This window comes from Enterococcus mundtii, assembly GCF_013394305.1.
GTDB classification, from domain to species: domain Bacteria; phylum Bacillota; class Bacilli; order Lactobacillales; family Enterococcaceae; genus Enterococcus_B; species Enterococcus_B pernyi.
Window position 1 is genome coordinate 2,695,001 of sequence record NZ_AP019810.1, and the last position, 230,686, is coordinate 2,925,686.

Annotated in this window: 206 protein-coding genes, 16 tRNA genes, 4 pseudogenes and 3 riboswitches (2 of these 229 cut by a window edge); of the genes and pseudogenes, 181 read left to right on the forward strand and 45 right to left on the reverse strand. The window is 38.6% G+C overall.

All coding sequences use genetic code 11. The annotated features are described in order from the left end of the window. The 15 genes from HZ311_RS12930 to HZ311_RS13000 form a co-directional block, all read left to right on the forward strand. Nucleotides 1–18 (forward strand) — tRNA-Asn (locus HZ311_RS12930); it begins 56 nt to the left of the window's first position. A gap of 39 nt (nucleotides 19–57) precedes the next feature. Further along, nucleotides 58–146, forward strand: a tRNA-Ser gene (locus tag HZ311_RS12935). Between the two features lie 16 nt (nucleotides 147–162). Next, a tRNA-Glu gene (locus tag HZ311_RS12940) sits at nucleotides 163–234 on the forward strand. Nucleotides 235–250: 16 nt separating this feature from the next. Continuing rightward, nucleotides 251–323: transfer RNA gene (locus tag HZ311_RS12945), tRNA-Val, on the forward strand. A gap of 9 nt (nucleotides 324–332) precedes the next feature. Beyond that, nucleotides 333–405, forward strand: a tRNA-Asp gene (locus HZ311_RS12950). 42 nt (nucleotides 406–447) lie between these two features. After that, a tRNA-Phe gene (locus HZ311_RS12955) sits at nucleotides 448–523 on the forward strand. Nucleotide 524: 1 nt separating this feature from the next. Then, nucleotides 525–605: transfer RNA gene (locus tag HZ311_RS12960), tRNA-Tyr, on the forward strand. Nucleotides 606–611: 6 nt separating this feature from the next. Next, nucleotides 612–685, forward strand: a tRNA-Trp gene (locus tag HZ311_RS12965). Between the two features lie 2 nt (nucleotides 686–687). After that, a tRNA-His gene (locus HZ311_RS12970) sits at nucleotides 688–760 on the forward strand. 10 nt (nucleotides 761–770) lie between these two features. Beyond that, a tRNA-Gln gene (locus tag HZ311_RS12975) sits at nucleotides 771–842 on the forward strand. Nucleotides 843–880: 38 nt separating this feature from the next. Then, nucleotides 881–951, forward strand: a tRNA-Cys gene (locus tag HZ311_RS12980). 16 nt (nucleotides 952–967) lie between these two features. Further along, a tRNA-Leu gene (locus tag HZ311_RS12985) sits at nucleotides 968–1,052 on the forward strand. A gap of 64 nt (nucleotides 1,053–1,116) precedes the next feature. Beyond that, nucleotides 1,117–1,189: transfer RNA gene (locus HZ311_RS12990), tRNA-His, on the forward strand. 9 nt (nucleotides 1,190–1,198) lie between these two features. Beyond that, a tRNA-Gln gene (locus HZ311_RS12995) sits at nucleotides 1,199–1,270 on the forward strand. A 17-nt stretch (nucleotides 1,271–1,287) separates the two neighbouring features. Beyond that, a tRNA-Leu gene (locus HZ311_RS13000) sits at nucleotides 1,288–1,371 on the forward strand. A 192-nt stretch (nucleotides 1,372–1,563) separates the two neighbouring features. On the opposite strand, the gene HZ311_RS15815 is transcribed toward HZ311_RS13000, so the two are convergent. After that, a complete protein-coding gene (locus tag HZ311_RS15815; RefSeq protein WP_232092491.1) occupies nucleotides 1,564–1,881 on the reverse strand; it encodes a hypothetical protein in 318 nt (105 codons plus the stop codon). Further along, the gene (locus HZ311_RS13005) at nucleotides 1,874–2,995 is read right to left on the reverse strand and encodes a helix-turn-helix domain-containing protein (protein WP_232092492.1); all 1,122 of its coding nucleotides are present in this window, start codon (nucleotides 2,993–2,995) and stop codon (nucleotides 1,874–1,876) included. Before HZ311_RS13005 ends, HZ311_RS15815 begins: the two co-directional genes overlap by 8 nt. Before the next feature lie 596 nt (nucleotides 2,996–3,591). Here HZ311_RS13005 and HZ311_RS13010 point away from each other — a divergent pair. Further along, on the forward strand, nucleotides 3,592–4,440 hold the full coding sequence (locus tag HZ311_RS13010; RefSeq protein WP_137072144.1) for a hypothetical protein: 849 nt from the start codon (nucleotides 3,592–3,594) through the stop codon (nucleotides 4,438–4,440). A 3-nt stretch (nucleotides 4,441–4,443) separates the two neighbouring features. Further along, complete coding sequence (locus HZ311_RS13015) at nucleotides 4,444–6,117, forward strand: heparinase II/III family protein (RefSeq protein ID WP_023519433.1); 1,674 nt, start codon at nucleotides 4,444–4,446, stop codon at nucleotides 6,115–6,117. 181 nt (nucleotides 6,118–6,298) lie between these two features. Here the strand turns inward: HZ311_RS13015 and HZ311_RS13020 are convergent. After that, nucleotides 6,299–7,355: pseudogene (locus HZ311_RS13020) on the reverse strand (LacI family DNA-binding transcriptional regulator). Between the two features lie 331 nt (nucleotides 7,356–7,686). Here HZ311_RS13020 and HZ311_RS13030 point away from each other — a divergent pair. The 7 genes and pseudogenes from HZ311_RS13030 to HZ311_RS13060 all read left to right on the forward strand — a co-directional run bounded on the left by HZ311_RS13030 (nucleotide 7,687) and on the right by HZ311_RS13060 (nucleotide 14,780). Next, nucleotides 7,687–7,992 (forward strand): hypothetical protein, encoded by a 306-nt coding sequence (locus HZ311_RS13030; RefSeq protein ID WP_023519435.1) that lies wholly within the window; start codon nucleotides 7,687–7,689, stop codon nucleotides 7,990–7,992. Continuing rightward, nucleotides 7,901–9,688, forward strand: coding sequence for a DUF2264 domain-containing protein (locus HZ311_RS13035; RefSeq protein ID WP_137072146.1), 1,788 nt, complete (start codon nucleotides 7,901–7,903; stop codon nucleotides 9,686–9,688). The genes HZ311_RS13030 and HZ311_RS13035 overlap by 92 nt, the downstream gene beginning before the upstream one ends. Before the next feature lie 11 nt (nucleotides 9,689–9,699). Further along, a pseudogene (locus HZ311_RS13040) lies at nucleotides 9,700–10,832 on the forward strand (glycoside hydrolase family 88 protein). A 35-nt stretch (nucleotides 10,833–10,867) separates the two neighbouring features. After that, entirely contained in the window at nucleotides 10,868–12,133 is a 1,266-nt protein-coding gene (locus tag HZ311_RS13045; RefSeq protein WP_178946741.1) for an ABC transporter substrate-binding protein, read from the forward strand. Nucleotides 12,134–12,352: 219 nt separating this feature from the next. Then, a complete protein-coding gene (locus HZ311_RS13050; RefSeq protein WP_023519438.1) occupies nucleotides 12,353–13,249 on the forward strand; it encodes a carbohydrate ABC transporter permease in 897 nt (298 codons plus the stop codon). Between the two features lie 13 nt (nucleotides 13,250–13,262). Continuing rightward, entirely contained in the window at nucleotides 13,263–14,099 is an 837-nt protein-coding gene (locus HZ311_RS13055; RefSeq protein ID WP_137072150.1) for a carbohydrate ABC transporter permease, read from the forward strand. Between the two features lie 12 nt (nucleotides 14,100–14,111). Continuing rightward, nucleotides 14,112–14,780, forward strand: coding sequence for a DUF624 domain-containing protein (locus tag HZ311_RS13060; RefSeq protein WP_062805430.1), 669 nt, complete (start codon nucleotides 14,112–14,114; stop codon nucleotides 14,778–14,780). A 135-nt stretch (nucleotides 14,781–14,915) separates the two neighbouring features. Here HZ311_RS13060 and HZ311_RS15820 read toward each other — a convergent pair whose 3' ends face one another. The 3 genes from HZ311_RS15820 to HZ311_RS15830 are packed head-to-tail and all read right to left on the reverse strand — an operon-like array spanning nucleotide 14,916 to nucleotide 16,134. Continuing rightward, nucleotides 14,916–15,176 carry an MFS transporter gene (locus HZ311_RS15820; protein ID WP_226076264.1) on the reverse strand — a complete coding sequence of 87 codons (261 nt, stop codon included), beginning with the start codon at nucleotides 15,174–15,176 and terminating at the stop codon, nucleotides 14,916–14,918. A gap of 32 nt (nucleotides 15,177–15,208) precedes the next feature. Beyond that, on the reverse strand, nucleotides 15,209–15,898 hold the full coding sequence (locus HZ311_RS15825; RefSeq protein ID WP_226076415.1) for an MFS transporter: 690 nt from the start codon (nucleotides 15,896–15,898) through the stop codon (nucleotides 15,209–15,211). Next, nucleotides 15,838–16,134 (reverse strand): hypothetical protein, encoded by a 297-nt coding sequence (locus tag HZ311_RS15830; RefSeq protein ID WP_226076421.1) that lies wholly within the window; start codon nucleotides 16,132–16,134, stop codon nucleotides 15,838–15,840. Before HZ311_RS15830 ends, HZ311_RS15825 begins: the two co-directional genes overlap by 61 nt. A 584-nt stretch (nucleotides 16,135–16,718) precedes the next feature. On the opposite strand from HZ311_RS15830, the gene HZ311_RS13070 reads away from it, so the two are divergent. From HZ311_RS13070 to HZ311_RS13100, 7 genes are all read left to right on the forward strand, one after another. Next, complete coding sequence (locus HZ311_RS13070) at nucleotides 16,719–17,006, forward strand: hypothetical protein (protein WP_226076266.1); 288 nt, start codon at nucleotides 16,719–16,721, stop codon at nucleotides 17,004–17,006. Beyond that, nucleotides 17,003–17,299: a hypothetical protein gene (locus HZ311_RS13075; RefSeq protein ID WP_175401326.1), complete on the forward strand. Its 297-nt coding sequence runs from the start codon at nucleotides 17,003–17,005 to the stop codon at nucleotides 17,297–17,299. Before HZ311_RS13070 ends, HZ311_RS13075 begins: the two co-directional genes overlap by 4 nt. Next, nucleotides 17,280–17,687 carry a hypothetical protein gene (locus tag HZ311_RS13080; protein WP_096081458.1) on the forward strand — a complete coding sequence of 136 codons (408 nt, stop codon included), beginning with the start codon at nucleotides 17,280–17,282 and terminating at the stop codon, nucleotides 17,685–17,687. Before HZ311_RS13075 ends, HZ311_RS13080 begins: the two co-directional genes overlap by 20 nt. Before the next feature lie 272 nt (nucleotides 17,688–17,959). Further along, nucleotides 17,960–18,367, forward strand: coding sequence for a hypothetical protein (locus HZ311_RS13085; protein WP_041684184.1), 408 nt, complete (start codon nucleotides 17,960–17,962; stop codon nucleotides 18,365–18,367). After that, nucleotides 18,364–19,611 (forward strand): alpha/beta hydrolase family protein, encoded by a 1,248-nt coding sequence (locus HZ311_RS13090; protein ID WP_175401327.1) that lies wholly within the window; start codon nucleotides 18,364–18,366, stop codon nucleotides 19,609–19,611. Before HZ311_RS13085 ends, HZ311_RS13090 begins: the two co-directional genes overlap by 4 nt. 9 nt (nucleotides 19,612–19,620) lie before the next feature. Beyond that, entirely contained in the window at nucleotides 19,621–19,926 is a 306-nt protein-coding gene (locus HZ311_RS13095; RefSeq protein WP_023519445.1) for a hypothetical protein, read from the forward strand. A 372-nt stretch (nucleotides 19,927–20,298) separates the two neighbouring features. Then, nucleotides 20,299–20,562 (forward strand): hypothetical protein, encoded by a 264-nt coding sequence (locus HZ311_RS13100; RefSeq protein WP_010735819.1) that lies wholly within the window; start codon nucleotides 20,299–20,301, stop codon nucleotides 20,560–20,562. Nucleotides 20,563–20,769: 207 nt separating this feature from the next. Here HZ311_RS13100 and HZ311_RS13105 read toward each other — a convergent pair whose 3' ends face one another. The 4 genes from HZ311_RS13105 to celB form a co-directional block, all read right to left on the reverse strand. After that, nucleotides 20,770–21,372: an alpha/beta hydrolase gene (locus HZ311_RS13105; protein WP_010735818.1), complete on the reverse strand. Its 603-nt coding sequence runs from the start codon at nucleotides 21,370–21,372 to the stop codon at nucleotides 20,770–20,772. A 20-nt stretch (nucleotides 21,373–21,392) separates the two neighbouring features. After that, nucleotides 21,393–22,370, reverse strand: a complete 978-nt coding sequence (locus tag HZ311_RS13110) for a ring-cleaving dioxygenase (protein ID WP_023519446.1) — start codon at nucleotides 22,368–22,370, stop codon at nucleotides 21,393–21,395. A 251-nt stretch (nucleotides 22,371–22,621) separates the two neighbouring features. After that, on the reverse strand, nucleotides 22,622–23,344 hold the full coding sequence (locus HZ311_RS13115) for a GntR family transcriptional regulator (RefSeq protein WP_023519447.1): 723 nt from the start codon (nucleotides 23,342–23,344) through the stop codon (nucleotides 22,622–22,624). A gap of 303 nt (nucleotides 23,345–23,647) precedes the next feature. Then, complete coding sequence (gene celB, locus HZ311_RS13120; RefSeq protein WP_010735815.1) at nucleotides 23,648–24,919, reverse strand: PTS cellobiose transporter subunit IIC; 1,272 nt, start codon at nucleotides 24,917–24,919, stop codon at nucleotides 23,648–23,650. 153 nt (nucleotides 24,920–25,072) lie between these two features. Here celB and HZ311_RS13125 point away from each other — a divergent pair, with 153 nt between their 5' ends. From HZ311_RS13125 to thiD, 3 genes are all read left to right on the forward strand, one after another. Next, nucleotides 25,073–26,470, forward strand: coding sequence for a glycoside hydrolase family 1 protein (locus HZ311_RS13125; RefSeq protein WP_023519448.1), 1,398 nt, complete (start codon nucleotides 25,073–25,075; stop codon nucleotides 26,468–26,470). A gap of 195 nt (nucleotides 26,471–26,665) precedes the next feature. Further along, nucleotides 26,666–27,106, forward strand: coding sequence for a universal stress protein (locus tag HZ311_RS13130; protein ID WP_010735813.1), 441 nt, complete (start codon nucleotides 26,666–26,668; stop codon nucleotides 27,104–27,106). Nucleotides 27,107–27,255: 149 nt separating this feature from the next. Next, nucleotides 27,256–28,071: a bifunctional hydroxymethylpyrimidine kinase/phosphomethylpyrimidine kinase gene (gene thiD / locus HZ311_RS13135; RefSeq protein ID WP_062805421.1), complete on the forward strand. Its 816-nt coding sequence runs from the start codon at nucleotides 27,256–27,258 to the stop codon at nucleotides 28,069–28,071. 114 nt (nucleotides 28,072–28,185) lie between these two features. Here the strand turns inward: thiD and cls are convergent, their stop codons facing one another. Next, complete coding sequence (cls, locus tag HZ311_RS13140; RefSeq protein WP_010735811.1) at nucleotides 28,186–29,637, reverse strand: cardiolipin synthase; 1,452 nt, start codon at nucleotides 29,635–29,637, stop codon at nucleotides 28,186–28,188. Between the two features lie 336 nt (nucleotides 29,638–29,973). On the opposite strand from cls, the gene HZ311_RS13145 reads away from it, so the two are divergent. After that, on the forward strand, nucleotides 29,974–32,640 hold the full coding sequence (locus HZ311_RS13145; RefSeq protein ID WP_010735810.1) for a cation-translocating P-type ATPase: 2,667 nt from the start codon (nucleotides 29,974–29,976) through the stop codon (nucleotides 32,638–32,640). A gap of 202 nt (nucleotides 32,641–32,842) precedes the next feature. After that, nucleotides 32,843–33,565, forward strand: a complete 723-nt coding sequence (locus tag HZ311_RS13150) for a class I SAM-dependent methyltransferase (protein ID WP_178946742.1) — start codon at nucleotides 32,843–32,845, stop codon at nucleotides 33,563–33,565. A gap of 30 nt (nucleotides 33,566–33,595) precedes the next feature. Here HZ311_RS13150 and HZ311_RS13155 read toward each other — a convergent pair whose 3' ends face one another. After that, nucleotides 33,596–34,753 carry a hydroxymethylglutaryl-CoA synthase gene (locus HZ311_RS13155; RefSeq protein WP_010735808.1) on the reverse strand — a complete coding sequence of 386 codons (1,158 nt, stop codon included), beginning with the start codon at nucleotides 34,751–34,753 and terminating at the stop codon, nucleotides 33,596–33,598. Between the two features lie 455 nt (nucleotides 34,754–35,208). Here HZ311_RS13155 and HZ311_RS13160 point away from each other — a divergent pair, with 455 nt between their 5' ends. From HZ311_RS13160 to HZ311_RS13175, 4 genes are all read left to right on the forward strand, one after another. Continuing rightward, nucleotides 35,209–37,647: a hydroxymethylglutaryl-CoA reductase, degradative gene (locus HZ311_RS13160; protein WP_137072154.1), complete on the forward strand. Its 2,439-nt coding sequence runs from the start codon at nucleotides 35,209–35,211 to the stop codon at nucleotides 37,645–37,647. A gap of 392 nt (nucleotides 37,648–38,039) precedes the next feature. Continuing rightward, nucleotides 38,040–38,207, forward strand: a riboswitch (M-box (ykoK) riboswitch). A gap of 84 nt (nucleotides 38,208–38,291) precedes the next feature. Then, nucleotides 38,292–39,437, forward strand: a complete 1,146-nt coding sequence (locus tag HZ311_RS13165) for an FtsW/RodA/SpoVE family cell cycle protein (RefSeq protein WP_010735805.1) — start codon at nucleotides 38,292–38,294, stop codon at nucleotides 39,435–39,437. Next, a complete protein-coding gene (locus HZ311_RS13170; RefSeq protein ID WP_010735804.1) occupies nucleotides 39,427–40,566 on the forward strand; it encodes an FtsW/RodA/SpoVE family cell cycle protein in 1,140 nt (379 codons plus the stop codon). The genes HZ311_RS13165 and HZ311_RS13170 overlap by 11 nt, the downstream gene beginning before the upstream one ends. 20 nt (nucleotides 40,567–40,586) lie before the next feature. Continuing rightward, nucleotides 40,587–42,188, forward strand: a complete 1,602-nt coding sequence (locus HZ311_RS13175; RefSeq protein ID WP_137072156.1) for a phosphatase PAP2/LCP family protein — start codon at nucleotides 40,587–40,589, stop codon at nucleotides 42,186–42,188. A 122-nt stretch (nucleotides 42,189–42,310) separates the two neighbouring features. Here the strand turns inward: HZ311_RS13175 and HZ311_RS13180 are convergent, their stop codons facing one another. The 3 genes from HZ311_RS13180 to HZ311_RS13190 all read right to left on the reverse strand — a co-directional run bounded on the left by HZ311_RS13180 (nucleotide 42,311) and on the right by HZ311_RS13190 (nucleotide 44,479). Continuing rightward, nucleotides 42,311–43,051 (reverse strand): hypothetical protein, encoded by a 741-nt coding sequence (locus HZ311_RS13180; RefSeq protein WP_023519456.1) that lies wholly within the window; start codon nucleotides 43,049–43,051, stop codon nucleotides 42,311–42,313. A gap of 308 nt (nucleotides 43,052–43,359) precedes the next feature. Next, entirely contained in the window at nucleotides 43,360–43,605 is a 246-nt protein-coding gene (locus HZ311_RS13185; protein ID WP_010735801.1) for a hypothetical protein, read from the reverse strand. A gap of 22 nt (nucleotides 43,606–43,627) precedes the next feature. After that, nucleotides 43,628–44,479 carry an aldo/keto reductase gene (locus HZ311_RS13190; protein ID WP_023519457.1) on the reverse strand — a complete coding sequence of 284 codons (852 nt, stop codon included), beginning with the start codon at nucleotides 44,477–44,479 and terminating at the stop codon, nucleotides 43,628–43,630. A gap of 159 nt (nucleotides 44,480–44,638) precedes the next feature. Between HZ311_RS13190 and HZ311_RS13195 the strand changes: the two genes are divergently transcribed. Beyond that, nucleotides 44,639–45,643 carry a nucleoid-associated protein gene (locus tag HZ311_RS13195; protein ID WP_010735799.1) on the forward strand — a complete coding sequence of 335 codons (1,005 nt, stop codon included), beginning with the start codon at nucleotides 44,639–44,641 and terminating at the stop codon, nucleotides 45,641–45,643. A 129-nt stretch (nucleotides 45,644–45,772) separates the two neighbouring features. Here the strand turns inward: HZ311_RS13195 and HZ311_RS13200 are convergent, their stop codons facing one another. Next, a complete protein-coding gene (locus HZ311_RS13200) occupies nucleotides 45,773–46,129 on the reverse strand; it encodes a YxeA family protein (protein WP_175401361.1) in 357 nt (118 codons plus the stop codon). Nucleotides 46,130–46,370: 241 nt separating this feature from the next. Here HZ311_RS13200 and HZ311_RS13205 point away from each other — a divergent pair, with 241 nt between their 5' ends. The 3 genes and pseudogenes from HZ311_RS13205 to fic form a co-directional block, all read left to right on the forward strand. Continuing rightward, nucleotides 46,371–48,254 carry a glycosyltransferase family 2 protein gene (locus HZ311_RS13205; RefSeq protein ID WP_023519459.1) on the forward strand — a complete coding sequence of 628 codons (1,884 nt, stop codon included), beginning with the start codon at nucleotides 46,371–46,373 and terminating at the stop codon, nucleotides 48,252–48,254. A 407-nt stretch (nucleotides 48,255–48,661) separates the two neighbouring features. Further along, on the forward strand, nucleotides 48,662–49,849 hold the full coding sequence (tuf, locus tag HZ311_RS13210; RefSeq protein ID WP_023519460.1) for an elongation factor Tu: 1,188 nt from the start codon (nucleotides 48,662–48,664) through the stop codon (nucleotides 49,847–49,849). Between the two features lie 178 nt (nucleotides 49,850–50,027). Next, nucleotides 50,028–50,516: pseudogene (fic, locus tag HZ311_RS13215) on the forward strand (protein adenylyltransferase Fic); the annotation flags it as partial. Between the two features lie 74 nt (nucleotides 50,517–50,590). Here the strand turns inward: fic and mprF are convergent. Both mprF and HZ311_RS13225 read right to left on the reverse strand, forming a co-directional pair. Further along, nucleotides 50,591–53,176: a bifunctional lysylphosphatidylglycerol flippase/synthetase MprF gene (gene mprF / locus HZ311_RS13220; RefSeq protein WP_178946743.1), complete on the reverse strand. Its 2,586-nt coding sequence runs from the start codon at nucleotides 53,174–53,176 to the stop codon at nucleotides 50,591–50,593. Between the two features lie 23 nt (nucleotides 53,177–53,199). After that, nucleotides 53,200–53,916, reverse strand: a complete 717-nt coding sequence (locus HZ311_RS13225) for an alpha/beta fold hydrolase (protein ID WP_178946744.1) — start codon at nucleotides 53,914–53,916, stop codon at nucleotides 53,200–53,202. 210 nt (nucleotides 53,917–54,126) lie between these two features. Here HZ311_RS13225 and HZ311_RS13230 point away from each other — a divergent pair, with 210 nt between their 5' ends. The 17 genes and pseudogenes from HZ311_RS13230 (at nucleotide 54,127) to HZ311_RS13310 (ending at nucleotide 74,631) form a co-directional block, all read left to right on the forward strand. Further along, the gene (locus HZ311_RS13230; RefSeq protein ID WP_023519464.1) at nucleotides 54,127–54,756 is read left to right on the forward strand and encodes a lysozyme family protein; all 630 of its coding nucleotides are present in this window, start codon (nucleotides 54,127–54,129) and stop codon (nucleotides 54,754–54,756) included. Between the two features lie 102 nt (nucleotides 54,757–54,858). After that, on the forward strand, nucleotides 54,859–55,695 hold the full coding sequence (locus HZ311_RS13235; protein WP_041684401.1) for a DUF368 domain-containing protein: 837 nt from the start codon (nucleotides 54,859–54,861) through the stop codon (nucleotides 55,693–55,695). Nucleotides 55,696–55,943: 248 nt separating this feature from the next. Further along, on the forward strand, nucleotides 55,944–58,313 hold the full coding sequence (locus HZ311_RS13240) for a cation-translocating P-type ATPase (protein ID WP_178946745.1): 2,370 nt from the start codon (nucleotides 55,944–55,946) through the stop codon (nucleotides 58,311–58,313). 168 nt (nucleotides 58,314–58,481) lie between these two features. Continuing rightward, nucleotides 58,482–60,323 carry a DNA primase gene (dnaG, locus tag HZ311_RS13245; protein ID WP_137072163.1) on the forward strand — a complete coding sequence of 614 codons (1,842 nt, stop codon included), beginning with the start codon at nucleotides 58,482–58,484 and terminating at the stop codon, nucleotides 60,321–60,323. 23 nt (nucleotides 60,324–60,346) lie between these two features. Beyond that, a complete protein-coding gene (gene rpoD / locus HZ311_RS13250) occupies nucleotides 60,347–61,456 on the forward strand; it encodes an RNA polymerase sigma factor RpoD (RefSeq protein ID WP_010735787.1) in 1,110 nt (369 codons plus the stop codon). A 290-nt stretch (nucleotides 61,457–61,746) separates the two neighbouring features. Then, nucleotides 61,747–63,807: a cell division site-positioning protein MapZ family protein gene (locus tag HZ311_RS13255; protein ID WP_178946746.1), complete on the forward strand. Its 2,061-nt coding sequence runs from the start codon at nucleotides 61,747–61,749 to the stop codon at nucleotides 63,805–63,807. A gap of 280 nt (nucleotides 63,808–64,087) precedes the next feature. Beyond that, nucleotides 64,088–64,951: a CvfB family protein gene (locus HZ311_RS13260; RefSeq protein ID WP_010735785.1), complete on the forward strand. Its 864-nt coding sequence runs from the start codon at nucleotides 64,088–64,090 to the stop codon at nucleotides 64,949–64,951. Between the two features lie 104 nt (nucleotides 64,952–65,055). After that, nucleotides 65,056–65,529 carry a ferric iron uptake transcriptional regulator gene (gene fur / locus HZ311_RS13265; protein WP_023519469.1) on the forward strand — a complete coding sequence of 158 codons (474 nt, stop codon included), beginning with the start codon at nucleotides 65,056–65,058 and terminating at the stop codon, nucleotides 65,527–65,529. A gap of 96 nt (nucleotides 65,530–65,625) precedes the next feature. After that, entirely contained in the window at nucleotides 65,626–66,513 is an 888-nt protein-coding gene (gene xerD, locus HZ311_RS13270) for a site-specific tyrosine recombinase XerD (protein ID WP_023519470.1), read from the forward strand. Nucleotides 66,514–66,532: 19 nt separating this feature from the next. After that, nucleotides 66,533–66,900, forward strand: a pseudogene (locus HZ311_RS13275) (GNAT family N-acetyltransferase). Continuing rightward, on the forward strand, nucleotides 66,897–67,667 hold the full coding sequence (locus HZ311_RS13280) for a segregation/condensation protein A (RefSeq protein ID WP_175401328.1): 771 nt from the start codon (nucleotides 66,897–66,899) through the stop codon (nucleotides 67,665–67,667). Before HZ311_RS13275 ends, HZ311_RS13280 begins: the two are co-directional and overlap by 4 nt. Next, a complete protein-coding gene (scpB, locus tag HZ311_RS13285; RefSeq protein ID WP_010735780.1) occupies nucleotides 67,651–68,226 on the forward strand; it encodes an SMC-Scp complex subunit ScpB in 576 nt (191 codons plus the stop codon). Before HZ311_RS13280 ends, scpB begins: the two co-directional genes overlap by 17 nt. After that, nucleotides 68,226–68,942 carry a pseudouridine synthase gene (locus HZ311_RS13290; protein ID WP_010735779.1) on the forward strand — a complete coding sequence of 239 codons (717 nt, stop codon included), beginning with the start codon at nucleotides 68,226–68,228 and terminating at the stop codon, nucleotides 68,940–68,942. The genes scpB and HZ311_RS13290 overlap by 1 nt, the downstream gene beginning before the upstream one ends. Before the next feature lie 84 nt (nucleotides 68,943–69,026). Further along, nucleotides 69,027–69,149: riboswitch (FMN riboswitch) on the forward strand. 127 nt (nucleotides 69,150–69,276) lie between these two features. Continuing rightward, entirely contained in the window at nucleotides 69,277–69,888 is a 612-nt protein-coding gene (locus HZ311_RS13295; RefSeq protein ID WP_019723230.1) for an ECF transporter S component, read from the forward strand. Between the two features lie 557 nt (nucleotides 69,889–70,445). Next, a complete protein-coding gene (locus HZ311_RS13300; RefSeq protein WP_010735777.1) occupies nucleotides 70,446–71,969 on the forward strand; it encodes a YfcC family protein in 1,524 nt (507 codons plus the stop codon). A gap of 376 nt (nucleotides 71,970–72,345) precedes the next feature. After that, nucleotides 72,346–73,686, forward strand: coding sequence for a M20 family metallopeptidase (locus HZ311_RS13305; RefSeq protein WP_178946747.1), 1,341 nt, complete (start codon nucleotides 72,346–72,348; stop codon nucleotides 73,684–73,686). A gap of 213 nt (nucleotides 73,687–73,899) precedes the next feature. Then, a complete protein-coding gene (locus HZ311_RS13310) occupies nucleotides 73,900–74,631 on the forward strand; it encodes an alpha/beta hydrolase (RefSeq protein ID WP_023519472.1) in 732 nt (243 codons plus the stop codon). A gap of 257 nt (nucleotides 74,632–74,888) precedes the next feature. Here the strand turns inward: HZ311_RS13310 and HZ311_RS13315 are convergent, their stop codons facing one another. Continuing rightward, nucleotides 74,889–75,110, reverse strand: a complete 222-nt coding sequence (locus HZ311_RS13315) for a ferredoxin (protein WP_010735774.1) — start codon at nucleotides 75,108–75,110, stop codon at nucleotides 74,889–74,891. A gap of 29 nt (nucleotides 75,111–75,139) precedes the next feature. Here HZ311_RS13315 and HZ311_RS13320 point away from each other — a divergent pair, with 29 nt between their 5' ends. The 10 genes from HZ311_RS13320 to HZ311_RS13365 all read left to right on the forward strand — a co-directional run bounded on the left by HZ311_RS13320 (nucleotide 75,140) and on the right by HZ311_RS13365 (nucleotide 85,590). Further along, nucleotides 75,140–76,159, forward strand: a complete 1,020-nt coding sequence (locus HZ311_RS13320; RefSeq protein WP_137072171.1) for a helix-turn-helix domain-containing protein — start codon at nucleotides 75,140–75,142, stop codon at nucleotides 76,157–76,159. After that, nucleotides 76,146–77,537, forward strand: coding sequence for a RecQ family ATP-dependent DNA helicase (locus HZ311_RS13325; protein ID WP_023519474.1), 1,392 nt, complete (start codon nucleotides 76,146–76,148; stop codon nucleotides 77,535–77,537). The genes HZ311_RS13320 and HZ311_RS13325 overlap by 14 nt, the downstream gene beginning before the upstream one ends. Nucleotides 77,538–77,621: 84 nt before the next feature. Continuing rightward, nucleotides 77,622–78,257 carry an SAG1386/EF1546 family surface-associated protein gene (locus HZ311_RS13330; protein WP_178946748.1) on the forward strand — a complete coding sequence of 212 codons (636 nt, stop codon included), beginning with the start codon at nucleotides 77,622–77,624 and terminating at the stop codon, nucleotides 78,255–78,257. A gap of 126 nt (nucleotides 78,258–78,383) precedes the next feature. Continuing rightward, nucleotides 78,384–79,064, forward strand: a complete 681-nt coding sequence (gene cmk / locus HZ311_RS13335; RefSeq protein WP_137072174.1) for a (d)CMP kinase — start codon at nucleotides 78,384–78,386, stop codon at nucleotides 79,062–79,064. A gap of 133 nt (nucleotides 79,065–79,197) precedes the next feature. After that, on the forward strand, nucleotides 79,198–80,430 hold the full coding sequence (rpsA, locus tag HZ311_RS13340; RefSeq protein WP_010735769.1) for a 30S ribosomal protein S1: 1,233 nt from the start codon (nucleotides 79,198–79,200) through the stop codon (nucleotides 80,428–80,430). Nucleotides 80,431–80,642: 212 nt separating this feature from the next. Continuing rightward, a complete protein-coding gene (der, locus tag HZ311_RS13345; protein WP_010735768.1) occupies nucleotides 80,643–81,953 on the forward strand; it encodes a ribosome biogenesis GTPase Der in 1,311 nt (436 codons plus the stop codon). A 246-nt stretch (nucleotides 81,954–82,199) separates the two neighbouring features. Next, nucleotides 82,200–82,475, forward strand: a complete 276-nt coding sequence (locus HZ311_RS13350; protein ID WP_002290178.1) for an HU family DNA-binding protein — start codon at nucleotides 82,200–82,202, stop codon at nucleotides 82,473–82,475. A 242-nt stretch (nucleotides 82,476–82,717) separates the two neighbouring features. Continuing rightward, nucleotides 82,718–83,764, forward strand: coding sequence for a hypothetical protein (locus HZ311_RS13355; RefSeq protein ID WP_137072176.1), 1,047 nt, complete (start codon nucleotides 82,718–82,720; stop codon nucleotides 83,762–83,764). After that, entirely contained in the window at nucleotides 83,765–85,024 is a 1,260-nt protein-coding gene (locus HZ311_RS13360; RefSeq protein ID WP_137072178.1) for a tetratricopeptide repeat protein, read from the forward strand. It abuts the gene before it with no gap. A 5-nt stretch (nucleotides 85,025–85,029) separates the two neighbouring features. Then, entirely contained in the window at nucleotides 85,030–85,590 is a 561-nt protein-coding gene (locus HZ311_RS13365) for a YpiB family protein (protein WP_023519477.1), read from the forward strand. Nucleotides 85,591–86,314: 724 nt separating this feature from the next. On the opposite strand, the gene HZ311_RS13370 is transcribed toward HZ311_RS13365, so the two are convergent. Next, entirely contained in the window at nucleotides 86,315–87,196 is an 882-nt protein-coding gene (locus HZ311_RS13370; RefSeq protein ID WP_137072180.1) for a YitT family protein, read from the reverse strand. 247 nt (nucleotides 87,197–87,443) lie between these two features. On the opposite strand from HZ311_RS13370, the gene HZ311_RS13375 reads away from it, so the two are divergent. From HZ311_RS13375 to lepB, 14 genes are all read left to right on the forward strand, one after another. Next, the gene (locus tag HZ311_RS13375) at nucleotides 87,444–87,782 is read left to right on the forward strand and encodes a nucleotide pyrophosphohydrolase (protein WP_010735763.1); all 339 of its coding nucleotides are present in this window, start codon (nucleotides 87,444–87,446) and stop codon (nucleotides 87,780–87,782) included. A gap of 19 nt (nucleotides 87,783–87,801) precedes the next feature. Next, nucleotides 87,802–89,007, forward strand: a complete 1,206-nt coding sequence (locus HZ311_RS13380) for a CCA tRNA nucleotidyltransferase (protein ID WP_137072182.1) — start codon at nucleotides 87,802–87,804, stop codon at nucleotides 89,005–89,007. A 265-nt stretch (nucleotides 89,008–89,272) separates the two neighbouring features. Continuing rightward, nucleotides 89,273–89,728, forward strand: coding sequence for a hypothetical protein (locus HZ311_RS13385; RefSeq protein ID WP_010735761.1), 456 nt, complete (start codon nucleotides 89,273–89,275; stop codon nucleotides 89,726–89,728). Between the two features lie 228 nt (nucleotides 89,729–89,956). Then, nucleotides 89,957–90,232, forward strand: a complete 276-nt coding sequence (locus tag HZ311_RS13390) for a hypothetical protein (protein WP_010735760.1) — start codon at nucleotides 89,957–89,959, stop codon at nucleotides 90,230–90,232. Between the two features lie 12 nt (nucleotides 90,233–90,244). Further along, nucleotides 90,245–92,341 (forward strand): cation:proton antiporter, encoded by a 2,097-nt coding sequence (locus HZ311_RS13395; protein WP_010735759.1) that lies wholly within the window; start codon nucleotides 90,245–90,247, stop codon nucleotides 92,339–92,341. Nucleotides 92,342–92,563: 222 nt separating this feature from the next. Then, nucleotides 92,564–94,450: an ABC-F family ATP-binding cassette domain-containing protein gene (locus HZ311_RS13400; RefSeq protein ID WP_331251504.1), complete on the forward strand. Its 1,887-nt coding sequence runs from the start codon at nucleotides 92,564–92,566 to the stop codon at nucleotides 94,448–94,450. A gap of 10 nt (nucleotides 94,451–94,460) precedes the next feature. Continuing rightward, entirely contained in the window at nucleotides 94,461–95,408 is a 948-nt protein-coding gene (locus HZ311_RS13405) for a thymidylate synthase (protein ID WP_178946749.1), read from the forward strand. 14 nt (nucleotides 95,409–95,422) lie between these two features. Further along, a complete protein-coding gene (locus tag HZ311_RS13410; RefSeq protein ID WP_023519480.1) occupies nucleotides 95,423–95,935 on the forward strand; it encodes a dihydrofolate reductase in 513 nt (170 codons plus the stop codon). Between the two features lie 264 nt (nucleotides 95,936–96,199). Next, a complete protein-coding gene (locus HZ311_RS13415; RefSeq protein ID WP_137072184.1) occupies nucleotides 96,200–97,042 on the forward strand; it encodes a DegV family protein in 843 nt (280 codons plus the stop codon). A 242-nt stretch (nucleotides 97,043–97,284) separates the two neighbouring features. Then, complete coding sequence (locus HZ311_RS13420) at nucleotides 97,285–98,181, forward strand: SGNH/GDSL hydrolase family protein (protein WP_010735754.1); 897 nt, start codon at nucleotides 97,285–97,287, stop codon at nucleotides 98,179–98,181. Further along, nucleotides 98,174–98,830: a YpmS family protein gene (locus tag HZ311_RS13425; protein ID WP_010735753.1), complete on the forward strand. Its 657-nt coding sequence runs from the start codon at nucleotides 98,174–98,176 to the stop codon at nucleotides 98,828–98,830. The genes HZ311_RS13420 and HZ311_RS13425 overlap by 8 nt, the downstream gene beginning before the upstream one ends. A gap of 32 nt (nucleotides 98,831–98,862) precedes the next feature. Beyond that, nucleotides 98,863–99,381 (forward strand): peptide-methionine (S)-S-oxide reductase MsrA, encoded by a 519-nt coding sequence (msrA, locus tag HZ311_RS13430; RefSeq protein ID WP_010735752.1) that lies wholly within the window; start codon nucleotides 98,863–98,865, stop codon nucleotides 99,379–99,381. After that, complete coding sequence (locus tag HZ311_RS13435) at nucleotides 99,378–99,605, forward strand: YozE family protein (protein WP_010735751.1); 228 nt, start codon at nucleotides 99,378–99,380, stop codon at nucleotides 99,603–99,605. The genes msrA and HZ311_RS13435 overlap by 4 nt, the downstream gene beginning before the upstream one ends. Nucleotides 99,606–99,853: 248 nt before the next feature. Continuing rightward, nucleotides 99,854–100,405: a signal peptidase I gene (gene lepB, locus HZ311_RS13440; protein ID WP_137072186.1), complete on the forward strand. Its 552-nt coding sequence runs from the start codon at nucleotides 99,854–99,856 to the stop codon at nucleotides 100,403–100,405. Nucleotides 100,406–100,457: 52 nt separating this feature from the next. On the opposite strand, the gene HZ311_RS13445 is transcribed toward lepB, so the two are convergent. After that, the gene (locus tag HZ311_RS13445) at nucleotides 100,458–100,856 is read right to left on the reverse strand and encodes a VOC family protein (protein WP_010735749.1); all 399 of its coding nucleotides are present in this window, start codon (nucleotides 100,854–100,856) and stop codon (nucleotides 100,458–100,460) included. Between the two features lie 358 nt (nucleotides 100,857–101,214). On the opposite strand from HZ311_RS13445, the gene HZ311_RS13450 reads away from it, so the two are divergent. The 12 genes from HZ311_RS13450 (at nucleotide 101,215) to HZ311_RS13505 (ending at nucleotide 114,425) form a co-directional block, all read left to right on the forward strand. Next, nucleotides 101,215–101,859 carry a helix-turn-helix domain-containing protein gene (locus HZ311_RS13450; RefSeq protein WP_023519484.1) on the forward strand — a complete coding sequence of 215 codons (645 nt, stop codon included), beginning with the start codon at nucleotides 101,215–101,217 and terminating at the stop codon, nucleotides 101,857–101,859. A gap of 677 nt (nucleotides 101,860–102,536) precedes the next feature. Then, nucleotides 102,537–103,313 (forward strand): aminoglycoside phosphotransferase family protein, encoded by a 777-nt coding sequence (locus HZ311_RS13455; RefSeq protein WP_010735747.1) that lies wholly within the window; start codon nucleotides 102,537–102,539, stop codon nucleotides 103,311–103,313. A gap of 120 nt (nucleotides 103,314–103,433) precedes the next feature. Continuing rightward, nucleotides 103,434–104,294 (forward strand): ribosome biogenesis GTPase YlqF, encoded by an 861-nt coding sequence (gene ylqF, locus HZ311_RS13460; RefSeq protein WP_137072188.1) that lies wholly within the window; start codon nucleotides 103,434–103,436, stop codon nucleotides 104,292–104,294. After that, nucleotides 104,287–105,054: a ribonuclease HII gene (locus HZ311_RS13465; protein ID WP_010735745.1), complete on the forward strand. Its 768-nt coding sequence runs from the start codon at nucleotides 104,287–104,289 to the stop codon at nucleotides 105,052–105,054. Before ylqF ends, HZ311_RS13465 begins: the two co-directional genes overlap by 8 nt. Nucleotides 105,055–105,109: 55 nt before the next feature. Then, a complete protein-coding gene (dprA, locus tag HZ311_RS13470) occupies nucleotides 105,110–105,967 on the forward strand; it encodes a DNA-processing protein DprA (protein WP_178946750.1) in 858 nt (285 codons plus the stop codon). A gap of 126 nt (nucleotides 105,968–106,093) precedes the next feature. After that, nucleotides 106,094–108,172, forward strand: coding sequence for a type I DNA topoisomerase (gene topA / locus HZ311_RS13475; RefSeq protein WP_023519488.1), 2,079 nt, complete (start codon nucleotides 106,094–106,096; stop codon nucleotides 108,170–108,172). 22 nt (nucleotides 108,173–108,194) lie between these two features. Continuing rightward, nucleotides 108,195–109,520 carry an FADH(2)-oxidizing methylenetetrahydrofolate--tRNA-(uracil(54)-C(5))-methyltransferase TrmFO gene (gene trmFO / locus HZ311_RS13480; protein WP_023519489.1) on the forward strand — a complete coding sequence of 442 codons (1,326 nt, stop codon included), beginning with the start codon at nucleotides 108,195–108,197 and terminating at the stop codon, nucleotides 109,518–109,520. A 277-nt stretch (nucleotides 109,521–109,797) separates the two neighbouring features. Further along, on the forward strand, nucleotides 109,798–110,694 hold the full coding sequence (gene xerC, locus HZ311_RS13485) for a tyrosine recombinase XerC (protein WP_023519490.1): 897 nt from the start codon (nucleotides 109,798–109,800) through the stop codon (nucleotides 110,692–110,694). Between the two features lie 24 nt (nucleotides 110,695–110,718). Then, a complete protein-coding gene (gene hslV / locus HZ311_RS13490) occupies nucleotides 110,719–111,267 on the forward strand; it encodes an HslVU peptidase proteolytic subunit (RefSeq protein ID WP_010735740.1) in 549 nt (182 codons plus the stop codon). Nucleotides 111,268–111,278: 11 nt separating this feature from the next. Continuing rightward, on the forward strand, nucleotides 111,279–112,676 hold the full coding sequence (hslU, locus tag HZ311_RS13495; protein WP_010735739.1) for an ATP-dependent protease ATPase subunit HslU: 1,398 nt from the start codon (nucleotides 111,279–111,281) through the stop codon (nucleotides 112,674–112,676). A 15-nt stretch (nucleotides 112,677–112,691) separates the two neighbouring features. Further along, a complete protein-coding gene (gene codY / locus HZ311_RS13500) occupies nucleotides 112,692–113,483 on the forward strand; it encodes a GTP-sensing pleiotropic transcriptional regulator CodY (RefSeq protein WP_010735738.1) in 792 nt (263 codons plus the stop codon). A gap of 66 nt (nucleotides 113,484–113,549) precedes the next feature. Continuing rightward, nucleotides 113,550–114,425: an aldose 1-epimerase family protein gene (locus HZ311_RS13505; protein ID WP_010735737.1), complete on the forward strand. Its 876-nt coding sequence runs from the start codon at nucleotides 113,550–113,552 to the stop codon at nucleotides 114,423–114,425. 137 nt (nucleotides 114,426–114,562) lie between these two features. Here the strand turns inward: HZ311_RS13505 and plsY are convergent, their stop codons facing one another. Then, nucleotides 114,563–115,198, reverse strand: coding sequence for a glycerol-3-phosphate 1-O-acyltransferase PlsY (plsY, locus tag HZ311_RS13510; RefSeq protein WP_010735736.1), 636 nt, complete (start codon nucleotides 115,196–115,198; stop codon nucleotides 114,563–114,565). Nucleotides 115,199–115,295: 97 nt separating this feature from the next. Here plsY and HZ311_RS13515 point away from each other — a divergent pair, with 97 nt between their 5' ends. From HZ311_RS13515 to HZ311_RS13545, 7 genes are all read left to right on the forward strand, one after another. Continuing rightward, on the forward strand, nucleotides 115,296–115,721 hold the full coding sequence (locus HZ311_RS13515) for a CoA-binding protein (RefSeq protein WP_010735735.1): 426 nt from the start codon (nucleotides 115,296–115,298) through the stop codon (nucleotides 115,719–115,721). A 278-nt stretch (nucleotides 115,722–115,999) separates the two neighbouring features. After that, a complete protein-coding gene (gene parE, locus HZ311_RS13520) occupies nucleotides 116,000–118,045 on the forward strand; it encodes a DNA topoisomerase IV subunit B (protein WP_137072192.1) in 2,046 nt (681 codons plus the stop codon). Nucleotides 118,046–118,056: 11 nt separating this feature from the next. Beyond that, nucleotides 118,057–120,507 carry a DNA topoisomerase IV subunit A gene (gene parC, locus HZ311_RS13525; protein WP_137072194.1) on the forward strand — a complete coding sequence of 817 codons (2,451 nt, stop codon included), beginning with the start codon at nucleotides 118,057–118,059 and terminating at the stop codon, nucleotides 120,505–120,507. A 273-nt stretch (nucleotides 120,508–120,780) separates the two neighbouring features. Beyond that, nucleotides 120,781–123,012, forward strand: a complete 2,232-nt coding sequence (gene pflB, locus HZ311_RS13530) for a formate C-acetyltransferase (protein ID WP_137072196.1) — start codon at nucleotides 120,781–120,783, stop codon at nucleotides 123,010–123,012. A 198-nt stretch (nucleotides 123,013–123,210) separates the two neighbouring features. Further along, complete coding sequence (gene pflA, locus HZ311_RS13535) at nucleotides 123,211–123,972, forward strand: pyruvate formate-lyase-activating protein (protein ID WP_137072198.1); 762 nt, start codon at nucleotides 123,211–123,213, stop codon at nucleotides 123,970–123,972. 84 nt (nucleotides 123,973–124,056) lie between these two features. Then, the gene (locus HZ311_RS13540; protein WP_137072200.1) at nucleotides 124,057–124,983 is read left to right on the forward strand and encodes a manganese-dependent inorganic pyrophosphatase; all 927 of its coding nucleotides are present in this window, start codon (nucleotides 124,057–124,059) and stop codon (nucleotides 124,981–124,983) included. Between the two features lie 98 nt (nucleotides 124,984–125,081). Next, entirely contained in the window at nucleotides 125,082–125,933 is an 852-nt protein-coding gene (locus tag HZ311_RS13545) for a DUF1803 domain-containing protein (RefSeq protein ID WP_023519493.1), read from the forward strand. Nucleotides 125,934–126,096: 163 nt separating this feature from the next. On the opposite strand, the gene HZ311_RS13550 is transcribed toward HZ311_RS13545, so the two are convergent. Continuing rightward, nucleotides 126,097–126,708: a hypothetical protein gene (locus HZ311_RS13550; protein WP_178946751.1), complete on the reverse strand. Its 612-nt coding sequence runs from the start codon at nucleotides 126,706–126,708 to the stop codon at nucleotides 126,097–126,099. Between the two features lie 138 nt (nucleotides 126,709–126,846). Beyond that, nucleotides 126,847–127,395, reverse strand: coding sequence for a DUF2179 domain-containing protein (locus tag HZ311_RS13555; RefSeq protein ID WP_019724126.1), 549 nt, complete (start codon nucleotides 127,393–127,395; stop codon nucleotides 126,847–126,849). A gap of 137 nt (nucleotides 127,396–127,532) precedes the next feature. On the opposite strand from HZ311_RS13555, the gene HZ311_RS16000 reads away from it, so the two are divergent. The 5 genes from HZ311_RS16000 (at nucleotide 127,533) to HZ311_RS13575 (ending at nucleotide 131,771) form a co-directional block, all read left to right on the forward strand. Next, on the forward strand, nucleotides 127,533–127,919 hold the full coding sequence (locus HZ311_RS16000) for a hypothetical protein (RefSeq protein WP_041684187.1): 387 nt from the start codon (nucleotides 127,533–127,535) through the stop codon (nucleotides 127,917–127,919). Between the two features lie 8 nt (nucleotides 127,920–127,927). After that, nucleotides 127,928–128,689, forward strand: coding sequence for an alpha/beta fold hydrolase (locus tag HZ311_RS13560; RefSeq protein ID WP_096081472.1), 762 nt, complete (start codon nucleotides 127,928–127,930; stop codon nucleotides 128,687–128,689). A gap of 157 nt (nucleotides 128,690–128,846) precedes the next feature. Continuing rightward, the gene (locus HZ311_RS13565; protein WP_010735724.1) at nucleotides 128,847–129,815 is read left to right on the forward strand and encodes a LacI family DNA-binding transcriptional regulator; all 969 of its coding nucleotides are present in this window, start codon (nucleotides 128,847–128,849) and stop codon (nucleotides 129,813–129,815) included. Between the two features lie 62 nt (nucleotides 129,816–129,877). Beyond that, entirely contained in the window at nucleotides 129,878–130,570 is a 693-nt protein-coding gene (locus HZ311_RS13570) for a hypothetical protein (RefSeq protein ID WP_010735723.1), read from the forward strand. Nucleotides 130,571–130,724: 154 nt separating this feature from the next. Beyond that, complete coding sequence (locus HZ311_RS13575; RefSeq protein ID WP_371740689.1) at nucleotides 130,725–131,771, forward strand: zinc-binding alcohol dehydrogenase family protein; 1,047 nt, start codon at nucleotides 130,725–130,727, stop codon at nucleotides 131,769–131,771. Nucleotides 131,772–131,904: 133 nt separating this feature from the next. Here the strand turns inward: HZ311_RS13575 and HZ311_RS13580 are convergent, their stop codons facing one another. Next, entirely contained in the window at nucleotides 131,905–132,570 is a 666-nt protein-coding gene (locus HZ311_RS13580) for a YitT family protein (protein ID WP_010735721.1), read from the reverse strand. A gap of 509 nt (nucleotides 132,571–133,079) precedes the next feature. Between HZ311_RS13580 and HZ311_RS13585 the strand changes: the two genes are divergently transcribed. The 8 genes from HZ311_RS13585 (at nucleotide 133,080) to HZ311_RS13620 (ending at nucleotide 141,545) form a co-directional block, all read left to right on the forward strand. Continuing rightward, nucleotides 133,080–133,295 (forward strand): hypothetical protein, encoded by a 216-nt coding sequence (locus tag HZ311_RS13585; RefSeq protein ID WP_010735720.1) that lies wholly within the window; start codon nucleotides 133,080–133,082, stop codon nucleotides 133,293–133,295. A 129-nt stretch (nucleotides 133,296–133,424) separates the two neighbouring features. Continuing rightward, a complete protein-coding gene (locus HZ311_RS13590; protein WP_023519498.1) occupies nucleotides 133,425–134,963 on the forward strand; it encodes an ABC transporter permease/substrate-binding protein in 1,539 nt (512 codons plus the stop codon). Beyond that, complete coding sequence (locus HZ311_RS13595) at nucleotides 134,960–135,907, forward strand: ABC transporter ATP-binding protein (protein WP_137072204.1); 948 nt, start codon at nucleotides 134,960–134,962, stop codon at nucleotides 135,905–135,907. Before HZ311_RS13590 ends, HZ311_RS13595 begins: the two co-directional genes overlap by 4 nt. A 410-nt stretch (nucleotides 135,908–136,317) precedes the next feature. Continuing rightward, nucleotides 136,318–137,802, forward strand: a complete 1,485-nt coding sequence (locus tag HZ311_RS13600) for a helix-turn-helix domain-containing protein (protein ID WP_178946752.1) — start codon at nucleotides 136,318–136,320, stop codon at nucleotides 137,800–137,802. Between the two features lie 330 nt (nucleotides 137,803–138,132). Next, on the forward strand, nucleotides 138,133–139,605 hold the full coding sequence (locus tag HZ311_RS13605) for a helix-turn-helix domain-containing protein (RefSeq protein WP_023519501.1): 1,473 nt from the start codon (nucleotides 138,133–138,135) through the stop codon (nucleotides 139,603–139,605). A 333-nt stretch (nucleotides 139,606–139,938) separates the two neighbouring features. Further along, nucleotides 139,939–140,277 carry an LPXTG cell wall anchor domain-containing protein gene (locus HZ311_RS13610; protein WP_041684188.1) on the forward strand — a complete coding sequence of 113 codons (339 nt, stop codon included), beginning with the start codon at nucleotides 139,939–139,941 and terminating at the stop codon, nucleotides 140,275–140,277. A gap of 41 nt (nucleotides 140,278–140,318) precedes the next feature. Next, the gene (locus HZ311_RS13615; RefSeq protein WP_010735714.1) at nucleotides 140,319–140,921 is read left to right on the forward strand and encodes a hypothetical protein; all 603 of its coding nucleotides are present in this window, start codon (nucleotides 140,319–140,321) and stop codon (nucleotides 140,919–140,921) included. 99 nt (nucleotides 140,922–141,020) lie between these two features. Continuing rightward, on the forward strand, nucleotides 141,021–141,545 hold the full coding sequence (locus HZ311_RS13620; protein WP_137072209.1) for a hypothetical protein: 525 nt from the start codon (nucleotides 141,021–141,023) through the stop codon (nucleotides 141,543–141,545). A 110-nt stretch (nucleotides 141,546–141,655) separates the two neighbouring features. Here HZ311_RS13620 and apf read toward each other — a convergent pair whose 3' ends face one another. Then, nucleotides 141,656–142,252 (reverse strand): aggregation-promoting factor, encoded by a 597-nt coding sequence (gene apf, locus HZ311_RS13625; protein ID WP_016249999.1) that lies wholly within the window; start codon nucleotides 142,250–142,252, stop codon nucleotides 141,656–141,658. Between the two features lie 399 nt (nucleotides 142,253–142,651). Then, complete coding sequence (locus tag HZ311_RS13630; protein ID WP_010735711.1) at nucleotides 142,652–142,864, reverse strand: DUF378 domain-containing protein; 213 nt, start codon at nucleotides 142,862–142,864, stop codon at nucleotides 142,652–142,654. 210 nt (nucleotides 142,865–143,074) lie between these two features. Between HZ311_RS13630 and HZ311_RS13635 the strand changes: the two genes are divergently transcribed. Both HZ311_RS13635 and HZ311_RS13640 read left to right on the forward strand, forming a co-directional pair. Beyond that, nucleotides 143,075–143,767, forward strand: a complete 693-nt coding sequence (locus HZ311_RS13635) for a DNA-directed RNA polymerase subunit omega (protein ID WP_137072211.1) — start codon at nucleotides 143,075–143,077, stop codon at nucleotides 143,765–143,767. A gap of 96 nt (nucleotides 143,768–143,863) precedes the next feature. After that, the gene (locus HZ311_RS13640) at nucleotides 143,864–144,139 is read left to right on the forward strand and encodes a hypothetical protein (RefSeq protein WP_034691354.1); all 276 of its coding nucleotides are present in this window, start codon (nucleotides 143,864–143,866) and stop codon (nucleotides 144,137–144,139) included. A 146-nt stretch (nucleotides 144,140–144,285) separates the two neighbouring features. Here the strand turns inward: HZ311_RS13640 and HZ311_RS13645 are convergent. Continuing rightward, nucleotides 144,286–144,368, reverse strand: a tRNA-Leu gene (locus HZ311_RS13645). Nucleotides 144,369–144,432: 64 nt separating this feature from the next. On the opposite strand from HZ311_RS13645, the gene HZ311_RS13650 reads away from it, so the two are divergent. The 4 genes from HZ311_RS13650 (at nucleotide 144,433) to nagA (ending at nucleotide 148,441) form a co-directional block, all read left to right on the forward strand. Beyond that, nucleotides 144,433–144,594 (forward strand): hypothetical protein, encoded by a 162-nt coding sequence (locus HZ311_RS13650; protein ID WP_019724415.1) that lies wholly within the window; start codon nucleotides 144,433–144,435, stop codon nucleotides 144,592–144,594. A 134-nt stretch (nucleotides 144,595–144,728) separates the two neighbouring features. Further along, nucleotides 144,729–145,946 (forward strand): pyridoxal phosphate-dependent aminotransferase, encoded by a 1,218-nt coding sequence (locus tag HZ311_RS13655; protein WP_023519505.1) that lies wholly within the window; start codon nucleotides 144,729–144,731, stop codon nucleotides 145,944–145,946. A 435-nt stretch (nucleotides 145,947–146,381) separates the two neighbouring features. Then, entirely contained in the window at nucleotides 146,382–147,218 is an 837-nt protein-coding gene (locus tag HZ311_RS13660) for a helix-turn-helix domain-containing protein (RefSeq protein ID WP_010735706.1), read from the forward strand. Between the two features lie 74 nt (nucleotides 147,219–147,292). Continuing rightward, nucleotides 147,293–148,441, forward strand: a complete 1,149-nt coding sequence (gene nagA, locus HZ311_RS13665) for an N-acetylglucosamine-6-phosphate deacetylase (RefSeq protein ID WP_010735705.1) — start codon at nucleotides 147,293–147,295, stop codon at nucleotides 148,439–148,441. Nucleotides 148,442–148,535: 94 nt separating this feature from the next. Here nagA and HZ311_RS13670 read toward each other — a convergent pair whose 3' ends face one another. Continuing rightward, nucleotides 148,536–149,324, reverse strand: coding sequence for a MerR family transcriptional regulator (locus tag HZ311_RS13670; protein WP_232092493.1), 789 nt, complete (start codon nucleotides 149,322–149,324; stop codon nucleotides 148,536–148,538). A gap of 161 nt (nucleotides 149,325–149,485) precedes the next feature. Here HZ311_RS13670 and HZ311_RS13675 point away from each other — a divergent pair, with 161 nt between their 5' ends. Then, nucleotides 149,486–152,077, forward strand: coding sequence for an HAD-IC family P-type ATPase (locus tag HZ311_RS13675; protein WP_137072310.1), 2,592 nt, complete (start codon nucleotides 149,486–149,488; stop codon nucleotides 152,075–152,077). A gap of 258 nt (nucleotides 152,078–152,335) precedes the next feature. On the opposite strand, the gene HZ311_RS13680 is transcribed toward HZ311_RS13675, so the two are convergent. Then, nucleotides 152,336–152,695: a hypothetical protein gene (locus HZ311_RS13680; RefSeq protein ID WP_023519508.1), complete on the reverse strand. Its 360-nt coding sequence runs from the start codon at nucleotides 152,693–152,695 to the stop codon at nucleotides 152,336–152,338. Nucleotides 152,696–152,704: 9 nt separating this feature from the next. Continuing rightward, entirely contained in the window at nucleotides 152,705–153,517 is an 813-nt protein-coding gene (locus HZ311_RS13685) for a DNA/RNA non-specific endonuclease (protein ID WP_137072312.1), read from the reverse strand. Between the two features lie 126 nt (nucleotides 153,518–153,643). Here HZ311_RS13685 and HZ311_RS13690 point away from each other — a divergent pair, with 126 nt between their 5' ends. Next, a complete protein-coding gene (locus HZ311_RS13690; RefSeq protein WP_010735699.1) occupies nucleotides 153,644–154,168 on the forward strand; it encodes an NfeD family protein in 525 nt (174 codons plus the stop codon). 13 nt (nucleotides 154,169–154,181) lie between these two features. Continuing rightward, complete coding sequence (locus HZ311_RS13695) at nucleotides 154,182–155,663, forward strand: flotillin family protein (RefSeq protein WP_019723963.1); 1,482 nt, start codon at nucleotides 154,182–154,184, stop codon at nucleotides 155,661–155,663. Nucleotides 155,664–155,712: 49 nt separating this feature from the next. On the opposite strand, the gene HZ311_RS13700 is transcribed toward HZ311_RS13695, so the two are convergent. After that, nucleotides 155,713–156,309 carry an FUSC family protein gene (locus HZ311_RS13700; protein ID WP_010735697.1) on the reverse strand — a complete coding sequence of 199 codons (597 nt, stop codon included), beginning with the start codon at nucleotides 156,307–156,309 and terminating at the stop codon, nucleotides 155,713–155,715. A gap of 109 nt (nucleotides 156,310–156,418) precedes the next feature. Here HZ311_RS13700 and HZ311_RS13705 point away from each other — a divergent pair, with 109 nt between their 5' ends. Next, a complete protein-coding gene (locus HZ311_RS13705; protein ID WP_023519510.1) occupies nucleotides 156,419–157,384 on the forward strand; it encodes an aromatic acid exporter family protein in 966 nt (321 codons plus the stop codon). Nucleotides 157,385–157,441: 57 nt separating this feature from the next. Here HZ311_RS13705 and HZ311_RS13710 read toward each other — a convergent pair whose 3' ends face one another. Beyond that, on the reverse strand, nucleotides 157,442–158,401 hold the full coding sequence (locus HZ311_RS13710; RefSeq protein ID WP_010735695.1) for a Gfo/Idh/MocA family protein: 960 nt from the start codon (nucleotides 158,399–158,401) through the stop codon (nucleotides 157,442–157,444). A gap of 196 nt (nucleotides 158,402–158,597) precedes the next feature. On the opposite strand from HZ311_RS13710, the gene HZ311_RS13715 reads away from it, so the two are divergent. The 6 genes from HZ311_RS13715 (at nucleotide 158,598) to HZ311_RS13740 (ending at nucleotide 163,622) form a co-directional block, all read left to right on the forward strand. Beyond that, complete coding sequence (locus tag HZ311_RS13715; protein ID WP_010735694.1) at nucleotides 158,598–159,134, forward strand: hypothetical protein; 537 nt, start codon at nucleotides 158,598–158,600, stop codon at nucleotides 159,132–159,134. A gap of 13 nt (nucleotides 159,135–159,147) precedes the next feature. Further along, complete coding sequence (locus tag HZ311_RS13720; protein WP_178946753.1) at nucleotides 159,148–159,948, forward strand: M15 family metallopeptidase; 801 nt, start codon at nucleotides 159,148–159,150, stop codon at nucleotides 159,946–159,948. Between the two features lie 9 nt (nucleotides 159,949–159,957). Beyond that, nucleotides 159,958–160,572 carry a glycoside hydrolase family 73 protein gene (locus HZ311_RS13725; RefSeq protein WP_023519513.1) on the forward strand — a complete coding sequence of 205 codons (615 nt, stop codon included), beginning with the start codon at nucleotides 159,958–159,960 and terminating at the stop codon, nucleotides 160,570–160,572. A 24-nt stretch (nucleotides 160,573–160,596) separates the two neighbouring features. After that, the gene (locus HZ311_RS13730; RefSeq protein WP_010735691.1) at nucleotides 160,597–161,274 is read left to right on the forward strand and encodes a beta/alpha barrel domain-containing protein; all 678 of its coding nucleotides are present in this window, start codon (nucleotides 160,597–160,599) and stop codon (nucleotides 161,272–161,274) included. Between the two features lie 276 nt (nucleotides 161,275–161,550). Then, nucleotides 161,551–161,648, forward strand: a riboswitch (purine riboswitch). An 85-nt stretch (nucleotides 161,649–161,733) separates the two neighbouring features. Next, a complete protein-coding gene (locus HZ311_RS13735; RefSeq protein WP_019723458.1) occupies nucleotides 161,734–162,315 on the forward strand; it encodes a xanthine phosphoribosyltransferase in 582 nt (193 codons plus the stop codon). 2 nt (nucleotides 162,316–162,317) lie between these two features. Then, nucleotides 162,318–163,622, forward strand: a complete 1,305-nt coding sequence (locus HZ311_RS13740) for a nucleobase:cation symporter-2 family protein (protein ID WP_019723457.1) — start codon at nucleotides 162,318–162,320, stop codon at nucleotides 163,620–163,622. Between the two features lie 190 nt (nucleotides 163,623–163,812). Here HZ311_RS13740 and HZ311_RS13745 read toward each other — a convergent pair whose 3' ends face one another. Next, complete coding sequence (locus tag HZ311_RS13745) at nucleotides 163,813–165,108, reverse strand: ISL3-like element ISEfa11 family transposase (RefSeq protein ID WP_010734358.1); 1,296 nt, start codon at nucleotides 165,106–165,108, stop codon at nucleotides 163,813–163,815. A gap of 478 nt (nucleotides 165,109–165,586) precedes the next feature. Here HZ311_RS13745 and purE point away from each other — a divergent pair, with 478 nt between their 5' ends. The 3 genes from purE to purB are packed head-to-tail and all read left to right on the forward strand — an operon-like array spanning nucleotide 165,587 to nucleotide 168,501. After that, nucleotides 165,587–166,075 (forward strand): 5-(carboxyamino)imidazole ribonucleotide mutase, encoded by a 489-nt coding sequence (gene purE / locus HZ311_RS13750; RefSeq protein ID WP_010735688.1) that lies wholly within the window; start codon nucleotides 165,587–165,589, stop codon nucleotides 166,073–166,075. Then, on the forward strand, nucleotides 166,068–167,192 hold the full coding sequence (gene purK / locus HZ311_RS13755; protein ID WP_010735687.1) for a 5-(carboxyamino)imidazole ribonucleotide synthase: 1,125 nt from the start codon (nucleotides 166,068–166,070) through the stop codon (nucleotides 167,190–167,192). Before purE ends, purK begins: the two co-directional genes overlap by 8 nt. Nucleotides 167,193–167,205: 13 nt before the next feature. Continuing rightward, nucleotides 167,206–168,501, forward strand: a complete 1,296-nt coding sequence (gene purB / locus HZ311_RS13760; RefSeq protein WP_178946754.1) for an adenylosuccinate lyase — start codon at nucleotides 167,206–167,208, stop codon at nucleotides 168,499–168,501. Between the two features lie 140 nt (nucleotides 168,502–168,641). On the opposite strand, the gene HZ311_RS13765 is transcribed toward purB, so the two are convergent. Continuing rightward, nucleotides 168,642–169,019 (reverse strand): hypothetical protein, encoded by a 378-nt coding sequence (locus HZ311_RS13765; protein ID WP_010735685.1) that lies wholly within the window; start codon nucleotides 169,017–169,019, stop codon nucleotides 168,642–168,644. 256 nt (nucleotides 169,020–169,275) lie between these two features. On the opposite strand from HZ311_RS13765, the gene purC reads away from it, so the two are divergent. The 19 genes from purC (at nucleotide 169,276) to HZ311_RS13860 (ending at nucleotide 191,117) form a co-directional block, all read left to right on the forward strand. After that, nucleotides 169,276–170,007 carry a phosphoribosylaminoimidazolesuccinocarboxamide synthase gene (gene purC, locus HZ311_RS13770; protein WP_010735684.1) on the forward strand — a complete coding sequence of 244 codons (732 nt, stop codon included), beginning with the start codon at nucleotides 169,276–169,278 and terminating at the stop codon, nucleotides 170,005–170,007. Between the two features lie 3 nt (nucleotides 170,008–170,010). Continuing rightward, nucleotides 170,011–170,265, forward strand: coding sequence for a phosphoribosylformylglycinamidine synthase subunit PurS (gene purS / locus HZ311_RS13775; RefSeq protein WP_010735683.1), 255 nt, complete (start codon nucleotides 170,011–170,013; stop codon nucleotides 170,263–170,265). A gap of 1 nt (nucleotide 170,266) precedes the next feature. Further along, nucleotides 170,267–170,941 carry a phosphoribosylformylglycinamidine synthase subunit PurQ gene (purQ, locus tag HZ311_RS13780; RefSeq protein ID WP_023519515.1) on the forward strand — a complete coding sequence of 225 codons (675 nt, stop codon included), beginning with the start codon at nucleotides 170,267–170,269 and terminating at the stop codon, nucleotides 170,939–170,941. Continuing rightward, complete coding sequence (gene purL / locus HZ311_RS13785) at nucleotides 170,942–173,164, forward strand: phosphoribosylformylglycinamidine synthase subunit PurL (RefSeq protein ID WP_178946755.1); 2,223 nt, start codon at nucleotides 170,942–170,944, stop codon at nucleotides 173,162–173,164. After that, nucleotides 173,149–174,588 carry an amidophosphoribosyltransferase gene (gene purF / locus HZ311_RS13790; RefSeq protein ID WP_010735680.1) on the forward strand — a complete coding sequence of 480 codons (1,440 nt, stop codon included), beginning with the start codon at nucleotides 173,149–173,151 and terminating at the stop codon, nucleotides 174,586–174,588. The genes purL and purF overlap by 16 nt, the downstream gene beginning before the upstream one ends. Nucleotides 174,589–174,618: 30 nt before the next feature. Then, nucleotides 174,619–175,662, forward strand: coding sequence for a phosphoribosylformylglycinamidine cyclo-ligase (purM, locus tag HZ311_RS13795; RefSeq protein WP_023519517.1), 1,044 nt, complete (start codon nucleotides 174,619–174,621; stop codon nucleotides 175,660–175,662). Continuing rightward, on the forward strand, nucleotides 175,659–176,237 hold the full coding sequence (gene purN, locus HZ311_RS13800) for a phosphoribosylglycinamide formyltransferase (protein WP_023519518.1): 579 nt from the start codon (nucleotides 175,659–175,661) through the stop codon (nucleotides 176,235–176,237). Before purM ends, purN begins: the two co-directional genes overlap by 4 nt. Next, nucleotides 176,234–177,766, forward strand: coding sequence for a bifunctional phosphoribosylaminoimidazolecarboxamide formyltransferase/IMP cyclohydrolase (gene purH, locus HZ311_RS13805; protein WP_023519519.1), 1,533 nt, complete (start codon nucleotides 176,234–176,236; stop codon nucleotides 177,764–177,766). The genes purN and purH overlap by 4 nt, the downstream gene beginning before the upstream one ends. Before the next feature lie 15 nt (nucleotides 177,767–177,781). Next, on the forward strand, nucleotides 177,782–179,047 hold the full coding sequence (purD, locus tag HZ311_RS13810; RefSeq protein WP_023519520.1) for a phosphoribosylamine--glycine ligase: 1,266 nt from the start codon (nucleotides 177,782–177,784) through the stop codon (nucleotides 179,045–179,047). A 118-nt stretch (nucleotides 179,048–179,165) separates the two neighbouring features. Next, on the forward strand, nucleotides 179,166–180,080 hold the full coding sequence (locus tag HZ311_RS13815; RefSeq protein ID WP_178946756.1) for an aldo/keto reductase: 915 nt from the start codon (nucleotides 179,166–179,168) through the stop codon (nucleotides 180,078–180,080). Nucleotides 180,081–180,185: 105 nt separating this feature from the next. Beyond that, nucleotides 180,186–181,307, forward strand: coding sequence for a hypothetical protein (locus tag HZ311_RS13820; protein WP_178946757.1), 1,122 nt, complete (start codon nucleotides 180,186–180,188; stop codon nucleotides 181,305–181,307). A gap of 238 nt (nucleotides 181,308–181,545) precedes the next feature. Then, entirely contained in the window at nucleotides 181,546–182,523 is a 978-nt protein-coding gene (guaC, locus tag HZ311_RS13825; protein ID WP_137072322.1) for a GMP reductase, read from the forward strand. Nucleotides 182,524–182,765: 242 nt separating this feature from the next. Beyond that, a complete protein-coding gene (locus tag HZ311_RS13830; RefSeq protein WP_178946758.1) occupies nucleotides 182,766–184,202 on the forward strand; it encodes an aminotransferase-like domain-containing protein in 1,437 nt (478 codons plus the stop codon). A gap of 518 nt (nucleotides 184,203–184,720) precedes the next feature. Further along, the gene (gene pdhA, locus HZ311_RS13835) at nucleotides 184,721–185,830 is read left to right on the forward strand and encodes a pyruvate dehydrogenase (acetyl-transferring) E1 component subunit alpha (protein WP_010735671.1); all 1,110 of its coding nucleotides are present in this window, start codon (nucleotides 184,721–184,723) and stop codon (nucleotides 185,828–185,830) included. 2 nt (nucleotides 185,831–185,832) lie between these two features. Continuing rightward, entirely contained in the window at nucleotides 185,833–186,810 is a 978-nt protein-coding gene (locus HZ311_RS13840; protein WP_010735670.1) for an alpha-ketoacid dehydrogenase subunit beta, read from the forward strand. A gap of 24 nt (nucleotides 186,811–186,834) precedes the next feature. Then, the gene (locus HZ311_RS13845) at nucleotides 186,835–188,487 is read left to right on the forward strand and encodes a dihydrolipoyllysine-residue acetyltransferase (protein ID WP_023519524.1); all 1,653 of its coding nucleotides are present in this window, start codon (nucleotides 186,835–186,837) and stop codon (nucleotides 188,485–188,487) included. 7 nt (nucleotides 188,488–188,494) lie between these two features. Further along, on the forward strand, nucleotides 188,495–189,901 hold the full coding sequence (gene lpdA / locus HZ311_RS13850; protein WP_178946759.1) for a dihydrolipoyl dehydrogenase: 1,407 nt from the start codon (nucleotides 188,495–188,497) through the stop codon (nucleotides 189,899–189,901). A gap of 168 nt (nucleotides 189,902–190,069) precedes the next feature. Next, nucleotides 190,070–190,345: a UPF0223 family protein gene (locus HZ311_RS13855; RefSeq protein ID WP_010735667.1), complete on the forward strand. Its 276-nt coding sequence runs from the start codon at nucleotides 190,070–190,072 to the stop codon at nucleotides 190,343–190,345. A 4-nt stretch (nucleotides 190,346–190,349) separates the two neighbouring features. Further along, the gene (locus tag HZ311_RS13860; protein ID WP_137072328.1) at nucleotides 190,350–191,117 is read left to right on the forward strand and encodes an inositol monophosphatase family protein; all 768 of its coding nucleotides are present in this window, start codon (nucleotides 190,350–190,352) and stop codon (nucleotides 191,115–191,117) included. Nucleotides 191,118–191,251: 134 nt separating this feature from the next. Here HZ311_RS13860 and HZ311_RS13865 read toward each other — a convergent pair whose 3' ends face one another. Further along, on the reverse strand, nucleotides 191,252–192,547 hold the full coding sequence (locus HZ311_RS13865) for an ISL3-like element ISEfa11 family transposase (RefSeq protein WP_010734358.1): 1,296 nt from the start codon (nucleotides 192,545–192,547) through the stop codon (nucleotides 191,252–191,254). 439 nt (nucleotides 192,548–192,986) lie between these two features. Between HZ311_RS13865 and typA the strand changes: the two genes are divergently transcribed. From typA to holA, 18 genes are all read left to right on the forward strand, one after another. Further along, the gene (gene typA / locus HZ311_RS13870) at nucleotides 192,987–194,816 is read left to right on the forward strand and encodes a translational GTPase TypA (protein ID WP_010735665.1); all 1,830 of its coding nucleotides are present in this window, start codon (nucleotides 192,987–192,989) and stop codon (nucleotides 194,814–194,816) included. Between the two features lie 504 nt (nucleotides 194,817–195,320). After that, nucleotides 195,321–200,447 (forward strand): LPXTG cell wall anchor domain-containing protein, encoded by a 5,127-nt coding sequence (locus HZ311_RS13875; protein WP_178946760.1) that lies wholly within the window; start codon nucleotides 195,321–195,323, stop codon nucleotides 200,445–200,447. 434 nt (nucleotides 200,448–200,881) lie between these two features. Continuing rightward, complete coding sequence (recQ, locus tag HZ311_RS13880; RefSeq protein WP_023519528.1) at nucleotides 200,882–202,660, forward strand: DNA helicase RecQ; 1,779 nt, start codon at nucleotides 200,882–200,884, stop codon at nucleotides 202,658–202,660. A gap of 97 nt (nucleotides 202,661–202,757) precedes the next feature. Beyond that, nucleotides 202,758–203,060 (forward strand): Fpa/YlaN family protein, encoded by a 303-nt coding sequence (locus tag HZ311_RS13885; protein WP_010735661.1) that lies wholly within the window; start codon nucleotides 202,758–202,760, stop codon nucleotides 203,058–203,060. 2 nt (nucleotides 203,061–203,062) lie between these two features. Further along, complete coding sequence (locus HZ311_RS13890; RefSeq protein WP_010735660.1) at nucleotides 203,063–204,229, forward strand: FtsW/RodA/SpoVE family cell cycle protein; 1,167 nt, start codon at nucleotides 203,063–203,065, stop codon at nucleotides 204,227–204,229. Between the two features lie 21 nt (nucleotides 204,230–204,250). After that, nucleotides 204,251–207,679: a pyruvate carboxylase gene (locus HZ311_RS13895; RefSeq protein ID WP_023519529.1), complete on the forward strand. Its 3,429-nt coding sequence runs from the start codon at nucleotides 204,251–204,253 to the stop codon at nucleotides 207,677–207,679. A 17-nt stretch (nucleotides 207,680–207,696) separates the two neighbouring features. Continuing rightward, nucleotides 207,697–208,827, forward strand: coding sequence for a CAP-associated domain-containing protein (locus HZ311_RS13900; protein ID WP_178946761.1), 1,131 nt, complete (start codon nucleotides 207,697–207,699; stop codon nucleotides 208,825–208,827). Further along, nucleotides 208,814–209,245, forward strand: a complete 432-nt coding sequence (locus tag HZ311_RS13905; protein WP_041684405.1) for a YlbF/YmcA family competence regulator — start codon at nucleotides 208,814–208,816, stop codon at nucleotides 209,243–209,245. The genes HZ311_RS13900 and HZ311_RS13905 overlap by 14 nt, the downstream gene beginning before the upstream one ends. Beyond that, complete coding sequence (locus HZ311_RS13910; protein ID WP_010735656.1) at nucleotides 209,229–209,570, forward strand: YlbG family protein; 342 nt, start codon at nucleotides 209,229–209,231, stop codon at nucleotides 209,568–209,570. Before HZ311_RS13905 ends, HZ311_RS13910 begins: the two co-directional genes overlap by 17 nt. Before the next feature lie 183 nt (nucleotides 209,571–209,753). Then, entirely contained in the window at nucleotides 209,754–210,311 is a 558-nt protein-coding gene (gene rsmD, locus HZ311_RS13915) for a 16S rRNA (guanine(966)-N(2))-methyltransferase RsmD (RefSeq protein WP_023519532.1), read from the forward strand. Next, nucleotides 210,312–210,803 carry a pantetheine-phosphate adenylyltransferase gene (gene coaD / locus HZ311_RS13920; RefSeq protein ID WP_010735654.1) on the forward strand — a complete coding sequence of 164 codons (492 nt, stop codon included), beginning with the start codon at nucleotides 210,312–210,314 and terminating at the stop codon, nucleotides 210,801–210,803. It begins immediately after the preceding gene. Further along, nucleotides 210,793–211,836: a SepM family pheromone-processing serine protease gene (locus HZ311_RS13925; protein ID WP_137072335.1), complete on the forward strand. Its 1,044-nt coding sequence runs from the start codon at nucleotides 210,793–210,795 to the stop codon at nucleotides 211,834–211,836. The genes coaD and HZ311_RS13925 overlap by 11 nt, the downstream gene beginning before the upstream one ends. Before the next feature lie 302 nt (nucleotides 211,837–212,138). Then, entirely contained in the window at nucleotides 212,139–213,281 is a 1,143-nt protein-coding gene (locus HZ311_RS13930; RefSeq protein WP_232092494.1) for a hypothetical protein, read from the forward strand. 122 nt (nucleotides 213,282–213,403) lie between these two features. Further along, a complete protein-coding gene (locus tag HZ311_RS13935) occupies nucleotides 213,404–214,054 on the forward strand; it encodes a helix-hairpin-helix domain-containing protein (protein WP_041684192.1) in 651 nt (216 codons plus the stop codon). Between the two features lie 19 nt (nucleotides 214,055–214,073). After that, the gene (locus HZ311_RS13940) at nucleotides 214,074–214,556 is read left to right on the forward strand and encodes a ComE operon protein 2 (RefSeq protein ID WP_010735650.1); all 483 of its coding nucleotides are present in this window, start codon (nucleotides 214,074–214,076) and stop codon (nucleotides 214,554–214,556) included. Continuing rightward, nucleotides 214,549–214,860, forward strand: a complete 312-nt coding sequence (locus HZ311_RS15840; protein ID WP_232092495.1) for a hypothetical protein — start codon at nucleotides 214,549–214,551, stop codon at nucleotides 214,858–214,860. Before HZ311_RS13940 ends, HZ311_RS15840 begins: the two co-directional genes overlap by 8 nt. Nucleotides 214,861–214,992: 132 nt before the next feature. Next, complete coding sequence (locus HZ311_RS13945; protein ID WP_269153478.1) at nucleotides 214,993–216,825, forward strand: DNA internalization-related competence protein ComEC/Rec2; 1,833 nt, start codon at nucleotides 214,993–214,995, stop codon at nucleotides 216,823–216,825. 36 nt (nucleotides 216,826–216,861) lie between these two features. Beyond that, entirely contained in the window at nucleotides 216,862–217,908 is a 1,047-nt protein-coding gene (holA, locus tag HZ311_RS13950; protein ID WP_041684194.1) for a DNA polymerase III subunit delta, read from the forward strand. Nucleotides 217,909–218,022: 114 nt separating this feature from the next. On the opposite strand, the gene rpsT is transcribed toward holA, so the two are convergent. The 4 genes from rpsT to HZ311_RS13965 all read right to left on the reverse strand — a co-directional run bounded on the left by rpsT (nucleotide 218,023) and on the right by HZ311_RS13965 (nucleotide 219,795). Next, nucleotides 218,023–218,277: a 30S ribosomal protein S20 gene (gene rpsT, locus HZ311_RS13955; protein ID WP_010735647.1), complete on the reverse strand. Its 255-nt coding sequence runs from the start codon at nucleotides 218,275–218,277 to the stop codon at nucleotides 218,023–218,025. Between the two features lie 401 nt (nucleotides 218,278–218,678). After that, nucleotides 218,679–218,948, reverse strand: coding sequence for a hypothetical protein (locus HZ311_RS13960; RefSeq protein ID WP_010735646.1), 270 nt, complete (start codon nucleotides 218,946–218,948; stop codon nucleotides 218,679–218,681). 195 nt (nucleotides 218,949–219,143) lie between these two features. Then, nucleotides 219,144–219,269: a hypothetical protein gene (locus HZ311_RS15955; RefSeq protein ID WP_010735645.1), complete on the reverse strand. Its 126-nt coding sequence runs from the start codon at nucleotides 219,267–219,269 to the stop codon at nucleotides 219,144–219,146. Between the two features lie 70 nt (nucleotides 219,270–219,339). Beyond that, a complete protein-coding gene (locus HZ311_RS13965) occupies nucleotides 219,340–219,795 on the reverse strand; it encodes a DUF441 domain-containing protein (protein WP_010735644.1) in 456 nt (151 codons plus the stop codon). A gap of 434 nt (nucleotides 219,796–220,229) precedes the next feature. Between HZ311_RS13965 and HZ311_RS13970 the strand changes: the two genes are divergently transcribed. Genes HZ311_RS13970 through HZ311_RS13990 form a run of 5 tightly spaced genes read left to right on the forward strand, consistent with a single transcriptional unit; the run spans nucleotide 220,230 to nucleotide 222,474 of the window. Then, the gene (locus HZ311_RS13970) at nucleotides 220,230–220,658 is read left to right on the forward strand and encodes a DUF1310 family protein (RefSeq protein ID WP_023519540.1); all 429 of its coding nucleotides are present in this window, start codon (nucleotides 220,230–220,232) and stop codon (nucleotides 220,656–220,658) included. Next, complete coding sequence (locus tag HZ311_RS13975; RefSeq protein ID WP_023519541.1) at nucleotides 220,645–221,673, forward strand: alpha/beta hydrolase family protein; 1,029 nt, start codon at nucleotides 220,645–220,647, stop codon at nucleotides 221,671–221,673. The genes HZ311_RS13970 and HZ311_RS13975 overlap by 14 nt, the downstream gene beginning before the upstream one ends. Further along, nucleotides 221,674–221,883, forward strand: coding sequence for a hypothetical protein (locus HZ311_RS13980; protein WP_137072339.1), 210 nt, complete (start codon nucleotides 221,674–221,676; stop codon nucleotides 221,881–221,883). A 2-nt stretch (nucleotides 221,884–221,885) separates the two neighbouring features. Further along, nucleotides 221,886–222,212: a hypothetical protein gene (locus HZ311_RS13985; protein ID WP_010735641.1), complete on the forward strand. Its 327-nt coding sequence runs from the start codon at nucleotides 221,886–221,888 to the stop codon at nucleotides 222,210–222,212. Between the two features lie 22 nt (nucleotides 222,213–222,234). Next, entirely contained in the window at nucleotides 222,235–222,474 is a 240-nt protein-coding gene (locus HZ311_RS13990; protein WP_010735640.1) for a hypothetical protein, read from the forward strand. A gap of 181 nt (nucleotides 222,475–222,655) precedes the next feature. On the opposite strand, the gene HZ311_RS13995 is transcribed toward HZ311_RS13990, so the two are convergent. Together HZ311_RS13995 and HZ311_RS14000 are read right to left on the reverse strand one after the other, a co-directional pair. Continuing rightward, on the reverse strand, nucleotides 222,656–223,612 hold the full coding sequence (locus HZ311_RS13995) for a permease prefix domain 1-containing protein (protein ID WP_137072341.1): 957 nt from the start codon (nucleotides 223,610–223,612) through the stop codon (nucleotides 222,656–222,658). Then, nucleotides 223,609–223,941, reverse strand: a complete 333-nt coding sequence (locus HZ311_RS14000) for a PadR family transcriptional regulator (RefSeq protein WP_019723123.1) — start codon at nucleotides 223,939–223,941, stop codon at nucleotides 223,609–223,611. Before HZ311_RS14000 ends, HZ311_RS13995 begins: the two co-directional genes overlap by 4 nt. Before the next feature lie 261 nt (nucleotides 223,942–224,202). Between HZ311_RS14000 and HZ311_RS15960 the strand changes: the two genes are divergently transcribed. Together HZ311_RS15960 and abc-f are read left to right on the forward strand one after the other, a co-directional pair. After that, nucleotides 224,203–224,337 (forward strand): hypothetical protein, encoded by a 135-nt coding sequence (locus HZ311_RS15960; RefSeq protein ID WP_023519545.1) that lies wholly within the window; start codon nucleotides 224,203–224,205, stop codon nucleotides 224,335–224,337. Nucleotides 224,338–224,448: 111 nt separating this feature from the next. Next, nucleotides 224,449–226,032: a ribosomal protection-like ABC-F family protein gene (abc-f, locus tag HZ311_RS14005; protein WP_023519546.1), complete on the forward strand. Its 1,584-nt coding sequence runs from the start codon at nucleotides 224,449–224,451 to the stop codon at nucleotides 226,030–226,032. A gap of 115 nt (nucleotides 226,033–226,147) precedes the next feature. Here the strand turns inward: abc-f and HZ311_RS14010 are convergent, their stop codons facing one another. The 3 genes from HZ311_RS14010 to HZ311_RS14020 form a co-directional block, all read right to left on the reverse strand. After that, on the reverse strand, nucleotides 226,148–226,981 hold the full coding sequence (locus HZ311_RS14010) for an undecaprenyl-diphosphate phosphatase (protein ID WP_010735635.1): 834 nt from the start codon (nucleotides 226,979–226,981) through the stop codon (nucleotides 226,148–226,150). 153 nt (nucleotides 226,982–227,134) lie between these two features. Then, complete coding sequence (locus HZ311_RS14015) at nucleotides 227,135–227,839, reverse strand: histidine phosphatase family protein (RefSeq protein WP_010735634.1); 705 nt, start codon at nucleotides 227,837–227,839, stop codon at nucleotides 227,135–227,137. Between the two features lie 23 nt (nucleotides 227,840–227,862). Continuing rightward, complete coding sequence (locus HZ311_RS14020; RefSeq protein ID WP_178946762.1) at nucleotides 227,863–228,489, reverse strand: MBL fold metallo-hydrolase; 627 nt, start codon at nucleotides 228,487–228,489, stop codon at nucleotides 227,863–227,865. Between the two features lie 315 nt (nucleotides 228,490–228,804). Between HZ311_RS14020 and HZ311_RS14025 the strand changes: the two genes are divergently transcribed. Next, nucleotides 228,805–230,686: the 5' portion of an ATP-dependent DNA helicase gene (locus tag HZ311_RS14025; RefSeq protein WP_178946763.1), read on the forward strand. 467 nt of this gene lie beyond the right edge of the window; 1,882 of the gene's 2,349 nt are visible here — the first part of the coding sequence; its start codon is at nucleotides 228,805–228,807; its stop codon lies off the right edge, out of view.

Sequence of the window (230,686 nt, forward strand, 5' to 3'; positions counted from 1 at the left end):
CGAGTCCTACTGCCGGAGTTCTCATTTATGAGAAGAGTAATGAGCTTCTTTCACTCTGGAGAGTTGTCCGAGAGGCCGAAGGAGCATGATTGGAAATCATGTAGATGGTGCAAACTGTCTCAAGGGTTCGAATCCCTTACTCTCCGTAATTGATGTTTTACTGGCCCGTTGGTCAAGCGGTTAAGACACCGCCCTTTCACGGCGGTAACACGGGTTCGAATCCCGTACGGGTCATTTAATTGGATACATTGGAGGTTTAGCTCAGCTGGGAGAGCATCTGCCTTACAAGCAGAGGGTCAGCGGTTCGATCCCGTTAACCTCCATAATGATTTGGTTCCGTGGTGTAGGGGTTAACATGCCTGCCTGTCACGCAGGAGATCGCGGGTTCGATTCCCGTCGGGACCGTCATTTCTATTCAATTAAAAAAATAAATAATTTATTCTTTATGGCGCGGTAGCTCAGTTGGTAGAGCAACGGATTGAAGCTCCGTGTGTCGGCAGTTCGATTCTGTCCCGCGCCACCATGGAGGAGTAGCGAAGTGGCTAAACGCGACGGACTGTAAATCCGTTCCTTAGGGTTCAGTGGTTCGAATCCACTCTCCTCCATTTTATAGGGGCATAGTTTAAAGGTAGAACAGCGGTCTCCAAAACCGTTAGTGTGGGTTCAATTCCTGCTGCCCCTGCCATGGCGGATGTGGCGAAGTGGTTAACGCATCGGATTGTGGCTCCGACATTCGTGGGTTCGATTCCCATCATTCGCCTTTTTTTCATTGGGGTATAGCCAAGCGGTAAGGCAAGGGACTTTGACTCCCTCATGCGTTGGTTCGAATCCAGCTACCCCAGTCCTATAAATATTAATTTATAGCTTAAAATAGTATAATGGCGGTATAGCCAAGTGGTAAGGCAGAGGTCTGCAAAACCTTCATCACCGGTTCAAATCCGGTTACCGCCTTAGTACTAATTACATTGCCGGCGTGGCGGAATTGGCAGACGCGCTGGACTCAAAATCCAGTGCCCGTTGAGGGCGTGCCGGTTCGACCCCGGCCGCCGGTATTAACTAAGATGACCACATCTTAGTTTTTTATTCGGAAATTAAATAACAAATTATTTTATTATGGCGGATGTGGCGAAGTGGTTAACGCATCGGATTGTGGCTCCGACACTCGTGGGTTCGATTCCCATCATTCGCCCTTTATTATTGGGGTATAGCCAAGCGGTAAGGCAAGGGACTTTGACTCCCTCATGCGTTGGTTCGAATCCAGCTACCCCAGTTTTTATCTATTTATTTGCCGGCGTGGCGGAATTGGCAGACGCGCTGGACTCAAAATCCAGTGATCTCACGATCGTGCCGGTTCGACCCCGGCCGCCGGTATTTTGGCACTAATGTAGTCTATACGTTGGTGCTTTTTTCTTTGTTTGACGTTATCGGCATTGAGACATATATACGAACGGATAATATACGCCAGGAAAAATATCTAAGTGATTAAAAATAGCCTATATAGTTTGTTGTGGAAGTGGCTGAATTTAAATGAGTGATTCTATCCATTAGAAGCGTCCAATCCTCTTATGTAGGAATATTAGGCAAACGGTGAATCGGACACGGGAAATCTTCGTTTACATGTAGATCATAGTTGCAGATGATCAGGTTGGCTTGATGATCATTGATTTCTTTTTTTGTCACTGGTTGTTCAATCAAAAATTTGACTGAGATTTGTCGCAAGAAGAGTAATTCTGCTTCTTGAATAATATAATCGTCCATCGAGGGACAACTTTGTAGTGCTACGATGACCCTCAGAGGTTGTTGTGAGTTGATCCTTAAAATCGTTGCATGGAACGTGGTCAGGCTAGCAGCTAAATGATCAAGATGTGTGAACTCAAACATCGGATGGACTTTTAATCGCTCTAAATGCTGAAGCCAAAGGTGAAAAAGCTCTGGGTATTTTTTTTTTCATTAAATCAATCAAAGCAACAGAGGTCATTTCATATGAAGGGCTCATCTTTGAGAGTAATCTCGTATTGATCAAGAAGGCTTCGATTTTATCTAAAGCACCATTATCCAGCATCTGTTTTGGAAAAACCTGTAATAAAAAACGTTGGACTGCATCGACCACCACTGCACCTTCTTGACAACGAAAGGCGTAGGTTCGTTCTTCATCTAATCCTTGCCAATTTGAATAAGAGACACAATGTAAAAAAACAAGATACAGCCATAGCGATTCTGATTCAGGAATCGTTAGCTTGAAGAGTGAAGAATAGTAGGAGGCAATCAGATGTTCAATCAGCTGATTGCCTCGATTTTTTTTGACTAAAGCAACGGTGCTATTGTTAAAGTGACAAAAATTTTTAGACTGCCCTCTAACTTTAGCAATCGATAACCAAAGCGAAAAACGAAAATGGCTAAAATGTAGAAAAGTTATCCCACTTTTTCGACCATGAGCGATAATTGAATGCGCATGGTGATTGCTATCAGAATCGATGATCTGACTATCACCAAAGCTTGAATAAAAAGAAAAGAGTAAAAAACGAATATCTTCTTCTTTGCCAATAAAAGTGAGCGGACCGGTTGCTTTCGATATGCGATACTCTTTCAGTACTTCATTCATATGACGAATGATATTGAAAATTGAACTACGAGAGATCATCAAGTAGTCCGATAATTGTTCTGTACTATACGTTTTGTTATGAAGCAATAGATCCATCATACGATAAATGGTTGTATCTTTAGCTAGTATAGTAATGACTGAATCGACAGAGATTTCTTGAGGGTCTATTTGTAAGAATCCTTGTTCATTGTAAGTAATCTGAAAATCAATCGTAGGTAAGGAATGATTGATAATATCGATATCTTTTCGTAAAGTTGGTTTTGAAATTCCTAATTTTTGTGATAGATCACTAAGGGTTAAATTCTTACTTTGGTGCGTACGTATAAACTGTAGTAAGTTATACTGTCGTTTGAATTGATTATCTAATTGTAATGTCATAGGTAAATTATTCATGAGAGAAACCTTTCTTTAAGACAAATGTAGAATTTGATAATAAGTACACTTTAGAAGATGAAAATATAGTTATTACTAATAGTGTATTAGTTATTTAAAATTTAATCAATTTTTTTATCATTATTTTCACATTTTTATTTAACTATTTCCGATGAGCGATGATTTACCCGACTTTTTTTGGCATTATCTTTGATAAAACTTATTTTTAAGCGGTGAATTTCATTTGTGAATTAGATGAAATATTATTTTAAATAGATAAAACGTTATGCTGAATCTCATTTTTCTTAAATTTAATAATGAATATAATTGATTTTGTGTAATTTTAGTTAGAGATACAAGGTTATTTATTTACTTAATCTAATTTTATTTTAAATAAAAACTTATTTTATGGATATAAATATGTAGTGAGATATTCAGTTGGTAACAATGATTTTTAGCAGTAGTAACAAGTTTGAATCTGAATTTATTAGAAATGGAAATAGTATTTCTAACTAAATAACGAAAATTAAATTACTAAATATTTAGTAAAATAAATCGTTTTCTTTTCTTGCCAGTCACGTTATAATAGATAAAAATGATCACTAGGGGGTAGTGAAATGACGAAGTTAACATTAGCGATTTATGATAAAGAAAGAGTTCCAAGAAAAAGTTTTCAAGGAGAAGAAGAAATAGAAAAAGATTTGGTTGTGACAGCAGAAAATTTTGTGCATTTGTCTATGAGAAAATTTGAGTACCAAGAAGGAGATCAAATTGCTGTCGAAATGGATGAGTCTGGGAGGTACCTATGGGTCAAACTAGATGAAACTTTAGAAAGTTCACTGATCTATCTACCGGGAAATAAATGGACCTATGAAGTATCATTTCATTCCAATCGTATCAAAGCCAGACCGGAGACTCGTTTTTCTGGGGGACGACATTATCTAAGTGTTCGTTGTGCTTCTGAAGAGGAAGTGAAGATGTATCGTAATTTAGCGTTGAATCCGCATGATCAAAAAGAAGAAACTGGTGCGTATCCACATGCGAGTGCAAATGTGGAAACGAGAAATGATGCCACTTTCTTTGCATGTAATGCGATTGATGGCGTATACGCGAATCATTCTCATGGTTCATACCCATTTCAATCTTGGGGCATCAATCAGCAAGCTGATGCAGCTTTGACGATTGGTTTTGGTCGAGAGGTCCAATTGGATAAAGTTGGTTTTACATGGCGAGCAGACTTTCCACATGATAGTTACTGGACGAATGTGACGATTCAGTTTGACGATGGAACTAGTGAAACGTTTGCGACCGAAAAAACAGCTCAACCACAATATTTTTCATTTAGTGCAAGAAAGACCAAAACTATTCGCTTTTGTGATCTTATTCAAGCGAATGACCCATCGCCGTTTCCTGCATTGACGCAAATTGAATTGTGGGGCATGAATGATCAGCCGATGAAAGGATAAGCAATGAAAAAATACTTTTTGAAGCAACTGTCAGAAGCCAAAAAAGAGTATCTTACGAATAAAGTAGTTCCTGAGTTGCCAGTCTCGGGGTATAGAGAGTTTTTGATGACTGGAGAGCGATTGGTTTTTGAGAAGGCGTACTTTGCAAGACGTAAACATGCTACTGTCTTGGTGTTGTCCTTATTGCAAAAAAAAGAAGCCGAAGTAGTTGAAGGGTTAGAACAAGTTTTGTGGGGGATCTGCAATGAGTATAGTTGGAGTTTACCAGCTCATTTACCAATTGAAGCGAATCACTTTCGTGTGGATTCCCCGACATGGATCGATTTATTTGCAGCTGAGACAGGACAAATGTTAGCAGAGATAGTCAAGTTGTTTGAGAAAGAATTATCTGAACTATTGACGTTTCGAATCCGGTCGGAAATCGATCGACGACTCTTCGTTCCTTTTGTAACAAACACATGGCCGTTTGAATCATTTGAGAACAATTGGAGTGCGGTTGTAGGTGGTTCGATTGGTATGGCTGCCTTGGATATACAAGAAAAAGGCGGTAAATCACAAGCGGAGATATTGAGGAAAGTAGATCGTTGTATGGCCTCTTATTTACGAAGTTTTGGGATGGATGGCGCATGTGAGGAAGGCGTCAGCTATTGGGCATATGGATTTGGTTATTATATTTATTTTGCAGAAAAATACCAACAAGTTTATGATGATGACCGCTATCTGTTGGGTGATAAAGTGAAAAAGATCGCGGCTTTCCCTAATGATGTGATGCTCGCTGAAACAGAGGCTATACCGTTTTCCGACTACCACCCAGCGGACTTACCAAGTGGATTATTGAGTTTCTGTCAGGAAAGGTTCCATGTCGCAATTCCTGAAGTTGTGAGAATCAATGACTTAGATTTTGATCATTGTTATCGTTTTGCCCCTTTATTACGTAATTTACTCTGGTCAAAAAGACATATTGTGAATAATCAAAAAGAAGTCCTTCATTATTTTGAGGATGTAGCATGGGGCGTTCTTCAATCTTCGAAAGAAAATTTGGTGTTTGCAGCAAAGGGAGGACGAAATGATGAAAGCCATAATCATATAGATATTGGTCATTTCGTATTTGGTACGAGAGAAGACTTATTTCTTACCGATCTTGGAGCGGGAGAATATACAAAAGATTACTTTGATGAAAAAACACGTTATCTTTTCTTAGTGAACAGCGCACTTGGGCATAGTATTCCTATCGTTGCGAACAGTTACCAATTACCTGGAGCTGTTGCGGCAGAACATACGAGTTTTCAATCAACGAGAACTGGTGGAGTCTTCAAGACAGAATTGGCTTCCACGTATCCTTCGCAGATAGGACTACGCCAGATGGATCGGACAATAGAAGTGGATCGTTCGAAACGACAACTTGTTTTGAGTGATGCATTTACATTCGAAAAAGAAAATCAGTTAGTTATTGAAAATTTTATAACGACGAATCCAGTGGAAGTTATAGGGAAAACGGTATGTATCACAGGAGAAAAAGAAAAGTGTGAGATGTATTTTTCAAAACCTGTGCAGTTGATCAAAGAAAGTTATTACGATCACTATGGCCAAAAAAATGAAGCTACGCTGATCCAAGCGACTTATCAGTTGCTGAAAGAAGAAACAATCCAGATCGAGATTGCGATCAAAAGTAAATGAGGGCACGTGGTTATCAGCGGTAAGCGTGGGACTTGTTTAATGGAATGAGGTAGTGACACACACATCCTCGCAACTGAATAAATGGTGTTTCAGAAGCAATTCCTTCGTAAATAAGCTAGAAAACCCCAAAGTTTTAAAAATTCGGGTTTTCTAGCTTATTTATCGGAAGTTCATCTATCAATCATGAGTTCTTTTTATTTGGTGGGGTAGTTGAGCCACGGACGATTAATTCTGTATCTAATAGGATTCGTTTCGCAATACCAGGGGAGTGGATACGTTCGTGTAAAAGATTGATGCCTGTTTCGCCCATTTCCTCTGTATAAGCTCTGACCGTTGAAAGGGGTGGCGTGATGTAGCGAGAAATTGATAAATCATTGATACCCATCACGCTGATCTGTTTAGGTACTTGGATCTGATGAGCATTCAATGTATGGATGATACCGATAGCAAAAGCATCATTTGCGGCTAAAATGGCAGTCGGTAGATCGTCTTGCCATTGTACTAAGGCTTTTTCTGTCAGTGATTCACTCGTTTTGACGTCAAGAGAACTATTTTCTTTTACGAAAAAATATTTTTCGTCGAATAGCTGATGATGTTTCATCATATCGATATACGTATTAGTCGTTGGTGTTTTGTAGGTTCGATACCCGTAGAGATTGGCACTTTCTTCTGCACCGATATAGGCAATCTTTTTATGTCCTAAATCTAAGAGATGAGTAAGTGCGACTTCAGTGGCTTGACCAAAATCAGTATTGACACAGTCATAATCGTGAAAAGGAAAATTTGATCCGACGACGCATAGATTTGGCGCAGTAGTATTTAATTCATCAATTTTTTCTTGCGTGAATTTACCGATTGCTAAGATGCCATCGACTGCTTGGATTTGATGTTGTTCGTTTTGGGAAAAGTTAATGACGTGATAGCCAAGTTCTACTGCACGTTTTTCGGCAGCTAAACGAATGGACATGTAATAAATATCTTCTAGTTCTTCGTCACTCGTGCGCCAAGTAATCAAACCAAGGACACCTTTTTTTTTTCAACAGTCCATTTGCTGAGTGGGAATTGCCATTTTTTTTTGCCTTCTTTTTATATTTAGTGTAGTTCAGCTTTTCTGCAATTTCGAAAACTTTACGTTTGGTTTCTTCTGTTGCTGAGAGTGTATCATCATAATTTAAAACGCGTGAAACAGTAGAAATCGATACGCCTGCTTCCTTTGCGATGTCGGTGATCGTCGCCATAAGCTACCTCCGGATAATAGACTTTATTAATTATAGTATAGGTAATTTCAGTAAAAAGGCAAGTAAAAATGTTTGTTTTTTTACCTAAAAAATGTTGATTTTTTACTAATTTTAGGTAAAATTTAGTAAAAGAAAACGATTTCATTAGGAGGGGAGCCAAATCAAACGATTTCTCTTCGGATTACAATTCATTTTTATCGTTAGTTTTTGTACAGGATGTCAAACAAATAGCCGACAACAAGAGAAGGCTTTTGAAAATCAAATCAAAGAAGAAATCCAGCAAAAGGCGCATGTTTTTACTGAAAAAGAATATCAGTCAGCAAAGGTTCCATTGCATCAGTGGGTAAAAATCGAAGGAAAAATTATACGATCAGATGGTAAAGAACAAATAGAAAAAGGCGATCGCTTTATTCTGAGAAGTGGTTCCAGTGATTACCAAGTATTCAATGAACAAGCAGCATCAATCAATGTGGGCGATGAAGTGATCGTTTACGGAGAATATTATGGGTTTATCAAAGGATTTTTAATTGAAAGGGAGAATATACATGCAACAATTTCGTACAAAAAAACAATGGCAAGAAAATTTTCGCCAGTTAATGGCACCGTTACGTCCTTATTACAAAAATCAACCGGGTAAATTAAAACTAGGAACACATGGCACCGTCTATTCAGAGGCAACAAGAGAAGTTGAAGCATTTTTACGACCACTCTGGGGATTTGGTCCTTATCTGGTCGACGAAGATGATGCTGAATTAGCATCTGATTATCTGAAAGGAATCATTGCAGGGACTGATCCACAGAGTGATGAGTATTGGGGGACAGTAACAGACTATGACCAGTTGATTGTCGAGATGGCTTCAATAAGTACGACGTTGCTTTTGAATCCTGAAAAAATCTGGGGACGTTTAACTTCGATGGAACAGACGAACTTGGCAGAATGGTTATTCACAGTCAATTCGCGTAAAATACCTAAAAATAATTGGTATTTTTTCCGTATCTTGGTGAATATCGCATTGAAAAAATGTGGCAAATCCTATTCACAGCAACAAATCGATCAAGATTTTGAAGTGATCGAGCATTTTTACAATGACAATGGTTGGTATTTTGACGGGGCAGATACGCAATATGATTACTACGTCTCATTTGCGATCCATTATTACAGCTTAGTATATGCCCATTTTATGGCAGAGGAAGATCCAGTCCGCACAAAACGGATCAAAGAGCGGGCCGTTCTTTTTGCTCAAACATTTAAATATTGGTTTGATGCTAATGGCGAAGCATTACCTTTTGGTCGTAGCTTGACATACCGCTTTGCCCAAGCGAGCTTTTTCAGTGCCTTGGTGTTCGCGGATGTGGAAGCACTCCCTTGGGGTGAGATCAAAGGGTTGCTTAGTCGTCATTTAGAAAACTGGATGGATAAAGAGATTTTCTCGACAGATGGGCTTCTAACTGTTGGATATCATTATCAAAATCTAGTGTTTGGAGAAGGGTATAACGGACCGGGTTCTCCTTATTGGGCAATGAAGAGTTTTCTCTTATTGGCTGTACCTGATGATCATCCGTATTGGCAAGCAGAAATATGTCCACTACAAATTGAAGAAAAGACGCTAGCATTGCCGGAAAGTAAAAATTTTTACCAATACAATCAGTCATTGACGCATCTTCAAGCTTTCCCAGCTGGGCAGTTTGTCAATCAGCAAAGCTTCCCACATGCCAAATATAGTAAATTCGTCTATTCGACACGCTTCGGTTTCAGTGTCCCAAAATCTGATTATTGGTATTACGAAGGTGCTTACGACAGTACGTTAGCTTTGGCAAAAGATGGTCATTATTTCCGTCCGAAAGGGTTAGACCTAGATTTTTCTGTTCTACCTGATCGTATCATCCATGAGTGGTCTCCGTGGGAAGACGTCAAAATTCATTCCACGATCGTTCCACTGGAAAACTGTCATGTCAGAGTTCATGAAATTGAAACAACAGATTCTATACATGCTTATGACGGAGGTTTTAGTGTCCCTCTCGAACAGACTTTGCCAAAAGCAGACACGTTAAGTATCGAAGCAAAAACAAGTATCGGAATCTCAAAGATCGAGGGCATCATCGGGTATGAAAAAGCGGATGTTGTGCGAACGGAACCAAATACGAATCTCTTTTACCCACGTACGATGATACCTTTTGTCTCAGCTGAGATCTCCTCAGGCAAACACTTGCTTGTATCCCTTGTTTCAGGGACTTTACCTGGTGAAACAGTGATCCAGCCAGTTATTGAGCAAAAAGGACAAAAATTACTGATCCAACAAAAGAATCAAACGATCGAACTAACGATTAGATAATGGAGGTAGGAATGACACAATTTGATTGGTTGACACATGAAATTGATTTTGTAACTAATAAAGTCAAAAAAAATCTGACACTTTTTCAAGATACCGTACCACCTGCTGCGAGCGTAGACCTTGTCTACGTTCCAGAGGAAAACACGGATTGGACAGCTAGTTTTTGGATAGGGATGCTCTTCCTAGTAAAAGAACTGACGAATGACCAAGCGGTTGATGCAACGATCGAAAAACAATTGGCATCTTTTCGTCAACGCCTTGAAAATGACATTGCGCTTGAAACGCACGATATCGGTTTTTTGTACACACTCTCAGCAGTAGCTGATTATCAAGTGAACCGACGGGAATCTTCAAAAGAATTAGCAATTCAAGCAGCGGATCGGCTGATGAAGCGTTATGACGTTAATACACAGATCATTCAAGCTTGGGGAGATTTAAAGGATGAGCACCAACGTGGGCGTATGATCATCGATTGTCTGATGAACTTACCGCTTCTGTATTTTGCATCTAATATGACGGGAGAGAGCAGTTATAAAGAAGCTGCCTATGCCCATGCCAAACAAACACAACGTTACATCGTTCGTGATAATTTTACGACATATCATACGTATTATTTTGATCCGAAAACTGGCAAAGCAATCGGTGGTAAGACACAACAAGGGTTTTCAGATGATTCTTGTTGGGCGCGTGGGCAAGCATGGGGAATCTATGGCTTTACACTGAGTTATAATCATACAGGTGATTACACGTTTTTAGAAACAGCCAAAAAACTGGCTAACTATTTCATCGACTGCTTACCAGAAGACACTATCTGTTATTGGGATTTAGTATTTCATGATGGCAGTGGTGAAGAAAGAGACACTTCCGCTGCGGCAATCGCGGTGTGTGGTTTATTGGAACTGGCGAAGCAACTGCCATTAAGCGATCCGAAAAAAGAATATTATCAGACTGTTGCTATCACAATTATGAAAACGTTATCAACTGATTATACAAGTGTGGATTCGCCACAATCGAACGGCTTGTTACTTGAAGGAGTCTATGACAAAAAATCAAATAAAGGAGTGAAGGAGTGCATGATCTGGGGGATTACTACTATGTAGAAGCCATGATAAGACTGAAAAAAGTTTGGTACAGTTACTGGTAAAAAACTAAGATGAAAGAAATGGAGGGAATTGGAATATGAAGTTTTGGAAAAAAAGTTTAGTTACTGGATTACTTGTTAGTGGAGGGCTATGGTTGGGGGCCTGCGGAAATGAAAACCAAGCACAAGATCAAACGGACGGAACAGTGTTGACAGTCAGTACATGGAATTATGATACTACGCCAGAATTTGACAAACTTTTTCGGGCATTTGAAAAGGAAAATCCTGGGGTAACAGTGAAACCAGTAGATATTGCTTCAGATGATTATGATACGAAATTGACCACGATGTTAGCTAGCGGAGATTCGACAGACGTGTTGACGATGAAAAATCTCTTGTCTTATTCAAACTATGCATTAAGAGATCAATTAGTCGATCTATCTTCACACATCAAAGATTTAGACACAGATCCTGCAATGGAAAGCTACGAGATGTATGATATTGATGGAAAAACCTATGCGCAACCGTATCGTACAGACTTTTGGGTGCTTTATTATAATAAAAATTTATTTGATGAGGCAGGATTGCCTTATCCAGATAATTTGACTTGGGAAGAATACGAAGAATTAGCGAAAGAACTTTCAAAATCAGAAGAGCAAGTATATGGTGCATACCAACATACGTGGCGTTCGACTGTTCAAGCGATTGCTGCTGCGCAAAATAATAAAAATCTGGTGGAGCCAGATTATGGATTTTTAGGTGAGTACTATGACCGTGTATTGCGGATGCAAGAAGACCAAGCACAGATGGATTTTGGTACGGCCAAGTCGACGAATGTGACCTATCAATCTCAATTTGAAAACTCCAAGGCAGGCATGATGTATATGGGCTCTTGGTACATGGGCGCTTTGTTGACTAATATCGATGCTGGAACAACAGATGTGGAGTGGGGGATTTCTCAAATGCCACAAAATGAAAAAGGAAAGGAAATCCAAACATTTGGGTCACCAACAGCCTTTGCAATCAATAAGAACTCGAAAGAACAAGAACTAGCGCAAAAATTCCTTGATTTTTGTTCGGGTGAAGCGGGAGCTAAAGTATTAGCAGAAGTAGGTGTAGTACCTTCTTATCGAACAGATGCGATCAATGAGTTGTACTTTAGCCACAACGGAATGCCAAATGACGAAGTCTCACAAACAGCTTTCAAGCCGGAGAAAATCGCTATTGAGTTTCCAGTGGATGAAAACGGACCAGCTATCGATAAGATTTTACAAGAAGAACATGAACTGATTTTAGTAGGAGACGAAACACCAAAAGAAGCAATTGGTAATATGGAAAAACGAGTAAAACAAGAAAGTGAATAAAAAGGTGTGTGGCAATTTTGTCTTGAAGGTGTAAGATTTCTTTCATTTTCATATCAAATAAATAAGGGGGATAAATGATTTTCCTCCGCTATCTTGTCAACTATATGCTGAAGGAGCTTTCTCTGCGCCTTCAGTGTATAGCTAACAGGAATACATGTTATTGCCTTTAATGAAAGGGGGAGCGTTAAAAGAACCAATTGGTTCTTTTAACATCAAGCTATGGAAGTAACGAAGTCAGCTTCACGTAAACTAAAACGTAAAAATACATTGATTGCTTGGTCATTTATTGCGCCAAATTTTATTGGATTTTTGATTTTTACTTTAGTACCTGTTGTTTTTTCATTGATTTTAGCCTTTATGAAATGGGATTCCTTTAGTACACCCGAATTTGTTGGTCTGCAAAATTTCACTCGCATGTTATCGGATGATACATTTTGGCTCTCTCTTAAAAACACCTTTTTGTATACGATCGGTGTGGTTCCGTTGACATTGGTATGTTCATTGGGCTTGGCCATTTTATTGAATCAGAAAATCAAAGGAGTCAAATTTTTTCGGACAGCTTTTTTCTTTCCGTATGTCACATCATTAGTGGCAATCGCAGTGGTGTGGAGTATGTTGTTCCATCCTACTATGGGACCGATTAACCAGTTTTTACGTGTGGTTATCGAAAATCCCCCTGGTTGGTTGTCTAGTTCAGATTGGGCATTGACAGCGATCATTATCGTTAGTGTCTGGCGAGGAATGGGGTACTACATGATTTTATACTTAGCTGGCTTACAAGGGATCTCGAAAGAATTGTACGAAGCAGCTGCAATGGATGGTGCGAATAAATGGAAACAATTCATCCACATCACCGTGCCTGCATTGCGCCCAACAACCTTTTTTGTGACGATCATGTTGGTTATCAACTGCTTCAAGATTTTTGACCTTGTTCAAGTGATGACTGATGGAGGACCGGGGCGTGCGACCAATGTGTTAGTTTATCAAGTTTATAGTGAAGCGTTCGTAAAATTCAATTTCGGCTATGCTTCAGCGATTGCTATGGTCTTGTTTGTCATCGTCCTTGTGATTACAGTCATCCAGTTTAAATGGAATCAGATCCGAGAGAAAGTGTAAAGGAGGAAAACGGATGAATAATCGATCAGAAAAAAAATCATTTCATAAAATTTTAGTATTTACGTTACTTCTAATTTTTTCACTGCTCACTTTGATCCCTTTTATCTGGATGATCTCTGCGTCATTCAAAGCAAACAATGATGTCTTTTCGGTTCCAATCCAATGGATACCTAAAACCTGGCATCCAGAAAACTATTCGGTCATTTGGACACGCATTCCATTATTGACCTTTTTCAAAAATACAGCTATTTTAAGTATCGTGATTACGCTGATCCAGTTATTTACATCAAGCTTTGCTGCTTATGGATTTTCCAAAATGCACTTTAAAGGAAGAAACCTCCTTTTTCTTGCATATATTGGTACGATCGCTGTTCCATGGCAATCCTATATGATCCCACAATTTATCATGATGCGGCAATTAGGATTATCTGATACGTTACTTTCTTTGATTTTGTTACAAGCATTTAGTGCGTTTGGCGTATTTTTATTGAAACAATACTATAGTAGTATTCCCGATTCACTTTGCGAAAGTGCAAGAATCGATGGATTATCCGAATGGGGCATCTATCGCAGGATCATCTTACCATTGACTAAACCAGCTTTGGCTAGTTTGATGATCATCACTTTTGTCAATACATGGAATGACTACATGGGACCTTTTATTTATCTGTCATCTACAGAAAATAAAACGATCCAATTAGGATTAAAAATGTTCGTCGGATTGTATGATACGGAATATGCCTTGATCATGGCAGCGTCTGTGTTGTCTGTTTTACCAGTTGCGATCGTCTTTTTAGCCATGCAAAAATATTTTGTTGAAGGTATTGCTTCTTCTGGGGTCAAAGGATAGAAAGGAAAGGCTATGTTTAAAAAGCAAACATTTGAAACGAATGTTTACATGAAGCTGTTTCGTTTAGCATATAGTTTTCTGGCGGGTAATTTATGCTTATTACTTGTGAATCTCCCATTTTTTTTAGTCGTAGTAACTACTGCAATCGATATCAGGAATAGCCTCTTTTTCTTAGGAAGTCTGTTTTTTTTCTTACCTGCCACCATGACAACTTTTGCCTGGTTTGTCGAGGGAATCCAAGAAAATGAAGTACCAGTCAAAACTTTTTTTCAATTGTATCGCTCGTTATGGAAAAAAAGTATGTACTTAGGTGGTCCAGGATATCTTGTAATCGTGATTTCTTTTGTCGATATCCTGTTTTTCATGGACCAACCAATCGGAAAATGGCTCATTCCTTTCTTTTTTATATTCATTATCTTGGCCATTAATCTGATGATCAATAATTTTTATCTCCAAGTGAAAAATCCAGAAATCTCCATACGAAAAATCTACCATGTCTCTTTCTATTATGTAGTGAGAAAATGGTACATTAGTTTATTGAATACTGTGTTGGTGTTTCTTTTGTTGGTCGTGATGGTCGTTAAGCCCCAATTTGGTTTCTTGGTCACACCCTGCTTATTTTTAGGTTTGATTTATTTGAACTGCAAGCAGACGTATCGCTATCTAAATCAAAATAAGTAGCTGTTAACACATAAAAAATGAAAACGAATAGGCCCCCAAAGGTTAGACCAAAAAATCTAACTTTTGGGGGCTAATCATTTCAAATAGTATTCATTTATCGGTGGCTGGAAGATTTCGAAAAAAGGTCAATAGATCCTAAAATCGAAAGCTTTTTCCGACCAATAGCCATAGGACAAGTGGTATCAGCATAAGCCCACTTGCTATCATGATCCAATCGATTGAAAGCATATCTGCTAATGGACCTAGGATCAACATCGTAGCTGGAGAAGCACTACTGATCGCCATCGTTACTAAGCTCATAACACGCCCCATATATGCGTTATCCGTTTTTGCTTGAAAGAATGAAACCATAGCAGTTCGTGAGATGGGCACAATAAAACCAATTGCTACCATCATGACGAAATACAACCAAAAACTTGATGTGATACCTAATATAAAAAAGGAAGGATCAATAATGAATAGCCTAAAGCAATCGTTTTGATTTTATTTTTGAAACCTCCCCAAGTACTCATCACAGATCCTCCAACTAACATCCCAGCAGCAAAACCAATCTCAATGGCTGATAGCTGCCATAGTCCGTCATGAAAATTACGAGTGATTTGTAAAGGCGCTAAATTTGCAGCAGGTGTAGAAAATATACTGCCCATAAAACCAACAAGGATCAGTGCGAGCAGGATTTTATGAGTACGGAGGTATTTGATACCTGAGTTTATTTCGGATAACATGTTTATTTTATTTGTTTCTTGAGATTTCATTGGAGAAACTGTTACTCGAAAAAACAGCATAGTCACACCGATAACCGCTGTCACAAAGTCGATCATCAATATCATCTCTAAAGGTAAAACTGTCAGTAATGTTGCTGCTAATGCAGGACTTGCAAGCATCATCACAGCTTGGATCGTTTGATCAATACCGTTGATCCGTACTAAGTGCTTTTCTTTGGCAATTTGTGGAATGAGCGAAGAGACAGCAGGCGTTTGAAATCCTTGACCTACAGAGCGAATGAATATCAGTCCCAATAATAAGAAAAGATTATGCTCCATTTCTTTGTTTATCATCAATAAAATCGCCATGAACAAAGAAGCAAGTGCAACGCAGCTATCAGATAAAATAGCGATTTTTTTTCGGTCGTAATGATCAGCAAGTGCTCCTGCAAAAGCATGACCAGCACCATTGGTAAGATGCCAATAGCGTTCATCAAACCAACCATCGTTCCTGATTGGGTTGATAATGTGACATGCCAAATAATAGCATACTGTACCAACATCGTTCCGATCATTGAGATGGCTTGCGATGTTAGTAAGTATGCTATGTTCGTTTTCCAATTCTTTTCATCATAAATAATTTTTGACATTTGTATTCTCTCCCTTTTGATATAAATCATGTGTTTAACAATTTATATGCCCAAAAGGGTTTTTCGGAGAATGTGTCCTAATTGCTGTCACGAATTTATCATATCTAAAAAAATTTGTAAAGAACAAATAGGAGGGAAGTATTTATGCATACGATTATGATACTAAAAAGATCTTTTATTAGGAATGTAATAAATAACAATGTAAAAATGATAGGATGAGTTGCGTAATAAATTGATCTAAGAGATAGTAGTGAAATTTAATCCTTAAATATAAAGATGAATCAACCGCATTGATTTTGGATTTTCCAAAAATGAGCAACTATTAAATAACGATTTATTTTGATGGAGAAGTAGCTGATAAATTGTTTAGAGGATGTTTCTCAGTTTTTCGTTTTTTGATTGTCTTTGACGTATCTATTAAATAGAGAAGCGAAACTTTATTTTTGAAAGGAAAAGAGGGATAGATGAGAAACCGAACAAACAAACAACTTGTAATAGGTATGGCAGTGCTGATCAGTTTGGTAATGATTGGAATCGGCGGGAAAGTATACATGGATAACAGGGAAGAAAGAAAAGCGTAAGAATTGTTAGCAGTAGAGAAACAATCGGTCCAAGTATTAAAAAATACATTTGCGGATATTGCAGAGGTTAAATTTGAACGTTCTGCTAAAAATGATATGACGGGTTCTTATGGATTGTTTGTAACAATGAAAAACACCAAAGGACAATCAGTTTATTTTTCGTATGGATTTTGGAAAGAATCTAATAAGTTAGGGGAACTTGGTGTCGAGGATAGAGCAATACAAATAAAAGGTATTACTAAAAATAAAATAAGGGTGATTTATACTAGTGGGGAGGAAGAAGAGATTTGACAATTACAGACCAAGATTATCAAACTTATAGTGATGTCGTTTATTGGACAGATCCTAACAATAAAAAGAAATATGATTCTAGCTTAAAAGAAGGAGCTATTCGCGATTTTAATGGTACCGAATTCAAAATACTAAAACTCAAAGAAAACTCTAAAACAGATGGCATGCAAGCTGTGGCAGTTGCTCCGTTGGACGAAAAAGGGAACGTTGATACTTACCAATTAGTGATTTCTTATGCAGGAACAAATACATCAGATATTAAGGATATAGAAAATGAAAAAACGAACGAATAAACAACTGTTAATAAGTATCACAGTAATGCTTAGTTTAGTAATAATTGTAATTGGAGGGAAAGTATATATGGATAAGAGAGAAGAACGAAAAGCGCAAGAATTGTTAGCAGTCGAGAAGCAATCGGTCCAAGTATTAAAAAATACATTTGCGGATATTGCAGAGGTTAAATTTGAACGTTCTGCTAAAAATGATATGACGGGTTCTTATGGATTGTTTGTAACAATGAAAAACACCAAAGGACAATCAGTTTATTTTTCATATGGTTTTTGGAAAGAAAATGATGATATAGGGGATTATGGATTAGAAAATGAAGAGGTTCAAAAAGTAGGGATAACTAATGAAAAAATCAAAATAATTTATACAAATGGAGAGGAGGAAATACTTTGAGCAATACAGATGAACAATATAAAATTTTAATGATAGAGTTTATTGGATAGATCCGAATGATAAAAAGAAATATGATTCAACATATAAAGAAGGTTCTATAAAAGTTGTTGAAGGTTATAAATTCAAAATACTAAAACTCAAAGAAAACTCTAAAACAGATGGCATGCAAGCTATGGCAGTCGCTTCGTTGGATGAAAAAGGGAACGTTGATACTTCCCAATTAGTGATTTCTTATGCAGGAACAAATACATCAGATATTAAGGATATAGAAAATGAAAAAACGAATGAATAAACAACTGTTAATAGGTATCACAGTAATAATCAGTTTGGTAATAATCGTAATTGGAGGGAAAGTATATATGGATAAGAGAGAAGAAAGAAAAGCACAAGAATTATTAATCGCAGAAAAAGAATCGGTCCAAGCTTTGAAAAATACATTTGCGGATATTGTAGAAGTGAAAATTGAGGATACAGCTTATAACAATATGACAGGTTCATATAGAATGCTTGTTACTATGAAGAATATCAAAGACCAATCAGTTTATTTTTCGTATGGATTTGGAAAGCATAGCCGAAAAATGGGGGATTACGGAATAGAAAATAGCAGTGTACAGATTGAAGGAATTACAAAAAATAAAGTCAAAATAATTCATTCAAACGGTAAGGTGGACTATGTATGAAAATTACAGATAAAAATTATAACAAATTAAATGAAGTAGTGTATAGAATAGACCCTAACCATCTTTACTATGATCCTACTTTAAAAGAAGGAGAAATACGGAAATTTAGCGGGACTACATTCAAAATACTAAAACTTAAAGAAAACTCTAAAACAGATGGCATGCAAGCTATGGCAGTTGCTCCGCTGGATGAAAAAGGGAACGTTGATACTTCCCAAGTAGTGATTTCTTATGCAGGAACAAATACATCAGATTTTAAGGATATAGAAACAGATATACGAACGATTGGTGGTTTTTTTGATAAAACAGTTAGTCCGGGTTTTTCTATGACACCTAGTCAAGCACGTGTTTCAGGGCAATTGACGTCAGCTACTGAGTTTGCGAAAGAGGTAAAGAATGAGTATAAAGATGCCGAAATTTCTACAACTGGACATTCATTAGGACAGTATCTAGCCTTGTATGTCGCAGCTGAAAACCAATGGAAAAATGTTGGGTTCAATGGACCAGATCCTTACGAACTATTATCTCCAGAATCCAAAAAATGGATAAAGGAAAATCCGGGGATGTTGACGAATTATCGTAATCGTGGGGATGAATTGCTTGGCAATCTCATGGGAGATGGAACAGGCGCAGAAATAAAAATAAGCATGGAAATGGGGTTAATGAATCCGTTTGATTATCATGGTTTAGATATTTGGAGGTTTGATAAATACGGAAATCTGATCATTCCAGAGAACGACTATAATACGAAAGCAAGTATACAACAGGAAAAACATAAAGCAATGAGTGATTTCTCAAGTCATTTGGGAACGTTGAAAAAATGGCGTGAGAAGTTTACTGCGAGTGGAGGACATTTATCAGCGAATGAGCGAATTTATTTAAATCATAGTCAAACAAAGGTAGTTGTAGAAACAATGGGACGAAAGACTAAAAGTGCAATGGAAAAAGTCATTCGAATCAATCAGAGTAGTATTGAACGAATCGAAATGAATTGGGCAGAAGAGCTACGAAGAGCGGAACATGCTGCACCTTCTTTGACTGCTTGGGAAGTAAAAGAAACATTGGCATCTGTTGGCGTGACATGGGAAACACACGTAATGACGCCAAAGGAAAAGTGTCAACAAAGAATCCAAAAAGCCAGACGAAAAGGCGAACGCTATGACGAATTGGCGAAAGAAATCAAAAATAAAATCGATGATTTAGTCGCACGAGATCAAGAATTAGCCAATCAACTAAAGGGATGAGGGAAGAAAATGACGATTGAAGAGTTGCAAGCAGACTATCAGAGAAAACGAATCAAACTAGAAGAAGAGGAAGACTTGTTGCGATATTTCAACCGAAAAGGAGAAGAAGTAGTTGAACAATCTGAACAACTGTTAAGGCGAAGTCTAAATGGTTTAGCCCGTGATAACGAACCATTGATGAGAGCAAGGAAACAATATCAAATTGCAGAAGAGCAATATAAGACAGCATTAAATTCAGAACGACGTCAGTTACATCAACGATTTGATGATTTAGAACGAGAGTATCAAGCGGCTTATCGAAAGTTAAATCAGTGATAAAAGAGCAATAATTACATAAAAACATACCCACATGTCATTTTAAATGGATCAATAATGCGTAGCTTGTGGTTGAGGAGAAATTATACTAAAAGTTCATTCTGCTTTACTCAATGAAAGTGGAGTTTTGAAATTCGAATTTTCTATATTTGGCAATTGTCTCATATAGATTAGTCTATAAAAATGTATCAATCAAAAGAGGAATTTAAGAATGATTGAGGAGCGCTTTCGTTGGTTATAGCGTAAAGTCTCTCAAAAATAAGAGGTAGATAAGGAGGAAACTAGTTTGTCAAAATATATAATCTCTATAAATTAGATGTTAGATAACTTTATCTTGAGGAACTAATTATAGATTTTTGGCAACGGGAAGTCATGGATGAATTAGAAGATTTGTTAAATGAATTAAGAAAAACTTTAGAGCGATGGAATGTCCAAACTGTGGGAATTGCCATGCAGGGAAATTTAGCGGCAGAAAAGAAAACGACGGATAAAACCCATAAGGATGCGGTAAAGGAAGCGGAAAATTCATTTTCTAGTAGTCGTGATCAGTTAGAAAATTCTTTAAAAGGAGGATTTGCCAAAAAGGTAATAGAAGTATTCGATGAACAAGAAAAAGAATTGAAAGTGTTTGAATAAATCAGTGTTATCATGAGAATAATAAGTGTTAGTTTGGCGGGCTGTTCACTCTGTGTTTCTTTTTATAATTGATTTATCCGAACTGCAAGCTACCTCGTCCAACAAGTGGAGTTAAAATGTAAAAAAGAACTTGAGAAAACGATTTGTTTTCCCAAGTTCTTTTTCGATGTTGGATGATGGATTTCGTTTCAAAAAACACGCTATGCATTAGTCTAAAGTATCAAGCCATTGCTTGGCATGGGTCAACTCATCCATTGTCAATTGATGTCCTTGATCTGTGATTTGTGTTGTTACTTTGGCGCCTCGTGAATCAAATTCGCGAACTAAATGACTAAATGAAGTATTAGAAACGATTGGATCTCCTTCGCCAAAGGATAACCAGACAGAAGTGTCAGGGAGTTCTGATTTTTCCTGATAGTCATCTAAGGACATCGGGTGAAAGAAGAGCCCTTTTTTTAGTTCTGTCTGTTGAGCCAACATGATATGAGCGGCAATATTTGCCCCGTTTGAAAAACCGACAACGATCCAATCAGTTAATGGGATATCCTGTAAGTGACTGATTTCCTTGATTTTATTATATAGTTTTGTAGATTCTTCAGCTAAACTGTCATAGTCGAATTGGTTCAAGCCGTTTCTTTTGAAAAAACGATTCAAGCCTTGCTCGTTGATATTCCCCCTAAAGGATAAAAGCGTACTTTCAGGTGCAAGAAACTCTGCAATTTCCAAAAGTGAGTGTTCGTCGCCGCCAGTTCCATGAAGTAGAATCAATTTTTTTTGTGTTGCTTTTCCTTGTCTATAAAGATACTTCAAATGACTCACTCCTGTCGTCGTTAATCTACCCGTTTTTGGTTTGCATCACGCGTGTCAAAAGGTCGAACATACGCTTCGATTTCTTTTCTTTTTGCTTCTAATAATGGTGGCAAAGCAAGGATCTCTCCAGCTGTTTCAGCGGGTTCATCTCCAAAGAATCCAGGGCCATCGGTGGCTAATTCAAATAAGACATGAGTAGAAGCTAAGAAATACTCAGATTCAAAGTAAAAGCGATCAACAAATCCAGAGCTAGGTAGGGACGTTTGACTAATTTTATTGATCCAAAACTGTAGTGCTTCATGATCAGCGACACGTAAAGCGAGGTGATGGACATTGCCGTACCCTTCGATGGCCTTGGGTAGATCGGCACGATGTTCGACGATGATACTAGCGCCGTTTCCACCAGCACTAACTTCAAACAAATAAAAATCATCCACTTGTTCGGTTTCTTTAAAACCGAGTAAGGCCAGCAATACTGTTCGGATCGGCTCAAGATCACTCACACGTACGATGACCGGACCAAGTCCAGTGATTGCCACGTCTGTCGGTATACTACTGTTTTTCCAAGGAACACCCGCAGGAACGCCGCTATTTTTTTCATCCGAAATCAATTGATACGCTTGTTCATCGAAATCTTCAAATTCAAGATATTTCTTACCAAAACGTTCTTTGATCTCAGAATGAGTGATTTGGTATTTTTCAAAGCGAGCCAACCAATACTCTAATGCTGTATCGGAAGGGACACGAAAAGACGTACGTGCGATCGTATCCGTTCCTTTCGTTCCTTTTGGCTGGTTGGGAAAATCAAAAAAGGTCATATCTGTACCGGCAGAGCCATGTTCGTCGGTGAAATATAAGTGGTAAGTTTCAATATCATCTTGATTCACTGTCTTTTTGATCAAACGCATGCCTAAAATGTCTGTAAAGAAGCGATAGATTTTTGTTGCGCTAGATGTCATTGCTGTCACATGGTGGACGCCTCTGATTGTTGTATCCATAATTTATCCTCTTTTCTTTTAACTTACAAAAAGTAAGTGAATGTTATTAAAGTTAGTATAGGGCGTCACCAAAAATTTTGCAATAAATATGTCTTGCTAGTTGAAAGAGAGGTTGCTTCTGGAATATTGTTCACTCGATTTAATGAGAGGAAGAGGTGTAGTCAGCTAAGACGATATAAAAAAGCAACGCTCACGATAGTAAGATCGTAGACGTTGCTTAGATGAAATGACGATAGGAAAAGTCAGAATGCTTATTGATTTCCACGGACATCCAACAGTGAATAATTGCGGACATCAAAGCGATTGCGGCTTGAGGAATACTCGATGGGTTGACCATCTTTTAGATAGACTACTTGCTGGACTTCAAGAACTGGATCGGTCTCTGCACAATTCAAATATTGTTGATCAAATGCAGAGCTTTTATCTGCTGAGATCGCGCGATAGGCTCCGGCAAAATGGACATTGAGTTCTTTGTGCAAATAATCATAGATCGATGATAGGAGATGCTCTTTCTTTAATCCTGGAACAAGTTGAACTGGCATAAAAGTATGTTCTAGAATATACGGTTCATCATCTAAGATACGTAGGCGATGAATATTATACACAGGCTGTTCCGCATCGATCATCAAGCGTTCTTGAATAAAAGCATTAGGAAACTCAACATCGAATTGAATGATCTGACTTGTCAGCGAGCGTTGTCGGCGTTTCATTTGTAAACTTAATCCTTCGTATTCATTAGCTGGAGAAGTATCTTTGTTTAAATAAGGATGGCTTAAAATCTTAGTTCCAGACCCTCTTTGGGAATAAACGAGTCCTTCCATGGCTAAGATGTTGATGGCTTTTTTGATCGTCATTCGACTAGCGTTGAATTCTTCGACTAGATCCACCTGATTTGGTAAAAAACTATTTGGTGGATATTTTTTTGAACGAATTCGATCTCTTAGGACATTTGCGATTTCTTCATATTTTGGCACGTTTTTCACCTCACTTTGAGTATAACGAAAGATCATAGCGCCGACAACCAATAAAAGCATGAGAAGCGCGGATAGCTTTATCAGAGAATTTACTTTTTAATTTTGGTACAGGAAATAGCTGACTGATGTTTTATAGAGGACAGTTGCTCATTGCGATCAATAAAATACCAATTTATGTATGTTTCAAAACTTAAAGAAGCACCCATGAAAATGCAACGAGCAAATTTTCGTGGATGCTTCTTTGATTATTGTTCGTGAATATGTTTATTTCAACTTCAAATACTACATTCCTTTAGTATAGGATCAAACAACATCCAAATCAGGTTGTTTATCTAAGATCATCAAGAATGGATACCAGATAACTGCAACGATCACAAAATCGATCACTTGGAGTAAGCCACCTAACCATGAGTTTGTGGCTAAGACACCACTCGCGATGATTGGCACTGTCCATGGAACGGAGACACCAGTTGGCGCTGGTACGATACCTGCTGCCATTACAAGGTAGTTGAACGTTGTTACAACTAATGGTGCGACAACCCAAGGAATCAAAATAGTTGCGTTCAATACGATCGGTAAACCAAAAATTGCTGGTTCATTCACGTTGAAGATTCCTGGTGCAAGAGCTAAACGACCGACATCACGATATTGTTTTTTCTTCAAAACAAAGGCCATCAATAGTACAACTGCTAAAGTCATACCTGAGCCACCGATTCCGACAGTGAATGTTTCCATAAATGGTTTTGTGATGATGTGTGGCAATTCTTGACCATTTTGATATGCCTCTAAGTTATCAAGCATTAGTGTGTTCCAAATCGGGTCCATCACAGAGTTGACAATGATTTGACCATGAAGACCAAAGAACCATAAGAATTGTACAAAGAACAAAGCAATTAAAGTTGCAGGTAAACTACTTCCTAAACCAGTCAATGGTTTTTGGATAACTTCGTAAACCACATCATGCAAGTTTGCGTGGAAGACACCAGTCATCACTGCATTGATGATCAAGAAGACAGTTAAAGTAACCACTGCTGGGATCAACGCAGCAAATGATTTCGTCACAGCTGGTGGTACGCTTGCAGGCATTTTGATTTGCCAACCACGTTTAGTGATTCGGCAATAGATTTCACCTGCGATGAAAGCTGCGATCATACCGATGAACATTCCTTTTGCACCTAAGCGATCAAGAGTCAACACACCTGATACTTCTTCGCCACCAACAGTTGTCATGACGAAAGGTGTTAAGATCAAGAAGCTGGCGAATGAGACAGCCCCTCCAAAAATACCTTCTACATCATATGATTTAGATAAATAATAGCCAATACCAAAAGTAACAAAGACAGACATGATACTCATTGTTGCATTTTGTCCATTTCCAAATAAGCTAGACAACGTTCCTTTAGTCGCATCACTAAAGAAAGGTAAGTTATTGAAAACGACAACAATCGATCCGAACATTGTTAAAGGAAACGACAACATAAATGCATCCCGTAACACTGTCAAGTAACGATTTTGCCCTAGTAGGTTCGCTAAAGGCATGATTTTCTGAGCAAGTTTATCCATAAAACCGTTCATTCTATTCACCTCTATTTAAATTTGCAATCGATTACAAAATGAGTATAACTTCATTTTAGTTAAATGTCTAGTCATTTATTTAAAAAGTATTGATTTATTTTTAAGGTTTGGTATGATTACGTTATCAAAAGAAAAATAAGTGAGGGACTAAACATGACAAACTATGTATTTCCAGAAAATTTTTGGTGGGGTTCAGCTGCTAGTGGACCACAAACAGAAGGACGTGTAGCAGGAGATGGAAAAGGAGAAAATATTTGGGATCATTGGTACGACTTGGAGCCTGAGAAGTTTTTCAATCAAGTAGGACCAAGCAAGACTTCTCAAGTCTACACGAAGTATAAAGAGGATGTCGCATTGATGAAAGCTACTGGTCATAATACGTTCCGAACATCGATCCAGTGGAGTCGTTTGCTTCCTAATGGTACAGGGAAAGTAAATGAGCAAGCAGTCACTTTCTATCGTACGTATTTTGAAGAATTGATTGAAAATGGTATTGAACCCTTCGTCAATCTCTTCCATTTTGATATGCCGATGCCTTTACAAGAAAAAGGTGGCTGGTTAGCAAGAGAGACTGTTGATGCTTATGCTGAGTATGCCAAAACATGTTTTGAGCTATTCGGAGATCTTGTGAAGAAATGGTTTACGCACAATGAGCCGATCGTTCCTGTAGAAGGTGGCTATCTTTATCAGTTCCACTATCCAAATCATGTGGACTTCAAAGAAGCAGTTCAAGTGGGTTTCCACGAAAACTTGGCAAGTGCGAAGGCGATTCAGATCTACCATGAAACAGGACAAGATGGGGAGATCGGTATTATCCTGAATTTGACTCCAAGTTATCCACGTGACGAAAATAATGCGGCCGATGTGAAAGCTGCGGCGATTGCGGACGCCTTTTTCAATCGCTCATTCCTTGATCCAGCAATAAAAGGTGAATTTCCACAAGAGTTGATCGATATCGTCAAAGAATTGGATATCATGCCTGTTATGGAAGAAGGCGATTTGACGATCATCCAAGAAAATAAAGTGGATCTATTAGGAATCAATTACTATCAACCACGACGGATCAAAGCGAAAGAAACACCGATCGACAAAGATCGTGCGCCGTTACCAGATGATTATTTCGATAACTACGATATGCCGAATAAAAAAATGAATCCTTATCGTGGTTGGGAAATTTATGAGAAAGGTATCTATGATATCTTGACGAATACGAGAGAAAATTATGGCAATATCAAATGCTTTATCTCTGAAAATGGCATGGGTGTCGAAGGGGAAGAGCGCTACGTAAATGAACAAGGCATGATCGAAGATGATTATCGTATCGAGTTTGTGACAGATCATTTGAAATATGTGCATCAAGCCATTCAAGAAGGAACAAATTGTTTAGGGTATCATATGTGGACATGTATGGATAACTGGTCATGGACAAATGCGTATAAAAACCGTTATGGCTTTATCGCAGTCGATCTAGATCAAGATGGGAAACGGACGATCAAAAAATCAGGACACTGGTTTAAAGAAGTAGCAACAAATAATGGTTTTGACGCTTAATTAATGGCTTAAAAAACAAGTATTTTATAACTAAATGAATGGGATAAATTATTTTGAAATAAGGTGGTGAATCTAAAAATTAGATTTTCTGCCTTATTTTTTCTGTTGGAGCCATGGGCTTTTGAACCATATCCATAAGAATTGTTCTTCGTTTCTAATCGTGCTACACTAAAAGAAAAGAAGGAGGCGGTTTCAATGGTAGACACGTATAAAAATATTTTAGTAGCAATCGACGGTTCAGAAAAATCAGAAAAAGCATTTATTGAAGCAATCGCAACAGCAAAACGAAATCAAGCAAAATTACACATCTTGTATGTAAATGAGGTGTCAGGGAATTATTTTGGTGACTTTGCTTTTGTCACAACAAGTTTACAAGAAGAGTTAGATGAAGTGGCAGACAAACAAATGAAGGAACATCAAAATCTAGCGATCGAAAAAGGTTTGACGGATATTAAAACATATGTGTTATACGGTTATCCTAAAACATTGATCGCAAACTTCAACGAGTCAGAAGAGCCAATTGACTTGATCGTCATGGGGGCGACTGGGTTAAACGCCGTTGAACGTGCATTGGTTGGTTCAACGACTTCTTATGTGGTAAATCACGCGAAATGCAATGTATTAGTAGTAAAATAGAAGATGTTGTTCGAACTATTTACTTTTAACATATAATTTATCCGTTTTTGAGGATGCTGCATGATTCATTGCGCATCCTTTTTTGTTTTTCAGCAGAAAATGCGGTAGGATAAACAAGACAAACGTATTTCAAATAGGAGATGGATGAAATGGAACAACAATATGTCCAAGTAATGACGATCGCTGGATCAGATAGCGATGGAAGTGCAGGGATGCAAGCAGACTTGCATACGTTTTTTACAAGAAAGGTCTATGGGGTATCTGTTTTGACTGCTTGTGTCGCTGGAAATTCTTATGGAATCGGTGCAAGTGTTCCGTTACCTACGGATTTTATCGATAAAGAATTTGAACTGCTTGCAGATGATTACCAAGTCAAAGCAGCAAAGACTGGGATGCTAGCAGATGCGACATTGATCAATACCGTGGTCAAAAATATTCAAAGGTATGATTTCGGTCCCTTGGTAGTTGATCCAGTCATCATGACGAAACATGGCAATCAATTATTGGAAGAAGAAGCATTGACTACATTAAAAACAGCATTACTGCCATTGGCAGAAGTAGTGACTCCTAATTTTTATGAAGCAGAAAAACTGACTGGTCTCAAATTGAGAACAGAAGAAGATTATGAAAAAGCGGCTAAGATCCTCCAAGAGCTGGGACCCAAAAATGTTTTGATCAAAGGACATCATACTAGTGATTCCAATCAACAAACAGTGAGGGATTATGTTCGTTTAGCTTCAGGAAAAACATTTTGGTTAGAAGCACCATTTTATGCAACAGATCGCATCAATGGAACAGGTGATTCTTTATCTGCGTGTATTGCTGCTGAATTAGCAAAAGGAGAAACGGTGGAAGCAGCCATCCGTATTGCGAAACAATATGTCAATCAAGCAATCAAAGAAGAACTTTTTATTGGACATAAATATGGCCCAATCAATCATTGGGCGGCAAGTACGATCGACTAAGAACGCCATACCTGTTTGAACGATTCATACTATGGACTAAAAAAATAAGCTGGCTTGCTCAAAATAGTTTGAGTAAGCCAGCTTATCATTTATTGTTCTTCTAACAATTTTGGGTTACAAAATCGGTGAGAATAGTCTGGAGATTTGTTGTTTGAACAACAACCAATTTGACATTTCTTTGACTGTTTCAGTAGTCATCGGATTGCTTGCTTGTTCATCAAGTACAAATTGGTCGGCTAGTTGTTGCAAGAAAGCTGGATCATAAATGATTGCACTACTTTCAAAATTCAAACGATAGCTACGAATATCTTGGTTAGCTGATCCGACTATGCAGATTTCGTCGTCCATGATCAATGTTTTCGCATGTAAAAAGCCATTTTCATAAACTAAGATCTGTACATTTTCTTTGATCAATTGGCGAGCGTAGTACTGAGTTGCTCTGTAGATGAAAGGATGATCTGGTTTGTTAGGGATCATGATTTTCACCTCTACGCCAGAAGCGGCAGCGATTTTTAACGCAGCAATCACACTCTCATCAGGTACTAAATAAGGTGTTTGGATCCATACACGTTTTTTTGCTGAACTGATCAGCTTGATAAAGGATAACTTTATCTGTTCCCGTTCATTGTTCGGTCCGCTAGATACAAGTTGGATCGATGTTTGGTATAGTTGATCCTGATCTTCTTTCTCTGCTTTAAAGAAATAATCTAAATGATAGCCGACTTTTTTTTGATCTGGAACAGAGACATTCCAATCCATCAAAAAGCGAAGCTGTAATAAAGAGGCAGCGGCCCCATAAATACGAATATGCGTATCTCGCCAATAGCCAAATTTTTTGGTGTGGTTGACATATTGATCGGCGATGTTGAAACCACCTGTGTATCCAATCTTGCCATCAACAACAATGATTTTTCGATGATCATGATAATTCAGACGAAAGCGTAGAAGTGCCCGCTGGGAAGTGATGAACGTGTGGACATGACCACCATTTTCGACTAACTTTTTAAAATCTTTTGTTTTTGTGCCATGGGAGCCAAAGGCATCATAGAGTAAACGGACTTCGACACCTTCCGCTGCTTTTTTTTCCAATACTTTCAAGATTTGTTGGCCGATGTTGTCAGTAACGAAGGCATAATATTCGATATGGATCGAATGCTCAGCTGCTTCGATATCTTTCAGGACGGCTGTTAATTTTTCTTGACCGTCTGTCAGTAAAGTGACGGCATTTTTTCGTGTGAGTGGCATTTGATTCAAGGATGAAAAGAAATCAACGAAATGCTGATGATCTTCATTTTGGATGATGGGATCATAATGTTCCAAGGTATCCCCCTTGAAATCCTGGAAATTTTCCAGTTCTGTTAAATCACTCTGACGCAGATAGAATTTTTTCTTGTCGGTCAAACCACGGCCAAAGAAAAGGTAGAGAATAAAACCAAAACCAGGTAAAGCAAATAAAACAAGTAACCATGCCCAAATTGCTGCGACGTCACGAGGTTTGATCAAGATAGTTACAAGAGCAATAAGTGCGTTCAATACATATAAAAAAGTAATAATGCTTCCTACCACGAGTGAATCCTCCTTTATATAATAACACTAGTATAGCATGAGAAAGGGGAGAAGCATATTCACAAGAAAACAAAGGTGGAAATATTTTGAAAATATCAAGAGGATAAGCGAAAGTTGTTGCAATTTAAAAACAAATCATGTAGGATAAATGTACAGTTGAATATCTCCTTAGGGGAGTAACCGACAACATTTGTTGTGATAATATCAACAGTAAGTTAACCAAATGGTTTTCTGGTATTGTATGAAATGGTGAGACCTAAGACAAATCCGTATTTGTCTTAGGTCTCTTTTTTTTCAGGCGATAGCGGAAACAATAACTAAAATGGGGGATGAAATTTGGAAAACAAGGAACACGCACAATCAACGGTCTACAAAGAATCGATCGACACGTTGATGCAACAAACGCAAAGCTCACCAGATGGGTTGAGTAGTACGCAAGCAAAAGAAAAATTAGAAAGAGACGGCTTGAACCAACTGAAGGAAGCACCGAAGAAGCCAACTTGGAAACTGTTTCTCGAAACTTTTAAAGACGCTATGGTAATTGTGTTATTAGTTGTTGCATTGATTCAAATGGTGATGGGTGACTATATCGAATTTTTCGTTATCTTTGCCGTGTTGATGTTGAACTCAGTGATTAGTGTGATCCAAACGAAAAAAGCAGAAGGTTCACTTGAAGCATTGAAAAACCTTTCTGCACCAGATGCAAAAGTGATTCGTGACGGAAAAGAAATGACGATTCCGGCGAATGAATTAGTGGTTGGGGATATCGTTTTACTTGATGCAGGTGATTATGTACCGGCAGATGGACGTTTGTTAGAAGCTGGTTCATTAAAAGTTGACGAAGGAATGTTGACAGGTGAGTCGACATCAGCAGAAAAAGAAGTAGTAGAAATCACTCAGACTGTGCCGATCGGTGATCGCTTGAACATGGTCTTTAGTGGTACAATCATTACTTACGGTCGTGGGAAATTCTTAGTAACTGCTACAGGAAACAATACAGAAATCGGTGAAGTTGCTGGTTTATTAGAATCAACAACGGAACAAGTGACACCATTACAACGTGGATTAGATAAATTCAGTAAGAAGTTAAGTTTAGCCATTTTAGGCTTATCATTGGTGATTTTAGGTATCCAGTTATTCCGTATCTATATGGGTGGCGGAACAGGAGATATGACAGCAGATATCGTTAGTGCCATCATGTTTGCAGTCGCGGTTGCCGTAGCAGCGATCCCTGAAGCATTGCAGTCGATTGTAACGATCGTCTTGTCACTGGGAACCAATAAAATGGCCAAACGACATGCTATCATCCGTAAACTACCAGCTGTAGAAACATTAGGCTCAACGAGTATCATTTGTACGGATAAAACTGGTACATTGACACAAAACAAAATGACGGTTGTTGATTATTATTTAGCGAATGGGGCAACTGGTGATTTTTCAAATGATCCAAAAAACTGGTCTGTAGACGAACGTCGTTTAATTGAGATCAGTGTCTTGGCAAATGATGCGTCGATCAGTGAAGATGGTTCAAAACTAGGTGATCCAACAGAAGTCGCTTTTGTTGACTTCAGTGAAAAAATGAACCAACCTTATCGCGAGATCCGCCAAACGTATCCAAGACAAGCAGAATTACCATTTGACTCGGATCGAAAATTGATGTCAACAGCACATGAAATCGACAATCAACAATTCTTATTTGTCAAAGGTGGACCAGATATCGTGTTTGGCCGCAGTACAAAAGCATTAGTAAATGGTGAAGTCGTGCCAATGACAGATGAGTTAAGAAAAAAATTCCAAGAACAAAACGAAGCATTCTCAAAACGCGCGTTGCGTGTATTAGCCTTTGCTTATCGTCCAATTAATAGCCTAGAATTGTCATTTGATGATGAAGATGATTTGATCTTAGTTGGGATCATGGCAATGATCGATCCGCCAAGAGATGAAGTAACTCAAGCGGTCAAAGAAGCAAAAAGTGCTGGGATCAAAACGATCATGATCACTGGTGACCATAAAACAACTGCAGTTGCTATTGCAAAAGAAATCGGTATTTTTGCTGAAGGTGATCAAGCCTTGACTGGTACAGAATTAGATGAGCTATCAGAAGATCAATTGAATGAAGTATTGGAAAAAGTAACGGTTTATGCGCGTGTATCTCCGGAAAATAAAATCCGTATCGTGCGTGCTTGGCAAACAAAAGGTCATATCTCTGCGATGACTGGTGACGGAGTAAATGATGCTCCTGCCTTGAAACAAGCAGATATTGGTATTGCAATGGGTACAGGTACTGACGTAGCCAAAGATGCTGCAGCAATGGTTCTGACAGATGATAATTTCGCATCGATCGTCAGTGCAGTGGAAGTAGGACGTAATGTCTTTGATAATATCAAAAAGGCCATCTCTTACTTGTTTTCAGGAAACCTAGGTGCGATCATCGCGATCATCTTTGCCTTAGTTGCAGATTGGTCAAATCCATTTACAGCCTTACAATTATTGTTCATCAACTTAGTCAACGACTCATTACCAGCAATCGCGTTAGGAACTGAAAAAGCAGAGCCAGCGACAATGAAACGTCCACCAAGAGATCCAAATTCAGGTATCTTTACGGACAAAACATTGATCTCTGTGACGTATCGTGGCGTATTGATCGGTATTGCAGTTATTTTTGCTCAATGGTTAGGGATGCAACATTCACCTGAATTTGGCGTAGCGATGTCCTTCACAACGTTGATCTGGTGTCGTACATTGCAAACATTCCCAGCCCGTTCAAATACCCAAACAGCGATTCAAGCTGGTTTCTTCTCAAACCGCAGTGTTCTATTAGCAGTTGCTGTATGTAGTGCGCTTTACTGTATTGCAATGATCCCAGGACTAAAAGAAGTCTTCTCGATCCCAGCGGCATTTGGGTTGACTGAAGTCTTCACTTGTATCGGAATCGCGCTTGTAACGGTTGTGTTGATGGAAATCACTAAAATGATTTTGGTACGTGTACAAGGAAACAAATAATCATCAAAGAAAAAATAGTTCATCTATCACTTACGAATAACGATGAAATGTGATAGTTTTTAGCCTTTCGAATCAAAAAGAAATCCACGAGAATCGTTTCTTCGATTTTCGTGGATTTTGATTTATACTAAGAAACAAAGCTCATCGTTTTTCTGATAAAATATTTATTCCGAAAAGTGAAGATAAAAGGAGAAATATCCAAATGGACAAAGAAGAATGGAATACCTTTGCGAAAGACTATTACGAATCACAAAAAGAATCTAGTACGACGATCGTAGAGGATGTCGTTGCTTATCTAAAAAGCGAGGATTTATTACCAGCTGGCTCATTCGCAGATGTTGCCGGTGGTGCAGGGCGTTATCTGCCGTTAGCAAAAGAAATAGAACAATATGAGTTGATTGATTTTTCAGAAGAAATGCTTGTATATGCTGAACATGAAGCACAAATACTGGGGCTAAATAACTGTCAATTCATTTTGAAAGATTTTACTAATTTTTTACAAGAAGAGAAGACCTATGAACTTGTTTTTTCGGCAGCAAATCCCGCCTTGGTTTCTTGTGAACAATTGGAAAAACTGCGTGGGAAAGCGATGAGAGCTTGTTTGATCCTAAGAGTAGTCTCCTCAGAAGATAGTGTCTTCGTACCCCTTGAAAGGTATTTAGGGATCGAGGAATCTGACCCTAACACCTCGTCAACTATTATGGATCGGTTTGAGACGTATTTATCAAAGAAACACCTTTCTTATAAGAGAACTGAATTCACTTATGATTCACAGGAAGAAGTCACGCCTTCATTTTTGCGGGTTTATTATGAAGAAATGCAAGATGATCCACGTTTCCAGTCAGCTCTCCAAGAATTATTTAAAAACAGTGAGACAATTCAGAGTACAAATAAACTGACCTATCGATTATTGACTATCTATTAGTCAACGATCGAGGTCAGTTTTTTGCATTCATTATTTTTCTTTGTAAAAACGAATATCATTTTCAACTTTATAGATCGAGTAAGGTAGATCTGAATGATATTCAGCTGTTTCACCATTTCCCGGTAATGTTTCATTGAAGATCTTTTCATATTGATCAACCGTCAATGCTTCACGGTTATCTAACATCGCTTGATTGTCTTCTTTGGATAAGAAGTTTTGATAGCCTTCTTCTAAATATCCAGTGAAAAATTCACTCACAGCACCAGAACCATAGCTGAATAATCCGATACGGGCACCCGATTTCAACGCTTGAGAGTTTTCTAATAAAGAAATCAATCCCAAATAAAGGGACCCAGTGTATAGATTTCCTATTCGTCGACTATAGGTGATGCCTTCTTCATAACGAGCCATCAAACGTTTTTGCGTTGCCTCATCTGTTTCTTCGATCACACTTTGTAACGCTTTTTTCCCCATTTTTGTGTAAGGAATATGGAAGGTAAGCGCATCATAATCAGCAAGTGTTCGACCTGTTGTTTCTTTATATCTATTCCAGACTTTTTGGAAAGACTCAATATAAGTAGAGTTGGACAAAGGGCCATCTACTACAGGATATTGACTATAATTTGGACGCCAAAAGTCATAAATATCTTCTGTTAAAAAGACGCTGTGGTCTTCAAGAGAAAGAATCCGAGGGTTTTGTGTGATCATCATAGCGACCGCACCTACACCTTGAGTCACTTCACCACCACTTGCTAAACCGTAGCGAGCAATATCGCTCGCAATCACTAAGACTTTACGATCTGGATGATTTTTGACATATTCTTTTGCCATGTGCAAAGCTGCTGTTCCCCCGTAACAAGCTTCTTTTACTTCGAATGAACGAGCAAAAGGTTGAATTTTTAACAAATGATGGATGATCACAGCACTTGCCTTTGATTGGTCGATGCCTGATTCGGTACCTACAATGACCATATCGATTTTCTCACGATCTTCTTCTGTGACGATTTTACTCGCTGCATTTGCTCCTAGCGTGACGATGTCTTCATAAACTTGATTGACAGCCATCTGATCTTGACCGATCCCGATATGGTATTTGGCAGGATCATCTCCACGTCTGTTTGCTAATTCAGTCATATCTAAAAATAAATTAGGAATAAAAAAGGAAAGACGATCAATCCCTATTTTCATTTCAACACCTCTTTACTCATGATAAAAAACTTACTTTATTAAAGTATCACAAAATCGCTAAAAGAAATACAAAAAAGCTAATTTTTAAGGATTTGTAAAAAAATATAGCGCTTTTTTTAAAAGGTGTATGTTATATTTGTATTTCCGGTAAAGAATGGTATATTTTTGTAGGAGATACTTGACAGTTAGAAAATAATCAACTGTCCATCTTTTATACAATTTAATAAGAAGTGTATTTTAATTTTTACGAAACCATTCACATTGTTCTATCCATTTGATATAGACAAACATTTTGAAGAATGTCTCGTCGGTTACAGCGTGACGTTGTTCGCAAATATATGAGAAATAAGGAGGGAATCCGTTTGCGCAAAAGATTGTAACACCTATAAATCTGTCGCGTTTTATATAATACGTGGATAAGTAAATTTATAGGCTTTGGCAACGGGTGGCTTAACTTGAAGGAAGTCGTTATTATAGATGCTGCACGAACACCGATTGGAAAGTATCGTGGTAGCTTAAGCAGTTATTCTGCTGTTGAGTTGGGAACATTCATTACAACAGAAATCCTTGAACGAACAGGGATAAACAAAGAAGCAATCAATCAAGTCATTTTTGGAAATGTGCTTCAAGCAGGGAATGGGCAAAATGTTGCACGACAAATTGCGATCAATAGCGGAATCCCCGTTAGTGTTCCGGCAATGACAATCAATGAAGTTTGTGGATCTGGGATGAAATCAGTGATCCTTGCGCGTCAACAAATCCAACTAGGCGAAGCGGACCTGATCATAGCCGGTGGTGTTGAAAGCATGACTAGAGCGCCGATGATCCAAGTGAGCGATCCAGAAAACGAGAAAATCGAAGAAATCTCAAGTATGGTCAATGATGGATTAACCGATGCATTTTCCAATACTCATATGGGACTGACAGCAGAAAATGTGGCAAAACAATTTTCTGTGACGAGAGCAGAGCAAGATCAATATGCACTGGCTTCACAATTAAAAGCAGGACAAGCCAGCGAGTCAGGGGTCTTCAAGGAAGAAATCATTCCAATTTCCCGTAATGAAGAAGTATTTGCAACAGATGAAGCAGTGCGAGGAAATAGTACATTAGAAAAATTAAGCACCTTACGGACGGTTTTTGCGGAGGACGGCACAGTTACTGCTGGAAATGCTTCACCTTTGAACGATGGTGGCTCTGTACTGATCTTAGCGTCTAAAGACTATGCGATTGCTCATGGCTTACCGTATTTAGCTACGATCAAAGGAATCTCTGAAGTTGGGATCGATCCCAGTATCATGGGGGTAGCTCCAATCAAAGCAATCAATACCTTGATGGAGAAAACAGAGCTTTCCTTGGACGACATCGATCTATTTGAAATTAACGAAGCGTTTGCTGCGTCATCGATCGTTGTGAATCGTGAATTGAATCTCCCATCAGAGAAAGTCAATATTTATGGTGGTGCGATTGCGTTAGGCCATCCGATTGGTGCTAGTGGCGCTCGTATCTTGACTACTTTAGGCTATGCGTTAAGAAGGCAGCACCAACGATACGGAGTAGCTTCATTATGTATTGGTGGCGGTCTTGGATTAGCTGTTCTTTTGGAAGCTAATTTGCAAGAAACTGGTGATAACAAAAAAAAAAAGTTTTATGAACTAACGCCAGAACAACGTAGACAGCGATTAGTTCAAGAAAAAGTGATTTCCCAAGCAGAAGCAACAGGTTTTAAAGAATCTGTTTTAACAGAAGATATCGCCAACCATTTGATTGAAAATCAAATCAGCCAAGTAGAGATCCCATTAGGTGTCGCATTGAATTTTCAAGTGAACGGTCAAAAAAAATGGATTCCTATGGCAACGGAAGAACCTTCTGTAATTGCTGCAGCGAGCAATGGCGCAAAAATATGTGGCGATATCAGCGTTCAGATACCCCAACGATTGATGCGTGGGCAGATCGTCTTAACTGGTCGTTGTGATTATCGAAAAATCAAAGAAGTCATTGAAGCAAGAAAACCAGAATTGGTCACTTGTGCAAACGAAAGCTATCCTTCGATTGTCAAGCGTGGTGGAGGTGTCCGAGAAATTTCTACTCGAGAATTTATGGGGAGCGAGCATGCCTATCTTTCACTTGATTTTTTAGTGGATGTCAAAGATGCGATGGGTGCGAATATCATCAACTCGATTTTGGAGGGAGTTGCGGTTCGTATCAAAGAATGGTTCCCTGAACAAGAAATCTTGTTCAGTATCTTAAGTAATCTGGCGACGGAATCTTTAGCAATCGCGACTTGTATGATTCCTTTTGAGCGATTGGCAAAGGACAAAGAAACGGGTCAACTGATTGCTGAAAAGATTCGTCAAGCGAGTGAATACGCAAAATTGGATCCTTATCGGGCAACGACCCACAACAAAGGAATCATGAATGGTATCGAAGCGGTCATCTTAGCCACAGGAAATGATACACGAGCAGCCGCAGCGGCTATTCATGCCTATGCTGCTCGAAATGGTAGTTACCAAGGGTTGACTGACTGGCAAATCAAGGAAGATCATTTGGTAGGGAAATTGACGGTTCCTTTAGCTGTTGCGACAGTAGGGGGCGCTTCCCGAGTTTTACCGAAAGCGAAAGCTTCTTTAGATATGTTAGCAATTGATTCTGCACAAGAATTGGCACAAGTGATTGCAGCTGTTGGTTTAGCACAAAACCTGGCGGCACTGCGTGCACTTGTTAGTGACGGTATCCAAAAAGGACATATGTCCTTACAAGCGAGGGCATTAGCAATCACAGTTGGTGCCAAAGGGGACGAAATCGAGAGAGTTGCCGCAAAGCTTAGGGAGTCAGGAACGATCAACCAACAAAGCGCACTAGCTGCCTTAGAAGCTATCCAGGCGAGCAAAAACTAGGAATAATTTGCGAAATGGGCGTAGTAGCTGAGGAAAAATGACAAATAATTTTCATTATTATAACGTGCCTCTAAAAACACATAAAAAAATACCTATGCTAAGTATGAAGAATCTATAATCTGAAATTTATTTTTTTCATAAGAGGCCATCACGTCTTTTTATGCTATTTTCATTTTTTTGAGGTTGTATAATATCAAACAAAACGTAACAGACCTTGTCGATTAAAGGTTTTCTGTTACGTTTTTTTACATACTCTGATCTAAAAAATATAGAACATATATTATTAAATTTTAAAAATAATTTATATAACATTAAAAAAAGCTAAAGTTTTTTAAGCTTATTTGAGGTTCTCTTGTGAATAAATAATCTAACAGGTATACTTTTCCTCAAATAGAATAACTTGTTAGGCGAGACTCCTAAACAAACATAGGCTATTGCGCAGAAACGTCGAAAGACGCCAATGTGTAAAACAGGAATTGTCGGATTAAGGCTCTTCATAAGATAGCTAAGAGAAATCTTTACGTTGTTTAGTGTCAAAACTCACACGATGAGACTGAAAAGCCAATCGTTTTTTTCGTTTGGCTTTTTTTATTCAAGATGGGTAAGTGACGTATCTCCGCTGTAACACAAAGGAGAAATATAGGATGGGTGTAAAAGACATAAGAAAAATAGATTTGTATTTGCTCGTACCATATCTGTTGATCAGTGTAATAGGATTATTGATGATCTATAGTGCGAGTACGTTCCGTTTGATGTCATTCGATCAAAGTACAAATCAACTTTTAGTTCGACAAATGGTATTTGTAGCACTTAGTTGGGCAATGATTTTTTTCATTTACCGAGTGAAACCTGCATTTATACTCAATCATCGAATCGTAAAAATAATGATGGGGATCGGTATCGTGGGGCTGATCTTGACAAAGGTACCTGGGATTGGTGTCAATATCAGTGGTGCGCAACGATGGATCTCAATTGCAGGTTTTCAATTTCAACCTGCTGAAATTGTCAATGTCGGTATGATTTTTTATTTAGCTTATTATTTTAGAAAACCCAAGCAATCATTGAATGAATTAAAAAAACCCTTTTTTATCATCGCTTTATGTTCTCTGCTGATTTTATTCCAACCAAAAGTAGCTGGTGCGATCTTGTTGATCATCTTAGCTGCAATCATGATCACGACGGTTCAATTACCAGTTCGCTATATTTTATTGTTTTTTGCAGGACTGTTCAGTCTCTTTTTGCTCCTTGGCGGCATTATTTATTTACTAGGGCAAAATGACCTATTACCAAGTATTTTTGCTCATACTTATGATCGCTTGAGCATTGCTTTTAATCCTTTTTTAGATCCTTATGGAAAAGGATTTCAGATGAGTCAATCTTATTATGCCATGTACAACGGTGGGCTTTTTGGATTAGGACTGGGAAATAGTATTACCAAAAAGGGCTATTTACCAGTAGCCGAGACTGATTTTATTTTTTCGATTATTTTAGAAGAGTTAGGCCTGATCGTAGGCTTACTGATTCTAGCAATGTTATTTTCGATTATTTTGCGCTTATTTGTCTTGAGTGCGAATGAACCAAATCAGCAGATCGGGTTGATTTATTTGGGAACAGGGATGTTGTTATTGCTACAGACAAGTATCAATATTGCAAGTATCAGTGGCATGATCCCAATGACAGGTATTCCGCTTCCTTTTATTAGTTATGGAGGATCAAGCTATTTGATTTTATCCATGCTTTTGGGTGTTTGCCTGAAACTGTCCTCACGAGGTAAGCAAAATGAAATTTAAAATAAATGAATTCAACTATGCATTATTTTTACCAATCTTTCTTTTATATTTATTAAGTGTCGGTGTGCAATATGGGGCAGCTGTTTATGACCAAGTTCCAGTCCGAGGAGTCGTGCTTCGACAAATCGTGTTTTGTTTGATGTCGGTCGGGCTGTTGTTTCTAACACAACGAGTGAAAACAGTCGTATTGTTAAGATATTCTCCTTATCTTTATGGCTTTTCACTTTTTGTGATGGGCCTGTTGTATCAGTTTTATGATCCGGTGATGTTTCAACTCACAGGCACCAAACGTTGGCTTAGGATCGGCAGCTTTTCATTTCAACCTTCTGAATTAGTGAAACTCACCTTTATCTTAGTGGTTGTTTATTTGACCTTGATCTATGAGCAAAAGGTGAAGCAACGAACCGTTAAAACTGATTTATTTTATGTAGGAAAGATATTACTGGTTAGTTTACCGACCTTTTTATTGATGTACATGCAAAAAGATTTTGGAACAAGTTTGGTTTTTGTCATATGCTTGGGGGCATTATTCATGATCGCTGGGGTACATTGGAAGATCATGACGGCAATAACCTCGATTCTAGTTATTCTCGGGGCCATTTTGATTGCTTTAGTTTTTACTGAATACGGACACCAGATTTTATATCGTCTGAATTTTAAGACTTATCAGTTAGATCGAGTACGCGCATGGGTTGATCCATTTGCATATAGCCAATCGATTGGTTATCAACAATCACAAAGTTTACTTTCTATCGGGGCAGGTGGGTTTAGTGGCAGGGCCGAAGCAATCAATCCTATCTATGTGCCCGTTCGTGAATCAGATATGGTCTTTACAGTGATTGCTGAAACATTTGGCTTTTTAGGAAGCGTTTCTGTGCTCTTTTTATATTTTTATCTTTTTTACCAAATCATTTATAGCGCAATCGAAACAAATAATAAAGGAAATGTGTATTTTGCGATTGTCTTCGTATTTGGTTTGTTATTCCAAGTGTTTGAAAATATTGGAGCTGCGATCGGTCTACTCCCATTAACAGGGATTCCTTTACCATTTTTAAGTCAAGGAGGAACTTCCCTCTTGGTTATTGGCTGTGGTTTAGGCATTATTTTAGGATTTAAAAAGTATGAATGAGAAGTAGAAGGGAAGTTATTATGAAACAGATGCCAAAAGGAACATTGGTGGTAGCATTCGTATCACTCGTCTTATTGACGACTTTGACCACACTAGTTATGACAGAAAACACCTTATTCAACCAACTTGATTTAGCCATTTATCAACAGGAGCGATTAATCGAATTCCCAATATTAACAACATTTTTTAGTTATTTTGCAAAACTAGCAACGATTATTCCTACTTTATTTTTCACAGGGTTGCTTGCAATTTTTAGTTGGCGGAAACAGTACCACAAATTAGCCATTTGGCAAGTCTTAATGGTTTTGACAGTTAGTTTGATTGGCTACGTGATGAAACAAGCTATCCAGCGGACACGACCTGATGTGGAGCAATTGATTCCTAGATCTTCTTACTCTTTTCCAAGTGGTCATTCGATTTTGTCTATGACGCTATTCTTAGTATTTTTGATCACCATGTACATTATTTATCGCGAGAAAAGGGTAAATAAACTAGTATGGGTGGGGGCTCTATATCCATTATTGATTGCTAGTTCTAGAATTTATTTGAGAGTACATTATCCTAGCGATATCTTGGCAGGTTTTTTACTGAGTTTTTCAGTTGTTTTCTTATGCTATAGTCTGTTTTTCTCTTTTATCACTGAAAAAACAGTAAGAAAAAAGCACCAACAAAAACGAATATTCACTAGAAAACAAAAAGTTTTATTGTCTATTATGGCATTTCTTTTCCTATTAGTAGGTTCTGCAGTTGCGTATGGTGTTCGCTTTTACTACGATGCCAGACAGACCGTGACTTCGATGCAACAACCGTTACAAAGAGAAACCGTTCAGCGGGAAAAGGATACGCCAGTCAGCATTTTAGTTTTAGGTATCGCCAATAATTCAATTAGAAAAACGGACTATCGTGCAAATACGATCATGTTGGTGACATTGAATAATCAAAAGAAAACAACGACGATCACGAGTATTCCTCGAGATTCTTTCGTAGAAATTGCCAATATGGATGGACTGGTTGATAAAATCAACCATGCTCATTCTTACGGTGGTATCGACATGATGGTGGATACGGTTGAACAATATCTTGATATACCGATTCATCACTATGTATCGTTGAATATGGATGGATTAGAAGCGTTGATCGATGCTGTGGGAGGAATCACTGTAAATAATGCGTTTGAGTTTATAGCAGAAGACATCCATTATCCAGAAGGAACGCTAGAATTAAATGGTTGGGAAGGATTACAGTATGCGCGCATGCGAGCAGAAGATCCTGAGGATGACTATGGGCGACAGAAAAGGCAAAGGGAAGTCGTCAACATTTTAGTCAATGAGTTCTTATCTGTGAAAAGTTTATTCAATTATCGCCAGCTTTTAGAGGTAGTCGGTGAAAATGGGACAACGGATATGTCCTTAGATGAAATGCTCGGAATGATGAATGAATACCATTCGGCATTATCCAATATCACGAACCATCAGTTGAAAGGTGAACAATATATTGGTGATGGCATCTTGGGAGAAGCAGGGATCTACTATGAGAAGATACCCGATGAGGAACGGATGAGAGTGATGCAGTTGGTGCAAGAGCAATTAGAAACAACAGGGAAGAACGCAGCGCAACAATAGGAACAATCGATATTCTCTTTTTTACATTTATAAATGATAAAAAAAGCAGTTGAAATGAACGATGATCGTCATTTCAGCTGCTTTTTTAGGTAAAAATCATCACGCAATCTATTTGCTTGCGTTTATCTTTCGTTGATCGGTGTAGTGGCAAATTGTTCGATCAATGGCACTAATGTTAATTTCACTTTGTATTTACGTTCTAAAGCTTTTTCAATCGTAAATTCATTGACAGCAGACATAGAGATCTCTGCTAATTTTCGTGTGTCGTCTTTGACTGTTTCATTGATCACTACAGCATCTGCTGTTTTTTCAGCAGTGAACTTCGGATATTCTGCTACTTGTTTGGCAAAATCATCGAAAGTCAAAGAATCTGTCTCAACTTTTTCATCACTTGTTTTCTTGTCAGTTGTTGCTTTTTTACTGACTGATTGAGAAGTTGTCTCAACTTTTTCAACTTCTTTTGTTGGTGTTTCTTTTACGGACGCGTCATTAGTGACTGGTGTCGCTACAGGTTGAGCCGTTGGTTGATCTTTTTTCATGCGTTGATCATTCCAGTAAGAAACAATCTCAATCAATAGGTTGTCACGGAAACGTTCAAAAATCGTTGCTTCACCAGAACGAATACGTTTCAAGACAGCAGTAAAGTTATCGTCGATTGGTACATTGATGCGTGTATCTTCATTTGCTTGTCCTGCTAAGCCAATGATTAAGACTTGACGGTTTTTAGGATCAAGCATGACTTGCAATGGCAGACCATAACGGCGTAAACTTTCTTCTTCCAATGAACGGAATAATTGTGTGCGAATTCCATCTAAAGAAGGACGGAATTGTTTTAATAATTTTTGTTTTTGTTTTTTCTTCATAGATACTCTCCTTCATTCATACCCTTTCGATTATAAGAAAAAAACGAGCAAATGAAAAGGTTTATCAAGAAAAAACTTTTATTACTTCGATGGAAAAACAAAATTGAGTGGGATAATCGACCTCTCACATATGCTAAAACTGAATAAACGGTGGAAACAGCAGTAAACTTCTCGGAAATAAGGCGACATCCACAGAAATTTGATGAACAATTTCGTAGATATCGCCTTATTTCTCGAGGTTAAATACTTCTGTTCCAATCTCTCAAAAAGGGGAGCAAAAGTCCACAGACTAATGCTCCCTCATCTAGTTATTTTTTTGGCAATAAGGCAAAGGTGACTAGTTCAGGTGAATAGATGACCTCATGTCCTTGCCATTGCATCGTCATCAATGAATGATCCAAGCGTTTTTTTATTTCCGCAAGTTTTTCATCCCTTGACCAGTTTCGAGCAGGAAAATGCTGGATTTTTTCTGGACGGATCAAAAAGATAAAATCTGGATCAAATGTCTGAGTCACTTTTTCAGATAAACGATCTAAGCGGTCCACGGGGTTCATAGAATATCACTATCCTTTACCTTTAAAATTGTGTAGTATCTGGATCTTTTGCTTTGCCAACGACACCATCTAATTGGTCGATCGTCTTCATTTCTTCTTCTGATAGCTCAAAATCAAATAATTCAGTGTTCTCCTTGATTCTGCTTGGTGTAACAGATTTTGGTAATGGTAAGAAACCGTGTTGTAATGACCAACGTAGCGCTACTTGGGCAACGCTCTTATTGTGTGTGTTGGCAATCTCTTGCATTTCTGTGACGTCGAAGATTTTACCAGTGCCAAGAGGGCTATATGCTTCAAGGACCATATCATGTTTTTTCGCGTACTCAACAACAGGTGGTTGCAATTCGCCTGGAGCAAGAAATACTTGATTGACCATTGGCATGATTTTTGCTGTTTTTGCAAGTTCATCTAAGTGATGCGGTAAGAAGTTGCTGACACCGATCGCTTTGATTTTGCCAGCTTCGTATAACTCTTCAAAAGCACGCCATGTTTCGGCATTCGCTTCTTGCCAATTTTCGCGGAAAGAAACTGGATTAGGCCAATGGATCAAGAAAAGATCCACATAGTCTGTTTGTAATTTTTTTAAGGACTCTTCGAAAGAGGACATTGCTAGATCGTAGCTATGGTTTTCGTTCCAAAGTTTAGTCGTTAAGAAAATCTCTTCTCTTGGGACACCACTTTCTTTGATTGCTTGTCCGACACTTTCTTCGTTTTTGTACCCTTGAGCGGTATCAATATGACGATAACCGGCAGCTAATGCTTCTTTAACTGAGGAAACAGCAACGTCTCCGTCAGGGGTTTGCCAAGTACCGAAACCGACAACAGGGATTTCATAGCCATTTGATAAATGGTAAGTAGATGTTAGTGAATTCATACTTTCAGCTCCTTTGATTTTAGTACACTTTAAGTGTAGCTTATTTTCTAAAAAAAGAAATGTATTTTGTTTGTTATAAAATATTTTTTTGTTCGTTCCATTTTGTCTCTGGTATTTTTGTTTGATTTTCCGTAAACTAGAGCAGAAAGGAATGAAACGATGGATATCTATTTAAAAAAAGCAATCTTGCATATTATTGATCGAGAAACAGGATCTCCTGTATTTTCACAACAAGAACTGGATCTTACGAAAGATTTTGTCAGGGACTTTCTACAAAAGAAGATCCAAAAAATCTCTTCTGCACAAACTAAAACAGGGCAACTCACTGAAGAAAGCCTATTTTCTCAAAACTTGAAACAGTGTCAAGAAAATTTTGTCGAAGAAAGTGAGCGTTTAGTCCAACGGTGGTTTGACATCTATGCAGAAAGTGAGGAAGCACCTAGTGCAGATGTTTTCGTTGTCTTGTATGAAGTAGACACTGTGATGTATTTAGCTTTATTGAAAGTGAATTATCGTGATGCTTATACTCACTATGTGGAAGCAGATGAAGCCGGTATTGACAACCGTTTGATTTTGAACCGAGCGATCCTTGGCTCAAAATCTCAAAAAGCAGATGAAGCCTTAGCAGTCAATCTGACAGATCTGACGTATGAGTTGATTGAAAAACGCTATGAGTTCTCTGGTAAAAAAGAATGTTACTTTTCGGGAAAAGTGATTGAGAGCGTCCCGGCACCTTCTTTGGAAGACAACGTCAAAGTGATAAAAAAAGTGGCGAAGCAGCTAGGCAAGAAGTTTGAAGCAGAAGAATTCGATATCATGGCGGACTTAAAAGAAGCTGTGTATGATACGATCGAAGAAAAAGGTAGATTGGATCATGAAATGATCGCGGAGAAAGTATTCAAAGAAAATATCACTGCCAAGTTAGCATTCCAAGAAGAAGTCAAAGAACAAGGCTTTATTCCAGAAGCACCACCAGTGAAAGAAGTACAAGAAATCTCAGAGAAAAAATTCGGAAAGCAAAAATTCCGTTTATCAAATGGCATTGAATTGATTGTACCAGTAGACGTTTATCGTAACCCGGATCTGATTGAATTTGTCAATAATCCTGATGGTACGATCTCTGTCATGATTAAAAATGTGGATGAAGTATTGAATCGTCTATAGTTTCTTTTAGATGAATCAAAGAAACCAAATAAAAGTGAATAGTAAAAAAGCAGTCAATATCCACGAAGATCGTTTTTCAAGTCTTGTGGGTGTTGACTGCCTTTTTTGTGTTGTTTATTGTAAACTGGTTCATTGATCTAATTGATCTAACGCTTTGTCCGGCACTTGAGAAGCTGTTACTTCTTCCCAACTGATGACGCCTTTACGTGAATTGACTTTTAGTTTTAAATAAGCATCCATTTTTAAAGGACGATCTCTCGCTTCACGTAAAGTGACTGCTTTTTCTTCTCCTTGTGCGTTGTAAGCATTTTGGTCGTATACATAAATAGAAACGTCCATGTCATTGTCTGCTGAGTCAACTTCTTTTTCTCCGTTAGTGGTGATTTTTGTATAATAAGTTTCACCGCCATAGAAATAATCATAAGCGATAAAGCTTCCTCCTAGGAAAATTCCCAATACAATCAATAATGCTATCAATTTTTTTATCATTTTTTTCACCTCGGATACTATTATTCAACAAAATCTATTATTCGTCTATCGAAAGTCCAAAATTTATCGTATTTATATATAATAATGGCATATTCGCCGTTTTATGTATAAAATACTTAAGTTTTCTGTGAGAACATTTTTCAAAGTTGAGCTTACGATAATCGAATTTTAGGAGAGCTAGTTGCTTTGCTTAAAAAAACACAAATTATATAATAATGTTATGAAAGGTGGTATTAAAATGGAACTGTATTATTTAGTTGGTTTGTTTGGTATAATTTTTGGACTTTATGTGTTAGCAAAAAGAAACAATAAGATAAAACCATTCTTTTCCAAATTAACTTTAGCATTTTTGGTTGTATACTTGATCTGGCGTCTTTTCTACACGATCCCAAATGATGGCGTGATATCATTAACTTTCGGTCTTATTTTATATGTGGCAGAATTTATTGGTTTATTTGTGTATGGTTTTTTTATTTACTTGTTTTCTAATAAGTTGTCGAAAGAGTCCATGAGAGTTCATTACGATGAGGAGCCATTTCAACCAAGTGTAGCAGCGTTTATATGTACGTATAATGAGGATAATAAATTAGTGATTGCGACTGCTTTGGCTGTCAAAGCGTTACGTTATCCAAATAAGAAAATATATATTTGTGATGATGGTCATCGTGAGGAATTGAAAGAACTTGCAGAAAAATACCATATTGGTTATCTGACAAGAGAAGGTAACGAGAACGCAAAGGCAGGAAATATCAACTATGCACTTTCACAAACAAGTAGCGACTTGATTTTGCTTTTAGATGCTGATTTCATCGTTAAGAAAAATATTATTTACGAGGCTATCGATTATTTTAGAAATCCAAAGGTTGCGTTAATTCAATATCCTCAAACTTTTTATAATAAAGATCCCTTCCAATTATTGAGAAAATCATTTTACAATGAACAGGAATTATTTATGCGTTTTTTAGAACCAGCTCTTTCACGTGAAAATGCGTTGATCCATATCGGGACCAACGCTATCATTCGACGCAGTGCTTTAGAGGAGATAGGTGGCGTCCCAACAAAAAGCATTACTGAAGATATGGCAACAGGGATGTTATTGCAAAATGCTGGTTATGAAACGATTTTCATAAATAAAGCTTATGCTTTGGGAATCACGCCTTATACAGCTCGAGAGCTGTCCTCTCAACGGACACGTTGGGCCCAAGGTACAAAGCAAATATTTGACCATTTTAAACCACGTAAATTTAAAGGGTTATCTCGTATGCAAAAATTGTGTTACTATAATTCTTATTTGTACTGGTTTACTTCATTTCAAAAAATCATTTTTTTATTAGCACCAACTCTTTTTATGGTCTTTGATATATTTATTGTTCGAAGTAACAACAATCAGTTATTATTGTTCTTTTTACCACCGTTTGTCATGATTTCTCTTTCGTTTCGGTTGTATGTTCCTAAAATCAGGAATCTTACTACTTCGCATATCTATGATTGTTTTGTCGCGCCGATCCATACTAGAGCATTGATCAAAGAGTTCTTTCATTCGGAAAAAAAATTCAAAGTGACAAAAAAGGAACTTGTTGACAGTCAATCATTTGATTGGCGAACAGTTTTTCCTCATATGTTACTATTTGGTTGGATCGCTTTCGCCTCTATCGTTGCATTGTACCGACTTTATCGAGGAGAAGGATATGAAACAGGCTATATTGTGACACTTCTATGGTCAGTGTATAACCTCTATGGATTATTCTATGCGATTTTGATTGGTAAAAATCGAACAATTGAAAGCGACAGTGAAGCATTGAGCATTGTAACAAAGAAACAACTAAGTTATCTATCCCAATCATTTGAGATGTATCAAATGAGTTATAACGGATTTAGACTTCGTTCCAAAAAATTAGTTACTCCCACTTTTACACCTGGGAAAGCTTATTTATTTATGGATGAGAAAACTGGACTTAGAATCAATTCGATATGTAAAGAAAATCATGGGAGATATGCGACTTTCTCATTTAACAATTTGACACAAGCTTCTGCAGAAGAACTTGCAAGTTACTACAGTGATCAGTTGAATGCAGCAAAACAATTAGAATTCGATATGGAAACCGATACTTTACAAAGTTGAGAGTATGACTATTACTAATAGAAAACGAACGCTGTCAATAATAACAATAGCGTTATGACAGAGGTCGTCACAGAAGTATTTAGGCTCGAGAAATAAGACGACAGCTACGTAAATTGTTCTTCAAATTTTTGTGGCTGCCGTCTTATTTCCGAAGAGTTTACTTCTGTCCCCGCTGTATATTCTCTTTTAGATTATGCGTGAAGACTAATGTCCCACTCACTTTTTATTGAAATAGTGTATCGAAACACTTTAATTGACTTTGACCAATTTTGACGTATAATAGGGTTTGTTCATAACTTACAAAAAGTAAGTGTAGATGATTTTTTTGAGTTTATACTGAAAAAACTGTTATGGACGATGAGCTGAAATCATTCAGTGCATAAGACTATTTAGGAGGTTTGTTAATTATGGCAAAAGAACATTTTGATAGAAGTAAACCACACGTAAACATCGGAACCATTGGGCACGTTGACCATGGGAAGACCACATTGACTGCTGCAATCACGACAGTATTAGGGAAAAAAGGCTTAGCAAATCCTCAAGATTATGCAAGCATTGATGCAGCTCCAGAAGAACGTGAACGTGGGATCACCATCAACACAGCACACGTAGAATATGAAACTGATAAACGTCACTATGCACATATCGATGCACCAGGACATGCGGATTATGTGAAGAACATGATCACAGGTGCCGCTCAAATGGATGGTGCGATCTTAGTTGTTTCTGCGACAGACGGACCAATGCCTCAAACTCGCGAGCATATCCTTTTGTCACGTCAAGTTGGTGTAAAATATTTGATTGTATTTTTGAATAAAGTTGATTTGGTCGATGATGAAGAATTGATCGATCTTGTAGAAATGGAAGTTCGTGAATTATTGAATGAATATGGTTTCCCAGGTGATGACACACCTGTCATCAAAGGCTCTGCATTGAAAGCATTGCAAGGTGACCCAGAAGCAGAAGCTGCGATCAATGAATTGATGGAAACAGTGGATGACTATATCCCAACACCAGAACGTGATACCGACAAACCATTGCTTTTACCAGTTGAAGATGTTTTCTCAATCACTGGTCGCGGAACGGTAGCATCTGGTCGGATCGACCGTGGAGCTGTTCGTGTCGGTGATGAAATCGAGATCATCGGAATCAAACCTGAAACGAAAAAAGCGGTTGTGACAGGGGTAGAGATGTTCCGTAAAACGTTAGATTATGGCGAAGCTGGAGATAACGTCGGAATCTTGTTACGTGGTATTCAAAGAGAAGATATTGAACGTGGTCAAGTAATTGCGAAACCTGGTTCAATCACACCACATACAAAATTCAAAGCGGAAGTTTATGTATTGACGAAAGAAGAAGGCGGACGTCATACACCGTTCTTCAATAACTACCGCCCACAATTTTATTTCCGCACAACAGACGTAACAGGTACGATCGTGTTGCCAGAAGGAACAGAAATGGTTATGCCTGGTGACAACGTAACCATCGACGTAGAATTGATCCATCCAGTGGCAATCGAACAAGGAACGACTTTCTCTATTCGTGAAGGTGGTCGAACTGTCGGTTCAGGAATGGTAACAGAAATCGAAGCGTAAGTATTTATATAAAAAAATATAAAACCTGTGGACAAGGTATTTACTTGAATATCTTGTCCAATGGTTGTAATAGAAGTGTTAATCACCGATAAAAAAGCGAGCAAACTCGAAAATTTCTTTGAATTTTTGGGTTTCTCGCTTTTTTTTGTGGGGGGAATCTTCGAACAACATTTTATGAGATTCTGGAAGAATAGATGAATTAGAAATTTGAACGTTCAAAGGGTTGAGCGAAATCGATGATTTTATTGGGGAAATTCGCTCAGTAAATAGTGCAAAGGGAAATTTTCGGTTTGCGCCAGTCATGTATTTAGAGTATTCTCTAAAACATATTGACCAAATGCCACAGTCTACTTTTGAAGAAATCATCAAAAAAAATGTAGAGATGAACATCGCTCATCCTTTTCGTGAAGAGAACGGTAGGAGTACTAGAATTTGGTTAGATCTCATTTTGAAATCGGAGATACAGAAAGTGGTTGACTGGAATCTAATTGACAAGTCGGATTATTTATCTGCAATGGAACGTAGTCCGATCAATGACTTAGAAATCAGCTATTTGATTTCTAACGCGTTGACAGATAAGATTTCCGATCGTGAACTGTATATGAAAGGGATCGATGTGAGTTATTTTTATGAAGGTTACTCTGAATATACGATTGATGATTTATAACAGAAGGAAAAAATGTTTTATGAATAAACAAAGTACGCCTGATTTTGACTAAAACAGCAAAATCAGGCGTTTTTTTATTTACGGAACCATTTTTTTAAGCCATTCAAAGGTTTTGTTTTTTGATCAACGGGCGCATTGTCAATGATCAATAACGTGATCATTACATAAGCGATCCAACTATCTCTTGAATAAAGTGTATAGCGAGATTTCCAGTTGGTGGCATATTTATCTTTGTATTCTCTCAACCCTTGAAAAGAATAGAAATGTGAGCCAAATTCATAGACTAGATAAGCAATCCGTTCTTGAATGAAACTTTTTCTTGAAGTCCCAACATTAGACAAAGGAGCCATACCCAAATTGAACCATCGGATATTTTCCTCCTTCATATATTCAAAAAGATGGATGAATAAATAGTCCATGCTGCCGGAAGGGGCAGTATCTGGATCATAGCGCATCAAATCAATCGTTCCGATCTTATCATTCGTATAAGTCGGCATGATCGAAGCGAAAGCGACCAACTCATCTTGATCGTTTTTGACGACTGCAATCGGTGCTCGCTGTAAATAGTCTTCTGAGAAGAAACCTAATGAGAAGCCTTTTTCTTTGCGACTGCCTAGCCAACGATCAGAAATGGTTTTAAGCTCAGCCATTTGTTGGGATGAATATGGGGGCTGAAGTACCTCAAACGTGAATCCTTCTCGTTCGATGCGATTCAGTATCGCACGTGTGCCTTTCATTTTTTTCCCAGAAGTCGTGAAGTCGGCTAACGAAACATGGCCTTCTTCGCCCATTTTGATAAAATCATAGCCAAATTCATGAAGGATCATAACCAGTTCTTCGCTCGTTTCATAAAAGACTGGCAAGTAGCATAAGCGATCTGTTTCTGCGATAAAGGCTTCGATCGCTTCTGGAAAATCTTCTTTTTTGCCTGAGGGATCGCCCATCACCACACACTTATTGTTATAACTAGCAAATTGTAACAAGACGGTTGCTTCCCCGTCTTTTTCATAGGTAAACATCCGTTTATCTTTCAAAAAAATCAGTTGACTATCTGAATTACCGCCGTAAGTTTCTAAAATCGTGGTGGCGACCGCTTCATCTAACTCTTGTCCAACTTGTGATTTTTTACCTTGGAGATAGTGGACAAATAAAATCATGATAAAGGCTACTGCTAAAATTGCTAGAAAACCAGACAACCAAATTTTTTCTGATGGAAATAGAAAAAATGAAATAAACCGATGATTACGATGTGGGAAAGTGGGCATATTATAAACACCGATCACGATATATAAAACGGTCAATGCACCTATGATCAACCCATCGATCGTCAACCATTCCCACGAGTAGATAAATTGATCTCTGAACAATTCATTACGTGAAGCGATCACGATACCTAATAGCAATAGTAAGAAAATAATGCCAGTAGTGCTTAGATCATTCAGTCCAACATAAATTAATGAAACAAGGATCAAAAAAATGGTTGGCCAGTAGACACGCTTGACTCTGGCTGCGATGCCTCGTCCCATAATAACAAACAAGAAGCCTAACAATATGCTTGGAAATTGCATAATAAAATGCATCTTTATAGGATTGATATGATGCAACCAACGAAACTCAGTAAATGCTTGCGGGATCGTTGCTGAAAGAACCAACATGATGCCAGAAAAATACATTAAGATCACCAGGATCTTCCGGGCAATCTGGGTCGCTAATTGCTTTGGAATACCAGAGTATCGTTGGTCAATCGATACACCGACATTTTTAAAGAAGAATACTAATCCAATGAAAAATGGAATAAAGTAATAGAAGATCCGATAAAGCAAGATCCAGATCACAACGGTTTCTTTAGGGATACCTAGAGCTGATAAACCAAAGATCATCATCACATCAAAACTACCGATTTCTCCTGGGATCATTGAGATGATCCCGATAACTGAAGCAGCGATAAATAGAGGGATTGTTTGCCATAGATCGATGGGGATCTCCATCAAATAGCCGACTGCAAGAAAGGTTCCTAAGACACCCGTCCATTCCAATAAGGAAACGAGTAACAATTGCCCTTGGGATTTAATTGAAAGACCACCAACATAGCCTTCTTTTTTGATCGTGGTAAAAATAAAAACGATGGGGAAATACAAACCACCGGCAATCAACCAAATCCAATACTGTTTAAGAAACGGAGCGACAGGAGTAAAGAAGACCATAAAAAACGAGACTAAACTATACAGAGATAAACCCGCCATCAAAAATAAAAATACTTTAGATAAAGCTTGCATGACTTGTTTGCTATCTTTTCTTTGACCGTAGAGTTCGGATCGTAAACCGATACTGACAAAGCCACCAAATCCAGCAATGTTATTAATGGTATTGATCATCCAACTTGTTTCAAATAAATATAATGGCTTTTGCTTTTGATTTAGTAACTTGTTGAAAATCAAATCATATCCAATCATGGGTAGAATAGAAATCAACCCAATCAAAAACATGACACCAATTTTCCAGAGTGGGATCGTGGAAAATGTTTGAGCTAGTTGGTCCGCAGATAACAAAGTACTGATTGTCATCAATTCACGAATAATAATCACTAATACAGAAATCAAAAAAATCGTTTTGATAAGTCTCAAGTGGCTTTTGAACCACTGAATGATTGGCTTGAACAAAAAATCACCTACTATTTTCAAATTTATTTTGTCAAGAAGTCTAAAACTTCTTGATTGAAGCGTTCTGGGTTTTGGCGAGCTAATTGGTGTCCTTGTCCTGTGACGAGAACAAATGAAGCATTAGGGATCGTTTTCGCTAAATAAAGCGAATGTTTCAGTTTGATGACATCTTTTTTACCGACGATGATCAGTGTTGGGCAATTGATTTTTTCTAAATGTTCTGTCGTGAGGCCAATATCATGAAGCAATAAATCGATGACCAATAAATGCTGACGTAAATGTGGCTGGAACAGTGCGCGCAACCAAACAAAGAAATAGTGAAAAGCACTGAGTAGTCGTGAGGACCAGAGAACCCCATTCAACCGTGTATTACCCGAATTTAAAATCAAGCGATTGACCCTATCTGGATAATTGCTTGAAAAAACTAAGGCAAGATTGGCTCCATCACTAAATCCCAAGATATTCGCTTGTAAGATTTGTTCCAGCAGCATGACTGTCAATAAATCATCTGCCATCAAACGAAAATTCAATGTTCCTGCTTGATTTGTCGATTGTCCATGCCCGCGACTATCGATGAGATAGATCGTAAAGTATTGTTCTAAAACGGGCACTTGTTCTGAAAAGAAATCACCGCTCCCGTCATTTCCATGAAGTAGCAAGAGGGGAAATCCATGTCCACTTTTTTCATAATAGATGTCAGTACCATCTGCCATTTTTGCAAATTTCTTTTCTCTTTTCACATTTATCACCTACTATTTTGAATTATAACGCTCTTTATCTATTTTAGAAATCGAAACTCTATAAAACGAACGATCATTTTCGTAAGATGAAAGGGAAAATGAAACATTCATTTTTTATTAAATTAAATAAGAAAAAACAGAGAAAAAATAGCCAAGAATGAAAAGAAATAGTAAGATAAAAAAAGATGTCAAATAGCTAGGTGGGTTTGAATGAAGAAAAAAAGAAAATCAATCTTCCGTATGATCGTAGGTCTATTTGTCTTCACGATTCTGGCAACGATTCTTTTTCTATTCGGTAGAACATATCAATCGATCAAGCGTGTAGAAAATTATCAGCCAGAGATTTCGTCAGCATTAGAAAAGTATCAAATGCAAGAACATGAGAATCTAGTGAAGGCAATCATACTTACTGAATCAAGAGGAAATGGTGTCGATTTGATGCAAAGTTCGGAAAGTGCCTATGGACAGATGGAGGCGATCACGACACAAGAAGGAAGTATTGACCAAGGAGTCAAATACCTCTCAGAGATGATAGCTGAGGCGAAAGCATTAGGTTGCGATCTGGCGACAGCGATCCAAGCGTACAATTTTGGCAAAGACTATATTGCTTACGTCAACAAAAGAGGCGGGAAGAACACGGTCCGTTTAGCCGAAGAGTATTCTAGGGATGTGTTGAGTCCGCTTTTAGGCAATGACAACAAAAAAACCTATCGCTATTGGCGAATCCAGTCATTATTGTATAATGGTGGGTATTTATACCATAATGGTGGTAATATGTTTTATGCAGATGTAGTGAAGATGAACCAACAGTTTCTTGAATGGTATGAAAATATTTTTTAAGCCTGTTGGATCGAACCAACTGCAAATCAAAGCAAGACGAATAATGAATACAATGAATGGAAAGAAGGAGTGCTTGGACGAGTGGAAGAAAATCAAAAAGTAATGGAGAAAAGAGAGAATACAACGAAAGATTGGGGATTAAGATTTTTCAAAGGAATGTTTATCGGCTCAGGATTTATCTTGCCGGGAGTGAGCGGAGGAGCTTTAGCAGCAGTATTTGGAATGTATGAGCGGCTGATTTCTTTCTTAGCACATATCACTAGAAACTTTAAAGAAAACGTCTTATTCTTTTTACCAGTCGGCTTAGGTGGTGTCACTGGTGTATTCTTGCTGTCTTTTTTAGTCAGTTTTTTACTAGGGGCCTATGAAACAACGATTTTGTGGTTCTTTGTGGGATGTATTGCTGGAACGGTGCCCGCTTTATGGAAAGAGTCAGGGAAAAAAGGCCGAAACAATACAGATCTCATTATTATGGTTGTGACATTTATTTTAGGTTATCTTTTCTTGTTATATGGTGCCCGTTTATTTGATGGGCAAGTAGAACAAAATGTCTATACCTGGATGATGGCAGGCGGTTTGATTGGTCTCGGAATGATCGTTCCTGGATTAAGTCCATCGAATTTTTTAGTTTATATGGGACTGTATAAAGCGATGGCTGATGGATTTAAAGAAGTGCGTTTAGAAGTGATCATTCCTATTGCAATCGGCGGAATCGTGTGTGTACTAGGTCTTTCCAAAGTAATGGATTTTATTTTCTCAAAAGCTTATAGCAAATTATTCCATTTTATTCTAGGCATTGTTTTTGCATCCACGATCATGATCATTCCTACAAATTATAGTGGACTTGGCATTTTAGGTATCTTGGCATGTCTAGTGTTATTCATTGCTGGTGCTGCACTAGGCTGGTGGATGAGCCGTTTAGAAGAGCAGTATAAGTAGAAGAAGCACAAGAAGAAAAGTCACGTGATCGTTGTATTCAATCAGCCAAGTTCTTGATAGATGGTTCGAAGAAACGATTCTCTTCTGTGATTTTTCTAGGTGAAGTATATGGTGAGATAGAAAAATAGAAAACAGATCCGCTGTTTTTTGATTTTTCTATCTTTTTTTAAAATTAAAAAAACGAGTTGTTTTTAATCGTAGAAACAGCTAGACTAATTGAAGTGATTATTTTTGAAAGTTGGCGTGATATGGAAATGAAAGAATTAAAGGGACTTACAGAAAATGAAGTGAGCCAAAGACGTGCCTCTGGTCAACAGAATGATTACCAAGAGGATGCTACAAAAAGTACGAAACAAATTTTCAGCGATAATATTTTAACATTATTCAATTTTTTGAACTTAGGAATAGGACTATGCTTATTACTAGTTGGAGCCTATTCAAACATGGCTTACTTAGCAATTATTTTTGTAAATATCACCATGGGGATCTATCAGGAAATCCATGCGCGTAATCTTGTGCGCCGATTATCAATCGTCTCACAGGCGGAAGTAACCGTCATTCGTGATGGGAAAGAACAGATGATTGCAACGAAAGAACTAGTTTTAGGCGATCTTGTAAAAATCGGTGCGGGTGAACAGATTCCTTCAGACTTGCAAGTGATCAGTGGTCGGGCAGAGGCAAATGAAGCTTTACTGACCGGTGAATCTGATTTGATCGTCAAAGAGTCAGGAGCAGAATTACTTTCTGGTAGTTACCTGACTAGTGGCTCTGTCTTTGCTACAGTTATCCGTGTTGGGGCAGATAATTATGCTGTCCGCTTGACCAACGAAGCAAAAACACACAAGGAAATTCATTCGGAACTTGTGGAATCGATCCGCAAAGTATCTAAGTTTACAAGTTTTGTGATCATTCCTTTAGGGATCATCTTATTCTTGGAAGCTTTGTTCATTCGAAATGCGTCGATCCAACTATCAGTCGTTGCTTCTGCGGCGGCCTTACTGGGAATGTTACCAAAAGGATTAGTGTTATTGATCAGTATCGCATTGACGACTGGTGTAACTAAACTAGCGAAGAAACGAATCTTAGTCCAAGATATGTATTCGATCGAAACATTGGCACATGTAGATACATTATGTCTTGATAAAACAGGGACGATCACCGAAGGAAAAATGAGCATCCAACGAGTCGAACCCTTAAATAAAACCTATGAAAAAATGATTCCAACCATTATGGGGACATATTTAGCTGAAAGTAGCGATAACAATATCACAATGCGTGCGTTGAGAGAGTATTTCGAGATTTCTAATCGTTACGATGTCGGAGAAAAATTAGCCTTTTCATCTGACCGCAAATGGGGCGCAATGGAATTTCCTGAACTAGGTGTAGTCTATGTCGGGGCTCCGGAACGGTTAGTGGCAGACGATCAGTTGCCGGAAAGTTTAGTGGAAGCCCAGGCCAACGGGTTTCGTGTATTGATGTTAGGTCTTGCTCCCAATCAAACGTTGTCTTCAGGCGATCCTCAAGGGGTTGAACCGATTGCTTTGTTTGAAATCGATGATCCTATCCGTAAAAACGCGCAAGAAACCTTAGCTTATCTACACGAAGAAGGGGTAGACTTGAAAGTGATTTCTGGAGACAATCCTTTTACGGTGTCAAATATTGCGCGACGTGCTGATTTGCCCAACTATCAATCGTATGTTGATCTATCTGATTTGACAGAAGAAGCAGAAGTCAGAAAAGCGGCGCATCAATATACAGTTTTTGGGCGAGTGAGTCCGCAACAAAAGAAACTCTTAGTCAACGAACTGAAAGCAAGTGGACGAACAGTTGCAATGACTGGAGATGGCGTAAACGATGTATTGGCTTTACGTGAAGCCGATTGTAGTATTGCGATGGCAGAAGGAGACGGAGCGACACGACAAATTGCTAATCTTGTCTTGTTAGATTCTGATTTTACGACATTGCCCGAGGTATTGTTTGAGGGACGCCGAGTCGTGAATAACGTAACGAAAGTTTCAGGTATTTTCTTTATTAAGACAATCTATTCATTTATCTTATCGATTTTATGTGCAGTGACGGCTATCGGATTCCCATTTATTCCGATCCAGATCACGTTGATCGATCTTGCTATCGAAGGGTATCCATCTTTCTTCTTATCATTTGAGAATGATAAACGAAAAGTCGATTATCGCTATCTGCCTACTGCGCTAGTCAATGCATTACCTAATGCATTGCTTGTTGCTTTCAATACTGTGGCGATTTACCTGATCGGTCACAACCAAGGTTGGACATCTGGTGAAACAACGACATTGATGTATTATTTATTGATTGGGATCAGCTGTCTGGCAGTGATCAAAGCCTGCTTGCCATTCAATCTATTACGGATTTTCTTAGCAGTCACCACAGTGGTCGGTATTTATGTTGCTGCGATGCTTTTCCATCATATATTAGAAGTCAATCTTGGGTTAGGAAATACTTGGACATATTTTGTTGGCTTTATGGTTTTGAATGTGTTATTACGTTTAGGATATTGGAAATTAGGCATACAAAACAAATTATTGAATAAAGTAAATGCAAATAAAACTCATCATACTCAAGTGGAAGAAAATGTCATATAATCCAGTATCTATCACTTGAAAAAGTATAGGAATATGGTACAATGAAACATGTATAATTGTGTCCTTTAAAATCGCACTGATTTTCGTTAGTGCGATTTTTTACCGGTTATTCTCCTGAAATGTCTTGTCGATGAGTATGAGATATCAACTAATGCAGGGGGTGAGAATATGGCTCAAAGGATCCCTCAAGAGACCATTGAGACGATTCGTAATCAAACGAATATCGTTGAGGTGATTGGGCAATACGTCCAGTTGAAAAAATCTGGGAAGAATTATTTAGGTCTCTGCCCTTTCCATGAAGAACGTACTCCTTCATTTTCGGTTGCGGAAGATAAGCAGATTTTCCATTGCTTTGGTTGTGGAAAAGGTGGGAATGTCTTTACGTTTCTTCAAGAATTGGAAGGTCTGTCTTTTCCAGAAGCAGTGGTCAAGGTCGCTGATTTAGAACAGATCCAACTCGAAGATCAGTGGCGACAACAAACGCTGACTACTCAAACCGGAGATTCAGCTACTGGTAAATTGATCGCGGCTCATGAAAAAGCAGTAGAAGTTTATCATCACATGTTGTTGCACACAAAAGTAGGTGAGCCAGCGTTAAATTATTTACTCGAACGTGGTCTGACCACCGAGTTGATCGAAGAATTCAAGATCGGTTTTGCGCCAAATGAACGCTCATTTTTACAACAAGTGTTCCAAAATGAAGACTATTCTGAGGAAGTATTCAAGCAGTCCGGCTTGTTTGTGACACATGATGATGGACGGATGTCGGATCGTTTTTATCAACGGATCATGTTTCCTCTTCGTAATGGTCAAGGTCGGACGATCGGGTTTTCTGGTCGTTACTTGGCTAGTGAACACGATGCAAAAGATCAACCAAAATATTTGAACAGTCCTGAAACGGATCTATTCAACAAAAGACAAGTCTTATTCAACTTAGACAAAGCACGTAGTGAGATTCGCAAGTCGGGTGAAATCTTACTATTCGAAGGATTTATGGATGTTATCGCTGCATGGCAAGCGGGTCTCAAGACTGGTTTAGCCTCCATGGGAACAAGTCTGACGACTCAACAGATCCAGCAGATGGAAAAACTGACAAAAGAATTAGTGTTTTGTTATGATGGTGACCGTGCGGGTGTAGAAGCTACGAACCGAGGCATCGAACTACTGCGTCAAAATAGTCGAATGCAATTATCTGTCGTAGCGATCCCAGAAAAACTCGATCCAGATGAGTACTTGAGAAAGTATGGGGAAGAGGCTTTTCAAGAATTAGTTTTACACGGACGAGAAACCATTTTTGCTTTTAAATCGCGTTATTTGAAGCAAGAAAAAAATCTGGAAAATGAAAAAGATAAAATTGAATATCTTGAAGCGGTACTAAGTGAATTGAGTAAAGTTGTTTCGCCAATCGAACAAGACATGTATCTAACGCAGTTATCAGCAGAATTTCAGCTGAGTCGAGAAACGATGCAAAAACAAATACGTGATCTGCGCCGAAAGAATCAACCAACCAAGCAAGAACAAGCTCAACCAACGACAGAGCAGGTGTCCGTAAAATCTGGAACGATCAGACAAAAACGCCCACTATCTCAGGTTGAAAAAGCAGAACAAATGCTATTGTATCGAGCGTTCAAAGAACTTGCTGTGCGTAATCTACTCAAGGAACAAGGCGTTCAATTTATTCATGATACTTATGCAGAAATCTATTTTTTATTTGATGCGTTTGTATCTCAAAATGGAGAATTCAAACTTGCGGAGTTTTTAGACTTCTTGCAAGATGAAAATTTAAGGCGGATAGTGGTCGAGATCGAATATATGCGAATGGCTGAAGAAAGTACGCCACGTGAGATCCAAGACTTACTGAGAGTGATCAGTAAATCGGGCTTAGCTGAAGAAATCATAACAAAAAAACAGATGCAGCAAGAAGCACGACGTACTGGGAACAAACAGTTAGAATTGGAATTGACGATTGAGATCATCAATTTAACGAAACAGTTAAAACAAGCCGAATAGCTACTTAAAGGGGGCCTTCTTTTATGGCAAATGGAACAGATGTTAAAAAATATGAAGCAGCAGTGGCAGCGTTCATTAAAGAAAATAAACCAAAAGGGCAAGTGATTTATGATGATTTATCAAATAAACTTGCGACACCATTCACTTTAAATGCAGATGAAATGGATAAGTTGATCCAAAAAGTAGAGGACGCAGGTATCAGCGTCGTTGACGAAAATGGTGAACCATCGATCCATAGTCTGAAAAGTGCTGAGAAAAAAGCAGAACAAGCGAAAACAGAAGATCTTTCTGCACCGACAGGCGTCAAAATCAATGATCCTGTTCGGATGTACCTCAAAGAAATTGGCCGCGTCTCCCTTTTAACTGCAGAAGAAGAAGTAGCATTAGCATTGAAGATCGAAGAAGGTGACCAGGAAGCGAAACAACGCTTAGCTGAAGCTAACCTTCGTTTAGTTGTAAGTATTGCCAAAAGATATGTGGGTCGTGGGATGCAATTTTTAGATTTGATCCAAGAAGGAAATATGGGATTGATGAAAGCTGTTGAAAAATTTGACTACCGTAAAGGGTTCAAATTTTCTACCTACGCAACTTGGTGGATCCGTCAAGCGATCACACGTGCGATTGCTGACCAAGCCCGTACGATTCGTATTCCAGTGCATATGGTGGAAACCATCAATAAATTGATCCGTATCCAACGTCAATTACTACAAGACTTAGGAAGAGAACCAACGCCTGAAGAAATCGGTGCTGAAATGGATCTTCCTACAGAAAAAGTACGCGAAATCTTAAAAATCGCTCAAGAACCTGTCTCATTAGAAACACCAATCGGTGAAGAAGATGATTCACATTTAGGTGATTTTATCGAGGACCAAGAAGCAACTAGTCCTGCGGAACATGCAGCGTATGAATTATTGAAAGAACAATTAGAAGATGTCTTAGATACTTTGACAGATCGTGAAGAAAACGTCTTACGTTTGCGTTTTGGCTTAGATGATGGCCGTACACGTACGTTGGAAGAAGTAGGTAAAGTCTTCGGCGTGACTCGTGAACGTATTCGACAAATCGAAGCAAAAGCATTAAGAAAACTTCGCCACCCATCACGCTCAAAACAATTGAAAGATTTCTTGGAATAATCAAGAAATAATTTTTTAAACAAAAAAACAGATCATTTTTCTTGAATGATAGAAAACCCTCAAAGTAGGAGATCTCTCCAGCTATTGAGGGTTTGTTTTTTATCAAACAATTCGACTAACTTTCAACAAAGGTCCGTTTAAACAAAGTAGCTCATTACGGTCGTTATTTATTTTTTACTGAAAGACTTATTTGTTTTTTTATAAAATCCTTAGGATATCCTATTGGCGTGTGGATTAGATTATGGTAGATTTAATGGTAGCGAAAACCTAGTAAAGGAGCCGATCGCTAAGTGATAAAAAAATGTCCAAAATGTGGATCAGAAAAAATCAAAGATCAATCAAAATGTCCAGAATGTGACTTTGAACCACAACAAGATGAACTGACACAATTACCCCAAACAGATGGAAATCAATCGTTAGACGAAACAGCTGAGGAAGTTTATCCAGACAGTATCGTAAATGATCCAATCGAGTGGTCAGAACTAAAAGATCTACCGTTGGAGTCTGTCATGGAGTTGTTTGACTCAAGTGACACGAGCACTGAGTCAAAGGATGATCAAGTAGATAAAAAAGAAAATATCAATCTTGGCAAAGAAAAAACAGAGACAGATCACTCTGCTACCTCTGAGCAAAGAGAAAAAGCGCAGCAGAAAAAACGAGTAGCTGAATTAAAAGAAGCAGTAAACAATGAAGAAGAAAATTCCATTCTAGCTGCTTACATCAAGGCGCATCGTGAAGATACGACTGAAGAACACGCAAAAGAGCTGCTTCGAATGATCGAAACGGCGGCAGCAACGGGTGAGGATTCAGTCGACATTCGCTTGTCGGAAAATACAACGGAGCAAGTTTCTCCTGAAAAATCTCAAGAGGATGCAATAAAAGAGCCACCAGTGGAAGAACCAACAGAAGAAACGATCATTGAAGATACTGTGGTCGAAGATTCTTCAACAAGTACAGAAGAACAAGTAGACGTAATTACAAATATAGAAGAAACTGCCCCAGTTTCTACGGAAGAACCTGTAGAGACGACTGAACCGATCGAAGAGGAAAGTTCTAAGGTTGAGAGTACGAAAGCTGCTTCAACAGATGCACCGCAACCAAAAGAAGCTCCTGAAACAACTGAACTGGTGGAAACACAGCCGAAACAGACAAAGGTTGAGGAACAAGAAACAAGCAATGCGTCCATCAAAAAAGAAGAATTGCCAAATGATCGAGGATCAAAGAAATCCAAAAAAAGATTATACCTGACGAGTGCGGCAGTGCTTTTACTTGGTGCAGGGGGTTGGATGTATTATGATCATCAGCAAAAAGTCCAAGCAGAAATCGCTGCCGAAACCCAACGTAAACAAGATAAAATGGCTGATTTACAATCAGATTTAGCTGCGTTTTATTCAGATGATGATGAACAGTTCATTCGTACAAGTATGATCAATCAAGACTTATCAAAATTAAGGGCATCATTGAATGAGGTCAAAGATGAAAAAGGGTATGCAGATCTGGAAAAAACCTTTGAAGATATCCAATCAAAGATCAAACAGATCCAAACGGTCAATGAATGGTTTGTTACACCAGTTATCGCAGATGATCAACTGATCGCAGAACCCAAATTGAAAGCTGACCAAGCGATCCAAAGTTTTGAAACAGAAGATACAGCATTTGGTCAATTGATCGACAAAGCGACAGATGAAGCAACTAAACAGTATCAACAACTTCAAACAGCAAAAGAAAAAACTGCTGTGATCTATGCAGATGGTCAAGTAAAAGATTCAGCAACGAAAGAGCAGTACGACACAGCAAAAGCAGAAGTGGCGAAAGTAAAAAATACAGAATTAGTCAAAGCACTTGTGACCGAATTGGACAAAGTCGATGAAGCTTTGACGAAAAAAGAAGAAGCGAAGAAAGCCGAAGAAGCAAAGAAAGCTGAAGAAGCGAAGAAAGCCGAAGAAGCGAAACAAGCGCAGGCGCAGGCTGAAGCGCAAGCACAAGCACAAGCTGAGGCAGCTGCTCAACAAACTGAGGCGACACAAACAACGCCAGCGACTAACTCCGCAAACCGTCCAATCATGGAAACAAGAGCCAGTGATGTCGCAGATGCTTCTAATCCTGCTTGGAATTGGGCACCAGGAGTCAAAGAAAGTGTGATCGCAACAAGTATTGCACGAGGCTACATCGTAGAGGGCGGCTATCGATTAGAGAAAGCTCGCATCGAAAACGGTGAAGGATACTACAACCTTTATGCGACTTCTACTAAATCATCTTTGATGAATGGTATCGGTGAAAGTGCTCTACCATTTTATATTGTCACAATCAATTGTAAAACTGGTTGGTTTGGTGGGAACGGTAGTAACTAGATCAGTGGTAGTTAGCTAGAGTATAGTTATATCAGCCTGATTTGCTATTCCTACAAAGCAAAACAACAATGGTCCAGAAGCAATTTTTCTTTCTATCATAGCGTCAAAAATAGGCCTTAGAATCCAAAAATATGAGGATATTTTCGGGTTTTATGGCCTATTTCAGTCGAACACTGACGGCTTAAGCTTTTATGGAGAATCTCTATCTATAAACATGGCGTTATGTTATGATAGCAAAGAAATGTTGGAATACAAAGGCCTTTTAGAAAAGGAGAAAAAGATGAACGAATTATTAGCAAATGTCTTTACCGCAATGGTGATTGACGAAAATGAAAAAAATTATTTTGTCCAAAAAAATGGACAAACTTTCCGTTTGAGCAAAGAGGAGGGAGAGCATACGATCGGCGAAGCAGTCGAAGGTTTTGGTTATCAGAATCAAAAACAAGAGAATCGTTTTACAACGGTGATCCCGAAGAGTCGCATTGGTCATTATGCTTTTGGAACAGTCACTTCTTCAAGAAAAGATCTAGGTGTCTTTATTGATATTGGTTTACCGGATAAAGATTTTGTTGTTTCACTGGATGAGTTACCTACAATGACTGAGTTGTGGCCCAAAAAAGGGGATCAGTTGATGATCGCTTTGCGCGTTGACGCGAAAGATCGCATTTGGGGAAGCCTAGCAGAAGAAAGAATCTTCAAATCACTAAGTAAGCATGGTTCAGAAGAATTGAAAAATAAAAACATCTCAGGAATCGCTTATCGTTTGAAGCTGACTGGCACGTATCTGCTGACGGATGATTTTTATATTGGGTTCATCCATCCTTCAGAACGTTACCGCGAACCACGTTTAGGTGAAAAATTAGAAGGACGCGTAGTTGGGGCTAGACCTGATGGTGTGTTGAATATCTCTTTGAAACCACGTGCACACGAAGCGATTTCTGATGATGCACAAATGATCTTAACGATTTTAGAACGTTCAGCAGATCAACAAATCGCATTCACTGACAAATCAGATCCAGATGAGATCATGCGTGCCTTTGGGATCAGTAAAGGGGCATTTAAGCGAGCAATTGGTAATTTATTGAAACAAGGATTGATCAAACAAGAGGATGGCGTGACGAAACTAGCGAAAAAATCTAATTGAGAATGACTTGCATGTTTTTCTCGTCTAGCTTATAATAATTTTAATCTAGAACGGTTGATTAGATATCTTAATTATAATCATTATAAATTGTTGGGGTTGAGAAAATGGGCATGAATACAATGTCAGTAATGAAAAAAACAAAACAACAGCTACATGAATCTGGGTTTAAACTGACCCCACAACGAGAAGCAACCTTGCTCGTCCTCTTAGAGAACGAAAAAGAACACTTGTCAGCAGAAGAAGTTTTCTTTCTAGTCAAAAAGAAAAACTCAGAGATCGGTTTGGCCACCGTTTATCGGACGTTGGAGATTCTAACGGATCTAAAAGTCATCGACAAAGTTAGCTTCAATGATGGTGTGGCTCGGTATGATCTGCGAAAAGAAGGAGCCAAACATTTTCATCATCATCTCCTGTGCTTAGATTGTGGAACGATCGAGGAAGTCGAAGAAGATCTGCTAAGTGAAGTTGAACAAGTGATCGAACAGCGTTACCACTTTTTTGTCAAAGATCATCGTTTGACCTTTCATGGTATCTGCCAAGAATGCTATAATAAGAAAAAAGAAAGAAAGACCGTCTGAATTGATAGACGGCTTTTTCTTTGAAGTGTCTACTGAAAAATAGACTACCGAAACCAAAGGCTATCTGATATGATAAAGAAGCATGAGGTGAGAAGGATGGAAGAAGAAATCAATGAATATCTTCGCTATTTAAGTATCGAGCGTGGATTATCGTTCAATACTCGAAAAAGTTATGAACGAGACTTGAATCAATACTTGCACTATCTAAAAGAACACGAGATAACCTCTTGGCAAACAATTGATCGATTTGTCGTCATCCAATATTTAGAAACGTTGCATGCGGAAAATAAGGCTTCTGCAACGATTACACGTATGATTACAAGTTTAAGAAAATTCCATCAATTTTTGCGACAAGAACGGTATACAGAACAAGATCCAATGCAACACATCGAGACACCGAAGAAAGCCCAAAAGTTGCCAAGTACATTGTCTTTAAAGGAAGTAGAACGGCTGATCGAAACACCTGATACATCGAAAAGTTTAGGGATCAGAGATCGCGCTATTTTAGAAGTCATGTATGCAACAGGGATGCGTGTGAGTGAGTTAGTCGGACTGAAGTTAGGCGATTTGCACTTGTCTTTAGGGCTGGTTCAAACCTTAGGTAAAGGAGATAAAGAACGAATCATTCCTTTAGGCGATTATGCGATCCAATGGTTAGAACGTTATTTGGATGAGGTTCGTCCTTTACTAGTCAAAAATCCATCTGAAAACCACGTTTTTTTGAATCATCATGGTTCAAGTCTCTCTCGACAAGGAATATGGAAAAATTTAAAACAACTTGTTCGAGAAGCAGGGATCTACAAAGACGTGACCCCTCATACATTGAGGCATAGTTTTGCGACACATTTACTAGAGAATGGGGCGGATTTACGTACCGTTCAAGAACTATTAGGTCATGCAGATATTTCAACGACACAGATCTATACACATATCACGAAAAAAAGAATGACAGATGTCTACAAGCAGCATTTCCCAAGGGCTTAGTTTATAGGATGGTGAGAAAATGTTAACACATTATCGAAAAGAAAACCGAAAAATCGCGATGGGACTATTGAGCTTTCATAAAAAGTTAAATGCAGAATCAAGTTTACTAAAAGAGATCGATACCTATGAATCTGCTGAGGATTATGAACTTTTTTTCTATACGCCAGAAGATTCTACAAATATCCAAGGAATCATTGGTGTGCATTGGAATGATAAAGATCAGATGACGATTCACGATATTTCGTTGAATCCTTCCTACCGGGGGAGAATATCGGGTTTCAAATGTTGAATGAATTGCAAGCAAAATACCCCGATGTGTTGATCCATCCAACGGATATCACAGAAGCTTATTTAAGTAGATGGATCAATGAAAATAAGGAAGAGTGAATGATGTGTCAGAAATCAATATCAAATTAGATGTCTTTGAAGGTCCATTAGATTTACTCCTTCATCTGATCCAAGATATGTCGATCGATATTTACGATATCCCGATCGCCACTATCACGGAACAATACATGAACTATATCCATACGATGAAGACGCTTGAGTTAGCTGTGGCAGGAGAGTACCTTGTCATGGCAGCAACACTGATGGCAATCAAAAGTAAGACATTATTGCCTATCCATGAAGTAAGCAATGACGAAGAAGAATTTTGGGAAGAAGATCCGCGTGACGAATTAGTCAATCAGCTGTTAGAATACCGCAAATTCAAGTATGCAGCAGAGAAGCTTACTGAAAAGGCAGAAGAACGTAGTTTGTATTTCACAAAAGAACCTTCTGCAATCGATGAGTTATTGGGGCAAGAAAAACCATTGAAGCGTGGACAAGTGAAAAAAATCGATTTATTTCAAGCCATGCAGAAAATTTTAGAACGAAAGAAATTTGCTCAAAAAGTAGAAAAAACGATCGCACCTGATGATGCGACAATCGAAGAACGAATGACATTTATCCAACAGCGCATCGTCTCTCAAAAAAATGGCTGTTTGTTCGAATCTTTTTTTGAAACGCCTTCTAGAAACGAAGTCGTCACAACATTTTTGGCGATCCTCGAATTGATGAAAAATGGACAGATCGTGGCTCAGCAAGAAAAAAATTATGAATCAATCATGCTTTATCCAGCAGTAGGAGATACACAACATGACGAAATTAAGTGAACTTGAAGCAATCTTATTTATAGTAGGAGAAGAAGGAACGACAATCGAAGAATTGAGTGCCTTACTGACCTATACACGAGAAGAAACGACTGCTTTAGTGGCAGAGTTGGCAGCTAGTTATGAAGCGAATGACAACACAGCGTTACATCTTTTTGAAACAGAAAAACAACTCGTGCTGACTACCAAAAAGGAGTTAGCGCCGATCGTCAAAAGATACGCGCAAGGGACATCGAATACCTTGTCACAAGCGGCAGTCGAAACACTAGCAATCATTGCATATAAACAACCGATCACTAGAAGTGAGGTCGAGTTGATTCGTGGTGTTCAAGTTTCTGGCGCGATTCAACGCTTGACTGCACACCAACTGATCGAAGAAAAAGGGCGAGTCGATGGACCAGGTCGCCCGATCCTTTACGGGACCACAAGTCATTTTTTAGATTATTTTGGTCTGAGATCGCTAAATGAGTTACCCGATATTCAAGATATCGAACGTTCACTGGAAGAAGACGCACCCCTTGATTTATTTTTTGATGGCGTGCATGAAGGAGAAAACATATAATGGAAAGATTACAAAAAGTAATTGCTCACGCAGGAATTACCTCTCGCCGTAAAGCCGAGGAATATATTTTGGCTGGTCGAGTAAAAGTAAATGGTCAAGTCGTCAAAGAACTTGGCGTAAAAGTTGGCAAACACGATACAGTGGAAGTCGACCAAGTGCCGATCTATCAAGAAGAATATGGCTATTATTTACTTTATAAGCCAAAAGGGGTCATTTCTGCTGTAGCAGATGACAAGGGCCGGAAAGTAGTGACAGACCTATTACCAATGGTCAAAGAGCGTATCTATCCAGTTGGACGACTAGATTATGATACTTCTGGCATACTTTTATTGACGAATGATGGTGATTTTGCGCAACGATTGACGCATCCCAAGCATGAAGTTGATAAAGTATATGTTGCCAAAGTCAAAGGAATCGCCACTAAGTCAGCGCTGAACCCATTGACAAAAGGAATCAAAATTGAAGGAAAGAAAACGTCACCTGCAAAGTATGCCATTTTATCTGTTGATCCTCATACGAATCATAGTATCGTAGAATTAACGATCCATGAAGGCCGTAACCACCAAGTAAAAAACATGCTACAAGCCGTCGGGTTACCTGTGCAAAAATTAAAACGAGAAAAATATGGCGAATTGACCTTGCAAGGTTTACGTCCTGGTGAGTATCGTGAGCTGAATAAAAAAGAAATCAGTCAGTTATTGAATCAATCAAAATAAATAACTTACTTTTTGTAAGGCTAAATACCTTGCTTTTTTGTTATGAAATAAGTATAATAAAATGGTAAACAAAAATTAGATATGGTTCGTCTTCAGGGGCAGGGTGAAATTCCCGACCGGTGGTTATAGTCCACGACCTACTTTTGCGAGTAGCTGAATCGGTGAAATTCCGATACCGACAGTAAAGTCTGGATAAAGAAGATAGAGCTTATTTGGCATACGTATGTACAAATGACTCTAACTCTATTTTCCCCTGCGAAAATAGAGTTTTTTTGTTTGTGTTTACGTGGTTGAATAGTTCGCTGAAGAGGAATCCCAACAGGAGGATTTCAACATGAAGAACACCCGAGTACAAAAAATGGTTGCGGTCGCATTATTTGCTGCAATCGGATTGGTTTTGCAATTTTTCTCATTTCCAATCATGCCAACATTTAGTTTTTTGAAAATCGATTTTAGTGATATCCCAGTTTTGATCAGCATGTTTTTATTTGGCCCGTTAGCGGGGATCGTTACCGCGTTTTTACGTTCGATCTTACATTTGATCATGACCGGTTTTAGTCCGGAGAATCTAGTTGGCGACGTCGCTAGTTTCTTTTCAACAGCGGTCTTTACTTTACCGATTTTCTACATCTTCAAAAGAAACAAATACCAAAAAGGAAAAAATCAAATTTTAGGCGTGATCAGTGGAACACTTGCACTCACCATTTTCATGAGTATTGCGAACTATTTTGTAATCACACCTCTTTATTTAACATTTTTAGGCCTAAACGCAACCCAAATGTTAGGTATGCCACTGGCAAATTACATTTTGATCGGTATTGTACCTTTTAACTTGATCAAAGGATTTATCGTTAGTGTGGCATTCCTTGTCTTACACGCCAAACTACTGCCTTGGTTGAGCAGAAAACAACACCAGTTAGAAAAACGGCATAGCGTTGTAAAATAAAAGTAAATGACTCTTTTAAAAAAAAAGACTAGGATAGCATATAATACAAAGAATACAAGTAAACTTGAAAGTAGGAATTCCTACTTTCAAGTTTTTTTTATGAAAAAGAGCATTTTCAGTTATTTATATAGAGACTAGATAGGTTATATGGGAGGGGAACAAATGACCAATCATAGGTATTCGCATAGCTAACACTTATTTTTTTAAAGTTTTTCTTAATATTTTGTTATGAAAAAAAATTCAATAACCGACATTGTGTAAGCGTTTTATAAACCGTGTCTGAGTATTTTTTGCCTTTTTGTATAAAAATGTATTTTATACGTTTTGATGTGAAATTATTCTCCTTTTGTTTGTTAGATGGACCTGATATAATAGACGACGGAAACGCTACAATTAGTATGAATAAAGCATTTCAATTAAATAATCAAAGGAGGGACAATAAACGAGGGTTTTGAATAAAATTTATCGAATCTACTAGTTATTATTTTTGTTCTTATCATCTTTTTGATAAAATACCGATGTGTCAAAGATTTTTGAAACAAGAAAGGAAGAAGAAAATGGAACAAACAACGAAGAAGAAATTTCAAATGCCTTCAGCGTACTCGGTCTTATTCATTATTATTGCCATTATCGCTGTACTTACATGGTTCATCCCAGCAGGACACTACAGTGTGGATGAAGCCGGTAATATCATTGCAGGGTCTTACGAAAGAGTCCAACAAAATCCACAAGGACTTTGGGATATCTTTATGGCTCCAGTCAACGGGATGTTGGGTGTACCAGCGGGTGAGTTAACGAAAGAAACACCTGCGGCAATTCCAATTTCCTTCTTTATCTTAATTGTTGGTGGTTTCTTAGGAATCATCAATAAAACTGGCGCATTAGATGCTGGGATCGCAACTGTTGTGAAACGCTTCAAAGGAAAAGAAAAAATGTTGATCCCTGTATTGATGCTTTTATTCGCTTTAGGTGGTTCAACTTATGGAATGGCGGAAGAAACGATTCCATTTTACGCATTATTGATTCCTGTTATGATGGCCGTCGGTTTTGATACTGTCACAGCAGTAGCCATCGTGTTGGTCGGATCTCAAGTGGGTTGTTTGGCATCAACAGTTAACCCATTTGCGACAGGAGTTGCATCACAAGCTGTTGGTATTTCAATGGGTGAAGGAATCGGGTTACGTTTCTTTATGTTCGTTGTCTTACTAGCAATCTCTATTATTTATGTGTATCGCTATGCGTCGAAGATCGAAAAAGATCCAACCAAATCTTTAGTATATAATCAGCGCGAAGAAGACATGAAACACTTTGATATCGAAGCAATCAATCGTCAAGAAATGATCACGAAGAAACAAAAACATGTCAATGTATTGTTCTTCCTTACTTTTGGTATCATGATCATTAGTTTGATTCCATGGACAACATTGAATGAAAACTTCACTATTTTTGAGTCATTGACAAATTGGTTAACTGGCCTACCTGTAATTGGAACTGTTTTAGGTAAAAACATGTTGCCTCTAGGTGATTGGTATTTCCCTGAAATCACAATGTTATTCTTAGTAATGTCAATCGTTGTGGCAATCACTTTTGGTATGAAAGAATCTGATTTTGTCAAAGAATTCTTAGCAGGTGCTTCAGACTTGATTGGTGTAGCAATCGTTGTTGCTGTTGCTCGTGGGATCCAAGTAGTGATGAACAACGGTTTGATCACAGATACGATCTTACATTGGGGAGAACAAGGATTAAGCTCATTATCATCAAGTGTCTTCTTGATCCTTACATTTATCTTCTATATCCCTATGTCATTCTTGATTCCATCAACTTCTGGCTTAGCAGCTGCTACAATGGGCATCATGGGACCAATGGGAGAATTTGCTGGTGTCGGTAAAGATCTAGTAATCACTGCTTACCAATCAGCATCTGGATTAGTGAACTTGATCACGCCAACTTCTGCTATCGTAATGGGTGCAATCGCCATTGCTCGCTTTGATATTTCCGTTTGGTGGAAATTCACTGGGAAGTTGATTGCCATCTTATTTGTTGCTATCTGTGTGATCTTAGGTGTAGCAGCAATGTTCTAATTCTAGACAAATGACAGCCAAAGTTCTATGATAAATGAAGAAACAATATCTATTGACTGAATAAAGAGACATGAATCCTTTATTCACCAAGTACGATGTATCACTTGTATGTAAGAGATCGTCGGTAGAAACAAGACCTTTGAAAAAACGAGTTACTCTGTTGATGAAATGGTGACTGAAGAATCCAGCGCCAAGAAATAAGCGACAAAACCCGAAACTTGGATTTTGGGTTTTGTCGCTTATTTCCGAAGGCGTTGGCTTTTTCACAGAAAATTTCGTGAATAGTGTCCTATTGCACTCGAGCAGATGTACATGTGGATCAAAGTAGTATTTTCTGCCGTCATCTTTTTTTTAAAATAATGAGGAGGCAAAGTTGATGAAACAATTTGTAACAGAACAACATCATGAACAAGCATTAGAATCATTAAGTGAGTTGATTAGAATTCCTTCTGTGTTGGATGAATCTGATTCTGGAGAGGGACATCCTTTTGGGAAAAAAGTTGTAGAAGCTTTAGATAAAGTGTTAGAAATCAGTGAAGGATTAGGTTTCAAAACATTTAAAGATCCCGAAGGCTACTATGGTTATGCAGAAGTAGGCTCAGGAGACGAGTTATTTGGTATCTTATGCCATATAGACGTTGTCCCTGGAGGCGATGAAAAAAACTGGGAATCTAAACCTTTTGAGCCAACGATCAAAGATGGCTGGTTAGTTGGCCGTGGCTCCCAAGACGATAAAGGACCTTCGATTGCTGCAATGTACGCAGTGAAAGCATTGATGGATGCAGGGGTAGAATTTAATACGCGCATTCGTTTCATCTTCGGAACGGACGAAGAAAATCTTTGGCGTTGTTTAGATAAATACAATGAAAAAGAAGAAGGAATCACACAAGGCTTTGCGCCAGATGCAGAGTTTCCTTTGATCTATGCAGAAAAAGGTTTGCTACAAGCTTACTTGACCGGTCCTGGCACAAATGAATTCTCTGTAAATGCTGGTGGGGCACTAAACGTAGTGCCGGATTCAGCACCTTATTCAGGTGAAAAATTGGCAGAAGTGAAAGCAGCGTTAACGAAACACAACTTCGATTTTGAAGATCAAGGTGACTCGATCACAGTGCTAGGAAAAAGTATCCATGCAAAGGATGCCGCAGAAGGTGTCAATGCGATTTCTCGTTTAGCGATCGCTTTGTCTGAAGTTTTTGATTTTGCGCCAATCAAGTTTTTAGGAGAATTAGTCCAAGAAAATGCGACTGGTGAAAAAGTAGTCGGAAAGACTGTTGACGAACAATCTGGTGAGTTGACGATGAACTTCGCTAGTTTAGAAATCACACCTGAGCAAACAAAAATCGGGGTGGACATGCGTATCCCTGTCACCTTCAAAAAAGATGAACTTGTCGAAAAACTGACAGAAAAAATCAAAGCATACGATTTATCATATGAAGAATTTGATTTCTTGGATTCATTATACGTTCCTTTGGAGAGTGAATTGATCCAAAACTTATTAGCAACGTACCGTGATATCACAGGGGATATGACTGAGCCATTTGTTTCTGGTGGAGCAACCTTTGCTCGTACGATGAACCAATGTGTCGCTTTCGGTGCAATGTTCCCTGATACACCAGACTTCATGCACCAAGCCAATGAACGATGGGAATTAAGCAGTATGTACAAAGCGATGGAAATCTACGCAGAAGCGGTTTATCGCTTGTGTGGGAAGTAAACCAATAGTTAGTTAAGAAACGAATAAGAGTCATAAAAGTAACCACCCCTATTTTGAGGAACTTTGTCAAAATAGGGGTGGTTTTTCATTGTCAGTTGTTCCTCCTTACAAAGATATCCAATAATAACATCTTACATAAAATCATTTGCAATTTTACCGTATTTTATTTAGTGTATAAGAGTATCAAATGAAAGATGACGGAAGGTGATGTTTTTGAAAATATTCAAAAGAGTCCTGATAGGATTAGTGCTCGTACTGGGATTAGGTGCTATTGGAGGTTATTTTTATTGGCAACAAAGTGTGTACGAACCATCGACTCAAGCAGAGCAATCATTTAAGCAAGGAATAGATAAAGAGGATTATTTATTATTCGAATCGCAAAAATCGGCGAAACATCCAATGGTGATTTTTTATCCTGGTGCGCTCGTCGAACCAGAAAGTTATAGTATATGGGCAGAGCAACTAGCAGAAAATGGCTATACGGTAGCCATTGCTAAAATGCCTTTTGAACTGGCGATCCTGAGTGGCAACAAAGCAGACAAAATCAGAGAGGATTTCAAAGATCAAGATTTTGTGATTGGAGGACATTCTTTAGGTGGGGTGATGGCAAGTCGTTATGCTAATGCAAATCTGGATGATGAACGATTAAAAGGTATTTATTTCATGGCAAGTTATCCGGATGAAAAGGGGACATTGGCAAAAACTGATTTACCGGTCATCAGTATCACCGGAAGTGAAGATGAAGTCATGAACCAAGAAGCAGCTGATGAAGCAAAAGCTTATTTACCTGAACAAACAGAATTTGTTTCCATCGCTGGAGGGAACCATGGCGGATTTGGTAGTTATGGTCATCAAAAAGGTGATGGTGAAGCAACAATCAGTAATGAAGACCAACAAACAGCAATCGTCACGACCATGATGAATTGGCTGAATCAAATCAAGTAAGAGCGTCACTTTTCGGACCGGCGAAAAGAAATGATCCGTTTATAATTGAAAATTTCACAAGCTGATCGGCGGATACAGACGTCTCAAAGGAAGCTCCTAGAAAAATAAGGCGTCATCCACAAAAAAATTTAAGAATCATTTTCGTGGATGACGCCTTATCACTTGAGGGGAATACGATTACCTCATCTATTTTTGTAACATAGAAAAACAAGTAGATCATCGGACAGTCCTGCTAAAAGTTAGTTGTAAGAGAGCGGTCAATTTTCTTTTTCCAATAAGATTGCTCGAACCGGACATTTTTGATAAGCTTTGGTTACGTTGGCTTCTTCTAAAGGCTGAACGAATTGTTGATGTGCTTCTGGTTCTTGTGCAAATAAGACGATTCCTTCTTCATCATAATCAAAGATATCAGGCGCCTCGATTTGACATAGACCACATGCGATACAACGTTCAGGAACTAATTTACATAATAATGACATATTCACCATCCTAACGTAAGGGGATTACTATGACTGAGTTTATTTTATCTTTATTTTCTTCAAGTGACAAGTTACGAGCAAGCTCACTCTATCAATTATTAAGTGGCAAGCGTACATCCTCGGTACTACTTTTTGGCTTTTTTCAGCGATTATTAGTTGTTCATGGTTGTTTTCCTTCACTTGAACAAGCAACGTTTGATACGCAGATCCAACAGATGATAGATGAGGGATTATTAAAGTGGGAAGACCGAGAGTTGCAACTGACGAAAAAAAGGGAAATGCGAAGAAAAAATAAATCCCTCCTTGGACTACACTATGATAAGTATGGACGTACAGCTACTGTTAGTTGGCGTTTGCTGAAATTCTATGTACAAGTCGTCTCTCACTTATCCGCCAATGAAACAGCTTATTTACCAGTAGAGACGGGTCCTTTTTATGCTTACCAAGTTAAGAGATGGTTGAAAGAAGCAACGTGTACCAAAACGGAGCTGGTTGCTCAAGTATCAAAGGAACTTTCTACTATTTTTACTCTGATGCCAGACGAACAAGCGAACTTCTTAGCGAACCAATTTTCTGGTAAAAAGCAAACAGGCTTACTCGCGTACCAACTGACTACCCTTGAAGATGGCACAGCTCAGCAATTATTCCAAGATCAGTGTATCCATCGCTTATTAGCGATTATCGAACAGCATTCAGATTTCTTATTATACGATTTGCTTGCACCGTTGCTTAGACAAAATTATAATCAAAGCATGTTGACGACGAGAGCATTGATTTTATCTGGGGATTCGGTGGAGCAAGTGATGGTGAAACGAGGACTGAAGAAAGGCACGATCAATGACCATTTGATTGAGTGGGCCATCTTTTTTGATGATTTTCCTTTTGAACGCCTGATCCACTCCGAGACAAGAAGATCTTTAGCTTCGTTGGATCGACCACTTCTTACGCTCAGATATAAAGATCTTGAAGGACAAACGATCGATTACGGAGAATTTCGTTTGGCACAAATCGAGGCATTTAAAGGAGGGGATAAAAATGGATTTGCTTGATCCATTGAAACAGTACTTTGGTTTTACCTCTTTTCGCCAAGGACAGGAAGAGATCATTTCCACCTTATTGAATCAGAAAGATGTTTTAGCGATCCTGCCAACTGGTAATGGCAAAAGTTTATGTTATCAGTTGACTGGCTATTTGCAAGATGGGATGGTATTGATCGTTTCTCCGTTACTCTCTTTGATGGAAGATCAAGTAGGGCAATTGCAAAAACGAGGGGAGAAAAGGGTGGTTGCCTATAATAGCTTACTCACTAGAAGTGAGAAACAGTATGTGTTAGCTCATTTATCCGAATATAAATTTGTCTTTGTCAGTCCCGAGATGTTGCAGCAACCGGAAGTGCTTCATGCCCTGAAGCAACAAAAAATCTCGTTGTACGTAGTCGATGAAGCTCATTGCGTGTCACAGTGGGGCATTGATTTTCGACCTGAGTATCAATCTCTCGGAAGAGTCGCAAAAGAATTAGGATCACCAACTACTTTAGCTTTGACGGCAACAGCCACGCGACCGGTACAAGAAGAGATCGAACACATTCTCTTTCGCACACAACCTGCCCTCGTCAAACATTCAGTTAATCGAGAAAACATCTCATTATTTGTCTTTCATACAGATGAAAAAGACCAGCAATTACGTCAGTTGATGGCACAAGCAGACGGAGCAATGATCATTTATTGCGCGACTAAAAAAGAAGTCGAACGTCTTTATCAACTGCTTCGCAAAGACTATGCTGTGGGGTATTATCATGGAGGGCTAGATGCCTCACAACGCCGCCAACTTCAACAACAATTCAGTCAAAATCAACTGCAATTTTTGATTGCGACGAATGCATTTGGTATGGGAATCGATAAAGCAGACATTCGGTATGTCATCCATTACGATCTACCAGATAGCCTGGAAAATTATATGCAAGAAATTGGTCGAGCAGGCAGAGATCAACAACCAAGTAGCGCTATCTTACTTTATCAACCAGGGGACGAAGGGATCCATTACTTTTTCCAACAATTATCTAAAGAACAACGTCAGATTTTCGAAGAACATCTGTCAACTGGGCAAACAGAGGCGCCCCAGTTCGATGAGATCCAGCAAAAATGGCTGATGCTGGTAAATGAAATGCAAAGTCCTGATACATGGCTTCTGCAATTAAAAAAACAAGAACAAGTGAAAATCAAGCAACTACAGCAGATGCTTGCTTATATCCATACAACATCATGTAGACGAGAACGTCTGATGGATTATTTCGGTGAAACCCTCAAAGAAAAACCTGAAAAATGTTGTGATCGAGATGGTGCGTCCTTATTTCTTTCTGAAACTGGACATACTAGTCCAACCGTAGAAGCAACAGACTGGCAAACCATTTTACTAAATTTATTTTAAAAAAATGGTGCGAGGTATTTTTTTCGTACAATCAAGATTATCCTATGGTATAATAACTAGGAAAGAATTTAGGAGGTCAATAAGGTGAGTAGAAAAGATAGACATCAATCATCAGAAAATAACGAAACACAAGAACCATGGGAGCAACCAATTTACGATACAGAGGATGAAGCATCTTCAAGAAGTACGCAAAGACAGCAAAAGAAAGGGAACACCCTGTTCTTATCGCTATTTTTGATTTTATTAGTTTTATGTATTGCCATTCCGGCAGGAGCTTACTTCTGGATCAGAAACGGATCAAGTAATAGTGCGACCGCTGCATCTTCTTCCTCTACGACTTCATCGATCGTAGAAAGTTCAACTGTAGAATCAACTGTAGAATCGACGGCAGTTTCTAGTGAACCAACTTCTGATACACAATCAGTTGCTGGAGAAACAACACCCACGAGTGCTGTGACACCAGAAACAACACCATCTTCAACAGTAACAGAGCCAGAACAAACAACACCAAGCAGTGTGGCTCCACAAGAAACAACACCTACTTCAACACCAGAGGCAGGCACAGGTGTTTCAGGCTCAACCACAGTCGTTCAAGCGGGTGAAGGTCCTAGACAAGTAGCAGAACGCGCAGGCATTACAGTCGACCAATTGTTCCAATTGAACGGAATCGATCCAAACAACTACATGTTATATCCAGGACAAGAACTTAGAGTCCAATAAATGGAGTTAAAAAGATAATACTGAAGAGTTGTTTTTCCTCAGAGTATCTTCATAAAATGTAATTAAATAAGGAGCAGTGGCTTGAGCCACAGCCCCTTTTTTTTGAGAAAAGGGAGTTTATGAAAAATGACACGAATTAGTATCGCAATTGACGGTCCTGCCTCTTCAGGCAAAAGTACGGTAGCTAAAATCATCGCAAATGAATTGAACTATATTTATACAGATACGGGCGCGATGTATCGTGCAGTCACTTACTTGGCAATCAAACATCACATTGCTTTTTCAGATGAAACAGAGTTAGTCGATTTGATCAACAAACACCCGATTTCATTTGAGCAAATGGCGGATGGACAACATGTCTTTGTAGCTGGGCAAGACGTTACTTCAGATATTCGACAACCAGACGTTACACGAGCGGTCTCTGAAGTAGCTGCGCATTCAGAAGTACGCGAAGCTCTTGTTGCGATCCAGAAAAAAATCGGTGAAGATGGTGGTGTCGTCATGGATGGTCGAGATATCGGTACCGCTGTTTTACCAAAAGCCGAAGTGAAGATTTTCTTGGTAGCCAGCGTATCTGAACGGGCACAAAGACGACACAAAGAAAACCTTGAAAAAAATATTCCAACAGACTTAGAAGAATTGACAAAAGAAATACAAGCACGTGATGAATATGACTCTACTAGAAAAGTTTCACCCCTGAAGCAAGCAGAAGATGCGATACGGATCGATACAACCGGTAAAACGATTCAAGAAGTTGTCCAAGCGATCAAAGAAGTGATTCAACAAAAAGGATATTTTCTTGACTAAATAGAAAAAAAGCGAAGAATCCGACCATTTTAATGGAAAACAAACGAAATCGCTTTATTTTTTTTAAATAATCAATTAAACTATAGGCAGTACCGTAGTTAACGGCAGAATGTTGGTTAGGAGGACAAGTGTTATGACAGAATTTGAACAAAATCAGACAGATAACAACCAATCTATGGAAGATGCAATGAATAGCGTTCAAGAAGTGAGCGTTGGCGATGTCGTCAAAGGAGAAGTTTTAGTTATTGAAGACAAACAAGCCATCGTTGGAATCGAAGGAACGGGTGTTGAAGGCGTAGTTCCTGCAAAAGAATTATCTACTTTACCGGTTGAAGATATCAACGAAGTGGTAAAGGTTGGCGATACGTTAGATCTAGTCGTGATCAGCACGATTGGTAAAGACAAAGAAAACGGAAGTTACCTTTTATCAAAACGACGCTTAGATGCGAAAAAAGTTTGGGAGGATATCGAAAAAGATTTCCAAGCTGGAAACATCATCGAAGCACCAGTGACAAATGTAGTTAAAGGTGGTTTAGTTGTCGATGTCGGTGTTCGTGGATTTGTTCCGGCATCAATGGTAGAAGATCATTTTGTCGCTGATTTTTCTGAATACAAAGGAAAAACGATGACATTCAAAATCGTTGAAATCGAACCATCAGAAAATCGCTTGATCCTTTCACACAAAGCAGTCGTTGAAACAGAAAAAGAAGCACAGAAAAAAGAATTACTATCAACTATCCAAGAAAATGACGTGATCGAAGGACGCGTTGCTCGTATCACAGATTTTGGTGCGTTTGTTGATTTAGGCGGCATCGATGGATTAGTACACGTTTCTGAGATTTCTCACGGACATGTTGCTAAACCCGGTGATGTTTTAGCTGTTGGCGATGAAGTGAAAGTCAAAGTTCTTTCAATCAATCCAGAACAAGGACGTATCTCATTATCGATCAAAGACACATTGCCTGGACCTTGGACAGATATCGAAACAAAAGCTCCAGTAGGCGCTGTACTTGAAGGTAAAGTGAAACGATTAACTAGCTTTGGTGCCTTTGTTGAAGTATTCCCAACAGTGGAAGGGCTTGTCCACATCTCACAAATCTCACATAAACACATCGCGACACCACATGAAGTGTTGCATGAGGGCGATGATGTCCAAGTGAAAGTTTTAGAAGTCAATCCAGAAGAGCATCGGATTGCATTAAGTATCAAAGCATTAGAAGAAAAACCTGCTTCTGATAAAGAACCAAAAGAAGTTGAGTCTTATGAGTTACCTGAAGAAAACACAGGATTTACAATGGGTGACATCTTAGGCGAAGCCTTAAAAGGGGAAGTAGAAGAAACAGCAACAGATGATTCTGAAAAATAAATGAATGATCGTTCCCGAAGCGCGAATTTACAGCATCAAGGGAAGTTGTACATGTGTAAAACAAGTGGTCTGGGGATTACGCCCCAGACCATTTTCTTTTGTAATAGGCAGTGATCCAGAAAAATACTTGAATGTTCACCGATCTAAGCTTGAAAGTTCGCGAAGTATTCGGTACACTAAGTGAGATTGGAAACATGTGAGGAGGAAAAAATATGGCAAATCCAACAATTGCAATCGTTGGTCGCCCAAACGTCGGTAAGTCGACGATTTTTAACCGTATCGCCGGTGAGCGTATTTCGATTGTCGAAGATACTCCAGGAGTTACTCGTGATCGTATTTATGCTAAAGGGGAATGGTTAGGTCGTGATTTCAGTATTATTGATACTGGTGGGATCGACTTAGGCGATGAACCATTTATGGATCAAATCAAGCACCAAGCAGAAATCGCAATCGATGAAGCAGACGTAATCGTCTGTGTCGTCAGTGGCCGTGAAGGCATCACTGATGCAGATGAAGTCGTAGCAAAAATTTTATATCGCAGCAATAAACCGGTGATCTTAGCCGTTAATAAAGTCGACAATCCTGAAATGAGAAACGATATCTATGAATTTTATGCACTAGGTCTAGGTGATCCTTACCCTGTATCTGGAAGTCATGGATTAGGGATCGGCGACATCTTAGATGAGGCAGTGAAATTCTTTGATGAAGAAGCAGAAGAAGAAGAGGATGATACCATCAAATTCAGTTTGATCGGTCGCCCGAATGTAGGGAAATCTTCCTTGATCAATGCGATCCTAGGTGAAGACCGAGTGATTGTTTCGGACATCGAAGGAACGACGCGTGATGCTATCGATACGCACTTCGTCTCAGAAGACGGTCAAAAATTCATGATGATCGATACAGCTGGAATGAGAAAACGTGGGAAAGTTTATGAAACCACAGAAAAATACAGCGTGATGCGTGCCATGCGTGCGATTGACCGTTCAGACATCGTGTTAATGGTCTTGAACGCAGAAGAAGGCATCCGTGAACAAGATAAACGAGTAGCTGGCTATGCGCATGAAGCTGGCCGTGGTGTGATCATCGTTGTCAATAAATGGGATCTAGTAAAAAAAGAAACGAATACGATGCGTGACTTCGAACAAGAGATCCGTGAAGAATTCCGTTACTTAGACTATGCGCCGATTCTGTTTGTTTCAGCTGTGACTAAGCAACGATTAGAACGTTTGCCTGAAATGATCGAAGAAGTGAGTATGAACCAAAACTTACGTGTTTCTTCAGCAGTCTTGAATGATGTGATCATGGATGCCGTAGCGATCAACCCGACACCGACAGATAAAGGTAAACGATTAAAGATTTTCTATGCCACACAAGTTGCAGTTAAACCGCCAACCTTTGTTGTTTTTGTTAATGAAGAAGAATTGATGCATTTCTCTTATGAACGTTTTTTGGAAAATCAAATCAGAAAAGCATTTACGTTTGAAGGAACTTCGATCCGAATTATTCCACGTCGAAGAAAATAGGCATTTTACCATAGTAGTCCGTTTTTTTCAAAAAAAATAAGCATATTTTTGTATTACGTTTTTATGACTAAAAAAAGCGGTTAAATAATGCCAAAAACCTTGCTATTAAGCGATTCATATGATATCGTGATAACAGAATATTGAAACTTAATCAATATTTCTTATAAACTTCTGGACCACTCAGAAAGTTTTTAAACTAAAATGATGTTCCTATCATATCTCTTGTTGGAGGAGGTGAATCTATCCATGGCAAATAAAGCAGAATTAATCGAAAAAGTTGCTTCAGCTACAGATTTAACTAAAAAAGACGCAACTGCAGCAGTTGACGCTGTATTTTCAACTATCCAAGATGCTTTAGCTAACGGCGAAAAAGTTCAATTAATCGGTTTTGGTAACTTTGAAGTACGCGAACGCGCGGCTCGTAAAGGACGTAACCCACAAACTGGTGAAGAAATCGAAATCCCAGCTAGCAAAGTACCTGCATTTAAACCAGGTAAAGCATTGAAAGACGCTGTTAAATAAGACAGTTGAAAAAGCGCTTGTGGCTACGGCTACAGGCGCTTTATTTTTTATATAGATGGATAAAAGAGGCGGAAAGCAGTAGAAAGGCAACAACCAAATAGTTCAGCAACCAAATGGAACTCGTTACATACCAAATAAAAGAATAGAGTTGATCAAAAAGGCATGGGTTCATTCACTCGTTTTTCTTATTCTTTTTTTATTTTACTTACTAATGGTAAAATAAAAGAAAAGGGGAGGGCAACATGGAGTTATCCTATCGCTACCAACAAGAAGAAACAACAATCTTTTATGGGGAAACATTTGTCAGTCAGTTGAAAAATGAATCGATTGATCAAGCGATTCTTTTTTTAACGAACCAACGTTATTATGATCTATACGCTGAGAAAATGACACAGTCATTCACGAACAAGTTAGCGATTGATTGGTATATTTGTGGCAATACGCAGTGTAATCAATTATCTGAATTGCATAGCCTCTTGTCCTATGCGAGACGCTATCCTGAAAATCGACCGCTTTTAGTAATAGGTTTTGGCAATGAGGGAATTATGGAGTTGGCGGGCTTCTTTCAAAAACATACGTATCTTCAGACTACACTTTGGTTGATCCCCGTCTCGATCCGCTCCATGGCACGGGCACTTAATCCTCAATGCGAGATTTTACATGGGTCGAACGAATCGGCTCTTCAAACGACGAACCTTCCAGAACGGATCATTTATGATCGGACGATCAGTGAAAAACAAATCGAAGGGAAACAAATCGATTTTTTGATTTTTATCTGTTGTGGGTTAGTCTGTGATCATCCGTTTCTTCAAAATCTTTACAAAAATTATCCGAATCGCGAAAAATTATTCAATCGTCCTTTTGCTGGCATGTTAGAAGAAATCATTTATTTTTATCAAGAAGACGCTGAACAAGTGGCAAATTATGGTAAACTATTTGAGCAAGCTTTTTATCTGACTGAAAATAGTCATTTGCTTTCCGCCAGTATGAAAAAATTTTTAGGTATCTTGATGCAACTTATCTGGAATTCAGAAATCAAGTCGCTTTCTTTCCAATTGAAGAATTTTTTTATCTGGCTGCAGCATCTAGGTTATCCAATTATTTGGCCTGAAGAGATATCAAAAATGGATTATCTAGAAAATGTGCTGGTTTTAGCAGAAAAGAGCAAAAAAATTCTCGTTTTGGAAAAAATTGGTATAATAGATGGATATCAATTGCCAAACGAGCAAGAACTATTGAAAACAATGGCGTCCTATGAAAGGATCGTTCAAGAGATTAGAGGGATTTAGATGATGACAAATAGTGAAAAAATGCTACAAGCATTAGCAGACGAAAATTTGACAGAAGCAATTGAATATTTGGCAAAGGCGCTCCAAGAAGATCCGGCTGATGTGTTACATGAGTTAGGAGAAGAATTATTAGCCATCGGTTTCTTAGAAGAAGCAAAAGCAATTTTTGAACATCTGCTAACTGTATCGCCTGAAAATGATGAATGGAATATTCCGTTGGCAGAGATCGCTATCGAAGACAATGAGATCGATCAGGCATTTGACTATTTAGAAAAAATCCAGCAAGATAGTGAGTACTATCCACAAGCACTATTAGCAATCGCTGACTTGTACCAAGTAATCGGTATTCCTGAAGTAAGTGAAGCAAAATTGAAAGAAGCAGCGAAGCTATTACCAGAAGAACCATTGATTCAATTTGCATTGGCTGAATTGTATTTTTCAGTTGACCGTTTCAATGAAGCTTCCGCACTTTACGAAATGTTGTTAGCAAATGGTATAGAAGAAATTTCTAGTATTTCCATGCAAGAACGCTTAGGACAATCGTTGAGTATGCAAGGGGATTTTGAAGCAGCAATCCCACCACTGGAAGCAGCTTTAGCCGAAGAGCGGACAGATGATCGTTTGTTCCAATTAGCGTTCACGAATCTACAATTACATGAGAACGAAAAAGCTATCAATTATTTGCAAGAGTTACGGGAATTGAATCCACAGTATCAATCCTTATACCTTTATCTAGGTCAGGCCCTTCAAGAAGAAGAGATGATCGAAGAAGCACAACAAGTCTTAGAAGATGGTATCAAAGAGAATCCATTCCAAGTAGAACTTTATCACCTAGCTTCGGAAAATGCCTTTCGTCTACATGACAAAGAAAAAGCAGAGAAGTTACTACTTGATGCCTTGAACGTCGGCGACAAACAAGATGAAACGTTGTTGACGTTGAGTAATCTTTACTTGGATCAAGAACGTTATGAAGACGTTGTTCAAACAGTCAACCAAATGGAAGAAGTTGCTAATCCATATGCAGAATGGAACCTCGCTCATGCCTATAATCAATTAGAAGATTTTGCGGTAGCAGCAGTCCACTATGAACAAGCAGCCCACGAATTAGATCATGAGCCAGATTTCTTGAAAGAATATGCTTTATTCTTACGTGAAGAGGGCCAATTAGCAAAAACACGAGAATTATTGGAACAATATTTAACTTATGAACCAGGGGATATGGAGGTATTGTCGCTATTAGATGATTTAACAGAGAGGTGATGAATATGTTGATTGATGTTAAAGAAAAGAAGAATTTCTTAACTTGGATGGTTAACCATGTCTCTTTCAGTCGTAGAGAAGTATTTTGGATTTTGAACTATCTGGCAAATCATGAAGCAATCTTACACAATGTGCGTTTTGTTGAAGGTGCAAACTTAACAAGACGTGGTTTACAGATCACCGATCTTTCCTATGAAGGTGAGCCGATGAAGCTATTTTTAGATGGAAAGGAATTTACTGACACTGATCAGATCTTCCACGAAATCCGTCTGAATTGGAAAAATCCACTCTATGTCGAATGCCTTTTTGAAAATGCGTGGCAAACGAAAGAATATTTAGAAATCATCGAAGATAACCCGTTAGCCTCATGGGAAGATGCAATCAGCGAAGAATCAACAGAATTAATCGAGCATTATTTCCAAGAAAAAGAGCAAGCAGCTAAACTAAACATGCTTTACCAACAGATCGATCAGGCATTAGAAGAAGGCGATAAAGATGCGTTTCTTGAACTATCTGATGAAGTGAACCGCATGATTCTTCAAGCGCCACAGAAGAGTAAGAGCTGAGTGTGGGGAAAGCTGACCAGGGAAAAGTAACATTATGATAAGTAAGTAACTATAGTGAAAATATATATAATAAAGTCTAGGCTTCCTTCCGAGTAATATTCGTAAAGGAAGCCTAGTTTTTATTAAGTTTTTTGGTCAACAAAAAATGGATTTCAATAACAAAATTTCTTAAAAAGCTTATTATAATCAAATTTGTTCCAGAATATCTCTGGTCGCTTCCCTAAATTCCTTTGGTTGATCCGTATGAACGAAATGTCCAGAGATCTTTACATATTCTAGATTTTTGGAAGGTGCGTTGATCTGTTAGAAATGTATACATATTTGATTCCAGTGATATTTTCAGATAGTAATATAGGCTCTCTTAAATATTATCAGTTATATTTTAAATAGTTCATCTATCTTTCATTCTGTGCAAAAAAATATGAAACGATAAAGCTATTGATCAAAAAAAGATGTGACATAAGTATCCAGCTATGGGAAATAAGCGTGGATCCCAAAAATTTGAAGAGCCATTTTCGTTTTTCACGCTTATTTATGAAGGTAAGCTTGTGGAGCACCATATATTCGGTTTTAGGAAGTACAAAAGGCCTAATCGCCCAGGTACTTCTGAATGAACTGAGAATATCTCTAAGTAGACATGTGCAACTCCTTGATCATGAAGTACGCAGAACTACGTTATTCTATATACGTAGAAAGCTTCAGTATCAGGTTGATTGATTCAAAATCATTCTGTTATTTTTTTAAATCGCCTCGTTTGTGGTTTAAGATAGGTAAAGCCTTCTCCTTCTACTTCATGGACATTTAGAATTGAAAGAAAGGCATGTTCGTCAATTTCATGAATGATCCGTTTTACTTCGTTTAATTCCCTGGCACTTACCACCATATAGATCATTTTTTTATCGACACCAGAAAAGCCACCTTCTCCATGCAAGAATGTGACACCACGTTGTAAGCCGGTCATCAATAAAGGTGCAATTTCCTCACTTTTATTTGAGACTACCAGAATCCCTTTGGCAGAGTAACCACCATCAAGGATAAAATCGATGACACGACTAAATACATAGGAAGCGATTAACGTGTACATCATCCGCTTCAAATCGATATAAGTTAATGAAGCAAGTAAAACGATGACATCAAAAGCTAAAAGGGAACGTCCCATAGAGATTCCATGATTTTTTTCAAGTATCCGAGCGATGATGTCACTTCCTCCTGTAGTACCTCCCATACGATAAACGATCCCGCTGCCGACTCCGGCAATCAGTCCTGCAAGTAAAGAGACGATCAGTAAATCATGCTCTAAGTTGATTTGTAAGGGAATCCTTTGCCAAATCCATAAGAAGATAGAAAGCGAGACAGTGCCTAAGACAGTATACGCGAGTGCGCGTTTTCCTAAGATTTTTCCGCCTAGTAGGATCAATGGAATATTGATCAATAAAGTAGAATAAGCTGGATCGATATGAAAAAGAGCACGCAAAATCAGGGTAATACCTGAAACTCCACCCTCGGCTAGCTGGTTTGCGATATTCAAATAGACTAGTCCAAAAGCATAAATACTTGTTCCTAAAATAATAAAAAAAACTTCTTTCATTGTTTTCAATGATGTCATCGAATCCCCACTTTCTACTATATGATATGATTCATTGTGCAACAAGCGGTAAATCCTAGATATAGACCTAGGGATTAGGAAACTGGTTCTTCATTTTTATAGTTATAGAATAGACCAAGTTGGCTTGATGCTAAGAATTTATTAAGTATACCTAACATAATGTAGCATGTATTCTTTGTTTTCACAATTGCACTTCTTGCGGTTTTGCTGTAAAGTTTTTTAGGAAGAGATGATTGGAGGGTTCTTAATGAAAGAAGAGCGTTCACTAAAAAGTATGCAAGAAGAGGTCGATGCGTACATCCAACAATTTAAAGTTGGGTATTTTTCGCCATTGGCGCAAATGGCACGTCTGACCGAAGAAGTAGGTGAATTGGCACGAGAGGTCAATCATTCATATGGCGAAAAAAGTAAAAAAGCAACAGAACCTAGTAATTCAGTGGCAGAAGAATTAGGCGATGTTCTATTTGTAACAATGATCATGGCAAACTCGTTAGGAATTGATTTGACGACGGTATTTGAAAAAAATATGGAGAAGTTCAATCGAAGGGACCATCATCGTTTTGCCCGAAAAGATGAGGAACAGTGAGAGGATAGAAGGAGTAAAAATGAGACTAAATGAATTACCGATCGAATATAAAAAAGCAATTCCAGTAATAAGAAAAATTGAGGCAGCTGGATTTGAGGCGTACTTTGTTGGTGGTAGTGTGCGGGACACGTTACTCGGACAAAAAATTCATGATGTAGATATTGCTACTAGTGCGTTTCCAGAAGAAATCAAGCAGTTGTTTCCAAAAACGATCGATATCGGGATCGAACATGGAACGGTTCTCGTCTTCCATGAAGAGGAGCAATATGAGATCACGACATTTCGTACGGAATCGACTTATCAAGATTATCGGCGTCCTGATAGTGTTTCATTTGTTCGTACACTAGAAGAGGATCTAAAGCGCAGAGACTTTACGATCAATGCTTTTGCTTTGAAAGAAGATGGTGAGATCATTGATTTATTCGACGGGTTAACTGATTTAGAAAATCACGTCTTACGAGCAGTTGGACGACCTTTCGAGCGATTTCATGAAGATGCTTTACGAATGATGCGTGGGCTTCGTTTTGTGAGTCAGTTAGGGTTCAAATTGGAAGAAGAAACGGCCAAGGCGATCGAAGACAACCATGCGTTATTGGACAAAATCTCTGTTGAGCGAATGAATGTTGAATTTATCAAAATGCTTTTAGGGGATTTTCGTAATCATGGCTTGGCCGCATTTGTCGAAACAAAATGTTACATCTATTGTCCACAATTAAAAGAAGATGGTGAGGCGTTATTAAGATTTGCCGATTTACCATCTATTCCATTAAAAAAAGAAAGTCAAGCTTGGGCATTATTACTCAATCAACTCGGTCGATCTGAGCAAGAGGTGGCACCTTTCTTAAAAGCATGGAAATGTTCCAACCAAATGATTCGAGAAGTCCAACGTTTGGTCAAAGGATTGGCGAAGCGACAAGAACGACGATTAACACCATTGGAGATTTATCATCTTGGAAAAGACGCATCGTTGGATGTGGAAGAATTGATGATTTACTTCCAACAAACCCCTGACACAACAACTGTGCTAGACATCTATCATGCACTTCCTATCAAGACAATGGGTGAGTTGGCGATTGATGGCAAGGTGTTATTAGCTACGAGTGAAAAAAAACCAGGTAAATGGGTCAGTGAAGCGTTAGCACTTGCGGAGTCAGCGGTAGTGAACGGACTGGTACAGAATGAACAAGCTGCATTATTAACCTATCTGAAAGAGCAACAAGGTTAGTCAACGAAATCGTGACAATCACTAATTACGTCTGTTTGGCGGGCTAATCATATACTGACATGGCTAAAGTAAGGGCATGAGAGTTATCTATAGAAGCGTTTGGCTTTTTTGTAGGATGTTTCTCATGTCCCTTTTCTCTTTTAGAGGAGGATTGTTATCAAAAAAGCTGACAGAAAAGCAAACATGAGAGATGACCGCTTTTGTTGTTTTATGCTAAACTAGTAATGAAACAGAATATAATGCGTCAAAAAAGGAGATTTTTTTAATGAGCAAAGAAATGACAGCGCTAAAATTTTATTTCCGTAACGGCGAAACATGGACGATCAATCGTCGTCACATCGGCGACCTTTGGATCAAACAAATCACGACAAGTTTTGGTCGTATCAATGGGAGTGAATTTATTGAGATCCATCCATGTGCCGGTTTTAAAATCGAAATCTTCCATGAGGGAGATTCAGTAGCTACTCATGATATCAATCTAGGTGGTTTGGAAATGGGTATGTTTAATCGTGCTTTGAAATATGAAGATATTGAACGTATGGAAATCTTGTATCGCAATGGTACACCTGATCTAGTATACTTCCCTTACTTGGACAAAGGAACAGAGGGATTAGATAATCAATATCAATCAACAAAAATCAGTGAAAAAACTGGTAACTTATACATTGTGATCAACCCAGAACAACGTGTTGACGATGTTTATGGCGAATATTTCGAATAAGAGCGAATGACGTTTAAAAATAGCACATGCAAAACTTTTGAATAGGTTTTGCATGTGTTTTTCTTTTGTCTTTATTTTACGATTACAGTTGATATTTTATAGTGATTGGACTAGAATGAGTTTCTGGAATTGAAACGAATACTTCATCCTAAAAGTAAAAAGGTTTTAGTTGCATTCTAAAAACTTTTTGCTATAATTGGTGCAGTTTGAATATAGGAGATCTTGAAAATGAGAGAGAGTTTTGAAGAACAAAAGAAACGACTGGTTGATCACTATGGTACTTTTTCAATGGAAGATCGTCGCCAGATCTTATGTAAGTTGCGTAAAAGGAATATCTTGATGTATCGTCAATTAGGCCGCTTGAAACACGAATTGCTCCGTTTAGAATCAAAACGTGTGCAATGTGAGTTAGATGGTCGGGTGACCCAAGCGGAAATTGTTGAAAACAAAATTTTAAAGAAAAAAGAGCAATATTTGAAAGTTCTTGCACAAAATAAAAAATAAAGGGGATCAAGCATGGAATTTGCAGAGTTAGTGATTGTTTTTGCAGTCACGATCACGCTATCCAACATAGCAAGTCGTATCTTGCCAATGATCCCTGCACCACTGATCCAAATATTTCTTGGCGTGGTTTTAGGATTGACCGAATGGGGTGAATCCATCAATTTTGAACCTGAATTATTTTTAGTGATGATCATCGCCCCCTTGCTTTTTAGAGAAGGAGAAAAAGCGGATATCGCCTCGATCCTGAAAAATTTCGATACGATATTGTTTCTCGCTTTTGGTGGGGTGATCTTGACTTTGATTGGCGTTGGAGCAACGTTATCATTTCTGTTGCCCAGTGTCCCTTTAGCCGCGTGTTTCGCTTTTGGTGCAGCACTAGGTCCGACAGATGCGGTGGCAGTCAGTTCGCTTTCCAATCGTGTGAACATTCCGAAAAAAGCCATGCATATTTTAGAAGGTGAAGGGTTACTGAATGATGCTTCTGGCGTAACAGCCTTCCAATTTGCCTTAGCTGCTTTGATCACTGGGACGTTCTCTGCGGTAAACGCAGGCGTTACACTGATTTTATCAAGTATTGGCGGGGCAGTAGTCGGCTTTTTGCTTGTCTGGGTAAAAAGAAAAATCATTGGTTTGATCGAGAAAGCATCGGCACGTGACGTAACAGGCTACTTATTGATTGAATTGTTGTTGCCTTTCTTAGCGTATGTTTTAGCCGAAGTCTTTCATGTTTCAGGAATTATTGCAGCAGTGGTTGCAGGGGTATTACAAGCCTCAGGATTTAAAAAAATCTCAGTCTTTGATGCGGAGTTGTCAACTTTATCGAATAGTACATGGACAACGATTGCTTTCACATTGAATGCGCTGGTATTTATATTTTTAGGAATTGAACTGACACAAGTCTTTACACCAGTTTGGGGAGATGGACTGTATTCGAATAGTTTGTTGCTAATGATCATTTTATTGGTTTCAATCATGCTGTTCGTCATACGCTTCGTTTCAATCAGCTTATTTTATATGTTTAAGGGCGGTTTTCAAAGTTTCAAAAAACAACTGAATGAAGTCTTGATCTTAACTTTTGGGGGTGTAAAAGGAACAGTCAGTTTAGCGACTATTTTTATTTTACCATTCACGATCAATCAAATGGCATTCAATCAACGATCATTGCTCTTATTTTTAACGGCAGGGGTTATTTTGGTCACGTTGATTATCGGGATCATTGTATTGCCAATGTTGACTGAAACAGAAGAAGCAGCGACAACTGATTTAAAAGCTTTGATGATCTTGGAAGAAGTGATTGAAACACTACGCTTAGAAAAAGAAGCGGAAGAACCAGGATCAAAAGCTTATTTAGCGATAGAAGCAGTGATTGAGACTTATCAAGAAAGAATCAGTGAGCTTTATTTATCTGATTTGAGTGGAGATGAAAAGCAAGAAGTCCAAGAAATCCAAGCGTTGATTTTATCGATTGAGCGAGATGGCTTGGATGAAAGATATCGTTCTGGGAAGTTGTCTTCTAATGGCTATCGCTTTTATTCAAGATTCCTAGCTAACTTTGAACAGTCGATCACAAGTCAAATTTTGTCATTCATTGGATTTTGGTTTATTGTGGTACGCCGATTGATGCGGATCGTTCTCCACCCCAAAATGTTTTGGCAAAGACGGCAAAGTGATCGCCAAACTATGATCTCTGATAAAGACATTCAGGAAATTCGAGAGACGTATCAAAAGAATACGCAATTGATCATCGAAAGTTTGGAGAATCTAACGGACGTTTATGATGATACGATGATCGGATTCTTTATCGAACAACGAAAAGCTCAGGGGATTCGGATGATGAGTGGTAATCTGATTTCCACTTGGATGATCCAACAAGATCGTTTGTTTACGAAGAAGATGCTAAGAGGTTACTATTTAGAAAGAAAAGTCATTGATGAATATGAAGTCGCAGAAACGATCACGACTTTTTCTGCGAATCAATATAGACGAAATATCAATCTGTTGGAGTCCTATACAATGAATCAACCGACAGATCGTTTTTCATTTCGCTTTGCGTTCCAAGCGAAAGCAAAGAAATTTCAATTGAAACAAGACCAAAAGAGGAAGTTGTGACAAAGCACAGCTCCTCTTTTTTTTTGAGGTTGTGACAGAAGTCATTTAACCTTAATAATTAAGTTCATCCAGGAAGTCAGGTTTTTGAATCCTGTGTATTTGGTTATATGAAGTGAGAGAACACGTATCTTCAATGCTACCTAAAAAAAAGAATATTCGAAAAAAACTATCTTTTAAACAATTGTTTTATGTTACAATATCCAAGATAAGGGGGGAGTACTGGTGAAAGAGCTAAAAATAACTGACCTCAAAAAAACATATGGAGAAAAAGAATTATTTAATCAGATCTCCTTTTTGATCCATGAACATGATCGCATCGGTTTGATTGGTACCAATGGAACTGGTAAAACAAGTCTTTTGAATATCATCGCTGGACTTGACAGTGGAGATGGTGATCAGCAGACAGTTTTTTATCCGAATGATTACCGTATCGGTTATTTATCACAAACCGATTCATTTGCAGAAAATGATACGGTCTTACAAGCTGTTTTTCAAGGGAATAGTCCATTGATCCAGACTGTACGACTCTATGAGGAAGCCTTGATTGCATTAGCTGAAAATGGCGATGATGAAGCAGTCCAAAAACGCTACGCATTGGCAGAAGAGCGAATGAATAAAGAGGACGCTTGGACGACGGATACAAATGCCAAGATCATTTTGCAAAAACTAGGGATCAGTCAATTAGAAAAGAAAATCGGTGAGCTTTCGGGTGGACAAAAAAAACGTGTCAGCTTAGCACAGGTTTTGATCGATGAACCTGATCTTTTATTACTTGACGAGCCGACAAACCACTTAGATTATGCAGCGATCGAATGGTTGGAATCTTACTTGAAACAATATCGTGGTGCCTTATTGATGGTTACCCATGATCGTTATTTCTTAGATCGTGTCACGAATCGGATCTTTGAACTTGCCTTTGGGAATCTTTATGAATATAAAGGCAATTATGAAGCTTATCTTATTGAAAAAGCCGAGCGAGATCGTGTCGAAGTCGAACAAGAAGAAAAGCGTAAACGCCTGTATAAGCAGGAGCTTTCTTGGATGCGAGCGGGAGTACAAGCTCGTGGGACGAAACAGCAAGCACGTATCAATCGCTTTGAAGATTTAAAAGAAAACTTATATCAAGTCAATCATGATACGGATATCGAACTAAATATCGCGACACAACGTTTAGGTAAAAAAGTGATCGAGATCAAGGATGGTTCGTATTCGATTGAAGGAAAACCTTTGCTCCAACACTTGGATCTATTGATCCAATCAAGAGAGCGTCTAGGAATCACTGGAGAGAACGGTGCTGGAAAGTCAACGTTGTTAAATATCTTAGCAGGGAAATTATCCTTAGATAGTGGCATCTATACGATTGGCGAAACTGTTCGATTAGCTTACTATACACAGGAAAATGAAAAAATGTCTCCGGACAAACGAATGATTGCTTATCTGCAAGAAGCGGCAGAAGAAGTCCAAACTGCGGATGGAACGCAAATCGGTGTCGCCGAACTTTTGGAGCGGTTCTTGTTTCCAAGATTCATGCACGGAACACTGATCCGTAAACTGTCTGGTGGGGAAAAGCGTCGTTTATATTTACTCAAATTATTGATCCAGCAACCAAATGTTCTATTGCTGGATGAGCCAACCAATGACTTAGATATCGCTACTTTAACGATTTTGGAAGATTATTTCCGGACATTCCCTGGAGCGGTGATCACCGTTTCTCATGACCGTTATTTCTTAGATAAGGTAGTTGATAAACTGTTAGTTTTTCTAGGAGATGGCAAACAAGAGCTTTATTATGGCGATATGTCTAGCTATTTAGCCAAACGCAAAGAAGATCAACAGATTCAACCAGAAAAAGTCAAAGCTAAGATAGAAGAAAAAAAATCTGAGCCAAAGAAAAAGCTTTCTTATATGGAACAGAAAGAATGGGCAACAATCGAAGATGAGATTGCGGAACTAGATAATCGTTTGGATGAATTGCAAGAGGAGATGAACCATCAAGGGGATGATTTCACACGATTGCAAGAATTACAAAAAGAAGTAACCACAACTGAAGAACTGCTGGAAGAAAAAATGTCACGTTGGGAATATTTAAGTGAATGGGCAGATAATTAGGAGGGAAAAGATGGAGCAAGCATATCTTGATCTAGGGAAAAAGTTGTTATCTGATGGACATGTAAAAGGTGATCGTACGGGAACAGGAACATTTAGTTTATTCGGTTATCAAATGCGATTTGACCTGCAAAAAGGCTTTCCGTTATTGACGACAAAACGTGTACCTTTTGGTTTGATCAAAAGCGAATTATTATGGTTTTTAAAAGGAGACACGAATATCCGTTATCTTTTACAAAATAATAACCATATTTGGGATGAATGGGCATTTGAACGGTATATCAAAAGTGAGGATTACCAAGGGCCGGATATGACAGATTTTGGACATCGTAGTTTGACTGATCCAGAATTCAATAAAGTCTATCAAGAAGAAAGCAAGAAATTCTGGGAAAAGATAGTGGCAGATGAAGAATTTGCAGAAAAACATGGAGATCTTGGTCATATTTATGGCTATCAATGGCGTCATTGGGAAACCAAAGAAGGTAGTTTCATCGATCAAATCAAAGAAGTGATCGAAGCTATCAAGCAGACACCTGATTCAAGACGACTGATCGTCTCAGCATGGAATCCAGAAGATGTGCCAAGTATGGCTTTACCTCCTTGCCACACGATGTTTCAATTCTATGTAAATGACAATAAACTAAGTTGCCAGCTGTATCAAAGAAGTGCTGACGTGTTTTTAGGTGTCCCGTTCAATATTGCTAGCTATGCTTTATTGACACATCTGATTGCGCATGAAACGGGATTAGAAGTTGGTGAATTTATCCATACTTTAGGCGATGCGCATCTTTACTCAAATCACGTAGAACAAATGAAAGAACAATTGTCTCGTGAAGTTCGTCCATTTCCGAAGCTAGTATTGAATACAGAAAAAAACTCTGTGTTTGATTTTGAAATGGATGATATCAAAGTTGAAGGATATGAGCCGCATCCTTCAATAAAGGCACCTATCGCGGTCTAAGAAAGGATGAGAAAATGTTCGCTGCAATCTGGGCACAAGATGAAAATGGCCTGATCGGAAAAGAAGATAGACTTCCTTGGCATTTGCCGAATGATTTGAAATTTTTTAAGCAAATGACTGAAGCGAATGTATTGATCATGGGACGAAAAACATTTATGGGGATGGGCGGTAAGCCACTACCTAATCGTAAAACGATTGTTTTGACAAGAGACCGTGAGTTTACAGCCGAGGGCGTACTAGTGATGCATGATGTCAATGAAGTATTAGCTTATGAAAAAGAAGTAGATGAAATTTTATTTGTTGCTGGAGGGTCAGCAATCTATGAAGAATTTTTACCTTACTGCACAATTTTGTATCGTACGGTGATCCATCACTCTTTCGAAGGAGATACGTATTTTCCTGCTGTAGACTGGCAAGCATGGTCATTGATCAATATCAGTCCGGGAGAAATAGATGAAAAAAATAGTTATGCACATCAGTTTGAGACGTATAAACGTAAAGAAGAACACACAACTGAAGAGATATAATGTTTCGTTGAACCTATAGATTCAAAGCGGAAGAAACCGAAATGGATTTTTTATCATTCAGGTTTCTTCTGCTTATTTTGTCGTTCCATCAAAAAAAGTAGAACAGATAAAGAAAACTGAGTAGAACCATGTTATCATAACAAACAATTTATTTTAAATTTGTTTATAACTGAATTTGATGAAAAAACAGAAGTTCTTTGGTATACTGAAAGTGGACCTGCCTGAAAAATGCTAGGCACTTTGTGAAAGAAAGAGTGTGAAATAATGACAAACGTAAAAATAGTAACAGATTCTTCTTGTACAATGGAAAAAGCAGTACGAGATCATTTGAATATTCATGTTATGCCATTATCAATTATGATCGATGGCGTTGTATATTCTGATGACGATCAACTAGGCGGAGAGAAATTCATGGAAATGATGGCTAAATCAAAATCATTACCTAAAACAAGTCAACCGCCGATCGGCGAATTCATTTCAACGTATGATGAATTAGGACAAGATGGTAGTGAAGTGATTTCCATCCATATGACGAAAGGGTTAAGTGGAACGGTTGAAGCTGCAAGACAAGCAAGCAACTTAACGAAAACAAACGTCACAGTCATTGATAGTGATACGACTGACCAAGGTTTATCTTTCCAAGTGATTCGTGCGGCTGAAATGGCCAAAGAAGGTAAATCAGCAGAAGAGATCCTTGCTGAAATCGAGAAGATCAAAAATAATACCAAACTTTATATCGGTATCTCCACATTGGATAACTTAGTAAAAGGTGGAAGAATCAGTCGTGCAACTGGTTTACTATCAAGTATGTTAAACATTCGTGTGGTGATGAACTTTGCTCATTCAGAGCTGATTCCTGTGACAAAAGGTCGTGGGAAAAAGACTTTCGACAAGTGGTTCGATGGCTTGAAGAAAGAACTGAAGGCTCTACCGAACGTTCGCCAGATCGGTATCTCACATGCAGGTGCCACAGAGCTTGCTCGAGAGTTTGAAGAAGGCTTGAAACAATTGTTTCCCGATATGGACATCCCAGTATTGCATACAAATCCAGTGATTGCTACCCATACAGGGGAAAATGCTTTTGCAATCATGTATTATACCGATTGATGAATGTAAAATAAGGAACAGAAGGACAGATCATGTGAAGACAAATAAACGTGTTCTTTGTGATCTGTCTTTTTTCGTTCAAGTGCTACTAGCATAAGGAAATGAGGAGGAAAAGACATTTTGAGATGCTCCACTTCCTTTAGCAGATGAGAAACAGCCTCTTTCTTTTTTTCAGAAAAGGGCTATTTTTTTAATTGGAATTTTGGTAATATAAGAAGCAATCATGGTCTAGAGGTGAAACAATGAAACGAATGAAACAACAGTGGTTGCTTGTTTTGATCCCTTTGTTCACTGCAGTTCTTCTATTTGTCGGACTCTCTTTGAGCGTGCCGAAAGCACAGCCTTTGTTAAAACCGGCAGCAACGGTTACTTCTGAAAGCAATCAAAAGGAAAAGTTACACTATGTAGCAATTGGCGATTCATTGACTGAAGGAGTAGGGGACCAGACGAAACAAGGTGGTTTTGTTCCGTTAGTCGCAAATGACATAAAAGAAAGATACGGTTTGACAGCCATTGAAATTGAAAACTATGGTGTAAATGGCGAACGAAGTGATCAAATATTAAAAAGATTGAAAAGCAATGAAGAAATCCAAAAGAATATCGAAACCGCAGACATTATTACCTTGACTGTTGGTGGGAATGATTTAATGAAAGTGATCCAAAATAACCTTTTTGGTATCAGTATCCGTTCATTCAATAAACCAATCAAGAAGTATCAAGAAAACGTCCAAGCCATCATCGAAGAGATACGAGGGTTAAATAAAGAGGTACCTATCTATATTTTAGGGATCTACAATCCATTTTATTTGAACTTCCCTGAGATTACAGATATGCAAACGATTGTGGATAACTGGAATGAAGGAACACAGCAAGTAGTAAATGAAGCAGAAAATAGCTATTTTATCCCGATCAATGATCTATTGTATCAAGGATTAAATCAAGAGGTCGGAATTACTGAAGCTTCTGATCAGTCAGCTTCTAGCGATAGTTCGAACGGGACGAAAAATAATGTGTTATATGAAGAAGATCATTTTCATCCTAATAACTTAGGCTATCAATTGATGGCTAATGCTGTGAGAGATCAATTAATCGAAACGCATGAAAAATGGCTGGTCAAGGAGGGAAACAAGGATGGATAAACGTAGTTCAACAGTTGTAAAAAACAAAAGGCATAACTACTGGAAATACGCATTTCTGATTTTATTAGGCCTGATCATTGGTTCGACGATTTTCTTGGGTACGCGGATATTCGCCAATCGTGAACCTGATTTGCCAGAAGTACCAGCGATTACAGAAAGACAAGGCGATCCAGTATTGACGATCAATACTCAAAAAGAAAAAGTCAACCAACTGATCAGCTTTTTCTTGACAGATTTCCAAGAAGGACAAGATATCAAGTACAAATTTTATTTAGAAAATGAAGCATTGCTTAATGGGACGTTTGAAGTGTTAGGATTCCCTATCGACTTTTACTTGTATTTTGATCCGTATGTAATGGAAAATGGTAATGTTCAGTTAAAAGCAAAAAGTCTATCGATCGGTACATTGAATCTGCCGATCAAAGATGTGATGAATATGATCAAGCGAAATTACAAACTACCTGAATGGATCGAGATCAATACAGACGATTTAACGATCATGTTACGATTAGACCAATTCCGTATGCAAAATGGAATGTACATCAAAGCGGACAAAATTGATTTAGTCAACGATGATATTCGCTTTAGTTTGTATTTACCAAAAGATTCCTCAACGACGGAAGAAACGACCGAATCTAGTACTAATTAAGTGATATCTCGAGAGTAAGGGAGGAATCAACAATGGAACGAGCAATATTTGCAGGAGGTTGTTTTTGGTGCATGATCCAGCCTTTTGACACATTACCTGGCATCCACACGATCATGTCCGGTTATACTGGAGGTCATGTGCCAAATCCAACGTATGAACAAGTGAAAGCCAAAACAACAGGACATACTGAAGCAGTAGAAATCTTGTATGATCCTGAATTGATCTCATACGAGGCATTACTTGAGCTTTATTGGCAACAAACAGATCCTACAGACGCTTTTGGTCAATTTGAAGACCGAGGCGACAATTACCGACCTGTGATTTTTTATACTACAGAAGAACAACGTCAAAAAGCTGAAGAAAGCAAACAACAACTTGCAGCAAGTGGTCGCTTTAGTGATCCCATCGTTACGACGATTGAGCCAGCGGAGACCTTCTATTTAGCAGAAGATGAACATCAAGATTACTACAAAAAAAATCCTGAGAACTTTGAGCGTAATCATGCGCGTCGTGCGGCATTTATTGCTGACAATTGGGAGGGAAAGCAATGAATCGCAGCTTCTATCACTATCTGATGACTCTTCGTGGAGGGAAATCTTCCGATGCGTTATCAACGTTTGCAACCGAAGCTGGAAAAGATATCCAGTTTCCAAAACATAGTACGAGTTATGAAGAAATCTCTGATTATTTAGAAATGAATGTTGATTATTTGCCCTCTATGGATATCTTTGATAAAGCTTGGGATCATTATCTAGAGAATAATCATCTCGCCTGAACAATGGATCTGGTATGAAGGGTATGACTTAAAAAAGACGAGACAAGTACTGCTTAGACAATATTTTTGAATAGTCCTATTTGATACAGTGATTTTGGTCTATTCAATTATTTCTAAAGCATCGTACGTATGTCCGTCTTTTTTCGCGTCTATCTGTAAATGATTATTGAACCATTCGCTTTTTCTGTAGTTATTCTATATAATGAGGATAATAGGTTAAGATTTTACGAGGGATGGATTGATGGGCTTTGACAAAAAAGCAGCGTTATATTGACCGTTTTTGGTTATTTATTAAATTTTTACTTTGTTCCATAGTGATTGCATTTATTTTACGGGGATTTATATTGATCCCAGTACCAGTGGAAGGAAACTCGATGGAGAATGTCCTTAAGCAAGGTGATATGGTCGTTATGGAAAAATTCTCTGAAATCAGAAGATTTGATGTAGTCGTTTTCCAACTTTCAGATGGCACGATCTATATCAAGAGAGTCATTGGTCTACCGGGAGAAACTATTAGTTATGAAAAGGACCAACTAAAAATCAACGGCCAGCCAATCGAAGAACCTTATTTAAGTAAAAATATCCGTTCGGACCATGAAAATGCACCTTATACTACCGATTTTACCTTGGAAGAGTTGATAGGATATACAGAATTACCTGAAGATAGCTATTTTGTTTTGGGGGATAATCGTCGTGTATCAAAAGATAGTCGTTCATTTGGAACAATATCTAGAGATGAAATTTTAGGAAAAGCGAGATTTGTGTATTACCCATTAAATGAAATCAAATGGATCAGGTAAAATAAAAGAAGACTTCCCAATAGCAATATGTTGGAAAGTCTTCTTTTTTTGATTATATTTTCATCCACATTGGTTCCAATGTGTTTCCATCAGGATCTTGTACTTCAAGAGAATACATTTCTTCTTCCGGTATTCCCATCTCGACTGTATGGTAGCTACCACCATTTTCTTTTGCAATTTCACCAAAACGTTTGACTTCTGCAGCATTTGCTAAACTAAAAGCAATCAGTGCACCGCTCATTTTTTTTGTGTCTGCGATTTCTTTGTTTTTCAAGAATTTTTTGTAAAAGTCATGTGTCAAGAGCATCACCCAAAATGTGTCATCCCAAACCATTGCGCTTGCTTCCTCAGTTGAAAATTCTTTATTTTGTTTGAATCCTAATTTTGTATAGAATTCGACCGAGCGACCAACATCTTGCACAGGGAAATTGACAAAAACCATTGTGTTCATCTTGCTACAGCTCCTTTCAATTTTCCTCTATCATGCGCTCGTCGGTAAGCGTTGTCAAAGTATTTAACTTGGGAAAGAATTTTTTATTTTATTGGACGTATCCGCTAAATGTATAATCAACAGTACTATAAAAATAATTTTTTCATAAGTACTCCTTTTTTGTTATTTTTTAGTGAACGTTCACCTCTTGATAATAAGTGTTTTGTTTCACATTTTCAATAGCAAGAATCCTTGTTTTACAAGGTGTCACAGATTGTGACATCGAATAATCGGAAATATATCAATTCGTTTCAATAATTCGCTTTTAAGTTCTTTTATGAAATGGTTATAATGAGAGATAGAATAAGGAGGCGATGTTGTGGATTTTGGTAAAATATTAAAAGAAAAAAGGCATCAAGCAGGAATTACACAGGAAGAATTGGCAAAGAGATTAAATGTTAGTCGTTCAGCTATTTCTAATTGGGAAATCGGCAGAAATTACCCAGACATACATACACTAGTGGAAATATCGACCAGCTTAGGTGTGTCTTTAGACGAACTATTGGAAAATTCTACTATGACTGAGACGATGATTGATACTACTAAAGAAATGGCGGTGAATCAGAAAAAAAAGCGAGGAAAATTGTTTTTTGTAGTAGCACTTTGTTCGATTGTTTCAGTCATGTCGCTTTTATTTTTTTCATTTTCTAAGCAACCGACGATTGTCTTGAATGCAGTTGAAAACGCCGATTCAGAAGAGGTAGCGCTCTTTAACAAAGAAGACATCAAAGATATTACCCTCAAAGACAAGAAAATGACTGTTCTTTTTACTATACCTAAAGACAGTGAATATGTTGGCTACTATGTTGACGGAAGTAATCAAAAAGGATTTGTAAACCTTGATTTATATAAGACTGCTGATTCTGATGTCAATCAGCGGAAATTAGTACATGATGGACTGATTGAAGTAGATTTAGATATGTTTACAAAAGTGAATAAAATTAGTGTGAATTATAAAAAATAAAGCGTATTGCAAGAAGTATTCAAAAATAGCTGTATGAGGACAAATGAAGGAGTTCTATGGTTAGTGAAGGTAAGTATGGCAAAATAAAAATCTTCTAAAAAACTTTTAGAAATCATGTGAATCTTCTTGTCAACGAGCTGTATACTTCGAGTCGGATCAGGTTAAAAAGTAAGCTTCATGAAACGAATCGTTCAGTCGATTGTTTTACGGAGCTTACTTTTTTCATTACTATGCAAATTCTTTTTTACATTGATTGCTTTCTAACGTTGGCTGATTGATCGTTTGACATTTCTTAAAACTGACTCATGGCGTACGCCAAAAGATCGGCTAGGAATCAGAAATATGAAGTATTCCTCTTGTGAGTAGATCGGACAAAGGATTTTATCCTGTTAAGGTATTCCCTCCTCATCAAATATTTTTGTCCAGTTTACGATCTGAATAAGCATGGATTCACTTCTCCAGAGTTTCGCATCATATGTCGGTACACGTTCTGAGATAACTATGAAATAGAAGACTTGTTTCAATGGTAAATATTTCTAGGATAGCCAACATTCTCCTTGAATGACTTTAACAAATGGAAACTTGCTTGTTGAAAGGACGTCTCTCTTTCCATTTTTAGAACATGAGGTGGAATCGATATGGTAAACTGAAGAAAAGAGTCGAAAGCGAGGAGCTAGATGATCGAAAAGAAACCAAAAGGAAGAGACGGTGTAGTGATCCAAGAAGAGCAAGTGATTCGTCCTAAGAAAGTCTGGTCGGAGGAGGTCCAAAAATTTTTAAGTTACCTAAGGAACCAAGGTGTAACTTATGTGCCAGAACCACTAGGCTATGATGAGCAAGGAAATGAAGTGGTATCTTATCTCGCAGGTGAGGTCTATGATTATCCTTTGCCCCCTCAATTGTTGACGGACAGTGCCATTTGTTCAGCAGGTCGGTTGTTAAGAGATTTCCACGACCAAAATCAAGGATACCTTACTTCCTTAAGTGGCACAGAACCGTGGATGCTACATTCGTTCGGAGAGCGTGAGGTAATGTGTCACAATGATTTTGCGCCATACAATGTGACAACGAAAAATGGTATAGCCATTGGTATCATTGATTTTGACACGATCACACCAGGATCAAGAACCTGGGATGTAAGCTATGCCGCCTATCGCTGGGTACCTTTAGAGATGAATCAAGGAGATCCAATCACGGATGAAACGTGTCATCGTTTAAAAAAATTTATTGAAGCATACAGACTAGATGAGTCCGAGTATCCAAATTTGATTCCTACGATGATCGAGCGACTTTCTTATATGATGGACTTCATCACTAAAGCAGCGAGTCGCGGGGAAGCAAATTTTCAAAAAAATATACAAGAAGGCCATCTAAAAAAATATGAGCAAGATATTCAATGGTTGCTCGATAATGAGAAAAAAATTCTTAGAAAGTTGCAAAATGAAGAAACTTGAGAATAAGCCGTTTGATTTTTAGTTTTTTTCTTGTATACTCCTAGAAGTGTAGTTCATTCAAGTACTGTATAAGTAAAGAGCAACTTTTTTAGATTTTAAGTTTTAGAGGAGGAAACACCAATGACTATTCAATGGTTCCCAGGACACATGGCGAAAGCTAGACGTGAAGTTTCAGAAAAGATGAAATATGTTGATATCGTCTTTGAGTTAGTTGATGCACGACTACCTTTGTCTTCACGTAATCCAATGTTAGATCAAATCATCCAACAAAAACCAAGACTTGTTTTATTGAATAAAGCTGATCTAGCGGATCCGCAACAAACAAAATTATGGCAACAATACTTTAGAAAGCAAGGACATCAAGCCTTAGCAATCACCGCTCAAGAAAGTAAAGGAATCAAAGCGTTGATCCCTGCGGCAAAAGAAGCATTGAAAGAAAAACGCGAAAGAGACGCAGCTCGTGGCATCAAACCTCGAGCAATCCGCGCGATGGTCCTAGGAATTCCTAATGTAGGAAAATCGACATTGATGAATCGTTTAGTGGGCAAAAAGATTGCACAAACAGGGAATAAGCCTGGGGTAACGAAAGGGCAACAATGGCTTCGTTTAGGAAGTGAATTAGAACTATTAGATACACCTGGTATTTTATGGCCTAAGTTTGAAGATGAAGAAATCGGTAAAAAACTAGCCTTGACTGGTGCAATCAAAGACCAATTGGTACACCTTGATGATCTAGCAATTTACGGCTTAGATTTCTTTGCCAGTTACTACCCTAATAAAATCAGCGAACGTTATGGACTATCAATAGAAGAAGAGCAACAAGTTGCACCTGAGTTATTGATGACGATCACGGAACGTAGAGGGTATCGCCAAGATTATGACCGTGGGAGCGAGCTAGTCGTTTTTGATATCCGCCAAGGGAAACTTGGTCGCTATACTTTAGATCGTTGTGAAGAAATGGAAGAGACTACTCATGAGTGAATCGATCCAGAGTATCAAAGAAAAACTGAAACAACTCACAACGCTTGATGATCCGATAGTCACACAACTAAGATTAGACACAAGAAAAGGTGTCCAACAAGCGTTAAGCTCTTTTGAAAAACGCTTAGCAAAGGAAGCTTTGCTTCGTGAAAAATATGAGACGATGTCCTTCTACGAAAATGAAGGATACGCTCAAGGGTATGACCTGATTGCAGGGATCGACGAGGTAGGAAGAGGCCCCTTGGCTGGCCCTGTTGTAGCCGCAGCTGTTATTTTACCTAAAGGTGTAGAGATTTACGGATTGAACGATTCCAAGCAATTATCTGAAAAAAAACGTGAAGAACTGTATGAACAGATTCAAGAAAAAGCCCTCTCCGTCGGGATTGGTGTGATCGATGAGCAGACGATCGATCGTGTCAATATTTACGAAGCAAGTAAATTAGCGATGTGTGAAGCTCTTAAAGAATTGACACCAGAACCTACGTATTTATTGATCGATGCGATGACTTTAGATCTGCCGATTGCACAAAATAAATTGATCAAAGGAGATGCCCGTTCAATTTCGATTGCTGCTGCAAGTATCATTGCAAAAGTCTATCGCGACCGTTTGATGAAAGAATACGAGTTACAATATCCTGGCTATGGTTTTGCCAAGAATGCAGGTTATGGAACAAAAGAACATCTGTTAGGATTAGCACAACATGGCATCACGCCAATCCATCGTAAAAGTTTTGCACCAGTCAAACAATATTTATCATAAGCGATGCGCCACTTTTTACGTATCTTATAAAAAAGATTAGAAAAGGTGGCGCTTTATGGTTATATACAATGAATTTATTACAAAGTTGGCATTAGTCAAAGGACTGAGCGGAGAGCAAAAATGGCGTGTGATCAGTCATCTATTAAGTGAAAAGAAAGAATGGTTGTCGGTTGATGATATGTTGACAGTTTCGCACTTCAATCGCTCTAGAGCAATTTTTTATGACTATTGGAGCCAGATCAACTATACTTGGCGGAATAGAATAGGAGAGAATCCATACATAACTTTTCTTTATCCGATCTACCCTTCACAATTGCTTCATTTGGCAAATCCCCCGATCTTATTATTTTATCAAGGGGATCTTTCGCTGATGAAACGAAAAATGATCGCTGTCGTTGGTGGTAGACAAACATCTGGTTATGCGCGAAAAATCGTAGAGCGAGTGATCACTCCTGTGATTGACCAAGACTATCTAGTTGTTAGTGGCTGTGCGAAAGGCGTAGACACTTATGCGCATCAAGTAGCGATCCGCTGTTCAGGCAGAACGATTGCAGTGATCGGTACGGGGATCAATCATAGTTATCCGAAAGAAAATCAGCAGTTGCAACGAGGGATTGCTAGAGATCATCTTTTATTAAGTGAGTTTTTACCAGATGTTGGTCCACAAAAATTTCATTTTCCTATGAGAAATCGTCTGATTGCCGCTTTATCAAGTGGAATCTGTGTGATTGAAGCAAAAGCAAAAAGCGGCTCATTGATCACAGCAGAGCAAGGCTTAGAGATTGGACGTCCGATTTTTTCTGTCCCTGGGAATATTTTGACAGGTCAATCCACTGGTTGTCACCAATTGATCCAAGATGGAGCGATATGTACCTTTTCAGGACAAGATATCCTTAATGAATTGGAATCATAACGATTGATTTATTATTGCTTTCCTTGACAAACGATTTCTGAATGGATATGATAAGCTACGATTTGTAAAAGTCCTTGTAACATATATATAGTAGGAACCCGAAAATGGAAAGGAGTCCATTCAGGAATGGCATATAAATATTTAGTGATCGTAGAATCACCTGCAAAAGCCAAGACGATTGAAAAATATCTTGGCCGTAATTATAAAGTAATGGCTAGTGTAGGACATATTCGTGACTTACCTAAAAGTAAGATGGGGATCGATTTTGAAAATAATTATGAACCGCATTATATCTCGATTCGAGGAAAAGGCGATGTCATCAAAAGTCTAAAAGCAGCAGCAAAAAAAGCGCAAAAAGTTTACCTCGCAAGTGACCCGGATAGAGAAGGAGAAGCAATTGCTTGGCATTTGGCTTACTTGTTAGGCTTGGATCTCAACGATAAAAATCGTGTTGTCTTCAATGAAATCACCAAGGATGCAGTCAAAGCGGCATTTAAAGAACCACGTACGATCGATGTGGATCTTGTCGATGCGCAACAAGCACGTCGAACGCTTGACCGTATCGTTGGTTATTCGATTAGTCCTATCTTATGGCGTAAAGTAAAAAAAGGCTTGAGTGCTGGTCGAGTCCAGTCGATCGCATTGAAGATCATCATTGAACGCGAAAAAGAGATCCGTGATTTTACGCCGGAAGAGTATTGGAGTATTGACGGAAACTTTAAGAAAGAACGTAAGAAGTTCAAAGCAAACTTTTGGGGAGTCGATGGCAAAAAGAAAAAATTGTCCGATGCCGAAACTGTCAAAGAAGTGACTGACCGGATCACTGGTAAAGAGTTTGCAGTAACAAAAGTCGAAAAGAAGGAACGCAAGCGAAATCCTGCGAACCCATTCACGACAAGTAGTTTGCAACAAGAAGCCGCTCGTAAATTGAATTTCAGAACACGTAAAACCATGATGGTGGCGCAACAGTTGTATGAAGGAATCTCACTTGGAAAACAAGGCACGATCGGGTTGATCACGTATATGCGTACCGATTCTACACGGATCGCCGATACTGCTAAAGCCGAAGTCGCAACGTTCATCGAAGAAACATACGGAAAAGAATTCTCCAGTCATTCGGAACGTAAAGCAACGAACTCTAAAGGGGCACAAGATGCCCATGAAGCAGTGCGTCCAACCAGTGCATTACGTACACCAGATGAGTTGAAACAATACTTGGATAAAGACCAATTGAAATTATATACATTGATTTGGTCACGATTTGTTGCAAGTCAAATGACGCCAGCTGTATTGGATACGATGAAAGTCACGTTGGAACAAAATGATGTAAGATTCATTGCGAATGGCTCAAAAATCAAATTCAAAGGGTTCATGCAAGTGTATGTTGAAGGCCGCGATGATGGGAAAGAAGAAAAAGAAAACATTTTGCCAGAGTTAGCAGAAGGCGATACGGTGCAATCTGTCGATATCGAACCGAAACAACATTTCACACAACCGCCTGCACGTTATAGTGAAGCGACATTGATCCGTGCATTGGAAGAAAACGGGGTAGGTCGTCCCTCGACTTATGCGCCAACGTTAGATACGATCCAACGACGATATTATGTGAAGTTGACACAAAAACGTTTTGAACCAACCGAATTAGGTGAGATCGTCAATTCGTTGATCTGTGAGTTCTTCCCACAAATCGTAGATATCCATTTTACAGCTGAAATGGAAGATGACTTGGATAAAGTCGAAGAAGGAAAAGAAGAATGGATCGAAGTCGTCGATCGTTTTTATAAACCATTTGAAAAAGAATTATCGAATGCCGAAGAAAAAATCGAGAAAATCCAGATCAAAGATGAACCAGCTGGTTTTGATTGTGATTTGTGTGGGCATCCGATGGTGATAAAATTAGGGAAGTATGGTAAATTCTATGCATGTAGTAATTTTCCAGATTGCCGAAACACCAAACCAATCGTCAAGGAAATCGGCGTCACTTGTCCTGTGTGTCATGAAGGACAAGTCATCGAACGTAAATCTAAGAAAAATCGTCTATTCTATGGCTGCTCTCGTTTCCCAGAATGTGAATTCACCTCTTGGGAAAAACCAATCGGCAGAAATTGTCCGAAATGTGACCATTATTTGGTCGAGAAAAAAGTCAAAGGCGGCAAACAAGTGGTTTGTACGAATGGCGATTACGAAGAAGATGTTCAAAAATAAAGAAATGAGAAGAGGTTTTTAGTTGAAAATCGTCAATGTAGTAGGTGCAGGTCTAGCTGGAAGCGAAGCAGCATGGCAAATCGCTCAAGCGGGTGTACCTGTAAAGTTATATGAAATGAGACCAGTTAAGAAGACAGAAGCGCATCATACAGATAATTTTGCTGAATTAGTCTGTTCCAATTCTCTAAGAGGGAATAGTCTTGCGAACGCAGTTGGTTTATTGAAAGAAGAAATGCGTCGCTTAGATTCAGTGATCATCCATTCAGCAGATGAAACAGCTGTACCTGCAGGCGGTGCCTTAGCAGTGGACCGCGATTCATTTTCTGAAACTATCACTCGTAAGGTCAAAGAGCATCCTTTAGTCACAGTGGTGAATGAAGAAATCACTGAGATACCAGAAGGAATCACGGTGATAGCGACAGGACCTCTGACTTCTCATCCTTTAGCAGAAAGCATCAAAGCATTCAATGGCTCAGACGGTTTCTATTTCTACGATGCTGCGGCACCGATCGTCGACAAATCAACGATCGATATGGACAAGGTGTATTTAAAATCACGTTATGACAAAGGCGAGGCGGCTTACTTAAACTGTCCGATGACCGAAGAAGAATTTAAAGCTTTCCATGAAGCCTTGGTCAATGCGGAAGTTGCTGAATTGAAATCTTTTGAAAAAGAAAAATATTTTGAAGGTTGTATGCCAATCGAAGTAATGGCGCAACGTGGCTTTAAGACAATGCTATTCGGACCAATGAAACCAGTCGGCCTAGAAGATCCTAAAACAGGAAAAAGACCATATGCAGTCATCCAGTTAAGACAAGATAATGCAGCCGCTTCTCTTTATAATATCGTTGGGTTCCAGACGCATTTAAAATGGGGCGAACAAAAGCGCGTGTTCCGCATGATCCCAGGATTAGAAAATGCAGAATTTGTCCGTTATGGTGTAATGCATCGCAACAGTTTCATGAATTCACCAGAACTCTTGAAGCCGACTTATCAATCGACTAAACGCGAAGATCTATTTTTTGCAGGACAAATGACGGGTGTAGAGGGTTATGTTGAAAGTGCGGCAAGTGGCTTGCTTGCAGGGATCAACGCTGCTCGCTTAGCGAAAGAATTGGAACCTGTGACGTTGCCACAAGAAACAGCCATGGGAAGTATGGCCTACTACATCACACATGCGGAAGGCAAACATTTCCAACCAATGAATGCAAACTACGGATTATTCCCAGAATTACCTGAACGAATCCGTGATAAAAAATCTCGGTATGAAGCAATTGCACAACGTGCCTTAGCAGCCAATGAAAAAGTGAAGCAAGAAGTCTTGAATAAAGAATTTGCTTCTCGTTAAATGGATGTTATGTAATAAGTCGAAGTGTCTCAGGATGGTGTTTGCCATTTTTGAGTACTTCGGCTTATTTCTCGGTTATTGACTGAACTCATGCCAATTTATATAATAACCATGGTTTTTTTATGTTGATTCTGGACAGCTCATCCCTTAATTGTCAAGCAAACGAATTGAATTGTGAACAAACTTAGAAATATTAGTTAAATTCTGACAATTTGTTTGTTTTTTCTCTGGGGCTATGCTAAATTTATTTTGGGATCTAAAGGTAGGTGTAAAAAGAATGAAGCCAACTTTACAAGAAGATTTTTTGCGTTATTTAATCATAGAGCGCGGGTATTCAGAAAAAACCAAATCTGCCTATGAAGAAGATATCAATGATTTTCAACGATTCTTGGCGGAATCGGGGGAATCGGATCTACTGAAAGTCAGCTATTTGGATGTACGAGTTTATCTAAGTTATCTATCTGATAAGTCGTACAGTCGAAATTCGGTGAGTCGGAAAATTGCGAGTTTACGCTCATTTTATCAATACCTTCTTCGTGAAGAAAAAATCGCTGAAAATCCATTTTCGTATGTTCATTTGAAGAAAAAAAATGTTAAACTTCCTCGTTTTTTTTATGAGAATGAGATGCAAAGCTTATTTGAAAGTGTGACAGGGGATAGTCCTTTAGCATTAAGAGATCGAGCATTATTAGAAGTACTATATGGATCAGGTATCCGTTTGAGTGAATGTAGCCAATTGACGATGTCTGCCATCGATTTTGGCTCAGAGGTGATGTTGATCCATGGAAAAGGAAATAAAGAACGCTATGCGCCGTTGGGTTCATTTGCGCAAGATGCTTTGCAAGAGTATTTTGCCAAAGGGCGCAGCGTCTTAATGACGAAATACCATAAGTCACATGACTATGTCTTCGTGAATCATCATGGAGAACCAATCACACCTACTGGGATCGAGTATGTATTAAATCAAATCATTAAAAAGAGTAGTTTGGATAGTGATATCCATCCTCACATGTTACGTCATACTTTTGCGACGCACTTATTGAATAATGGTGCCGATATGCGTACAGTGCAAGAACTTTTAGGTCATGCAAATTTATCAACGACTCAAATCTATGCGCATGTCACAAAAGAAAGCTTACAAAAAAATTATCGCTCTTTCCATCCACGAGCGTGATCACATTATTAGGAGGAAATATCTATGGTAGAATCACAGTTTCATTCAACAACCATTTGTGCAGTTGAAAAAAACGGGAAATTCGCGATGGCAGGTGATGGCCAAGTAACGATGGGCGAATCTGTCGTGATGAAGGGCAGTGCGAGAAAAGTACGTCGCATTTACAACGATGAAGTAGTCGTTGGCTTTGCAGGAAGCGTTGCTGACGCGTTTACTTTAGAAGAAAAATTTGAAGGTAAACTAAATGAATACAACGGAAATCTCCAACGAGCAGCCGTTGAATTAGCCCAAGAATGGCGTACACAACAGTCGATGCAAAAGCTAGAAGCGATGTTGATCGTGATGAATGACAAAGAAATGTTACTAGTTTCTGGTACAGGTGAAGTGATTACACCGGATGATGGGATCTTAGCCATTGGTTCTGGTGGGAACTTTGCGTTAGCTGCCGCACGAGCAATGAAAAACTATGCACAAAATGAGATGAGTGCAAAAGAGATTGCTGAAAATGCGTTGAATATTGCAGCAGACATCTGCGTCTTTACAAATCACAACATTATTGTAGAAGAATTATAGAGGTGAATGACATGTATGAATTAAAACAAACACCAAAACAAATCGTCAGTGAATTAGATCAATATATCATTGGCCAACAAGCAGCAAAAAAATCAGTGGCAGTTGCCCTTAGAAATCGTTATCGACGTCTTCAATTAGATGAAAAGATGCAACAAGATATCACACCTAAAAATATGTTGATGATCGGGCCAACTGGGGTCGGTAAAACAGAGATCGCTCGTCGTCTGGCAAAAATCGTCAACGCACCTTTTGTTAAGGTTGAAGCAACGAAGTTTACTGAAGTTGGTTACGTAGGACGTGACGTGGAATCGATGGTTCGTGATCTTGTCGAAAATGCAATCCAGATCGTTGAAAAAGATCAGTATCTTCGTGTTCGTCCACAAGCCAAGAAAAATGCGGAAAAACAATTAGTGAAGATCCTTGTACCAGGTATCAAAAAAGAACAAAAACAATCAAACAACCAGTTTGAGCAAATGATGAATATGTTCAATGCTTCGCAACAACCGGCAGAAACACAAGAAGAAGTCACAGAAGAGATTCGAGTGAATCGTCGCACGGTGTTAGAACAATTGCAAAAAGGCTTGCTTGACAACCGAGAAGTGACGATCGAAGTCCAAGATCAAAAAAAACCAGCACCGATGATGAACAATGGACTGGAACAAATGGGAATCGATTTGAATGAAACACTTGGTGCGTTGACGCCGAAGAAAAAAATCGAACGAACAGTGACCGTCAAAGAAGCCTTAGAATTATTGATCAAAGAAGAATCAGCAAAATTAGTCAATGATGCGGATATCCATAGTGAGGCAATCAAATTAGCTGAATCAAGCGGCATCATTTTTATTGATGAAATCGATAAAATCACTTCTAAATCGCAACAATCTGGGGAAGTATCAAGAGAAGGTGTCCAAAGAGATATCTTGCCGATCGTTGAAGGTTCACAAGTCAATACGAAATACGGTACCTTACAAACAGACCACATTTTATTTATCGCTTCAGGAGCGTTCCACTTATCAAAACCAAGCGATTTGATTCCTGAATTACAAGGTCGTTTCCCAATCCGTGTTGAGTTAGATGACTTAACTGCTGAGGACTTTGTCAAGATCTTGACTGAACCAAACAATGCGTTAGTCAAACAATATATTGCCTTGATTGGTACTGAAAATGTGACTGTCACATTTACTAAAGAAGCAATCGAACGGATTGCCCAAATCGCTTATGATGTGAATCGTGATACCGATAATATCGGTGCACGACGTTTACACACGATATTAGAGAAATTGTTGGAAGACTTGTTATTCGAAGCGCCAGAAATGCAAATGGGAGAAATTACCATTACAGAAGCCTATGTCAATGATAAATTAGGATCAATTGCGGCAAATGAAGATCTAAGTCGCTATATATTATAAAATCGGAGGAAAAAAATGACGGATTTGTTGACGAACACTCGAAAGATAAACAAATTATTGCAACAAAAAAATACGTTTGATATGCAGGCGGATTTACCTTACGATAAAATGGCGGTCACTTTAGGTGCTGTTTTAGACAGCAATACGTATATCATTGGCAGTGAAGGGGTTTTACTTGGTTATAATGAACGGCACGATGTGAACAATGATCGTGTGAAAACAATGTTTGTGCAAAAACAATTTCCTGATGCCTACACAGAAACAGTCGATATGATCACGAAAACAGAGTCCAATATCCCAATCACAAGCGATATGACGGCATTTCCATTTGAAAGTCGCGAAAAATATCCTTTTGGATTGACGACAGTAGTGCCGATCTTTGGCGCTGGTGAACGCTTAGGAACGATCATTTTAGCAAGAATGGAACAAGCCTTTAACGATGAAGACCTTGTTTTAGCAGAATACGGCGCGACAGTAGTAGGGATGCAGATCCTTTATCAAAAATCACGAGATATCGAAGCGGATGTTCGCAGTACGACCGCTGTCCAAATGGCGATCAATACGTTGTCATACAGTGAATTAAAAGCAGTTCAAGCCATTTTTGATGCTTTAGAAGGTAATGAAGGCCGATTGACTGCCTCAAATATTGCGGACAAGATCGGTATTACTCGTTCGGTCATCGTAAATGCCTTACGTAAATTAGAATCAGCTGGAATCATTGAATCCCGCTCTTTGGGAATGAAAGGCACGTATTTAAAAGTATTGAATGCTCGTTTTAAAGATGAGCTGACGAAGCATAGTTATTAAAAGGAAGATTTTTCAGAGGCTTGCTACTCGAAGAAGTGAGTGTCTGAGAAAAGATGGAGGATGACGATGACTGTTATTATTCAAAATGATCAGCTGATTGCTGAAATTTCCGAACATGGAGCAGAATTGATCAGTTTGAAATCAAAAGAACATGATCTAGAATATATTTGGCAAGGCGATCCTAAGTATTGGGGAAGACATGCCCCCGTTCTTTTCCCTATTGTTGGACGTTTGAAAAACGATCAATATGTGTACCAAGGAAAAACGTATTCAATGGGTCAACATGGTTTTGCTCGTGATATGGATTTTGAGATGGTGGAGCACGAACAAGAACGTGCGAAGTTTGTCCTGAAAAGTACCCCTGAAACAAAAGAGAATTATCCGTTTGATTTTGAATTGGTACTTGTTTATGAATTAGGGGGAGACGGGATCACTGTTCATTATCAAGTTGAAAATATTGGGGAAGAAGAGATGTATTTCTCGATTGGCGGTCATCCAGCATTCAATGTGCCATTAGAAGAAGGTTTGACTTTTGAAGACTTTTATTTGGCTTTCTCTCCTAGAAAATCACGTTTGCGTTTACCATTAGCTGGACCATTCATCGACATGGAACAAAAAACGATTGGACAAACGAACACCAACCTTGCGTTATTTCGGGAGCTGTTTGACCAGGATGCGTTAGTATTTGAAACAAGGGGTTTGAATGCTTACAGTATCCGTAGTGAAAAGTCTAGTCACAGTGTCACCCTCAGTTACAAAGATATGCCTTACGTTGGGATATGGTCGCCCTATCCTAAAGAAGCACCATTTGTTTGTATCGAGCCGTGGTTTGGAATCGCAGACACTGTTGATAGTAATGGGCAGTTGAACGAAAAAGCAGGAATCAATCAATTAGGCGCTCACGAATTATTCAAGACGAAATATTCGATCACTGTCAAGTAAACACAAGTCGATTACATGTGTTCTCTTGATCTAGTTCGATGAAACAAAACATGCCTTCTGAACAAATGAACGAATTGTTGAGCAATCGATCAGTCATTTGTTTAGAAGGCATTGTTTTTTATCATTCATCAAAAAGATTATTTCTTTTTGCTACTATTCAAACCGAATGGGATTCGGCTTTCTGTTTTATTTTTGATACGCTTGATATTGTCTTTATGACGGTAAAAAATAAAAGCGGAGACACCACAAGCAATCAACGTCAAAAGTAAATTTGGTTCTGGTAAGATTGCTGGTGCAATGTATGGTAAGAAGATGGTGGATAAAGTGATCAAGACCGCACTGATCATGCTCGTTAAGCTTACCATGCTCGTGCAGTATAAACTGATCACGAAAATTGCTGATGAATAAAGAAAGAACAGTGGATTGAAGCCTAATAACATACCGGCACTTGTCGCCACTGCTTTGCCACCTTTGAACTTAGCAAAGATTGGAAATGTATGTCCTAAGATCGCACAGACACCAAACCATAGCGGGTTGACAGAAGTGACATGGAAAATGACGGGTAAGGCAGTAGCTAATGTTCCCTTTAAGATGTCCATAAATAATACCACTGTTCCAGCGGTTTTACCTAAAACACGAAATGTATTGGTCGTTCCCATATTTCCACTACCGTGTTCACGGATGTCTTTTTTAAAAAAGATTTTACCAACCCATACTCCAGATGGAATGGAACCCAAAAGATATGCTACAATAAACAATAAGATTATTTTCATTTTTTAACCTCTTTCAAGTTGAAACTAATGTATATTTTAGCATGAAAGAATGCTTCAAACAATCGAAAAAATCGAACGATCGAAAGGAGTCATCCACATGTCATTTAAAAATCCAGAACAAGCGAATATCTTTCGCTATCTTCAAGAAGCAAAAACGATCGCGGTCGTTGGTTTAAGTAATAAGCCTGAACGGACAAGTTATCAGATCGCACAATTACTACAAGAACACGGCTATCGTATCATTCCAGTCAATCCAGTATTGGCAGGGGAAGAAGTGTTAGGCGAAACCGTTGTCGCACAGCTGACAGATATCAATGAACCTATTGATATCGTGGATATTTTCCGCCGTAGTGAGTTTTTACCAGAAGTAGCGGTAGATTTTCTGAAAACAGATGCGAAAGTCTTCTGGGCACAGTTAGGCATTGAGAATGAAGAAGCTGCTGAAATGCTCCAAGCAGCTGGAAGAAATGATATCGTCATGGATCGCTGTATCAAGATCGAATTAGCAAAAATGGAACAATAAAAAACAGGAATAACAGAAATAACAGAAGCACATATCCTGATAGTCAGTGACACTTTTACTGGCAAACGGTTTAGCTAAGTGATGAAAAATGTTTTGACCTGTTATCAAAAAAGAGTAAGTGATCGTTACCACTGACAAGCTGAGAGAAAAGAAAGAAAAAAGCGGGAGAGTTGGTTGTTTCTTGTAATTCTGACCTTCCCTCTTTTTTTTTGAAGACTTTTCTAGTATGATAAGCGTGGTGCGGTTATATCGCAAGTATTATTGAAGGAGCGTTTGCCTTGGCAAAAAAAATTAAAAATGAATACAATGATGCCTCGATCCAAGTTCTTGAAGGATTAGAAGCAGTAAGAAAACGACCAGGGATGTATATCGGGTCGACTGATAGCCGAGGCTTGCATCATTTAGTCTATGAAATCGTTGATAATGCCGTAGATGAAGCTTTATCAGGCTACGGAAATGAAATCGCTGTGACGATCCACGAGGATAACAGTGTGACTGTTACGGATAGTGGACGTGGTATGCCTGTTGGCATGCATGCTTCAGGTATCCCAACGGTCGAAGTTATTTTCACTGTGCTACATGCCGGCGGTAAATTTGGCCAAGGAGGATATAAAACTTCTGGTGGACTTCATGGTGTAGGTGCCAGTGTCGTCAATGCTTTATCTAAATGGCTAACAGTGACGATCGTCCGAGATGGTATCGAATACCAACAAACATTCAAACAAGGTGGAAAACCAGACGGAACGTTGAAAAAAATTGGCAAAACGAAGAAAGCCAATGGGACGTCTGTTCATTTCTTACCAGATGATAGTATTTTCTCAACCACGAAATTTTCCTATGATACGTTATCTGAACGTTTAAGAGAGTCTGCATTTCTGTTAAAAGGTGTAAAAATCACTTTGACAGATCTAAGAGGTGACGAAACAGTTCAAGAAGTCTTTCATTACGAAGAAGGAATCAAAGAATTCGTTGCGTATTTAAATGAAGAAAAAGATACGTTGACGCCAGTAGTCTATTTCTATGGTGAAAAAGAAGGAATCGAAGTAGAAGTGGCCTATCAGTATAATGATGGCTATTCTGAAAATGTCCTGTCGTTTGTTAACAACGTGCGAACAAAAGATGGTGGGACACATGAAGTCGGCATGAAAACAGCAATGACCAAAGCCTACAATGAATATGCCCGTAAAGTAGGCTTGTTGAAAGAACGAGATAAGAACCTAGAAGGTAGTGACTTCCGTGAAGGACTTGCGACAGTCTTGTCGATCCGGGTACCTGAACATTTGCTACAATTTGAAGGACAAACGAAAGAAAAACTAGGTACACCGATTGCTCGCTCCGTCGTTGATAATGTCATGAGCGAACAAATGGGCTTCTACTTACAAGAAAATAGCGAAATGAGCCAAATGCTGATCCGTAAAGCAATCAAAGCGAGAGAAGCAAGGGAAGCCGCTCGTAAAGCCAGAGAAGAAAGCCGTAATGGGAAAAAACGTAAAAAGGGCGAATCATTACTTTCTGGAAAATTAACACCTGCACAATCGAGAAACCCTAAGAAAAATGAATTGTATCTTGTCGAAGGAGATTCAGCCGGTGGATCAGCCAAACAAGGGAGAGATCGGAAATTTCAAGCGATATTGCCACTTCGAGGAAAAGTCATCAATACCGAAAAAGCAAAAATGCAAGATATCTTAAAAAATGAAGAAATCAATACGATGATCTATACGATCGGTGCCGGCGTCGGGCCTGAATTTTCACTTGAAGATTGCAACTATGACAAGATCATCATCATGACCGATGCGGATACCGATGGTGCCCATATCCAAGTCTTGTTGTTGACATTTTTCTATCGCTATATGAAACCATTGATCGAAGCAGGGAAAGTTTACATTGCTTTACCGCCGCTATATAAAGTATCTAAAGGCCAAGGGAAAAAACAAGTAGTCGAGTATGCATGGACCGATGACGAATTAGCTGCAGTCATCAAGACTGTCGGTAAAGGCTATATGTTGCAACGGTACAAAGGTCTTGGGGAGATGAATGCGGAGCAGTTATGGGAAACGACGATGGACCCAACCTCTCGGACCTTGATCCGGGTGAGGATCGATGATGCTGCGCAAGCAGAGCGACGCGTAACCACCTTGATGGGGGATAAAGTCGAACCACGTCGTAAATGGATCGAAAACCATGTCCAATTCAGCTTAGAAGAAGAACGTAGTATTCTAGACAAAAAAGAAGAAACTGAGACTTCCGCGTCTGTTTCTAATGACCTATTAGAAGAAGAACGCGCAGAAGAAAACAAAAATGAACAATCAGTAGAGGTAGAATAGGAGGTCACCTAATGGAAGAACGTCAAGAAATCCAAGAATTAACGTTAGAAGAAGTGATGGGTGACCGCTTCGGACGTTACTCGAAATATATTATTCAAGAACGTGCTTTGCCGGATATCCGTGATGGTCTGAAACCCGTTCAACGTCGTATTTTATTTGCGATGAACAAAGACGGCAATACGTTTGATAAAGGATTCCGTAAATCAGCAAAATCTGTCGGGAATATCATGGGTAATTATCATCCTCATGGTGACAGCAGTATCTATGATGCAATGGTTCGTATGAGCCAAGATTGGAAACTACGAGAAGTACTCGTAGAAATGCACGGAAACAACGGAAGTATGGACGGAGACCCACCAGCGGCGATGCGTTATACAGAAGCGCGCTTATCGAAATTGAGTGGTGAGATGCTTGCTGATATCGAAAAAAATACGGTCGACCTTGTGTGGAACTTTGATGACACTGAAAAAGAGCCGACTGTATTACCAGCGAGATACCCCAATCTATTAGTCAATGGATCAACCGGTATCTCTGCGGGCTATGCTACTGAGATACCAACGCACAATCTCGCGGAAGTCATTGATGGAACGGTCTATATGATCGACCATCCACAAGCCAGCTTAGACAAATTGATGGAATTCATTCCAGGTCCTGATTTTCCAACTGGGGGCATTTTACAAGGAAAAGATGAAATCAAGAAAGCTTATGAAACTGGTCGTGGGAAAGTGATCCTACGCTCAAAAACGGCGATCGAATCTATCAAAGGAAACAAGCAACAAATCGTGATCACTGAGATTCCTTACGAAGTGAACAAAGCGACTCTTGTCAAAAAAATGGATGAGATACGCTTGAACAAGAAAATCGATGGGATCGCAGAAGTTCGTGACGAAAGTGATCGTACGGGTCTACAGATCGTTGTGGAATTGAAAAAAGACGCTAACGCTCAAGGAATCTTGAATTATTTATTCAAGAATACCGAATTACAGATCAACTACAACTTCAATATGGTGGCAATCGATCATATGACCCCTCATCAAGTAGGGTTGAAGGATATTTTAAGTAGTTACATCGAGCACCGCAAACAAGTGATCACCAAACGTAGTCAGTTTGACTTGGAGAAAGCGCAAAGAAGACAACATATCGTTGAAGGGCTGATGAAAGCTCTATCGATTTTAGATGAAGTCATTGCAACGATCCGTGAGAGTAAAGATAAAAAAGATGCGAAGCACAATTTAGTCCAAATGTTCCAATTTACAGAAGAACAAGCTGAAGCAATCGTTACGTTACAGCTTTATCGTTTGACGAATACAGACATTACCGAACTACGCCGTGAATCGCAAGAATTGATTGCTCTGATCACTGAATTAAATAAAATCCTTTCAAACGATAAAGAATTATTTTCTGTCATGAAAAAAGAACTACGTGAAGTCAAGAAGAAATATGCTTCTTCTCGCTTGACGTTGATCGAAGATGAAATCGAAGAAATCAAAATCGATACACAAGTATTAGTTGCGCAAGAGGATGTCATTGTCAGTGTCACACGTGAAGGCTATGTGAAACGAACAAGCCTTCGTTCCTATAGTGCATCAAAACCAGAAGAAATCGGTATGCGTGAAGGAGATTATCTTCTATATGCTGGGGAACTGAATACGTTAGATCATTTATTACTGGTCACCAATAAAGCCAATGTGATCTATCGACCAGTTCACGAACTACCAGATTTGAAATGGAAAGATGCCGGTGAGCATATCTCACAAACGATAGTGAATCTAGCTGTTGATGAATCCATTTTAGCGGTATTCCCCTATCAGAAAATCGATTCCGAAAAAACATTTGTATTTATCAGTAAAAACGGCTTGATCAAACAGACGCGGATGACAGATTTTGAACCATGGCGTACGTATAAGAGTCGTCCATTGAGTGGCATGAAGCTAAAAGCCAGTGAAGATGAATTAGTGGCTGTCTATCTTGAAAAAGAACAAACAGATCGTGATATTTTCCTTGTTACGCATCAAGGAATGGGCCTACGCTATCCGTTGACTGAAGTGCCAGTTGTTGGAACGAAGGCTGCAGGTGTCAAATCGATCAATTTGAAAGAAGAAGATTATGTCGTTAATGGTTTACTTGTCTTAGCAGAAGGAGATACGCCTATCGTTATCGTCAGCCAGCGTGGGGCAGTAAAACGAATGCTTGCACAAGAAATCAGTCAGACTTCTCGTGCCAAACGAGGTGTGACTGTATTGCGAGAATTGAAGAAACAACCACATCGAGTGATCTATATGTCAGAGGGGCATGCCAAAACGATGACGTTGATCAATCAAAAAGGACAAGAATTACCAATCGATCCGACGGATTATCCAATTGGTGATCGTACGTCCAACGGTTCATTTGTTTTAGATGAGAAAAAAGGCGGAGAAGTACAAATGGTGATTGATTCTCCAACGATGTATATCAAGGAATAACTGTTATAGTTTTTTATGGGATAGCTGGCAACTGTATTATTACAGTTGCCAGCTATTTTTTATTTATTAACATAAAATTAAGACTTGCACAAATAAAATATGAATAGATTCACAATAGATAAATGCCTATGTATCAGCTTTAATAACTACTATTATTTTATATTTGCTTTATTTGTTAATAAAAAAACAAGAAAACCCTTGCATTGGAGGCGACATGTGTTATACTTATCACGTAAAAACTGTTACATAAAACAGAAACGGGAGGTCCATACGATGGAACAATGGAATGGATTTAAAGGAACTAAGTGGAAAGAAGGCGTGGATACACGTGACTTTATCCAAAACAACTATACAGAATACCGCGGTGATGACAGCTTTTTAGAAAAACCCACTGAAGCAACAGAAAATTTGTGGGAAAAATTACAAAAATTGAATGATATCCAATTTGAACGTAATGGTGTATATGACATGGATACAGATGTCGTATCAACAATCACTTCTCACGAAGCAGGATACCTAGACAAAGATTTAGAAAAAATCGTCGGTCTGCAAACTGAAACTCCTTTGAAACAAGCATTCATGCCATTTGGTGGCATCAACATGGCGAATCATGCGTTAACAAGTAACGGCTATGAGCCAAAAGAAGAGTTAACACATATTTTCACAGACTGGAGAAAAACACATAACCAAGGTGTATTCGATGCTTATACTGCAGAAATGCGTGCTGCACGTAAAAACAAGATCATCACTGGACTTCCTGACGCTTACGGACGTGGCCGCATCATCGGTGACTACCGTCGTATCGCATTATACGGAATCGACTATTTGATGGCTCAAAAGAAAAAAGACCATGACAATACAGGCTACCATACGATGAGTGAAGAGGTTATCCGTCTTCGTGAAGAAATCTCAGAACAATATCGTGCATTAGCTCAAATGAAAGAAATGGCTGCAAAATATGGGTATGACATTTCAAAACCAGCTGCAAACGCAAAAGAAGCCGTTCAATGGTTATACTTTGGTTATCTAGCTGCAATCAAATCTCAAAATGGTGCAGCTATGTCGATCGGACGTATCTCTGCATTCTTAGACATTTATATCCAACGTGATTTAGACAACGGTGTGATCACTGAAAAAGAAGCACAAGAATTAATCGACCATTTAGTAATGAAATTACGTATGGTGAAATTTGCACGTACGCCTGAATACAACCAATTGTTCTCTGGCTTCCCGATCTGGGCAACCTTATCAATCGCTGGTATGGGCTTAGACGGACGTTCATTAGTCACAAAAAATGATTTCCGTATGTTGCACACATTGACAAATATGGGACCTTCACCAGAACCAAACTTGACTGTTTTATACTCAGAAAACTTACCAGAAGGCTTCAGAACGTATGCAAGTAAAATTGCGATCGAAAGTTCTTCGATCCAATTTGAAAATGATAACTTGCTTCGTGAACAATGGGGTTCAGATGACTGTGCGATTGCATGTTGTGTATCTGGAACGGTTGTTGGTAAAGATATGCAATTCTTCGGTGCTCGCGCAAACTTAGCTAAGGCTTTGTTATACGCGATCAACGGTGGCGTGGATGAAATGACAGGCGCACAAGTAGGTCCTGAGTATCGTCCGATCACAAGCGACACATTAGACTTTGAAGAAGTAAAACACAACTTCATGAACATCATGGACTGGTTAGCTGAGCTTTATGTCAATACGCTAAACATCATCCACTATATGCACGACAAATATTCTTATGAAGCAGCACAATTAGCTGTCATGGATACAGACTTGAAACGTACATTTGCGACAGGTATCGCAGGTATCTCTCACGCAGCAGATAGCTTATCTGCAATCAAATATGCACAAGTTAAACCAATCCGTAATGACAAAGGGATCACAGTTGACTTTGAAGTAACTGGTGACTTCCCTAAATATGGTAATGACGATGACCGTGCCGATGAGATCGCTGAATGGATCTTAGAATACTTCATGGGTCAAATCAAACGTCATAAAACTTACCGTAATTCAACTCCGACAACTTCATTATTAACGATCACATCAAATGTCGTTTACGGGAAAAATACTGGGAATACACCTGACGGACGTGAAGCTGGTAAACCTTTAGCACCTGGTGCAAACCCAAGTTATCAAGCAGAACAAAATGGGTTGCTTGCAAGCTTGAACTCAACTGCGAAATTCAACTATGCACACGCACGTGATGGTATCTCTAATACACAAACAATCAACCCTTCTGGTTTAGGGAAAGATGAAGAAACAAGAATCGACAACTTACGTAACGTCTTAGATGGTTACTTCTCAAGAGGAGCATACCACTTGAACGTGAACGTATTCAGTAATGACTTATTGCGTGATGCCATGGAAAAACCAATGAAATATCCAAACTTAACGATCCGTGTTTCTGGATATGCGGTTAAATTCCGTGACTTGACAAGAGAACAACAATTAGACGTATTAATGAGAACGTCACACGACAGAATGTAAGACAATTAATGCAGTGTAAAAAGGAAAGGCAAAAGTTCCGCATGAGCTTTTGTCTTCCTTTTTTACAACTATATGTAAAAAAAGGATATATAGAGTGTTAGAGGCAAACAGATAGATCTCCTCTTCACAGCATGTTGAGAAGTCGCAACATTGTCCGTGGCTCATAACGAAAGAAACTAAAGAAAAGAAGTGATTAAAATGGAAGAACAAACAAAAGGCTATGTCCATTCGATTGAAACATTTGGGTCTGTAGATGGACCAGGCGTTCGCTTTGTCGTCTTCATGCAAGGTTGTCGCATGCGTTGTGAATTTTGCCATAACCCAGACACCTGGAATATTGGTGGAGGAAAAGAATATACCACAGATGCAATTTTAGACCAAGCAGAACGTTACCGTTCTTATTGGGGGAAACAAGGAGGGATCACGATCAGTGGTGGTGAACCTTTATTGCAGATCGATTTCCTGATCGAATTATTCCAAAAGGCGAAAAAACGTGGCATTCATACAACAATCGACACATGTGGAAAACCATTTAGCCATGATGAGCCTTTCTTTTCTCGTTTTGAAGAGTTGATGAACTATACGGACTTACTGTTATTCGATATCAAACACATCGATAACGAAGCACATAAAAAATTAACTCATTGGGGCAATGAAAATATCTTAGAAATGGCTCAGTATCTTTCAGATATCAAGAAACCTGTCTGGATTCGTCATGTGTTAGTCCCAGAACGTAGTGACTATGATGAGTATTTGATCCGCCTTGATGCATTCATCAAAACACTTGAAAATGTCGATCGTGTCGAAATCCTTCCTTATCATACAATGGGTAAATACAAATGGGAAACGCTTGGTTTGACGTATCCATTAGAAGGAATCGAACCACCGACAAAAGAACGAGTAGAAAATGCAAAACGTCTTCTTCATATCGAAGATTATACAAAGTATTTAACTAGATAGACGCGAACGGAAGGAAGATAAGTATTGCTTCTTTCCGTTTTTTTGCTATTATTGAATAGGAGAAAACAAAAAGGAGCGAGTCAAATGTCAAAAGTTTTAGTTTTTGGTCATCAAAATCCTGATACAGATGCAATTGGAGCAGCGATTGCATTTTCATATTTGCAAAATCAATTAGGAGTAAACGCTGAGCCTGTCGCTTTAGGCACGCCAAGTGAAGAAACACAATTTGCAATAGATTACTTCAAATTAGAGGCGCCTCGAGTGATCACATCGATCAAAGAGGAACAAGCAGATGTCATGCTTGTCGATCATAATGAATTCCAACAAAGCGTAATAGATATTGCGGAAGCTACGATTCTAGCAGTAGTTGACCATCATCGTATCGCCAACTTTGAAACAGCGAATCCATTGTATTATCGTGCTGAACCAGTGGGTTGTACAAGTACGATCATTCTAAAATTATTTAAAGAAAATCAAATTGAGATTCCGAAAGAAATCGCTGGAATCATGTTATCAGCAATCATTTCAGATACATTGTTGTTCAAATCACCAACTTCAACAGAAGCAGATCAATTGGCTGCAAAAGAGCTAGTTGAAATCTCTGGTGTAGACTTAGAAGCGTATGGTTTAGACATGTTGAAAGCAGGTACAAATCTAAGTGATAAACCAGCAGAAGTATTACTTGATCTAGATGCGAAAAGTTTCCCTATGGGTGAAGCAAGTGTTCGTATCGCTCAAGTCAATACAGTTGATCTAAATGAAGTAATGGATCGTCAAGCTGAACTTGAAACTGCTATGCAAACAGAGATCGCGACAAATGGGTATGATCTTTTTGTTCTTGTTGTAACAGACATCTTGAACAGCAACTCAGAATTATTGATTGCTGGTGAAAGAAAAGAACAAGTTGAACAAGCTTTTGGCGTGAAGTTAGAAAATAATCGCGCATTTTTACAAGGGGTCGTTTCACGTAAAAAACAAGTGGTACCTCAATTAACAGAAGTTTTCAATTAGGCAATGAGATTGGAAGAAGGGAGTGGGAGTGTAACCAGTTGGCTGGGACCTCCCGCTTTTTTCATTCAAGGTGTCACATAGAAAGCAGGTAAACAGATATGCAATATTTTTATTCTTTAGAGAACGAACGAAAACTAATTGAGCATCCGCTCTTCCAACCAATGATCGACTATTTGATCGAACAAGGCTCACAAGAGGTCATTTTACGCCAACTAAAGAAAGCATTTCCCCAAAAGAAAATGGAACACTTTCTTGATCAAATGATCGATAGTGGCTTGATCATCCGAGAAAATCGCCGTTACCGCTGTGCTTTTCCGGTCTATGACCAAGGAGATTTCCAAACAGAGATCAATCAACTGACTAAAGAATTGATCAATGAATTAATGAAACAACCGGAACACCTCAGAAATCTCTTCTTATCAGAAGAAATTTGGGATTTCTGCCATGAAACAACGTCTCCTTATTTTTATGCCACTACTTTTTCAGTTCCTACGATTGTGCGGTTGGAAGCAGGAAATGAGAACTATCGCTTTGTAACGCTCAACCAAGGAGAGAACGTGGTTTCTTTACCAACGTATTTCCATCTCCAAAAACAGCAAACCCCACTATATGAGGAATTTCAGGCTCTAGGGCAGTTGATTGGCGATGTGAATGAAACCTATTTTTTTGACCAAATAGAAGTGATTATCGAACGAATTTGTGAAAACAAATACAAAAAACGCCGTGAGTCGATTTTTTTAGATGCCTTATTATTAGCGGGGGTTGTTGTCCAACAGGAGCAATATCAATTGCTCTTGCCTGTAACAGAGGATAGGAATGACGCATTGCTACAAAAATATAAACCTTCAACGGAAACACCGATGCAAGCCGCCTTTATTAAAGAACAAGCGTTGGTCGAAGTCATGCGGCAATTGGATTTAAAATCTTATTCTTATATCAAGAAAATATGACCTCAACAATTGTCGGGGATCCCGCCGACTAAAACCGAAAAAAGTGAGAACAGAAGGAACTACTTCGAAAAATCAGGCAGCATCCACAAAAATTAGAAAATAATTTTTGTGGATGCTGCCTGATTTCACGAGACTTAACACTCCTGTCCAGATCTCATTGGGATCATGCTGCTTTACGAAAATGCCGCATCATATAAGCCAAATTCCCAATAAACAAGATATCTAGAATATTACTAGTGATTTGGATATTGGCAGAATTAATCGATGGCGCAAAGGCTAGGATGAATAGTGCTACGAGACTATAGCAAAAACAGAAAAAGGTGCTGGTTTGTATGACCATTGGCATTCTTAATTGCTTGGTGATCAATGAAAAAATAAAGAAAGTAAATATCGTTAAAATCACAACTAAACCGTTAATAATGAAGAAAAAAAGTGAATCTTGATTAACCGTATAGAGCATAGCTGTTAAAAGGTTCAGTGATTTCAGTATCACGAAAATAACATTTACTTCATTAAATGTATTCATCTTTTTTTTAGCAAAATAGGCGGCGAAACATAACGAGAAGATAAGGCCGCAGAAAGTAGAAAGAATCAAGAATATTGGGTTGTCAGTCGATTGGTTCAGCTCGGAATGGTCAAGCAATAACCAGCCAAATGAATTGCATGGGATGCTTGAAGTCTTAAAATAAGCATAAAAGAAAAAAAGTAAAGCATTCAAAACGGCAAAAACAGATCCCCAATGTAGATAGGTCGTTGTTTTTTGTTGTATTTCCATAAGTACTCCCATAAATTTAATGATATACAATATAATAACAAAATGATGAGGAATTGTCGATGGTTTTTAATAAAACAAATAAATAGACGATGGTCGGATGAAAAAATTTCATCGGATCATCGTCTATTTTGTGAATATTCATTTCACATTACTTCGACGTTTGCGCACTTTCTTTGTCCAGAATCCGCCAGAAATATATTTTGGTTCGTAGGAGATAATAAAAGCGCGTTCTTCAACTTCTTTGATCAAGCGATAAAGCTCACGTTCACTTTTGCGTGGAGATAAAATCTCTAGAACTAACCGTTCACCTTCTAAACCAGTTGCTGACGTTTGAGTCACTCCAAACCCATTTTGTCGAAGAATGATCGGTAAATTTTTATCCTCTGAAGTATTTGCTGGTAGGATCGTCGTTACCATGATATATCCTAGTGCTAATTTATCCTCAATGGCAATCCCAACACTGATACCAACAGCATAGCCTAACGCATAAACGAACAAATTCAATGGATTATCTAAGCGGTCTAAAACCAGCGATAAACCAACGATATAAATAGTGATCTCAACCATACTAACTAATGGAGCGATGTAGCGATAGCCTTTCATGGTCAACATAAAGCGTAGGGTATTTAATGTGATGTAAGCGAAATTGATGAAAAAGATCATCGCTAACATTTTTGGATCGAACATAATAAGAACTCCTTTCAGTAGCGTCTATGTTCATCATATCAGAAATAATGCGATTGAAGAAAAGAATAAACGTTTATTACTTTAAAAAAATGATAAAATGATTATAATAGAATTATAAAGAGAGTCAGGTGAGCGCGATGAAGCGAATGAACAGGGTCATTGGAGTCAGTCATATATGTAGTATTTTTCTTAGTATGTATTTAGGGACCCATGCGATCCAACAACCCATTGAAGCGAATTCCTTGTTATTCCCAATCTCACTAACTGATGGGGTAATATTAAGTATTTTTCTTTTTCTAATGGTGTTTATTGGTAATATTTTTGGTAGTGTGGCTAGCTTCTTTAAAATGTCGATTTCCCCAGCCTTATCCATAGGATTAGGAACCATAGGAATATTCGCCATGTTATTCTTTGTTAAAAGAATGGATTTTTATACTATTACATTTGGGCTACTATGCCTTGTACAAGTCATGCTAAGTTTATGGTTGTCTTTACGGTCAACCAATCTAATGAAAATCAGGTGAATCAATCAGTGAATCCAATTATTTTGAAACGAACCATCAAAAACATACCCGTATTAGAAGTTGTCCAAAAAGAGTTGAAGACAGAGAAAATCCCAGTAGTGATCTACTATCATGGTTGGCAGACAAGCAAGGAGCTTGTATTGACTCAAGGTAGAAAAATGGCTAAAAAAGGGATGCGAGTTTTGCTTCCAGATGCGATGAACCATGGCGAGCGTAAACAACCCGTTTCAAAAATTCCTTCCTTTACTTTTTGGAGTAGTATCTACGGGAATCTATTCGAGTTTGATACATTGATCGAACATCTAAAAAAACGTGAACTTCTTTCAGATAAATTAGCTGTGGGTGGTGTGTCAATGGGTGGAATGACCACTTGTGCATTGCTAGCCAAACACCCAGAAATCACTGGCGGAATTTGTTTGATGGGATCACCATCACCACTTGAATATGGTGAAGAAATCTCACGTAGAGCACAAGAATTCCAGTACAAGTTGCCCGTTGACTACTTTGATTTGATTTCTTGGGTTAACCAATATGATCTATCTTTACAACCAGAAAAATTAGCAGGTCGTCCTTTATTTTTCTGGCATGGTGAAAAAGATGAAAAGATTCCTTTTCGACAAGTGTCTAAATTTGTCAAAAAAAACCAAGATAAGTCTTATGGTAAGGGAATCGTCTTTCGTGCTTCTTCGGAAAAACGTCATATGGTTGAAGTCCCATTGATGGATGAAGCAGCGGATTTTTTGAGCCAAATGATGGCTGTGTCTATATAGTAAGTAAGAGGACTAAATAGATAAAACGTCTATCAAAGAGAAATTTTTTTCTTTGATAGATTTTTTTTTCAGAACTACTTCAGAGTTGCTCTTTTTTAGCACAAATCTTTGCTATAATGACTATAGTTATGGAATTAGGCATGGAAGGGGAGATTTTATGCCAACATTGGCAGATGTAGCTAAACGAGCAAATGTCTCGAAAATGACGGTTTCTCGGGTGATCAATCATCCAGAACAAGTCACTGATGAGCTAAAGGAACTAGTTTTTACAGCCATGGCTGAATTGGATTATCGTCCAAATATTGCAGCAAAAGCGTTAGTTTCGAACCGTTCACAGATCATCAAGTTGTTTATTCTTGAGGAAATCGATACCACGGAACCCTATTATATGAATCTACTCATGGGAATTGCTAAAAGGATTGGTAAAGAGCACTATTCCTTGCAATTAGTGACCAACGATGCTTTTGACGTCGGCTCCTGCGATGGTTATATCATCACTGGCGTGCGTCAAAGAGATTTTGATTGGATCAATCGTCTAGAAAAGCCAGTCGTGTTATTTGGTGAAAATCGTATGGGCTATGATTATGTTGATAGCGATAATCAATATGGGACCGCCAAAGCGACACAATATGCCTTAGAAGTTGGTTATCAAACGGTTGTTTATATCGGCATTGATGAAGCAGAACCTTTTGAACTATCTAGAGAAGCGGGCTATCTAAAAGTGATGGAAGAGGCCGGGCTAACTCCGAAAATGCTGCGTTTTGATAATCATTCCACCACACCAGAAAAATATATCACGGAACATTGGGACGAATTTTCAGATAAAACGTGTTTTGTTTGCAGTTCTGATCGTTTAGCGCTTGGTATCGTTCGTGGCATCACACAAGTTGGCGGACAGTTACCCGATCAATTTGGCGTTATTGGTTTCGATGGCGTATTTCTTGATCAAATCAGTTCCCCAAAACTGACTACCGTTAAACAAGACATCATTCGTATGGGGGAAGTGTGCGGCGAAATGCTATTAAAGAAAATTACTGAAAAAGGAGCAAGCCAAGGATACCGTCACTTTTTCCCAGAATTGATCATTCGTGAAACGACAAGAAAGTTAAATAAGACTAACGCTTAGCTATAGAAAATAGACGATTTGTGCTATTATAAGAGAAAGTCCACTTAAAAAGGATGGTTTACATGACAGAAATCAAACGAAAACATTTTCGCTTTCCTGCATACGATGATCACATAGGTGTAAAGTTAAAAAATGAAAATAGGCGTGTGCTGTTTGACGGACAAGATGATCTGATGACCGATACAAGCGACAAACCATTGTTCGAGCAAATCAATGAATTTCATTTTGAGGATTATTCAAAAAATGAAAAAAATCCTCATTCGACAGTCAATGTTCGGCATGCTTCAACACAAAAAGCAAATCTAGCAAAACATAAACAAAATTTGCCAGACTATAGGCAGAGTAAAAAAACACAAACCAAACGAAACAGTCAGACGAATTTTGGCTATAATCGTCATGCCAGCCCTTCAGAGCAAAGACCAACACAAGAAAAAACAAGCCAATCACGAAGTGTATTCAATAGTTCGGGAAGAGAACGTTCTTATTTTGTACCTAAGTACGTACCAGCTTCGATCATTCCTGATCCGAAGAAAAATAAAATCTCTGAAGAAGAATTGCTCGCTTCGATCAAAAAAGAAAAGAATGCGTATCTTTTATTTGAAACAGAAAATACACCCTATGATGGAAAACAAGGTGTAACAATGAACCAAGAGAAAAGTTCAAGTAAGAAAACTCATGGAGTATTAGATCGTTCGTTGGAAGGCCTGATCAATGACCAAGGTAATTCCTTGAAAGGCAATGGTTATTTCCAATAAGTAGTGACTGCTCAAGTATGAGAAAAAGTTGTTCCTTCAAACATTCAGACACATAAGAAACAAGCAGGACTTGTGAAAAAATGTCTGGATGTTGGAGCGGAACAGCTTTTTTTTGACCGACTATATTATTGCAGTAGAAAGGAACAGGAAAATGATAAATAGACCCTCATCAATGAAAAGGTTTGGTTTTACTTATGAGACCCCTTATCCACAATTGATTGAAGAAGATACTATGGTACCAAAACCTGGCGAACACGACTTATTGATCGAAGTTGTAGCACTTTCGATCAATCCTATAGATACGAAGCGAAGAGAAATCGTCAAAGAAGAAACATTCACTGTGCTCGGCTATGATAGTGTGGGTTATGTACGGGAAATGGGCGCGGCTGTAAAGGGGTTCGAGCTGAATGACCGTGTCTATTATGCAGGAACGACTCAACGTGAAGGGAGTCAACAAGAGTATCAAATCGTTGATGCACGGATCGCTGCAAAGGCTCCTAAGAATCTTAGCGACGAAGCTGCTGCAGGGATTCCATTGACTGCACTCACTGCCTATGAATTGCTATTTGAAAATTTTCAGTTAGTTCCTCAAGAAAAAGCAAATGAAGGGAAAGAGCTTTTGGTGATCAATGGAGGAGGTGGCGTTGGTTCGATCATGACGCAACTAGCGAAGTGGACGGGTATGAAAGTTTATGCAACTGCTAGTCCGCACAATTTTGGATGGCTTGAAAAAAATGGCGTAGATGTTCCGATAGATTACCATCATTCTCTTTATGACCAATTAAAACAAGCTGGGAGCGATGGTGTTGACTATATCGCAGTGTTGTATGATATTGAATCCTATCTACCAGAAATAAAAAAAATCATTCAACCTTTAGGGCATATCGGAATGATCGTCAATACAAAAGCGAAAATCGATTGGAATGAATATAAAAATGATTCAATCAGCTTCCATTGGGAGTATGTTTTCACGAAAACAGATCATAATAAAGAAATCGCAACACAAGGCGCAATCCTAGAGACATTGACAAAGTTATTTGAAGAAAATAAACTTCATAGCCACGTAACCACTGTTTACTCAGATGGTATCAGCCGAGCTTCACTTGAACAAGCGATGAAGTTGGTGAAGGAAGGTAGCCAGCAAGGCAAAGTCGTTTTGTCAGGTGGGTTCAAATCCACCGGTGGAAAAATGGCTCGATAAGACAAGTAGTAAGAATGACTATAAAAAAGCAACTGTGGCTGGAACATGGTTTCTCTCGCACTATCTAAAACCAGATAAACGGCGAGAAATAAATACTTCTGTTCCGACCTCAGTTGCTTTTTATGGTAAGAGTTCAATCTATATATGAATCTTCCACAGGTTCTAATTGATTGACTGTTGGGGATGGAGCTGTGATTTTTTTGAAAGGATTAGCGAAGCGGAAGTACTTCACTTTATTCAATGTATAAGATAAAATTGAGCAACTCAAAAGAGTATAGGCAAAATGCGTAAAATCCAAATACAACAAAGACACAACTAAAATCCCAAACGTGATAACAAATAGACTTTTCCCGATATTCACATGATAATATTTTTCAATTGCTTGATAAACGATATCGGTTCCGCCAGTGCTGCCCCCAAAACGAAAAACTAAGCCACAACCGATTCCCGAAAGAATGCCAGTCATTAGACTATTCACTAAAAGATTTCCAACAGCAAAGTGGACATTTAAATTTTCCCATACATGCAAGAAGAAGACCAGAGAAAATGTTCCGACGATCGTTCGAATAAATGCATGTTTTCCAAAAATAAACAAGGAAATCAGCAATAAAGGTAAATTTATGATCAGTGAGGTGATGGAAGGCGCAAAGCCAAATAAATGATTAAGTAAAAGAGCAATTCCTGTGACACCACCGTCAGCTAATTTTGAAGGGAGATTGATTCCGGTTACCGCTAATCCATAAAGAGCAGCCCCAAAAATAATTCCACATAAGTCTAATAAAAATTTTACTTGTTTCATCTCTAACCTCTTTTCTTTTTGAAAATTTTCAGCAATCTTTATATTACACTGAACGGCTCTATAAATTCAATAGGTAAATAGAAAAAAATATACATAATGAAGTGTATTTAATTTCGGTCAATCATTCCTTGTAAAACAATCTTTTAAATCAAAAATGATTCTATGTAAAAATATGTATTGCATAATTTAGGGATAAAAAAATAGTGAATAAAATAGTGTGATAAATAAAAAAATGTATTTAAATATAAAAAAACATAAATTATTTTATTAAATTTAACGATTATGATGTTAAAACAACCGATTTTTACTTTTTTGGTCACTGACACACAACTTAAAGTATAATAATTATTGAACAAGCCAGTAAACAAGTATCTCCCCCACGAGATTTTAAAAGTTACTGGCTGTTTTTTTTGTTCAAAATTCCAACTTCTACTTTACAACGGGAACAATTGTTCGTATAATAAAAGAGCGAACAATCGTTCGGTATAAAATAATAGAGGTGATCAGAGATGCAATCAATGAGACGTTTTGGTGCGATGTTGTTGATTTTATTTTTTGGAATTATTATAGGTAATTATGGGTTACAAACAGCATTATTGATTTTTTTACCTTCGTTTGTATTATGGTTTGTGATGTGGGATGAAAAAAAATATCGACAAAATGAACGAAAACGCAGGTATGAAGAAACCTTCTATCAACATAGAGCTACGTACGATTCAAAATAACTAAATACAAAAACAAAACTTGCAATCACTTCTCACCATCTAGTCGATTGCAAGTTTTTTTTAAAACAACTTAGTTGGGGATTTACTTCGCTATGTTTATACTTAAAGGAGAACAGAAAGGAAGGTCATATGAATACGTTTATCGAAACGCTCAGTGAGAGAAAAGAAGAGTTATTCGCAGCAACATTTCAGCACTTATCTATTTCATTGATTGCATTATTGATTGCCGCAGTGATTGCGATCCCGCTTGCTATTTGGGCAGTCAACCACAAAAGAATGGCAGAATTTTTGTTACAAGTAACGAGTGTGCTGCAAACCATTCCCTCACTTGCACTTTTAGGATTATTGATTCCATTTGTAGGGATTGGCACTTTACCGGCATTGATTGCCTTGATCTTATACGCCTTATTACCGATATTTCAAAGCACTTATATAGGATTAGCAGAAATCGATCCATCAATTGAAGAAGCAGCAGTTGCTTTTGGGATGTCTCGTTTTCGAAGATTGATCAAAGTAGAGTTACCCATCGCGCTGCCTGTCATTATCTCAGGTATCCGCACTGCGTTAGTATTGATCATTGGTACAGCAACATTAGCAGCCTTGATCGGTGCTGGCGGGCTAGGAACATTTATCTTACTAGGAATCGATCGGAATACACCTGTTTTAACTTTGATCGGCGCAATCAGCTCCGCCTTGTTAGCTATTGTTTTCAGTAGCTTGATCCGTCTATTACAACACTTGAAACCTCGTTATACGATGATCACTTTAGGCTTGATTTTGACTTTAGTCGCAGGTGCTTCCATTTATCAAACTGGTTTCTTAAAACAAGAGAAAATCACGATTGCCGGTAAGCTTGGTGCAGAACCAGATATATTGATCCAGATGTACAAAGGATTGATTGAAGAAGAAACCGAAGCGGAAGTCGAATTAAAACCGAATTTCGGTAAAACCAGTTTTCTATTCAGCGCTTTAGAAAACAAACAAATTGATATTTATCCTGAGTTTACTGGAACAGTATTAGAGAGTCTGGTTACAGTTCCAGAATCAATCAAGGACCAAAAATTAACAAAAGAAGAAACGTATCACGAGGCCAATAGACTGTTAAATGAACAGTTCTCAATGACACTTTTAAGTCCGATGGCTTATCAAAACACATATGCTCTTGCTGTTAAACGTGACTTTGCGGATGAGCACCAAGTAAAATCAATTTCTGATTTAGCTAAAATCGAAAATCAAATCAAGGCAGGGTTCACGTTAGAATTTATCGATCGTGCAGATGGGTACAAGGGGATACAGGAACTTTATCAGTTAGATTTTCCGAGTGTCCAAAGCATGGAACCTAGTTTGCGTTACCAAGCAATAAATAATGGTGATGTCAATGTAGTTGATGCCTATTCTACCGACAGTGAACTGAAACAATACGATTTAGTCGTCCTAGAAGATGACCGAGGCTTGTTCCCTACCTACCAAGGCGCACCATTGATGAATGAAGATTTTGCCAATGATCATCCAGAAGTCGTGGCAGCTTTAGAGAAACTTAGCGGCAAAATAACGGAAGAACAGATGCAAACGATGAATTATCAAGTAAATGTCGAGAAAAAACAACCAGCTGAAGTGGCACGACAATTTTTGGTTGACCAAGGTTTAGTGAAGGAGGATAACAATTGACCGAACTGATTGAATTTAAAAACGTCCAAAAAACCTTTAATGACAAGTATGCAATTAGACAATTAGACCTTTCAATCAATGAGGGAGAGATCTTTGTATTGGTAGGTCCTTCGGGAAGTGGAAAGACAACTTCACTAAAAATGATCAATGGACTCTCATTACCAAGTGTCGGTGAGGTATATTTCAAAGGTAAATCATTAAAGGACTATAACTTGCAAAAAATGCGTTGGCAAATGGGATATGTCTTGCAACAGATTGCATTATTTCCAACGATGACTGTCAAACAGAATATCGAAGTGATCCCTGAAATGTTAGGCTGGGAAAAACAGAAACGATCCGAGACTTCGGATCAGTTACTGACAAAAGTTGGTTTAGATCCTGATGTCTATCGTGATCGAATGCCACAAGAATTGTCTGGAGGAGAACAACAGCGTGTAGGGATCATTCGGGCGTTAGCAGCCAATCCTGAAGTGATCTTGATGGATGAGCCTTTCAGTGCGTTGGACCCTCTATCAAGAACTTCCTTGCAGGAGCTTGTTTTATCACTTCATAAAGAATTAGGTACGACGATTGTTTTTGTTACCCATAATATGGAAGAAGCAATTAAACTAGGGGATCGCATCGCTGTGATGAAAGAAGGGGCATTGATCCAATGTGATACACCAGAACAATTATTGATGCATCCTAAGAATGACTTTGTACGTAGTTTCTTCGAGGAATCGATCCAAGAAAAAGATCAGACAGTTGAACAACTTGTACTTGCTGGCTTTTTTGAGAAAGAGATCACTGAACAACGAAGAGTGGTTCAGCTTGATACACCACTAAAACAATTATTTGCTCAACTAGAAGCAGTCGAAACAGTCAACATCTATAAACAAGAAATTCCGATTGGATCGATCTCCAGAGAAAATGTCTTTGCATTTCTAAGTGGGAAACAGAGTTGATTTGGATGTTTTAGACAGGTGAACAATGACTTGTTTAGATAACTAGACACAAAGAAGTAGTGGTTCAATAAAAGTTATTTAAAAAAATATTAGAATAACAAATAAAGAAATGATTGAATAAAGGCGTTGATTTTCGGATGCTTTTATTCGATCATTTATTATTACGAATATTATTTAACGGTAAATTAAAAATATCTCATGTTATCTTCATTTTTCTTGTAGACATAAGACGATTTATATTTTAAAATTATGATTAAGTAATAGTACATATATTTTTGTTGGAATCTTATTTCAATGATAAATCTAAAAGAAAATTGAATAATCATATAAGAAAAAAATGAAAAAATCACAGACGGGGTGTTATTTTTTTGTTTATTACTGTGCTTTTTTATTAGATTTGGGGGAGTAAAATGAAAGGAATATTAAATAAACAAAGTACAAGGCAATTAGCATTATTAGAATTGCTGTGGGAAAATGAATGGTTGACCGTATCGAAAATTGTCCAAGTCATCGGGGGAGTCGAAAAGACGATACGAACGGATATCAAACATTTAAATGAAATAATCAAACCGCTTAAAATTGAAACATCTTTTAAACACGGGGTTTTCTTGGATAAAACACTTGGGGTCTCAAAAACACATCTTTATTCTTTGTTTTTGCAAAACTGCATCGAATGTCAGATCATCGAAGAAATTTTTATCAATCCGAAGCTTTCTAAAGGTGAGTTATGTGATTGCTTGTTTATCTCAGAGACACAGTTGAACCGCTTGTTGGCCAAGCTAAATTCAGTTTTAGAAAAATTTTCAATACAAATCAGTCATGAATTGACGATTGAAGGTTCAGAGATAAATATTCGTAAATTATTTGCTAGTTTGATGTATGAAAAATATCTTTCTGCGGAACCGCTTCTTTTAAAAGAAGAGTTTGACCTGATCGATCGATTGATCCAATGTTTTTATGAGGAAAACATAACGATCATTGAAGCGAATGACCAACATCATTTTTTATTAAATAAAATACATTTAAAAGTACTAGCTGCGCTATATCGATGCAAGCAAGGCGGTTTTATAGAAAAAAAAGCAACTGTTTTTAACTACAAAACCATTTTGAATGACGAAGAATTAAAACGTAGATGTAAAGAATCTTTTGAAATTGAACTGAATGAAGACATATTATACAATTTATTTGCCAACTATTGCGAACCTTTTAAAGTGACCGGAGCTTGCCAACAGTTTGGTATGTTTCAATCATCCTTACATAGTAAAATTGAACGACTGATCAAAGATTTATCTCAACGATTTAATATCGAGTGTTCCCATAGTGATACATTGATTGCTGACATTTTATGGAGTAGTTTTCGAATCACTGGCCCGACTTTCATATTGAACAATGTGATTGAAGAATTTGTTTTAGAATTAATGGGTGAAAATCAAACAATCATGTTTGAATTAAGAGAGTGTTTTGCAGAAATATATGAAGAACTTGAACTTAAACCGTTTGATAAGAAAAATATGGTGTATCAATCGATCTATAGTTTGGTTACACAGTGGTCTGATTTTAGGATCGAGATGAAAAAGACCCATCAGATCAAGGCTGCATTGATCTTGGATGTTCCCATTGGTCATTTGCGTATGTTGAAGGAAGAAATCGAAATGCATTTCAGAAGTACGTACTCCGTTGATATCTTGTCACCATTTGATCTGTTCAGCCAAGTAAAATTAGAAAAATATGACTGTGTGTTGACAGATGTTTGTACAATCCGAGGGTCTATCGAACAACCGAGGGTGATTGGCATCCCACATTATTTCGATAATGAGTTCATTCACAAATTACATACTTTTATTATAAACAGAAAAGAAAGTGTCAAGTTATTTAGAAAAGAACTTGTGATGTAATCTGTTTAATAATCCAATTTATTAGATATGCCTATACTGGTATATCTTTTCTTATTTTTAATTAATAAAAACGCAAAAAATCATTGCTAAACATCTGTTTTGAAAATGGTTATAAATAGAATGATCACTGAATAAATGAGAATACATTAACTTTTTAATCTATACCAATTTTTTTAATGATAGAATTATTGACATTTTCAATACATTCACCTATAAGTTCTAACGTTATTTTACCAAGCGGTCGGTAGATTGAGATTATTTTTAGATAAATCATTATGTTAAAAATAATGTAGACGTTCAATATTTTTTGTTTGGAGAGGTGGAACCGAAATGAGAGAAATCTTAGATGGACGTTTGAAACGTCAGTTGAAGATTTTGGAAATATTATGGGATACTCAGTGGATGACGACAGCTGAATTAGCCGAAATGATCGAAAGCTCAGAAAAAACAACTCGAAATGATCTTTCACAAATCAATGAGATGATTGCACCGCTGACAATTGAAACCTCCTTTAGATCAGGAGTATTGCTAAAGAAAAATATGAAAACACCAAAAGCATTCATCTATTCAAAAATTTTGAGTAAAAGTTTGGAATATACCTTACTTGAGACACTATTTTTTAGAAGAGTAAGTTCAAAAGACGATCTAAGTGATAGTTTATACATATCTGAAACACAAGTATCACGTGTTATTAATCGAATCAATCAAGTCATCAGTAAATATGAATTTCAAATCAATAATCATCTCGATATTGTAGGTAATGAAGGGAATATTAGAGATTTTTTTTCTGCTTTCTTTGCAGAAAAATATAATTTACCTGAGAATTTAATGAAAGGCGATGATCTCTCTCTGATCACGGATATCATCGAAGTATTTGTAAAAGAGAATACGATCTGGGCATTAGTCAATAATGACAATCATTTGTTTTTAGGAAATATGAAATTTCATTTATTTATTTGTTTTGTTCGTTTGAAGCAAGATTATCAGTTGATATCGAGGAATATACCGTTTATTTTCCAACATTTCGCAAATGAAACAGAACTTTTAGGACGTATCAATGAAAAGTTTGTCGTCAATTTAAGAGAAGAAAACCTCCAACAACTTTTCTATGAGTTTTATCAACCGATTCATCCGACTTTACGATTACAATATTTAAATGTCCAAGTTGATGCAGTAAATCAAAAAAATAAACTAAATCAAGTAATTGAATACTTAGAAAATAAGTTCGGTATAATTTGTGAAAATCGTGATCAATTGATTCATGATATTTATTGGACAACCATGAATATGGTAAGACCCACCTATATTTTACATAATAAGAAACGAGAATTTTTTCAAAACGTAAAAAGAGACAGTCCCACACTAGTGAAAGATTTAGAAGACCGATTTTTTGAGATTTATCAGACATTAGGATCTGCATTTCATAGTTATTTAGATGAAATGATCCATCAATCTGTCTTCAAGTTGTTGACTTCCTGGTCAGATCTATGGGTACAAGTACGGAAGCAAAAGATAAAACTCAATGTCGCCCTATTATTAGATAGTTCTTATGATCATATGTGTATGCTCAAAGAGGAAATCAAATTTTATTTTCGACATAATATCAATATAGAGATTCTTCACCCTGCGACAAAAATACAAAATGATTATTTAAAAAAGTTTGATTGTCTTCTGACAGATATATATTTCAATGACTATTTTGAAGTGCCTACTCTTGGAATTTCTAACTATTTAGATGAAGTCATCATTGATAAATTGGTCGAGTACTATCACATCAAAGTGGATGAACTTGCTGAGATTTGATCTACTATACAAAAATCAGTTGGCAATTATTTCTGTTGGTGGGAATTATTAAGAAAAGTTCAAACTGATTAGTTAAAATAATATGTTATTTATTTTTTCTTGATTTCATATGGACTCTATAATGCTATTTTATCACTGTTATATATGGGTGATTGGTCAATTATTGTAAGTCTGGTTTGTATTTGTTACTAAAATAAATAACTATATATTCTTATTTTGTTTACCAAACTGGCGGTAAAACTTGGTTTTAAAAGTGCTGGTTTTTTAAGGATAATTGTTTTGTGGGAATTGTGTCGTTTATATTAGGAGGTGAAGGGTGAGATAAAAAAGACGATGTATTACATGATAGGTGTGTTGTTGTTATGCTTTATGAGTCCAACTGTCTATCATGCTCAACAATCAGAAATACAAACAGTTCATGTCGAAGCAACGATCGGTGATTTAGGTAATAGTTCCGAAAATCAAGACGACACAGGGCAGAGTACCCAAAATGAAGAACAGCAAGCTACAGGTCCAACATCAAACAAAAGTGAAGGTTCTTCCTCTAAATTCCCACAAACTGGGGAACGTTTGACCAATGGAATTGCTTTGATCGGTTTATTGCTTACTCTTTTTTCGATAGGATCGTTTTATACATTCAATCAAAAAGAAGAACGACTACAAAAAATTTAGTGAAATAATATAGATTATTTCAGCAAGGAGAGAAATTCAATATGAAGAAGCTAAGTAATTTAGCGATTGTATCTACAATTTTATTAAGTGGTTTAGGACTTGGTTCAATAAACGTTGCTGCCAATGACTTGGGATGGATTCCTGGACAACCAGACAATACACCGGGACAAACGATCAAAGGTGATGACAAAGCAGATGTTCAAGTTTCAGGATGGATCGGAGAATGGGATCCAGTTGATCCAGAAGATAAACGCTATATCGATATCACGATCCCAACGACTGTAAGATATGCAAATGCGATGGCAGAAGACGGAACGCCTCAACCAGAGATCGTTTCCCCATTATATGCAATGACAAATAATTCAACTTCACATAGAGTGATGATCGAAGTAGATAGTTTTGCGGAGACAAGCTCAACTGGGATCACTCAAGATTTGTTCTTTACACCATTAAATGAAGCAGCGGTTCGTTTGCAAAGTGCTTCTGGACAGTTCTTGAATACTCGTACTTATTTGACAACTATTGGAACAGGACAAACAAAATCCTTGAAATTTGAAGGAGCAATCACTAGTCCTTTCCAACAGGATGTTATTGTGACACCTGCATACACGATGTCATTCCATTTTTCTGCATTAGCTAACTAATCTTAGCAAAGTTGATAAGTATTCCATTACTCAGTTTAGTAGAAAGAGCCTGAATGAAAGACTTTTCAGTTATAATTTTGAGAAAGGAGGTTGAGAAAAATGGCACATAGTAATAATATTGAAAAAAAGAATCATAGTAAAAAGAAGAGAACTTATATCTTGTTTTCTTTGCTACTCGTATGTCTTGTAGCAGGGATCGGCGGATACTTTTATTTTAATCAATCTCCTCCTCAAGTAGTGGCAGGATTGCCTGATTTAGATGATCATCTGTCAAGATTGAGTAATGAAGAGATTTTAAAAGCAATGCAAGATCAAGTAGATAAAGACAAAATGCGTATTCTTTTGAAACATGATATAGAAGTTGATAAAGAAGGAAAAGCGAGTGTCGATGTACGTAATAATGGTCAGAATGCATTCAATATCCAAGTAGAATACTATCTAGCATCAAATAATAAACAATTGTATAAATCAGGATTGATTCCTCCAAACAACCGAATAGACTCTATCCCTTTTGAGAATCTACCTGATGCTGGCAGTCATGATGTTAGAATTTTATACAATATTTATAACGAAGAAAAATTGGTCAATACAACAACGATCGATGGTAAAATCAACATTAGTTGATCGCTGATTGAAGGTAACATAAATAAAAAATGGAAGGCTCTGAAAATAGATTATCTATTTTCGAGCCTTCCAATTTTTTATTTAGCTTTTAACTCAATGATAAATTGTTCTTAGTACCAACCGTTAGCTAACCAGAAAGCTTTGGCTGCATCCCAAGAGCCATAACGAGAAGCAACATATTGTTCTGCCACTCTTTCTTGATTGGCAGCAGAATAGTCACCGTTCAAGTAAGAAGAGTCTAATTGGTAACGGCCGATATAACGTCCGTTTGTTGCTGTATAAGAACCGCTAGATTCTTTTTGTGCGATCCATTCTTTGGCATCGTTCGTACCAGTTGAAACAGCGACTTCAGTAGCTGGTGCTTGTTCTACAACTGGTGCTTGTTCTACTACAGGTGTTTCCACAACTGGCGCTGTTTCTTGAACAGGTTCTACAGGTGCTTGAGTAGCGACAGGAGCAGTTGCTTGCTCACCAGTAGGAATAGTTAATTCTTGACCTGAAAAAATCAGGTGAATGTTTGAGATTGAGTTAGCTTCGGCAATTGTTTGGATCAAGGAGTTGTCACCAACGTATTTTTGAGAAATCGTTGATAAAGTATCACCTGATTGAACAGTGTAGGCTTCGTCTGCGTGTGCAGAAGTACCCATAAATAATGCAGCGCCGGCGGCCAAAGTTGTTCCAAAAAGAATAGTTTTAAGTGATTTCATGAAAGATCTCCTTCGTATTTTAAAAAGTTATTTTGATTAGCTGTTTTCGCTAACGAGTAATACTTTACCATGATGAGACATTTCATAGGTGATAAAAACGTAACAGTTTATGACAAAGCTACCTTTTTTGTAATATTCAACGAAACATATGTAATCGAAAAACGCTTTCTTTCTTTTAATTGAAAGAATGTATGTTCTCGTTTTTTGATGAAAAAAATTAGTTAAGAAAATATTAAGCGGATAATAAATATGTTTTTTTCTATTGTAGAAGATAAAATGGGTGGCTATCTATCAGTCATAATAGCTATTCTTAAGCCTAATGACGACAATCAAAGGAGTAAATAATAAAAAAACATGGAGCAAATGGTTGCCCCATGTTCTAAAAAAATCAAATCCCAATTATTGATGTTCTACACGATTGGAGATCATTGGAAAGAATTTCAAACAATAAATAGCACAAATCCCAACAATAATATATATAGCTTTAGCTAAAATAGTCGTAGAGCCGCCTGCAATCGTCGCAACTAAATCAAATTCTAATAAACCGACTAACAACCAGTTCAATCCTCCAACAATCAACAATGTTAAAGCAATCATATCTAATGTTTTCATTGAAATTACCCCTTTCCTATATGACATACTATTATTATAAAACAATTAAAGAATTTGTACTAAAATATTGCCTGTAATTTAATTTATAGTCCTTTCATTTCAACGTTTTATAGAATTTGAAAATTTAAAATAGATATGTCTTGACAATAGACAAGTAAAAGATTAGATTTAGCTGGTTATAAAATAATAATATTTATTAAGGAGAAGAACATGAAAAAAAAATGGATGATTACTGGATTGATTGCATTATTGCTAGGGGCTATTGGTTATACGGGCACACGGTTTGCAGGAGAAGTTTTATTCTGGGGTGGAGAATCTGATATCACTAAGATCAACGAAAATTTAGAAAAACTTGATCAACAGTTAACAAGCCATGACCAAAAAATCACTGACTTAAATAGTCAATTAGCAATAAAAAATCAAGATCTTCAAAATATACAAACAAAAGCGCAAGAATACCAAACAAAGATCACTGACTTGGAAACGCAAAAAAGCCAATTGGTTGCTGAACATGCAAATTTACAAAACCAATTAACTAGTAAAGAAAATCAATTAAATGACAAACAAATCGAAATCAACAATAAGATCAATGAAATAACTCAAAAAATAAACGAAATCAATACCCTAAATAGTCAATGGAATACTAGACTTCAAGAAATCCAGGGCAAATATACAGAGATGCAAAGTACTGTTAATCAATTAAACGAACAAATCAGCCAATTAAATCGAGAAAAAACAAATTTGCAAGCTGATTTAGCAACCGCGAAGAAACAATTAGAAACTATTTCAGCAGAAAATAGTAATTTGAGAAGTTATATCGCACAATTAGAAAAAGCGAGAAACGATGCAAAGCAAACGGCGGAAAAATCTCAACAAATCGTTGATCGCCAAGTGAATAAGTAGACGTTAAAGATACTTTTTTAGAGTTGTTTTTCCAAGGAAAATCACTTGAAAAACGGAACGTTTGTTCGTATAATGGTGATGAGGGGAGAGATGACAATGGAAAGAAAATATGGAACAGTCTCAAAAATCAGAACGATCAAACTAGGGGAACGACCACTGATCCGTTTTACTTTAGGCTCAGAGAATTGCTTGATTGCTAATCATAGTCTTAATTTTATTGCCGATGTAGATGAAGGAATGAAGATATTTGTGAAAGGCTACTATAATAACCGTAAGCAATTTGTCGTCAAAGACTACACGGTATTAGAAAAATCAAACATTGTTGTCGCTTTTGAAAATAGTCTCTTCCCTAAACAGAAGATCATCAAATGAGAGAACAAAGTCAATGTTCGATATTAAGAACTAATGGATTACTCTTATATAGGTAGAAAAATTGTAAATTGACTCGATGAACTGCCTTGTTTTTTTAATAACAAACAAAAAAACTCATGGCATAAACCATGAGTTTTACTTATTTATGCAGACGATGGGATTTGAACCCACACGAGCTTACGCTCACAAGACCCTCAATCTTGCATGTCTGCCGTTCCATCACGTCTGCAAGAAACAACACTTTAATCATAGCGAGTAACGAAATAGATGTCAAGATATGAAAGAGGAAAATCATGAATAAATATGATGGGGAATTTTCAATTTTAGGAATGGTGGCAGGCATTATCATTGGATCTGCATTTGGACAATTGACCATGGGGATATTCTTAGGTGTGATTATCGGAATTGCTATGGATTGGGCAGCAAATCTTTGGAACGATCGGCATGAGAAATAAAAGTAAAAAAAGTTGATTTTCATCTAGGATTTCTTTAAAACGGTGGCAAAATCCAGATGAATGGAGTATGATATGGAAATAAATGGGTATAATCAGAAATTTCTAACTTTTTTGAAACGAGGGATTGGATCACTATGAGAGAATTTGAAAAATCCAACAAATTAGAAGGCGTAAGTTACGATGTCCGCGGACCGGTTCTTGAAGAAGCAGAACGAATGCAAGAAGAGGGCATCAGTATATTAAAATTGAATACGGGAAATCCAGCACCATTTGGATTTGAGGCACCAAATGAAGTGATCCGTGATTTGATCATGAATGCCAGAGATTCAGAAGGCTATTCGGATTCAAAAGGGATTTTTTCTGCACGAAAAGCGATTGAACAGTATTGTCAATTGAAAAAATTTCCAAATGTGACGATCAATGATATCTATACTGGTAATGGGGTCAGTGAGCTGATCACGATGTGTATGCAAGGGCTGTTGGACAATGGCGATGAAGTATTAGTGCCAATGCCGGATTATCCTTTATGGACAGCTTCTGTTTCTTTGGCTGGAGGAAAACCAGTTCATTATGTATGCGATGAACAAGCCGAATGGTATCCAGATATTGAGGATATCAAATCTAAAGTTACCAGCCGGACAAAGGCAATCGTGATCATCAATCCTAATAATCCAACAGGAGCTTTATATCCGAAAGAATTATTAGAAGAAATCGTGAAAATCGCACGAGAACATCAATTGATCATTTATTCAGACGAAATCTATGATCGTTTAGTGATGGATGGCTTAGAGCATATCCCGATTGCGACTTTAGCACCTGATCTATTCGTTGTCACATTGAATGGCCTATCTAAATCACATCGTGTGGCGGGATTCCGTGTCGGCTGGATGGTGTTGAGTGGTGACAAATCAAATGTAAAAGGCTATATCGAAGGGTTGAATATGCTTTCCTCTATGCGTCTTTGTTCAAATGTTCTGTCACAACAAATCATCCAAACTGCCCTAGGGGGCTACCAAAGTGTGGATGAATTGCTATTGCCAGGTGGACGGATCTACGAACAAAGAGAATACATTTATAATGCAATCAATGATATCCCTGGATTATCAGCGGTTAAGCCGAAAGCAGCTTTTTATATCTTTCCAAAAATCGATACGAAACGCTTCAATATTACCAATGATGAGCAGTTCGTATTAGATTTTCTGCACGAGCATAAGATTTTACTTGTTCACGGAGGCGGTTTTAACTGGCCTGATCCAGACCACTTCAGAATCGTTTACTTACCAAAATTAGACGATCTAAAAGTAACGGCGAAAAAAATGCGTGAATTCCTGACAACCTACCGACAAAGATAGGAAATGTCATATTTTGGCTGTTGTGCGTGTGTATTAAGTAGGTAGTTTTAAGCTTAAGCGAGTAACTGACGGGATAAATCAAGATTTTATGAAGTAAGTGAATCACTATAACAATTGGAATCAACGATTCTTATGGGCATTTGCTTACTTCACTAAATCAACCGTTTTTGTCTGAGTTTTATTCTCATTTGACACCTGCAAATAACCAGTTTCGAGTAAGAGCCAACGAGTAGTAAAAACGATGTGATTGGCAAATTTTTTTATAAAGTAAATACGACTTCACCTAAAAGCCGTCCCGATACCGAGGCGTTTTTTTAATGTCAATTTTTGAAAAATGATTCGTTGCTATTGGACTTTTCTTGAAGTTTACAAAGTAGTCAAGTACAATACATGTAGTCATGCGAATACGCATATTTTTTTGAGAGGGGGATACTTATGGAAGCATTAGTCGATTCCTTTGGTACGATCATCAAAGAAATCCGAAAAGAACAAAAAATGACTCAACAAATGCTTTCACAAGGCATTTGTTCTCAAAGTGTGCTGAGTAGAATCGAAAATAACGAAGAGTTACCAAATGTATTAGTGATGGCTCAGATCTGTCACAGGCTTGGTGTAACGATCGATTATGTAATGAACTTATCCAAGGACAAGATTCGAGCAGCAACTAGACAGTTTGATCTTCTGGATCTTTACTTTTTAAAAAGAGATTATCGTAAATTAGAACAAGAACTAAAATCAGCGAAGGTGACAGAGAATCTCTATTCAGCTGAGGATTTTCAACGGTATTATTATTATTTAGGTGTTTGTGAATTTACATTAAGGAAAAACCTAGTAAAGGCACTTAGTTACTTGAAAGAAGCATTGACTTACTCCAGCCAAAAAGATCGGACACATGTCTGTGATATAGAGATCCAATTGATCAGCTGTATTGGTAAAGTCTATGGGGTTGCAGGGAGAAGTACAGAAGCAAGATATTATTTAAGTCGTAGCGTCCAACTCTTACATGATACGATCAACGAGCACAACAAAAGCGAATTGACCCAGATTTTTTATAATTATGGTAGTTTTCTATTTCATCAAGGAGAACGCCAAGCAGCCCTTGAACAAGTGAATCAAGGGATTCGTTGGGCACAAGAAAAAAATAGCTATTATTATTTAAATGATTTATTTATTCTAAAAAGTTTGATCTACAAACAGCAAAATGAACTGTCAAAAGCATTGTTTTATGAAGAATTAGCTCAAGCAGTAAAAAAGATTGCTAAAAGTATATAAATGGTGTAGACCATTCTTGACTTCTTTCGTAAATAAGAGTAATTTAAAGGTAGATCATCAAAGGAGAGAATAGAATGAGAACTTATATCTATGCTGACAAATTCTTTTTAGCATCTGGTGTGAAAAACGCTGGATATCTTGAAATCACTGATGGGCTTTTTGGCGAATATCTTTCAGAAAAACCAGTTGGTGAAGTAACGATCATTGATCAAAGCGGTAAATGGATCGCCCCTGGACTTGTAGACACACATATTCATGGGTTTATGAATCACGATGTTATGGATAATGACGCAGAAGGAATCAAAGCTATGTCAGAAGGTCTGTTATCTTGTGGGGTAACTGCCTTTTTACCTACAACATTAACCTCTAGTAAAGAACGTCTAAGAGATGTGGCAGAGACGATCGGAAAAATGTACCATGAAGCTCCTGGCGCTAAAATCAAAGGGATCTATTTTGAAGGACCATTCTTTACAGAAGAGCATAAAGGCGCGCAAAACCCAAGTTATTTTGGCGACCCTGATTTGGCAGTCTTCAATGAATGGCAAGAAGCTTCAGGCGGATTGATCAAAAAAATCGCATTAGCACCAGAACGCGCAGGTGTCGAAGAATTTGTAAAACAAGTCACAGATGAAGGCGTTGTAGTTGCTTTAGGTCATAGTAATGCAACGATCAATGAAGCACAAGCAGCTGTTGAAGCAGGTGCAAGCGTGTTTGTTCATGCATTTAACGGGATGCGTGGCTTGAACCATCGTGAGCCAGGTATGGTCGGCGCATTATTATCATTGGATCACGTATTTTCTGAGTTGATTTGTGACGGTCACCATGTCCATCCAAATGCAGCACAGATCCTGATGGAAAAAGCAGGACATGAACATGTGGCTTTGATCACGGATTGCATGATGGCTGGGGGGATGCCTGATGGTAATTACAATTTAGGTGAGTTCCCAGTAGTCGTAAAAGATGGAACAGCTCGTTTAGAATCTGGAAATCTAGCTGGAAGTATTCTAAGATTAAAAGAAGCAATCAAAAATGTCGTAGATTGGGGCTTAGCTACACCAGAACAAGCCATCATGATGGCTACGTACGTTCCTGCAGTTAGCTGTAAGATCGACGATACATGTGGAAAGATTGCTAAAGGAAGAGATGCTGATTTCATCGTCTTGAATCCTGACATGACCTTAGATGCCACTTATTTAGATGGTATTGAACGTTATCATGCGTAAAAAAGAATAAATGAACAGCCAAAAGGAAGAAGCAACTCGTAGCTTTACTCTCTTTTGGCTGTTTTTTTGTGGTGTTTTTTAGATAAATAGTTGGTTACTGGATCAATACTTCTAAGCGTGTAATAAATTCATTCTGGTCATTGGTTTCATGGAAATCTACGAGATAGAGTTCATAAAATGGACTCTTTAATTCTAGTTGATGTGTTTGTGCATATTTTTTCATTTCTTGAATGCCTGTGACTTGTTGCTCATAGGCTCCTTGGTAAGTGTAGGCCAAGTATTTCCCGGATGGTAACGTGGACACCTCATTGATCAAAGAGGCAGTTTCTGGATAGAAATAAAAGACTTGATAGGCAAAAGACTCTGACTCTTCATGTAAGATACTTCCAAATAAATTTTGATTGTTGGCACTGAGTTGTTTCTCATGTTTTTTATGCAGCTGTTTCAATGCGTAATCGACATCATCGCTAGTCGTCATTTCATCGTCTTTGATTACTTGACGTAATTGATGTTCCATCACGATCGGTTGATTGAATGGAGTATCTTCTACTTCATAGATCAACTGTAAGCGATCATCTAATAAGGAGATTTTTTCTTTTGATTCTGCAATCAAACGATGCAAAGAATCAATTTCAAATCGTAAAAGTTCTTTTGTTCGATCGATATTTTTATTATTCAGATATTCGACGATCTCAGGCAAAGAAACATCAAAATATCGCAGATCGCGAATCGTATTTAGTTGTTCTAATTCTTTGTACGAATAATTTCGATAACCGTTATCGTCATAATCTGGTTGGATCAAACCGATTTTTTCATAGTAACGTAAAGTATGTGGGGTAATATCATATAATTTTGCTAATTCATTGATTTTCAATCGATTCACTTCCGTTTGATTTATTTATACTTTATATCTGTTCCTCATTTTACTATTAGTTGATTCAAAAAAGCGAGTATTTTTAAATTATTTACACGAAACCCTTGACCTTAGAGTTACTCTAACCTGTAAGCTGATTATAGATTAGTTAGTGTTGGAGGAGAAAAAGTATGGAATGGTATAACAAGTCAACGGAAGAAACAATCAAACAAGTTCAAGTCACAGAATATATCACAGAGAGTGATCGGCTGGAACGTCAAAAAAAATATGGAAAAAATAAAATGGAAGAAAAAGATCAAACACCAGAATGGCAAAAATTCTTATCTTATTTCCATGATGCGTTGATGTACATCTTATTAGGGGCAGCGATATTGAAAGTTGCAACTGGTGCATTGATGGAAGGTGGCATGATCTTTTTAGTTGTTTTTCTAAATGCGATGATCGGGTACTTCCAAGAACGAAAAGCAGCTTCTTCTTTAGATAGTATCAAAGGATTATTGAGTGATAAAGCAGTGATTTTAGAAGATGGAAAAAAACGAGAGATCGATCCGGCAGACTTGGTCGTCGGCGATCAAGTAGTCTTGACTGCTGGAGATATCGTACCAGCAGATGTTCGGATCATCGAATCATTCAATTTACAAGTGGATGAGGCGATTTTAACAGGAGAAACACATTCTGTCAGCAAAACTGTTGATAGCTTACCTGAAAATACAGAATTAGCTGAACAAGTAAATATGGCTTTTTCGGGCACTAAAGTTGAATCTGGCAATGGATTAGGTGTCGTTGTTGAAGTAGGTTCGAATACTCAAATCGGTAAAATCAGTCATTCTTTATCAACTGTTGAAGAACAAGAAACCCCGTTATTGAAGAAAATCAAGGAAATGAATACAAGTATATTTAAAGGAATCAGTGCGTTGATTTTGTTAATTGCTCTTGTTTCGTATTTTTATTATGGTATGACATGGGGCTATATCGCTACGGCGATCATTGCTTTGATCGTTTCTTCGATTCCAGAAGGCCTGCCGTCGATTTTAACGATCATTTTGTCGATTGGCGTGAATCGAATGGCAAAGAAGAATGCCATTGTAAAAACATTGCCTACAGTAGAAACCTTAGGTGCGATGACGGTTATTTGTTCAGATAAGACAGGGACATTGACAAAAAATGAAATGTCTTTAGTTCATATAGCGACACTAAATGATTGGTATACGCCTGAATCATTTGCACAAGTAGCACATACAAAAGTCGAAGAATATTTGTTACAAGCAATGCATAATTGTCAAGAAACACAATTAGCAGATGGGGATTGTCCTGAAACGGGAAATGCAACAGAACTTGCATTATTACGTTATACAAATACGCAACAGGCAATAATCCATTCACCTATTGCCAAAATTCCTTTTGATTCAACGTATAAATACATGGGGACTGTTCATGAGATCAATGGGAAAAATATCTTGTTCGTAAAAGGTGCACCGGATGTATTGATCGAAAAAGCGGGACAACAAATGGATGCTAGAGGTATGAGCCAGTCGATCGATAAAAAACGTTGGCATAAGAAAAATGAAGATTTAGCGAGCCAAGGGCAACGTGTGTTAGCTTTTGCGATGAAAGAAATCGGCGATGAAGACTTATCTCATGATGCACTAGATGAAGCATTGACGATGATTGGCTTATGCGGTGTGATCGACCCACCAAAAGAGTCAGCAATCGAAGCAGTGAAATCAATGCAACAAGCTGGAATACGTGTCAAAATGATCACAGGCGATCATCCACTGACAGCGAAAGCCATCGCAAAACAACTAGGATTGCAAAATCATCAAACAGCAATCACAGGAAAAGAGCTGAATCAACTGTCAGAGCAACAATGGCAACGCGCAGTAAGTGAAAACGATGTATTTGCGCGAACGACACCAGAACACAAATTGGCAATCGTTTCTTATCTGCAAGCGCAAGGTGAAATTGTTGGGATGACCGGCGATGGTGTAAATGATGCACCAGCATTGAAAAAAGCTGACGTCGGGATTGCTATGGGAATCAAAGGGAGCGATGTTAGTAAGCAAGCAGCAGATATGGTTTTAGTCGATGATAATTTTGAGACGATCGCTTATGCAGTCAAAGAAGGACGTCGGATATTCGACAACTTGAAGAAAACGATTCTCTTTTATTTACCAACATGTTTGGCGCAAGGATTATTGTTACTATTCTCATTGATCGGAAACTCCCCATTACCTTTGACGACTGTGCAAATCCTATGGTTGAATCTAGTTGCTTCGATCACCTTGTCCTATGCTTTAGGATTTGAACGGGCAGAAAAACAAGTGATGAGTCGACGACCACGACCATTGAATGAACGGATTTTGTCACGATATGCGTTGGTGCGCATTTTATATGTAGGGATGATCTTGACGATCTTAGGCTTAACTGCGATGGAATATGTCTCAAACGATGCACGTCAGACGGTGTTGATCAATGCGATGGTGTTTGGTCAGGCCTTCTATATGATCAATTGTCGTAGGATCAGCGAATTTAGTTTAGATAGAGGATTATGGAAAAATACCGCATTGTTTTATTCAATTGGGATCATGATTTTGCTTCAAGCTGCGATGATCTGGTTCCCACCATTAAGAATGGCTTTAGGAACAAACCTACTATCAAGTACGGAAGTCGTCATCAGTCTTTTACCTGGATTACTTTTATTCTTCTTAGTAGAAATCGAAAAATATGTTTTATCAGCTAGAAGTTACAGGGTAGGTGCTTGATCATTCATATTATTGAAAAAAACATAGAAGGATACCAAAGTAACTAGGTGCTTTTTATTCACACTAAACCCAAGTAACGTTGGAAGAAGAAACTAGTTTATAAAATAAGTTAGTAAAAACGTCCGAAATGAGAATGATCATTTCGGACGTTTTTTTGTTTTATATACCTAAACATACGCGATACGTTTTTTGTTAAATGTTCAAAGATAAAGCCCCAGTTTGTCATTGTTAATGCGAGCAACCTTAGTTAGTAGAAAGTTAAAAAAATTCGACAATCGATTTCGAAGAGTTTGCGTATCTTATTAGTAAATCGGCAAAACTCCCATTAAATCGCTGGATTTCTTCTTTTTGGTGAGAGCGAGGAAACAAACAAACCGTTTTTTCATTTGCTAAGAGATAATCACCATCGATCGTACGAGCCACCAAGTGAAAGGATGAAAGGAGATTCGCGACCTCCGCTTCATCCAGGGAGTTATAATCGATTGTTCGCAGAATACTAGCTTTGAAATGTTGGTAAGAAGGGAAAAACACAAGTTCCTCATAATCGAACAGCTCGTTTTCTTCCAGCCATGCGAGTGTTTCTTCTAATGTACGATTTTGCTTCAATTGTTCAAACAATCGTTTCACCTACTTTTTATTTGGTATCAATACCGTAAAATCAATCGTTGGGTTATTGCCTGTTCCTTTTGTCTCTAACTCGACACTTTCAGGGATGAGTTCATCGCCAACATAATGTGGAGTAACACGATAGCGTACAGTTTCACCATGATTCAACGCCTTACGGATTTTTAGTTCATAGTAGTTCATGTAAGGATCATTTACTGGGAATTGAAACAAAGTAACTAGATTTCTTTCGTCGTCGCCACTACCACCGAACTGTTTAGCGATCAGATGTCCGCGAGAATGATCATATCTGGGTCCAGAAATAAATCCAGGAGGACGGATGTCACGGTTTGCGCTGGTTCCTGTATTGATCATTGATTTTTCCAATAAGGCATCCGCACCAGTGGGACGTCCTAATCGATCAAGCTCATGATACTCGATCCATCCTTTGTTTGTTGAGAGCTCAGCCACATCAAAGGAAGCTGTTCCTAATTCTTGTGGCCCAGGATTGTTTCCAGTCGGTGCTAAGTCTTCTTCTTGAGGTAAGCCGTTGTTTCTTGGCTCAGATGAGTCAGGTATACTACTTGTGATAGTAGCTTCACTTTTGCTTGTACTTTCGACTGGTTTATCAGAAGATTCCATACTATATGTATTCATGTTTGATCGTTGGTCAGTAGAAACTCCCGATTCACTCTCGATTGAAGCAGTATAACTAGATTCACTGTAATCACTTGAGATCGGTTGTTCTACATTCAATAGATCCATTCCGATAAAGCCAATTGCGCCAAAAACAACTATAGAGATCAATGTACCCCATAGTTTTTTTAAATTTTTCATTCGTTCACCTCCTTTGTTAGTATAATCCAAAACCAAGCGGACTAAAAGTGAAAACTTTATCCAAAGTAGGTTAATTATATAGGTTAGTATGATATGATAATCTTGTACACAAAGGAGGCGAATGAGATGATAGGAGGAATCGCAATCATCACGATTTACTGGTACGTTTTACTCATATGCGCTGGGGTTGCAGTGTTACTTGTTATTTTTGGAGATGTCTTTGATTTCGATGGACCTATTGATCCGATGCTGATCGTTCCCTGGTTGACTTTTACCAGTTTATTAGGTTATTTAGGTGAATCCTTGACCAACCAGTCCTCATTAGTGATTTTCGTGATCAGCGCGATTATTGCAACCGTTTTAGTTTTTTTGTTGAATTTTTATATCTTGATGCCGATGAAGCACGCAGAATCGACGCTATCAACTTCTGAAAAAACATTAGAAGGTCAAATCGCGACAGTGGTGACCCCGATACCGATCCAGGGAATGGGAGAAATCCAATTAAAAAGTGTTACTGGTTCAATCAGTCGCCCTGCTTGTTTTTATACGCCCCAAGAGAAAATGATCGGACGTGGCGAAAAGGTTTTGATCATTGAAGTAAGAGACCGTGTTTGTTATGTTACACCGTACGAAAGTATGTTGAAAATGTAAAGGAGTGGAAGAAATGGAAATATCTGGAGTGTTTGTTGCAATTGTTTTAGCAGTGTTGATCGTTTTAATGTTATTAATCGTCTTTGTCGCTAAGTACCAAACGGCAAAGCCTGACGAAGCATTGATCATCAGTGGTAGTTACTTGGGAAGTAAAAATGTCCATGCCGACGAGAGTAACAATAAAATCAAAATCGTCCGCGGTGGAGGTGCATTCGTATTACCAGTTTTCCAACGTTCGAATCGCATCAGTTTATTATCAAGCAAATTAGACGTGTCTACCCCAGAAGTTTATACAGAGCAGGGTGTGCCGGTGATGTGTGACGGTACTTCGATCATCAAGATCGGTTCTTCTGTCGAAGAAATTGCGACAGCAGCGGAACAATTTCTAGGGAAAACGCGAGAAGAACTTGAAAATGAAGCCCGTGAAGTCTTAGAAGGTCATTTGCGGTCGATCCTAGGTTCGATGACAGTAGAAGAAATTTACCAAAATCGTGACAAATTCAGCCAAAGTGTGCAAGAAGTTGCCTCGGTGGATCTAGCAAAAATGGGCTTGATCATTGTTTCGTTCACGATCAAAGAAGTCCGTGATAAAAATGGTTATTTGGATTCTTTGGGGAAACCACGGATTGCTCAAGTCAAACGTGATGCAGATATTGCAGAAGCAGAAGCACTAAAAGAAACGCGTATCAAAAAGGCGGAAGCAGAGAAAGAATCTCAAGCCGCAGAATTACAACGCCAAACAGAGATCGCCGAATCTTTAAAAGAAAAAGAATTGAAATTAGCTGCCTATAAACAGGAGCAAGATGTGGCACGAGCAAAAGCTGACCAAGCGTATAATTTAGAAAGTGCCAGAGAACAACAACAAGTAATCGAACAAGAGATGCAAGTAAAAGTCGTCGAACGTCAAAAACAAATCGAATTAGAAGAAAAAGAAATCATTCGTCGTGAAAAACAATACGATTCTGAAGTGAAGAAAAAAGCCGATGCGGATCGTTACGCCAAAGAACAAGAAGCCCAAGCACAAAAAGTCAAAGAAGTGACTGAGGCAGAAGCAGAACAATTTAGAATCGAAGCCTTAGCCCAAGCCCAAGCCAACCAAACTCGTTTAGCTGGACAAGCCGAGGCAGAAGCCACGTTAGCAAAAGGGAAAGCGGAAGCAGAAGCAAAACAAAAAATCGCAGATGCGTTCAAAGAATACGGAGAAGCTGCTGTGCTTAGCATGGTGATCGAAATGTTGCCTCAATTGATGCGTGAAGCGGCACAACCGCTAGGCAATATCGAAAAAATCTCTGTTGTTGATACAGGAAACTCCTCAGGTGAAGCAGGTGGCGCCAATCGAGTGACAAGCTATGCGACAAACTTATTGTCGACGACACAAGAAACGTTGAAAGAAACAACTGGATTGGACATCAAAGATATCATTGAGAATCTTTCCACTCGTGGAAATTCTAGACAATTGAATGTCTATGAAGGATCAAATGAACCGAAAGAATAACTTAAGAAAGACTCAAAGGATCATGTCCTTTGAGTCTTTTGTTGGTTCGCTATTTATTTTCATTTTGCTCACGGATCTGTGCTTTTACTTCTTCAAGACTTTCAAGTAAAGCCTGCTCTTTTTTTCTTAATTGTTCTAAGTCCTCGACAATCTCTTCTTTTTTTTCAACTTCTGGCGGACGCAAGCAAAAATTGATACCGATAGCAATAAATGTCCCGATAAATGTATCGAAAACCCGCTCAATCGCATAGAAGGCTGACTCTCCTTGAGGGATACTTAAAGAGATTAGTAATAATGTTGCAATAGCAGCAATGATTCCAGAATTATTATTGATACCGTCAGATAAGACGATCACAATGATCACTAAAAGTGGGAGAACGATCAGTTCAACTAAAAAATCATTGTGGAAGTAACTTTTTACAAAAAAATAGAAAATACCTAATCCGCCACCAAGTAGATTGCCAATAATACGCGAGCGACCAAAAGAAAAGGTCGTAGTCAAATCCTGGCGCAAGGAAAAAACAGCAGATAGGGCAGCAATCATTGGAATGCCACGATCAAAGAGATGAAAGATCAAAATACATAAGAAAACGGCTAAAGCACTCTTCATTGTACGCATACCAAGTCGAAAGCGTCCAAATTGCATAGTATACTCTCCTTTACGTTCTTTACAATATCATAACTAAACTTACCTTGGATTGCTAGTTTTTCATGAACGAATTTAGTATAATTCAATAAAAAGAAAGGAGCCGATCATGCGTATTGGAATGAGAACGGTAAAAACGGTCATCAGTGTATTTGCTTCCATGTTGGTTGCAAACTACTTTTCCTTATTATTCTGGCCATCTGCCGGTATTATTGCGTTGTTAAGCGTAGGGAATACTCGTCGCTCCACCTTGATGACTGGGATCTATCGAGTCGCTGCATTTATTGTCGCTACGCTTATTGCCTACATGTGTTTTACACTTTTGGGCTATCGAATCATCAGTTTCAGTGTCTTTCTATTATTTTTTATTCCAATCGCCGTGCGGTTCAAATTGACAGAAGGAATCGTTGTAAACTCAGTCTTGATCACTCATTATCTTAGTGAACAAAGTATGAGTTGGCAATTGATCACAAACGAAGCAGCCTTGATGATCATTGGTGTAGGCTTTGCTTTGTTATCTAATGTCTATATGCCAGATAGTAAAAAACGTTTAAAGGAAAATCAAATGATCATCGAAGAGCGATTTCGTCTTCTTTTGAAGAATATGGCAGACTTTTTGCTTTCTGGCGAAGCTTACGAAAATCAAGGGTTATGCAAAGAATTACAAGTTTATATTCGAGAAAGTCAAGCATATGCACGGAATCACCAAGAGAATAACTTGCTTAGACAAAATCAATACTATGAAACCTATTTTTCTATGCGACGGGCTCAGATCAATGTGATCCAAGATATGCAAGAAAATTTAGCTTATATCCAGGACCCAGTGCCTTATAGCGACCATATATACGGCTTGTTGATCTATACAGCTGAGACATTTTCTGAATCAAATGATGGCAAAGAAATATTGACACGGATCGAAGAGGTCTATGGAATGTATCGTCAAATGCCATTGCCGACTACTCGAAGTGAATTTGAGGATCGTGCGGAATTGTTTCAGTTTTTACAGTCATTTAAAAGTTTTATTGAAATAAAAGTAGAATTTTCTCAGCAGATGATAGTGGATGCGGAAAAGTGAACAAATAAGACGAAGCGATGAGGAGACCATTCTCGCTTCGTCTTATTTTTATTTTGTTTATTTGTTATTCTTCCAATGCTCTTGCATATCATCTAAGAGTGCAATCACTTCGGTGGTTAAGTACAGGGAACGGTTTGGAAGTTCTCCTTCGATCATTTTTACCATATTTTCAATTTCATAATTCATTGCTTGCGCACGATGGCCACTTTCGATCAATTCTTTTGTACCGTCAGTATACATGATTTCGGCTTGGTCAGCTCTAGGATAATCATTGATCGAGATATACCCATTTTCAAAAGCAACGATTCCGACTTTTGGCATTTTTGCTTGGAAGGTCAGGTTGATCGTAGCTAGTTCATTTTCTTTATTTTGCAAGATCGTTACAGATTGTTCATCGACACCTGTTTTAAATGGAATCATACGAGAGGCGATGACTTCCGGTTGTGAGCTCAAAAAGAATCGAGCAAATGAAACAGCATAGGTTCCAATGTCAAGTAATGCTCCACCTGCTAAATCAGGGTTGAAGAAGCGGTTGGTCGGATCAGGTTCTTTGTAACTGCCAAAAGGTGCTTGGATCATCTTTAATGCACCTAACTTGCCTGAATCGATCATTGAACGAAGTTGATGATACAAAGGCATGTTGAAAATCGTCATCGCTTCTGCCAAGATCAGCTGTTTTTGTTCGGCTAATTGGATGGCTTGTTGAAGTTCTGCCTTATTCATCGTGATGGCTTTTTCGCATAAGACATGTTTCCCAGCTTCCAAGGCAGGAAGGATATAGTCGATATGTTGACGATTCGGAACGGCGATATACACGATATCAACTTCAGCATCTTGCAACATTTCATGATAATCGCCATACGCTTTTTTGATAGAATGGCGTGTAGCAAAATCCTGTGCTTTTTCCAAAGTTCGTGATGCAACAGCAACCAATTCACTTGATGTTTGATCGAAGTTTTCTGCAAATTCGTTAGCAATCGATCCTAGACCGACAATGCCCCATTGGTATTTTTTCATTTTTCATCTCTCCTTGACGTGATATATTTAATATAAGGGTATTTAGTTGAATACTCTTGGTTTCGCTATTATTATATCAAAAAAAGGACTTCCAATCGTTTTGAAGAATTGCTTTCTAAAAAAAGGTGAAAGAAATGTTCTAATAGATGATTTTTTACCTTAATTTAAGTAGAATAAGAAGGAGGAGGAGATTGCGATGCATCAAGTATACGTTGATCTTATTATGAGTGTTTTACTCGAACAATTTGAAACAGAAGAAAATTTCTTAGATACTTATCTATTGGTGGATGAAACAACTTGGCAAGCTTGGAAGCGTGGTGAACAAAACTTACCATCCGAGGTCATGCAAAAAGTGAAAAATCTTTTTACGGACTATGAATGGATGTTGACGCAAAAAATTCTACGTCAAACCATTATTTTCCCTGAAAAAAGAAACGTTGCAGTAGCCGAATATAAGCAAATCAAAACACGTATTGCTCAGAAATGGGTAAGTAGTGGCAGTGCGAATGTAGAGTTGCTCCCTTTAAAAAATGATCAAATTGTCAATGGATATCTTGACTTGAAAGTCAGTATTCAATATGATGAGTGGGGTTATGATGACATTTTGAACTTTCGATTACCAGCAGAAGTTCAAAAGCAAATCGAAGGGGAGAAAATCGAGTTGTTAGATTGGGTAAATGAAAATCTGGAAGAAACTTACGTGAGTGAGAAAGTGGAACCAGAAAGGGAATGAAAGGATTTTTTGCGTGAATAAAATTTTAGGCGTTATCTCAGTCGTGATTATGATTGTTGCGATGGGCTATCTGGTTGTTAGTGAGAGTCGGACGGATACGAAAGCTCAAGCTGATAATTCAAAGACAGAACAAACAAATACGACGAGTGCGACAGAAGAAAGTACAGAAAAAGCAACAAAAAAAGCAACCTCTAGTGATTTGCCAGATGTTAAGTTGGATGATTGGTTGCTAGTATTGGTAGGACCTGATCATAAAATCGAGACAGAAATCGATGAAGCCAACCAATTGGCTGCGCTAGATAATGGCTATCTGATCGACAAACGTATTAAAGCTAATTATGAAGAACTGGCTAACGCAGCTAAAGCTGCGGGCTTTCCTTTAGTTATGGTATCGGCTTATCGCTCAGTTGCGACACAACAAGAGGTGTTCGCTCAAAATGTCCAACAGGTGATGAGTAGTCAGGGAGTCACTGAAGAAGAGGCGACCGCGATTACGAAAAAAACTATGACAGAACCGGGTTACAGTGAACACCATACAGGTTTAGCTGTGGATGTGGTCGATGAAACATGGTACAACAATTATCCCAATACTGTATTGGATGAAAAATATGGTGACGAACCAGGTGCGAAATGGCTTGCGGACAATGCCTCTAAATATGGCTTTATCATCCGTTATCCAAAAGGTCGAGAAGATATTACAAAAATCACTTACGAACCTTGGCACCTGCGTTATGTAGGCAAAGAAAGTGCAGAATATATCACATCAAACGATTTAACGATGGAGGAGTACTTGGACCAACTAAAAGAAAAGTAGGAATAAGAGATGGCAAAAAACAAATGGAAAAAACAAAGGCGTAAAAATAATCGCTGGTTTGCTGTAGTTTTAGGGAGTATGTTGATCATGATGGCTTTTGTTTTTTCTTTGAGAAGTTTGTCATCGCCCTACTCTACGGAAGCACAGCAACAAGAAACACTGACTCATCAGGAATTTATCAACGCATTAGTTCCACATGCGAAAGAACTACAACAAGGCTATGGCGTTTTGCCAAGTATCATTATTGGGCAAGCCATCCTTGAATCTGATTGGGGCAATAGTACGCTTGCCAGTAAATATAAGAACTTGTTCGGTATCAAAGCGTTTGGGAACGAAGAAAAAGTCAATCTGGAAACAAAAGAATATATCAATGAAGAATGGATCACCATCCAAGGAGACTTTCGAGTCTATTCTTCGTGGAAACAATCAATGGATGACCACACAGCTTTATTTGTCAATGGTGTCGATTGGAATCCTGCATTGTATGCGAATGTGATCACTGCGACCAATTATATTGAAGCAGCTCATGCGTTACAGGCGGCAGGATATGCGACAGATCCGACATATGCTGATAAAATCATACATGTGATTGAAACTTACCAGTTAAATCAATACGATCAATAATCAGGAAAGAACGGAAGTGGACGGATGGCAGATTTATTTGTTCCAGAAATAATGACAGAATTACGTAAGGATATCGTGAGAGTCCCAGAGGTCATTATGGAAGCAAGTGGTATTAAAATTTTTGGCAAGTTGATACGTTCGATTATCTTCACCACGGATATTGCGATCATCAGAAACACCAATGCAAATGCAGTGATCGCAGTTTATCCTTTTACACCCCATCCGGCGATTACGAAAAGCATCATTGAAGCAGCGGATATCCCTGTGTTTTCAGGTGTCGGTGGTGGCTTGACACAAGGGATGCGTTCGGCATATATGAGCCTTTTTGCAGAAGCACAAGGATCATTAGGCGTAGTCTTGAATGGTCCAACACCAGTAGAGACTGTCCATGATGTCTGTCAAGTGGTTGATATACCGGTAATCAGTACAGTCACGTCTAAATACTCGGAAATCGACGAAAAATTGGCAGCAGGCATTACGATCATCAATATCAGTGCGGGAAAAGATACAGCAGACACTGTTCGCTTTTTCCGAGAAAAGTACCCAGAATTACCGATTATTGCGACTGGAGGTCCCACGGAAGAAAGCATCAAAGAAACGATTGAAGCTGGCGCCAATGCAATCACCTACACACCACCTAGTAGCGGAGAGTTATTCAGTCGTAAAATGGACAAGTATCGAAAAATCGAGAAAACCAATTGAGTACCAAACGAAAATAAATATCATTCAACCAACCATAGATAATAGTTATCGATATAAACTTGGCTTTAGCAACCTTTTCCTTTATGGGATTGGTTGCTTTATTTCATAAATACTATTTTGTTTGCTAGGATGAAACTATGAGGTTTATCAAGTCTAATCTAAAGATAAATCCTTCATGAGAAAAACAAGAAATATAGTTGTAAGTTTCAGAAACAAGTGTTAGACTGTTTTCATCGTTTAAAAATTAAAATATTTTGTTTCTAAAAATATCATTTATCAATCGAATATCGAACAACTTATATATCGTCATAATAAGGATGACAGTTTCTAGCCAGCACCGTAAATGTTGGACTATAAGTGAAAAAGTAGTGAAACATCTTTTTTGCTTATACATGAGCAGTAGAGATGTTTTTTTCTATTTTGAGTGGCATGAATTTAGCAAGAAAAGGAGTAAATAAAGTGAGAGAATTAGTTGAACGTATCAATAAAGATGGACAAGTCTTGGGTGAAGGCGTGTTGAAAGTAGATAGTTTTGTTACCCATCAGGTAGATCCAGTGTTGATGGAACAAATGGGCCAACGTTTTGCGGAAGTATTTAAAGAACAAGGAATCACTAAAGTGGTGACAATTGAAGCTTCTGGTATCGCCCCTGCTTTATTTGCGGCTAAAGAGCTCGGTGTACCGATGATCTTTGCAAGAAAAGCCAAAAGTTTGACGATGGATGAAGAATTATTGACGGCATCCGTTTATTCATTTACGAAACAAGTAACAAGCACGATATCGATTTCTCGTAAATTCTTGTCTTCTGAAGATAAAGTATTGATCATTGATGACTTTTTAGCGAATGGTCAGGCGGCAAAAGGTTTGATCGAATTGTGCCAACAAGCAGGTGCGAGTGTTGAGGGAATCGGGATCGTCATTGAAAAATCCTTCCAAGACGGTCGTCAACTTCTTGAAGAAATGGGCTTAAAAGTGGTCTCACTTGCCCGCGTAGCATCACTTTCTGATGGTCAAGTAGATTTTCTTGAGGAGGATGCGTAAGCGTGGAGAAAGAAACTCAAAATGGAAAAGCAGCTGTCTTAGGGTTACAGCATTTATTAGCGATGTATGCGGGAGCAGTCGCTGTACCGTTATTGATTGGTACGGGGTTAGGATTTAATCAAGAACAAATGACTTATCTTATCTCAATCGATATTTTCATGTGTGGATTAGCGACGCTCTTGCAATTAACTGTCAATCGCTTTTTCGGGATCGGTTTACCAGTTGTTTTAGGTTGTGCGATCCAAGCAGTTGCGCCGTTGATTTTGATCGGTAGCACAGAAGGTGTCGGTGCGATCTATGGCTCGATCATCGCGTCAGGGATTTTTGTTGTGCTAGTTGCTGGTTTCTTTTCAAAGATCAAAAAACTATTTCCGCCGATTGTTACTGGAACAGTGATTACAGTGATTGGCTTGACGTTGATTCCAGTAGCCATCGAAAAAATGGGTGGCGGCAGTGCAACTGCTCCAGGCTTTGGTGATCTGACGAATTTATTATTAGCGTTTGTCACGATCCTACTGATCGTTGGTGTGCAATTATTAGGCAAAGGGTTCATTCGATCCATTGCGGTTTTGATCGGTTTGATCGGTGGAAGTATCTTAGCTGCCTTTTTAGGTAGAATCGATCTAGGAGCAATTGGACAAGCCCCTGTTTTTCACGTACCGCAACCTTTTTACTTTGGAAAACCGACATTTGAAATCTGGTCGATCTTATTGATGATCATCATTTCAATGGTAAGTATGGTAGAATCAACAGGCGTCTATTTTGCCTTAGGAGATATCACTGGAAAAAAAGTCGGGGAAGAGCAGTTGAAAAAAGGTTATCGAGCAGAGGGGTTAGCCGTCATCTTAGGTGGTATCTTTAACACATTTCCTTATACAGGATTTTCGCAAAATGTTGGGTTGGTACAACTTTCAGGAATCAAAACAAGAAAACCCATTTACTTTTCCGCTTTCTTTTTGATCATCTTGGGCTTATTCCCTAAAATCGGCGCAGTGGCTCAAATCATACCTGAACCAGTCCTTGGTGGCGGGATGTTGGTCATGTTTGGAATGGTGGCGATCCAAGGAATCCGGATGTTATTAGAAGTAGATTTTACAAATGACAAAAATTTATTGATTGCTGCAGTGTCGATTGGTTTTGGTTTAGGCTTCAATTTGATGCCCGAATTATTCAGCCAGTTACCTGAAACAGTTCAAATGTTCACAGGAAATGGGATCGTTATGAGCAGTATCACAGCAATTGTGTTGAACTTAGTTTTTAACGGACTAAAACAAGACGAGAGAATCATTAAAGAAGCATTGAAGTAATGATGTAGATTACTTTTATAAATCATAGCTAGTAATTGAATAAGGTAGAGACCTTTTTAGCTTAGAGAGATAAGGCGCCATCCACGAAATTTGTTTTTCAAATTTTTGGGCTCTTTGTCAATAAGGACTGATGAGTTGTGCAAAATCAAATCTGGGTCAGAATGAACCTCATTCTGGCTCAGATTTTTTGTTATCTTACTTTGATTAATTGATTGATCAAAAAGATTCTAATTCTCATGTTCTCGAATGATTTAAATCCGTAGGATACTCGTTTCATTGTCTTTATGTGGGTATTCTTCGCTTCTATTTTTCCATTGGAATAAGGATAGATCATTGCGTTGGTGATGCCTTCTTCATAGGTCAGAAGGTTTTGAAGCTTTTCCCGAAAGCTGTCATCCAACGTTTCGGGAAGTTCTGCTAATAAGGAGAAAAATAAGTCAGGGTCTTTGTCTCGAAAGGCTTCAACTAATTCATGAAAAAAGGGATACGCCTCCTTTAGGGGCGTAGAAAACTCAAGCAATCGATCAATCATCATTGCTTCAGTAAGAAATGGGTATTTTGGTGCTCGGAAACTTTTCCATGTTTTGTATTCATAATGGTTGATGTTTGCACGATTTTTTAGCAAAAAGCGCCAGTTCTTTTTCAGTTTTTCTGCCTGGCTTTTCTGTCCTGCTTTACGAAGTTCATTCATTTCACGGATACGCAACTCATTGAACGCTTGATTCATGTGTTTGACAATATGAAACCGATCAATCACTATTTTCGCATTTGGCAGAACACGTTTGGTGAGCTGGAAGTAGGCGGCGTTCATGTCTGTCACCAAGAATTCTACTTCTTCTGGATTGGTACACTTTAAGAAATAGCTTGTTAATCGAGGTAATTTACGCGTAGGCAAAACATCTATTAATTTTCCTGTTTCGCCATCTGCGCAAATAAAGCTCATTTTATCTTCTATGGAAGCATGCGAACGAAATTCATCAACCATCAATACTCTTGGGAGAATCTTCTTAGATTGCTTTGGTAAATAGCTTTTAAACTCTTTCAATGTACGAATAACAGTGGTCAAAGATACCTGACAGCTTTTCGCAATAAAAGATAAAGATACTTTTTCAGTCAGTAAAGAAGCAATTTTATATCTAACATGATTTGCGATTGAATGTCTGGATTGGACAAAATAACTTTGAGCAGTCCAATGGGTTCGGCAGTTTTTACAGGTATAGCGCTGCTTTTTTAGGCGCATAACCAAAGGCATATGATTGTATTGTTCAAAACGGACAATCGTTTCTTTTTTTCCATTTTTCACTATAATTGCTTTCCCGTTTCCATCTACCACAGTAGAACCACAACTTCTACAAGCACGAGGAGTAGGCGAGAGAACAGCATCGACGACCAACGTCTTTTTCTTCTGAAGGGTCTCGTAAGAGACCTCTGTAATCATCAAATCTTTCTCTATTATTCTCAGCATTTTTTTGATAGAATCATTCATATAGCATATCGTCCTCTCAGTTGTTTATTTTGTGGTGATTTAATCATACTAGAGAACGATATGTTTTTTAATACCTAAAATGAAAATGGGACTGAAGAATCAATTCTGATTCATCAGTCCCATAAATTATAGAGCCAATTTTTGTGGAGGGTGCCTTATTTTCGAAGAGTTTACTTTTGTTCCTGCCGTTTATTCGATTTTAGGTGGTGCGAGAAGACGAATGTCCCAGACGAATTTTTTAATTGTAGCAAATTCATGAACAGATTCTCTCTGCATTTTGGATACATGAAGAAAAAGTGTTATATCCTTAAAAAAAACAAATGATTTGGACCAGAAAAAACTTGATTTCAACAAGCAAGAGTTGATTTGTTAAAGACGAACAATAAATCTTTTTATCTATTTTTCATTCGAATTTATCTTGATTTACAGAGGGGCGATTGATAAAATATAAGTGAATACGAATCGAGAGGAGAAACGAATGGCTGCAAAAATTTCTGTAATAATGGGGAGCATCTCGGATTGGGAGACAATGAAACATGCGTGTGAGATTATTGAAGAATTTGGCGTTTCTTTTGAAAAGAAAGTAGTTTCAGCACATCGAACACCAGATTTGATGTTTTCGTATGCAGAAGAAGCTCGAGAAAAAGGTATAAAAGTGATTATTGCAGGTGCGGGAGGAGCAGCTCATTTACCAGGGATGGTTGCTGCAAAGACGACATTACCGGTTATTGGTGTTCCTGTTCAAAGCCGAACATTGAACGGATTGGATTCTTTGCTATCCATTGTCCAAATGCCAGGCGGCGTGCCTGTGGCGACGACAGCGATTGGAAAAGCAGGCGCAATTAATGCCGGTCTACTTGCGATACAGATGCTTTCAATGTATGATTTAGAGTTGGAGGCTGCATTAGCGAAACGACGCGCAATGTCGGTTGAATCTGTAATAGAAAGTAGTGATCAACTTGGTTAAACCATTATTACCAGGCTCGACGATCGGAATCGTCGGTGGTGGACAGTTAGGTCGCATGATGGCGATCAGTGCAAAAGAGATGGGATTCAAAGTCGGTGTGCTTGATCCGATGAATGATTGTCCGGCTGCTCAAGTAGCGGACTGGCACATTGAAAGTTCCTACGATGATACGTTTGCTCTAGAAGAACTTGCAAGACGAACTGAGGTTATCACCTACGAATTTGAGAATGTGAGTGTGGAAGCACTGAATGCGATTTTGCCGATGTCATTTATTCCTCAAGGAACAGATTTGTTGGCGATCACGCAAGATCGTCTACTAGAAAAATCATTTTTAGAAACAAATAATATCGTGATCGCTCCACATGCAACGATCGTCAGTCCCACAGATATCCAAGATGCAATCGATGGTATCGGTTATCCTTGTGTCTTGAAAACAACTCGTGGCGGATATGACGGTAAGGGGCAATATGTACTGAAGAGTCGAGCGGACTTAGCTCCTGCGATGGATCTTTTAAGAGAAGGAACTTGCGTATTAGAAGCTTGGATTCCATTTGAAAAAGAACTATCGATCATGGTCGCAGGCAATGGGCAAGGGCAATATACGACATTTCCAGTTGTTGAAAATATCCATTGTAATAATATTCTCCATGAAACGATTGCGCCAGCAACTGTTTCAGCGGATGTGATCGAAGAGGCAGAAAGAATTGCTAAAGTGATTGCTGAAGCAGTGAGTTTGTCCGGTGCACTGGGCGTCGAAATGTTTTTGACGAAGACTGGTGGATTGTATGTGAATGAATTGGCACCGCGTCCACACAATTCAGGACATTACACCTTAGAAGCATGCGGAATGACACAATTTGATGCGCATATCCGTGGGATTTGCGGTTGGCCTTTACCTAAAAAAGTCCCATTGTTAAGTGATGCCGTCATGGTCAACGTTTTAGGTGAACAACTATTAGAAAGTTACAATTTGATTGCGAAAAAACAAGATTGGAAATTTCATTTCTATGGCAAGAAACAAGCGAAAAAAGGTCGTAAGATGGGACACATCACGATTTTGACAGAAGATATCGAGTCGACATTGAAAGAAATCGAAAAAACGAATATTTGGGATTAAAGGAGAATAGTTGATGTTAGAACGTTATACACGACCTGAAATGGGCAATATTTGGACAGAGCAAAATAAATATCAAGCATGGTTAGAAGTTGAAATACTTGCTGATGAAGCTTGGGCAGAATTAGGAGAAATACCTAAAGAAGATGTAGCAAAAATCCGTGAACACGCGTCTTTTGATATCGCTCGTATTTTAGAGATTGAGCAATCGACACGCCACGATGTCGTTGCTTTTACTCGAGCAGTTTCGGAAACACTTGGCGACGAAAGTAAATGGGTCCATTATGGATTAACAAGTACAGATGTGGTGGATACAGCTTATGGTTACCAAATCAAACAAGCAAATGACATTTTGCGCGAAGATTTGAAACGTTTCACAGCGATCATTGGTGAAAAAGCCAAAGAGCATAAGTATACAGTCATGATGGGACGTACGCATGGTGTGCATGCTGAGCCAACCACTTTCGGTCTTAAATTAGCTACTTGGTATTCTGAGATGAAACGAAATATCGAACGTTTTGAACATGCAGCAAAAGGCGTAGAAGCAGGGAAAATCTCCGGTGCTGTTGGTACGTTTGCGAATATCCCTCCGTTCATTGAAGAATATGTCTGCGAAAAACTAGGCATCCGTACGCAAGAAGTATCGACGCAAGTTTTACCACGTGATCTACATGCCGAATATTTTGCGACAATGTCATTGATTGCGACCAGTATCGAACGCTTTGCGACAGAGATTCGTGGACTTCAAAAATCGGAAACACGAGAAGTCGAAGAATTTTTTGCTAAAGGACAAAAAGGCTCATCTGCTATGCCACATAAACGTAATCCGATCGGTTCAGAAAATATGGCTGGCTTAGCGCGAGTGATCCGTGGGCATATGATTACCGCTTATGAAAATGTTTCGTTGTGGCACGAAAGAGATATCTCCCATTCTTCTGCAGAACGGATCATTCTACCTGATACAACGATCCTACTTGATTATATGTTGAGCCGCTTCGGCAATATCGTTAAAAATCTAACGGTATTCCCAGAAAACATGAAACGTAACATGGATGCGACATTTGGCTTGATCTATAGCCAACGTGTCATGTTGAAATTGATTGATAAAGGGATGACAAGAGAAGAAGCGTATGATCTTGTTCAACCTAAGACAGCATATGCGTGGGATAATCAAGTGTCCTTCCGTCCTTTACTTGAAGAAGACGAAGCGATCACTTCTGTTTTGACACCAGAAGAAATCGCTGAAGCATTTGATTACAACCACCATATGAAAAATGTGGATGTCATTTTTGAACGTGTCGGTTTAGCATAAACCATTCAGTAAGAATAGATGTTAACAATGTTTCTCGACTGATCGAAAAAAACGAACAATCACTAGCTAGAACTATTTTTTTAAATGCAAGAAAAAAAGAACATCCTTCAGACTAACTTCTGAGGGATGTTCTTTTTGGTTTAAGCATAAGCCATTTGATGACCCAAATTGAAATGTTGGGAATGTAGAAGATTCAATAATGTTTCAACAAATGTATAGCCAAATTCTTGTTGATCGAAGGTCACGAGCAATCGGTAATGATGCTTGAATAACTTTTGCTCATGGATTTGTTTGATCACTAGTTCATGGTTGTTTTGGGTCAAGTAATGGAATGTTCGTTTTCGACACTCCGATTGTCGTTTTGCTGCACGGCGAAGTTTTCTAAATGTATAAAAACTTCGATCCTTCATGCAGGCATCAACATCTTTGATAGCAAGTAGATCATTGTATAAGCGTGATTTTTCTTCAACAGATAAATCGAGTAAAAAGCGTTGGGCAGACGTACTTGGATCTTCCATTTAGTTACCTCCTTGAAACCTCTAACTGTTTTCTTTAAATCTACTATATCACCAATCAATAAATGTGTAAACGCTTCTTAACGAAGAACAACTATTCTTAATAAAAGCACGAAAGACGAACATTAAATGTTTTTAATGGTTTAAATGTACACTTTTGTATTGATTTGATTCCTGACCCTTGGTAAAATTTAAAGTGAAAAGACGAACAAATAATGTGTGTTGGTAATACAACGTTAACAAACAAGGAGTCGTAGACATGGAAAAACAGAACTTGCTCTATGAAGGAAAAGCAAAAAGAATGTTTAACACGAATGATGAAACTGTCCTGTGGGTGGAGTATCTAGATCAAGTGACTGCCCTCAACGGTGGAATGAAAGACCAAATGCAAGGGAAAGCAGAATTGAACAATCAAATCACAAGTGCTATTTTTGAATACTTATCGAATCAAGGAATAAAAAATCATTTTATTGAGAAATTGTCAAAAACCGAACAATTGATTAAAAAACGGTCGATCATTCTCTTAGAAGTGGTCGTCAGAAATATTTCAGCTGGAAGTTTTTCAAAACGCCTAGGAGTAGAAGAAGGGCAAGTGCTACCGACACCGATCGTTGAATTTTATTACAAAAAAGATGAACTAGATGATCCCTTCATCAATGATGCCCACGTTGGTTTCTTAGAGTTAGCAACGCCTGAAGAGATAGCGGAGCTTAAAAAACAAGCGTTGCAAATCAATGACCATCTGATAGAACTATTCAAAAAAATCAATTTACGATTAGTCGATTTTAAAGTGGAATTTGGACGTACTGCGACTGGCGAGATCGAATTAGCAGATGAAATTTCTCCGGATACATGTCGCTTATGGGATCTTACCACTAAGGAACATATGGATAAGGATGTCTACCGGCGAAAGATCGGCAACATCATTCCTGTCTATCAAGAAGTACTCGATCGTTTAAATCAATTATCACTCGAAAATAAAGGAGAATAAATCATGTATTTTGTAAAAGTGTACGTAACATATAAAGATTCAGTATTAGATCCACAAGGAGAGGCAGTTAAAAATGCGGTACATCGTTTAGGCTACGACAACATTGAAGATATTCGTATCGGGAAGTATTTTGAAATCCAAGTCTCAGCTAGTGAAGAGGAAGTAGAAGCAACGATCGAAGCGATTTGCGATCGTTTATTAGCAAATGTCAATATGGAAACGTATCGTTATGAAATCAACAAAATGGAGGAAGTTTAGCATGAAATTTGCCGTGATTGTTTTTCCTGGATCGAATTGTGATGCGGACTTGCTTTGGGCGATCCGTGATGTGATGGGCGCAGAAGCAGACTATGTTCGTTATGACGAATCTTCTCTTGAAGGGTATGACGGAGTATTGATCCCTGGCGGCTTTTCTTACGGCGATTACTTACGTTGTGGAGCGATTGCTCGTTTTTCAACAATCATGGATGAAGTGATTCGTTTTGCGGAAGAAGGAAAACCTGTTTTTGGTACATGTAATGGATTCCAAGTGTTGACGGAGGCTGGATTGCTACCAGGCGTATTAAGAAGAAATGATTCATTACGTTTTATCTGTAAGTCAGCATCACTGAAAGTTAACAATCAAACATCCTTTACTTCAGAGTACGACAAAAATGAAGTGATCCAGTTGCCGGTGGCCCATGGAGAAGGCAATTATTTTTGTGACGAAGAGACGCTTCAAGAACTGATCGACAACAACCAAATCGTGTTTACCTACGAGGGAGAAAATCTCAACGGCAGTGTGGCCAACATTGCAGGGATTACAAACAAAGCAGGAAATGTGTTAGGGATGATGCCCCATCCAGAACGAGCAATGGAAGCATTACTTGGCTCAGAAGATGGCAAACGTTTCTTCGCTTCGCTATTGAAGAATTTCGGAAAGGTGACTGCATAAATGAAAACAATGATGGAGCCAACTGCATTAGAAATCAAAGAACAAAAGATTTATACGCAATGGGGACTGACGGATGAAGAATACCGGATGATCGAAGAAGACATCTTAGGTAGAATGCCTAATTATACAGAGACCGGTCTGTTCTCAGTCATGTGGAGTGAACACTGTTCTTACAAAAACTCCAAGCCGATCTTAAGAAAATTCCCAACAAGTGGGCCGAATGTCTTACAAGGGCCTGGTGAAGGCGCGGGGATCGTTGACATTGGAGACGGACAAGCAGTGGTTTTTAAAGCAGAAAGCCACAATCATCCTTCGGCAGTCGAACCTTATGAAGGCGCAGCAACAGGTGTTGGGGGCATTATTCGTGATATTTTCAGTATGGGTGCACGTCCGATTGCTCTACTTGATTCACTGCGTTTTGGCGAATTAGATAATCCTCGTACAAAATACCTGTTAGAAGAAGTTGTTGCTGGTATCGGAGGGTATGGTAATTGTATTGGCGTACCGACAGTTGGTGGTGAGATCGCCTTTGATCCTTGTTATGAGGGGAATCCATTGGTAAATGCCATGTGTGTTGGGTTGATCGATCATAAAGATATCCAAAAAGGACAAGCATCAGGTGTTGGCAATTCGATCATGTATGTAGGCGCTAAGACAGGTCGGGATGGTATCCATGGTGCGACATTTGCCTCCGAAGAATTTAGTCAGGAAGAAGAACAACAACGTTCAGCTGTGCAAGTGGGCGATCCTTTTATGGAGAAATTATTGTTAGAAGCTTGTTTGGAATTGATTTTGGACCACTCAGACATTCTTGTCGGCATCCAAGATATGGGTGCGGCAGGACTTGTTTCATCAAGTTCAGAAATGGCCTCAAAAGCAGGCTCTGGTTTGGTATTGACCTTGGACGATGTACCGCAGCGTGAATCGCAGATGACCCCTTATGAAATGATGTTATCTGAATCCCAAGAACGGATGTTGATCTGTGTGAAGGCTGGTTCAGAAGCGCGTGTCCAAGCACTATTCCAAAAATACGATCTAGACGCGGTGACGATTGGAAAAGTAACAGATGATGGTCAGTACCGTTTGTATCATCATGGAAAAGAAGTAGCCAATCTTCCGGTAGATGCCTTGGCAGAAGATGCGCCTGTCTATCAGAAAGAAATGGTTGAACCAGAACGGATGGCAAAATTCCGTGAATTAGGTCAATACCAACCAGTGATCTCTGATCCAAATGAAGTATTGACTGCGTTGTTGAAGCAACCGACGATCGCATCAAAACGTTCGATTTATGAGACGTATGATTCGCGTGTCCAAACCAATACAGTGGTTGCTCCAGGTAGTGATGCCGCAGTTTTGCGTATTCGCGGGACCAAAAAAGCGTTAGCGATGACGACAGACTGTAATGCTCGTTATATTTATCTAGATCCAGAAATTGGTGGTCAGATTGTTGTTGCGGAAGCAGCAAGAAATATTGTCGCAAGTGGTGGTCAACCTTTAGCGATTACGGATTGTTTGAACTATGGTTCTCCAGATAAACCAGAAGTATTCTGGGAGTTATCGTACTCAGCTGATGGAATTGCTAAAGCATGTGAAATGTTGGAAAAACCTGTGATCTCAGGAAATGTTTCTCTATATAACGAGACAGATGGCCAAGCGATCTATCCAACGCCGATGATCGGTATGGTCGGATTGATCGAAGCCCACGAACATATCACTACCCAAGAGTTCAAACAAGCAGGAGATGTGATCTATGTGATCGGCCAGACGTTTGCAGACTTTAACGGCAGCGAATTACAAAAGCTGCAGCTAGGTAGGATCGAAGGAATGGTGGAGCATTTTGATCTAACTACCGAAAAAGAAAACCAAACCTTGATGTTAGAAGCAATCAAAGCTGGACTGATCCAAAGTGCGCATGACTGTGCAGAAGGTGGGTTAGCGGTGGCTATTGCGGAATCAGCGTTCACAAATGGTTTCGGTGTTTCAACGAGAGTTGATCTGCCAGCTGCTCATCTGTTTTCTGAATCACAATCGCGTTTTATTGTATCTGTAACAAAAGAAAACCAACAAGCCTTTGAAACATTAGCTGGTGAGCGTGGGACACTTCTTGGTCACGTAACGGAAGAAAAACAATTGGTGATACAAGCAAATGATGGAAGAGTTGACTTGGCAGTCGCTTCGGCGAAACAGTCTTGGGAGGAAGCAATCGAATGTCTTATGAAGTAAGAAGCATCAATGAAGAATGTGGAGTGTTCGGTGTTTGGGGACATCCTCAAGCTGCCAATGTCACTTACTTTGGTTTGCATAGTTTGCAGCATCGTGGGCAAGAAGGTGCTGGCATCGTATCAAATGATGATGGGAAATTATATGGTCACCGTGATCTTGGGCTTCTTTCAGAGGTATTCAAAGATCCAAGAAAACTAGCAGCTTTATCTGGACAAGCAGCGATCGGTCACGTTCGCTATGCTACCGCAGGCAATGGCAGTGTGGATAATATCCAACCTTTTTTATTCAAATTTTACGATCAATCGATTGGGTTGGCTCATAATGGCAATCTGACGAATGCTCGCTCTTTACGGACGTCTTTAGAAAAAGATGGTGCCATCTTTCATTCAAATTCAGATACAGAGATCTTGATGCATTTGATCCGTCGTAGTAACGAAGAAACGTTTTTAGACAGATTAAAGGAAGCCTTGGCTGAGGTAAAAGGCGGATTTGCTTACTTATTACTGACAGAAGACGCGATGGTTGCGGCACTAGACCCTAATGGTTTTCGCCCATTAGCCATTGGTCAAATGAAAAATGGCGCATATGTCATTACTTCTGAAACCTGTGCGCTGGAAGGGATCGGTGCGCGGTTTGTACGTGATGTCTTGCCAGGAGAAATCGTGATCATCAATGATGATGGCTATACGATCGAGCAATACACGACAGATACTCAATTGGCGATTTGTTCCATGGAATATATTTACTTTGCACGTCCGGATTCTGATATTGCAGGGATCAATGTGCATACAGCACGTAAAAATATGGGGAGACGTTTAGCGGCTGAAGCGCCGATCGAAGCAGATATGGTGGTTGGTGTGCCCAATTCTTCGTTGTCAGCAGCCAGTGGTTATGCTGAAGCAAGTGGTATCCCATATGAAATCGGCTTGGTGAAAAATCAATATGTGGCACGTACGTTCATCCAACCAACCCCAGAATTAAGAGAACAAGGTGTGCGGATGAAACTTTCTGCGGTTCGGGGCGTTGTGGAAGGGAAAAAAATCATTATGGTCGATGATTCGATCGTTCGCGGCACTACCAGCCGAAGAATCGTCAATCTATTAAAAGAAGCTGGAGCAAAGGAAGTCCATGTGCGGATCGCATCTCCACCATTGAAATATCCATGTTTTTACGGGATCGACATCCAAACGAGAAAAGAACTGATCGCAGCGAATCATTCCATCGAAGAGATCAGAGAATGTATCGGCGCAGATTCGTTGGATTTCTTGAGTGAAGAAGGCTTGATTGGAGCAATCGGCCTACAAAAAGATTCCCCTTATTCAGGGTTATGTATGGCTTATTTCAACGGCGATTATCCGACACCGCTATATGACTACGAAGAAAAATACCAAGAATCTTTAAAAGAAAAAGTATCTTTTTTTTAAACGGAGCAAATGAAAGGAGCAAGTAATCAAATGGGTAATGCTTATGCAAAAGCGGGTGTGGATGTAGAAGCGGGGTATGAAGTCGTGGATCGCATCAAAAAACATGTGAAGAAAACAGAAAGAATCGGTGTGATGGGTGCATTAGGAGGCTTTGGTGGCTGCTTTGACCTTAGTGGATTCCAATTAAAAGAACCTGTCTTAGTTTCCGGGACAGACGGTGTGGGTACTAAGTTAGCTGTAGCTATCGCCGCAGATCGCCATGAAACGATCGGTATCGATTGTGTCGCGATGTGTGTCAATGATATTTTGGCACAAGGGGCAGAACCTTTATACTTTTTAGATTATTTGGCAACAGGTAAAAATGACCCAGAACGTCTAGAAAAAGTCGTATCAGGCGTTGCTACTGGTTGTGTTTCAGCAAACATGGCATTGATCGGTGGCGAAACAGCAGAAATGCCAGGTATGTATCAAGGGGACGATTATGATCTGGCAGGTTTTGCGGTAGGGATTGCGGAAAAAGCGCAATTGATTACTGGTCAATCGATCACAACAGGTGATATCTTGCTAGGTTTGCCTTCTAGTGGCATCCATTCCAATGGGTACTCTTTGGTTCGTAAAATCTTTTTTGAACAGCAAGGTTTTTCATTAGAAGAAACGATCGAAAGGTTGGATACCTCTTTGGCAGATGTGTTGCTTGAACCGACAAAAATCTATGTTTCGACTTTATTACCATTAATCAAAAAAGAGAAGATCAAAGGTGCCGCACATATTACAGGTGGTGGGTTCATTGAGAATATTCCGCGGATGTTGCCAGAAAATGTTGCTGCCCGCATCGATCTAGGCACATGGCCAGTTTTACCGATCTTCGATTGTTTGCAAAAGTATGGTGAGATCCCTGCACATGAAATGTATGAGATCTTTAACATGGGCATTGGAATGGTCATTGCAGTTTCTCCTGAACATGCGAGTGAAATCATTGATCAAATCCGTAAATCTGGCGAAGAAGTCTATCAAATCGGGCAAGTCGTACCGTTTGAGGAGCAAAAAGTCGTGATCGCAGAGGGGAAAAAATGAAGATTGCCGTCTTTGCTTCAGGAAATGGCAGTAACTTTCAAGCGCTGGTCGATTATTTTAAAAAGAACCGACTTTCTGCGACAATCGAGTGGTTGTTTTGTGATCAGCCACATGCCTATGTTTTACAACGGGCAAAAAAAGCGCAAGTTCCGAGCACCTGTTTTTCACCGAAAGAGTTTGCATCCAAAACGGAGTACGAACAAGCGATCCTTGAAGAATTAGCAAACCGAGAGATTGATTTGATCGTACTGGCAGGCTATATGCGAATCGTTGGTGAAGGCTTACTGTCAACTTATGAAAATAAAATGATCAATATCCATCCTTCGTTATTACCGAATTTTCCCGGTCTTCATGGGATTCGCGATGCTTTTGAAGCAGGCGTGAAGGAAACAGGTGTGACTGTCCATTATATCGATCGTGGGGTGGATACTGGACCAATCATTCGTCAGGAAAAAGTGATGATCGAAAAAGAAGATACATTAGCTACATTGGAACAAAAAATCCATCAGATCGAACATCAGATCTTTCCAGAAGTGATTGCAAATATAGTAAATATGGGAGATGTAAAAAAATGACAAGAGCGTTAATAAGTGTTTCAGATAAGACTGGGGTCATTGACTTTGCGAAAGGACTACGTGCTGCCGATATAGAGATCATTTCCACAGGTGGAACTAAAACAGCTTTGGAAGAAGCAGGAATCGAAACCATTTCTATCGATGAAGTGACTGGTTTTCCTGAGATGATGGATGGCCGAGTAAAAACTTTACATCCAAAAATCCACGGAGGATTATTAGGGCGTCGCGATAGTGAAAGCCATATGGAGGCAATGGAAAAAGAAGCCATCCAACCAATCGATATTGTCTGTGTCAACCTTTATCCATTCAAGGAAACGATCTTAAAACCAGAAACGACCGAAGCAGATGCGATCGAAAATATTGATATCGGTGGACCGAGCATGTTGCGAAGTGCTGCAAAAAATCATGCTTTCGTAACAGCCATCGTTGATCCCGTTGATTATGCGATCGTTTTAGCAGAAATCCAGCAAGAAGGTCACACGAGCCTTGAGACACGTAGAAAGTTAGCAGCAAAAGTTTTTCGTCATACGGCTGCTTATGATGCGTTGATTGGTCAATATCTCACAGAAGCTGTGGGTGAAAAAGATCCTGAGAATCTAACCCTTACTTATACGCGCAAACAAGACCTTCGCTATGGCGAGAATAGCCATCAAGAAGCAGCATTTTATCAAGCGGCTTTACCAACGAGTTATTCGATTGCAAGTGCGGAACAATTGCACGGTAAGGAACTTTCTTTCAATAATATTCGTGATGCGGATGCTGCGTTACGTATCATGAGAGAGTTCACGGAACCAACTGTCGTTGCGTTGAAACATATGAATCCATGTGGGATCGGAAGTGGCGAGACGATTTTCTCTGCGTGGGAAGCTGCTTATGCTGCTGATCCAGTATCGATCTTTGGCGGCATTATCGTATTGAATCGGGAAGTCGATTTGGTTAGTGCACAAGCAATGACTCAATTGTTTTTAGAAATCATTATCGCTCCTAGTTACAGTGAAGAGGCCCTAGCTGTACTGAAAACGAAGAAAAATCTCCGTCTGTTGCAAGTCGATTTCTCGAATGTGGAAGGAAATGCTAACGAAATGGTCTCTGTCTTAGGAGGTTTACTGGTCCAACAAGATGATCGTGCAATGGAAGAACCAGAAAGTTGGACCGTAGTCACCGATCGTCAACCCACCAAAGAAGAGCAAGCAGCGATGGCTTTTGCTTGGAAAGCGGTCAAACATGTGAAATCAAATGCGATCGTCGTTGCAAATCAACAGCAAACCCTCGGTATTGGTGCCGGCCAAATGAATCGTGTGGGTTCGGTCAAGCTTGCGATCGAACAAGCTGGTGCTAAAGCCGAAACAGCCGCGCTTGCAAGTGATGCTTACTTCCCAATGGATGACTCTGTCGAATACGCTGCGAAGCATGGCATCAAAGCAATCATCCAGCCGGGAGGAAGTATCAAAGATCAAGCCTCGATCGATATGGCAAACAAGTATGGTATCGCAATGGTATTTACCGGCGTGCGTCATTTTAGACATTAAGAAGGAGCGGATAAAATGAAGTGTTTAGTGATTGGCTCGGGCGGGCGAGAACATGCGATAAGCAAAAAACTTTTAGCTAGTCCATTAGTTGAAGCTGTGTATTGCGCACCTGGAAATGCAGGAATGAAAAAAGATGGGGTTCACTTGGTGGATCTTGTTGAAACGGATCATGAAGGATTGATCGAATTTGCTCGAGCTGAAGGGATCGCCTGGACATTTGTTGGTCCAGAAATCCCTCTACTCAATGGGATCGTTGATGATTTTCAAGCGGAAGGATTAGCGATTTTTGGCCCAACAAAAGCTGCAGCCTTAATTGAAGGTTCAAAGAGCTTTGCCAAAGAGTTGATGGCACGTCAAGGTATTCCTACTGCAGAGTCACAAACGTTTACCCGTTTTGCCGAAGCGAGAGAATACATTGAAGCAAAAGGCGCACCGATCGTTATCAAAGCAGACGGATTAGCTGCTGGTAAAGGGGTCGTTGTGGCGGAAACCCTCGAAGCCGCTGTCGAAGCCGCTTCAGAGATGCTAGAAAATGATCGGTTTGGTGCTAGTGGGCAGAAAATCGTCGTGGAAGAGTTCTTGTCAGGAGAAGAGTTCTCTTTACTTGCTTTTGTCCGAGATAAAGAAGTTTATCCCATGGTGATCTCGCAAGACCATAAGCGAGCGTATAATGGGGATAAAGGTCCTAATACTGGCGGAATGGGCGCTTATACACCTGTGCCGCAAATCCCTCAAACCATGGTTGATCAGGCTGTCGAAAAAGTATTGAAACCAGCAGTGCGAGGGATGAAAGAGATAGGGTGTTCATTTACTGGTATTTTATATGCAGGGCTGATTGCCACAGCAGAAGGACCAAAAGTAATCGAATTCAACGCTCGGTTTGGTGATCCTGAGACGCAAGTTGTGTTGCCACGACTTAAAAGTGATCTAGCGGAAATCATTGACCGCCTATTAACAGGAAGGGCAGTCGAGTTAACATGGGAGACAGAAGGAGTTTGCTTAGGTGTAGTCGTTGCGGCAGAAGGCTATCCAGGAAAATACCAAAAAGGAGCCTTGCTTCCAGATTTTTCAGCTGATCCAGATGTGGCCGTCTATTATGCGGGGGTAGAGGAACAAGCGAAAGAACTGGTAGGTGCAGGGGGACGGATCTATTTGGTGGAAGCGAGTGGTCAGACAATCGAAGAAGCGCAAGAAAAAATATACTCTGTTTTAAAAGTCAAGAATACTGAACGTACATTCTATCGGACGGATATCGGCTCAAAAGCCTTGGTACAAAAGTAAAAGTCACATAAAGAAATAAAACTATTTTTTGCAGAAACGGAAAAATAGTTTTATTTTTTTTGAAGCCTTTTCATGATGGTTATGGTAAAATCGAGTTGCTAAGAAAGGATGAGATTTGATGAAAAAGATTCGTTTAGGGACTTCCGACCAGCTCGTATCCTCCGTCATTTTAGGTTGTATGCGTTTGAATGGTTCTGAGCAACCTGAAAAAGTGATTGAAGCAGCTTTTGAAAATGGCATCAACTTTTTTGACCATGCGGATATTTACGGTGGTGGGGACTGTGAAACAATTTTTGCTCAAGCGTTAGCAAAAACTTCGCTAAAACGTGATGAATTATTTATCCAAACGAAATGCGGGATCGTACCAGGAAAGATGTTTGATTTCTCAAAAAAACACATCATTCAATCGGTTGAAGATAGCTTGCGTCGATTAGATATGGAATACGTTGATGCCTTGTTACTTCATCGTCCAGACACGCTCGTTGAACCCGAAGAAGTGGCGGAAGCGTTTGATGAGTTGGAGCGATCTGGCAAGGTTCGTTTCTTTGGTGTGAGCAATCAAAAACCAATGCAGATCGAGTTATTGAAAAAATATGTGAACCAGCCATTACTGGCGAACCAATTACAATTTGGTCTTAAACATTCCGAAATGATCGATCAGGGAATCCATGTGAACATGACGGATCAAGCAAGTATTGACCATGATGGCAGTATCCTAGATTATTCTCGTTTACATGAGATGACGATCCAAGCGTGGTCGCCTTATCAATATGGCTTCTTTGAAGGTGTATTCATTGGAAATGAAAAATTCCCAGAATTGAATCAGTCGTTAAACGAACTGGCAGAAAAATATCATACGACACCAACAGGGTTAGCGTCGGCGTGGATCTTACGTCATCCTGCAAATATACAGGTGATCGCTGGAACGATGAATCTGACAAGGATTGAAGAAATCGCGAAAGCATCGATGATCGATATGACTCGAGAAGATTGGTATGAATTGTATCGTGCTGCTGGCAATATTTTGCCATAAAATAAAAGATATCGTTAGCCGACTCTCTGTTTTTTATGAGAAAGAGAGTCGGTTTTTATAAAAATAGAAAAACGATGAACAGTATCGAAGAAAAGAGGAGAATCAATGGATAAACAGTTAAGGAAACTATTAAAAGATGAGAGAAAATACTTATACGCCGATTTTAGTACATTACATAAAACACAACAAAAACTATATAATGAGATCATCAAAGAACAAAATAACTTACTGAATAAATTTCCTGAAAATGAAAGACAAGCAAAAAAACTCATCAACCCAATCAATTCTTATGAAAATAAAATCGAAATGTGGGTAGCCAACGCCATGCGGATGGAAAAAATGGAGAAACATATCCAATCTATCCGATTAAAATTACATGCGGGTTTTCATCAACCAAGCAAGGCTTTCGAAAGAATGGGTTATCAGGAAAATTCGGCTAGAGTCATGCTTGAAAAACGTAGTGAACAGTTTTATCCCAAGGTGTTTCAACAATTGATTTCAAATATCACTTCCTTACTTGGTCAGAATGTAACTTTCGCCCGTGGTGAAGTAAAAATTCCACAATCGGTTGATCTAAACCTAAGTAAAAAAACGCTACAAACACGTAAAGATCGTTTGTCAGCTGAGTTTAAAGTACTACATAAAGAATCAAATGAATGGAAAAATGATTTAAAAACCTTAACGAAACAAGTACTACAGCATCGTGAAGATTTAGAAAATCCTGATTTTCGCATGGATTTCAAAAGAGGTTTGGAGTCGCATCATTCTATTGAACATATTGCAGCCCCCGTCATCAATTCGATCGAATCACTCCATTCAAGTATGTTGAATTACGCAGAAAGTTTGATCCATTTAAATAAAAAAGAGGGAGAACTTTTTGAAACCAGAGCGCAAATCAACGGGAAAGAGCAGTATGTTAATGGGAGCCATACGCTGAAAAGTTTGAATTATCAGCGTGGTCAGGCATTAACTGATCTAAAAGCAATAAGCAAATCACACTATACTCCTAAACTGCTGTCAGCGATCGATTATGTACGTAGTTTAGGTGCGGGAGTACTGAGAACAGTTGATGTAGATAAGCATGTACAGACGGACAGAAAACTCCAACAAGTAGCTCAGTTGAGAGCGCAAGGCTCTTTCGCTGACCGGACGAATCGTGCGAAAAAAATGGCGGGAGATTTCCAACAAAATCGCCCAACAACAAGTAACCATGAAAAAAGTCGTTAAGAATCATTGTGATTTTACAAACAAAAAAATAAGGTAGCATCAAAAAAAGCGAACGTTTAAAAATGTTCGCTTTTTTTTACACGAAAACTTAATTAAAGGTAAAATACAACTTTTTTATAATAAAAAGCTTGATTTTTTTATGAAATTACGTTAAATTACTTGAGGTACTAAAAATGAGCACGTAAAAAGTGGATAATGTTCGTGTTTTTTGCGAATATGAAATCGAGAGGACGATATGATGAAAGTATTTGATTACGAAGATATTCAACTGATTCCTAATAAATGTATCGTAAACAGCCGTTCAGAATGTGATACAACTGTGACTTTAGGTTCACATACATTTAAAATGCCGGTTGTACCAGCAAATATGCAAACGATCATTGATGAAACGATTGCGGAATTTTTAGCTGAAAATGGTTATTTCTATATCATGCATCGTTTTGACGAAGAAGCACGAATCCCATTTATCGAAAAAATGAAAGCAAGAAATTTAATTTCTTCTATTAGTGTAGGAGTGAAAAAAGACGAGTATGCTTTTGTAGAAGAATTAGCAGAAAAATCGCTTGTACCAGATTATATTACAATTGATATTGCCCATGGACATTCAAATGCTGTGATCGCGATGATCCAGCATATCAAAAAGCATTTACCAGATACGTTTGTCATTGCAGGGAACGTCGGCACGCCAGAAGCCGTTCGAGAATTAGAAAACGCTGGAGCAGATGCAACGAAAGTCGGCATTGGCCCAGGAAAAGTATGTATCACAAAAATCAAAACTGGTTTTGGTACTGGTGGTTGGCAATTAGCGGCACTAAGATGGTGCGCGAAAGCTGCCCGCAAACCTATCATTGCTGACGGTGGCATCCGTACACCTGGAGATGTCGCGAAATCAGTACGTTTTGGTGCGACGATGGTGATGATCGGTTCATTGTTTGCAGGACACGAAGAATCACCAGGAGAAACAAAAGTTGAGAACGGTGTCGTTTACAAAGAATATTTTGGATCAGCTTCTGAATTCCAAAAAGGCGAAAAGAAAAATGTTGAAGGTAAGAAAATTTGGATTCAACACAAAGGATCTTTAAAAGATACGTTAGTTGAAATGCAACAAGATTTACAATCTTCGATTTCTTATGCCGGTGGTCGTGATTTAGAATCGATTCGTAAAGTCGATTATGTCATCGTTAAAAACTCGATTTTCAATGGAGATACGATTTAATTCGAAGTAAGAGAGGTCGGGACGGAAGTGTTCAGCCTCGAGAAATAAGGCGCCATCCACGAAAATTGTTTTTTAAATTTTTGTGGATGGCGCCTTATTTTTCGAAGAGGTTACTTTTGTTCCCACCGTTTATTCGGTTATAGGTGGGTCAGGTGAACGAATGTCCCGCTCCCTTTTTTTACATTTTCTTTCTTTTTGAAACTAAGCTACAATAGTAGAAAGTAAATATTTGGAGAATGCACATGTGGACGAGAATAACTAAACATAAAGGTTCTGCTTACCAACAGATCATGGATCAAATTTTGAAGAAAATCGAAAATGGGCAATTGCAACCAGGAGATAAATTACCTTCTGAAAGAATGTTTGCTGATTTTTTTGGTGTGAATCGCACGACTGTTGTTCATGCGTTAGATGAATTGCGTGGGCTAGGGATATTGGAAAGTCGTCAAGGGAGTGGTCGGTTTATTTCTTCGGTGACTTGGGGTGATTTTTCAGAGCCGCGGATCGATTGGCGTCAATTGATCTCTGCAAGATACGATAAAATCGTTGATAGTTACGGAGAAAAAGTCAAAGAAGCAAGTCGGAAATCCGATTTTTTAGATTTATATTCAAGTGAAATGCCGCTTGATGTATTACCTAATATGAAGATGCCCAATTATACATTAGAAGGTATTTTAAAAGAAGAACAAGCCGTTTCCGTGTTTGGGTATCAACCGCTGATGGCGCAGATCAGAGAACGCTTGATCAGAAATAACGGATTTTCGTTTAAAAAAAGTCAATTGCTAATCACTGGTGGGGGACAACAAGCGATCTTTCTGATTTTACAAACCATTTTGTCGGTAGGAGATGCCATCGCGGTGGAATCCCCCACTTTTTTCTACCGCTTGCCATTGTTTAAAGCACTTGGTACCCGCTTGTTCGGTATTCCGATGGATGATCAAGGGATTGATCTAGAAAAATTGGAAGAAGCTATTCATAAGCATAAGATCAAAGCGGTCTTAGTCAATCCAAATTTTCAAAATCCGACAGGTACAGTGATGGCTGTTGAACGTCGCCAACGTTTAGTCGCGCTGTGCCGCAAATACCAATTGCCGATCATAGAAGACGATGTATTTGCAGATTTAGCCTTTTCTCCGGAGCAACAAGCTTCGATCGCTCCGATCCATGCGATTGATCCGGAAAATGTCTTGTATGTCGGCTCGTTATCGCGTTTGTTGGGGGAAACGACTAAAATTGGTTGGATCGTAGGCCCAACTATTCTGATCCAACGATTGTCTGAGGCACAAAAAATGATGGATGTCTCTTTGAGTATCTTTACACAAATGGCAGCAACTGCTGTTTTTGATTCTTCTTTTGACCAAAACATGGCAAGTCTGTGTCAACGACTAGAAAAGAACAGTCAGCTTTTACGTAGTTGGGTCGATTCGCAATACTTCTTTCATTTAGCCCCTCTTGCAGGCGGATATTATGGCTGGTTGACTTGGGAGGGTGAAAAGTTCACGAAAGTATTAGCAGAAAGATTATTACGTGAGGGGTTAGGTGTGGCTCCAGGTTATCTTTTTGGCGAAGACATTGGTTTAAGAATCAACTATAGCCGTATGAGTCCTGATGACCTACCATTGTTCGTTTCACGAATGGACAAACTACGTACATGGTTGGAAGCGAAAGAGAAGCAATAGTAAGAAAAGAAAGAGTAACTTTTGTTATTTTTTCTTTTCTTTTTTATTTTGTGAAGAAATTTCTGGAAAAGTTGGCGTATTGCCTGTTAATTAAAAGAAATATGTAGTTGGACAGGCTTATTGTTTGTAAAAAAGCCTATGTTAAGGATAAAATTAAAGTAAGTGGTTTGTGTAATCACTCACTATCGAGAAAAAAATTAATACAGTGATTGGTAAAAGGTTGTAACAACTTGAATACAGAAAAGAAACGATTGTTATAAAAGGGGAGAAACATCTCTATGTTTTTTTAGAAAAAATGTAAACCGCTTACTACCTTGTGATTACCTTCACTATTTTAACAGAGATAGGGATTGTTATAATTTTTTTAAATGGTGAAAATTTGTGCTTAAAGCTTGTATTTCGGAGGAATACGTGATAATTTATTAGTGAAGCCGGAGAAATAGTGATACAGATATCGTCGCTGTTTCAACCGCGGAATGAAGAGAGTTTCTTATAGATGAGAGAGGAATGTGTGATAAATGGCAAACAAGAAAACACCTATCGACTTCCAAGCGTTGCTTGAAGAAGTCAATTCAGATTTTCCGGTATACCAAGCACTTGATCAAGATGGGAAAGTAGTAAACCCTGATCTTGTTCCAGATTTGACAGATGAAGAGTTAGTAGAATTGATGACTAGCATGGTTTGGTCTCGTGTATTGGATCAACGCTCAACAGCATTGAACCGTCAAGGACGTTTAGGATTTTTTGCTCCTACTGCTGGACAAGAAGCAAGTCAATTAGCTAGTGCATTCGCTTTTGACAAAGAAGATGTACTATTACCAGGTTACCGTGATGTTCCACAATTGATCAAACACGGCTTACCTTTATCTCAAGCATTTCTATGGTCTCGTGGGCATGCAGCTGGAAACTTCTACCCAGAAGAATTGAAAGCTCTACCACCACAAATCATTATTGGTGCACAATACGTCCAAGCAGCAGGTGTTGCATTAGGACTTAAAAAACGTAACAAGAAAAATGTTGTTTTCACTTATACAGGTGATGGCGGTTCTTCTCAAGGTGACTTCTATGAAGCAATCAACTTTGCTGGAGCTTACCATGCGAATGCTGTATTCTACATCCAAAACAATGGATTTGCGATTTCAACACCTCGTGAAAAACAAACAGCAGCAAAAACATTAGCGCAAAAAGCAGTAGCAGCTGGTATCCCTGGTATCCAAGTAGATGGTATGGACCCATTAGCCGTTTATACTGTTTCAAAAATGGCACGTGACTGGGCAGTCTCTGGTAACGGACCTGTATTGATCGAAACATTGACTTACCGTTACGGTCCACATACATTATCTGGTGATGACCCAACACGTTACCGTGAAAAAGATGTTGACGATGAATGGCAATTAAAAGATCCATTGATACGTTTCCGTAAATACCTAACTGAAAAAGGTTTATGGAGCGAAGAAAAAGAAGAAGCAGTCATCGAACAAACAAAAGAAGAAATCAAAGCAGCAATTGCTGAAGCAGATAAAGTTCCAAAACAAAAAGTTTCAGATTTCTTGAAAAATATGTTTGAAGAAACACCACAAACAATCAAAGAACAAATTGCAATCTATGAAGCGAAGGAGTCGAAATAACCATGGCACAAAAAACAATGATTCAAGCAATCACAGATGCCTTAGCACTTGAACTTGAAAACGACGAAAACGTACTCGTTTTTGGTGAAGATGTCGGCAAAAACGGAGGCGTATTCCGTGCAACTGAAGGATTGCAAGAAAAGTTCGGTGAAGACCGCGTATTTGACACTCCTTTAGCAGAATCAGGTATTGCCGGATTAGGTTTCGGTTTAGCACTTGAAGGATTCCGTCCTGTCCCTGAAATCCAATTCTTTGGCTTTATTTTTGAAGCAATGGATGAAGTTGTAGCACAAATGGCTCGTACGAGATACCGTATGGGTGGAACAAGAAATATTCCAGTAACGATCCGTTCACCATTTGGTGGTGGTGTTCATACACCTGAATTACACTCAGATAACTTAGAAGGATTGATTGCTCAATCTCCTGGTATCCGTGTAGTGATTCCGTCAAACCCATATGATGCAAAAGGATTATTGATTGCTTCTATTAGAAGTAATGACCCTGTTGTTTTCTTGGAGCATATGAAACTTTATCGTTCATTCCGAGAGGAAGTGCCAGATGAAGCGTACGAAGTGCCTTTAGATAAAGCCGCAGTGACTCGTGAAGGAACAGATGTATCAATCATCACTTACGGTGCAATGGTACGTGAAGCCATCAAGGCAGCAGATAATCTTGAAAAAGAAGGTATCTCTGTTGAGATCGTTGACCTACGAACAGTTGCTCCATTAGATGTTGAAACAATCATCAAATCTGTTGAAAAAACAGGACGTGTCGTTGTTGTTCAAGAAGCACAACGTCAAGCAGGCGTAAGCACTCAAGTAATCTCTGAAATCTCTGAACGTGCAATTCTTTCATTAGAAGCACCAATCGGACGCGTTTCTGCACCAGATACTGTTTTCCCATTCGGTCAAGCAGAAAACATCTGGTTGCCAAATGCTTCTGACATCGAAGCAAAAGTAAAAGAAATCGCAGAATTTTAAGGAAAGAAAGGACGTTAAAAACCCATGGCTTACCAATTTAAATTACCTGATATCGGTGAAGGTATCGCAGAAGGTGAAATCGTTAAATGGTTCGTTCAACCAGGCGATACGATCAATGAAGACGATACATTGTTAGAAGTACAAAATGACAAATCAGTGGAAGAAATTCCATCTCCAGTAACAGGAACAGTGAAAAGCATCGTTGTTCCAGAAGGTACAGTTGCAAATGTTGGTGACGTATTAGTTGAGATCGATGCACCAGGACATGAAGGAAACGAAGAAAGCGGAAGCGAAGGCGTGGCAGCTACTGAGCAAACACCTGAAGCACCTGCTGCTGAACCAACAACAGAAAGTTCATCTGCATCAGCAGAAGCTTCTGACGGTGGCGTATTCCAATTCAAATTACCTGATATCGGTGAAGGTATCGCAGAAGGTGAAATCGTTAAATGGTTTGTTAAAGCCGGTGACACGATCAATGAAGACGATACATTATTAGAAGTGCAAAATGACAAATCAGTGGAAGAAATTCCATCTCCAGTAACAGGGACTGTGAAAACAATCGTTGTTTCTGAAGGTACAGTCGCAAATGTTGGTGACGTATTGGTTGAGATCGACGCGCCAGGACACAATAGTGCACCTGCAAGCAAACCAGCGGCAGCAACTTCTGATGCAAAAGTGGAAACTTCAGGTTCTTCAAGTATCCCTGAAGCGGCAAACCCAGATAAACGCGTATTAGCAATGCCATCTGTTCGTCAATTCGCTCGCGAAAAAGACGTGGATATCAGTCAAGTTTCTGCAACTGGAAAAGGCGGACGTGTGACAAAAGAAGATATCGAAAACTTCTTATCTGGCGGAGGGGCTCCAGCAGCTGCAAGCAAACCTGCTGAATCAGCTGCACCAACAGAAGCATCTGCTGAAAAACCAGCTGAAACAAAAGCTGCTCCAGCAAAAGCATTCAAATCAAACTTAGGCGATCTAGAAGAACGTGTGGCATTGACACCAACACGTAAAGCAATTGCAAAAGCAATGGTCAACAGCAAACAAACAGCACCTCATGTCACTTTACATGATGAAGTTGAAGTAACAAATCTTTGGGATAACCGTAAGAAATTCAAAGAAGTGGCAGCTGCTAACGGCACGAAATTAACGTTCTTGCCTTACGTTGTCAAAGCGTTGACTGCAACAGTCAAAAAATTCCCAATCTTGAATGCGTCAATCGATGATGCAAAACAAGAAATCGTTTATAAAAACTATTACAATATCGGTATCGCAACAGATACAGACCATGGTTTGTATGTGCCAAACGTGAAAGATGCTGACCGTAAAGGAATGTTTGCGATCGCAGACGAAATCAACGAGAAAGCAAAACTTGCTCATGATGGCAAACTAGCGGCAGACGATATGCGTAACGGAACGATCACGATCAGTAACATTGGTTCAGTTGGTGGCGGCTGGTTCACACCAGTAATCAACTACCCTGAAGTAGCAATCTTAGGTGTAGGAACAATTGCACAACAACCAATCGTCAATGCTGAAGGTGAAATCGTTGTTGGCCGAGTGATGAAATTATCATTGAGTTTCGATCACCGAATCGTCGATGGTGCGACAGCACAACAAGCAATGAATAACATCAAACGTTTATTAGCTGATCCAGAGCTATTAATGATGGAAGGATGAGAAACAAATGGTAGTTGGAGATTTTGCTGTTGAATTAGACACAGTTGTAATCGGTGCGGGACCTGGCGGCTATGTCGCTGCCATCCGCGCTGCTGAAATGGGCCAAAAAGTAGCGATCATTGAAAGAGAATATATCGGCGGCGTTTGTTTGAACGTTGGTTGTATTCCTTCTAAAGCGTTGATCGCAGCAGGTCATCATTATCAAGAATCACTTGATTCATCGATGTTCGGTGTAACAAGTGAGAATGTCTCACTAGATTTTACAAAAACACAAGAGTGGAAAGACAACAAAGTAGTGAAAACATTGACTTCAGGTGTCGGCTACTTGTTGAAAAAACACAAAGTTGAAACGATCGAGGGCGAAGCATTCTTCGTAGATGATCATACATTACGTGTGATCCATCCGGATTCTGCTCAAACTTATTCATTCAACCATGCTATCGTTGCGACAGGTTCTCGTCCAATCGAAATCTCTGGATTCAAATTTGGTGGTCGTGTCTTAGATTCTACAGGTGGATTAAGCCTAACAGAAGTTCCTAAGAAATTCGTCATCATCGGCGGCGGGGTAATCGGTGCTGAACTTGGTGCGGCTTACGCAAACTTAGGTTCTGAAGTAACGATCCTTGAAGGTTCACCACAAATTTTACCTACGTATGAAAAAGACTTGGTGAAATTAGTGGAAGATGACTTCAAGAAAAAAGGCGTAACAGTCATTACAAATGCAATGGCTAAAGAATCAATCGACAATGGTGATAGCGTAACTGTAAAATATGCAGTAGACGGAAAAGAAGAATCAGTAACAGCTGACTACGTGATGGTCACTGTTGGACGTCGTCCGAATACTGAAGACATGGGCTTAGAACAAGCAGGTGTTGAAATCGGTGAACGTGGCTTGATTCCAGTTGATAATCAAGGACGTACAAACGTACCTAACATCTTTGCAATCGGCGACATCGTTCCAGGCGCTGCTTTAGCACATAAAGCAAGTTATGAAGCAAAAATCGCCGCAGAAGCAATCTCTGGCAAAAAAGTAGCAGTTGACTACAAAGCAATGCCAGCTGTTGCCTTTACTGATCCTGAATTAGCATCAGTAGGGATGACGATCAAAGAAGCAAAAGAAGCCGGACTAGAAGCAACAGCTTACAAATTCCCATTCTCAGGGAACGGTCGTGCTTTATCATTAGGTAAAACAGAAGGCTTTATCCGCTTAGTGACAACGAATGAAGACAATGTCATCATCGGTGCGCAAATAGGTGGAGTTGGAGCAAGTGATATGGTTTCTGAACTTGCTTTGGCAATCGAATCAGGTATGAACGCTGAAGATATTTCATTGACGATCCATCCACATCCATCTTTAGGTGAGATCACAATGGACGCAGCTGAATTAGCTTTAGGCTTACCGATCCATATTTAATCATTCAACTAAATGCAACTTTCTCTGAGAAGAGAGAGTTGTGTTTTTTTATACTCTAAATAGCGACTATAAAATTATTATGTAAACTAAAATAGAGCAAAACCACTTGGAAGAAGTCTTCTTTCTATGATAAACTGAAAGGGATGAATAGAATAGGAGATAATATCTATGAATGAGTATCAATATCCATTAGACTTGGACTGGACCACTGAAGAAATGGTCATCGTGATGAACATGTGGGAAGCCCTCGAAAAAGCGAATGAACAAGGAATCAATAATCAGGAATTTCTATCAACCTATCAACAATTCAAAACAGTGATCAAATCGATCGGAGAAGAAAAACGGTTAGGACGCGAGTTTGAAAAAGCTTCTGGCTATTCGCTATACCGTACTATTCAAGAGGCAAAGAAGAACACCAACAAAATGCTAAAAATGAATGGGTGAGACGATGGAGAAAATGATTGAGGAAATAATTGCCTGGTTGGCAGCAGCAAAAGAAAAGATCCTCCATGCACAAAATGAGCAACTAACAGTTGCAGAAAAAACGAATCGTAAAGATCTAGTGACAAACATGGATCGAGAAATCCAAGCATTTCTGATCAATAAAATCCATTCTGCCTATCCTCAAGCAAAAATTTTGGCAGAAGAAGAAGGATACAACAACTTATCTGATTTGAGTGGTCAAGTCTTTATCATTGACCCCATTGATGGTACGTTGAACTTCGTGGTACAAGGAGAAAATTTTTGTATCATGCTTGCTTATTACGAAGATGGAGTGGGACAGCTAGGATTCATCTATGATGTCATGCGAGATGAATTATACTGGGGCGGTAAAACGATCGGTGTTTACAAAAATGACGTGAAATTACCCCAACCGCAAGACCTTCCATTAGACAAAGGATTAGTAGCAATCAATAGCTATCTCTTCGGTCATGATCGATTCAACATCCATGCGATTGGTGAACAAAGTATCGGCGTTCGGATGTGTGGCTGTGCAGGCTTAGAATTGATTGCGATGTTAAAAGGCAACCACATCGGCTATATCTCTAATCTAAGTCCCTGGGATTACGCAGCTGGTAATGTCTTGTTGGAAGAATTCGGTATGCGATATAGTGGGTTTTCCGGTGCACCATTGAGTTTCAGTGGCAGAGAATATTATTTAGCCGCAACTCCAACCGCCTATGCGACCATGCTTGACATGCTTCAATTGGATTGATTATTTTTCTAGCTTTGAGATACATCCATCAAAAAAGTTCTTATAAAATAAGGGCTCTTTGTCAATAAGGACTGATGAGTTGTGCAAAATCAAATCTGGGTCAGAATGAACCTCATTCTGGCTCAGATTTTTTGTTATCTTACTTTGATTAATTGATTGATCAAAAAGATTCTAATTCTCATGTTCTCGAATGATTTAAATCCGTAGGATACTCGTTTCATTGTCTTTATGTGGGTATTCTTCGCTTCTATTTTTCCATTGGAATAAGGATAGATCATTGCGTTGGTGATGCCTTCTTCATAGGTCAGAAGGTTTTGAAGCTTTTCCCGAAAGCTGTCATCCAACGTTTCGGGAAGTTCTGCTAATAAGGAGAAAAATAAGTCAGGGTCTTTGTCTCGAAAGGCTTCAACTAATTCATGAAAAAAGGGATACGCCTCCTTTAGGGGCGTAGAAAACTCAAGCAATCGATCAATCATCATTGCTTCAGTAAGAAATGGGTATTTTGGTGCTCGGAAACTTTTCCATGTTTTGTATTCATAATGGTTGATGTTTGCACGATTTTTTAGCAAAAAGCGCCAGTTCTTTTTCAGTTTTTCTGCCTGGCTTTTCTGTCCTGCTTTACGAAGTTCATTCATTTCACGGATACGCAACTCATTGAACGCTTGATTCATGTGTTTGACAATATGAAACCGATCAATCACTATTTTCGCATTTGGCAGAACACGTTTGGTGAGCTGGAAGTAGGCGGCGTTCATGTCTGTCACCAAGAATTCTACTTCTTCTGGATTGGTACACTTTAAGAAATAGCTTGTTAATCGAGGTAATTTACGCGTAGGCAAAACATCTATTAATTTTCCTGTTTCGCCATCTGCGCAAATAAAGCTCATTTTATCTTCTATGGAAGCATGCGAACGAAATTCATCAACCATCAATACTCTTGGGAGAATCTTCTTAGATTGCTTTGGTAAATAGCTTTTAAACTCTTTCAATGTACGAATAACAGTGGTCAAAGATACCTGACAGCTTTTCGCAATAAAAGATAAAGATACTTTTTCAGTCAGTAAAGAAGCAATTTTATATCTAACATGATTTGCGATTGAATGTCTGGATTGGACAAAATAACTTTGAGCAGTCCAATGGGTTCGGCAGTTTTTACAGGTATAGCGCTGCTTTTTTAGGCGCATAACCAAAGGCATATGATTGTATTGTTCAAAACGGACAATCGTTTCTTTTTTTCCATTTTTCACTATAATTGCTTTCCCGTTTCCATCTACCACAGTAGAACCACAACTTCTACAAGCACGAGGAGTAGGCGAGAGAACAGCATCGACGACCAACGTCTTTTTCTTCTGAAGGGTCTCGTAAGAGACCTCTGTAATCATCAAATCTTTCTCTATTATTCTCAGCATTTTTTTGATAGAATCATTCATATAGCATATCGTCCTCTCAGTTGTTTATTTTGTGGTGATTTAATCATACTAGAGAACGATATGTTTTTTAATACCTAAAATGAAAATGGGACTGAAGAATCAATTCTGATTCATCAGTCCCATAAATTATAGAGCCAAAATAAGTGGGGGACGATAAAATTGCTTTTTTGAGCAATGTAATCCTTCGCTTATTTTTTTGATCGATGATAGTATCGGAACATTCATTTATAGAATATGCTATTGGAAAAGTTTTTGTAATGACTTTTTTTTACATAAATTCGGATTTTTCGTGCTGTTTTGATTAGAAAAAGGGCGAATTATTAATTTTCTCGAAAAAATGAAAACATTTCACTATATTTCATGAAAAAAGTTTGGTATAATAAACAGTCGAGTAAAATTGCCCTGTGATAAAGAATCGATAAAAAAGGAGTTACTTAAATTGAATAAAAGAAATGACATCCGTAACGTAGCGATCATCGCCCACGTCGACCACGGAAAAACAACATTAGTTGATGAACTATTAAAACAATCTGACACATTAGACGCCCACACTCAATTACAAGAACGTGCGATGGACTCAAACGCACTTGAACAAGAACGTGGAATCACAATCTTAGCGAAAAATACAGCTGTTGATTATAAAGGGATTCGCGTCAATATCATGGATACACCTGGACACGCGGACTTCGGTGGTGAAGTAGAACGTATCATGAAAATGGTAGACGGCGTTGTCTTAGTTGTAGATGCCTATGAAGGCACCATGCCTCAAACACGTTTCGTATTGAAAAAGGCTTTAGAACAACATATCACACCGATCGTTGTTGTAAACAAGATCGACAAACCATCCGCTCGTCCTGAGTATGTGGTAGATGAAGTCTTAGAATTATTTATCGAATTAGGCGCAGACGATGATCAATTGGATTTCCCAGTGATCTACGCATCTGCTTTGAACGGAACATCTAGCTTATCCGATGATCCAGCGGACCAAGAACCAACAATGGCACCGATCTTTGATACAATTGTCGAAGCTATTCCTGCACCAGTTGACAATAGCGATGAACCTTTACAGTTCCAAGTATCATTACTTGATTACAATGATTATGTTGGACGTATCGGTATCGGCCGTGTCTTCAGAGGGAAAATCAAAGTTGGTGACCAAGTATCACTGATCAAACTTGATGGCACAGTGAAGAAATTCCGTGTGACAAAATTATTTGGTTTCTTTGGCTTACAACGTTTAGAGATCCAAGAAGCTAAAGCTGGTGACTTGATCGCTGTCTCAGGAATGGAAGATATCTTCGTTGGGGAAACAGTTACACCAGTCGATCATCAAGAAGCATTACCGATCTTGCATATCGATGAACCAACATTACAAATGACTTTCTTAGTCAATAACTCTCCATTTGCTGGACGCGAAGGAAAATACGTGACATCACGTAAAATCGAAGAACGTTTGATGGCAGAATTACAAACAGACGTTTCACTTCGTGTTGAACCAACGAATTCACCAGATGCTTGGACAGTTTCAGGTCGTGGTGAACTTCACTTATCGATCTTGATCGAGAACATGCGTCGTGAAGGTTATGAGTTACAAGTATCACGTCCAGAAGTTATCGAAAGAGAGATCGATGGCGTAAAATGTGAACCATTTGAACGTGTTCAAATCGACACACCAGAAGAATACATGGGTAGTGTCATCGAATCATTGAGCCAACGTAAAGGTGAAATGCAAGATATGGTCCATACAGGAAATGGTCAAATTCGTTTGACATTCTTGACACCTGCTCGTGGATTGATCGGTTACTCAACAGAATTCTTGTCAATGACTCGTGGTTACGGAATCATGAACCATACATTTGATCAATACTTGCCAATGCTTCCTGGCCAAATCGGCGGACGTCACCAAGGTGCGTTAGTATCCATCGATACAGGTAAAGCAACAACGTATTCAATCATGAGTATCGAAGAACGTGGTACTGTATTTGTTGAACCAGGTACAGAAGTCTACGAAGGTATGATCATCGGTGAAAACAGCCGTGAGAATGACTTGACAGTCAATATCACAAAAGCAAAACAAATGACTAACGTTCGTTCAGCTAACAAAGACCAAACATCAGTCATCAAAAAACCAAAACAATTAACACTTGAAGAATCATTAGAATTCTTGAACGACGATGAATACTGTGAAGTAACACCAGAAAACATCCGTCTAAGAAAACAAATCTTAGAAAAAAATGCGCGTGAAAAAGCATCTAAAAAGAAAAAATAATAATTTTGACCGAATCCTAGAGAAAGCTCTGGGATTCGGTTTTTTTGTTATATAGGATCGATCATCAAATCAAACATAGTTATTCAATTAAATACTAGCTAAAAGCTGTTTGTGAACCGCTTTTCTCTATCCGATGTTTTTTTAGTATAGTAAAAATAAATCATAAAATTATACGATTTCTTGATGGATAAGATTAAATAACACTATTCTTTCAATTTGTGCCAATTAACATGGAAAAAATGGCGTTATCAAAAAGTGTATTTAGGTTTAGAGTTAAAGTGGGAAAGTTCTAATAGAATAATACTAATGATGGAGGATGAATAAAATGTAAAAAAGAAAAAATAAATGACGTTATAATAAAATGAAGCTTTGCTTTTGAATGATCATTAGAAAAAAGGAGGAGTATAGAAGACTCAAGATGAGAATGATTGCTTACTCAATTGAAGATTTTCTAAGACTTCTCCGAATATACTTGTAGAATAAATGGAGGTAAATCTTAGAAAAATGAAAAAGACAAAAATTCTGAATAGCCTGATGATTATCGGCTTGGTGTTAGGAAGTATGAATGATGCTGTTGTACAAGCAATTTCGAGCATAGAGTCAAAGACTGAGAAGACATCATTGGTTGAAAAAAAACAATTTTCAATAGAACCAAACAAAGAAGAAGACAAAATAAACAACAAAAAAATAGCTATCAAAGATGAAAGTAATGAAAAACCAATTGAGAAAAATAAAAGGACTAGTGCTAGGAATAATAATCCGAGCGATAATTTTGATAGTGTTCAAGGAAACAACGGTAATTACTTTAAACCGACTACTGATGCAACTTTACTGAAAATTGGTGAAGAGCAGGCAGCTCGAGTGCAATCAGATTTGTCAAAAACAACTTTTAATATTTCTGACTTGCAACACGAGAAAGACGACAGCTTTGAAGTTTTAAATTTTTCTAAGAGTACTTTTCCGAATGATAAAGGATTGGTTATGTGGCCATTAGGTGGAGGGCGTAATGATGTCTATTGGACGCAAGTAGATTCTAACAGTGGAATTTGGCGGATGCGCCTATACGCTTCAATGGCTTCAACAAGCGAGCCTTATTTAAATGCAAGATTTACTCGACTAAAATACGGTTCTGTCAGTGGGAATGAAGTATTCGCCTTTCCAAGAGTGGCTTATTTATCGAATCCTACAGGTAATATTAACGATATGAAACCATTTCTCACGAAAGCTACATTTGAAGTACGGTTACCGACTGCTGAAGAGGAAATCGGTAAAATTGTAGCAACTGCCAAAGAAGGTACACATAAACTCATGCAAAATACTCAACCGATCCCTAATCCAGAAACTTATCTAGATGTAAAAAATACACGTGGAAAAGTTGAATATAGTTGGAAAATAGCCCCTGATACAACGAAAGTAGGAAAGCAAGATACGAAGATTTTAGTAAAAGACGAGTCGGGTAGAGAAATAGAAGCAGTAGTTCCAATCACTGTAGAACCTCTAGCTGTAGAAATCGAGGGAAAACCAGGACCATTTGACATTTATCAATATGATAAATTGCCAGATGTGACTGAATACTTTGAAGTAACAAATCTTTATGGTACCTATACGCTAAAATGGTTTGATGATGTGAATACTGATTCGCCAGGCGAACAAACATGGCGAGCAAAAGTAACAACTTCTGATGGACGTGAAGCAACTGCTTCGATTCAGATGGATGTGACGCCACATGAGGGCTTAAAGGTTAACCTCAAATCAATTGAAGATCGAAAACTCGGTTATAATTATCCAACATTTGCAACAAACTTTAGAGATTATATTGATTCGGTCACTATGCATGGTGAACCAGTCGAATTAAGAGATCTTGAATTTATTCCACAAGAAAGTGTGGAGGCAGATTATCGGATAGGTGGTCTTCAAACGCTCAAATTGACAGTTCAAACCAAGCACCCAAATAGCGGTGTGATGATTAAGGGAACTGGTGAGGTAACACTCAATGTTCTTTGGGACCACTCGATTTTGATGAAATCAATCAATGGTGAATCAGCTGGATCATTTACTTTAAGAACAGATAATTCAGGAAATGAGACGGCAAAAGTTGTATTTGGGATGGGGATACCAACCTCAATAAATACGGCAGTTGGTCCGCAGAGTTCCCCATTTTCGCTATATTATTCGTTTGAAGTTTTACGAGGCGAAACAGTCGTTTATAGCCAAGAAGTGACAAATCGCGCAACTTGGCAGCAAATCATGGATAAATTTGGAGATTCTACTGGAACGATCGATGTCCGTTATGGTGATGTCATTAAGATATATCATCCAGAACGAACGCCGAATAGTTCAGTCTTGATGATTGACGAACAGGAACAGGATTATACATATGATACGGCGTACGCCTACTACAAGATTACTCCTTATGGATTTGATCCATTCCCCTTGCTAGAAGCAGAAGCTTCACAAAAGAGTTTTGTTTTAGGCGAGAACACTAAGACAATTGATCCAGCTTCATTAATAAAGAATGTAACGATCAATGGTCGAGTAGTTGATAGTAGTTTATACGAAGTGGAATCATTGATCGATTTTGATACAAGTAGTATTGGAACAAGAAAAATGAAATTGAAAGTCACGATGAATGATGGACTTTCAGCAGAGGAATTCGAAGTCGATTACCAAGTCAAATGGGGCAGCACATTTGTGCTAAAAGGCTTGGGGGATGAGACGGTTGGCGCATTTAGTCTGCTAAAAGAAAACGATCAATGGGCATTGCATGCTAGTCAAGGAGTAAATGGGACAGACTTGAGTCAACCGGTCAATAATCATTTTGGCCGAGACATCTACTATGGTATTGAAGTGATCGAAAATATTACTACCAAATACCAATATAACGTGCTAGGAAATCAATCGATTAGAGATGGGATCGAAGGGTTCAATCAAGGAAAACCATTAACCGTCAAACAAGGTGACGTCATCAAAGTGTATCATGCAGAACCAACAGGTAATAGTCTATTGATGCAAGATGAAATAGCCAAAGACTTTACAATGGGCTCAAATGATGCCTATTACGAAGTCACAGAGCATGGGCTAGAACCGATCCTCGCGATTTCTACGGATACTAAACCACAAGAATTTAGTCTAGGTGATGATGCCACAGAGATTGATGGAACCCAACTGATTAATTATGTGACGATCAACGGTACCGAGTTAACACCGGATTTATATACAGTGAAGCAATTAGGAAACTTCGATACAACCACAGTTGGTCAAAAAGAACTTGCTATCCAATTTGACACAAAAGATGGGATAGTATCAAAAGTCATCACAGTGCCTTATGAAGTGAAATGGGGCAGAACGATCGTGATGAAATCTAGCACCGGTGGTTCAGCAGGTGTTTTCTCACTGCAAACTACTAATACGACAAGACAATTGAAAATCCATCATGGGTTTGACTCGCCGTTAGACGAGCGCTTAGGAAACGATCAAGACCTCTATTATTCAATTGAAGTCCTACGGGGCGAAAGAGTCCATTATAGTCAAGAAGTCCCAGGTCGTGTCACGTTACAAGACGTCATCAACAGCTTTGGAACTAATGGTACTCAAGCTGTCACTGTCCAGTTAGATGATGTGATCAAAATTTATCACCCGCAAAAATCTCCTGGTAGCTCGGTACTGATGGTCGATGAACTAGAAGAGGACTTCACTTATGGTTCAGATTATGCGTATTACAAAGTAACGACTTATGGTTTTGAAGCAATGCCAGTCATGGAAGTCCATACAGCTAATAAAGCCTTTTATCTCGCGCAAGATGTGACTACTGCAGCTGATGCTGAATTAATTGATCGTGTGACGATCAACGGCAAAACAGTCGATCCAGAGGAATACACGATCGAAAGACGTTCAGAAATCGATACGACAACGATAGGAAATAAAAACGTCTCTATGCGTGTGAAAATGAACGATGGTTTATCTAGTGTGCAACTTGAACTGCCTTATCAAGTCAAATGGGGAAGTACATTTGTTCTGAAAGGCGAAGAGAAAGAAGGGAAAAGAGGCATCGTCGGTTCTTTTAGCCTGCTTGATCAAAATGATGAGTTGGCTATCTATGCCACGAAAGGCGAAGATGAAACAGAACTTAATGCGCCAGTCAATCCTGCCTATGGTCGGAATGCCTATTATCGAATCGACATCCTAGCAGATCCTAAAAATAAAGCAAATAGTTTATTTCCCGATAACATCAAATATACTTATGAAGTGGCAGGTAATCAAACGGTTCGTCAAGCAATCGAAGGGTTCAATAATGGCCAATCATTACCTGTGGAAGAAGGAGACATTTTCCGTGTCTACCATGCAGAAACAGATAACCAGAACTTACTGATGTGGGATGATATCGTCAAAAACTATACAGCTGGGTTGAATTACGCTTATTATGAAGTCAAGAATGGCGAGTTTGAGCCGATTACGATGATTTACGCAGATGTTGCTAGTCAGGAACTCGTCTTAGGTGAGGATACCAGTGAGGTAGACGTGACAACGTTGATTGAGAATGTTGCATTCAACGGACAGAGTTTGAACACAGAGCTTTATAAAGTAGAACAAATGGGAGCGTTTGATACCCATACGACAGGAGAAAAAACAGTAACGGTAAAAGTATCGACAGCAGATGGTGTTTCTTCGACTGACATCGAAGTGCCTTATGAAGTGAAATGGGGTAGCACGATCCATTTGAAAAATCGTAAAGGTGAAACGGTTGGATCGTTTGGTTTACTTAAAAACAGCAAACAAATTGAAATCCAATCTGTCCAAGGAACCGATCAAACAGTATTGAAGAATCGAGTGAATGAATACGATGACACCGAAGTATATTATGGAATCGAAATTCTCAACGAACGTAAGCAAAGCAAATATCAATACGAGGTTCGTGGCACACAAACGATCGAGCAAGCCATTTCACGTTTTAATACTGGTAAATCACTGGCGGTGACCCCAGGTGATATCGTGAAGGTTTATCACGTAGATACTAGTAACAATTTATTGATGGCAGAAGAGAACGAACGAAACTACACCTATGGCAGTAATTACGCGTATTATAAGGTAACAGATTATGGTTTTGAGCCTACAGGTGAGTTAACAGTTGAACCTGCTCAGCCTTCTTTTGCACAAGGCACTGAAAGAGTTGACCTGAAATCGTTAGTAAAAGAAGTGAAAGTCAATGGGCGTGTAATACCTAAAAACGTCTATACTGTTTCTTTAGATGGAACATCTGAAATCGATACAGAAACTATGGGCAGTCGTTTTGTTTCTCTCGATGTCAAAGTGGATCGGAGTTATGGGAGTTTATCTACTCGTACAGAATCTTCATATGAAATCGTTGAACCTGGACAAGAAACAGCGCCAGGAGAAGAGGACGCTAGTGCAGAAGATGGTACTGGTACATCCAACGATCCAGATGTAGATGGAATTTCAGCAGAGACTGGATTAGGTGAGGGTTCCGCAGCTGAAGGTGATGAGAGTAAATTGCCACAAACCAATCAAACCATCAATCGAGTACTGCCATATATTGGTGCATGTTTCTTACTAATAGTAGGATTTGTTTTTTGGAAACGAAAAATGTCTAAGAAATCGTTTGATAAACAGTAACGGATAGTTAAAATGACAACGAAGCAGTTGAAAGAGCGAAGTGATAATTACTTTGGCATTCTTTCAACTGTTTTTTTATGATCACTAAAGGAGTCACGGACAAGAAATATAAAAATAAATCCTATGAGCAAAAATCAAAATTCTCGTAATAGGAAGTCAATCATTAGCTGTGGAGAACTTAAAGAAACAAAAAATGAAAGCAAGAACGGCAAGATGAATTTTTTAAAGAACTTTTAAAAAACTCAAAGCACTCTGTTTTTGGTTTCACAAATGGTGTTTTGTTTCACGGAGTTAGGCTTGCTCTTATGAGCAGACAGAAGTAGAATAGATAGTACATGTCTGATGAATCATTTGAGAAAATGCGTAATTAATAGTTAGATGAAAGAAGTAAAACTTGAAAGTGTAAAAACAAACAGAAATCGAGGAGGCCGCATGTGGAGCAGTTATTAAAAAAATATTTTGGATATGAGCTTTTCCGCCCAGGCCAAAAAGAAATCATTGAAAAAATCATGGCTCAAGAAGATGTCTTGGGTATCATGCCGACTGGAAGCGGAAAATCAATATGTTATCAGCTACCTGCGCTAGCCTTGGAAGGGGTGACAATCGTCGTTTCTCCCTTGATCTCTTTGATGAAAGATCAAGTGGATGCTGCGAATCAACTGGGGATCGCTGCTACGTTTATTAATAGTTCATTAGAAGGATATGAAGTGGCACAACGTTTTCGTTCATTAGATGAAGAAAAGTATCAATTGTTATATGTTGCACCAGAACGTTTTATCATGCCTGATTTTATCCAAGCGATGAATCGTTGGTCCGTTCGCTTGATTGCCATTGATGAAGCCCACTGTATCTCGCAATGGGGGCATGATTTCAGACCCAGTTATTTACAGATGGCGAATATTTTAGAAGGTATTCCTCAGCGTCCGCCCATCGTGGCCTTGACAGCAACTGCTACTGTCCCTGTAGCGACAGATATCAAAAGACTTTTAAAAATCCCTGAACAGAACCATATTCAAACTGGATTTGCACGAGAAAATCTGAGGTTGCAGGTTATCAAAGATCAAAAAAAAGAACAATATTTGGTCGAGTATTTAAAAGTGAATCAAAATCAATCCGGCATCATTTATGCCGCGACTAGAAAAGAAGTGGATCGACTATATCAGTTGTTGGCGAAATTTGGTTTTTCCGTTGGCAGATACCACGGCGGTATTTCAGAAAGGGAACGGACGGAAATGCAAGAAGCTTTCCTCTATGATCGTATTCAGCTATTAGTAGCAACGAACGCTTTTGGAATGGGGATCAATAAAAGTAATATTCGTTTTGTCATTCACTACCAAATACCAGGTTCATTAGAAGCATATTATCAGGAAGCTGGTCGTGCCGGAAGAGATGGCTTACCTAGTGAAGCCATTTTGCTATTTGCGCCACAAGATGTGCAAGTCCAAAAGTTTTTTGTTCAACAATCGCAACGTGAGGAAGCACAAAAACATAAGGAATACGACAAGATCCGAGCAATGACTGAATACGTCCATATCGAATCCTGTCTGCAACAATATATTCTTTCTTACTTTGGAGAAGCAAGCGAGCCTTGTCAGCGTTGTGGCAACTGTCTTGATGATCGTGAACTTGTCGATGTGACCACAGAAACGCAAATGGTTTTGTCTTGTTTGAAACGAATGGGTGAGAACTACGGAAAACAATTACTAATGAAAGTCCTTGCCGGATCAAAAGATCAGAAAATCAAACAGTTTCAGTTTGATCGATTGTCTACTTATGGTCTACTAAGGAATCTGTCACAAAAAAATATATTACAGTTGATCGACTATCTGATTTCAAGTGGCTACTTACTTGCGGCTAGTGGTGAATACCCTGTTTTGAAAGTCAGCGATCTTGGGGTGCAAGTGCTTATGGGAAAAGTAACTGTCCACAAAAAGGAACCCAAAAAAGTGCAACAATTGTCGCATGACGAAACGGATGGTCTATTTGAAGTATTACGCCAGTTACGGACTGATTTAGCTGTTGATGCAGGTGTTCCGCCGTATGTTGTTTTTTCAGATGCGACACTCAAAGAAATGAGTCAGCATCGACCAAATGACCGATTGGCACTTCTCCAAATCAAAGGGGTAGGGCAAAGCAAGCTTGATAAGTACGGTGAAATGTTCTTGCAGGTAATCAAAAATTTCCAAGAAAGCGCTACGCCAAGTGACAGTTAAAAAACCTAAAAAAAAGCCTAGATAAATCTAGGTTCTTGCTCAGTTATCGCATAAAATATGCTATAATGAATGAACTTAGAAATGGAGGGAAAGGCAAATGGATTCTCTTTCAAAAGAGACGGCACTCAATGTGTTGATTGATGAGGCAGATCGCATCAAGCGTTTGATCCAAAATCAAACAAACAGTCTTTGTATCTCGCAGTGCAAAGCCTTTGAAGAGGTAGTCGATACACAAATGTATGGATTTTCTCAACAAGTGAGTTTTGCGATACGTGTAGGGATCATTGAAAAAAAAGAAGGGCAACTGATGCTCAGTGAGTTAGAACGTCAATTGAATCACTTATACAATGAAGTTTACCGAGAAAATTATGATAAAAAAGAAAGTGGCAAGGGGGAATAAGCTTGCCGAATAAAGTGAAAAAAAGGCATCTGTTGGATTACAGTATTTTGATTCCATATTTGATTTTATGTATCATCGGGTTGATCATGGTTTATAGCTCCACCTCCTACTTGCTATTAGCAAATGGGAGCAATCCAGCGTCATCAGTCATCAATCAAAGTATTTTTTGGGTGCTTAGCTTGATCGTTATTGCACTCCTATACAAAATGAAAATCGGTGTATTGAAAAATCAGCGATTGATCATGGCGGCTATCGCAGTCTTGACGATTTTATTATTGATCGTCTTATTTTTTGGGGAAGAACGTAATGGTGCAAAAGGTTGGCTTGAAATTGCCGGATTTTCTATCCAGCCCGCCGAATACCTAAAGATCATTGCCATCTGGTATCTTTCCTTTACTTTGTCACAGAGACAAATGAGTGTGCAAAAAAACTTCATTGCAACGGTCAAACGACCTTTATTGTTAGTACTTGCCTTGACAGTGTTAGTGGCAAGTCTACCCGATTTTGGGAATGCAACGGTTATTTTTTTGATCATCATCGTGTTACTATTAGCTAGCGGCGTCAATTATTTTTACACCTTGATCGTCGGTGTCGGAGGAATCATTTTTAGTGTAGTAACAATTTGGTTGATCAACGTGACCCAAGGGAAACTTTTCCCTGGTCGCCTACAATATATTTATCATCGTTTTGAGATTTTTCAAAACCCTTTTACTGATGAATTGAATAACGGACACCAAATGGTGAATGGTTATTATGCGATGTTCAACGGTGGTCTATTCGGTCGCGGATTAGGGAATAGTATCCAGAAAAAAGGATTTCTACAAGAAGCGCAAACCGACTTTATCTATGCCATCGTAGTAGAAGAATTAGGAGTGATCATGGGTATTTTGATCTTAGCTTTATTGATGTTCATGATTGCGCGTATCATCTTAGTGGGCATCCGCTCAAAAGATCCATTTAATTCTTTGCTATGTATCGGGATCGGTTCGATGTTTCTGATCCAAGTATTTGTCAACCTTGGCGGGATCACTGGGATCATCCCATTGACAGGGATCACATTCCCATTCTTGAGTCAAGGTGGTTCGAGTTTGCTGATGCTTTCGATCTGCGTAGGTTTCGTCCTGAATATCAGCGCAGATGAGAAACGTAAGAGTTTAGGTATTTACTAAAATTGACGTAGGAGTGATTCGATGAGAAAAGTTTTGGTAGCTAACAGAGGAGAAATTGCTGTACGGGTATTTCGCGCGTGTACAGAATTAGGGATCCAAACTGTAGGTGTCTATGCAGAAGAAGATGAATATTCCGTTCATCGCTTTAAAGCGGATGAGGCATATCTAGTTGGTAAAGGAAAAAGACCGATAGATGCGTATCTTGATATTGAAGGGATTCTTGAGATTGCTAAGGCTAGTGGAGCGGACGCGATCCATCCCGGTTACGGATTATTATCTGAAAACTTACACTTTGCCACACGGTGCAAAGAAGAAGGCATCACTTTTGTTGGGCCAGAACTTCATCATCTTGATATTTTTGGCGATAAGATCAAAGCGAAAACAGCAGCAATCGAAGCTGGTATCGCATCGATCCCTGGGACAGATGGTCCAGTAGAGTCAATTGAAGAAGTTTTATCATTTGCTGAACGTCATGGCTATCCAGTGATGATCAAAGCAGCATTAGGCGGTGGCGGTCGTGGGATGCGTGTAGCATATGACGAAAAAGGCGCTCGTGAAGGATATGAACGTGCAAAAAGTGAAGCGAAAGCTGCTTTTGGTAGTGATGAAGTCTATGTTGAAAAGTATATCGCTGATCCGAAACACATCGAGGTCCAGATCTTAGGGGATACCCATGGAAACATCATCCATCTATTTGAACGGGATTGTTCAGTCCAGCGGCGTCATCAAAAAGTCGTAGAAGTCGCTCCTTGCGTTTCGATGAATGAGCAACAGCGTCAACGTATTTGTCAGGCTGCTGTCCAGTTGATGAAGCATGTGGGGTATGTCAATGCAGGGACAGTCGAATTTTTAGTGGAAAATGACGAATTTTATTTTATTGAAGTCAATCCACGTGTCCAAGTGGAGCATACGATCACTGAGATGATTACGGATGTCGATATCGTGACGACGCAATTATTGATTGCACAAGGAAAAGATCTGCATAAAGAAATCGGATTGCCACAGCAAAGTGAAATAAAAATCAAAGGTTCAGCCATCCAATGTCGGATCACAACGGAAGACCCATTGAGTAACTTTCTACCAGATACTGGTAAGATCGATACGTATCGCTCACCAGGTGGGATGGGCGTCCGCTTAGATGTAGGGAATGCCTATGCAGGTTACATCGTTACCCCATATTTTGATTCGCTTCTAGTAAAAGTTTGTACCCATGCGGCTGATTTTGCAACAGCGATCCAAAAAATGGAACGTTGCTTGAGAGAATTCCGTATCCGTGGAGTGAAAACAAATATTCCATTTATGTTGAATGTCATCTTGCACCCAGAATTTCAATCAGGACAAGCTAAAACGACGTTCATCGATAGTACCAATGAATTATTTGACTTCCCACGCTTACGTGACCGTGGAAATAAAACGATGAAATACATCGGAGAAATCACAGTAAATGGTTTCCCTGGCATTGAACGTGGTGAAAAACCATATTACGATGCACCACGTATGCCAAAAGAGCTGATCACTCGTCCGGATTATATCACAGCAAAAAATGTCTTAGACAAAGACGGCGCTTCTGCATTAGTGGATTGGGTCAAACAACAAGAAAATGTGTTATTGACAGATACCACGTTTAGAGATGCCCATCAAAGCTTATTGGCTACTCGTGTGCGCACAAAAGATTTCAAAGAAATCGCGCGATTGACTGGTGAAGGGCTTCCTGAGCTGTTTTCAAGCGAAATGTGGGGCGGTGCAACATTTGACGTCGCCTATCGTTTCTTGAATGAGGATCCATGGAAACGCCTGAGAAAGATTCGCTCCTTGATGCCAAATACTTTATTGCAAATGCTCTTTAGAGGATCGAATGCTGTCGGCTACTCCAACTACCCAGACAACGTGATCGCTGAATTTATCAAAGAAGCAGCGACACAAGGCATCGATGTCTTCCGGATCTTTGACAGTCTGAACTGGGTACCGCAAATGGAAAAGAGTATCCAAGCCGTTCGTGATACAGGGAAAATTGCAGAAGCGACGATTTGCTACACAGGTGATATCAATGATCCAAGTCGTGCGAAATACAATGTGCAATATTATAAGGACATGGCAAAAGAGCTGGAACAGTTAGGCGCTCATCTGATCGCAATCAAAGATATGGCAGGACTGTTGAAACCGCAAGCTGCTTATCGCTTGATCAGTGAACTGAAGGCGACAACGGATCTACCAATCCATTTACACACACATGATACGAGTGGCAATGGCATCATCACTTACTCAGCAGCAACTAAAGCGGGTGTCGATATCGTCGATGTAGCGATGAGTGCGATGAGTGGAAATACTAGCCAACCAAGTATGAGCAGTTTGTATTACGCTTTGGTCAATGGTCCACGTGTACCAGAAATCAATATTGAAAATGCGCAACAGTTGAATCACTATTGGGAAGATGTTCGCATGTATTACAAACCATTTGAGAATGGCTTGAATGCACCTGAAACTGAAGTTTATATGCACGAAATGCCAGGTGGACAATACTCGAACTTACAACAACAAGCCAAAGCAGTTGGCTTAGGTCATCGTTGGGATGATATCAAAAAAATGTACCACACAGTAAACTTGATGTTTGGTGATATCGTCAAAGTCACGCCTTCTTCTAAAGTTGTAGGCGATATGGCCTTGTTCATGGTCCAAAATGAGTTGAGCGAAGAAGACATTTACGAAAAAGGCGAGACATTGAGTTTCCCTGAATCAGTCGTTACCTTCTTCCAAGGTGAATTAGGCCAGCCAGTAGGCGGGTTCCCAGAAAAACTCCAAAAGATCATTTTGAAAGGTCGTCCAGCCATCACCGAACGTCCAGGATTGTTCGCTGAAACAGTAGACTTCGAAAAAGTCAAAGCAGAATTAGCTAAAAAGATCGGCTATGAACCAAAACAAGAAGAAGTCTTGAGTTACTTGATGTATCCACAAGTCTTCTTGGATTATCAGACCGCTTATAATCAATTTGGCGATGTCACATTACTGGATACACCGACTTTCTTCCAAGGGATTCGTTTAGGGGAAACGGTCAACGTTCAAATCGAAAAAGGCAAGATCCTGATCATTCGTTTAGACGAGATCGGTGAACCTGATATTGAAGGAAATCGTGTGTTATTCTTTAATTTGAACGGTCAACGAAGAGAAATCACCGTCAAAGATACGTCGATCGTCAGTGCGGTAAAAACTAGACGAAAAGCAGAACCAACCAATCGCGAACAAATCGGTGCGACGATGTCCGGTTCAGTTTTAGACGTCTTGGTGAAAAAAGGCGATACGGTCAAAAGAGGCGATACATTGATGGTTACTGAAGCAATGAAGATGGAAACGGCCATTGAAGCACCATTTGATGGAGAAATCGCACATCTCTATGTTGTTGCTGGCGATCCCATTGCCTCAGGAGATCTATTGATCGAAGTTACAGAAAAATAAGAAAGGAGAGGGAACATTTGAAACGACTAGGTCTATTTATAGCAACACTACTATTCGTCACGTCGGCTTTATATTTGGAGCCAGTAGTGTTCCCTCCCAAACTTGAAACATCCACGCAAGACCAACAACTGATAGGAAATCAAAATCAGGTAACGTCTTGGAAATACCAGGAGCTAAATGCGACTGGCTTTTCTACATATATTGGTCGATCAGTCACCGAATTAGAAGCAGAGATTGGTTCACCTAAAGATCGTTTGACGAGCGGATTCGGCTTTGAGATCAGATATTATCAAGATCCAATTCAACAAATCGTACTTGAAGCAAATATACAAAATGACCGAGTAGAGGCTATCAAAGTTTTAAATGCGAACGCAACTAGTTTGACACCATTTGCCGTTGGCATGACTATGCAGGATCTGACAGAGATTACAACGATTTTTCCGAACTTCACATTTGAGTATGAAGAGACAGAAGTCGGAATCGAGTTAACTGAAGAAGACATGAATTATCGTCCCTTGATTGCTTTTGATAACGGTACATTTGCGATGCTTTTCTTTGATCAAGACACAGGTGGATTATTTTCAACAGTTTATTTAAATAAGAAAAGCTTATTGAAATTAATGCCTTACCAGGTCTTTGGAGAGGGATTGCCCCACTACGAAATGGATAGTTCAGCAGACTGGGAAAGTATCAATCAATCAAGAGAGCGTGTCATCACTCGAGTATTGACGAGATTACGCCAAGAAGCTGAACTGCCTGATTATCATTACTCTCCAGATTTTATGATCCAAACGAATGTACTGTTAACAGACTTTATCGAAAAACCAGAAGAATGGTTGGCAGAAAATCGTTTGGCAGAGTGGCAAATGGCAACACAGACTTCGCAAACTACAGTTAAATTTACGTTGTCAAATGATGAAATCAATCGCTTAGTGGAAAAACGACAATTAGATCAAACAACTGGGATTTTCATGCATCCAATCATTGATCCGACTTTTTCAGTGTTATTGTTATATACTGATCCTTATTATCATGATCGATTCTTGGAAAAAGAACCAACACAGTTAGGCGTTGCGTTTTCGAAAGAAAACATGTTAGTCTTAATGAAGGAAAAAGAGGAGACTAGTGAAAGCAGTGATAATCAATGAGGAGTTGTTTGAACTGGAGGACCAGTGTCATCAGCTTGTTCAAACGATTGTAACAAGTAAAATGATGGAACAATATCTCAAAACTAAAAAAGAGATGGAAACTTCTATCAACGTCAACCAGTTAAAAAATGATTTTATTGTAAGCAGACAAGCATTTGAAGAAATTTCACCTTATGGAAAGTACATTCCAGAGTTTCGTGAAAAACAACGAACTGTACGCCAAGCCAAAAGGCAGTTGGATCTAAATGAGGAAGTAGCAGCTTTTCGAATAAGTGAAACAGAATTACAAAAGATACTAGATTCCATTGGAAAACAACTTGCACATACGATTTCGACGGAGATCAAAATCAGTGCAGGTAGTCCATTTTTTGAAAAAAGTGAAGGGTGCGGAGGAAACTGCCATGGACATAGAAAATAAAAAATTTGAACAAACACATCGGCGAGGGTTAGTCGTGTGGGTATATAGTTTAAAACAATTGAAAAATCTTCGCAAATTTGGATTAGTGCATTATGTCTCTCGTAAAATGAAGTATGTGATCATGTATTTAAATGAAGACAACTATGAACAAACGGAAGAAAGGATCAAGAAATTACATTTCGTACGAAATGTCGAACGTTCTTATCGACCAGATATCGAAATGAATTTTGCTGAAAAAATCGGCAAAAAGGCGGACACAAAAGAAGAAGGCTTCGAGATCGAAGAATTAAACACCAAGATCCGCTTAGCTGATCACGTTTTCTAGTAAAGAGAGTCTAGCGTTATAGTTAATAAAATCGACGAAAATGAAGAAAATGTGATAAAAAGATTTTGAATAGTTATAAAAAGTTAAATTAAGAAAAAATAGACTTGAGAATTGACGATTTTAGTCGGAATCAAGTCTATTTTTTTGGTATACTAATAACAGTATGTTTCAAGGAGTGAGTAGATGCGAGTAATTTCAGGAGATTACGGCGGTCGCCGTTTAAAAAGTTTAGCAGGGCCAAATACTCGACCGACGTCTGATAAAGTCAAAGAGTCGATATTCAACATGATCGGTCCTTATTTTAATGGAGAGGTCGTTTTGGATCTTTACTCAGGAAGCGGGGGTCTAGCGATCGAAGCAGTTTCCAGAGGCTGTAGCTACGCAATCTGCGTGGAGAAAAACTATCAAGCACTAAAAATAATCAAAGAAAATATTGAAATCACTAAAGAACCGAACAAATTCAATACAATGAAATTAGATGCTGATAAAGCGATTGAGTCACTGGCGAAAGAAGATCAAAAGATTGATATTCTATTTTTAGATCCACCTTATGCTAAACAAAAAATCGTCGATCAAATTAAACGTATGGAAGAATTGGCTCTTTTTCAGGATGCTGCCTTGATCGTATGCGAAACAGATAAGTCAGTGGAGCTTCCTGAGACAATAGGAAATTTTCAACAAATCAAACAGCAGACCTATGGCATCTCTGCGGTGACCATTTATAGAAAAGAGGAAATATAAATGAGAAGAGCTTTATTTCCAGGGAGTTTCGACCCATTGACTATGGGACATTTAGACACGATCGAACGAGCTGCGAAGTTGTTTGATGAAGTGATCATCGGTATCTTTATCAATACATCAAAAAAAACATTGTTCACGGCTGAGGAACGCTTGGAATTGATCACACAAGCAGTCGCACACTTAGAAAATGTCCGAGTGATCCACCAAGAGACACAGTTGACAGTGACGACGGCAAAAGAACTAGGTATTCAAGCGCTGGTTCGAGGTGTTCGCAGCTTCAAAGATTTTGAATATGAACGTGACATTGCGCAAATGAATCATCATTTGAGTCCTGAATTGGAGACGGTGCTTTTTATGGCAAAACCAGAGTATAGCCATATCAGCTCAAGTATGCTTAAAGAGGTTCTTTATTTTGGTGGGGACGTGAGCACCTATTTACCTACTGTGATCAACGAAGCATTAGCTAGAAAGCGTGAAAGTGATGCAGAATAAGAAATGGTGGAAAACATTATCCGTAATCCTTTTAGGTACGTTATTAGCAGGCTTTGTCATTGTTCCTTTACCCTATTATGTGGAGGCTCCAGGTGCCACAATTGATCTTAAAGATATGATCACAGTCAATGATCAAGAAGATAAAGAATCAGGCTCTTTCTCTCTCACTTCTGTAGGAATCAGAAGAGCAACAGGATTTGGTGTCGTCTCCGCACTGCTGTCAGATTTCAAAGATGTTATCAGTGAAGAAGAGTTGACTGGTGGAGCGACAAATGAAGAATATAATCAGATGCAAAAATATTATATGGAATCCTCACAAAATGCCGCCATCGAGCAAGCCTTGAAACTAGCGAATATTCCGTATACGATGGAATTCAAAGGTGTCTATGTCATGGGCGTCGAAAAAAATTCGAGTTTTTACAAGAAACTATCTGTTGGCGATACAGTCACGAAAGTAGATGGGATGAGTTTCAAGAGTGCGGAAGAATTTATGAAGTACGTGAAAGGACAGGAAGTAGGACAGGTTGTCACAATCACCTTCATCCACAATGGCAAAGAAGAAGAAGCTTCAGGTAAACTGATCGAGTTATCGACAGATAAAAAACCAGGAATCGGGATCACGTTGACCGACCATACAGAAATCGCCACAGACACAGAAGTGGCAATCAATTCTGGTTCAATCGGTGGCCCTTCAGCAGGCTTGATGTTTACTTTGGAGATCTATGAACAGTTGACCCATAAAAACATCCGTAAAGGGAAAAAAATAGCCGGTACAGGGACAATCAATAGTGCAGGTGAAGTGGGACGAATCGGTGGAATCGATAAAAAAGTGGCAAGTGCAGACGAAGCAGGAATGAATATCTTTTTTGCGCCAGATGATACGATTTCTGAGGAAGTGAAAAAAGAAAATCCAGATATCAAAACGAACTATGAAGAAGCCAAAGCTGCGGCTAAAAAACTCAATACATCGATGAAGATCGTTCCGGTCAAAACAGTGCAAGATGCCTTAGAGTATCTTGAGAACATGAAATAAACGGTTTATCGACTTGTATGTTTTGTACTCATATTTTAAAGCGAGGTCTAGACATGTTTAGCATCAACTAATAATGCGCCATCCACGAAAATTGTTTTTTAAATTTTTGTGAGTGGCGCATTATTTTTCGAAGAGTTTCTATCTGTTCCCGCCGTTTATTCGGTTTAGGTGGTACGAAAGGGCTCATGTCCCCTCTTTTTCTTTTTTTTCAATAATTACAAAAAAACGTTTTGTTATTTTGTAGGTAATTTTAAGTAAGTTTGCTACTATATAAAAAAGAGTTAGAAAGGGGCAAGATAAATATGGAACAACCAAGCAATCGAGAATCATCATTCGATATCGGAGAATATTACTCCGAAAAAAAGTATAAAAAAAATTTTGGGCATTTGCGGAAAACAGCAGACTTTAAACGTGTATTGATTGATTTTGACAAACAATTGGAAGAAACGAAAGACCAACTGTCAAAACATCGAAACGGTGTGTTGTGGACCAGGCGCTTACTTGCAGATTTTCGACAGAAGAAGTTGAGTAAAACGGATAGAGTTTTCAATTTTATTCTTAGGCGTAAGAATAAAGAGCCTAAAAAATATGAGAATACACTAAAGGATTTGAATAGTAAATATTTTAAATCAGAATATATTCAATCGATTGTTGCTAAAGATGTATGGATTGATTCAAAAGAAATCGTTGATGAAATCGAGCGCTTAGCTTCAAGAGCGAAATCTATCCCTACGGCTCGCGGGTTGGAACTAAGGGAACAGTTTCGAGCACAATCTTCGGAGCAAAAAAAACGGCGTCAACCTGAAACAGAAGATGAATTACACTACAGTACCCTTTCTTTCCTAGAGGAAGGTGGAGAAAGCGAGAAGTCTCGCAAGATAATTATCCATGGAAAAGATGACTCCGTTATTTACGCAGTAATCCGACGAGCGAACAATGGGGAGAAAGTTTCATCGTATATAGAAGTTTCCCATAATGAAGAGGAACGAATCGAACGACCTATAACTGGACACCACAGAAATTCTTCTGTTCATGGCGAGGGAGCATTTACTGGTCATCATGAGCAACAAAGCAAACAACCAAGACGGTTATCACCAATTTCAGAGTTGCAAGAAAATAATGGAAGAAAAAATTCATTGAAAGATGAGGTTGAACGACGTGATTCGAAACCTCGAGAAGTAAAATCTGCGATCAATCAAGGACTTATTTCGTCAAAAAACTTATCTGTAGAAGGTGCTGTGCAATCGGTGAAACAACGAATCTTGGAAATAGAGAACAGATCTGGGAAGTCCGACCGTATGGTTTTTAATAGTCATAATGACTCAGGCAAACGTTCATTTGGCATGACCAAACAAGCAGCAATGAGTAAGTCAGGGGAAAATCGACGACCAGCTCCGCCTTCTCCAAGTTTGAAGCCGAAACCAAGGATAGAACCAACTAAATAAACCGTGGATATAAAAATAAAAGAAATCATCATTTGAGGCGTATCTAATAGTGAAGGAACATCGAAGTATAGATGTTTTTTCACTATTTTTTAGAAAGGAAAATGAAATAGCAAAGAATACCAATGAAGAAAATAGTTCAAGAAATCTTTGATTCGCCAAAACGTTTCATTCTATTTTTTATATGCAGTGTATCAGTTAGTATGATAGTAGGAGTGGTCTTATACCGTCAGATCGGTCCAACTAAGATCAATGAAGCTAGTAACGTACCGTTGCTAACTGCTACAAGCTCGGATAGTTACCAAAAGACTGCGACAACCGGAACAACGACAAACGACCCAATTATGTATGTAGACGTGAAAGGCAATGTCCATCGGCCAGGAATATACGCATTTACCGACGAGGAACGTGTATTTGATATCATTGAAAAAGCAGGAGGATTGACTGCACACGCTGATGAAAAACAAATCAATTTTGCTGCAAAAGTTTCGGACCAACAAGTGCTATATATTCCCCAAGTTGGCGAAGAGATGCCTCAGTTAGTTGAGGAAGTAAAGGAAAAAGAACAGCCAGAGGAAAAGAAAGTCAATCTTAATACTGCCAGCCTTGCTGAATTACAGGAGCTTCCAGGAATCGGGGCAATGAAAGCACAAGAGATCATCAATTATCGCGAAACCAACGGTTCCTTCCAAACAATTGAAAGTTTGAAAGAAATATCGGGATTTGGCGAAAAGACAGTTGAAAAACTGAAAAACTTCGTTACAATTATAGAATAAACCAATGAGGAGACAAATTATGAGAAATGAACGAATTCCTTGGGATCAGTATTTTATGGCACAAGCCGTGTTATTATCATTAAGAAGTACATGTACACGATTAGAAGTAGGTGCCACATTAGTTAGAGAGAAACGAATCATTGCGGGTGGTTATAACGGCGCAGTGAGTGGGGATGTTCATTGTATCGACGAAGGTTGCTATGTCGTGAATGGTCACTGTTTACGAACGATCCATGCAGAAATGAATGCGTTACTCCAATGTGCAAAACTTGGAGTTCCTACAGAAGGGTCAGAGATCTATGTCACCCATTTTCCATGTTTGGCATGTACAAAAGCATTGCTTCAAGCAGGAATCAGGAAAATCCACTACTTGCATGATTATCGCAATGACCCTTATGCACAGTCATTGATTACCCAATTAGGTGCATCCGTCCATCAAGTCAATTTAGATATGAAATATTTTGCTAAACTTCAACAAGAGTCAACAGGAGAACTTGATTAAACAATTTGGCGAACAAGTTCGTAATTACTTGATTTTACCAGCAATGTCTTCGGTCATTTTATGTTTCGTTTACTATAAGGAGCATGATCTTTCTCGCTTGATCGTTGCTGGTCTTTTTCTTCTGGTCCTATTCAAACACAAGCAAGCCGTGATCTATCTTTGTTGTTTTTGCAGTCTGACAGTCTGGTTGGCTTGTCTTCGTTCAGAGGTTCCCTCGATTGATCACACAAAAACAACTGAAGAGTTTCTATTGATGACCGATACAATTCAACGGAATGGCGACTGGTTGATTGTAGAGGCGTGAAGAATCCCAACGAAACAAAAAGTACAGCTAAGTTATCAAGCCAAAACAAAAGCAGAAGCACAACAATGGGAAGACTTTCGCGGTTATCCGATTGAACTTCGAGTAACTGGCAGTTATCAGAAACCTGAATCCCTGCGTAATCGTTATGCATTTGATGCGGTCAAATATCTGAAGGGATCACGAACCAGTGGTCAGTTTCATGGAACTGATTTTCAAGTCCTGCCTTCAACAATGGGAGGGGTGACTCTATTTCGTGACCTCCGTGGCAAAGCAATCAATTATGTAAAAAAACGCTATCCTGAAAAAATAGGGATGTATATCAACGCGTTACTTTACGGTTATCGTGATGCTTCTTTTCGCGAATCCGAATCAATTTTTAAAGCCACTGGGTTACTGCATCTATTCGCAGTTTCTGGGATGCATGTCCACTATTATTTAGGATTTTTGTATTATCTTTTTCGACGAAGTGGCTGTCTTTTGTCTATTACGATTCTTCCACTGACATTGCTTACAGTGGGGTATATCCTATTAGCTGGAGGCTCATTTTCTGTGGTTAGAGCAGGGAGCTTATTTATGTTGAAGCTTATACTTAAATTGGCAGCAATCAAACTATCTACGCTTGATTGCTTTTCTTTGAATCTATGGTTGCTTTTATTGTTCGATCCATTAATCCTGCTTCAAATGGGCGCGCAATTAAGTATATGGATGAGTTTATTGTTTTTGACATTTTCTCACTCATCAAAAGGTTGGAACAATCGTTTATTCTATTTATTCCAAACAAGTGCAATCCAATTACCTTTAAGTGCTTGGTATTTCTATGAGTGGTCGTTTTTAGGTGGCCTATTCACGACACTTGGTATTCCATTATTCCAATACGTCCTTCTTCCAGGGGTGATCATTCTCTTTTTAGCAGGCAACATCCTTCCGCAGTCCTTATTAGAAATCCTCGAATCGTGTTTGATTCTCTTTGAAGACTTCCTCTCTTGTTTTGATTTCTCCACACTGACGATCGGGCAACCCGCTTTTTATTTCGTTTTATTGAGTATTGTCGTCCTCTTACTTTTGTTTGAGAGCGTAACGATTCCGCCATGGAAAAAAATCATTTATTCATTATCACTCCTCCTCAGTTATTTCTTGATACCATTACTTGATGCCTCGACTACGATCACCTTTATCGATGTCGGACAAGGCGACAGTATCCTACTAAAAAGTCCGATGAAACAAGAAGTGATTTTAATCGATACTGGGGGCAGATTAAATGTTGAAACAGAAGCGTGGCAGCAACGTATTACTCGTCCTTATGCAGAAAATAATATCGTTCCGTATTTAAAAGGACAAGGGATCACCACGATCACAAAACTATTTCTCACACATAATGACACTGATCATATCGGAGAATTAGAGACACTCTCGTCACATTTCACCATTGAAAAGATATATATTGGTTGGGGCGCTGCCAAAGAGCCAAAGTTTCGCGAACGATTGATAAAAATTAGTCAGTTAGGAACCAAGATCATAGAAGTCAGGCAAGGAGATCGAATATCTGCTTGCTTTGACTTGTACGTTTTGATGCCAAGTAAAGAAGGGCAAGGAAAAAATGAAGATTCAGTGGTTCTCTGGTTCGCATATAAGAAGCAGCGCTTTTTATTACTGGGGGATTTGGATCAAGAAGGGGAACTCGACCTGTTGAATGCTTACCCAACATTAAGGGCGGAGGTCGTGAAACTAGGACATCATGGGAGTCGTAGTTCGAGTCATCCTATGTTTTTGGCTGCTTTACAACCGAAGATGGGGATTTTATCTAACGGGCTTGACAATCGCTATGGCCATCCACATCCTGAAGTCCTTGAAACGTTAGAAAGCTTAGAGAGTGCAGTTTATCGAACAGATAAAAATGGAGCGATCACTTTTTATTGGCATCCTATTTGGACAAAAAATGGCCGACTTCATAAAATGATAGACTAGTAATTTTTGTTTTCTCGTGATAGGATAAATTGGAAAGTGGTGAGAGATGTGAGTATCCAAGTTGAACTACAAAAAATTCGTAAAGAAAAGCTCGCACCTTGTTATCTCGTTTTAGGAACTGAGAAGTTTTTACAAGACCAAGTGCGTACAGAAATCCTCAAGAAAATACAAATATCAGGAGAAGATGACCTTAATTTTCTGCGATTTGATATGACTCAAGCAACGATCGATGACGTAATCGCTGAAGCAGAAACCTTACCGTTTTTCGGTGATCAACGGGTGGTTTTTGTCGAAAACCCTTATTTTTTGACGGGTGAAAAAAACAGCAACAGTATCGAACAAAACACAGATCTTTTAGTAGACTATTTAAAAGAACCGCTTGAATCAACCGTACTCGTTTTTTTTGCGCCTTATGAAAAATTAGATGAACGAAAAAAAGTCACGAAACAATTGAAGAAAACGGCGATATCGATCAATGTTCAGCAATTGAATGAAAAAGAAGTGCGACAGTATTTATTGAATACATTAGAAAATACACCGCTTACTCTAGATCGTAAAGCAATTGACCTTTTTTTACGATTGACTGATTTAGACTTATCAAAAATGATGGCAGAATTAGATAAATTGATGTTATATGGACAGAATCAATCAGCAATCTCTGCGAAAGAAATCGAACAATTAGTGCCTAAGACATTGGAACATAATATCTTTGACATGACACAATATATGCTTTCTGGAGATACGGAACATACCCTGCGATTATTTGAAGATTTAGTCACACAAGGGGAAGAGATCATCAAGATCAATGCGATCCTACTCTCCCAACTACGATTGTATCTCCAAACGAAATTTTTAGTCAAAATCGGGTACCAACAAGCAAACATTGCGGAAACTTTGAAAATCCATCCCTATCGGGTAAAATTGGCAATGCAAGAAGTTAGGAAGTTCGATGAACGAACATTAGTCCAATTGTTCGACCAATTAGTCGAGATGGACTATCAAGTAAAAAGTGGACAGATCGAAAAGAAATTGAGTTTCCAATTATTTGTGTTTCAGGCAGCTGAAAGATTAAATAATAAATAAAAACAATAGCAACACAAATACACACAGTTCGGTTGATCATCAAAGGGATCAGCCAAACTGTGTGTATTTGTGTATAGAAAAAGGAAATAAAAAAACCGGCCGTGGCCGATTTCCTTATTTAGCGATTTTTTTGCTTAAACGAGATTTGTCGCGGTTTGCTTTGTTTTTGTGGATAAGACCTTTAGTTTCAGCCATATCGATCGCTTTAACAGCGTCTTTATATAACGCATCTACGTTGTCAGCACCTGAAGCTACAGCATCCTCAAATTTTTTGATTGCAGTACGCATAGCACTAGTTTGAGATGAATTTTTTACATTCGCGTTTTCGCTTGTGCGAACACGTTTGATTGCAGATTCAATGTTTGGCATTTGTTTCACCTCCGATAAGTAAAGTTCTTACGCGTGTTACCGCATAATTCAACATTCATTATTATACCTAATGCGAGCGCGCATTGCAATATCAACATGACAAGTTTTTTTCCTTAACACGTAATAAATATCAGAGAGCGTGGATTTATGAGTGGCAGAAAAACAAAAAAACAAAAGAAAAAGCGCTGTTGTGGGAGACAACGAGCGCTTAACCAAACGTGGTTTAATTTATCTTGGTAAATAAATAATTGAATGGGATGTTTGGTACTGAAATAGTATATAACAAAGTCAACCGTTTGCAAAGTTTTTTTTGAAAAGGGATACGATTGCTTCAAATCAATGAATCATAACGTTAACATAGTTTAGTTATTTTATAACTAATTAGAATGCATGAAAAGGAGCTATTCGGGTGTTCCAATGATTTTGATGTATTCATCGATGTTTTTGATCATCATTCGTTTGATGACTAATTGATTTCGACGATTCCATTTTCCGCTAACTTCCAATACATATTTGTTTAAAGGTAAACGTAAAACATATTTTGCCAAGTAGCGATCTTTAATTAGACAATTGATTACCCGATCTTCAAGTTGGAGATTCAAACCAGTCAACATCATTGGTTGTTCTTGTAAAACATACGTATCAATCAAAAGACCTTCAAAAGTTTCCACGAGCGTCTTCCTTTCTTCTAAATCAAACATTTCGCACTTTTTTTAAAATTTCCTGCATAAAAGAGGTGCACTTACACTTAGTATAACAAAAAAGAAGCACCAAGCCAAAAAAAAGCCGAAAGAACTTGAATAATCCCAAGATCTTTCAAGTTTTTCGCCTTTTTTTATAGATATTTAAAAAAATAGTTACGTATATTAAAAATTGGCATCAAAGACGTTTTGGATTAAATCAGGAAATAGTAAGTAGGTCAATCCAATAATCAATAGAACAGCCAATAAAAACCATCCAACAGTCCCAAAGAAATATTTTAGTTTTTGCATATGCGATCACCTCAAAACTAGTATACCACGAACAAAAAAATTATCCTTTTCTCAACCACTAGATGCATCATTATTTATTAAAAGAAAACAATTGGAGAATGCAATAGGCGATTCCAGAAGCAATCACAGGGCCCGCTGCGATTCCTTTTAAGAACACAACGCCTAAGATCGTTCCAAAAACTAAAGCCACAGTGATTTGTGGATCTGTCGCAATCAAGCCAACGCCTTTAGACGACAATACAGCAACTAAGCCACCACAGAAGATCGCTACCCAACCCATAGGTGATTTGAACGCATCAAGCAAATCTTTTAAACCAATATCACCTGTAGCAATAGGCACTAAAATCGCCGCAGTAATGATCGTCACGCCAATATTGATTCCTTTCCCTTGGAGCCATGTCAAAAAATCTTTTGATGCAGGAATAAACTTAACAAGTAAAATAAAACCAGTCGCTAACATCAGACTTTGATTTTTAGCAAGGACGGCTACCAGCATGATCAACCCAAGAAATAACCAACTTTCCATCAAAAAACCTCACTTTCTAATTATTCATCATACCATTTTTTTAATACGATGCAAAAGAGTCATTAGCAAAATATTTGATCGAACATAGAAGGAACAAAAGGGTGCGAAGAATTAGACGAAAAGGCAAAATGAGAAAAATACCTACGTTGATGATGTCAAAACATGTTTTTATGAGGTGAAGAATAGAGTGTCTGATTTATCATGTATACTTGATGTGAAAAAGTAACAGATCAAAAATATATAAAAAAGAAAGGGTGAATGTTTGTGAGAGTCAGTTGAAATGGCGTAATTAAATAAGAGGAGATGGGAAAAAGAGAAGAAGATTATGTGGCATGTCATTCCATACACTGATTGATCAATTAAACATACATAAAAGCTGTGACGTACTGCTTACAACAAAATTATGATAGACATAATAAAAAAGGAGGTCATTTATGAAGCGAAAACCGATCAAGAAGCGCCAAATCGTACTGATCATCACTGGCATATGCCTATTATGGATTGGAGGAACAATGTATATGGACCATTTGAAGTTAGAAGAAGAAATGATTCGAGTTGTGAATAGTGAAGAAGCAAAAATCGTTTTGGAGAAAACATTGAAAAATCTGGACTCTAAGGCGTTGACATCTGAAGGAGTGATAAAAAACTATAAAATTGATTATAAAAATATCAAGAGAAATCCAATGGGTGGGATTAGTGTACCTCTAATTATAAATGATAATAATAAGTTACTTGTTTTTAATCTACTAGATCGAAATCAGATAAACGGGGAGCTAAGTAAGCTAAAAAATAATATTGTGCGTACTACTTCTGACCTATATGAATTACTAAAAGAAGGAGGGGAAGATAGTGAAGAATACTGAAAAAGAAAAGGTTGGAATAGCCAAGCAACAATATGAAACTTTGCGCTTAAAAGAGCCTTTCTTTAAAAATGAGGATAAAGAGTTCATCGGTTACGTCTCCCACATCAACAGCAAAATCACCGGCGAACAATCATTTATCATTACCGACAAATATGTTCCCTTATCAGCATCTCTTAGCGAAAGGGAAAGCGTAAAAGAAGTCATGGTTTTATATCGTGGTTCGTCGTTTGATTCTTCATTAGATACCAAATTAGATTGGCAGTACAATAATATTTTTACAGCTTTTCAGGTGATCAATGGTGGTGAGGCAGCAGCGATGCCTCAGCTTCAATCTTCTGCGACAACACTACAACAAACATTGGAAGCTTATCCAAATGCTGAATTTTATGTATATGGTCATTCTTTAGGATCAATGAATGCGCAATATGCGTTAGCGAGTATTTCTTCAAGTGATGCGGATCGTGTTTATGGCTATGTGTATCAGGGACCGAATATCTATGAGGTATTAACGTCTGAGCAAAAACGGCAAGCGGATTATTTGACCGCAGAGTATCGTCTTTTGAATTACATTGACTCAAAAGACTTAGTTGCGATTGGATATGGGGGAGGCAAAAAGGCAGTTGGGCAGATCGTTTATCCACTATCTGAACGGCTGGGCTTGAGGCGCACGATCGATCAACATATGTGGGGAGGTTACCAATTTGAGGAAGATGGTTCTTTATTAACAACGAATAGCAGTGGCACTGTATTAGCTGAGTATCAAAGACGATTGAAAAAAAGATCAATTGCTAGTATTAAAAGTGAATGGAGCGGACAAACATGGGGAATTTCGGCAGCTAAAGAAGTTTACCTGGATGCAGTTCAAGCGAAAAGCATTGTTTCAGGAATGAAGACAGCGATTGATGAAAAAATCACTGAACTGATGACGGTCTATCAAACAGGCATCGATCAGGCGAATCAACTGTGGCAAGATACAATCGCTAATGCGCGTTCATATGGAAGCAATCTTACATAAATGGAACAAATAGAAGCGTTAGAGCGAGGAGGGGTGACTCGACAACACGTACTAATCGAACCAGTCACTGACTATGAAGCGGCGTTGAATCAACTTCGCTCGATCAAATCAAGTTACGAAGATCTGATCTACCCAATCAATCAGACGATTGATCAGCAAATACAATTGGATAGTGAATTAGCGAGCCAATTCAAGAAAGGAACATTTTAGTGATGGCTAATAATGAGTCGAAAGAAATGAAAAAAATCGAAGAAGATTATTGGCGCAAGAAAGATGAATTAGAGAATAAAATAGCGGATCTTGAAGCAGAAAAACGTTCATTTACACGCTACTTAGATCAATTAGGAGAAAAAATCCCGCTGACTCAACGAATATTTTCAGACGGAGGAACTATCGATCCTCGTATCGCGTATCGCTTGATCAATGATGCAAGCGAAGAAGGGCAATATCTTGTACGTAAAGCATTACATAGGATTGAAGACGAATTAGCAGAAAATCAGCAAAACTATCAGTCAGCTAAATTAAATCATAAAAATTAATCAATGGAAGGGAAAGAGAGCAATGTTTGATGAGCAAATAAGGGGACTAGAAAAAGCATTGATTTCTTGGTTTATTGCTAGTCATAGCCGTGCCAGTTCAGATACAAAGAAGAAGACGATCCAAGTCACGCGAGAACTCACAAACCAAGAATTAAAAGATAGGATAAAACAGTATACCGATCGCTTAACTGATGCGGCAAAAGGAGAATGGGTCGATAAGGCAACGAACGTGGTCAAAGACATAACAAAAGCTTTTAGTTAGAAAACAGAAAAATCTCTGGAACATCCATCCTCTCGCACTACCTAAACTGAGTAAACGCTGGGAACAAAAGTAACCTCTTCGAAAAATAAGGCGCAATCCATAAAAATCTGAAAAACAATTTTCGTGGATTGCGCCTTATTTCTTGAGGCTAAACAATTCTGCCCCGACCGCGATTGAGAAGTTATTTACGTTTCAATCTTTCAAGAAAATAGTCTTCTAATACACCGCCTAGTACAAAGATGAGCCAAGAGTAAGCCCAGCTTCGGGTCATAAAGGACCAAACCATGTAAACGATGAAGATGCCCGGCCAGTATAAACGTTCAAATAAACGAATCGCTTTTGCTGAGTCTCCGTACATGTGTTGAGATGCTCGTGGTCCTGGCTCATCTTCATCTGAGATAAAGAACGTGCCTTCAGCGACTTTTGAAAACCAAGTGTAGATGATGCTGACGTAGACGATAAAGAAGACGCCGAGTGCCACGGAAGCAAAGAAAAGTAATAAAGCGAATCCAATCGGTAAGCCAAAGGCTCTATTCGTCAAGATAGGTGTGACCGAAAGGATACATAAAATGATACCGAAAACTAGTCCTACTCGAAAACTTTTCGCATAGGCTTCTGTTTGTTGTCTTGCTTCGATTTTTACTTGTTGTGAATAGGGTCGATCATTTAGTTTCTTCTTACTAGCTGAATAGCTCAAACTTGTAGTAATAATCAAACCAACGCCTAAAGCGACCAGAAGAAACATTGCCAGAAAACCGATGATCTCGCTAATACCATTAGCAAAAAATAAGAGCATTCCTACAGCTAAGATACAACTAGCAATTCCTGTTGAAAGAAAAAGGGAGAAACGACGGACTTGGTTCCAAAATGAAATCACTTCATCGAGTTCAATCTCGTTTTCCCAGACTTCTTCGTCAAAAGAGAACCGAGAAAGTTCCAATTCTTGGAGGATCTCATCAATAGAACCAAATTCACTGATGACTGCACCAATGGCTTCATGCTCTGATTTTCCTTCTTCTAATAATCCGTGATACTGATCTTCCATGATTGCCAATAGGTCTTCTTTGGCTTTTTTTGTTTCAGGTGTATTCGGTACATTTAAAAATAAACTATCTAGATAATCCTTAATGGTTTTCATGTTTCTCCTCCTTGTAGAAAACGGTCAACAACGATTTTTGTTTGCTGCCACTCGTCTTTTTTTTCTTCTAATAATTTCTTCCCAGCACTACTGATTCGGTAATACGTTCGTTTCTTGCCATGGGTGACTTCGCCAGGATAAGAAAGGATCAGCCCTTGCTTTTCTAGGCGTGTAAACGCGGAGTATAAGGTTGTTTCCTTGATGATATACATTGAATCAGTTCCCTCGCGAATCTGTTTAGAGATTTCGTACCCGTAGGAATCTTCTTTGGAAAGAATCGATAAGATGATGGCATCATTATACCCACGAATTGCATCACTTGATATCACTCGATCGCCTCCTTTATAATTACTACATCTGTCGTAATAATTATAAAACAATTACTACGACAGGTAAAGTAAATAAAATGAATTACTTAGAATTCAGTCTTAGGTCTGAGTCTTTTTGGTAGAAATCGATCAGTAGAGACAATACATGTAGAAATGTAGCAATGTTCAGTCTAGATGTTTATTTCTTTTAGTCTCATTTGAGCTTTTATGAGTGATTTGGTACAATTGATATAAATATAATGAAAAGGAGGGACATATTTAATGGGCAGCTTGACTAAAATAACAGAAACAGATAATTATTCTAGATATCATATTAGCTTTAGTCATGCAATTATTTTTGTATTTTCTATCCAAGGCATCAGTGCGCTTAAAAATAGAAAAACCAATCAAAAATAAATGACCATTCAATATGTTTATTCCATTTTTAGCTAAGTACCAGATAAATGAAATAACAACAGGTCATGAATTTCTTCATGGCTTTTTTGATTGGTCTTAAGGAGCGAGAAATTGTATATTCAAGCGAATAAGATCAGTAAAAATTATAGTGGTGTACCTCTTTTTGAAAATTTGAGTTGCACACTCAATATGCAAGACAAAATCGGATTGATCGGACAAAATGGAACTGGGAAAACAACTTTTCTTCAAATGTTGATCGGATCTGAAGGTGTTGATGAAGGGACAGTTAGTAGGAAAAAAGGGCTGTCGATTGGTTATATTCCACAGAAAATTGAAAATGGCTCAATCGCTACTTTTGACTATGTGTATCAAAGCTTCAAAGACATCCAAGAATTGCAAACACAACTCAATTACTATGAAGAAAAAATGTGTATCGCAACGGAAGATCTGGACCATATCATGAAAGTATATGGCGACTTGCAGCAACGATTTGAGACGATGGGCGGATATGGATTAGAAGATCGGATCACGAGTGTTTTGAAAGGATTAGACCTTGCAGAACAAATTGAAACACCGCTCGGTCAATTAAGCGGAGGCGAACGTATTCGAGTAGAATTAGCCAAAGTATTATTACAAGAAAATGATGTCCTTCTATTAGATGAGCCAACCAATCATCTTGATCTCGACTCCGTACAATGGTTAGAAGAATATCTGAGATTGACAAATTGTGCGTTCCTCGTGATTTCCCATGATCGTGCGTTCCTTGACAATGTAGTCAAAAAAATCATGGAGATCGAGGACGGTCAGATAATCGAATATTCGGGAAATTATAGTCGTTACATGACGTTGAAAAAACAACGGATACAGGAACTTCAAAAAAATCATGAACTTCAGCAAAAAGAAATCAAACGATTGAAAGGAATGATACGACGCTATCGCCAATGGGGGAATGAAGGAGACAACGAAGCATTCTTTAAAAAAGCAAAAGAAATCGAGCGTAGATTAGAAAAAATGATACTGATAAATGCGCCTAAGGTCCCCCGCAAAAAACTAACTACAATCAGTCAAGATGATCTGTCGGGGAAAGAAGTGTGGGTTGCCAAAAATATAAAGAAAACAGTAGGTAAAAAATATTTGTTTTCAGATAGTTCGTTTAAGGTCTATCGTGGTGAGCGGATCGCCATATTAGGTAAGAATGGTTCTGGGAAATCAACGCTATTAAAAGTAGTGATGGGGGAAATAGGAGTAGATGAAGGGGCCATTAAAACTGGCGCAAGTTTGTCAATTGGCTATTTACCTCAACACTTAACGTTTGATCAACCAGAACAACGGATATTGAATTATGTTAAATACCTGATACTTGATGAACAGAAAGCACGACAAGTATTAGCGAATTTTGGATTCTTCAGTGGGGATGTTGCTAAAAGGATCAAAGATCTTTCTGGCGGAGAACAAGTAAGGCTGTACCTCTTGAAACTGTTCCAAAAGAAAATCAATGTATTGATCCTAGATGAACCAACCAATCACTTGGATATCTATGTAAGAGAAGAAGTCGAAGAATTATTGTCTACATTTACCGGTACCATTTTAGCAGTTACTCATGATCGCTATTTCTTGCGAAAGAATTTCGATCAGATCTTATTAGTGAAAGATAAAAAAATCGAAAAGTTGTTGTATGAGGATCATTCATTTTAGCTCAAAAAAGTATATAAAAAATAGTAGTAAGCTCAGCGATGCGTGAGCTTACTACTATTTTGTTTTGTTGTTGCGCTTACCAATCATTAAGCTGGTTTGCGATGAGCATATCAAATTACATTGCGATGAACCAGTAACCGATCAAGATGATCCCTAGAATGATACGATACCAGCCAAAAACAGTAAAGTCATTACGTTTCAAGTAGTTGATCAAGAACTTGATCGCAAAAATCGAAACGATGAATGAAACCACAGTACCTACTAAAAGAATAACTGTTTCTTCCATTTGGAAGCTGTTGCCATCAGCAAGGTATTTCACGATCTTTAATCCACTGGCACCAAACATCACTGGAATGCCAAGGAAAAATGAGAACTCAGTGGCAACGAAGCGGGAAGCACCAATCAGGATTGCTCCAAGGATCGTAGCGCCGGAGCGTGAAGTCCCTGGTATCAAAGCCAAGACTTGGAAAGCCCCAATCAGAATCGCTGCTTGGAAAGTCAAATCATTCAGGTTTGACCAACGAGGTGTTTTATTTTTGTTTCGCTTTTCAACAATGATGAAACCGATACCGTAAACGATCAAGGCGATCGCTACTGGTAAAAATTTATAAAAATGGGCATCTAACCAATCGTCCAATAATAAACCAATAATAGCTGCTGGCACACAAGCAACAAGTACTTTTGACCATAAAACCCACGTATCTTTTTTCTCGTTCGAGGATTTGCTAGGAGCAAAAGGGTTCAACTTGTGGAAATACAAAACAACGACGGCTAAGATCGCTCCTAATTGGATCACGACATTGAACATCGACATGAATTGTGAACTCGCATCAAGCTTGATGAATTCATCTGCTAAGATCAAATGTCCTGTACTACTGATTGGCAGCCACTCTGTGATTCCTTCAATGATTCCTAGAATCGCTGCTTTTATGATATTTGCAAAAAACATAAATTCCTTCCTTCCCAATTAAAATACAACATTTAGTATACCGTTCTTTGTTTCCAAAGCCAAATTGTTTCTTTGAGATTCATACAAAAATAAAGGACTTCAAAAAAAGTACACTGAAATCAAAAGACTTCAATGTACTTATTCAATGACTCATCACATAAATGATTCTCTTGTCTGTTGTTTTCCTTGTTCGATATAACTGGTATCGTTGACACTTTCAATTGAAAAACGACCATTTTTATAGGTTACTTTTGTGACACTACCATTTAACAATCCAGCACGAACTGGTTGAGAAGGATCGATCAAGCTAAGAAGAAAAGCAATCGTTAGGCCGTGGGAGACGACTAAAACATTGCCACCATTGTTCTTCTCACACTGATGGGCGATATCTTCAAAACCTGACCAGACACGTTCTTTTAATTCGGCATAAGGTTGCGCCCAGCCAGCAGTATCCGTCTCATAGATGGCATTAGCGATTTGTTCAAAGGTCACATCTGTGGTGAACATCTCATCGTATGTTTGAAAATTTAGTACACGAGGAATGACACCCCACATCTCCATATCGTAGCCACCTTCTAGCGAACCAAAACACCATTCACGAATCCGTTTATCAATAAAGTAAGGAATTTCTTTCCCTTTTGTATGTTCGCTTAAAACGATCCGTGCCGTTTCGATTGCTCGGCCACTGTCGCTTGAATAGGCGTAAGAAAAATCGATATCTTTTAGACCTTTACCTAAAAAATGGATACCTTCTTGTCCTTGTTTCGTCAATGGTGTGTCACACCAGCCTTGCACACGTTCAATCGTATTGAACATTGTTTTACCATGACGGACGATATACAGGGTTGTCTCACTCATGTTGAACGACCTCCTAAGTTTGATTAAGCGTTAAAAAATGGGTTTGTTTTTTTCTCGTGTTCAATCGTTGTTGGTTCTCCATGGCCAGGATAGACCACAAATTCATTTGGTAGAACAAAAAGCTGTGTCGTGATGCTATAGAGTAACTGCTCTAAATTACCGGTGTAGAGATCGGTGCGACCGATACTCCCTTTAAAGAGTGCGTCTCCAGATATCACGAAGTCATCGAAAATAAAGCTAACACTACCGGCTGAATGACCAGGTGTTGGAACGACTTCAAATGACATATTCCCAAGACGGTATTGTTTCATTTCAAATTCATATTCCGCAGGAGAAACAATGATATTATCCATATCATCATGGCGACCAAGTCCTGAGAGATTCAAGATGGGATCTCCAAGCCATTCTTGTTCTAATGGACTGACATAGACAGGGATGTCATAGGTATTTTTCAATGCTTCGACAGCGCCAATGTGGTCGTAATGCGTATGAGTCAATAAGATAGCGACAGGTTGTTGCTGGGTCTTCTTGATTTGTTCTTGGATCATTTCAGCGTCAGCTCCTGGATCAATGATCAGAAGCGCTTCGTCGTTGTAGACAAGGTAACAGTTTTCCTCGATTGTTCCAGTTTTTAATTGTAAAACATGCATAAAAGGAAACCTCCAACTTTTAAAAATTCTTTCTTCTATCGTTCGATATAAGTATAACGCAAATATGGATCAGAAACAAAAGTGTCTACTTTTATAACATCAGTTATCTGAATTGTCAGATTATATGAAAAGTGTTTAAAAATTTTAAACGGAAGAATAGAAAATTTTCATTGATTTTTCATTTACTCTTGTTACATTGAGTGTATCCAAAAATCCAAATTCTATATCCTATATCCCTGCTTATCCGAGCAGGGTGTTTTTGTTTTTTGCGAAACGGTCTATTTTGCGGTACTCTAATACAAGAAGGAGGCGACCATGGTGAAAAAATCTAAAATATCCGTCCGTCACTTAGTCGAGTTCATCTTGCGTCGCGGAAGTATCGATAATCGAAAGAAAAGTAATCATACCGCCTTGGAAGGTGCAAAAATCCACCGCAAGCTCCAAAAAGAAGCAGGCGAAGAGTATCAAAAAGAAGTGTTCTTACAAACCAGTGTACAGCTTGATCCTTATGAACTGATCGTTGAAGGACGAGCAGATGGTATCTTCAAAAAAGATGGTGTGTACCACATCGACGAAATTAAAACGTCGGAACCACGCTTTGAAGATTTAGAACCCGAACAAGTCGAATTGTTTTTTCATCAAGCAAGAGTGTACGCCTATATTTATAGTCAAGAAAACAACTTAGAGGAGATCAACCTCCAGCTAACCTATTATCAAACCACAGAAGAAGTCATCACACGGAAAGTGGAACATCAGACGAGAGAACAACTGGAAGTGTTTTTTAAAAAACTGACCGAGGATTACCAAGAGTGGCTGATTTTTCAGCAAAATTGGCGTACGGTACGTAATGCCTCATTGATGGCACTAAAGTTTCCATACGAAGAGTATCGTAAAGGACAAAGGGAACTGGCAGTTGCTGCCTATAAAACGATCCGGACAAAACAAAAACTGTTCGCGGAAGCTCCCACTGGTACTGGAAAAACGATCTCTACATTATTTCCATCCTTAAAGGCGATCGGAGAAGATGAAGGAGAACGTATTTTTTACTTAACCGCGAAAACCATTACGAGACATGTGGCTGAAGATGCGTTAGCAGCGTTAAAAGATGTTGGGGCTGAGACAAAAAGTGTGACCTTGACAGCTAAAGATAAGATTTGCTTCTTAGATGAGACCACGTGTAATCCAGACCAATGCCCTTATGCCAATGGCTATTATAATCGAATCAACGAGGGGTTATGGGATTTATTAAACCACGAAAACCAGATTACTCGTGAGGTAATTGAGAGATATGCGAAGAAACATACCTTATGCCCATTTGAACTCTCTTTAGATGTCAGTTTATGGTGTGACGTGATCATCGGGGATTACAACTATCTGTTCGACCCAACGGTTTACTTGAGACGATTTTTTGATGAAGAGAAAAATGAAGATCATCTTTTCTTGATCGATGAAGCACACAATTTAGTCAATCGTTCAAGAGAAATGTATTCTGCTGAATTATCTTATGGAAAAGCACGTAAAGTCTATGGAGAGATCCCGAAGGAATTTAAAAAACTACGTCGTCGATGGAATCGTCTTTTAAAAGCTTTTGATCAGATCCAAGAAATTGCTCTTGAAGAAGGATGGAACTATCATCATCAAAAAGCCCCAGCAGATTCATTGATCAACGCAGGGTTTCAACTCGGTGAATTTATTCAAGAATGGTTGGCTGAATATCCTGAACACCCGATGCAAGAGCAAATTTTAGGATTTTATTTTGACTTGAATCATTTTTTAAAAATCAGTGAATTCTATGACGATCACTATGAAACAACTGTAGAGAAAAGTTACCATGATTTGATTGTGAAGCAATTTTGCATCGATCCTAGTTTATTTTTAGAACAATCGTTGAATAAAGGACGGAGTAGTCTTTTGTTTTCTGCGAGTTTTTCACCACTTTCTTATTATCAAGAAACATTAGGGGGCAAAGAGAGTTTAGCGTATCGCTTACCTAGTCCATTCCCAATTGAGAATCAACAAGTACTTATAGCAAGTTATCTTGAAACGACGTATCGCAAAAGAGAGCAGAGTATGCCACGTTTAGTCGAAACGATTCAACGTTTCATTCAAGGGAAGAAGGGCAATTATATGATTTTCTTTCCTTCCTATCAATATTTGGACCAAGTCGCCGAAGTGTTCAAAGAAACTTACCCTTCGA

Bases quoted from the DNA above. Each gene is read 5' to 3' on its own strand.
- HZ311_RS13015 (WP_023519433.1), top strand. From the start codon at position 4,444: ATGAAAAAATACTTTTTGAAGCAACTGTCAGAAGCCAAAAAAGAGTAT.
- purS (WP_010735683.1), top strand. From the start codon at position 170,011: ATGTATTTTGTAAAAGTGTACGTAACATATAAAGATTCAGTATTAGAT.
- HZ311_RS14020 (WP_178946762.1), bottom strand. From the start codon at position 228,489: ATGCATGTTTTACAATTAAAAACTGGAACAATCGAGGAAAACTGTTAC.
- HZ311_RS13865 (WP_010734358.1), bottom strand. From the start codon at position 192,547: ATGAATGATTCTATCAAAAAAATGCTGAGAATAATAGAGAAAGATTTG.
- HZ311_RS13505 (WP_010735737.1), top strand. From the start codon at position 113,550: ATGACTGTTATTATTCAAAATGATCAGCTGATTGCTGAAATTTCCGAA.
- HZ311_RS13970 (WP_023519540.1), top strand. From the start codon at position 220,230: ATGAAGCGAAAACCGATCAAGAAGCGCCAAATCGTACTGATCATCACT.
- HZ311_RS13675 (WP_137072310.1), top strand. From the start codon at position 149,486: ATGGAATGGTATAACAAGTCAACGGAAGAAACAATCAAACAAGTTCAA.
- HZ311_RS13395 (WP_010735759.1), top strand. From the start codon at position 90,245: ATGGAATTTGCAGAGTTAGTGATTGTTTTTGCAGTCACGATCACGCTA.
- HZ311_RS15815 (WP_232092491.1), bottom strand. From the start codon at position 1,881: ATGTTTGAGTTCACACATCTTGATCATTTAGCTGCTAGCCTGACCACG.
- HZ311_RS13930 (WP_232092494.1), top strand. From the start codon at position 212,139: ATGGAACAACCAAGCAATCGAGAATCATCATTCGATATCGGAGAATAT.
- HZ311_RS13170 (WP_010735804.1), top strand. From the start codon at position 39,427: ATGAAATTTAAAATAAATGAATTCAACTATGCATTATTTTTACCAATC.
- purE (WP_010735688.1), top strand. From the start codon at position 165,587: ATGGCTGCAAAAATTTCTGTAATAATGGGGAGCATCTCGGATTGGGAG.
- HZ311_RS13585 (WP_010735720.1), top strand. From the start codon at position 133,080: ATGCAATCAATGAGACGTTTTGGTGCGATGTTGTTGATTTTATTTTTT.
- HZ311_RS15960 (WP_023519545.1), top strand. From the start codon at position 224,203: ATGGGCAGCTTGACTAAAATAACAGAAACAGATAATTATTCTAGATAT.
- purQ (WP_023519515.1), top strand. From the start codon at position 170,267: ATGAAATTTGCCGTGATTGTTTTTCCTGGATCGAATTGTGATGCGGAC.
- HZ311_RS13365 (WP_023519477.1), top strand. From the start codon at position 85,030: ATGTTGATTGATGTTAAAGAAAAGAAGAATTTCTTAACTTGGATGGTT.
- HZ311_RS13660 (WP_010735706.1), top strand. From the start codon at position 146,382: ATGGAAGCATTAGTCGATTCCTTTGGTACGATCATCAAAGAAATCCGA.
- HZ311_RS13990 (WP_010735640.1), top strand. From the start codon at position 222,235: ATGTTTGATGAGCAAATAAGGGGACTAGAAAAAGCATTGATTTCTTGG.
- HZ311_RS13515 (WP_010735735.1), top strand. From the start codon at position 115,296: ATGTCATTTAAAAATCCAGAACAAGCGAATATCTTTCGCTATCTTCAA.
- HZ311_RS13980 (WP_137072339.1), top strand. From the start codon at position 221,674: ATGGAACAAATAGAAGCGTTAGAGCGAGGAGGGGTGACTCGACAACAC.
- HZ311_RS16000 (WP_041684187.1), top strand. From the start codon at position 127,533: ATGAAGCGAATGAACAGGGTCATTGGAGTCAGTCATATATGTAGTATT.
- hslV (WP_010735740.1), top strand. From the start codon at position 110,719: ATGGTAGAATCACAGTTTCATTCAACAACCATTTGTGCAGTTGAAAAA.
- HZ311_RS13985 (WP_010735641.1), top strand. From the start codon at position 221,886: ATGGCTAATAATGAGTCGAAAGAAATGAAAAAAATCGAAGAAGATTAT.
- HZ311_RS13925 (WP_137072335.1), top strand. From the start codon at position 210,793: ATGCAGAATAAGAAATGGTGGAAAACATTATCCGTAATCCTTTTAGGT.
- HZ311_RS13650 (WP_019724415.1), top strand. From the start codon at position 144,433: ATGAATAAATATGATGGGGAATTTTCAATTTTAGGAATGGTGGCAGGC.
- nagA (WP_010735705.1), top strand. From the start codon at position 147,293: ATGAGAACTTATATCTATGCTGACAAATTCTTTTTAGCATCTGGTGTG.
- plsY (WP_010735736.1), bottom strand. From the start codon at position 115,198: ATGAAAATAATCTTATTGTTTATTGTAGCATATCTTTTGGGTTCCATT.
- HZ311_RS13820 (WP_178946757.1), top strand. From the start codon at position 180,186: ATGGATAAACAGTTAAGGAAACTATTAAAAGATGAGAGAAAATACTTA.
- HZ311_RS13545 (WP_023519493.1), top strand. From the start codon at position 125,082: ATGCAATATTTTTATTCTTTAGAGAACGAACGAAAACTAATTGAGCAT.
- HZ311_RS13855 (WP_010735667.1), top strand. From the start codon at position 190,070: ATGAATGAGTATCAATATCCATTAGACTTGGACTGGACCACTGAAGAA.
- HZ311_RS13445 (WP_010735749.1), bottom strand. From the start codon at position 100,856: ATGAACACAATGGTTTTTGTCAATTTCCCTGTGCAAGATGTTGGTCGC.
- HZ311_RS13180 (WP_023519456.1), bottom strand. From the start codon at position 43,051: ATGAAGAAAAAACAAAAACAAAAATTATTAAAACAATTCCGTCCTTCT.
- HZ311_RS13815 (WP_178946756.1), top strand. From the start codon at position 179,166: ATGAAAAAGATTCGTTTAGGGACTTCCGACCAGCTCGTATCCTCCGTC.
- xerC (WP_023519490.1), top strand. From the start codon at position 109,798: ATGAAGCCAACTTTACAAGAAGATTTTTTGCGTTATTTAATCATAGAG.
- HZ311_RS13630 (WP_010735711.1), bottom strand. From the start codon at position 142,864: ATGAAAACATTAGATATGATTGCTTTAACATTGTTGATTGTTGGAGGA.
- HZ311_RS13085 (WP_041684184.1), top strand. From the start codon at position 17,960: ATGAAAAAACGAATGAATAAACAACTGTTAATAGGTATCACAGTAATA.
- pflB (WP_137072196.1), top strand. From the start codon at position 120,781: ATGGAACAATGGAATGGATTTAAAGGAACTAAGTGGAAAGAAGGCGTG.
- HZ311_RS13240 (WP_178946745.1), top strand. From the start codon at position 55,944: ATGGAAATGAAAGAATTAAAGGGACTTACAGAAAATGAAGTGAGCCAA.
- HZ311_RS13355 (WP_137072176.1), top strand. From the start codon at position 82,718: ATGGAGTTATCCTATCGCTACCAACAAGAAGAAACAACAATCTTTTAT.
- HZ311_RS13295 (WP_019723230.1), top strand. From the start codon at position 69,277: ATGAAGAACACCCGAGTACAAAAAATGGTTGCGGTCGCATTATTTGCT.
- HZ311_RS13125 (WP_023519448.1), top strand. From the start codon at position 25,073: ATGACAAACTATGTATTTCCAGAAAATTTTTGGTGGGGTTCAGCTGCT.
- HZ311_RS13060 (WP_062805430.1), top strand. From the start codon at position 14,112: ATGTTTAAAAAGCAAACATTTGAAACGAATGTTTACATGAAGCTGTTT.
- celB (WP_010735815.1), bottom strand. From the start codon at position 24,919: ATGAACGGTTTTATGGATAAACTTGCTCAGAAAATCATGCCTTTAGCG.
- HZ311_RS13190 (WP_023519457.1), bottom strand. From the start codon at position 44,479: ATGAATTCACTAACATCTACTTACCATTTATCAAATGGCTATGAAATC.
- HZ311_RS13685 (WP_137072312.1), bottom strand. From the start codon at position 153,517: ATGAAAAATTTAAAAAAACTATGGGGTACATTGATCTCTATAGTTGTT.
- HZ311_RS13875 (WP_178946760.1), top strand. From the start codon at position 195,321: ATGAAAAAGACAAAAATTCTGAATAGCCTGATGATTATCGGCTTGGTG.
- HZ311_RS13205 (WP_023519459.1), top strand. From the start codon at position 46,371: ATGGAACTGTATTATTTAGTTGGTTTGTTTGGTATAATTTTTGGACTT.
- HZ311_RS13765 (WP_010735685.1), bottom strand. From the start codon at position 169,019: ATGGAAGATCCAAGTACGTCTGCCCAACGCTTTTTACTCGATTTATCT.
- HZ311_RS13745 (WP_010734358.1), bottom strand. From the start codon at position 165,108: ATGAATGATTCTATCAAAAAAATGCTGAGAATAATAGAGAAAGATTTG.
- msrA (WP_010735752.1), top strand. From the start codon at position 98,863: ATGGAACGAGCAATATTTGCAGGAGGTTGTTTTTGGTGCATGATCCAG.
- HZ311_RS14010 (WP_010735635.1), bottom strand. From the start codon at position 226,981: ATGTTTTTTGCAAATATCATAAAAGCAGCGATTCTAGGAATCATTGAA.
- HZ311_RS13130 (WP_010735813.1), top strand. From the start codon at position 26,666: ATGGTAGACACGTATAAAAATATTTTAGTAGCAATCGACGGTTCAGAA.
- HZ311_RS13605 (WP_023519501.1), top strand. From the start codon at position 138,133: ATGAGAGAAATCTTAGATGGACGTTTGAAACGTCAGTTGAAGATTTTG.
- HZ311_RS13375 (WP_010735763.1), top strand. From the start codon at position 87,444: ATGAAAGAAGAGCGTTCACTAAAAAGTATGCAAGAAGAGGTCGATGCG.
- HZ311_RS13165 (WP_010735805.1), top strand. From the start codon at position 38,292: ATGGGTGTAAAAGACATAAGAAAAATAGATTTGTATTTGCTCGTACCA.
- HZ311_RS13050 (WP_023519438.1), top strand. From the start codon at position 12,353: ATGGAAGTAACGAAGTCAGCTTCACGTAAACTAAAACGTAAAAATACA.
- HZ311_RS13710 (WP_010735695.1), bottom strand. From the start codon at position 158,401: ATGAAAAAATACCAATGGGGCATTGTCGGTCTAGGATCGATTGCTAAC.
- HZ311_RS13910 (WP_010735656.1), top strand. From the start codon at position 209,229: ATGGACATAGAAAATAAAAAATTTGAACAAACACATCGGCGAGGGTTA.
- HZ311_RS13715 (WP_010735694.1), top strand. From the start codon at position 158,598: ATGCATCAAGTATACGTTGATCTTATTATGAGTGTTTTACTCGAACAA.
- HZ311_RS13455 (WP_010735747.1), top strand. From the start codon at position 102,537: ATGATCGAAAAGAAACCAAAAGGAAGAGACGGTGTAGTGATCCAAGAA.
- HZ311_RS15820 (WP_226076264.1), bottom strand. From the start codon at position 15,176: ATGATGGTAGCAATTGGTTTTATTGTGCCCATCTCACGAACTGCTATG.
- HZ311_RS13610 (WP_041684188.1), top strand. From the start codon at position 139,939: ATGTATTACATGATAGGTGTGTTGTTGTTATGCTTTATGAGTCCAACT.
- HZ311_RS13570 (WP_010735723.1), top strand. From the start codon at position 129,878: ATGACAGAAATCAAACGAAAACATTTTCGCTTTCCTGCATACGATGAT.
- HZ311_RS13290 (WP_010735779.1), top strand. From the start codon at position 68,226: ATGGAAAGATTACAAAAAGTAATTGCTCACGCAGGAATTACCTCTCGC.
- HZ311_RS13590 (WP_023519498.1), top strand. From the start codon at position 133,425: ATGAATACGTTTATCGAAACGCTCAGTGAGAGAAAAGAAGAGTTATTC.
- HZ311_RS13600 (WP_178946752.1), top strand. From the start codon at position 136,318: ATGAAAGGAATATTAAATAAACAAAGTACAAGGCAATTAGCATTATTA.
- HZ311_RS13555 (WP_019724126.1), bottom strand. From the start codon at position 127,395: ATGTTCGATCCAAAAATGTTAGCGATGATCTTTTTCATCAATTTCGCT.
- HZ311_RS13110 (WP_023519446.1), bottom strand. From the start codon at position 22,370: ATGGATACAACAATCAGAGGCGTCCACCATGTGACAGCAATGACATCT.
- lpdA (WP_178946759.1), top strand. From the start codon at position 188,495: ATGGTAGTTGGAGATTTTGCTGTTGAATTAGACACAGTTGTAATCGGT.
- HZ311_RS13580 (WP_010735721.1), bottom strand. From the start codon at position 132,570: ATGAAACAAGTAAAATTTTTATTAGACTTATGTGGAATTATTTTTGGG.
- HZ311_RS13005 (WP_232092492.1), bottom strand. From the start codon at position 2,995: ATGAATAATTTACCTATGACATTACAATTAGATAATCAATTCAAACGA.
- HZ311_RS13315 (WP_010735774.1), bottom strand. From the start codon at position 75,110: ATGTCATTATTATGTAAATTAGTTCCTGAACGTTGTATCGCATGTGGT.
- HZ311_RS13195 (WP_010735799.1), top strand. From the start codon at position 44,639: ATGGATATCTATTTAAAAAAAGCAATCTTGCATATTATTGATCGAGAA.
- HZ311_RS13730 (WP_010735691.1), top strand. From the start codon at position 160,597: ATGGCAGATTTATTTGTTCCAGAAATAATGACAGAATTACGTAAGGAT.
- HZ311_RS13550 (WP_178946751.1), bottom strand. From the start codon at position 126,708: ATGGAAATACAACAAAAAACAACGACCTATCTACATTGGGGATCTGTT.
- rpsT (WP_010735647.1), bottom strand. From the start codon at position 218,277: ATGCCAAACATTGAATCTGCAATCAAACGTGTTCGCACAAGCGAAAAC.
- cmk (WP_137072174.1), top strand. From the start codon at position 78,384: ATGACACGAATTAGTATCGCAATTGACGGTCCTGCCTCTTCAGGCAAA.
- HZ311_RS13895 (WP_023519529.1), top strand. From the start codon at position 204,251: ATGAGAAAAGTTTTGGTAGCTAACAGAGGAGAAATTGCTGTACGGGTA.
- topA (WP_023519488.1), top strand. From the start codon at position 106,094: ATGGCATATAAATATTTAGTGATCGTAGAATCACCTGCAAAAGCCAAG.
- thiD (WP_062805421.1), top strand. From the start codon at position 27,256: ATGGAACAACAATATGTCCAAGTAATGACGATCGCTGGATCAGATAGC.
- rpsA (WP_010735769.1), top strand. From the start codon at position 79,198: ATGACAGAATTTGAACAAAATCAGACAGATAACAACCAATCTATGGAA.
- dprA (WP_178946750.1), top strand. From the start codon at position 105,110: ATGGTTATATACAATGAATTTATTACAAAGTTGGCATTAGTCAAAGGA.
- fur (WP_023519469.1), top strand. From the start codon at position 65,056: ATGGGCATGAATACAATGTCAGTAATGAAAAAAACAAAACAACAGCTA.
- HZ311_RS13045 (WP_178946741.1), top strand. From the start codon at position 10,868: ATGAAGTTTTGGAAAAAAAGTTTAGTTACTGGATTACTTGTTAGTGGA.
- HZ311_RS13370 (WP_137072180.1), bottom strand. From the start codon at position 87,196: ATGACATCATTGAAAACAATGAAAGAAGTTTTTTTTATTATTTTAGGA.
- HZ311_RS13935 (WP_041684192.1), top strand. From the start codon at position 213,404: ATGAAGAAAATAGTTCAAGAAATCTTTGATTCGCCAAAACGTTTCATT.
- HZ311_RS15955 (WP_010735645.1), bottom strand. From the start codon at position 219,269: ATGCAAAAACTAAAATATTTCTTTGGGACTGTTGGATGGTTTTTATTG.
- xerD (WP_023519470.1), top strand. From the start codon at position 65,626: ATGGAAGAAGAAATCAATGAATATCTTCGCTATTTAAGTATCGAGCGT.
- purF (WP_010735680.1), top strand. From the start codon at position 173,149: ATGTCTTATGAAGTAAGAAGCATCAATGAAGAATGTGGAGTGTTCGGT.
- HZ311_RS13155 (WP_010735808.1), bottom strand. From the start codon at position 34,753: ATGAAAATAGGGATTGATCGTCTTTCCTTTTTTATTCCTAATTTATTT.
- HZ311_RS13995 (WP_137072341.1), bottom strand. From the start codon at position 223,612: ATGAAAACCATTAAGGATTATCTAGATAGTTTATTTTTAAATGTACCG.
- HZ311_RS13465 (WP_010735745.1), top strand. From the start codon at position 104,287: ATGAGTGAATCGATCCAGAGTATCAAAGAAAAACTGAAACAACTCACA.
- HZ311_RS13260 (WP_010735785.1), top strand. From the start codon at position 64,088: ATGAACGAATTATTAGCAAATGTCTTTACCGCAATGGTGATTGACGAA.
- hslU (WP_010735739.1), top strand. From the start codon at position 111,279: ATGTATGAATTAAAACAAACACCAAAACAAATCGTCAGTGAATTAGAT.
- HZ311_RS13035 (WP_137072146.1), top strand. From the start codon at position 7,901: ATGCAACAATTTCGTACAAAAAAACAATGGCAAGAAAATTTTCGCCAG.
- HZ311_RS13540 (WP_137072200.1), top strand. From the start codon at position 124,057: ATGTCAAAAGTTTTAGTTTTTGGTCATCAAAATCCTGATACAGATGCA.
- HZ311_RS13860 (WP_137072328.1), top strand. From the start codon at position 190,350: ATGGAGAAAATGATTGAGGAAATAATTGCCTGGTTGGCAGCAGCAAAA.
- HZ311_RS13725 (WP_023519513.1), top strand. From the start codon at position 159,958: ATGGCAAAAAACAAATGGAAAAAACAAAGGCGTAAAAATAATCGCTGG.
- rsmD (WP_023519532.1), top strand. From the start codon at position 209,754: ATGCGAGTAATTTCAGGAGATTACGGCGGTCGCCGTTTAAAAAGTTTA.
- HZ311_RS13830 (WP_178946758.1), top strand. From the start codon at position 182,766: ATGTGGACGAGAATAACTAAACATAAAGGTTCTGCTTACCAACAGATC.
- HZ311_RS14015 (WP_010735634.1), bottom strand. From the start codon at position 227,839: ATGAGTGAGACAACCCTGTATATCGTCCGTCATGGTAAAACAATGTTC.
- HZ311_RS13185 (WP_010735801.1), bottom strand. From the start codon at position 43,605: ATGAACCCCGTGGACCGCTTAGATCGTTTATCTGAAAAAGTGACTCAG.
- scpB (WP_010735780.1), top strand. From the start codon at position 67,651: ATGACGAAATTAAGTGAACTTGAAGCAATCTTATTTATAGTAGGAGAA.
- HZ311_RS13360 (WP_137072178.1), top strand. From the start codon at position 83,765: ATGATGACAAATAGTGAAAAAATGCTACAAGCATTAGCAGACGAAAAT.
- HZ311_RS13420 (WP_010735754.1), top strand. From the start codon at position 97,285: ATGAAACGAATGAAACAACAGTGGTTGCTTGTTTTGATCCCTTTGTTC.
- HZ311_RS13405 (WP_178946749.1), top strand. From the start codon at position 94,461: ATGGAGCAAGCATATCTTGATCTAGGGAAAAAGTTGTTATCTGATGGA.
- dnaG (WP_137072163.1), top strand. From the start codon at position 58,482: ATGGCTCAAAGGATCCCTCAAGAGACCATTGAGACGATTCGTAATCAA.
- HZ311_RS13690 (WP_010735699.1), top strand. From the start codon at position 153,644: ATGATAGGAGGAATCGCAATCATCACGATTTACTGGTACGTTTTACTC.
- HZ311_RS13415 (WP_137072184.1), top strand. From the start codon at position 96,200: ATGACAAACGTAAAAATAGTAACAGATTCTTCTTGTACAATGGAAAAA.
- HZ311_RS13615 (WP_010735714.1), top strand. From the start codon at position 140,319: ATGAAGAAGCTAAGTAATTTAGCGATTGTATCTACAATTTTATTAAGT.
- HZ311_RS13845 (WP_023519524.1), top strand. From the start codon at position 186,835: ATGGCTTACCAATTTAAATTACCTGATATCGGTGAAGGTATCGCAGAA.
- rpoD (WP_010735787.1), top strand. From the start codon at position 60,347: ATGGCAAATGGAACAGATGTTAAAAAATATGAAGCAGCAGTGGCAGCG.
- purD (WP_023519520.1), top strand. From the start codon at position 177,782: ATGAAGTGTTTAGTGATTGGCTCGGGCGGGCGAGAACATGCGATAAGC.
- tuf (WP_023519460.1), top strand. From the start codon at position 48,662: ATGGCAAAAGAACATTTTGATAGAAGTAAACCACACGTAAACATCGGA.
- purL (WP_178946755.1), top strand. From the start codon at position 170,942: ATGAAAACAATGATGGAGCCAACTGCATTAGAAATCAAAGAACAAAAG.
- purC (WP_010735684.1), top strand. From the start codon at position 169,276: ATGGAAAAACAGAACTTGCTCTATGAAGGAAAAGCAAAAAGAATGTTT.
- HZ311_RS13965 (WP_010735644.1), bottom strand. From the start codon at position 219,795: ATGGAAAGTTGGTTATTTCTTGGGTTGATCATGCTGGTAGCCGTCCTT.
- purM (WP_023519517.1), top strand. From the start codon at position 174,619: ATGGGTAATGCTTATGCAAAAGCGGGTGTGGATGTAGAAGCGGGGTAT.
- der (WP_010735768.1), top strand. From the start codon at position 80,643: ATGGCAAATCCAACAATTGCAATCGTTGGTCGCCCAAACGTCGGTAAG.
- HZ311_RS13305 (WP_178946747.1), top strand. From the start codon at position 72,346: ATGAAACAATTTGTAACAGAACAACATCATGAACAAGCATTAGAATCA.
- HZ311_RS13385 (WP_010735761.1), top strand. From the start codon at position 89,273: ATGAGCAAAGAAATGACAGCGCTAAAATTTTATTTCCGTAACGGCGAA.
- HZ311_RS13635 (WP_137072211.1), top strand. From the start codon at position 143,075: ATGAAAAAAAAATGGATGATTACTGGATTGATTGCATTATTGCTAGGG.
- coaD (WP_010735654.1), top strand. From the start codon at position 210,312: ATGAGAAGAGCTTTATTTCCAGGGAGTTTCGACCCATTGACTATGGGA.
- HZ311_RS13410 (WP_023519480.1), top strand. From the start codon at position 95,423: ATGTTCGCTGCAATCTGGGCACAAGATGAAAATGGCCTGATCGGAAAA.
- HZ311_RS13150 (WP_178946742.1), top strand. From the start codon at position 32,843: ATGGACAAAGAAGAATGGAATACCTTTGCGAAAGACTATTACGAATCA.
- HZ311_RS13655 (WP_023519505.1), top strand. From the start codon at position 144,729: ATGAGAGAATTTGAAAAATCCAACAAATTAGAAGGCGTAAGTTACGAT.
- guaC (WP_137072322.1), top strand. From the start codon at position 181,546: ATGAAAGTATTTGATTACGAAGATATTCAACTGATTCCTAATAAATGT.
- apf (WP_016249999.1), bottom strand. From the start codon at position 142,252: ATGAAATCACTTAAAACTATTCTTTTTGGAACAACTTTGGCCGCCGGC.
- HZ311_RS13090 (WP_175401327.1), top strand. From the start codon at position 18,364: ATGAAAATTACAGATAAAAATTATAACAAATTAAATGAAGTAGTGTAT.
- HZ311_RS13380 (WP_137072182.1), top strand. From the start codon at position 87,802: ATGAGACTAAATGAATTACCGATCGAATATAAAAAAGCAATTCCAGTA.
- HZ311_RS13840 (WP_010735670.1), top strand. From the start codon at position 185,833: ATGGCACAAAAAACAATGATTCAAGCAATCACAGATGCCTTAGCACTT.
- HZ311_RS13055 (WP_137072150.1), top strand. From the start codon at position 13,263: ATGAATAATCGATCAGAAAAAAAATCATTTCATAAAATTTTAGTATTT.
- HZ311_RS13640 (WP_034691354.1), top strand. From the start codon at position 143,864: ATGGAAAGAAAATATGGAACAGTCTCAAAAATCAGAACGATCAAACTA.
- purH (WP_023519519.1), top strand. From the start codon at position 176,234: ATGACAAGAGCGTTAATAAGTGTTTCAGATAAGACTGGGGTCATTGAC.
- HZ311_RS13885 (WP_010735661.1), top strand. From the start codon at position 202,758: ATGGATTCTCTTTCAAAAGAGACGGCACTCAATGTGTTGATTGATGAG.
- ylqF (WP_137072188.1), top strand. From the start codon at position 103,434: ATGACTATTCAATGGTTCCCAGGACACATGGCGAAAGCTAGACGTGAA.
- pflA (WP_137072198.1), top strand. From the start codon at position 123,211: ATGGAAGAACAAACAAAAGGCTATGTCCATTCGATTGAAACATTTGGG.
- pdhA (WP_010735671.1), top strand. From the start codon at position 184,721: ATGGCAAACAAGAAAACACCTATCGACTTCCAAGCGTTGCTTGAAGAA.
- HZ311_RS13320 (WP_137072171.1), top strand. From the start codon at position 75,140: ATGACTGAGTTTATTTTATCTTTATTTTCTTCAAGTGACAAGTTACGA.
- HZ311_RS13620 (WP_137072209.1), top strand. From the start codon at position 141,021: ATGGCACATAGTAATAATATTGAAAAAAAGAATCATAGTAAAAAGAAG.
- HZ311_RS13565 (WP_010735724.1), top strand. From the start codon at position 128,847: ATGCCAACATTGGCAGATGTAGCTAAACGAGCAAATGTCTCGAAAATG.
- HZ311_RS13325 (WP_023519474.1), top strand. From the start codon at position 76,146: ATGGATTTGCTTGATCCATTGAAACAGTACTTTGGTTTTACCTCTTTT.
- HZ311_RS13435 (WP_010735751.1), top strand. From the start codon at position 99,378: ATGAATCGCAGCTTCTATCACTATCTGATGACTCTTCGTGGAGGGAAA.
- HZ311_RS13175 (WP_137072156.1), top strand. From the start codon at position 40,587: ATGAAACAGATGCCAAAAGGAACATTGGTGGTAGCATTCGTATCACTC.
- HZ311_RS13705 (WP_023519510.1), top strand. From the start codon at position 156,419: ATGCGTATTGGAATGAGAACGGTAAAAACGGTCATCAGTGTATTTGCT.
- HZ311_RS13095 (WP_023519445.1), top strand. From the start codon at position 19,621: ATGACGATTGAAGAGTTGCAAGCAGACTATCAGAGAAAACGAATCAAA.
- parC (WP_137072194.1), top strand. From the start codon at position 118,057: ATGGAAGAACGTCAAGAAATCCAAGAATTAACGTTAGAAGAAGTGATG.
- HZ311_RS13300 (WP_010735777.1), top strand. From the start codon at position 70,446: ATGGAACAAACAACGAAGAAGAAATTTCAAATGCCTTCAGCGTACTCG.
- HZ311_RS13425 (WP_010735753.1), top strand. From the start codon at position 98,174: ATGGATAAACGTAGTTCAACAGTTGTAAAAAACAAAAGGCATAACTAC.
- purN (WP_023519518.1), top strand. From the start codon at position 175,659: ATGAAGATTGCCGTCTTTGCTTCAGGAAATGGCAGTAACTTTCAAGCG.
- HZ311_RS13940 (WP_010735650.1), top strand. From the start codon at position 214,074: ATGAGAAATGAACGAATTCCTTGGGATCAGTATTTTATGGCACAAGCC.
- HZ311_RS13230 (WP_023519464.1), top strand. From the start codon at position 54,127: ATGAAGAAAAAAAGAAAATCAATCTTCCGTATGATCGTAGGTCTATTT.
- codY (WP_010735738.1), top strand. From the start codon at position 112,692: ATGACGGATTTGTTGACGAACACTCGAAAGATAAACAAATTATTGCAA.
- HZ311_RS13695 (WP_019723963.1), top strand. From the start codon at position 154,182: ATGGAAATATCTGGAGTGTTTGTTGCAATTGTTTTAGCAGTGTTGATC.
- HZ311_RS13235 (WP_041684401.1), top strand. From the start codon at position 54,859: ATGGAGAAAAGAGAGAATACAACGAAAGATTGGGGATTAAGATTTTTC.
- purB (WP_178946754.1), top strand. From the start codon at position 167,206: ATGTTAGAACGTTATACACGACCTGAAATGGGCAATATTTGGACAGAG.
- HZ311_RS13100 (WP_010735819.1), top strand. From the start codon at position 20,299: ATGGATGAATTAGAAGATTTGTTAAATGAATTAAGAAAAACTTTAGAG.
- HZ311_RS13390 (WP_010735760.1), top strand. From the start codon at position 89,957: ATGAGAGAGAGTTTTGAAGAACAAAAGAAACGACTGGTTGATCACTAT.
- HZ311_RS13700 (WP_010735697.1), bottom strand. From the start codon at position 156,309: ATGCAATTTGGACGCTTTCGACTTGGTATGCGTACAATGAAGAGTGCT.
- HZ311_RS13080 (WP_096081458.1), top strand. From the start codon at position 17,280: ATGAAAAAACGAACGAATAAACAACTGTTAATAAGTATCACAGTAATG.
- HZ311_RS13010 (WP_137072144.1), top strand. From the start codon at position 3,592: ATGACGAAGTTAACATTAGCGATTTATGATAAAGAAAGAGTTCCAAGA.
- HZ311_RS13350 (WP_002290178.1), top strand. From the start codon at position 82,200: ATGGCAAATAAAGCAGAATTAATCGAAAAAGTTGCTTCAGCTACAGAT.
- HZ311_RS15830 (WP_226076421.1), bottom strand. From the start codon at position 16,134: ATGTCAAAAATTATTTATGATGAAAAGAATTGGAAAACGAACATAGCA.